This is a genomic window from Saccharopolyspora gloriosae, from assembly GCF_014203325.1.
Classification (GTDB): Bacteria; Actinomycetota; Actinomycetes; order Mycobacteriales; family Pseudonocardiaceae; genus Saccharopolyspora_C; species Saccharopolyspora_C gloriosae.
In genome coordinates, this window is the sequence record NZ_JACHIV010000001.1 from 1,209,252 (window position 1) to 1,439,937 (window position 230,686).

Here is a 230,686-nt window from a genome sequence, read left to right on the forward strand (position 1 = left end):
CGAAACCCGGCTCGACGACTGCGTCGAGCACCACCGGACGGCGTCGAAGCGTCCGTGCGAACTGGACGACTTCATGGAGCGCACGGTGCGGCCGTGGGCCGATCAGGCCACGATCGTGGTGGCGCTGGCGGAGGACCACGGCCGGATGCTGGGCGACCTGGGCATCACCGGCAAGGGCGCGGACAACGAGTTCGCCGCCCTCCGGGAGGAGCTGCCGCAGCAGCAGGCTCGCCGGCGGGCTGCCGGTGCGGCGATCACCGCGCGGTGGCGCGACCATGCGGACCCGGACCGTCTCGTCGCGACGGCCGGTGAGCACCTGCCGGAGCTCCTGCACCGGGACGGACCGCACTTCGGCGGCGAGGCCCCGGAGGTTCACCGCGAGCGGGTGCGGCGCACCTTGGGGCGGTACCTGGAGCTGGCGCGGCAGGAGCCGGACACCGGCCGGGTGATCCCGGTGGACGCGGTGGTCAAGGCGATCCTGTTCCGCGGCCTCGGAGCCGACAGCGCGCAGCGGCAGCAGGCGGCCCGGTACGAGCAGTACTCGGACGAGTTCCCGCCCCAGGAGAACTTCGCCGACGGCGTGCCGCAGGACCAGGACGACGAGCACGACCTCGTCCAGGACGACGCCGCGGCGCAGCAGCGGCGGCCCGACGCGGTCCCGCGCAACGCGGTGGCGGCCGACCTCGCCGGGCGCTACGGCGAGGTCTTCGCGGACGGTGACCTGGAGGCGGCTCGGGTGCTGGTGGCGTCCGACTCGTTCGGGCAGTTCCAGGAGAACAAGGTTGGTGCGGACGCGGTGTTCGAGTTCGTCGCGCGGACGGCGTTGCGGCTGACCGGCCGCGACGCTGCCGGATTCCGCGGCAGGCTGCCGGATTCCGCGGTGCGCGACGTGCAGCGGCTGTTCGTGGAACTGCACCAGTTGCACCAGGCGGAGCGCGCCGAAGCGGACTTCACTACCGGCGCGCCGGTCACCACGTCCGGCGACCGGCTCTTCGCGTACGTCCCGAGGCTGCGGCGCGGAGTTGCCGAGCTGGAGTCGTTGTTCGCCACGCCGCGGGCCGTGCGCGAGACCTACGCCCGGCTCTTCCCAGCCGAACCGCTGAACGGGAGCGACATACCCCACGGCCGTTCGAGGCCCGGTCCGGCCGCCGCGCGCGAGTCCGAGACCGGGCCGGTACCGGCCCGCCGGGACCGGCCGCCGTTGCGGGATTCGAGCTTCGATTCGGACGATTCCGAATCCGAGTCCGAAACCGGTTCTCGGGACGGGGAGATCGAGGTCGGCGACCAGGAGTTCCGGGCTCGTTACCCCGAGTTCGTAGGGGTGAACGCGGCGCGGTACGAGAGTGGTGATCCGAGGCATCGGACGAACTGCCACCGGGCGGTGCTGGCGGCGTGGGCGACGCGTGCTCGCGGTGAACTGGTCACCGCGTCTCCGGATGACGTGGTGACGGTGCGGGACTTCGCGGAGGAGGTGGGCGCACGACCGGTCGCGGCGACCTACCGGAAGGTGGCCGAGCACGTCGCGGGTCAGCGCCCGGGAGCGCTGGGCGTGGTGCTGCTCCACGGTCAGGGCGGGAAGTTGCACGCGGTGCTGGGAGAACGTGCCGGTGGCAGGGCGCGCTTCGCGGACGTCCAGCGCGGCGTGATGGTCGAACCCCGCCCGGGTGATGTCGCGGGATACGTGCCGTTGCCGGGGACGGGTGCGGTGCCGATCGCAGGTGAGCCGCTGAACCCGGCGCTGCTGATCGGGATGCAGAAGTACCCCGTGGACGATGGCGGCGGTTCGCGGTCGACCCGTCGCGAGCGGTTCGCGCGCCTGCTGGGGCGGTCGGGCGGTCCGTCGTCGGCCGGTCCGTCGGGCTCGGCGCGGGGAACCGATTCGTCGTTGCGGCGGCAGTTCCCCTCGCTGTTGCGGAACTCCATGCGGGGAACGCCGGGAAACGAGGTTCCCGCCCCGGACCCGGCCTCGTCGAGGCCCGCCCCGACACCTACTCGTGCGGAGATGGGGCTGACCCCGCTGTACACCGAGCCGCCGCACTACGGCGAGTCGTCCGCGCCGCCTCCCGCGCAGGCCGGTGGGAATTTCCGTCGCGCGAGGCTGGTGGACTCCATAGCGATCACGGAGGCCAGCTTCCCCGGCCCGGATGACGCTGCCGCGTTCTTCCGGGAGATGTTCCCGAACCTGCTCGCGATCAACCCCGGTGGTCGGCGCAAGAACGACTGCGGTTCGTCGGTGATCGCGACGATGCTGACGCTCGTCGGCGGTGTGACCGTGGAAGTGGACGGTGGCGGCCCGATGACCGTCGGGCTGATGCAGGAGCGATTCCAGGACGTGCTCATGAAGCAGACGCTCGTGAAGTACGAGACGCAGATCTTCGCCTCCGAGCCCGAACGACAGGCACGTGCCTCGGAGATGTCCAACAGAGATCGCCTCGACGCGTTGTGGGATCGGCACCACCGCCGGGGGCAGCGGAACTTCGGCCTGTCAGCTGAGCAGGTGCTCGACATCGAGGCACTGCCGTCTGCCCAGCGGCGGCAGGCCATCGCGTCGCTGCGCGAGGAGTACGAGGAGCTCGAGGACATCCTGCTCCTGATTCGGCAGCTCGTTAACGAGCCACCCCGAGCGGTGGGGGCTTCGTACGCTGAGGTGACCGCGTACGCACGCGACCTGCCGAACGAGAAGGCGGTGGTGTTCCTGCGCGGTTCCGAGGGGATGCTCCACGCAGTCGTCGTCGCGACCTCCCCCGAGGGTGTGGTCATGTTCTTGGACGGGGACCGCGCGACGATTCCCGATGCCCGTCCCGAGACCGTGGTGGGAATCCTGCCGTTCGCCCCTCCGACGGAGGGCGAGTTCACCGGCCGGGTGCTCGACCCCGACCAGCTGGTCGGTGCTCCGGCCGGTCGCGCTCCGATCGCGGTGGAGGACTTCGCCCCGGACGCCGCCGCGGTCGGGGTGCAGGACTAGATCCGCGCCGCCGCGCACGACGGGGAACCGCTCACCGCCGGACACCTGGCCGAGCGCTTCGGGATGAGCAGGCAGCGGGCGTTCGAGCAGATCGACTCCGTCGCGCGCGCCGACGTGCTGGCCGCCGCGGCGGCGCGTCGGCCGCTCGGGCCGACCGCCCTGGCGGAGAAGTACGGCAAGAACGGCGAGTGGGCGCGGGACGTGGTGCTCCGCGCCGCCGACGAGTTCGGAGCCGAGTTGCGGGCGGCGAGCGCGGAATCGCCGTTGCGCGGCACCGGGTCGCTGCACGAGCGGTTCGGGGCCACGGAGAAGCAGAACACCGCACTGCTCGAAGCCGCCGTGGTCGCCGAGCTGCGCGCCGCCGCGGACCTCGGCCGTCCGTACGACGCCGACGACCTGGCCGCCAGGTTCGGCGATCACCCGCTGCCCGCGAACACGCTCATCGCCGTCGCGGGGGCGTCCGACGCGCGCGAGGCCGCCCGCGACGGCCGCCCGCACACGCCGGCCGCGCTCGCCTCGAAGTACGGCTTCTCCTCGACGCGCGCGAGGGAGCTGATCGGGTTCGCCGCGCTCGCGGACGCGCGGGAGGCCATCGATGGCGGCGGCTCCCACACCGCCGCCGAGCTGGCCGCCGCTACGACATGAGCCGTCGTTGGGCGTCCGAGCGGATCGAGGACGCCCGCGACACCACCGGGCTCGTGCAGCCCTGGCCGTTCACCCGGGTCTCCCGTCCGCTGGGCGACGACCTCGGCACCGCCTCGGGCGCCGCGCAGCGGGCTCGCGCGCAGGTGCACGCCGCCGTGGAAGCGGGCCGCAGCGCACCGCGGAGGAGCTGGCCGAGACCTTCGGCAAGCCACGAGCGCGGGCCTTCGACCAGATCGACCAGGTCGCCCACGCCGACGTGCTGGCGGCATCCGGACGCGGTGACCAGTACGACTCCGAGGCGCTGGCCGCGAAGTACGGCATGGACCTCGGCTGGGCCGGTCGTCGGATCAGTGACGCGTTCGCGTTCGAGCACACCAGGAAGAACGCCGCCGCGCTGATCCAGCGGTACGTCCGCGACGGTCGGCCGATCGGACCGGAGTCGGTGCAACGATCGGCCGCCGAGCTCGGCGTCCGGCCGGACACCGTGAACGACCTGATCGCCGACGTCGCGCAGCACGACGTGATCGTCGCGACTCGGACCACCGTGCCGTACTCGGCGGCGCAGCCGGCCGAGCGATACGCGCGGACCGAGGACTGGGCCGCGCTGCAGATCACCGCCGCCTTGATCCGCGAGACGCTGGCGCATCCCCGCGTGGTGCACCACAAGTTCGGGTTGAGCCGCACGGCCCAGCGGCAAGCGGTGCGGGAAGCGGTGCGCACCTTCGCACTGCGCACTCCTTTCGACGACCTGCACCGCCGAAGGCTCATCAACGCCGGGGACTCCGGCGGCACCGCGGACTACGAGCGCGAGCTCGATACCGATGATTCCGACAGCGATGACTCCGACGACCTCGTGCGCGGAATCCGCGTGACGGATCTGAGCCGTCGCTTCGGGGTGGCCGTTGACAGCGTCGAGCAGCAGCTCAGCTCGGCGGCGCGCCACCTCGCCCGCGCGGCGGCGGACGGGCAGGTGCCCTATTCGGCGACCGAACTGGGTGAGAGGTTCGGCAAGGATTCCAGGTGGGGTTTCGACCGGATCGGTGCCGCGATGCGCGCCGATGCGGGCGATGACCGGGTCGACACCGCCGCTTCGGCCCAGCGGTACGGAATCAGCGTCGCGGCGGTCGAGCACCAACTCGTCGCGGACGGTCTCGCCGACGTTCGCGCGGCGGGCGACCGGATCGTGTACGGGTACGACGGCCCCGGGGCCGCCGGGTGGGAGCAACAGCTGCGCGAACTCGGTCTTCCTCGCACCCTCGAAGAATTGACCGGACCCCTCGGCCTCGGCCGGGAAGAAGGACTGTTCTGGATCGGTGCCGCACTGCTCGCCGGTCAACAGCCGCTGCGCTCGACCGAGACCGTCGCCCAGCAGTACGGGATCGGCGAGGCGGAGGCCGAGCACCTGGTGCAGACGCTGACGACCGTCGAAGCGCTGGCGATGATGGTGAGGTCCGCGGGAAGAGCGGAAGTCGTGCAGCGCCTGTCCGCCAGAACCGGCAGGACGGAGAAATGGGTCGACGACCGGAGGGAGGAGGCCGCCCTCTACTACCTGCGAGGCGCTGGTGAGCGGTCGAGCAGTGGGGACACGTTCACCGCCGCTTCGCTGCTCAGGCTGGCCACGACCTTCGAGGTGGACAGCGGCCGGCTGCGCGACCGGGTCAACAGCGCCGCGGAGGCCGAGCTCGCGCCGGACCCGGCCGGTCCGGCGCCGTACAGCGCTGAGGAACTCGCCGAGCGCTACCACATGGTCGTCCGGTGGGGCGAAGACCGGATCTCGCGTGCCGCGCGCGATGATGCTCGCGCAGCGGTGCGGGACGGCGCGGCCCCGCACGCCGTCGAGGCGCTCGCTCGGCGGCGCGGCATCGGCCGCGACGTGGCGGAGCGGGCCATCGCCGCCGCGGTGCTCGACGACGCGCAGGCGGCCGGCCGGTCGCACGCCATCGCCGAGTTCGCTCAGGGCTACGGCCTCGACACGGGAGCTCTGGACCGGCACCGCGATGCCCTCGCCCGGCTCGACGTGCGCGAGGCGGCGGATCGCGTGCAGCCGATCGGCGATGGGGTGCTGGCCGAGAAGTACGGCAGGAGCCGGTCTTGGGCGCTGGAGCAGATCGACGCCGCCGCGGGTGAGTTCCTGGCTGACGCCGCGTTGGCCGTTCAAACGACCCACAACGACCTGGCGGCGATGTTCGGATAGGACGGGGAGTGGGTCCGGCGCACCCGCCGCACCGCCGCACGATCCCATGTGCGGGCGTCGGTGGATCGTGGCCAGTGGTGCGCTGCTGACGAGTTGCGAGCTCGGTACCGGATCAGCAGGGCCGACGCCGACGAGGACCTCATGGCCGTCGTCCTCGACCACGCGCTGACGAGGGCGCGCAGCGGTTCCCCGGACACCGTCGACCAGGTGTCCCGGCGGTACGGCTTTTCCTCCGATGCGGCGAGTTTCGTCGTCGAACGGCTCGCGCACGAGTACGTGGACCGCGTCGACGGTCGTCCCGGGTACGCCAAGGTGGCCGGGGAACTCGGGCTGAGCGAGGCGCACGTTCGCAACGAGGCGCTGCAGTACGCGCGCGAGGCACGGGAGAACTTCGAGCCTTGCACTCCCGGCGAGCTCGCCGACCGGTACGGCCTCAGCCGGAACGAGGCCGAGAGCGTGCTCGACTACGCCGAGAACGTCGCGGACGATTCCGATTTCGACATGGAGTGGGAGTAGGCGGCGGTGGTGGACCGCGGGCCTTCGAGACCGGTGAGCGGGGCCGCCCGTGGGGGGTTCCCCGCTGCGCCCGCCGCCGTCCGAGACCGCTCGCGCCCCCCAGGTCCACGATGACGAGGACTTCCCGGGCCGCGAAGGTGCGCACGAATGACCGAGGTGATGATGAGCGACGATCTTGCCCGTCGGGGCGCCGAGTGGCTGGAGCGCACGTACGGCGGGCTGGTCACCCTCACCGGTGACGAGCCGCTGCGGGACGGGGCGCGGACCGCGCTGTTCGCCTGCGATTACGCGGCCGGTTCCAGCGAGCCGTTGCTGGCCGCCACCATCGCCGTGCCCAAGGACGGCGGGGAGCCCTTCCCGGTGGCCAACGCCGATCCGCTGGACGAGGAGATCAACGGCTCCGCCGCCGCAGGGGCGTGGCGCTGGCGGAGCAACGCGCGGGGCTGCCTGATCGCCACCGACGCGGCGGTGGACCGCTTTCCCGCCTCGGCGCTGCCGTGGGAACCGATGGACGAAGCACCGGGCTGGTGGGGCCGGATGCTGGCCGCGCACTTCCCGGGCGCCGAGCTGAGCACCTGCTCGACCTGGCAGGACGCCACCTCAGTGATCCTGGAGGGCGGACCGGGCACCCGGGGCGTGATGTGGCTGCGCAGGCAGCTCGGCGGGGTCGAGATCACCGGGCACCTGCTGTACGCGTTCCACGACGAGGACCAGGTGATCGTCCTCGACGGCCAGCGCGGAACGCTGGCCGGCCTGGACGACGACGAGGTCGTGCAGATCGAGGTGGCCCGCTTCCACCGCCCCCTGCCCGGGGCCGTCGAAGTCCTCGCGCTGCCGTGGGAGGGCGTCGCCCCCGACCTGGAATCCGCGATCGGCAAGGCGGAGAGCTGGCTGGACCACGCCTACGGCGACGACGCGGTGCTGGTCGAGCCGGACGCCGCGGACGAGACCGAGCGGGGCTGGCTGTTCGCCTGCACCACGCCGCGGTTCCTGGAGTCGGGTGACTGGCGGGACCAGATGCTCGACGCCGCGCTGGTGGTGCCGAAGGAGCAGGGCGCCGTTCCGTTCGGATTGCCCAACAACGACCCGTGGGCCTACCTGTCCCAGTGGGACGAGGGCGACGAGGACCTGCCCGAACCGCCGCTGCCCGCCAACGCGGCGTGGTACGAGCCCACGGTGCGCGAGCTCGGTGAGCCGCTGAGCACTTCCGAGCACCAGCGCTGGGGCGACGTGCTCTCCGAGCTGTCGGAGGCGCCGGAGGGCGCCAGGGCGCTGGTGTGGGTGCGCCGCAAGGACGCCCGCGAGCGCGAAACGGTGGGCAACCTGCTGGTCGCGACGCAGCGGGACGGCGGGGTGCGACTGGTGGACTCGATGGCCGAGGAGGGCCTGCCCGCCTTCGACCAGGCGCCGCTGGGACTGCACGTCGTGCGCTTCCAGTAGCGGGTGCGCACCGGATACGAGGAGGCCGAAGTGGACGAGCAGGCCGGGACCGACGACGAGGCCAGGACCGACGACCAGGTCTGGGAGGATGCGCTGGCCGACGCCGCCGAGCGCGCCGAGTTCGGGGAGGGCGACCGCTGGCACTTCCTGCTCGACCCCGCTTGGGAGGACAAGGACGAGCCGCCGCCCGCCGCGGCCGTCGTCGGTGGCTGGTTCGTCGAGGGCGGCGGCGACACGGCCCTGTTCCGGGCCAATCCGCACTACGAACCGTCCCGGCCGGGCCTGCCGACCGACCCGGTCGATGCCGCCCTGCAACTGGCGGTCGAGGACCGCGCCGACGGCGCCGAGGTGCTGGAACGGCTGTCGCAGGTGGTGCTGGGCCTGGCGGTCGACGCGGAGGGCAGGACGGTGGTGACCGAGTCCCCGGACGACGCGCTCTCCGTCTTGGTGGCCACGTCCCCGGTGCACCGGCGCCGCGTACCGGACGCGCGGTGGGTGGAGGTGACGGTCGACGAACTGGCCGGCGGACTGCCGGCGGCGGGACTCGACGTGCTGCTGAATCCGGGAGCTCCGGCGTCGATGCGGATCGAGGCAGCGGCGCTCGGGGACGCGTTCGCGTCCGCGGCCGGACCCCCTGGTGCGCAGGAGCAGCCCGTGCGCGCCGACTGATGCCGGTGCGGCGTCACGGATCTCGGGGTGCACGGGCGCACCGCTACGGCGTGGGCGGGGCAGCGAAATCTCCACTCGTTCCACGGCGAAAGCGCTGCCGGAACGGCCGGTCCGACCTCGACGACCTGCCGGGGAACGTCGATGGCGCGGCGCGTGCGGACGCTCAGCTGGTGGTGGTGACGTCGAGCTCGCCGCCGAGGTCCGTGGACCACTCGTGCCACGGCCCGCTCGAGGGGCTGTCCTGACGGGTGCGCGTCAGGCTCCCGTCCCTGCCGATCCCGTACACGACCATCTTCCCGGCGGAGTCCTTCACCGCGGCGGTCAGCTCGGCGAGATCACCTTCGTGGGGCTGCCAGGGGTACCACCTGAAGCGTTGCGACTCGGACTGCCAGCTTTCGTGGACGGCTCCGTTCGCGTCGCGGGCGAACAGCACCAGAATCCCCGTGGCGCCCGTGGCGACCATCGGCCGACCGGCGAACGCGCCGGGTTCGCTGCGCCACTGCCGCCAGGTCCGCCAACCGCTCCAGACGTTGGTCGCGGTGTCGCGTTCGCTGCTCTGCACGATCTCGCCGTCGGGGCCTTGGGCGAACAAGTGCAACTTGCCGAACTCATCGAGGATCACCGACGGCGAGGTGGCCGCTATGCCGGGCACCTGCTGCGCCGGGTTCCACTCGTCCGCACCGAGGGCGGCCTGCGCGTGCGTCCGCACCACTCCGTCGCCGCCCAGCGCGAAGAGCTTCAACGTGTGCTGGGAGTCGACGTGCACGACCGGATCGTCTTGGATCGGGGGCCCGGGGATTTCCCGCAGTCCGGTCCAACCGCCCTCGTCGGCCCGGCTCTGGTGGGTCTCCCAGAGCCCTCCCGCGGTGGAACGGGCGAACACGTGCAGCCTGCCCGTGGCGTCCTGCGCCGCCGCGGGCGTGCCGATCAGCTGCGCGCCGCCGAGGTCCTGCCACGTGCCCGGCGCCGAGGCGTCCGCTTCCACCTGCGGGTTGTACGACAACGAGCCGTCGGCGCCGATCACGAACGCCGCCATCCGCTTGTCCGAGTCGGGCACGGTCACCGGGTTCCCGGCGGCGCTCCCGCCGAGGTCGGTCCACCCGGCCATCTCGTCCTGCGCGGGCGCGATCTGGTGGGTGCGCACCACGGTGCCCTGCTTGCTCCTGGCGAGGTGGGTCAGTCGCCACTTGCCGTCCAAGACCGCCCGCGCCGCGGGGTCCCTCGCGTAGTCGGGCCGGAACCCGTCGGACGGCCCGTCCTCGAGCGGTGCGACCGGCGAGCCGGGGAAGCTCTCGTCATCCAGGGTCACCGCGTTCGGCACGAACCAGCCGACGAGCAGGATCGGCGTCGCGAGCAGCGCGGCTCCGAGGAGGCAGACCGCCGCCAAGCGCTTCCGATCACCGCTGCGGGCGCGAATCCTGGGCAGGGGAACGGTCGGAGCGTCGTCGGCCCCGGTCCACCGGGTCGTTTCTGAGGAATCGCGTCCGTCCGGTGAGCGTCCGGACTGATCGTTGACCGAGAACAGCGGCACTGGAGACCTCCACGACACGCCATTGGGCCATTCAGGTTCGAATTTACCACTGTTCGAAACCGGACATTACGCACGGTTGATGCTTTCCGGAACGGGCCGCCACGTGAGCAGGCAATACGTTGCCCCTTTGGAGGTACTCACCGGTGCGTCCAGGTTTCGCAGGGTAGGTGCCGCCTCGTGATCCACCTCGGACGCGGTCCGTGCTGGTGGTGTCCCGCGATCGGGCGTGCGGCCGGGAGCGGGCCCGACCCGTGGCGGCGTTGGAAGAATGCCGCAACGGCATGGTTGCTCGCGCCTCCGACGAGGAATGCGAACGTCCATTGTGGACGTCGTTCGGCCGCGGACGTGGGCGAACCGGATCGCGGACGTGGCCGGGTCGCGATCGCCCGGCACCGTGGCGCGCTCGGCCGGCCGAATTCGCCGGTGCCGTTGTTCGCGATTCGCGAAGAATGCGCGACGAGTGGTCGAGGAGCCCATTCGACGCTGTTCACCGCGCGGCAATTCAGGAAGATTTCAACCGTCGTGCAAGGTATCCGTGGAATGTGCGGTGACCGGGAGATCCGGCGGAACGCTTCCTCTCGCGTGCTTCTCGGTACCGCCTAGCCGAACGGCTCAGCCCGCGTGCAGCGGCAACCGGACCTCGAAGCGGCATCCGCCCGGAACGTTGCGCACCGACACGTTGCCCCCGTGGGCCCGCACGACCCCCTGCGCGATGGACAGCCCGAGCCCGCCGCCCCGCTCGGCGCCGGGTGCGCGTTGCCCGCCCCGCCAGCCCACGTCGAACACCGAGCTCAGGTTCTCCGGCGGGATTCCGCCGCACTCGTCGGAGATCCAGACCATCGCCCAGCCGTGCTCGACCAGCACGTCGATCGACACCGTCGTGTTCGCAGGCCCGTACTGCATCGCGTTCATCAGCAGGTTGTTGAACACCCGGGTCATCGTCCGGTCGTCCACCGCGGCGGTGACCGGCTCGACGCGGTTCGGCCGCAGCCGGATCGAGCGCTGGTCGGCCAGCACGTCGAGACCGGCCACCACGTCGCTCAGCAAGTCGTCGAGCGCCACCTCCCGCAGCGTCAGGCGCAAGGTTCCGGCCTGGAGCTGGGAGAGCTCGAAGAGGTCGTCGACCATGCCGGTCAGCCGATCGGCATCCCCGCGGATCTTGCGGTAGTAGCCCGGCACGTCGTCGGCGACGCCGTCCTCCAAGGACTCGGTCATCGCCCGCAAGCGGGCCAGCGGGCTGCGCAGGTCGTGCGAGATCCACGCGACCAGCTGCCGCCGGGACGCCTCCACGGCCTGCTCGCGGTTGCGGGACTCCGCGAGCTTGGCGCTGGTCACGCGCAATTCCCGGGCCAGCTCGGCCAGTTCCGCGGTCGGCGGGTCGTCGGCCAGCTGGAACCGCTGGTTCTGGCCGAACGCGCGCGCGGCGTCGGTCAGCTGCCGGCTGCCCCGCACGACCGAGCGGCCGAGCAGCAGTCCGATCCCGATGGAGACCAACCCGGACACGAGGTTCGCCGCCAGGTTCGTCGATGCGGGCAGCTGATCCGTCTGCCCCACCAGCACGATGGTGAACGTGCTCGCGTTCAGCGCGCACACGGTGATCACGACGACGGCGACCAGGGACACCTCGACGGAGTGCCGCCGGAGCACGCGCAGCACCGCTGCGCCGATCAGGCCGATCCCGACGGATTCGCAGATCGCGATCAGCGCGATCACCAGCGGATTCACCGGGGTGCTCCGGGTCCGCCGGGTGGGTCGAACCGGTACCCGACGCCCCACACGGTCACCAGCGCGGTGGGACGCGCGGGATCGTCCTCGATCTTGGACCGCAACCGCCGCACGTGCACGGTGACCGTGGAGGCGTCGCCGAAGTCGTAGGACCACACCTCGCGCAGCAGTTCGTCCCGGCGGAACACCCGTCCGGGGTTGTCCAGCAGGAAGACCAGGAGCTCGAACTCCTTGTTCGTCATCGTCAGCTTCTGCCCGCCCTTGCTGACCACGCGCGCGGCCCGATCCACCTCCAGGTCGCCCACCCGCACCACCTCGTTGGCCGGGGCGAGCGGCGTCGTGGTGGTCCGGCGCAGCACGGCCTGCACCCGCATCACCAGCTCGCGCGGGCTGAACGGCTTGGTCAGGTAGTCGTCGGCGCCGGCTCCCAGCCCGCGCAGCCGGTCGTTCTCGGCGCCCAGCGAGGTGAGCATGATCACCGGAACCTGGCTGCGGGTGCGCAGCTGCTGCAAGACCTCGATGCCGTTCAAGCCGGGCAACATCACGTCGAGGATCACGAGGTCGGGTGCCATCTGGTGGGCCAGTTGCAGGCCGACCGCACCGTCCGAGACGACCACCGGGCTGTATCCCGCCCGTTGCAGGTAGTCGGAGATCACCTGGGCCACCGCGTGATCGTCCTCCACGACCAGCACGCGCAGCTGCCCAGCGCGTGAGCCGCCGTCCGTCGTCTGGCCCGGCTGCGTCATCTACCAACCTGTTCTCGATCTTGAACTCGCCGCGCGGTTCGTCGTCGCATCAAGGCGTGCACGACACGGCGATCGAGCCACTGCATTGCGCAGATCTTCCCCCCATGGTGTTCCCCCGCGCTGACCGGGTGGCGGCTGCGGAGGTCGCCGCCGGGACGATCGGGCCTGGTGGTGCCGGTGTGGTGCGACGTCGGGCGGGACTCGGCAATCCTCGCCCTGACGAGCCCTTCACCAGGAACGAGGGCGGCGCGAGACCTTCCTGCGAGCCCCTCGGGCGCGGGCTTGGCGCTGGTCGGTGACCGAGGCTTTCTCGGTCAGGTAACAGCAACGGGTAGCTGGTTCTGCCCCGGCCTCGCCCACCGTCCGGTGACGGCCGGACCGGTGCACCGAGTCCGCCCCGAGCGGCGTGCGAGGGCGCCGAAACGTGGTCTGCTCGCCTGACCGGGGTGGGTGACGTGGTGTCATGTCCGCCGGTGACCTCGCGCCACTGCACGCGCGGTGACCGGCGGGATGCAATGGGCGCATGACATTCGAGCCGACTCGCGTCGATCAATCCGCGCACGTCTCGTTCTGGCGGCGGCCGTTCCGGCTCGTCCGCGAGAACGTGCGCGCCTATCTCCTCATCAACGCGGCCGCTTACGGCCTGTTCGCCGTCGGGTTCGTGCTCGGGCTCGCCTTCCCGGAGCTCCAGGTCGCGCGGTCGGCGTCGCTGGAGGAGGACGGCACCGGTGAGCTGGTGCGCTGGCTGGTGAACACTCCGCCGCTGTTCGCGCTCACGATCCTCGGGGTCAACCTGTTCCGGCTGAGCCTGCTGACCATCGTGGTGCCGTCCCTCGTCGTGCCCTTCGCCGGGCTCGCGTTCTTCGGCTACTGGGCGGTCGAAACCGGCATCACGATCGTTCCGGTCTCCGCGCAGGGGTGGGTGGCGCTCATCCCGCACTCGCTGACCGTCGTCATCGAGCTCCAGGCCTACATCCTGTTCCTGCTCGGCGCGTACCTGCTGGGCAGGCACTGGCTGTTCCCCCGCGCCGTGGGCGCGACGAACCGGCGCCAGGGCTATGTCCGGGGCCTGCGGCGGATCGGCTTGCTGGCGTTGCCCGCGCTGGTGCTGCTCGTCGTCGGCGCGGTGTGGGAGGCGTACTCGCTGCGGTACCTCGTGCACCCGCTCGGCCAGTTGCTGCTGTGATCCGTTCCCGGACGCTCACCGGTTAACCTCGACCGCATGGGTGATCAGTGCTTGTTCTGCGGGATCGTGACCGGTGACGTGCCGAGCGTGCAGGTGGCGGAGGACGCGACGACGTTCGCGTTCATGGACATCAACCCGGCCTCCGACGGCCACCTGCTGGTCGTTCCGAAGCGGCACAGCAAGGACCTGTTCGAGATCTCGGCCGAGGACCTGGCCGCCGTCACGCTGGCCGCGCAGCGCGTCGCGAAGGCGGCGGTCCGGGAGCTCGGTGCCGACGGGGTGAACCTGCTCAACTGCTGCGGGGCCGACGCCTGGCAGTCGGTGTTCCACTTCCACCTGCACGTGATCCCCCGGTACACCGACAAGTCCAAGGACCGGCTGACGCTGCCCTGGTCGCCCGTGCCGGGCGATGTGAACACGATCGCCGAGCTGGGCGGCCGACTCGGCAAAGCCCTGGGGTGACCTGGAAATCGCTCGGAGCGACCGCTCCCGGGCCGGTGGGAGCGGACAGGGGCGACCGTTCAGGTCTGTCCGATGTGGATGGACTCGGGCGCGGCACCCTCCAAGGGGCTTTCCGGCTCGGCTCCCGTCCGGACTGACCGGGGGTTTCTGTCCTGGTCGGTCAAGAACGCGTACCATCGCGGTGTGCCACGGCCGCGGGAGTTCGACGAGGATCGCGTCGTCGAGGCGATTCGCCAGGAGTTCTGGGACAAGGGCTACGCGGCGACGTCGGTCGACGACCTCATGCGCGTCAGCGGGCTGGGCAAGGGCAGCTTGTACGGAGCCTTCGGCGACAAGCGCGCCTTGTTCCTGCGGGTGCTGCGCGAGTACAACGACGCCAACGTGCGGACGCTCCAGGAGCGGTCGGCGTCCGCGTCGCGGGGCGTCGACTTCGTGCGCGAGTTCGTGCGCGGTCCGAGCTGCGACTCCACCGGGACGTCCGCCCAGCGCGGATGCCTGCTGGCCAACAGCACGGCCGAACTGGCGATGAGCATGCCGGACGTCGCGGCCGAAGCCCGGCGCAGCTACGACGCGACCGCCGCAGTGCTGGCGGAGGCGATCGAGCGGGCCCAGCGCGAAGGCGATGTGGATCCCGGCGCGGACGCCGGGCCGGTCGCCTACGCGGTCCTCGCCGCCCAGCTCGGCGTGGTCGCGCTCGGGCGGACCGGTATGGGCGTCGACGTGCTCGCCTCCGTGGCCGAGTCCGCCCTGGGGCGGTTGCTGCCCGCGTAGCGGGCGGGTTGCTCCGGCGAATTCCGGCTCTGCGCCTGGAGAATCTCCGCCGTGAGTCGCCGCTCGCGCGCCTCGCTGGGCCGAGCGTCGGTGACCGGCGTGGACGGCCGGTGCTTCGAGCCCGGTGCTCCGGCCCGATCTTCGGGGATCGAAGGCGTGGGCCGTCGCGCGAGGGTGAACCTCGCGCGACGGCCCGGCCCGGGCGTCAGACCTGCGCGACACCGCCGTCGGCGGCGAGCTCGGAGCCGTTGACGTAGCTCGACGCATCGGAGGCCAGGAAGACGGCTGCCGCGGCGATCTCCGCCGGTTCGCCGTGCCGGCCCAGCGGGATGATCCCCTTCGCCTGGTCGCGGGTGTCCGCGTCGACGAGGTCGAGCAGGCCCGGCGTGGGGACCATGCCCGGCGCGAGCACGTTGACCCGGAAGCCGTACCGGCGCGAGCTGTGGGCCCAGCCGCGGGCCAGGTTGCGCACCGCGGCCTTCGTCGCGCCGTAGACCTCGAGGCCGCTCTGCGGGCGGGTCGCGGCGGACGAGCCGGTCAGGATGATCGACGCGCCAGGCCGCAGCAGCGGCAACGCCTTCTGGACGGTGAAGATCGTTCCCTTGACGTTGGTGGCGAACAGGGCGTCGACCTGTTCCTCGGTGACCTCGCCGAACGCGGCCTCGATGCCGATGCCGGCGTTGGCGACCACGACGTCCACGTGTCCGGCCTGCTCGCGAACGGTCTCGTAGAGCGCGTCGAGGTCGGCGGGCACGGCCGAGTCGCAGACCACGGCGGTCACCTTCTCGCCGAGCTCGGCGATCGCCGCGTCGAGCGCTTCCTTGCGGCGGCCGGTGATGAACACCCGCGCGCCTTCGTCGCGGTACGCCCGCGCGATCGCGAGCCCGATGCCGCTGCTGCCGCCGGTGACCACGGCGACCTTGTCCGTCAGGACGGCCACGCCGCCCACCTCCCTCAGTTATGGACCGTTACGTCCACAACTCTGCCCGAACTGGACCGATCGGTCAACAAAGGTGACGGGAGTCGTGCTGACATGCGATTCGTCGAGGTGGCACTTCGGGGCGGGGCTGGTGAAAAATTTTGGCGGAAGGATTGTTAACAATTGTGTTCGTCGTTTAGGTTACCGAGCAGGCCGGCGAGGGACGCCGCGCCGGGAGGACTTGGAGGGGTGCCATGCCCGTCGACGTCGACGGTGTCGCCGCGCGGTCGCGCCGCCGGGGTGCGCAGACCGCGGTCCCGTGCCTGTTCATGCGGGGCGGCACCTCGCGGGGGCCGTTCTTCGACGAGCGAGCGCTGCCCGCCGACGTCGCGACCCGCGATGCGGTGCTGCTCGCCGCGCTCGGATCTCCCGACGAGCGGCAGATCGACGGGGTCGGGGGAGCGCACCCGCTGACGAGCAAGATCGGGATCGTGCGGCCGGGCACCGGCTCCGGGGTCGACGTGGAATGGACGTTCGGGCAGGTCCAGCCGGACGGGGACACCGTGGACGTGACGGCGAACTGCGGGAACATGCTCGCCGCCGTGCTGCCGTTCGCCGTCGAGACCGGCATGGTGGCCCCGGCCGGTGATCGCACCACCGCCCGCGTGCTGACCCGCAACACCGGCATGGTCGCCGAGATCACGATCCGCACGCCCGCCGGTCCGGACGGGACGAGGCACGTCGAGTACGCGGGTGACGCGCGCATCGACGGCGTCCCCGGCAGCGCCGCGCCGATCGAGATCGGGTTCCTCGACACCGCCGGTTCGGTGGCGGGTTCCCTGCTGCCGACGGGGAACGCCCGCGACACCGTCGAGGTCCCCGGCGTCGGCCCGGTGGACGTGACGCTGATCGACAACGGGCAGCCGCTGGTGATCGTCGCGGCCGAGCGGCTCAGCGCCACCGGCTACGAGGAACCCGCCGAGATCGACGGCGACGACGCGCTCAAGGCGAAGGTGGAGGCCCTGCGCCTGGTCTGCGGGCACGCCATGGGGCTCGGTGACGTCGCGGCGAAGAACTACCCGAAGATGACGCTGGTGGCGCCGCCGCGGCACGGCGGCAGCGTGTCCACCCGGAGCCTCATCCCGCGGGTCGCGCACCGGTCCATCGGAGTGCTGGCGGCGGTCACGGCCGCGACGGCCTGCGTGCTGGAGGGCAGCGTCGCCCACGACGTCGCGAGCGGCGCGACAGGGACCGAACCGGTCGTGTCGGTGGAGCACCCGTCCGGCGAGTTCAGCGTCACCCTCGTGCTCGATCCCGCCGATCCGCAGCGGGTCGTGCGCTCGGCGCTGCTGCGCACCGCGCGCCTGCTGATGTCCGGCGACGTGCTCGTCCCGTCGTCCGTCTGGAACCCCGCCGCGAAGGAGCGCTCCGCGTGATCATCGACGTCCACGGCCACTACACCACCGCCCCGGAGCCGCTCGGCCGCTGGCGGGACGCGCAGGTCGCCGGGCTGACCGATCCGTCGCGGCGGCCCGATCCGGCCGGGCCGGTCATCAGCGACGACGAGATCCGCGAGTCGGTGCAGGCCCACCAGCTGCGGCAGATGGACGAGCGCGGCATCGACGTCACCGTGTTCTCGCCGCGAGCGTCGTTCATGGCCCACCACATCGGGGACTTCGCGATCTCGTCGGCTTGGGCGCGGATCTGCAACGACCTCTGCCACCGGGTCGCGGAGCTCTACCCGGAGCGGTTCGCGTTCGGGGCGATGCTCCCGCAGTCGCCGGGAGCGGATCCGGCCACCACCGTTGCCGAGCTGGAACGGGTGGTGCGGGAGCTGGGCGCGGTCGCGGTGAACATCAACCCCGACCCCTCCGGCGGGCACTGGACCTCGCCGCCGTTGACCGACCGGCACTGGTACCCGGTGTGGGAGAAGCTCGTCGAGCTCGACGTCCCCGCCATGGTGCACGTCTCCACCAGCTGCAATCCGGCCTTCCACACCACGGGTGCGCACTACCTCAACGCCGACACGACGGCGTTCATGCAGCTGCTGCAGGGCGACCTGTTCGCCGACTTCCCCGGGCTGCGGCTGGTGATTCCGCACGGGGGCGGCGGGGTTCCCTACCACTGGGGCCGTTTCCGCGGCCTGGCGCAGGCGCTGGGCAAGCCGGAGCCGGAGGAATCGTTGCTGGGCAACGTCTTCTTCGACACCTGCGTCTACCACCAGCCGGGCATCGACCTGCTGCTCGACGTGATCCCGCACGAGTCCGTGCTGTTCGCCTCGGAGATGGTCGGCGCGGTGCGCGGCATCGATCCGCGCACCGGGCACCACTTCGACGACACCCGCCGGTACGTCGAGAACGCCGGGCTCACCGCCGAATCCCTCGCGGCCGTCGAGGAGCGCAACGCGCGACGCGTCTACCCGCGCCTGGACGCGCGGCTGACCGCTCAGGGCCGCTGAACCACCACCCCGTTCGGAGAGGAGTCCGCACCGTGCGCGAACTCGGAGTCGTCCACCAGCAGATCGAGCGTGCCGATCGGGCCGCCGTCGAAGCCCTGTCGCGGTTCGGCGTGGCCACCGTGCACGAGGCCCTGGGCAGGGTCGGCTTGATGCGGCCCTACATCCGGCCCGTCTACGAAGGCGCGAAGGTCTGCGGCACGGCCGTCACCGTGCTGCTGCAGCCGGGGGACAACTGGATGCTGCACGTCGCCGCCGAGCAGGTCCAGGACGGCGACGTCGTCGTGGCCGGGTGCACGACGGAATCCGAGGACGGCTTCTTCGGCGAACTGCTCGCCACCTCGTTGCGCGCTCGTGGCGCGCGAGGGCTCGTCATCGACGGCGGCTGCCGCGACGTCGACGAGCTGCGCGCGATGGACTTCCCGGTGTTCTCCCGCGCCATCAACGCGAAGGGCACCGTCAAGGCCACGCTGGGTTCGGTCAACGTGCCCGTCGCGGTCGCCAACGCGCTGGTCGAGCCGGGCGATGTCATCGTCGCCGACACCGACGGCGTCGTCGTGGTGCCCGCGGCCAGAGCAGACGACGTGGCGGAGGCCGCCGAGCGGCGCGAGGCGGGGGAGGCGGGCAAGCGCGCGCGGTTCCAGGACGGCGAGCTCGGCCTGGACCTCTACGGCATGCGCCCGAAGCTCGACGCCCTGGGGCTGACCTACCTCGACTGACGGCTGCTCGCCGCACGCATGCCGACCGGCAGGAGGAAGACCCGATGAGCCCCACGCCCCCCGTGACCCCCGGATGGTTGCCCTGGCACCCGGATCCGAGCCGTCCCGCGTTCGTCCCGCCCGCGGGATCCGTGGACGCCCACTGCCACGTCTTCGGTCCCGCCGCCCGCTTCCCGTTCGCCCCGGAACGCAAGTACACGCCCGTGGACGGCGGCAAGGAGCAGTTGTTCGCGCTCCGCGACCACTTGGGCCTGTCCCGCAACGTCATCGTGCAGGCGACCTGCCACGGCAAGGACAACAGCGCCCTGGTGGACGCGTTGCGGGCGGCGGGCGGCCGGGCCCGCGGCGTGGCCACCGTGGACGCCGACGTGACGCCCGGAGAACTGGAGCGCCTGCACGCCGCGGGGGTGCGCGGCGTGCGGTTCAACTTCGTCAAGCGGCTGGTCGACGCGGCGCCGACGCGGGCGTTGCGGACCATCGCCGAGAAGATCGCGCCGCTGGGCTGGCACGTCGTCCTCTACTTCGAGGCCGAGGACCTGCCCGCGCACGAGGAGTTCTTCCTGTCGCTGCCCGTGCCGATCGTGGTGGACCACCTGGGACGCCCCGACGTCTCGAAGGACCCCGAGGGCCCGGAGTTCACCGGATTCCTCGACTTCGCCGCCCGCAGCGGCGCGTGGGTCAAGGTCTCCTGCCCCGAACGCCTGTCGCGGACGGGCCCGCCCGCCCTCGACGGCGAGCGCCACGCCTACGCCGACGTCGTCCCGTTCGCGCGCCGGGTCGTGGCGGCGTTCCCCGACCGGGTCCTGTGGGGCACCGACTGGCCGCACCCGAACCTGACCGGCCACATGCCCGACGACGGGCTGCTCCTGGACCACGTCCCCCGGATCGCGGTCACCGCCGAGCAGCGGCAGGCGCTGCTCGTGGACAACCCGATGCGCCTGTACTGGCCGGACGAAACGGCCTGAGCCGCACCACAGCGACAGCCGGGCAACGACGCCCCGCGAGGAGACCGCAATGCAGCACTCCGCCCATCCGGCCGACCGGGCCACCAACGCGGCCAACCGGCTCGACCGGTTGCCGATCTCCAGGTTCCACAAGACCACGATGGTCGCGCTGGCGTTCGCGTACTTCTTCGAGTTCGCCGACATCAACACCTTCGCCATCACCGCGCCCAAGGTGCGCGAGCTGTGGGGCTCCGACGTCAGCCACATCGCCTACGTGACGTCGCTGTCGTTCGTTGGCATGTTCATCGGCTCCGTCGTGGCCGGTGGGATGGCCGACCGGCTCGGCCGGAAGCGGACCTTGACGCTGACCACGACGTGGTTCTCCGTGTGGTCGTTGGCGACGGTCTTCGCCTGGGACATGCCGTCGATGGGGGTGTTCCGCATCCTCACCAGCGCCGGGCTGTCGGCGATGACCGTGGTCGCGGTCGTCTACATCAACGAGTTCTACCCGCGCGCCAAGCGCGGCAAGTTCCAGGCGTACGTGATCATGATCGGCATCTGCGGCACGCCCGTCACGAACCTCATCGCCTCGTTCGTGGTGCCGATGGGGGAGCAGACCTGGCGCCTGGTCTACCTGTGGGGCGCCATGGGCGTGTTCTTCCTGCTGTTCCTGCGCAAGCTCGTCGAATCCCCGCAGTGGCTGGAAACCCGGGGCCGCCACGACGAGGCGGACGTGATCCTGCGGGACCTCGAAGGCAGGGCCGCGGCCGAGCACGGTGAACTGCCCGTCGCCGAGGCGCCGATCGCCACGACCGCGACGAAGCCCGGTCTCGGCATGCTCAAGGACCGGAAGTTCCTGCTGCCGACGCTCCTGCTGTCGGTGCTGTGGATCACCCAGACCATCGGCTTCTTCGGCTTCTCCTCCTGGGCGCCCACGCTGCTGGCCGCCGAGGGCGTCAGCGTGGAGGACTCCATCTTCTTCGTCGCGCTGACCACCGTCGGAGCGCCGCTGGGCTCGTTCTTGGCGGCGCAGGTCACCGACCGCTTCGAGCGCAAGTGGTGCCTGGTGGTGTTCGGCCTGGTCATCGCGGTGTCCGGGCTGCTCTACGGGCTGACCTTCGTGCCCGCGCTGGTCGTGGTCTTCGGCTTCACGGTCAACCTGTTCGAACGCGGCTACACCTCGCTGGCCTACGCCTACTCGCCGGAGCTCTACGACACCCGGGGCCGCTCGCTGGGCACCTCGATCTCCTACGGCGTCGGCCGCCTGTCCAACGCCATCGGGCCGCTGATCATCGCCGGCCTCTACAGCGGCCACGGGTACCGGACCGTCTTCTACTTCATCGCCGGGACCTGGGTCGTGGGTGCGCTCGCGCTGGCGCTGTTCGGCCCGGCGACCCGCAAGATCCGGATGCGGGCCGAGGCGGAACGCGAACCCGCCGCCCCCGAATCCGCCTGACTTTGATCTCGGCTTGAGCAGCTGGTCGCTCAGCGGAACCTCAGCGGCCTTCTCGCTGCGGGATCGATTTCTCATGTAGCGGCCCTACTCGGCGAAATCGCTGTCCTCGCGAGAAGGCCGCTGAGAACCCGCCGGTGGTCGGCCTGCTCTGGCTGGTCGCTGCTCAGCGGCTTCGCCGCTGACAGGACAACGACCACGAACGCCGCTCAGCTGGAAGGGCAAGATCAAAGACAGCCGGATCGGAGCACGTCATGACCGCCTCAGCCCGGGCCGTTAGGATTGGTGCACAAAATTGTTGCCAATAATCGGTACGGGGTAGGGCGAGTGACGACAGCGAAGCGCGACGCCGAGCAGCCGGCCCCGCGACAGCCGGTGGCCGACGTGATCCGCGAGGCCATCACCAGGGGCGAGTTCGCCCCGAACCAGCGCTTGGTGGAGGCGGAGCTCGCCGAGCAGTGCGACGCCAGCCGAGCGGCGGTGCGCAACGCGCTGGTGCAGCTGGCCACCGAAGGCCTCGTCGAGCGCGTCCAGAACCGCGGCGCGCGGGTGCGCGCGGTCTCGCTCGAAGAGGCCATCGAGATCACCGAGGTCCGCATGGTCGTCGAGGGACTCTGCGCGGCACGGGCCGCCGAGCGGGTCGTCGACGAGGACAAGGCCGAGCTGCGCGAGATCGGCGAGCAGATGCGGACCGCGGTCTCCGGCGGCGACGTGTGGGGCTACTCCGAGCTGAACAAGCGGCTGCACTCCCTGGTCCTGCGCGTCAGCGGGCAGCAGGCCGCGCACGAGGTGCTCAGCAGGCTGCGCGGCCAGAACGTGCGCCACCAGTTCCGGCTGGCCATGCACCCGGGCCGCCCCACCGCGTCGCTGCCGCAGCACCTGGCCATCATCGAGGCGATCTGCGCCGCCGACCCGACGGCCGCCGAGCAGGCGATGCGCGAACACCTCCGCAGCGTCATCGACGCCCTGCCCGAGGTCGGCGGCACCCGCTTCAACGCGGTCTGACCCCGCCCTCCCGCACTGAGCCGGGAGGACGGGCGCGCGGCTCGTCCGCCGCGCAGGGTGATCGACGGAGTGGCGCCTCATCGCAGCCGAGCCGCCAGGCGCCGCCGCCCTCCTGCTCGCGGAAGTCGATGTCGCAGCTGCACCGGGCGGAGCGGAAGTCCTGACTCCGCCGCGCGCCGGTCAGGTGACCTTGCCCGCGTCGGGCGGGGTGGGGTCGTAGGCGCCGGTGGTCGTCGTGCGGTGCAGGAGCGTCGCGGCGGTCAGCAGGTCCCGGTGCGAGGTGTAGAGGGCGTTGACGCCGAACCGGAGGATGTCGGGGGCGCGCATGTCGGCGATCACCTGCTGCTCCGTGAGGGCTCGGACCAGGCCGTAGGCGTGCGGGTGGCGCAGCGAGACCTGGCTGGCGCGGCGGGCGGGATCGGCGGGGGTCACCGGCTCGAAACCCAGGTCCGCGAGCAGTTCCGCGGTGCAGCGCAGGAAGAAGTCCGTCAACGACAGGCTCTTCGTGCGGACCTGCGCCATGTCCACGCCGTCGAAGGCGGTCAGGGCGGCTTCCAAGCTGAGCAGGCCCAGGATCGGCGGGGTGCCGATACGGGCGCGGGCGATGCCGGGCGCGGGCGCGTAGTCCCGCTGGAGGCCGAAGGGGTCGGCGTGGCCGGTCCAGCCGTGCAGCGGGGTCTGCCAGGAGTCGTGGTGGCGCCGGGCCGCGTAGAGGAAGGCCGGTGCGCCGGGGCCGCCGGAGAGGAACTTGTAGCCGCAGCCGACCGCGAAGTCCGCTTCGAGCTCGTCGAGCGGGACCGGCATCGCACCGGCCGCGTGGCACAGGTCCCACAGCACCAGCGCGCCCGCCCGGTGCGCGGCGCGGGTCAGCGTCGCCACGTCGTGCAGTTCGCCGGTGCGGTAGTCGACCGGGGAGTAGCTGACGACGGCGACCTGCTCGCCCTCGGCGGCGAGGAACGCGTCCAGGTCCCTCGGGCGGACGTGGCGCACCCGGAGGCCGTGCAGCCGCGCGGCGGATTCCGCGAGGTACCGGTCGGTGGGGAAGTGGCCGGGGTCGGTGACCAGCAGCTCGCGCCCGGGGCGCAGCCGGGCCGCGGCGCTGAGCGCGGTGAACAGCTGGATGCTCGTGGAGTCGCCGACCAGCGTCTGCCCCGGGGCCGCGCCGATGAGGCGGCCGAGCGCGTCGCCGACCCGCAGCGGGGCGTCCCACCAGTCGTTGTCGTTCCACGACCGGATCAGGTCGGTGCCCCACTGCCGGTGCAGGACGTCGGTGATCGTCGGCGGCACCGCGGCCGGGAGGGGGCCGAGGGAGTTGCCGTCGAGGTAGACGACGCCGTCGGGCAGCAGGAAGCGGTCCCGGATCGGTGCCAGCGGATCGGCGGTGTCGAGTTCGGCGGCGAGCTCGGCGAGCGCCGGGGATGCGGTGGTCATGCGGGTGTCACCTCGTCTGGAGCGGTGCCTTCACCGGGATGTCCCGTCGCGGCGGGGGAATCCGCGCCCGCACCGGTGCGGGCGGTGATCGTGGTCCTCCAGGCAGTGTCCTCGCCGGTGGTGCGCCCCGCGGGCGTCCACGCCGAGGTGAGGTCCCGGAGCGTTCGGGCGACGTCGTGGGTGGCGGGGTTCTCCGGTTCGATCAGCGCGTAGTGGCCGGTGCCGGGCAGCACCACGGTCTCCAGGTCGTCGTGGACGGCCGCGTAGTCCGCGAACTGCTCCAGCGGCACCTCTTCGTCGGGCGGCGCCGTGCAGCAGCACGGTGCGCACCCCGGTCGAACCGGCGCCGTCGAGCAGGGTGACCGGGTCGACCAGCGGCAGCCGAGGAGATGTTCACGATCCGGCCGCCGTCGCGCAGCCGCTCCAGACCGCGCTGCACGACGAAGAACGGCGCGCGGGTGTTGATCGCGAACAGCCGGTCGTAGTCCTGCTCGGTGACGTTCGCGATCGTGCGGGGCAGCGTGATCCCCGCGTTGTTGACGAGGACGTCCGAGCCGGGGGCGGCGTGGGGCGCGGCCGGGTGCGGGCGTACGTGACGCTCCGTGACGGCGACGGCGTCCGGCGCGGCCGGTTGCTGCGGGGGACGGTCGAGCACCTCGCCGGATGAGGCCCCTCGTCCAGGTGCCGTCGCGGCCGGACGGCACCTGGACGGCCACCGACACGGCCAAAAGTGTGATTCCGGACACTATTTCCGGGGCAGTGATCGGCAAAGTCCCAGCAAAGCAGACCGGTCGAGGCGTGCGACGGGCCGCGTGAAGCCGCCGGTGGGCCACCCGTGGCGCGGCGAGGTGTAGTGTTGCACCTGGTCGTTGTTTCTGGGTTCGTGTTTTCGCACGCTCGCAGGATTGCTGATGCGGGCGCGCTGCTGTCTTTGGAGTAGCTGGAGTAGTCGCCGTCTGAGATCCGCGACCCTGGTGTCGAAACCGGCACCGGAACCAACCAGCTACCAGGATGGAGAACAACATGGCACAGGGCACCGTGAAGTGGTTCAACTCGGAGAAGGGCTTCGGCTTCATCGAGCCGTCCGAGGGTGGACCCGACGTTTTCGTGCACTACTCGGCGATCGACGCCGCCGGTTTCCGCAGCCTGGAGGAGAACCAGACGGTCTCCTTCGAGGTCACCCAGGGACCGAAGGGCCCGCAGGCCGAGTCCGTGCGCGTGGTCTGATCGCCCTTCCGGCGAACTGAGCTCATGATCGCGGAGCCTCGCTCCTAGATCATCGCAGCACACCAATGAGGCCGACCGTCCGAATGGACGGTCGGCCTCATTGTGCTTTCCCGCTGCTCGCGGCGGCGTGCAACTACATGAACAGCTGCGACGCCTTGATCACGAGCTGGTAGACGCCGATGGCGAACGGGACGCCCACCCACAGCCAGGACACGGTGAGAAGGGCTCGGACTTTGACTCCGCCCTCAGGCGCGGTCTTCTGCTCGGTCATGTCTCGCCTGTTCCCTCAGCTGCTCTGCTTGCCGGAAGAGCTGGTGGCCTTCTCGGTGCTCGGGGCCTCGTCGTCGGCCTTCGCATCGGACTCGCCGGCCTCGGCCTGCTCGTCCTCCGCGTCGCCCGCCTTCTCGCCCGCGGTCTCACCGGTGTCCGCGTCGGACTTGTCGGCGTCGTCGGCCTTCTCGCCCTCGGAACCGGTGGTACCGGCCTCGTCGTCGGCCGATTCGGCCTTGTCGGAGACCTCGTCCTCGGAGTCGGCCTTCGAAGCGACCTCGTCCTTCGACCCCTCGTCCTTCGAGGCGACCTCGTCATCGGAGGACTTCTCGTCCTTCGAGTCGGCCTGCTCCGCGGAGTCGGCCTTCGCGTCGGCCGCGTCGTCGGACGTGGTCGCCGCTTCGGGGGCCGGTTCGTGGAACTTGGCCTTCACCGGGCGGATCAGCTCGTTGGCCACGAACCCGATCACCAGGAATCCGGTCATCAAGTAGAACGACACCACGTACAGATCGGCACCGGACTTGCCCGCGGCCTCACCGGAGTCCGCCAGCGCGTCCACGATGGCCGGTCCGAGCACGCCCGCGACCGACCACGCCGTCAGCAGCCGCCCGTGGATCGCGCCGACCTCGAAGGTCCCGAACAGGTCCTTCAGGTAAGCGGGGATCGTCGCGAAGCCCGCCCCGTAGAAGGACATGATCAGCATCGCGGCGACGACGAACAGGGCGACGCTGGTGTCGCCCGCGAACAGCAGCAGCAGGTACGCCAGCGCACCCACCCCGAGGTAGACCCGGTAGATGTTCTTGCGGCCGGTGCGGTCGGACAGCGCCGACCACGCGAAGCGCCCGCCCATGTTGGCCAGCGACAGCAGGGACACGAAGCCGGTCGCCGCGGCGACGGCAACCGGAGTGCTGGTGCCCGCGAAGAAGTCCTGGATCATCGGCGACGCCTTCTGCAGGATCCCGATGCCCGCAGTGACGTTCAAGCAGAGCACGATCCAGAGCAGCCAGAACTGCGGCGTCTTGATCGCGCTGTTGGCCGAAACGCGGATGGTGCTGACGCTCTTCGCCGCCGTGGCGGGGTCCCAGCCGGGCGGGGTCCAGCCGGGCGGGGGAACCCGGACCAGCAGGATGCCGAGCGTCATGAACACGGCGTAGACGATGCCGTGCACGAAGAACGTGGTGCCGATGCCCTCCGCGGTCTTGCCGAAGGCGCTGAGCATCGCCGTCGACCACGGCGAGGCGATGATCGCGCCGCCGCCGAAGCCCATGATGGCGATGCCGGTGGCCAGACCGGGACGGTCCGGGAACCACTTCATCAGCGTGGACACGGGCGCGATGTACCCGATGCCGAGACCGATGCCACCGACCACGCCGTACCCGACGACGACGAGCCAGTACTGGCCCACGTACATGCCCAACGCGGAGATCAGGAACCCCGCGGCGAAGCTGATGGTGGAGACCAGCATCGCCCAGCGCGGGCCGCGGGCCTCCACGAACTTGCCGCCGAACGCCGCTGACAGGCCGAGGAAGAAGATCGCCACCTGGAACGGCAGCGCGCTGCCGGTTCCGGAGATCTGGAGGCTCGATTCCAGCGGGCTCTTGAAAACGCTCCACGCGTAGGCCTGCCCGATGGAAAGATGGATGGCCAGCGCGGCGGGTGGAACTAGCCAACGGTTCCAGGTCGGTGGCGCAACGACCGAGAATCCGTCACGCACTGTCACAAGTAAACCTCCTTGGTGCAAGGGGTTCCGGTGTCTGGTACCGGAAACGCGCCCCGGCACGTCGGGGCGCACGAATTCGAGATGCTACCGGCCTGGTCAAACGGGAAATCAGCGAAGAAACATCAAGTACTGCCTGGTGGTCTCGGCGAGGCGTCACCAAAAGTGATCATCCCAGGTGGGGCGGAAGGGCCTTACTGCGCACGGGAAAGTGGCTCGGCGAGCCGGACGAAACGCGCTGAACAATATGAAAGCGACCCTTCGGGGGTTACGCGGAGTGATCCGGGGCGCTGTTCGCGCTCACATTGTTGTGATCATATTGAGACCAATTGTTTGCGGCGATGTAGCTGATCCTTCGGATAGTCCCCGCGTGTGCTTCGCGCACATCCGTGTGACTAGACTCCTGATTCCTTGACGCGTGAGCAAGCCCGAAGGATCCACAGCATGACCCGAACGTCGGAAAACCGAAGCCGAGGTCGGCTTGAAGGTCAGCCTCCCGAGCCGAGATTCGGCAACATCTCGAAGCACAGCCTTCGGCGCCCCACCAACCCGAATGGAACCGATTTCGTCGCAATTCAGGAGAGTGACGATTTCGTCGCTCTTCGGCGTCGTTTTCGATGGTTCGTGTTCCCCGTGACGCTGCTCGTCCTGGCGTGGTACTTCACCTACGTGGCGTTGGGCGCCTACGCCGAGGACTTCATGAGCCGGCCGGTGTTCGGCGTGGTGAACATGGGGATCGTGCTGGGCTTGCTGCAGTTCGTGACCACGGCGATCGTCACCGTGGTGTACGGGCGGTACGTGCGCAAGCGCATCGACCCGCTCGTCGACCGCCTCCGGGAGCAGGAAGGGACCGGCCGCTGATGGCGATCAACTTCGCGGCGGGGGCCGTCGGCGACCCGACGACCACCGTCAGCGTGTTCGTGGCATTCGTGCTGCTGACGCTCTTCGTGGTGTACCGGGTTTCGACCCGGAACGCGACCGCGTCCGATTATTACGTGGCGGGCGGCAACATCACCGGCGCGCAGAACGGTGTCGCGCTGGCCGGTGACTGGCTTTCGGCGGCGTCATTCCTCGGAGTCGCCGGCGCCATTGCGGTGCACGGGTACGACGGATTCCTCTATTCGGTCGGATTCCTCGTCGCGTGGCTCATCGAATTGATGCTCATCGCGGAGCTCGTCCGGAACACCGGCCGTTTCACGATGGGCGACGTGATCGGCTATCGGATGCGGCAGCGCCCGGTGCGGGCCGCCGCAGCGAACACCACGCTGGTCATTTCCTTCTTCTACATGGTTGCGCAGATGGCGAGTGCCGGTGGTCTCGTCGCATTGTTGCTCGACGTGCAGAGCAAATTCGGCCAATCGCTGGTCGTCGTGGCCGTGGGCTTGATCATGATCTTCTACGTGCTGGTCGGCGGCATGAAGGGGACCACCTGGGTCCAGATCATCAAGGCGACGCTGCTGCTGATCTGCGTGTCCTTGATGGCCGTGTTCCTCATCGGCCGGTTCTCCTACGACTTCTCGGCGCTGCTGGAGCAGGCCACGAACAACAGCCCGATCGGGCAGGCGCTGCTGGAGCCCGGCGCGCAGTACGGGCAGACCTCGCTGTCCCGGATCGACTTCATCTCGTTGGCCATGGCGATCGTGCTCGGCATCTCCTGCCTGCCGCACATCATGATGAGGTTCTACACGGTGCCGAGCGCTCGGGAAGCGCGTCGCTCCGTCGTCTGGATCACCTGGACGATGATCGTGTTCTACCTGGCCACGATGCTGCTCGGGTTCGGCGCGACGGCGCTGGTCGGTTCCGAGGCCATCACCAATGCGCCCGGCGGCGAGAACTCCGCGGCGCTGCTGCTGGCGTACCGCATCGGTGGTTCGCCGCTGCTCGGCGTGGTCGCCGCGATCGCCTTCGCGACGATCCTCGCGGTGGTCGCCGGCCTCACCCTGACCGCGTCGGCGTCCTTCGCGCACGACGTGTACGCGAACATCATCAAGCGCGGTGAGGCCGACACGGGCTCGGAGATCAGGGTCGCCCGGATCACCGCGCTGATCGTCGGCGTGCTGTCCACGGTCGGCGGGATCGCCGCCATCGGGCAGAACGCGGCGTTCATGGTCTCGCTGGCGCTCGCGCTGGCGGCGTCGGCGAACCTGCCGACGATGCTGTACTCGCTGTTCTGGCGGCGGTTCAACACCACGGGGACGCTGTGGTCGATGTACGCGGGCCTGGTCTCGTGCATCGTGCTGATCGCGTTCTCCCCCGCGGTGTCCGGCCGCCCGTCGGCGATGTTCCCGAGCGCGGACTTCGACGTCTTCCCGCTCACGAACCCGGGGATCGTGTCGATCCCGCTGGGCTTCCTGGCCGGGTTCATCGGCACCCTGGTCGGCAAGAAGGACCAGGACCCGGTGAAGCAGGCCGAGATGGAGGTCCGCTCGCTGACCGGCATCGGTTCAGGCCTGGCGATGGAGGCACCGCGCCGCTGACGTCACGCGCGACGAGGGCCGCACCGGAATCCCGGTGCGGCCCTCGTGCGTTTCCGGGTGCGTGCGGGACGCGTTCGAATGCTCGTCGTCGCACGCTTCGGGCGCTGATGCCGATCTCGCTTTTCGCCGCCGACCGCCCGCCGGGCGCGCACCATCGGAGCAATTCGGCGGCCCCGCGCCGACCGCGCTGATCGAATTCGGCCTCAGTCGGCGGTCATCGACTCCGGCGAGGCGAGCAGTTCGCGGAATTGCGCGTCCGGGACGGGCCGGGAGTACAGGAATCCCTGCTGCGCGTCGACGCCGAGTTCGTTGAGCAGGTCGCGCTGCACCCGGGTTTCCACGCCCTCCGCGATGCACGTGCGCCCCATGCCCCTGGCGAGTTCGATCACGGCGCGCACGATGCCGAGATCGGTGGGGTCCGATTCCATGCCGACCACGAACCTCCGGTCCAGCTTCACCAATTGCGTGGGCAGGTCCTTGAGTCGTGCCAACGAGGAATAGCCGGTGCCGAAGTCGTCCATCGCGAACCGCACGCCCCGGTCGTTGAGCCGGCGCATCATCTTCCGGGGCTGCGCGGGCAGATCCACCAGCACCGTCTCGACGACCTCCAGCACCACCCGCCCCGGATCGATGCCGCTGTCGTCGATGGCCGAGCTGACCTCCGAGTGGAAGTGCGCCGAATCCGGGCGCAGCCCGGCGAGGTTCACCGTGACGCCCGGGGCCGGGCCGTGCGGGCGGTACCACCGGCTCGCCTCGCGCAGGGCGGTGCGCAGCACCCACCGGTCCAGTTCGGCGAGCAGCTTCGCCTGGGAGGCGACCGGCAGGATCACGCCAGGGGCGAGCAGGCCCTGCGTGGGGTGCGGCCAGCGCACCAGCGCCTCGGCCAGCAGGATCGTCCCGTCGCGGTCCAGGATCGGCTGGTAGTGCATCCGGAGGCCGTCGTGCAGCAGCGCGTCGCGGAGGTCCTCCTCCAGCGCGAGCCCGCCGGCGGGAGCGGGCGGCGCGGTGCGGCCGTGGCCCTGCTCCTTGGCGGCGAACATGGCCGCGTCGGCGGTGCGGATCAGTTCGTCGGCGGTGGTGCCCGCTGCCGGCGGGGTCGCCGCGCCGATCGACGCGGTGATGCCGATCAGCCTGTTCCGCAACGGGATTTCGGCGCACAGCAGGTCCGACACGAGGGTGATGAGCGTGTCGAGCCCGCCGCAGGCGGTCAGGTCCGAGCAGATGATCAGGAACTCGTCGCCGTAGAGGCGGGCCGGCGTGCAGGAGCTCGGCAGGTCGGTGAGGAGGCGCTCGGCGAGCAGGTTGATCAGCTCATCGCCCGCGTCGTGACCCAGCGAATCGTTGAACCGCTTGAAGTTGTCCAAGTCGCAGAACAGCACTCCGACGTCGTCGGAAGCCGTGGACAGCAGCGGCACCAGCAGCTCGTGCACGCCGCGCCGGTTCAGCAGGCCCGTCGGGTGGTCGTGGGTGGCCTGGAAGTGCAAGGTCTCGGTGCGGCGCTGCTGCTCGGTGAGGTCTTGGAACACGGCCAGCCAGAAGCGGCGGCCGTCGTAGTCCACGGAGGCGGCGCACCGCACTTCGCAGAACACCGGTTCACCGGTGGAGCGGCTGAGCCTGCGGTGCGACACGGGTTCGCTGCCGGGATCGTCCGGTGCGGCGTGCGGGACCAGCCCGGTCCGCGGGTCGTCGGCGTGCATCAGCTCCGGTGCGCGCAACCCGTGCGGCCGGTAGCCGAGCAGGTCGCACAGCGCGGCGTTGGCGTCGAGGATCCGGTCGTGGCGGTCCAGCAGCGCGATGCCCGCCGGGGCGAGCTGGAACAGGTCGGTGAACCGCCGGTCCGAGCGTTCCCGCTGCGCGTAGGCCTCGGATTCGTCGCGGGTGACCTTGATGAAACCGTCCAACCGGCCGTCGTCGGCGCGCTGCGCCGTGATCACGACGTGCGCCCAGAAGGCGCTGCCGTCCTTGCGCAGCCGCCAGCCGCGGTCGATGAAGAAACCGTTCGCGGTGGCCTGCCGCAATTCCCACTCCGGGTAACCGGATTCGACGAGCTCGGCGGGGTAGAAGATCGAGAAGTGCCGTCCGATGATCTCCCGGCTGGTGTACTGCTTGATCAGCTGGGCGCCCGAGTTCCAACTGGCGACCCGGCCTTCGGTGTCCAAGGCGAATATCGCGTACTCGCGCATGTCGGCGGCGAGTGCGCCGAGCAGCCGTTCGGTCTCCACTTGCGCCCCGGTTCGCGGAAAGGGCTCATCCGGGATGTTCGACGTCCCACGCATGATCACCACATCTCCGTTTCTGCGGTGGGAGAACGGGGTGCGCACAGGAATGGGGCGCGACGCGCGCTTCGGGGTCCGCAGGTGACCCGGAACCTGCTCCCGTCCCGTCCGGCGACGTCCGGTCGGCGTTGGCCACGGTACCGGCGCGCCGCGCGGCGTGCCAACGAAACCGCAGCGTATCGAGGTTCTGGTGAGGTGCGCCGGAGTGGCGTCGACCGAATGTTCACCCGGCCGACGGCGATCGGGCCCGGTGGATGGATTCAGCGGGAATTCGGTGGAGTCCGTCCTGTTCATCGGGTGTCCACTGTGGGAGAAGAGGCGAAAGTCCTCCGGTTCTCCCGCGTGATTCGAATGAACTGCTGGACAATGATCGTTGTGGTGGTTAAAGTGGCGACGTCGGTTGGCGTGGCCTTGTCCCGTCGGCCGGATCTGCTGACTGCTCGGCTCGGATCCGAGCACCTCAGATTTATTTCTGCTCCGTGATGAGTGGTTGCACCGTCGCGTGAGCTCTTCCTCGACCCGTACCGGCAGCGGGGGCTCGCCCGTACGGGTAACACCTTTGTCGAACAGGAGTGATGTTGATCCACCGCAGTGCTGCGCCCCGGGCCGCCGCGTGCCGAAAGAGCTCGTCCCGGCGAGGCGCGAGATGCGGTGCCTACCGCGGAATCAGATCGTACTAGCAGGTGAAAGCGGTATCCGCGGAGTCGTCGCGGTGCCGTGAACGTGAGCCCGGTGAACTCCGGGCATTCCGACGACCGCTGATCGCGTCGTCCGAACCGCCGTTCCTCGACCGGACGGCCGGTCGATCGTTGCTGCGCGAAAAATCGATGGCGCGTTTCCCCGCTCTGACGGCGAGGATTTCTTCGCGGCCGTCGTCGGCGGTTCGACGATCCCGCTCGAAAGAAGTGACCATGAACGATGCCGTGCGCTGGTGGCCCGGTCTTGCGCGGAAAGTGCTGCACCGCGTGGATTCCGATGCCCCGCGAGTCCGCATCGGCGGTGTCGAAGGACGTGCCGCGGTGTGCGGCTGCGTGACCGTGCCCGCATTCGGCAACCGGCTCGCCGGCTGGCCGCGATGCGTCACCTGCCTGCAAGAACTCGCCGAACGCGAGGACACCTGAACACCGATGTGGAAAGAACGAGGAGAGTGGAGGGCCGAAACGTGCGGCTCATCGACGCGATGATTCCGGGGCGAGTGGAAGTGCCCGACTGGCACCGATCGGCGCTGTGCGCCCAAACGGACCCCGAAGCCTTCTTCCCGGAGAAGGGGCAGTCCGCCCGGCTGGCGAAACGCATCTGCGCGTCCTGCGAGGTGCGCGAGGACTGCCTGCGCTATGCCCTGGAACGAGCCGAAACCGCAGGGATCTGGGGCGGCCTCAACGAAACAGAACGCCGCGAACTCCGAGCAGAATCCCGAACCCGCGCGGCGTGAGGCGAGGTCTTTCGTGGACTGCGATCCGTTGTCGGTTCGTCATGGCGACGACGCGGGCCGTCGGTTCCGTCGCGCCGGGGTCCTCGATCTGACCTCGCGTTCGATCGCGAGGGCGCTGGACGTCGGATCCTCGTGTTCCCAGATTCGAATGACCGACCAGCCCGAATCCCGTAACAAGCGGTCGGTCTCGCGATCGCGTTCCCGGTTCCGGTGCACTTTCTCGGCCCAGTACTCGGAGTTCGTCGCCGACTTGGTGTGGTGCTCGGGGCAACCGTGCCAGAAGCATCCATCGAGGAACACGGCGACCTTCGCCCGCGAGAACGTCATATCCGCTGTTCGGCGCACCGCCGAGAGCGGTCGAGTGGAGACCCGGTAGCGCAATCCCAACGCGTGCACCGCCCTGCGCAGGGCGAGTTCCGGTTTCGTGTCGCGTCCCTTGTTGGCCCGCATGCTCTTGCGCACGCCTTCGCTGGACGCCCCCGATGGCCGTTGGGAAGCCATGGCCGACACCGTACGCCGGCGATTCGAACTCGAACACGACCCTCGGAAGTCCACGGGTGATCGTCCTGTCCCGGAGTGGAATCTCCTGCGGATTCCGCGGGATTCGGAGATGCGACCGGTTTCGATGACGGTCCGGTCGCCGCCCTGACGGGCGACCTCGAACGTGCGGCCAGGACTGTCGAACACGCCGCCACCGTCACCGCTGCGGCGAGCGGGCCACTCGGTTGGCGCTCACCCTGTCGAGTACTGGTCCAAGAGGGGAGCACCAGGCATGGAGATCACGTGGACGGTGGACGGGGAGCTGTTCGTGCTGGCGGTGGAGCCTCGGGTGACGGTGCTGGACGCGTTGCGGGAGTACCTGGGGGTCGTCTCGGTCAAGAAGGGGTGCGACCACGGCCAGTGCGGGGCGTGCACCGCGCTGGTGGACGGGCGGCGGGTCCTGACGTGCCTGTCGCTCGCCGTGCAGTGCGACGGGGCCGAGATCACGACGGCCGAGGGGTTGGGGGAGCACCCGATCGCGCGGGCGTTCGTGGAGCACGACGGGTTCCAGTGCGGGTATTGCACGCCGGGGCAGGTCTGCTCCGCGGTGGGGATGCTCGACGAAGCCGCTCAGGGATGGCCGAGCCACGTGACCGAGGACGTCGCGGCGGACGTCGACGGGCTCGGCGACGACGAGATCCGGGAGCGGATGGGCGGGAACCTGTGCCGGTGCGGGGCCTACGTGAACATCGTGGCCGCGATCCGGGAGGTCGCCGAGCAGCGGCCCGCGCACGCGGCGCGTCGAACCGGGGAGGGAGCGCGATGAACCCCTTCGACTACGAGCGGGCCACCGACGCGGCGGGAGCCGTGGCGGCGGTGGCGGGCAATCCGCGCGCGATGTTCCTCGCCGGGGGGACGAACCTGGTGGATCACCTGAAGCTGGGGGTGAGCGCGCCGGAGCTGCTGGTGGACGTGTCCCGGTTGCCGCTGGACGAGGTGCGGGAGCTGCCGGACGGCGGGATTCGGGTGGGTGCGGCGGTGCGCAACAGCGACCTCGCGGCGCATCCGCTGGTCCGCGAGCGGTTCCCGGTGCTGGCGCAGGCGTTGCTGGCGGGTGCGTCGGGACAGTTGCGCAACGTCGCGACGACCGGCGGGAACCTGCTGCAGCGCACCCGGTGCCCGTACTTCCAGGACGTGACGACGCCGTGCAACAAGCGGCTGCCGGGGGCGGGGTGCTCGGCGATCGGCGGGCACCATCGGGACGCCGCGATCCTGGGGGCTTCGCAGCAGTGCGTGGCCACGCATCCCTCCGATATGGCGGTGGCGATGGTCGCGCTGGACGCGGTGGTGCGGGTGCAGGGCGAGGACGGTGAGCGCACCATCCCCGTCGCGGAGTTCCACCGGTTGCCGGGCGAAGAACCGGAGCGGGACACGGTGCTGCGGCACGGCGAGTTGATCACGGCGGTGGACCTGCCGGGAGCGGCGCCGCGGTCGGCTTACCGGAAGGTGCGGGAGCGGGCGACGTACGCGTTCGCGCTGGTGTCGGTGGCCGCCGTCGTCGGCCTCGACGGCGGTGCGGTTCGGGAGGCGCGGATCGCGCTGGGCGGGGTCGCGCACAAGCCGTGGCGGGCCGTTCGGGCCGAGGAGGCGCTGCGCGGAGCGGTCGCCGGCGACGACGCGTTCCGGGAGGCGGCGGAGGCCGAGCTGGCGACCGCGTCCCCGTTGACCGGCAACGCGTTCAAAGTGCCGATGGCGCGCAATGCGCTGGTCGCGGTGCTGCGGCAGCTGACGGGAGGCACGCGATGACCGGCTTGCTGCGACCTCGGGCCATGGGGACGCCGCTGGAACGGCGGGACGGGTGGGCGAAGGTCACCGGGACCGCGCCGTACGCGTTCGAGCATCCGGCGAGCGCGCCGCTGTACGTGCACCCGTTGCAGTCGGAGATCGCACGTGGCCGGGTGAAGTACATCGACGCTCACGCGGCGGAGGACCTCGACGGGGTCGCGGCGGTGCTCACGCATGAGAACGCGCCTCGGCTGGCGACCGATTCGGACCCGGAGCTGTGGGTGCTGCAGTCGCCGGAGATCGCGTTCCGCGGTCAGCTGATCGGCGCGGTGCTCGCGGAGACACCGGAGATCGCGCGGCACGCCGCGGGACTGGTCCGCGTCGAGTACCAGCAGGAACGGCACGACGTGGTGTTGCGGGAGAACCACGAGGCGCTCTACGCGCCGGACGTGGTGAACCCGTCCTTCCCGGCGGAGACCGTCGATGGCGACGTCGACGCCGCCCGGCCGGAGGTCGTGGTCGAGCAGACCTACACGACCCCGATGGAGCACAACAACCCGATGGAACCGCACGCGACCATGGCGACGTGGAGCAACGGCGTCCTCACGTTGCACGACTCGACGCAAGGGGTGCACGTGATGCGGTCGCGGATCGCGCCGGTGCTCGGGTTGAAGCCGAAGCGGATCCGCGTGGTCGCCCCGCACGTCGGCGGCGGCTTCGGGTCGAAGGGCACCGCGCACGCGCACAACATCCTCGCCGCGCTCGCGGCCCAGGTCGCGGGAGGGCGGCCGGTGAAGCTGGCGTTGACGCGGCAGCAGATGTTCGCGCTCGTCGGCTACCGCACGCCCACCATCCAGCGGGTGCGGCTCGGCGCGGACCGCGGCGGCACGTTGTCGGTGGTGACCCACGACGTGATCGAGCAGACCTCGACGGTGCAGGAATTCGCCGAGCAGACCGCGGTCGGCACCCGAACGATGTACGCGGCGCCGAACCGGCGCACCACCCACCGGCTCGCCGCGTTGGACGTGCCGGTCCCGTTCTGGATGCGCGCACCCGGGGAGGCGCCCGGCATGTTCGCCACCGAGGTCGCCATTGACGAACTCGCCGAAGCGTGCGGACTCGACCCCATCGACCTGCGCTCCCGCAACGAACCGGCCGTCGATCAGGCGACCGGTCTGCCGTTCTCGGGCCGCCACCTCGCGGAATGCCTGCGGGAAGGCGCCGAGCGGTTCGGGTGGGCCGAGCGCGACCCCGCCCCGAGGTCCCGGCGCGACGGGGACTGGCTGGTCGGGACGGGAGTCGCCAGCGCCACCTACCCGCGCCACGCGATGCCCGGCTCGACCGCCGCGATCCGCCGCCACGACGGGCGGTACGAGGTGCGCATCGGGGCCGCCGACATCGGCACCGGCACCTGGACGGCGCTGAGCCAGATCGCGGCCGACGCCCTGGACTGCCCCGTGGACGACGTGCGGTTGGAGATCGGCGACACCGACCTGCCCTACGCCACCGTCGCGGGCGGCTCGTCGGGGCTGGGGTCGTGGGGCGCGACGGTGGTCGAGGCGGCGCGGCGGTTCCGGGAGAAGTTCGGAACCGACCCGGACGACGGCGACGAAGCCGACGCAGCGATGCCCGACAACCCCGACGCGCAGCGGTACTCGATGCACTCGTTCGGCGCGCACTTCGCCGAGGTGCGGGTCAACGCCGACACCGGCGAGGTGCGGGTGCCGCGGATGCTCGGGGTGTTCTCGGCGGGGCGGATCGTCAACCCGCGGCTGGCGCGCTCGCAGCTGATCGGCGGCATGACCATGGGCCTGTCCATGGCGCTGCACGAGCACAGCGTGCTCGACCCGCAGTTCGGGCACGTGATCAACCACGACTTCGCGCAGTACCACATCGCGGCGCACGCGGACGTCGCCGACATCGAGGCGATCTGGCTCGACGAGCAGGATCCGCACTCGAACCCGATGGGCAGCCGCGGCGTCGGGGAGATCGGGATCGTGGGTTCGCCCGCGGCGATCGCGAACGCGGTGCACCACGCCACGGGCATCCGGGTGCGGGACCTGCCGATCACACCGGACAAGCTCCTCCCCGGCTGACCGCAGCGCCCCCGCCGCGGGCTGAGGGGATCGAGTGAACGGACCGTTCGTCCAATCTGCTTGGACGAACGGTCCGTTCACTCATTCCCGGGCCGACGGTGCGGCTGCCTGTGTCGTGGTGAACGGACCGTTGGCCCGATCTCGTTGGTCGAACGGTCCGTTCACTTGTTCCTGGGCTCGTGCGGCGGTGGTGTGGTTCGGAGTGAACGGACCGTTGGCCCGATGCTGTTGGTCGAACGGTCCGTTCACTGCTGTCCGGGGTGGGGGAGTGCTGGTCTCGCTACTGGTCTGGTCGTGGGGGTTGGTCGTGACCCTCGGAGAGGCTCGCCCAAGAACAACACCTGGTCAGGGGCTTGCGGGCCTTGCCTGTCACCCGAAAGAGGGGGCACTCTGGGGCTCCGAGTGAGGGGTGGGCCATGGTGCGATTCCGAGGAGTTCTGGTGCGGGCGGCGGTGCTGCTCGCGGTGTTGGCGACCGTGCTGGCAGGGGGTCTCGCCTGCCAACCGGCCCGGACCCAGCGAGCCCCGGACGAACCCCAGGGCGCCGCGCCACCCCCGGAACCGACCGCGGAGGCACCCGCCGCCGGAGCGCCGAGCAGCGCCCCGCCGGTGCTCGCGGTGAAGATCGACAACGTGCCGGAGGCGCGACCGCCGACCGGCATCGGCTCGGCGGACGTGGTCGTCGTGGAACCCGTGGAAGGCGGGCTGAGCAGGCTCGTCGCGGTGTTCGGCGCGAAGCGCCCGCCGGTGGTGGGGCCGGTGCGCAGCGCGCGGGAGACGGACCTGGAACTGCTGTCCCAGTTCGGCAGGCCCACGCTGGTGTTCTCCGGTGCGGCCCCGGAACTGCTGCCGAAGCTCGACTCGGCTGCCGTGGATCCGGTGCGCCCCGAGCAGCTGCCCGGCGCGTTCTTCCGCGGTGGTGACCGCCCGGTCCCGCACAACCTGTTCGTCCGTCCCGGCGAGGTCCCGGCGGGAGCGGCCTGGTCGCCGAAGGCGCCGCTGGTGTTCGGCCCGGCCCCGGCGGGCGGCGTGCCGCGGGAGTCCGCGCAGGTCGACTACCTGGCGGCCTCCACCGGTTTCACCTGGTCGCCGGAGCAGCAGCGGTGGCTGGTGTCGATGGACGGCGAGCCGGCGGCGGCCACCGACAGCGGACGGCTCGGCGCGGGGACCGTGGTGCTGCAGGAGGTGCGCGTCCGCGACTCCGCGCTGAGCGACAGCGCGGGCAGCGTCTCGCCGCACGCGGAGACGGTGGGGTCCGGCCGGGCCGTGGTGCTGCGCGACGGGAAGGCGTTCGAGGCCCGCTGGTCCCGGCCCGGCCCGGACGTCGGCACCAGCTACACGACGCCCTCCGGTGCACCGCTGCCGTTCGCGCCGGGACCGGTGTGGGTCGCGCTGAACGACCGGTTGTGAGGTGACCGCCAGGGCCGAGTGGCGGCTCGACGTCCTGCGCACGGCGCAACTGCTCGCGCCGATCCGGGAAGCCCGCCGCGTTGTCGGGGGCGTTGGCTAGGCTCGAAAGCATGAGCGACCGCCGCTTGCTACTCGTGCATGCCCACCCCGACGACGAAGCCACCGCCACCGGCGCCACCATGGCCCGGTACACCGCCGAAGGCGCCACCGTGAGCCTGGTGACGTGCACCAGCGGAGAGCTCGGTGAGGTCGTCTCCGAGGAGCTCGCGCACCTGCGCGGCTCCCCGGACGCGCTCGGGGAGCACCGCCGGGGGGAGATCAAAGCCGCGCTCGGCGAGTTCGGCGACGTCCGCCACCACTGGCTGGGCGGCCCCGGCCGGTGGCGCGACAGCGGCATGGCGGGGTTGGAGAGCAACTCCTCGGCAGGCGTGTTCGCCGCGGCCGACCCGGCCGAGGTCACCCGCGAGATGGTGGAGCTGCTGCGCGCCGAACGGCCGCACGTCGTGATCACCTACGACGACTTCGGCGGCTACGGCCACCCCGACCACATCGCCGCGCACCGGGCGCTGATGGACGCGCTCGAACCGGCGGCCGACCCGGAGTTCGCCCCGGAGCTCGGCGCGGCCTGGGACGTGCCGAAGACCTACTGGACCGTGCTGCCCGAATCCTTCATCACGCGGATGCAGGAGGCCGGGTTCGACGACTTCAAGCCGAACACCGTCCCGGACGCCGACATCACGGCGGTGCTCGACGGCGCCGCCCACCACGAGGCGAAGATCGCGGCGCTGCGCCACTACCGCAGCCAGGTCGACGTGGACGACGACGGCTTCTTCGCCCAGCTGGTGCGGCGCCCCGAGTTCGCGACCGAGCACTACCTGCTCGTGCGCGGCGTGCGCGGCCCCGGCGGCGGGCCGAACGGAGCGGAGGAGGACCTCTTCGCCGGACTCGGCTGAGGGCCGGGGCGGGCCCGTACCGGGGAACGGGCCGTTGTCTCGTCCGGCCTGATCAGGCCGGTCAGCAAGTACGGTTGGCGGAGTCCTGTCGACCACCTGGGGGTAGGTGCATGACGACACGGGAGCGGGTCGAGACCGTGACGGCGTCCGCGCTGTCGCTGCGCGGTGTGGTGAAGCGCTACGGCGAGATCACCGCCGTCGACGGGCTCGACCTCACCGTGACCGCCGGGACGTGCCTGGGGCTGCTGGGACCGAACGGCGCGGGCAAGTCCACCACGATGCGCCTGATCACCGCGCAGACGCGGGCCGATGCCGGTGAGATCGAAGTGCTCGGCTTCCGCGTGCCGCGCGAATCGAAGCGGGCGCGCACCGCGATGGGCGTGGTGCCGCAGCTGGACAACCTCGACGAGGAGCTCACCGCCCGGCAGAACCTGGAGGTCTTCGCCCACCTGTACCGGGTGCCGCGGGCCGGTCGGGCCGAAGCGGTGGAGCGGGCGCTGGACCTCGCGCAGCTGCGCAAGCGGGCCGATACGAAGACCGATGAGCTCTCCGGCGGCATGCGGCGCCGGCTGCTGATCGCCCGCGGCCTGGTGCACTCGCCGCGGATCGTGCTGCTCGACGAACCCACCGTCGGCCTCGACCCGCAGGTCCGCCAGGAGCTGTGGGCGCTGATCGACGCGTTGCGCGCCGACGGCGTCACCGTGCTGATGTCCACGCACTACATCGAGGAGGCGGAGCGGCTCGCCGACGCCGTCGCGGTGATGTCCGGCGGCCGGGTCATCGCCAGCGGCACCCCCGACGACCTGCGCGCCGAGCACGCCGGGCAGGACGTCGTCGAGTACTACGGCCCGCCGGGCAGGCTCGCCGAAGTCGAAGCGATCGCCCTCGAAGCGGGCCTGACGACGCGCCGCACCGGTCCGGCCGTGTCGGTGCTGCGAGCCGAAGGCATGCCCGAGGTGACGGCCCGGCGGCTCGGCACCGGGCACCACCGGGTCAGCAACCTGGAAGACGTGTTCGTCTCGCTCACCGGGGAGGCCGTGGAATGACGGACGCGCGGATCGCGGGCCACGCGCCCGAACGGCTGCGGCGGTTTGAACTGGCCGCGTTCGCCGGGGTGTGGCGGCGGGAACTGACCCTGTTCCGGCGGTACTGGCTGTCGAGCACGTTCTCCTCGGTGGTGGAACCGACGATCTACCTGCTGGCGTTCGGCTTCGGGCTCGGATCGCTGATCGCCACCATCCGCGGGCTGCCGTACATCGAGTTCCTCGGCACCGGCGTGGTGGCGACCTCGGTGCTGTTCACCAGCGCGTTCGCCGGGATGTTCACCACGTTCGTGCGGCGCAAGTTCCAGCACTCCTACGACGCGATGCTCGCCGCGCCCGTGGACGTGCACGAACTCGTCGCCGCCGAAGCGCTGTGGATCGCCACCAAGTCGGGCGTGTACGGCTGCGCTCCGCTGTTCGTGGCGATGGTGTTCGGGCTGGACCCGGCGCCGGGCATGCTGCTGGTGCCGCTGATCGGATTGATCACGGGGCTCGGGTTCGCGCTGTTCGGCATCTGGTGTTCGGCGGTGGTGCCCTCGATCGACTCGTTCAACTACATCGTGAGCGCCGTGATCACGCCGCTGTTCCTGGTGGCCGGCACGTTCTTCCCCATCGACCAGCTGCCCGGCTGGGCGAGCGCGGTGGCGGCGTTCAACCCGCTCTACCACTGCGTGGAGCTCGTCCGGCACGCCGCGTTCGGCCTGCGCCCCGGCATCGACCTGCTGCACGTGGGCGCGCTGGCGCTGTTCGCCGGACTGATGTGGGTGCTCGCCTACACAACAATGCGCCGCCGCCTGATCGACTGACTGCCGGTGGTGGTCGTTTTGCTCCGGGGTCGGGTGGCGGAACCTCAGCGTTCTTCTCGCTGCGGGATCTTTTTCCCTAGTGGCTCCGCCACGAGGGAAAAGCCGTCCTCGCGAGAAGAACGCTGAGAACCCGCCGGTGGTCGGCCTGCTTTGGTGGTCACTGCTCAGCGGCTTCGCCGCTGACAAGACAGGGATGAAGTCGTCCTTGCCGCTGAGTGCGAAGTCGTAGCGCCTCGCCACGGTCGGCACGGTGACGATGATCTTGCCCGGCGGAAGGGGGCCTTCCGGTCGGGCGATCAGCCCCGGGCGGTGTAGGCCTCGATGAGGTGGGACTCCGCGTCGGCGAGGTAGCCCTCCAGGTCGGCGGCGGCCGATTCCAGCTCGCCCTCGGCGACCTTGTCGGCGATGGCGCGGTTGCGCTCCACGTAGGACTCGTAGAAGCCGCGGGTGCGGCGCGGGTCGAGTTCGCCCTGGTCGTCGGTGGACATCACGTGGAACGCCAGGCGCAGTTCGGCCAGCAGACCGGCCATCGCGTCGTTGATGCGCGGGCTGTCGGCGAGGCCGACCAGCGCTTCGTGGAAGCGCATGTTGGCGGTGCCGACCTCGCCCCAGTCGCCGTCCTCGCTCGCCTGCTCGCCCGCGCGGACCGCGCGGGCCACGGCCTGCACCAGGTCGGTCTTCGTGGTGGCGGCGTTGCGCACGGCGCCCACCTCGATGATCCGCCGCAGCCGGTAGAGGTCGGTCACGTCGGCGCTGGTGGGTTTGCGCACCGAGACGCCCTTGTGCATCTCGTGCACCAGCAGGCGCTCGTGCCCGAGCAGCCGGAACGCCTCGCGCAGGGTGTTGCGGGAGACGCCGAGCGCGTCCTTCGCGCTGACCTCGGAGAGCTGGGTGCCGGGTGGCAGTTCGCCCTGGATGATGCGCTGCCGCAGCAGGTCGGTGACCCGCTCGACGGTGCTGGTCCGTTCGAGCAGGGACCGGTCCGCTGCCAACCGGTCGACCCACTGCGCGCTGGTCATGCCTCTCCCAAGGACTGGAGTGATCGGAAACCAAAGTGTAACCAGCCCTCCGGGATTGTAGGCGTGTCCGACAATCCGCCGGTTTTCGCAGTTGGGAGACCATGCGGAGTGCATCGAGGGATTGTTGAACGATCGAACGTCCTACATGGGGATCGTTGATATGTCGGAACAGACTATTGAACCCTCGCTGAACGACCCCTATCGTGACGACACCGCCGAGCACGGCGGGGGCGACCACGGGGAAACCCCAGCGCACGCCCGCGGGTGCGAGTCGCGCCCGAGGCTCGCACCGGAGGCCGGAAGGACACGCATGAGCGGCACCAGCACGAAGACCGGCGCCCACCGCGGCGCGCTGATCGGAGCCGTCTTCCTGATGGCCACCAGCGCCATCGGGCCCGGCTTCATCACCCAGACCACCGACTTCACCATGCGGCTCGGCGCGGCGTTCGCCTTCGTCATCGTGCTGTCCGTGCTGATCGACATCGCCGTGCAGCTCAACGTGTGGCGCGTCATCGGCGTCTCCGGCATGCGCGCCCAGGACCTCGGGAACAAGGTGCTGCCCGGCCTGGGCTACGCGATGGCCGTGCTCGTCGTGTTCGGCGGGCTCGTGTTCAACATCGCCAACGTGTCCGGCACCTCGCTCGGGCTCGACGCCCTGTTCGGGCTGGACGCCAAGATCGGCGGGACGCTGTCCGCGCTGCTGGCCATCGGGATCTTCCTGAGCAAGCGCGCCGGTGTGGCGATGGACCGCATCGTGGTGGTGCTGGGCGTGCTCATGATCGGGCTCACCACCTACGTCGCCATCGTGTCCGACCCGCCCGTCGGGGAGGCGATGCGCCAGGCCGTGCTGCCCGACCAGGTCGACTTCCTCGCCGTCACCACGCTCATCGGCGGCACCGTCGGTGGCTACATCACCTACGCGGGCGCGCACCGGCTGGTCGACGCCGGCGTGACCGGACCGGAGCGGATCGTCGACGTCAGCCGCAGCTCGGTGCTGTCGCTGCTGGTCACCGGCGTGATGCGGGCCGTGCTGTTCCTCGCGGTGCTCGGTGTGGTGGCCGGTGGCGCGACGCTCACCTCCGCCAACCCGACCGCCGAGGCGTTCGGGCACGCGGCCGGGGAGATCGGCGTCCGTGCCTTCGGGCTGATCATGTGGGCGGCGGCGATCACCTCGGTCGTCGGTGCCGCCTACACCTCGGTGTCGTTCCTGGTGACCTTCTCCGCAGGCCTGGAGCGGGCCCGGACCTGGCTGGTCGTCGGCTTCATCGCGGTGTCCACCGCCGTGTTCCTCGTGCTGGACCAGGCGCCGACGACGCTGCTGGTGATGGCGGGAGCGCTCAACGGGCTGATCCTGCCCGTCGGGTTCGGCGTGCTGCTGTGGGTGGCGGCGCGGCGCAGTGATCTGCTGGGCGGGTACCGCTACCCGCGCTGGCTGCTGGTGATCGGCGTGCTCGCCTGGCTGCTGTCGCTGTACTTCGGGGTGAACTCGCTGAGCGCCATCGCGCAGCTGTGGCAGTGATCGGCAGGAATGGAGGGGACGTGCGGATCGACCTGAACTCGGATCTCGCCGAGGGCTTCGGCCGGTGGGAACTCGGCGACGACAGCGCGCTGCTGGGCGTGGTGACCAGTGCGAACGTGGCGTGCGGTTTCCACGCCGGAGACCCCGGCGTGATCCGCCGGGCCTGCGCGGAGGCGGCGGCGCGGACGGTCGCGGTGGGTGCCCAGGTCGGCTACCGGGACCTCGCCGGGTTCGGCCGCAGGTTCATCGACGTGCCGCCGCGCGAACTCACCGACGAGGTGCTGTACCAGCTGGCCGCGCTCGACGGCATCGCCCGCGTGGAGGGCACCGCGGTGACCTACGTGAAACCGCACGGCGCGCTCTACAACGCGATCGTGCGCGACGAGGCGCAGGCCGCGGCGGTGGTCGAAGCGGTGCGCGCCTACGACCCGGCGCTCGCGGTGCTCGGCCTGCCCGGTTCGACGTGGCTCGCGCAGGCCGCCGACGCGGGCCTGCGGGTGTTCCGGGAGGCGTTCGCAGACCGCGCCTACACCCCGGAGGCGACCCTGGTGTCCCGCCGCGAACCCGGTGCCGTGCTGCACGACCCGGAGCTGATCGCGCGGCGGTGCCTGCGCATCGCGCGCGGCGAGCCGATCGACGCCGTCGACGGCACCGAGATCGCGGTGTCGGCCGAGTCGATCTGCGTGCACGGCGACAGCCCCGGAGCGGTGCGGATCGCCGAGACCGTGCGGGACCGGCTGCGGGCCGACGGCGTCGAGCTCGCCCCGTTCGCACCGGACCGGTCGAGGTGAGCGAGGTGCGGGTGCTGCGCTGCGCCGATTCGGCGCTGCTCGTGGAGCTGGCCGACCTGCCCGCGGTGCAGGCGCTGCACGGCGAGCTGCGGGATTCCACCCCGGACGGCGTGCTCGACCTGGTGCCCGCGGCCCGCACGCTGCTGCTGCGGCTGGACCCGGACCGCGCGGATCCGGCGGCCGTCGAACGGGCGGTGCGCGAAGTCCGCGTCGGCGAGCGGCGCGGTGACGACGGCGGGCTGCTGCGGGTACCCGTGGTCTACGACGGCGCGGACCTCGCCGAGGTCGCGAAGCTGACGGGGCTCACGGAGCGGGAGGTCGTGCACGAGCACACCGAGCACCCGTGGACGGTCGCCTTCGGCGGGTTCGCCCCCGGTTTCGGCTACCTCACCGGTGGCTCGCCGAAGCTGGCCGTGCCGCGGCGCGGCGAGTCGCGGACCCGAGTGCCCGCGGGCGCGGTGGGGCTGGCCGGGGAGTTCAGCGGCGTCTACCCGCGGGAGTCGCCGGGCGGCTGGCAGCTCATCGGCCGCACCCACTTGGAGATCTGGCGCACCGACCGGGAGCCGCCCGCGCTGCTGCGGCCCGGCGTGCGCGTCCGGTTCGAGGAAGTCTCATGATCGAGATCGTGCAGCCCGGTCCGCTGGCGACCGTGCAGGACCTGGGCCGCAGCGGGCACGCGGGCATCGGGGTCGGCGTCTCCGGCGCGGCCGATCGGAGCTCGCTGCGGCTGGCGAACCGCCTCGTCGGCAACGCGGAGGGCGCGGCCGCGATCGAGACCACCTTCGGTGGACTGCTGCTGCGTCCCGACCGGGACGTGACGGTGGCGGTGACCGGTGCCGACTCCCCGCTGACGGTGGACGGCCGAGCGGAACCGGTGAACACCGTGCTGCGGGTCCGCGCCGGAGCGTCGCTGCGGCTCGGTGCCCCGGCGCGCGGCCTGCGCGGGTACGTGGCGGTGCGCGGCGGGATCGACGTGGAGCCGGTGCTCGGTTCCCGCGCCACCGACGTGCTCTCCGGGCTCGGTCCGCCGCAGCTCACCGCGGGCACCCGGCTGCCGGTCGGGCCGCCGCCCGCGGAGTTCCCGGTCGTCGACCAGGCCCCGGTCCGTCCCGTGCGCGACGGAGACCTGGAGCTCTCGGTCGTGCTGGGGCCGCGCGCGGACTGGTTCACCGAGCAGGCCGTCAGCGCGCTGCTGGGGGAGGCGTTCGCGGCCAGCGCCGACCTCAACCGGGTGGGCGTGCGCCTGGACGGGCCCGCACTGCCGAGGGCGCGCACCGAGGAACTGCCCAGCGAAGGCATGGCGCTCGGTTCCCTGCAGGTGCCGCCGTCGGGGCGGCCGACGCTGTTCCTCGCCGACCACCCCGTCACCGGCGGGTACCCGGTGATCGCGGTGGTGCTCGCCGCCGACGTGGACCGGGCCGCGCAGGCCCGGCCGGGGCAGCGCGTGCGATTCCGTCAAGTGACCCCAGCGAAGAGGTGAGCGCGAGATGCAGCCCGCGACGATGACACCCGAGCAGGCCAGGGCCGCGTTCCGCGCGGGTCTCCGGACGCCGACGGCGGGCTACAGCTCGGGGTGGACGCAGGCGAACCTGTTGACGTTGCCGCGCGCGGACGCCTACGACTTCCTGCTGTTCGCGCAGCGCAACCCGCGGTCCTGCCCGGTGCTGGACGTGACCGAACCGGGCGAGACGGCGGCGTCGATCTTCGCCGGGGACCTGCGCACCGACCTGCCCGCCTACCGGATCTACCGGCACGGCGAGCTCGTCGAGGAGCGCGGCGAGGTCACCGACCTGTGGCGCGACGACCTGGTGTCGTTCCTCATCGGGTGCAGCTTCACCTTCGAGGCCGCGCTGCTCGAAGCGGGCGTCCCGGTGCGGCACGTCGAGCAGGGCCGCAACGTGCCCATGTACCGGACGAACCGCGAGTGCCGCCCGGCGGGCGCGCTGGCCGGGCCGCTGGTGGTGTCGATGCGCCCGATGCCCGCCGACCAGGTGGCCACCGCGGTGCGGGTGACCTCCCGCTACCCCGCGGTGCACGGCGCGCCGGTGCACATCGGGTCGCCGGCCGAACTCGGGATCCGGGACCTGGATGCACCGGACTTCGGGGAACCGGTGTCGATCCGGCCGGGGGAGGTCCCGGTGTTCTGGGCGTGCGGGGTGACTCCGCAGGCGGCGGTGATGCGGTCCCGGCCGGCGCTCGCGATCGGGCACGCCCCCGGCCACATGGCCGTCACCGACGCGCGCGACAGCGACCACCTGGTGCCGTGACCCCCGCCCGAGGAGAGGAGCGGGGGAGCACCGGACCGTGCAACGGGCCCGACCGCGCCTCCTGTTCCCGCTGCGCGGAGTGACCTCCCGCACCTGGGCCGATCACCTGTCGAGGCGAGCCCCGACGATCTAGGCTGGGGGAATTCGCGAACCTGGGGGTGTGCGATGGGAACTTCGTCCGACACGGACGGGCGACGACGGCTGGCGGGCCTGGGGCAGCCGGAGCAGCCCTCGATGGCGCGCGTCTTCGACTACCTGCTGGGCGGGACGAGCCATTTCGAGCTCGACCGCAGGCTCGCCGAGGACATGAAGCCGGTGCTGCCGAACATCGCCGAGCACATCCAGGTCATCCACGCCTTCCTGAGCCGCGCGGTGCGCTACCTCGCCGAACGCGGCATCGACCAGTTCCTCGACCTGGGAACGGGACTGCCCACGGTCGGCGACGTGCACGGCACCGCCCAGCGGGTGGATCCGACGGCGAAGATCGCCTACGTCGACGCCGACCCGTTCACGGTGCGGCTGGCCGAGGCGCAGCTGCACGGGGTGCGCGGGGTGACGGTCACCGAGGCCGACCTGTGCGAACCGGCCAGCGTGCTGACCGCGCCGGGCGTGACGGGGCTGCTGGACTTCACCCGCCCGGTTGCGGTGCTGGCGATGGCGGCGCTGCCGTTCATCACCGAGGACGACGAGCTCTCCGGGGTGGTCGCGGCGTACCGGGACGCGTGCTCGGTGGGCAGCGCCCTGGTCTGCTCGCACCTGTCGGTGGTCACCGCCACGGCCGAGCAGGTCCGCGGGTTCGGTGACGTGGCGGAGCGGATCGGGCGGCGGCCGATCTGGCGTTCGCCCGACGACTTCCACACCGTGTTCAACGGTTACGAACTGGCCGAACCGGGGCTGCTGCGCACGGCGCTGTGGCGCCCGGAACTGGGTGAGCCGACCGTCGGCGCGCACGATCCGCTCGAGGTGGACACCTGCTCGGCGGTGGGAATGCTGGTGTCCCGGCCTGTTCCGACCGCATTGCACCTCGTCCGCCGTTGACGCGGTTCCGGACGCCGGAGACGGCCCTTCCCGCGCGGTGAAACACCTGGTGGGGGTGCTGATCGTCCCGCTGGGAAATGTCGAACCAGGAATTCGGAACAATAATTTGCGGCGCGCCGAAAAAATTGTTTGGCCGAGTGGTTCGGTCGAATTCGTGTTCTCGATTTCGAGTTGACGGGTTGATTGTTCCGGTGCGGCGGGTAATCTATTCGGCAGAAGGGGAGTAGCCCTCAATTCGCGATCGACATACTGGCGGCAATGACGCACGCCCGGTCGCGGAGCCTCTCGATGCGCAGGCGGGCGAGACCTTCGATCCGAGACACGTCGGATCGGAGGCGTGACGCGCCCTGGTCCAAGCAGGGAAGAGGTGTTCGTACCGTGTTGACCGGTTTCGCCGTCAGTTCCGCGGCGATCTTCGTGGCCGAACTCGGCGACAAGTCCCAGTTGATGGCGATGACCTTCGCCACCCGCTACCGCGCCTGGCAGGTGCTGCTGGGCATCACGCTCGCCACCACCGTCGTGCACGCCGCCTCGGTCGCCCTCGGATTCGGCATGGGCGCGCTGCTGCCCACCGAGTGGATCGGCCTGGTCGCCGGTATCGCCTTCCTCGGCTTCGCCGCGTGGACGCTGCGCGGTGACCACCTCACCGACGCCGAGAAGAGCAAGGCCGGTCGCACCGCCCGCTCCGCCGTGATCGCGGTGACGCTCGCGTTCTTCCTCGCCGAGCTCGGCGACAAGACGATGCTCGCCACGGTCACCCTCGCCTCGCAGCACGACTGGCTGGGCACCTGGATCGGGTCGACCGTCGGCATGGTGCTCGCGGACGCGCTCGCCATCGGCGTCGGCCTGCTGCTGGGCAAGCACCTGCCGGAGCGCTTCATCCGCTACGGCGCCGCCGCGCTGTTCGCCGTCTTCGGCGGCTGGCTGATCGTCGAATCGACCCTCGGCCTCCTCTGACCGCACCTGACGTGACGGCCCGCTCCACCGGCTCCCCGCCGGACCGAGCGGGCCGTCCGCATTTCGCACGGCGGGACGAAGTGAACGGACCGCTTGTCCAATCCCGTTGGACGAACGGTCCGTTCACTCCGAACTCGCCCTGCGCGGCGGCTGCGCGTGGCGGTAGTGAGCGGACCGTTCGTCCAACGCCGTTGGGCGAACGGTCCGTTCACCCGCTTCGGTGGGTGTGGGTTGCGGACGGATCGGGGCCGCAAGGCAACCCGTGACGGGGGTGGCGGGTTCTCGTTGTACGGGCAATGACGGTTCGGAGGTTCTCGTGACCTGGATGATCTACGGCGCCACCGGGTACACGGGGCGGCTCATCGCGGAACGCGCCCTCGACCGGGGGCAGCGGCCGGTGCTCGCCGGGCGCGACCCCGCGAAGCTCGCGCGCGTCGCGACTCCGCTGGGCCTGCCGTACCGGGTGTTCGACGTGCGCGCGGAGGCCGCCGCCGCGGCGGCGCTGGCGGACGTCGACCTGGTGGCGCACTGCGCCGGACCGTTTTCGGCGACTTCGACGCCGATGGTGGCGGCCTGCCTGGCGTCGGGAACGCACTACGTGGACATCACCGGCGAGATCGACGTGTTCGAGTCCGTGTTCGCCCGGCACGGGGACGCCGTCGACGCGGGGGTGGTGCTGCTGCCCGGCGCGGGATTCGACGTGGTGCCGACCGACTGCCTGGCCGCGATGGTCGCCACCGCCTTGCCGGGCGCCACGAACCTCGATCTGGCGTTCCAGGCCAGCGGCGGGATCAGCGGCGGCACGGTGAAGAGCGCGCTGGAGGGCGCCGCGCTCGGCGGGCGGGCTCGCGTCGACGGAGTGCTGCGCACGGTTCCGATGGGCTGGCGGCACCGGGACGTGCCGTTCCCGTCCGGGCACCACCGGGTGTCCTCGTTGCCGTGGGGCGATGTCAGCACGGCCTACCGCAGCACCGGCATCCCGAACATCACCACCTTCACCCGGCTGCCGGGACTGCACCGCTTGGGGCCGACGGCGACCGCGCTCGGCAGGGCGGTGCTGGGGCGGCCCGTCGCGCAGCGCGTCGGCAAGGCCGTGATCGGTTCGCTGGTCGGCGGGCCCGGATCGGCGCAGCGGGCGCGGAGTTGGGTGGAGGTCTTCGCGGAGGCGACCGACGACGCCGGCCGCTCGGTGACGGCGGCGCTGATCGGGCCCGACACCTACGAGTTCACGGTGGACGCGGTGCTGCGCTCCGTCGGCGGCCTGCTGACGGGCGGCACCCGCCCGGGCGCGCACACCCCGTCCACCGCCTTCGGCGCCGACTTCGTCCGCCGCCTGCACGGAGTCCGCCTCATCGAACCGGGCCGGATCAGCGGTTGAGCGAACGGCCCGTTCGTCCAATTCCGTTGGGCAAGCGGTCCGTTCACTCCTGATGAGGTGCCTCGGGCCGGAGTGAACGGCCTGTTCGTCCAATCCCGTTGGGCAAGCGGTCCGTTCACTCGTGAATCGCGGGCGGGGCCGGGTTGTGGGTGAACGGCTCGTTCGTCCAATGCGGTTGGGTGAACGGTCCGTTCACTCCGATCGCTTCCCGCTTGCAGTCGTCATGGGTGGGGGAGGACGCGGAGGGTGGTGCCGGGGCCGGTGGCGCTGAGGAATTCCAGGTAGGGGCCGCTGCGGTCGGGCGAGTGCAGCGCGACCAGGTGCGGTTCGCGGTGCACGACGATCAGCGACGTGGTCCCGGTCCACCGCCGCGCGTCGCGCTCGGGGTCGGCGGAGTCGATCACCACCGAATGCACCGCTCCGGTGTCCACATCGGACTTCCGGGGTTCCAGCAGACAGAGCTCGTTGCCGTCGGGGTCGGTCATCACGACCCACGGCACGTCCTCGCCCTGCCCGATGTCGGCGAAGCGCGCGCCCGCGTTGAACAGCCGCAGCAGCATGGTCCGCTCGTGGTCGTGCGATTCGCTGCGCAGGTCGAGGTGGACGCCGTTCTTCCCGGACTTCTCCCGCGCGGCACCGGCGAACAGCAGCGGAATTCCGGGTCCTGCGGGCCGCACCACCGGATCGGCGGCGCTGGTGTCGACGGTCCAGTCGAGCACCTGCGCCCACCACCGCGCCAGCAGCAGGGGGCGTGCGGTGGCGAATTCGACGGTGAACCCCGTTCCGGTCATGAGCTCGGAGGTTAGGCCGCCGCCGAACGGGCCGCATCCGCGTTCGCGCACTCCATGCCGCGAGCACCGGAGCTGCCCCGCGATGCCCCGGGCGGCTCAGGGACGGGCGGTCAGCATCCGTGCGCCGGGCGCCTCGGTGTGCTCGTGCTCCCCGGCGACGTGGCGGGGCCCGGTGACGGTCTCGCCGAGCGAGGCGCGCAGCGCGCGGGAGATCAGCTGGCGGCGGACGGACCTGGGCGAGAGCTCCGCGAGCAGCCAGCCGATCGCGGGCGGCAGCACGCGCGGCAGCCGTTCCCGCGCGCAGTGCCCGGTGCCCGGCACCAGCCACACCTCGGCGGCGGGGCGGTCGGCCAGCGCGATGGTGTCCCGCAGCGGCACGTACGGATCGCCGGTGCCGTTGATCGCCAGCAGCGGTGCCGCCGAGGTCGAGCTCAGCAGTCCTTGCCTGCGCAGCGAGAACTCCAGCGAGAACCGGTCGGCGTCGGCCCGGTCCGGCAGCGCGGGCAGGTCGAGCGCGTTGCCGATGACCCCGGCCATCCCGTGCGGCAGGCCCAGCACGTCGACCGCCGTGCCGTTCGCCCCGATGGGGCCGCCGAAGTCGATGGCGGCGTCGACCCGGCCGGTGAGCGCTAGCTTCGCGGCCCAGTGCCCGCCGAAGCTCAGGCCGAGCAGCGCGGTCTTCGAACACCGCGTCCGGTCGGCGAGCTGCCGGGCGGTCGCGGCCAGCAGCAGGTCCGAGTCCGCGGCCAGCGGGACTCGTGATTCGCCGGTGCCGGGCATGTCGACGGCGGCGACGGTGAGCCCGCTGATCAGGGAGATCAGCAGCGCCATCCGGTGCAGCTCCACCTTCCAGGTGTCCACTCCGCCGCACAGCAGCAGCAACTGGTCGCTGACGGCTCGGGGGCGGCGGTAGACGTGCGCGGTGACGCGGGTGCTGTGCCGGCGGTACGGGACGTCGAGGGCGTAGCGGCGGAACGTGACGGGCAGGCCAGCCGAGGCGTGGCCGAAGCATTCCAGCTGGCGGGCGTAGGCCTCCCGGCGATCCGCGGTGGCCAGGCACGGGAACCGGGCGGCGCCCCAGCACGCGGCGGCGTGCGCCCAGTCGTGCTCGGATTCCGCGCGCCGGGCCTCTTCCGCCCACACCGGGACCCAGCCGGTGCGGCCGTGGCCCCACATGTCGTCGATCCGATCGCGGACGCGGGCGATCACGCTCGGTGACACTCCCCAGCTCTGGAACTGCCGGGCGCGCTCGGTGAACAGTTCCGCGGGATGCACGGGAAAGGTGAACATGGCCGCCTCCGTCGACTCAGGGTCTCTTTCCGGTATGGCAGGGGAAATCCGGTTTCCTGAGCCTGTGCGCCGATGGTCTCGCACCAGGTGAGATGGACCAAGCGACAGACCCGCACACTACCCGAATATACGTGCGGAAACGTGCGTTGATCTTGATAAAGCCCCATTTCGAGCGACAAAAAACCACGGAGAGTAGCCATCGGATTGCTCGCGCCCTCATGCCCCACACGCCAACTCCTGCGGCCGAAGGCCGTGCCTCGCGGCGAAGCCGTGCCGTGGGCTGCGAAGCAAGCCCGCCTTGCGGCGTAGCCGTGCCTGTATGTGCGAAGCACATAGCCCACGTCGAAAAGTGGCCCACCCGCGGGTTCTCAGCCGGTCTGTCGCGAGGACAGCTTTTTCCCTCGTGGCGGAGCCACTTGGGAAAAAGATCCCGCAGCGACAGGCCGGCTGAGGTTCCGCCACCCGCCCCCCAAGCAAAACGACCGGCTCAGGACTCCGAAGGATAATGCCAACCAGAGCCGGTGCCTCTGTACTGTTCCACTGGGATCGGGGTGACGTCCGGCGCCAGGTGGTCGCGGCACAGCACGCCGTAGAGGTGGTCGACTTCGTGCGCCACGAGCCGCGCGACGCCGCGTTCGAAGATGGTGATGCGCCGTTCCCCGGTGATGTCCTGGTGTTCCACGTGCACCACCACGGGGCGCGGCACGAGGCAGCGCACGTCGAAGAAGCTCAGGCAGCCTTCGTACTGCTCGTCGCCCTGTTCGCCCGCTTCGATGATCCGCGGGTTCAGCAGCGTGATCAGGTCGTCGCTGCCGGGTGGGCGCACGATGGCGGCGGCCCGTTCGATGCCGATCTGCGGCGCTGCGATGCCCATGCCCTTGCCGAAGGTGTGCGCTTTCGAGATGCGCTGCGTCGCCGAGTGCAGCTCGTTGATCACGCGCCGGGCGTCTTCGGCTTCGTCGGGCAGCGTGAACGGGCGGGCCGAGCGCCGCAGCATCGGGTCGCCGTCCTGCACGATGCCCAGCGCCGTCATGGTCTCGCTCGGCTTCGGCGGCCCGGACGGAGCGGTCGGCGAGTCGTTGCGGAAGTGCCATTCCAGCCGGTACCGGGCGTGCAGCGGTGGGTCTTCGGTCGACCACGCGTAGATCGTGCGGTCCTGTTCGTGCCGGGTTTCGATGGCGGTGTGGAACGGCATCGATTCGGCGGTCATCGAGGTGTGCAGTCCCCACACCGCCGGGTCCAGTTCCGTCGGGAAGTTCAACGTGACCGATAACCGCTGCGTGGGCAGCCGCACCGCGCGGCGGAACCAGTGGCCCCACTTGTCGTCGCTGACGGTGTAGGTGTATTCGATCCAGGCGCTTTCGCCCGGGTACAGCGGGAATCGGCCGGAGTCGTTGGCGAACAGCAGCCACACTTCCTTGAAGGCGTCCCGGTCGTGCTGCACGCTCCAGCGCATCGGTTCTTCGCGCTTCTCCCCGTGCCACGCTTGGAGGTCGATCTCCTCCCAGGTCAACGGGTTGTCCCGGTAGAGCCGGTTGGAACGTTCGGGGTCGCCGGGGAAGCGGTCCACCGAGATGCGGATCAGGTAGCGGGTGATCGGCTCGGTGCCGTTGTTGACCAGATGTCGCCGCATGGTGGCGCGGTAGGAACCGTTGACGTAGAACAGTTCCGCGTGATCGTGCTCGACGACGAGCCCGCCCGCGGGTTCGGTGGCCGGCGCGGCGTGCTGCGGTGGGCTGGGTTTGCGCGGCGCGGGAACGGTGTTCTGCTCCCGCCAGGCCCGGCGCAGCGATCCACCGGCGTTGAGGGCGCTGTCGGCGGCTTGGGCGAATTCGCGTGACGCGTGCTCACCGCCGCTTTCGACCTTCGACACGTACGACCGGCTGTAGCCCATGCCGCGGGCCAGCGCTGATCTGGACAGGCCGCGAACGTCGCGCCATCGCCGGAATTCGGCGACGAACACGTCCTGTTCCGGTGTCGCGTCCAGGTCGGCCTTCGCCTGGCCGGTCATGGCCACCATCCCCATCGCGTCCGGCGTGCGTGTGCGTGAGCTCACCGTGAGCAGGCGCTCAGCCTACGCACACACCCCCTCGCCGCGGTCCCCTTGAACGGAGGTTCCCGGACGCCGACAACACGTTTCACACAGATGGCGGGTAGCTGAGCGAAAAATGTCCTCCGAAGTCTTCGCGCGCACAACAATCTCACGTCCTCCGGCCGCGTTCGCGCGGTGCGGAACCGAAGGATCTGATCACGTGAGCAGCCCCTTGGCGATTCACGGCGGCCCACCTGTGGTGCGCTCCGCCGCCCCGCAGGTCCCCTGGCCGCCGGTCGACATCAACACCGCGGTCGCGGTCACCGCGCAGCTCTACAGCGCGGTGTCCGTGCCGGGGCGCACCGGCATCGTCGCGGAGCTGGAGAGCCGGCTCGCGGAGTTCTTCGGCGTGCGCCGCGCGGTGGTCACGTCTTCGGGCACGGCGGCGCTGCATTCGGCGTACTCCGCGCTCGGGCTCACCGACGGGGACGAGGTGATCGTGCCCGCCTACACCGCGCATCCGACCGCGACGCCGCTGTTCCACCTGCGGGCGAAGCCGGTGCTGGTGGACTGCGACGAGCTCGGCAACATCGATCCGCTGCAGGTGGAGGCGGCGATCACGCCGTTCACCAAGGCCATCGTGGTCACGCACCTGTGGGGTGTGCCCGCGCGGGTGGAGGCGCTCGCGGACATCGCCGAGCGGCACGGGATCCGCTTGGTGGAGGACGGTTCGCACGCGCACGGCGCGGCGGTGGGCGGGCGCCGGGTCGGCACGTTCGGGCACATCGCCGCGTTCAGCATGGGCGGGGCGAAGCCGTTGTCGGCGGGCGAGGGCGGATTCGTGCTCACCGATGACGACGACTTGTACTACCGGGTGCTGCTGCACAGCCAGGACGGCGGCCGGTGCCGCAGCGAGATCCCGATCGACCACCCGCTGCGGCGCTACGTCGTCACCGGCACCGGGTTGGCGCACCGGATGCATCCGCTGGCGGCGGCGCTGGCGCTGGGGCAGCTCAACGAGCTGGACCGGCGGCTGGGCGGGCGACGGCAGCTGGCCGCGCACATGATCTCGGAGCTGCGCGGGTTGCCCGGCATCAGCGTGCCGGAGGTGCCCGCGCGTTCGGCGCCGGCCTGGTACGCACTGGCGCTGCTGCACCGGCCGGAGGACTTGGGCGGGTTGCCGGTGGACGCGCTGATCGCGGCGTTGCGAGCGGAGGGGTGCTTGGAGGTCGACCACCCGCGGGCGCCCCGGCCGCTCAACGAGCACCCGCTGTTCGACGCGCCGAACCGGTTGTTCCCGAACCTGCCGGAGGGGTGGCCGCGCTATCGCGCCGGGCAGTACCCGAGGTCGGAGCGCAGGCACCGCAACACGCTCACCATCACCGTCCCGCACGACGATCCGGAGTTGGTGGAGGGCTATGTCCGCGCCTTCCGCAAGGTCATCACGCACCACCGCACCCTCATCGGCCCCGACCCGTGACGACCATCCGCTGCGGACGATCTCCGTCGTTTCGCGGGGGACTGAGGCACCCTGATCGGGCGCCCGAAAGGCCGCTGTGGCCTGGAAAAGCTCTGAGGTCGCAGAGGTGGGGCTCGTCGATTCCTCGGTTGGTTGCGCGGGGTTGAAACGGGGTGGGCGCGGTTCGGGACGTGTTCGGGGGCGCCTGTTGGGGGTGGTGGGCGGTCAGGGGAAGGCGCGGAGGGTGGCGTCGACGAGGGCGTCGGCGAAGGCGTCGTCGAGCGGGCCGCTGCGCAGCAGCCAGCGTTGGGTCAGCGGGGCGTACAGGAATTCCAGGAACAGGTCGAGGTCGGTGTCCGCGGCGAGTTGACCGGCTTCCCGGGCGGCGCGGAGTCGGCGTTTTTTGGCTTCGGTGACGGGTTTTTCGAGTTTCTCGCGGTAGAGCTCGGCCAGTTCGGGGTCGGCGATGAGCTCCATGTTCAGCGCCCGGATCGGCGCCTCGAAGGCGGGGTCCGCGAACTCGGCCGCGGTGGCGCGCAGCACGGTCTTCAGGTCGGCCGCGAGGTCGCCGGTGTCGGGCAGTGCGACCTCGCCGTCGGTCTGTTCGCTCAACGCGAGGATCGAGTCGAAGACGACGGCGCCTTTCGACGACCACCAGCGGTAGATCGTCTGCTTGCCGACTCCGGCGCGGGCGGCGATCGCCTCGATGGTCAGCTTCGCGTAGCCGACTTCGGCGATGAGCTCGCGGGTGGCGGTGAGGATCGCGGTGCGCGAGCGCTCGCTGCGGCGGGTGCGGTCCGGGCTGTTGACGGCCATGCGAACCAGATTAGCGCGAGACGAGACGGATCGTCTTGACTCGGTGCGGATCGGCGCTACAGTTGAACGAGACGCAACGTCTCGTCTCATCTGAGGGGGAAGCATGACCCGAACCGGACCACGCACCTGGCTGATCACCGGAGCCTCTCGGGGCCTCGGCCGCGCCTTCACCGAGGCGGCGCTGGCCGCAGGTGACCGGGTCGTCGCGGTCAGTCGCGACATCACGCCGCTCGACGACTCGGTGGAACGTTCCGGCGGCCGGCTCGTCACCTTCCCGCTGGACGTGCGCGACCGCGCCGCCGTCTTCGCCGGGGCGGACCGCGCCGCCGAGGCGTTCGGCGGTCTCGACGTGGTGGTCAACAACGCCGGGATCGCCTTGCTCGGCATGGTCGAGGAATGCGCCGAGCAGCAGGCCCGCGAGCACTTCGACACGAACTTCTTCGGCGCCCTGTGGGTGAGCCAAGCCGTCGTGCCGCACCTGCGGGCGAGCGGCGGAAGGCTGCTGCAGATCTCCTCGATGGGCTCCGGCGGCGGCTACGCCATGACCGGCATGTACGGCGCCGCCAAAGCGGCCTTGGACGCGATGAGCGGGTCGCTGGCCATGGAGGTCGAGCCGTTCGGTGTCAAGGTCACGGTCGTGCAGCCCGGCGGGTACGAAACCGGCCTGTTCACCCAGGGGCTCACCGCCACCGAGGAAGATCCCGCCTACGCGCCGCTGCGCGCGGAACTGTTCGAGATGTTCACCGACTCACAGGACTTCGACCCGTCCCTGGCGGCGAAAGTGCTGCTGCAGCTGGCCGATCTGGAGGAGCCGCCCAAGCGAATCGTCCTCGGCGGCCTCGCCTACGACCTGGTCCGGGACCTGGAACGCGCCCGCTCCGCGGAACTCCCGAAGTGGGAACACCTCAGCAGGCAGGCCGGGTGAACCCGCAGCCTGCGGGACGCCGACCGTGGCGTTCTGGTGGGCGAGAGCGGGAGATTGCCGGACGGTTGTGGCCGAGTTGGAGAAGCCGCTGTCCGACAGTTGCGCGTGCTCGGTCCCGACCACATCCGGGCCACCCGGCTCGACATCGAGAGCTTGAGCGGTGACGCCTGAGCGGGCCGAGCGTTCCCGCGAACCAGGTCGTGCTCAGCTCAGCGCGGCGTCGCGGAGGTCGGCCAGCAGCGTCGGGAGCACCGTTTCCTCTTCGACCGCGCGGGAAGCCGTGGACATCAGCTCCGACAGCTGCGGGTCCCACGGGGTGTCCACGGGAGCGCCGACGAGGTTCGGGAGGTCCAGGCGCCGGTGGGCCGCGTGGTCGACGGCTTCCCGGTAGTCCGCCGCGGACATGCGCCACAGCTGCGCCTCGTGCTCCGACCACAGCGAGCGGGCGATCGCGACGCCCGTCCAGTCGAAGTCGCCGTGGTAGCGCAGCAGCGCCCCGTCCGCGCGCAACCGGGCCAGCAGCGACGACGCCACCGGTGACGGGTGCCCGCCGAGGCACACCAGCGGATGCCGGATGTCGGCGCGGGCGGCGGCTTCGAGGACCCGAGCGTTCTCGCACACCGCGATGACCGTTCCCGAGTCGACGAGCCGGTGCGGGGCCGCGGACAGGTCCCGGAGGGTGAGGTGCGTCGGCAGGCCCAGGCCGGTGCGGTCCGCGACCGAACGCGACCAGGAGTCGTCGCCGGTCAGCGGCAGCGCCCAGCTCAGCACCGTGCCCGCCACGTCGTCCGGGGCGACCCCGCAGCGCTCCCACAGCGCGCGGCGGTCCCGTTCGCCGTTCGGCGGTTCGATGTCGTGCGCCAGCGCCGCCGCGCGCAGCACGATCCGGCTCAGCGTGCTCCCGCTGTCGAGCTCGTGCGGGTCGTCGGCGGCGGTGAGCTCGGCGCGCGACACCCACACCGCCGGGGGCGTCGCCGGGTCCAGCGCCAGCGCGGCGAGCACCGTCGCGGCACGTCCGGTGACGTGCTCCAGCTCGGTTTCGGCGACGCGGCCGTACTGGTGCAGCCAGCGCACCCACGGCTCGGCCCACGCCGCCGCGCCCAAGCCGTGCGCGGTCAGCGCGTCCAGCGCCGGATCGGACCGCTCCGCTCGTGCCGGGGCGGCCTCGGGGGAGGCGATGGGCCTGCCGTGCAGGATCTCCAGCACCAGCGGCAGGGGCAGTCCGAAGCGGGCGTCCGCGCGCAGCACCTTGTCCAGCTTCACCAGCATGATCCGGGAATGCCCCAGGTACAGCTCGCGGCCGTACACCGCGCTGACGGCGGCGCGCGTCGGCTCGTCGGGCAGCGCGACGCTGAACCGGTCCGGCCGCTTCGGCGATTCCAGCGCCTCGCGGGCCTGCTCCCACAACCCGCGCAGCGCGGCACCGCCCCACGTCTCGCGGACGTCCGCGCGGGTCTGGTCGGACACTTCGGTGAGGTCGCCGTCAGCCATCGGAGCGCTCCATGCCCCGACCGTCCCACGTGGTGTGCGTGCAGGCGATGCCGTGGCCGCTGCGCGGGCGCAGCACGTCGTAGATGTGCATCTTCGGGATCTTCGGCGACACGCCCCAGCCGCTGGGCCAGGTGATCAGCCAGTCCATGTCCAGGTCCACCAGCAGTCCCAGCATCCGCGCGATCGTCGGATCGTCGAGCCGCTCGAACGCCTCGTCCAGCAGCACCAGCCGCAGCGGCCCGCGCCCGCCGGAGGACACGCTCACCGCGTCGTAGAACGCCGCCGCCGCCGCGAACAGCGTCACGTAGGAGATCAGCCGCGTCTCACCGGACGAGAGCTGCCGCAGCCGCCGCACGCGGGGCTTGCCCTCCGGGCCGGTGTCGCGCACCCGCACGGTGAACGCGAACCACGAGCGGTAGTCCAGCGCCCGCGACAGGATCTCCGCGTAGCCACCGGAGGCGCTGTCGCGTTCGGCCTCGATGAGGTCGGTGAACACCTTGCGCAGCAACGAGTCCTGGTCGTCGCTGCGGTCGGCGAACGGGGTGCGCACCAGGTCGATGGCCTGCTTGATGTCGTCGCCGAGCGACGGCGAGGGCTCCCACTCCAGCTGCACGTGCACGCCCTGGCTGGAACGGGCGCCGTCGAGCACCTCGTTCATCCGCTTGCACAGGTTCTCCGCCACCGTCACCTGCCCGCGCAGCCGTTCCGCGAGGTCGCGGATCAGGTAGTCGGCGAAGATCGACCGGTACCGCTCGTTGAGGAAGCCGCGTTGTTCGGCGAGGCGTTCGGCGACCCGGCGGGCCGCGTCGGCCACCGGCTGCGGGCCTTCCTCGCCGGTGACGGTGACGGTGAGCAGGCCCTGCTGGTCGCCCGCGGCGATGTCGTAGCCGCCGCTGAGCGACTGCTGCAGCGCCTGGAACCGGTTGAGCACCGCGGTCTCACCCGCCGTCTTGCGGTCCGCGGCGCCCGCGAGCAGTTCCGCGGCCTCCGCCGGTTCGGGCGGTTCCGCGGCGCGCGGATCGGGTTCGGCGCCGTCCTCGGCGGGGAGCACGTCGGCCGCGGCCCACACGCCCGGCACCCGCAGCGCGGCGGTGAACGCGGACGCCGCGGTCTCGGCGTCGGATTCCCGCCCGGCGAGCTGGGAGTGCTTGGTCTCCCACTGGGTTTCCAGCCGCACCACCTGTTCGCGCGCGGCGCTGATCCGCTCCCGCGCGGCGGGCAGGTCCTTGCGCAGCTGCGCCCGTTCGCGTTCCAGTTCGCCGACCTTGCCGGAGATCTCCTGCGCGGCGCCGCCCACGGAGTCGCTGAGCTCGGCGAGGCCGGTGGCCTGCTCGGTGTGCTCGGCGCAGCGCTGCTCGGCCTGCGACTCCGCCTCCATCCGGTCGGCCACCGCGGCGTCGTGGTGCAGCGCGATGTCGCGCAGGTCGGCCAGCGTGGCCAGGCAGCGCGATTCGACCACTTCGTGCAGCGCGTCGATCGCCGCGCGGGCCTCGGTCGCGGCCCGGTTGGCGTGTTCCAGCGCCTGCGTCTCCGGCGGCAGGTCCGCTTCCCCGGCGGCGCGCACCAATTCGGAGCGCGTCGCCTGCCAGCGCTGATCGGTCTGGTCGAGCTCGCCGCGGGCCTGCTTGGCGTGGCGGTCGGCGTCCTCGGCGGCGTCGGTGGCCGTGGCGACCTGGGCGTGCGCGGTGACGAGGTCGGAGTCGTCGGGGAACGATTCCAGGTGCCGTTCCAGGGATTCACCGTGCTCGGTGGCGTCGCGGTGGCGCCGTTCGACTTCGCCGATCCGCTCGCGCAGCGCGGCGAGCTCCTCCTCCAGCTCCGCGATGCGCCGGGCTCGGGACGCTTCGCGGGCGCCCGCGCCGACGTACTCGGCGGATTCCTTCTGCCACGAACCCGACAGCACCCCGGCCTGCCAGCGGCCGTCGGTGCCCACCACCAGCCCCGGACCGTCCACAACGGACACGGAGGCGAGCAGGGAACCGATGTGCTCGGCTGGAACGGGCCCGTCCGGCTCCGGCGCGGGCACCAGCAGTTCCGCGAGCGTGCCCGCCGCGCCCTCCGCGCCCGGAACGGCCAGCACGTCCGCCAGCTCGGCGACGGTGCCCTTCTCCGAGACCCACGCGTTGAGCAGCCCGCTCGCCTGCAGCGCCGCCTCCAGCCCGGCCCGCTGCGCGTCGTCGAGCGACGGCTGGAAATCCACCAGCCGGTAGAACGCGCGGCCCGTCTCCTCGGGCCGCTCCGCCGCCGCCCACTCCGGGCGCCGCGGGGTGCGCTCGACCCCGGCGCGCAGCTGCGCGAGCTCCTGCTCGCCGGTGCGCACCCGGTCGCGGAACTCGCCGAGTTCCCGCTCCACCGCCGAAATCCGCTGCCGCGCCTCCTGCAGCCGCGGCCGAGCCCAGCGCCGCGCCTGCTCCAGCGCTTCCCGCGCCGCGGACCGCTCGGCCAGCAGCCGGTCCGCCGACGGCACCTCCGGCACCGGGTCGTCCACAGTGGACTCCGGGTGGTCCGAGCCCCAGTGCTGCGCCCGCCGCCGCCACTCGGCGGCGGCCTCCGAGAGGCGCTGCTGAGCCACGTTGCGCCTGCCCACGGCCTCCGTCGAGATCAACTGCGCCTGGCGGGCCTGCTGCTGGAGCTTCGTGACCTGCTCCCGCTGCCGGTCCAGCTCCACGGCCTGCTGGTGCAGCGTCAACGTCAACGCGCCCCGGCGCTGCGCCACCGTGCTCGCCTGCCCCGCCCGGTCCGCCGCGGCGCGGAAGCGCTGCGCCAGCTCGTCGGTGTCGACCTCGGGTGCGCTGAGCCGGTCCACGTCCACCGGTTCGGCGTCCGGTTCGGGCGCGGTCCGCACCCGGTCCGGGGTGCTGATCGCCTCCGCCTTCGGCACCTCCGGCGGGCGCGGCACCAGATCGCCGTCCAAGCCCGCCGCCGCCAGCTGCCGGTTCGCCCGCTGCGCCGCCTGCTCCGCGGACTCCGCGTCGCCCACCAGCCTGCGCAGCGTGCCCAGCACCGACTCCGCCGAGCGCTCCTCCTGCGCGCGATGCCGCGCCGCGGTCTCCAGCGCCGCCACCGCCGCCGAACGCGAGCCCTCCACGACCCGCTCCCGGTCGCGCAGGTTCTGCAGCTCCGCGTACGCCGGGTGCGAGCGCAGCGCCTCGATGCTCGACTCCAGCGTGCCCTCGCGCTGCTCCAGCTCGGAGACGGTGCGCTGCGCGGATTCGCGCTCCTCGCGGTGCCCGGTGACCTGCTTGTCCAGCTTCGCCAGTTCCTTGCGCAGCGCCGCGAGCCGGTCCTGCGCCGTGCGCATCGACTCCGCGCGCTCCCGCAACGCCCCCAGCGCGTAACCGGAGTACGTCGACAGGAACGCGCTCAGCGCCTTGTCCGCGCCGGTGAGCCGGACGATGTTCTCCCGGATCGACTCCAGGTCGTCGAAGGAACTGGCGAGCCGCTCGATCAGCGCCGGCTCCAGCGGCGGCAGCGCGTCCGAGAGGATCTGCTCCAGCTGCCCCTCCAGCACCTTCAACCCGACGTCCGGGTTGCGCAGCGTCCGCTGCAGGTGCAGCAGGTCCCCGTAGCGGGCCGCAGGCACGCCGTAGACCTGCGCGGCGATCTTCGCGCGGAAGCCCTGGTCGTCGAGCACGCAGTCCGCGCCCAGCAGCTCCCGCAGCTGAGCCGGACCCAGCGGCACCCGCTCCGGACCCACCAGGTGCAGGTTGTGGCCCACCCGGCGGCCCGTGATGAACCGCCACGAGTCGCTGATCGCCTGCGAGGTCTTCGACGCCTTCACACCGACACCGCAGGTGAGGAATTCCTCGCCGCCGTCGGGGGATTCGCGGCGCAGCTCCACCCAGGCGTAGCCGATGCGGTTCGGGCCGCCGGGGTACTCGTCGAGCATCAGGCGCCGGATGCTGACCGTGTCGAAGCCCTTCGAACCCAGCTGGCGCAGATCGCCGTCCAAGCACAGCGGCAGCAGCAGCTCCAACGTCCGGGACTTCCCGGAACCGTTCGTGCCCTGGAAGATCGCGCGCCCGCCGGAGAGGTCGAAGGTGTTCTCCGCGTACTGCCAGATGTTCACGATCCCGCCGCGGTGCAGCCGCCAGCGGTGCACCGGCCCCGCGGACAGCGTCGCGTCGCCCGGCTGCTCCGGGGTCGCCGAGGTCTCCGAAGGCACCGGCTGCACCGCTGCGGTCGCGTCGTCGGGGCTCACCGTGAACCGTCCTCTTCCAGATCGTCGAACAGGGACAGGCCCGGCGGCTCCGGTGCCGGCGCGGGCTCGGGCTCCCGCCCGGGAACGGGCGTGGCGTCCGGTTCCGGCAGCCACCGGTGCGCGGCCGGGCTCAACCACCAGGTGAGCTCGCCATGATCCTCCCCGGTGGTGGCGGTGCCGTCGGCGGCCTCGCCGCGCAGCACGCCGAGCCGCCGCAGCAGGTCCGCGACGGACCGCACCAGTTCCGCCGGCTCCTCGGTGGCCTGCCGCGACCACGCCGCCGGGTACGACTCGATCAGCTCACCGCACACCTCGGTGAGATCGTCCCAGGTCACCGGGTGCCTGCCGTCGGACTCGCGGGGTTCGCCGCATTCCAGCAGCCGCGGCAGCGCCAGCAGCGCGACGCGCGCGACCGTGCCGGTGCCGGGGAACAACGTGTCCGTCAGGTAGTCCTCCGGATCGCTGACCACGACCCCCTCGGAGCGGACCTCGGTCACCAGGCCGAAGAACCGCTCCAGCAAGCGGGACTCCACCCCGAAGTTCTTCAGCAGCCACTCCCGCTGCTCGGCGGGCAGGTCCGCGTAGAGCACCACCGGGTCCTCCACCAGCCGCCGCCGCACCACGTGCTCCACGCTGCGCGGCCCGGCCTGCGCCGCTGACTCCACCAGTTCGGCGGGCCCGGCCGAAGTGCCGATCGGCCCGGCGGGCAACTGGCCCAGCAGGTCGGTGTCGATGGTGATCAGCGCTTCCGCGGTGGAATCCGTCGCCGTCACGGTGCCCTCGGTCTCGCTGATCACCCCGAGCGCGACCAGATGCCGCAGCGCGGCGGTCAGCGCGCGCCGATCCGCCGGATCGTCCACCACCGGCACGCCCGCCTCCACGGCCGCGGCCCGGACGTCGATCACCAGCCGCGACAGCAGCACCTGCCTGCCGATGCCGGTCAACGTCGCCAGCGTCAACGCCAAGTACGCGTAGCCGCGCGGCGTCAGGCCGGGCTCGCCGCGCGTGGCGTCCGCACCCGGACCGGCCTTGTAGAGCCGGGCGAACCGGCGTTCCACCACCAGCCGGTAGCCCAGCAGCGAGGAGAACACCTCGTGCAGCGCCGCCCGCTGCCGGTAGATCATCGGCAGCAGGTCCCCGTCCGGCGCACCCTCCCGCAGCAGCGGGCGGCGCAGCAGCGCCCGCGCGCACCGCACCACGTTCGAAGCGTCGATCGAGGACAGCTCGTCGAAGGCCTTCGTCGCGCTCATCGGGTCGCCTCCGCGGGGATCGCGCCGTCGCCGTGCACGTCGAGCACCGCGTCGGTCAGCGTGAGAGTGCCCGCGCTGCTGCTGATCCGGGTGTGCGTGCCCGCCTCCGGGCGGATCGTCACCCGCAGCCGGTGCACCGGGTCCAACGCCGAACCCGGATCGTCGGAGCTGTCGCGCTGCGCCATCGCCAGCGTCAGCAGCTCGCACAGCACGCTCAGCGCCTCCCCGGACAGCCGGGTGTCGGCCAGCCGGTCACCCGCCGAGGCGAGCTCCGCCACCGCCGCGCCGCGCCGGGCGTCCTCCTCGCGCGCCTCGGCCAGCAGCGACTCCTCCGTCATCGGGTCGTCGAGCACCCGCGACGTGCGCCCGCGCGCCCCGCGATCACCGCGGCTGCGCACGCTCACCGTCACGTCCTGCACCGGGCCGTCGCGCCACGGCACGTCGTGGTTGTCGCTGTCGTAATCCGGCGCGGGCAGCAGGTGCCGCGCCGAGTACAGCCCGAAAGCGGCGGCGTAGATCCGGTGCGCCTCCGGCGGCTCCGCCTCGTCGAACCAGCGCGCCAGCTTCAACAGCTCGCCCCGGCGGCCCGGCAGCAGACCGCTGCCGGACGTCGCGCGCTTCACGCTCGCCAGCAGCGAACCGATGGCCCGCGCGGTCGCCTCCCGCAGCGCCGCCACCTGGCTCGGGCGCCCCGGCGCGTCCACGAACCAATCGGTGAGCTCCTGCCAGTCCGCGGCGGTCCGCCCGCGCGCCCGCTCCACCTCGGTGCCCAGCTGATCCGCGGGCCCCAGCAGCCGGATCAGCTCGCCGCGCACCCCGGCCAGGCCTGCCAGCGAACCCGCGATCGTCTCGGTGTGCCGCAGCACGTCCTCCACGACCATCTGGATGTACTCGACCAGCAGGTTCCGGAACCCGGAGATCTCGTCCGGCGCCAAGTGGTGCCGCGTGACGACCTCGCCCAGGTAGGCGTAGAAGTCCCGCACCGTCGCGGCGAGCTCGGCGTGCTGCAGGAACACCGTCGTGACGTGCTCGGCCAACCGCTCCCGGGTGCGCCGGGCCCGCTTCGAACCCGGTTCCGCGCTCTCCGCGGCCACCGCCGCCGACAACGCCGAGCCGATCTCGCCGAGCCCGCGCTCGATCGCGGGCAGCAGCTCGCGGGACACCTCGCGGGCGCCCTCCGGGACCCGCAGCAGCGCGTCCACGTCGCGCTGCACCCGGACGGCGAGCTTGCTGACCTGGTAGCGCACGCTGCCGTGCTGGAACTCGGCGATGCTGGCGGCGATCGTCTCGCGGCGGCCCAGCACCAGGTTCCCCCAGAGCCGCAGCTGCTTGAGCCGCTCCACCACGGTGTCCAGCTCCGACTCGCCGGGATCGATGCGGCCTTCCCGCTCGGCGGCGGCCAGCGCCGCGGTCACCTCGCCGATCGACAGGTCCGCGAGCAGCGTCGACGTGAACAACCGCATGATCGCCAAATAGGTGCGGTGCTCGCGCGCGCTCAAGTAGGCGAACAGCCGCAACCGCTGCTGGTCCGCCCGAACGTCATCAAGTGCCTGCGCGGAGGAGGCGGACTCGGCTTCGGTGCCCGCCACCCCCGCGCGCAGCACATCAGCTTCGTGATCCGGGGCCGTCACGGTCGGCCACGATAACCCCACCCACCACCACTCCCCGTCAAGAGCCCAGCTAAGAACCGCCGTTTCACAATGACCTGCGTAGCTGGTCGCTCAGCGGAACCTCAGCGGCTTCCTCGCTGCGGGATCGATTTCTCATGTAGCTCCCTACACCACGAAATCGCTGTCCTCGCGAGGAAGCCGCTGAGAACCCGCGGGTGGTCGTTTTGTTCTGGCTGGTCGCTGCTCAGCGGCTTCGCCGCTGACAGGACGACGAGCAGGGGCACCTTTCACCTGGACGGGCGAAGTCAAGACCGGCGGTCGGTGGCTTTCTCGCTGCGGGATTGATCTCTGGTGCACGTCCCTACACCACGAAATCGCTGTCCTCGCGAGGAAGCGGCTGAGAACCCGCCGGTGGTCGTTTTGTTCTGGCTGGTCGCTGCTCAGCGGCTTCGCCGCTGACAGGACGACGACCAGGGGCACGAGATCAAGAACAGGTGGTCGGGGGTTCATCGTTTGCGCGATTGCGCGGCGGCATCGCTGTCCTCGTGCGGGTGTCGGTGGGAACTCGCGGGGTGGTCGGCGTGGTCGAGTTGGTTGGTGCTCGGTGGTCGTTGTCGGTGGGGCTGCGGGGAAAAATCTTTGCGGGATCTTGGTGGGTGCTCGTGGGGTGGGGTTGTGGCGGCGGTAGCGTTCTGTGCTGCCTGGTCGGGTGGATGAAGGGGGAGAATCGCCGGTGAGAGCGGGACGAGCGGTCGGATTGGTACTCGGAGTGGCGGCCGATGCCGCACTGGGTGACCCACGTCGGGGGCATCCCGTCGCCGCCTTCGGGCGCGTCGCGCAGACCGCCGAGCGGGTGCTGCACCGCGACAGCCGGAGCGCCGGAGTGCTCTACACCGGGCTGCTCGTCGGCGGCACCGCGGCGCTGGGCGTGGTCGCCGAACGCGTCGCCCGCCGCAGTCCCGTCCTCGACGCCGTCACCACCGCGCTGACCACCTGGGTCGTGCTCGGCGGCGCGTCGCTGGCCGACGAGGGCACCGCGATGGGCCGGCTGCTCGACGCGGGGGACCTCGACGGGGCCCGCGGCAGGCTCGCCCACCTGTGCGGCCGGGAAGCCGCGCACCTCGACGAGCAGGGCCTCGCGCGGGCCACCGTCGAATCCATCGCGGAGAACACCTCCGACGCCGTGGTCGCCCCGCTGGTGTGGGGCGCGATCGCGGGCGTACCGGGCCTGCTCGGCTACCGGGCGGCGAACACCCTGGACGCGATGGTCGGGCACCGCAGCCCGCACTACCTGCGGTTCGGCTGGGCGGCGGCCCGGCTCGACGACGCGCTGAACCTGGCCCCGGCCCGGTTGTCGGCGATGCTCACCGCCGCGTGCGCGCCGGTCGTCGGCGGCTCCGCGAGCGGCGCCTGGCGGACCTGGCGGCGCGACGCCGCAGCCCACCCGAGCCCGAACGCGGGGCAGATCGAGGCCGCGTTCGCCGGGGCGCTGCAGATCCGCCTCGGCGGTCGCACCGTCTACGGCCACACCACCGAGCAGCGGCCGATCATGGGGGAGGGCCGCACCGCCGACGCCGGCGACGTGACGCGCGGCGTGGAGCTGTCGCGGGTCATCGGTTCGGTCACCGGCGTGCTCGCCGCCGCAGCGGTCGTGGCCCGGGGCGCTCGCGGCCGGTGACTCGCCCGTTCGTGCGCATGGCTTCGCCGGCTCGCCGCGCCGGGCCGGTGCCGTGCTGACGGGGCGTGGCCGGTGGGTCCACCGATCGTGGGGTTCGAGGCTCCTGAGCAGGTGATCTGGGATTCGCTCCGGTAGTGGTGGAGAGGACTGAAGGAGGTCGCATGAGCGATCTGGCCACCGTGCTGCCGGGACTGCTGCTGCCGCTCGCCATCATCGCCGTCGTCGGCGTGATCACGTTCGCGTACCGCCAGCCACCCGGCGGCAAGCACCGCTGAGGCGGGTGCGTCCGACTCCGCTCCCGTGGCGGATCCGCGGCGAGCGTGGCGGTACTGACTCCGCCACCGGGTCGCCCGCCGCGCGGGCACGGCTCACTCGCGGCCGGAGGACGCTGCTTCCTCGCGTTCCCGGCGCTCGTCCTCGGCGACGGCCTCCGCGACGGACATCTTGCGCGGCTTGCGCACCGCGCCCGCTGTCTGCTCCGGGGGCCGCAGCTCCGCGTAGATCAGGTATCCGATCGCCGCGATCGCCATCACGCCGAACGCGATCCACTGCAGCGCGTACGAGAAGTACGGCCCCGAGGACAGCTGCGGCAGCGGCAGCGCCGCGAGGCCGCCGGGCTGTCCGTCGACCAGCGCGAAGTAGCCGGGCCGCAGCGGAACGCCGGTGCCGTCGGTGATCACCTGCGAATCCACCGAGTACGTCCAGCGGTGCCCCTGGCGCTCGAACACGGGGCGGTGCTCCTGGTCCTTCTCGTCCATCCGCACCCGCGCGGTGATCGTGACCTGCCCGCCGGGGGCGGCGGCGAACTCGGGTGCGTCGGTGCCCACCGGCCGCACGAAGCCCCGGTCGACCAGCAGCGTCTCGCCGGTGGTGGCGCGGAACGGGGTGAGCACCTCGATCGCCGGTTCGCCCTGCACGGAGCGCAGCCAGGCCAGCGTCTCGTGCTCCGGCAGGTACTCGCCGGTGACCGCGATCTTGGTCCACTCGGTGGTGGAGTCGGGCGCCCGGTTCGCGGGCAGCACCTCGCCGAGGGGTTTCGGTTCCGCCGTGAAGGACTGCGAGATGGCGTCGTTGCGCGCCTGCGTCTCGTCGTCGCGGCCGAACTGCCACGGCGCGAGCAGCGTGAAGCACATCGTGGCGAACAGCACGACCAGCAGGATCAGACCGATCCACCCAGGTCGGAGCAGGAACTTCAGGCGCACGCCTCCACGGTAGGCGGCCGCGCGGCGGCGGTCCCGCCCGCCCCCGGCGCACTGCGGCCCAGCACACGCCCGGACCGTCCGAAGGCGCGCGGCCGGGGTCAGGCGGGTGCGGTGCGGGCGGCGGCGACGGCTTGGCGGGCGTAGCCGCCGCCGAACAGCACGGTGTGCACGAGCAGCGGGAACAGCTGGTGCACGCCGACGCGGTCCCGCCAGCCGTCGGCGAGCGGGTGCACCTCGTCGTAGGCGGCCAGCACCCGGTCCAGGTGGGGGCAGCCGAACAGCGCGAGCATCGCCAGGTCCGTCTCCCGGTGCCCGCCGTGCCCGGCCGGGTCGATCAGCCACGCGGCCCCGCCGCTCCAGTGCACGTTGCCGGTCCACAGGTCGCCGTGCAGCCGGGCGGCGGGCTCGTCGGAGCCGGTCAGCGAGGGCAGCCGGTCGCAGACCCGCTCGACGAGCGCGGAGTCCTCGGCGCCGAGCAACCCGGTGTCCACGGCACGGCGCAGGTAGGGCCGCACCCGGTGCTCCGGGTAGAAGGCCGGCCAGTCCGGTGCGGGTTCGTTGCGCATCGGCGCCAGCCCGATCCACGCGTCGGCGGGCCCGCCCGGCGGCGGGCTCCCGTGCGCGGGCGCGCCCGCGGCGTGCAACCGGGCCAGGCCGCGCCCGAACTCCTCGGCTGCCACCGGGCTCGGCGAACCGGAGTCGAGGTGTTCGGTCACGAGGTGCCGGTCGTCGTCGCCGAGCACCTCGGGCACCGGCAGCGCGCCGGGTTCCGCGAGCCACTTCAGCGAGGCCGCCTCGGCGGCGACGGCACCGGGCATGCCGGGCGGATTCGCCTTCACGAACACCTGCCTGCCATCGGCCAGCAGCACCGATCGGGACGTTCCCGCGTCACCGCCGCCGAGCTCCCGGACCCGCACTGCTTCCGAGCCGGTGCACCGCAGCACCACGTCCTCGATCTCGCCCATCGCGCGCCCTCCGATCGCCGAGCGTTCGCGGCCGAGTGTCTCCGATGCGCCGCCGCTCGGCCGCCGCGCGACGCCGCCGTGGCAGGTCAGAGCCGTTCGCGGGTCCACTCCAGCAGGCCGGGCACCGCGGCCTCGATCATCGCCAGCACGTCCTCGAAGCCGCGGTCCCCGCCGAAGTACGGGTCGGGCACCTCGGCCCCGTCGGCGGCGACCGGGTCGAACGAGCGCAGCAACCGGACCCGCTCCGGCTCGCCGAGCGCGTCGCGCACCACGCGCAGGTGCCCGGCGTCCATCGCCAGCAGCAGGTCGGCGTCCAAGTGCTCGTCGCCGAGCTGCGCGGCCACGTGCTCGGTGGGGTAGCCGTGATCGGCGAGCACCTTCAGCGTCCGGGGGTCGGCGCCTTCGCCGATGTGCCACGGGCCGGTGCCCGCGCTGCTGACCTCCACCTGGTCCTCGAGCCCCGCGCGGCGGACGTGCTCCCGGAACACCACCGCCGCCATCGGGGAGCGGCAGATGTTCCCGGTGCAGATGAACGAAACGTGCATGGTGGCTGTGTTCCTTCGCTTGCTCGGGGCCGGTGGTGGACTCCCCGGCGCCAGGTCTCTCGGGCGGCGGTCGGGTGTCGACGGTACGGGCCGCTGAGGTGCGATCCGGCGGGGGCGCTCCGGGCCCGCCGAAGATCGTCTTCCGGTGGTTACACTGCCCGGGATGACGAGCGGAAACGAGCACGAGCTGCTGCGCCACCACGGCGACGTGGACGCCGCGCCGGGTCTGCTCGACTTCGCCGTGAACGTCCGGTTGGAGCGCCCGCCGCGGTGGTTGCGCGATCACCTCGCCGCCGCGCTGGACGATCTGGGCCGCTACCCGTCCGCCGCGGACGACCTCGCCGCCCGCATCGCCGTCGCCGAGCGGCACGGCCGGGATTCCGACGACGTGCTGCTGCTGGCGGGCGCCGCGGAGTGCTTCTCGCTGCTGCCGGCGCTGCGCCCGCGGCTGGCCGCGGTGGTGCACCCCTCGTTCACCGAACCGGAGTTCGCGCTGCGCGCCGCGGACGTGCCCGTGACCCGCGTGCTGCTCGACGACCACCGGCTGGATCCGGCGCTCGTCCCGGACGACGCGGACCTCGTGGTGCTGGGCAATCCGACGAACCCGAGTTCGGTGCTGCACCCGGCCGAGGCGATCCGCGCCCTGGTCCGGCCCGGCCGGGTCGTCGTGGTGGACGAGGCGTTCGCCGACACCGTGCCCGGGGAACCGGAATCGCTTGCGGCGCAACGGATTCCGGGCGTGCTGGTCGTGCGCAGCCTCACCAAGACCTGGGCGTTGCCGGGGCTGCGCGCCGGGTACGCGCTCGGCGAACCCGGCCTGCTGCGCCGGTTGAGCGCGCCCCGCCCGCACTGGCCGCTGGGCACCCTCGCGCTGGCGGCGATCACCGCCTGCTGCGCCCCGCAGGCCGTCGCGGAGGCCGAACGGGCCGCCGTCGAGATCTCCGCGGAGCGGGACCGGTTCGCCGCGGAACTGGCCGCCATACCAGGGATCTCCGTGGCCGGGCCCGCCCGCGCCTCCTTCCTGCTGCTCGAAGTCCACAATGGCGAGAAGGTGCGCCACGCCTTGCGGGAACGCGGCATCGCGGTCCGCCGCGGCGACACCTTCCCCGGTCTCGGGCCGGACCACCTGCGGGTGGCGGTGCGGGACGCGGCGCGCAACGCGGCCCTGCTCCGGGCGTTGCGCGAGCTTCTCGGATAGTGCGAAGACCGAACCAAGGGGTGCGATTCGGATGACCGTGCGGATTCAGGACGTCGTGGAGTCCCTGGAGGCGGCCTACCCGCCGGAGCTGGCCGAGAGCTGGGACGCGGTCGGCCTCGTCTGCGGGGACCCGCAGGCCGCCGTGCAGCGGGTGCTGTTCTGCGTGGATCCCGTCGAGGCCACTGTGGACGAAGCGGTGGGCTTCGGCGCCCAGCTGCTGGTCTCGCACCACCCGCTGCTGCTGCGCGGCGTGCACGGGGTGCCCGCCGACGACCCGAAGGGGCGGCTGATCCACCGGCTGATCCGTTCCGGCATCGGTCTGTACTGCGCGCACACCAACGCCGACACCGCCGCGGTCGGCGTGTCCGACGCGTTGGCCGAGGCGATCGGGCTCACCGTCACCCGGCCGCTCGCCCCGCACTCCGCGGGCTCCGCCACCGGGCTGGGGCGCATCGGTTCGCTGCCGGCGCCCGAACCGTTCGGCCGGTTCGTGCAGCGGGTCGCGGAGAACCTGCCCACCACCGCCTGGGGCGTGCGCGGCGCGGGCGATCTCGACCGGGAGATCAGCACCGTGGCGGTGTGCGGCGGCGCGGGCGACTCCCAGCTGAGCGCCGCGCAGGCCGCCGGCGTCGACGCCTACGTGACCGCCGACCTGCGGCATCACCCGGCGGGGGAGCACCTCGCTCGCGGTGCGCAGGTGCCCGCACTGGTGGACGTGGCGCACTGGGCGAGCGAGTGGCCGTGGTGCCAGCAGGCTGCCGACGTCGTCGGCGCGGCGCTACCGGATACTGTCGAAGTTCTCGTCTCCACACGCCGCACCGACCCGTGGACCGCTCACGCCGCCGGTGCGGCCCCCGACTCTGGGAGGACTCCCGCGTGAAAGCCGACCCCGCCGTGCAGCGCCGGTTGCTCGATCTGGCGGAGGTGGACGCCGAACTCAACCGCGTCAACCACCGCCGCCGGACGCTGCCCGAACTGGAGGAGATCGGCCACCGCGAGCGTGAGCTGCAGGCACAGCGGGACTCGCTGGTGGCCGCGCAGACCTCGTTCGGCGACATCGACCGGGACGCGAAGCGGCTCGAAGCGGAGGTCGACCAGGTCCGCAAGCGCGAGGACCGCGACCGCAAGCTGATGGAGTCCGGCGGTTCCGCCAAGCAGCTGGAGGACCTGCAGCACGAGCTGCAGACCCTCGCCCGCCGCCAGGGCAACCTGGAGGACGAGCTGCTGGAGGTCATGGAGCAGCGGGAGGCGCTGGAGTCCGACGTCGAACGCGCCCGCGCCGGGGTCACCGAGGCGGAGCAGCGGCTCGCCGACGTGCAGCACAGCCGGGACGAGGCGATGGCCGACCTGGACAGCGCCGAGGCCAAGCGCACGGTGGAGCGCGAGTCGGTGGCGGGCACGCTGCCGGAGCCGCTGCTGGCGCTCTACGACCGGATCCGCGCCTCCAAGGGCGTCGGCGTGGGGCCGCTGCAGGGCAACCGCTGCGGCGCCTGCCGCATCGAGCTGGACCGCTCGAAGCTCGCCGAGCTGCGCGACACCGCCGCCGACGACGTGGTCCGCTGCGAGGAGTGCGGCGCGATCCTGGTTCGCACCAAGGATTCCTGATGCGCGTCGTCGTCGAAGCCGATGGCGGTTCCCGCGGCAACCCGGGACCGGCCGGGTGCGGCGCGGTGGTGCGGGGCGCGGACGGCGCGGTGCTCGCGGAGCGCTCGCGCTGGCTCGGCGTCGCGACGAACAACGTCGCCGAGTACGAGGGCCTGCTGTGCGGGCTGCGCGCGGCGGCGGAGCTCGGTGCCACCGAGGTCGACGCGCGGATGGACTCCAAACTCGTCGTCGAGCAGCTCTCCGGCCGGTGGAAGATCAAGCACGAGGCGCTGCGATCCCTCGCGGCGCAGGCGAAGGAGCTCGTCGCCGGGTTTTCGGCGGTGACCTTCGAGTGGATCCCGCGGGCGAGCAACGCGCACGCGGACCGGTTGGCGAACGAGGCGATGGACACCCGCGAGGACGCCGAGCGCACCGGGCAGGCCGGTTCGACGGCCGCCCCCGCGACGACGGCGGACCGGGTGCGCCCCACCGGCTGGAACGGTGCCCTCGGCGCCCCGACGAAGTTGCTGCTGGTGCGGCACGGGCAGACCGCGATGTCGGTGGACCGCCGCTACTCCGGTCGCGGCGACGTCCCGCTGACCGACCTGGGCGAGCGCCAGGCGCGGGCGGCGGCGGCGCGGCTCGCGGAGATGGACGGCGTCGTCACCGCCGACGGCGCGGCCCCGGTGCTCGCCTCCCCGCTGGGGCGCACCCGGCAGACCGCCGAGGCCGTCGCCGCCGCCACCGGCGGTGAGCTCACGTTCCACGACGGCCTGCTGGAGACGGACTTCGGCTCCTGGGAGGGCCTCACCTTCCTGGAGGCGGCGGAGCAGTACCCCGAGCTGCACGGGTCGTGGCTCGGCGACTCCACCGTCGAACCGCCCGGCGGCGAGAGCCTGGAGGCCGTGTTCGACCGGGTCACGTCCGTCCGCGACGAGATCCTGGCGCGGTACGAGGGACGCACCGTGATCGTCGTCAGCCACGTCACGCCGATCAAGGCGCTGCTGCGGCTCGGCCTCGACGTGGGACCGTCGCTGTACTACCGGCTGCACCTGGACCTGGCGTCGCTGTCGATCGTCGAGTTCTACCCGGACGGCAACGCCTCCGTCCGCCTGGTCAACGACATCTCCCACCTGGGCTGACAGCCCTGTCTTGGCCTTGGCTTGCGTAGTGGGGCGGGTGGCGGAACCTCAGCGTTCTTCTCGCTGCGGGATCTTTTTCCCGAGTGGCTCCGCCACGAGGGAAAAAGCTGTCCTCGCGAGAAGAACGCTGAGAACCCGCGGGTGGTCTTCTTGCTTTGGCTGGTCGCTGCTCAGCGGCTTCGCCGCTGACAGGACCACGGCCCGTGGTTCCTGGTGTTGGTTGGCCGGTTTGCGACGGGGCGTTGACCTGGGGTGGTGGGGGGTATCTGCTCACCCCGAGGTGATCGCGGATGAGTGCACGGATGCGCCGGTCGTGGCGCAGCAGTGGGATTCTCGGGCTCGTGCTGGCGGGAGCGGTGGCGTTGCCCGCCGTGGCCGCGGCGGCGCCGGCACCGTGGACCGGTGACTTCGGGGACTTCCCCGGCGGGTCCTGGGAGCAGCGGTGGGGCGTGCTCGACGACGGTCGGTTCGGCTTCGACCGGATGTCCGGCCGGGACGGCGCGCTGGAGGTGTTCTACGGCCAGGGGTCGTCGGCGCCGTCGTGCGACGACTGCCCGACCGAGGGCGGCGGCCAGTTCTACACCGACTTCGACGACCTAGGGCGCGAGGACCTCTCCCAGGCCCGCGCGCTGCACCTGAGCTACCAGGTGCGGTTCCCCGCCGACTACGACTTCGGCAAGGGCGGCAAGCTGCCCGGCCTCTACGGCGGCCCACCGGGCGAGGCCGGGGGCGGTAACCACGGGCAGGCCTGGTCGACGCGGTTCATGTGGCGCAACGACGACGGACACGACGCCCGAGCGGGCGACGGCGAGGTGTACGTCTACGACCCGTCGCTGGGTGACGGCTACGGCGAGGACGTGGGCCGCGGCGCGTGGCAGTGGCAGGCCGACGACCAGTGGCACACCGTGGAGCAATCCGTGGACCGGGACAGCGGGCGGATCGTGGTGCGCTACGACGATCAGGAGGTGCTCGACGTCGTGGGCATCGAGCAGATCGGTGACGTGCCGTTCGCCGGGATCTTCTTCTCCACCTTCTTCGGCGGCCACGCCACCGAATGGGGCCCGGACCACGACGTGCGCGCGCAGTTCCGCGACTTCCAGGTGAGCGCGCCGGAGTAGCCCCGGCTCAGGCGGCGACGGGCAGGGCCGGGTTCAGCTCTCGGCTGAACGCGGCCAGCCCGTCGGCCAGCCGCGTCGTGGCGCGCGGATCCCAGTCCCAGCCTTCGGCGGTGGACGTGAGCCACTTGTCGAACAGGAAGCTGGTGGGCGTCACCCGGTGTGCGCCGTGATCGGTGAGCAGGCGGCGCACGGCGTAGTCCGCGGTGCTCGACTGGGCCTGCGTCGACCCGAGGCACACCGCGTGCACCGGGCGCCGCGCGGGCGAGGGCATCAGGTCCAGCCAGGCCCGCAGCAGCCGGCTCCCGGAGACCTCGTAGGACGGCGTGATCAGCACGATCCCGTCGGCGTCGTTCAGCAGCCTGCGCGCCCAGCGCAGCGATGGGGCGTCGGAGCGGCCGGTCAGCAGCGCGGATTCGGGCATCAGGTCCAGCGGCAACCCGCGCACCCGGAATCCCTCGGCGCGCAGCGCGTCGCCGGTGGCGCGGTTCAGTTCTTCCAAGCGGGACAGGGAATGCGGGCTGCTGGAGACCGTAATGACGGTGGACATGAGCGAGTTCTTCCTGCGAGCGGCCGGATTCGGCCGTGAACGAGCGTGACGGGAGCGTTCAGCAGGAAGAACAGCAGGCACCGTTGACGCGCGCGTAGTCCACGTAGCGGCAGCGGGTCAGCGGTGCGGCGGTCACCGACGAAGTACACCAACCCCCGAAAACCCGGTCAATCCACTCCCACCCGCCGAGATCCCCCCAAGAACCCCCACCGCACGAACCCGAGCAGTCGCAGCGAACCCGTGCACTGGACGAGCGAAGCGAAGTCCGCCCCGCGGCCGAAGGCCGTGCCTTTGCGGCGAAGTCGTGCAGTGGGCAGCGAAGCCAGCCTGCCTGGCGGCCGAAGGCCGTGCCTTTGCGGCGAAGTCGTGCAGTGGGCGGCGAAGCCAGCCTGCCTGGCGGCCGAAGGCCGTGCCTTTGCGGCGAAGTCGTGCAGTGGGCGGCGAAGCCAGCCTGCCTGGCGGCCGAAGGCCGTGCCTTTGCGGCGAAGCCGTGCAGTGGGCGGCGAAGCAAGTCTGCCTTGCGGCGAAGCCGTGCCTGTATTCGCGCAGCGAATAGCCCACGTCGAAAAGCCGACGACCGGCGGGTTCTCAGCGGTTTCCTCGCGAGGACAGCTTTTTTCCTCGTGGCGGAGCCACTTGGAAAAAAGATCCCGCAGCGAGGAAGCCGCTGAGGTTCCGCTACCCGGACACCAAAGCAACACGAGCCGTGGAAGCAATCCCTAAAGCCGACCTTCCACGCACCACCGCAACCACACGCCCAAACCGGGGAAGGTTTTAGAACCCGACGCCACACGCCAAGCCGAGCGGGACTCCGCAAACCCAGCCACACGCCCAAGCCGGGAGACTGCGAAGCCCCTGAACGAAAGAGGGGAAAGGTGGAGGAGTCGGCCTGTAAGCCGGATCCTGTTCGCGGGCGTCTCGCGACGTCCCGTTCGGCGACCATCCATCTCGGCCTGCCGTCACCGGCAGGCTCCAGCGGCCTACCCGCAGGCTCGGGCGGGCAGCCCTCGAACACCTGCGCAGACGCTGATCGGCGTCCTCTTGGCCTTGCTCCGGGTGGGGTTTACCTAGCCGCCCCGGTCACCCGGGGCGCTGGTGGTCTCTTACACCACCGTTTCACCCTTACCCGGTCGGCGAACCGTCCGGGCGGTCTGTTCTCTGTGGCACTGTCCCGCGGGTTTCCCCGGGTTGCCGTTAGCAACCACCCTGCCCTGTGGAGTCCGGACTTTCCTCGACGCGGGCGGTGCCCGTGCCGCGGCCGCCCGGCCGACTCATCCACCAGGTTCCAGTCTAGCGAGCCAGGGCTCCGCGTTCGGTGCCGCCCGCCTCGTCGCCGCCGGAGGATTCGGGCATTTCAGACGGTGACGAAGCGGGTCGCTGGTCACTGCCCGTGGAGCGACCTGGACGCGGCGGTGACCGGTGGAGCCGCTACGCTGGATGCAGTCAAGATCACGTCCGGGTGGCGGGTGATGACGCGGTGACACGATCGCCGGTCGGCGTCCGTTGAACGGGTTTCGGTGCGTCGTCGAAAGGTGTGCCGAATTCCACTGACCGGCCGATTCATGCACTGTGCGTGAGGAAGGGGCTCGCATCAGAGTGAACGATCAGGGGTTCCCGATCCAGCGCAAGTCCGCCCCTCGCTCCTCCGCGTTCATTGCTCCATCCGAGTCAAGCCCGAACGGCCTATTCGGCGAGTGAGCCGGCCTGCCGACGTCTTCGGTGGTGCTGGATCAACCACTACTGCTGGTGACCATGTCATGTTCTACTCGTATCGTCGCGTCGGGAAGATCCTGTCGGCCGACGTACCTGCCCGACGACCCTTCACGCACTCAGGGGTAACAAGATGACCGCCATGCCGCTGGAAACGTTGGCGCACGTGCACGTGCTGGCCACGCTCGACCCGTTGGCGCAGCAGACAGGTCTCGGCACCGAAGGCATCCGCGGCTGGATCCTCAACAACCTGCTGCCGCTGCTCCTGCTGGCGGTCGCGCTGCTGCTGCTGTGGCTCGGCGGCGGCAAGGGCGACAACGCCGGCGTGATGCGCCGCGTGATGGGCGTCTTCGTGGCGCTGGCCCTGATCGGCTTCGCGGTCACCGGCGCGGGCGTGGACATCGGCACGTTCATCGCCGGCCTGTTCAGCACCAGCGGGTGATCGCCAGTGCGGATCCGCACCGATGACGAGGTCTACCGGGTCGATGCCGTGTGGCTCGGCCCGCCGAAGGCGACGTTCCCGTGGCGGGCGCGCTACGTCGCCTGGGGAGTGGGGACCATCGTGTTCCTGCTGGTGCTGGCCATCGAACGCCGGATGAACATCGGCTTCGGCCTGTTCTCCACCGGCTGGGCGGTCGTCATCACGATCCTCGTTACGCGGATCGTGTGTTCCCGGATCACCCACGAACGGCCGCTGGGAGCCGTGATGGTGATGTGGTTGCGTGAACTGACCGCACCTCGTGAACGTTCCGCCGGACGCGGCGGGGCGGCGGGCGCGGCCCGGATCAAGGTGCGCACCCAGCGGCCCCGGCCGAAGCAGAAGCAGCCCAGACAAGCAAAGCAGCCCACTCGGCGAAGCCGGGGAGGGCAGGCCCCGCAGGCCCGGCGCACCGGCCGGTCCCCCCACGGAGGCCAGCCCGCCGGCGGTTCGACCAGGCAGGTCCGCCGCACCAGGAAGTCCGCGGGACGCACCAAGTCCGCGGGCGGGCGTGCGCGTAGCAAGGAGGTTCGCGGTGTTCGGTCGCCGTCGAGGCGGTGAGCGCCAGCCCCAGGGCCCCGGCGCGCCCCAGCGTGCCCCGCAGGGCGGGAGCAAGGCGCGGGGCAAGGCGAAACGGCAGGACCGCAGGCTTCCTGACGAACAGTCGTTGCCGAGCTACACGCCTTCCATCGCCGCCAGGTCGATCGACGGTCACCTGCTGCGCACCGGCCAGGACGTGTTCGCCTGGTACCGGCTGTCGCCGCAGCGCTGGTCCTTCCGCTCCGATTCGCAGCGCCAGGACCTGATCGCCGCCATCGCCGGGCAGTACGCGGAGCTCCAGGGCCGCTGGATGCACCTGCGGGTCACCAGCCGCCCGTACCCGATCCGGATGTGGGCGGAGGCGCACGTGCACAACGCGCGCGGCGCGCTGCCCGACGCGCCCGGCGCGCTGAGCTTCGACGACTACATGGTCGGCGAGCAGCAGCAGCTGATGGGCCGCTCCATGGCGGAGAAGGAGGTCTACCTCGGCGTCCAGGTGCAGACCCGCAACGTGGTGGACCGCGCCGTGGAACGCGCCGCGCCGCTGCTGCGCCGGGTGTTCCCGGAGGCCGTGGACGCCGAGCTCGTCGCGCTCGACAGCGAGATCGAGCACTTGGACCAGGTGATCGGCTCCGCAGGGCTGGACGGGCGTCCGGTGACGGCCGAGGAGATCTCCTGGCTGATGCACCGGTCCTGCTCGCTGGGCCTGCCCGCGCCGCGCAACCTGCCCGCCGTGCCGGGCGCGGAGTGGGAACCCGAGGACTTGGCGTCGTTCACCGACGCCGCCGACATGTACCAGGAGCCGTACTCGCCGACCGCCACGGTCCGCGGGCGCACCGGCTCCAACGCGGGCATCACCCGGCACGTCGCGGTGCTGACCGTCGGCCAGACCCACGGCCTGCAGATCCCGGAGATCGACGATCCGTGGATCCAGCACTCCGACCGGCTGCCCGCTCCCGTCGAGTGGTCCGCGCGCATCTACGTGCGCCGGCCCGAGGACGTGGGCGGCGAGCTGCAGCGCCAGATGAACAAGGTGCGCTCGCAGGTCCGGCACTACACCGAGGAGCACGGCCTGGAGCCGCCGACCTCGCTGGCCCGCCAGGCGGGCCGGGTGCTGGAGATCGACGACGAGATGACCACCGGGTTCACCGCGCTGGCCACCCGGGTCCGCTCGTGGTGGCGGCTGGCCGTGTCCGGGCCGACCGAGCGCGACGCGCTGCGCCTCGCGCAGCAGATCCTGGACCTGTACAAGCCGAAGGTCGCCATCGAGCACCCCGAGGCGCAGTACGCGATGGCCCGCGAGTTCATCCCCGGTGAGCAGCTGGCTTCCGGCGCGTACATGCGGCGGGGTTCGGTCCTGTGGGCCGCGGCCTCGGTTCCGCAGGCCACCGCGGAGGTGGGCGACCGGCGCGGCATCCTGCTCGGCGAGACGTGCACCGCGACCCGGCGTCCGGTGGCCTGGGACCCGTGGATGGCGCAGGAGGTCCGCGACGCCTCGGGGCTGACGGCGATGGTCGCCGGTCTCGGCGGTGGCAAGTCCTTCCTCGGCGGCGGCACCGTCTACAAGACCTTGCGGGCGGGCGCGCACTGGACGTTGCTGGACCCGTCGGGCCCGTTGGCGGAGCTGTGCAAGCTCCCCGAGCTGCGGCCCTACGCGCGGCCGATCAACCTGCTCAACGCCCAGCCCGGCATCCTCAACCCGTACCGGGTGGTGGCGGAACCGCAGCTGGAGCACTTCGTCGACGAGGACGACCCGGAGCGCAGCTGGCGCCGCGAACGCGCGCTGTCGGCCGCGACCCGGCGGCGGCTGGTGCTGGACGTGCTCACCGGCCTGCTGCCCTACGAGGTCGCCCGGCTGCCGCAGACCCGGATCGTGCTGCTGCGCGCGGTGCGCGCCGTCGGCGGCCGGCCGGACGCGCACCCGGGCATGGTCTTCGAAGCGCTGCGCCGGGACGCCTCCGAGCACCACGAGCACGCGGTGGTGGTCGCCGACTTCCTCGACGAGATCCGCGAGCGCATGTCGCTGCTCATCCCGGAGGCCGACGCCGACCCGTACTCGGAGACCCGCGAGGACCGGCTCACGGTGCTCACCATGGCGGGCTTGGCGCTGCCGAAGGACGGCGTCGGGCGCGAGCACTGGACCGACGCGGAAGCCCTCGGCGTGGAGATGCTGAACCTGGCGGCGTGGCTGACCCAGCGCTCCGTCTACGAGCGGCCGAAGGACGAGCGCAAGGGCGTCTGGATCGACGAGGCGTTCTTCCTGTCCGAGGTTCCGACGGGCCGGGTGCTGATGAACCGGTTCGCGCGCGACTCGCGGAAGTGGAACGTGCGGGTGCTGCTGTCGAGCCAGATCCCGGCGGACTTCCTGCGCATCCAGGGCTTCGTGTCGCTGCTGGACTCGGTGTTCGTCGGCAGGCTCGACGACGAGCAGGCCCAGTCGGACGCGTTGCGGTTGCTGAAGGTTCCGGTCGGCGCGGGCTACGAGCAGGTCGTCTCCGCGCTGGGCCGCAGGCCCGGACCGGCGCGCAACAGCACCGAGCGGGACCGGGCGCCGCGGCAGTTCATCTTCGGCGACGGCGCGGGCGGTGTGGAGCGCATCCGCATCGACTTCGGCGGCCCGCACCTGGAGCACCTGCGCGACGCGCTGGACACCACTCCGGGCAGCCGCGAACCGGACCCGGATCAGCGCGCGCTGCCCGGCTCCGGCGGCGAGGCGAACTCCGACACCCCGCCGCGGCCGTCGCCGCCGCCGGTGCCGGAGGACGACTACGCGGACGACATCGACGGCTTCGACGAGTTCGAACTCGAAACCGTCGGCATCGGGCCGGGCGAGGAACGCACCAACGGAACCGACCGCTCGCAGCAGCGGCCCGGTCAAGGCGGAGACGAAGTGCGGTGAGCGCGCTGTTCGCGCCCACGATCATGGCGGCGATGATCGTGGCGGTGATCTGGGCCGCGAAGCGGGCGGCGTCCCGGCGGCGCAGCGCCGCGCGCCGCAGGGGTCGTCGTCCGGCGGTGCTGCTGGTCGGCGCCCTGGTCGCGATCCAGGCGCTGATCGGGGCACCGGTGTCGGCGCAGGGCTTGGACTGCAAGGAACCGCCGAGCCCGGAGCGCCCGCAGTCCGGCATGGTCGGCGCGATCGACCGCGCCCCCTTGGGCACGGGCGTGCCGGGCAGCCCCTACGACGAGTTCGGCTACGCCGGCCACGTCTGGCACAACTACGACCTGGGCTGCGGGCCGCAGGGCATGATGAACCCGAACGCCCTGGTCGACACGTGGCTGGGCAACGAGCTGTTCAACGTGTCCAAGAACCTCGTCGGCGCCACCAACGGGCTGCACTACGCGCTGGTCAACGGCAACCTCATGGGTCCGCTGGACGACCTGATCGCGACGGGCACCGTGGCGCTCTACGACAGCGTGTTCACCCCGTGGTTCGGGGTCGCGGCGCTGGTCCTGGCGGTGCTGCTGTTCCGCTACATCTGGCAGGGCGACCTGGCCACGATCGGCAAGCGCACCATGTGGGCGCTGGCCGGGTTGTGGTTCGCCTCCGCCACCTACCTCACTCCGATGATCTACACGCACGCCCTGGACGAGGTCGTGATCACCGGGACTTCCGTGGTGCAGTCGGGTTTCCTGCAACAGGTCGGCGTCGGTGACGCCACCAACTCGTTGCCGACGGAGCTGCACGAGCAGGTGGTCTACAACAACTGGCTGCGCGGTGAGTTCGGGGCTCCGGACGCACCGGAGGCCGAGCGGTTCGGTCCGCAGCTGCTGCGCGCCCAGGCGTGGACGAAGCAGGAGGTCGAGGCGAACGCCGACAAGGGCCCGGCGACGCCGAAGACCGACGCGTTCACCGACGTCGCGAGCCAGTTGCAGAGCACCAGCGCTTACGGCTACTTCCAGGGCAAGGACGGCAGCAGGGTCGGGGCGGCGATGCTGTCGCTGGTGCAGGGCCTCGCGTTCGCCTCGTTCCAGCTGATGGCGAAGGCCGCGATCCTGCTGGCTCAGGTGCTGCTGCGGGTGCTGATCCTGGCCGGGCCGCTGATCGGCCTGGTCGCGCTGTTGAATCACCAGGTCCTGCGCGCGGTCGGGCGGATCGCCGGTGCGGCGATGCTGAACGTGCTGGTGATCGCCGCGATGGCCGGGCTGCACACCTGGGTGCTGATGTGGATCTTCAACGGGCCGACGCCGTTCGACGTGCTCCTGCAGATCCTGCTGGCGGGGCTGGTGACGATCGTGTTCATCATGATCGGCAAGCCGGTCCACCGGATGGGGCAGATGGTGCAGCTCTCGGTCGGCGGCAACGGTGGCGTGGCGCAGGCTTCGCGCGGCGTGTTCGGCCGGTTCCGCGGGCGCAGGCCCGCCGACGACCCGAGCGGTGACTTCTGGGAGCAGGTCCGCGAATCCGACCCGGACGCGCCGCCGCCGGACCCCGCGGGCCAGCGCGGCCGGTGGCAGACCCGGCCGGAGGCCGATCACCAGGCGATGTCGGCCACGGCGCAGCGGCTCGACCGGCAAGGGGGGCCGTGGGCGGCGTTGCCCGGCAGCGGCGCACCCACCGGCGGCGGCATGGGGTCGCCCGCGCTGCCCGCGTCCGGCCCGGCGGGCGAGCGGCGACCGGGTGGTCCGGCCGCGGCGTTGCCGGAGGGCAGGGCCAGCCGGGTGGTGGACACCGCTCCGGTCTCCGACGTCGCGTGGGATCGGCGGGAGGAGGAACCGGTGCTGGTGCCGTCCCTGTCGGAACAGGCGCCGATGCCCGCCCCGGCCGAAGCGACCGCGCCGCGCCGGGCCGACATGGAAGTCGTCGCGGGCAAGCCGGTGTACGTCGTGTACCGGCCGTCGCGCGGGCTGGAGGTGGCCGATGAGGACTGACCGGCCACAGTGGACTGACTCTTGGAATGACCTGCGCAGGTGTCCGGGGAGCGGAACCTCAGCGGCCTTCTCGCTGCCCGTTCTCCTGATGTGGCCGCGATTTCTGATGCGTGCCGTACACGGCGAAGTCGCTGGCCACGCGAGAAGGCCGCTGAGAACCCGGCGGTGGTCTTTTTGCTCAAGCTGGTCACTGCTCAGCGGCTCCGCCGCTGACAGGACAACGAATGAAGAACGGGCCGGACGGGTGCGAACCCGGCCGGCGGGGTGAAGGAGAACGGGCCATGCCGATCCGGACGCATCGGGGGCGCGCCGCGGTCTACCGGCGGCTGTGGGGCTGGCCGCTGCGGTCGCCGAAGCACTTGGTGACCGCGGTGATCGTGCTCGCCGCGGTCGCCACCGTCGTCGGGTTCCTGCTGCCCGAGCCACCGCCGACGCGGAACTACCGCGACCAGTCGCAGAGCGCCGAGCAGCACCAGGCCGCCCCGGCGCCGCCGACCCGCACGCCCGCGCCGCCGACGTTCTCGGTGCCCGACACCCCGCCGCCGCCCGCGCCCGCCGACCCCGCCGGGCTGAAGGTCGTCGAGGCCTGGGGCAAGAAGTGGGCGACGCACCCGCCGGGCACGGCCTCGGCGCAGTGGGTCGAAGGCCTGCGCCCGTACACCACCGACGAGTTCATCACCGAGATGGCCTCGGTGGACCCCGCGAACGTGCCGTCGACGGCGATCACCGGGCCGCCGCAGCCGTTGAGCTCCACCGCGAACGCGATGAGCGCCCGGTTATCGACCGACGCCGGCGACATCGAAGTAGATCTGATGAGAACCCCGCAGGGATGGCGCGTCTCCGGCTACAACAAGGTGAGCTGACATGCGAAAACTCTTGGTGCTGGTCGTGGTGTTGTCCGGCTTCGCCGGGCTGGTCGGGCTGGGTGCGTTCGTGATCGTGCTCTCCGGCATGCAGGGCGCGCAGAGCTGGTCCGGGTGCAGCGCGGGCCTCGGCCCGTCGGGCGACGGGCGGGGCCGCGGCGAGAGCGACGCGGGCAGCCTCGACCAGGAGTCCGTGGCCATCGCCAAGGAGATCATCAAGATCGGCAAGGAGCGGAACCTGCCGCCGCGCGCGTGGCAGGTCGCGATCCAGGCGGGCAAGACCGAGTCGAACCTGGCGAACCTGACCCACGGCGACCGCGACTCGCTGGGCATCTTCCAGATGCGGCCCTCCATGGGCTGGGGCAGCGTCGCGCAGGTCACCGACGTGCAGTACCAGATCAACAAGTTCTACGACGTGCTGCTGGAAGTCCCCGACTGGGAAGGGCTGCAGCCGGGCACCGCCGCGCAGCGCGTGGAGCGCTCCGCCTACCCGCTGCGGTACCACGAGTGGGAGCCGATGGCGGCGCACCTGGTCAGCGTCGAAGGCCAGGTCTCCGGGTTCAGCGGGTGCGAGGACCTGCCCTCGGCGAGCGTGCTGGCCACCAAGGCGATCTCCTTCGCCGACCAGCAGATCGGAAAGCCCTACGTGTGGGGCGCGGCCGGGCCGAGTTCGTTCGACTGCTCCGGGCTCACCCAGATGGCCTGGAAGGAGTCCGGGGTGCACATCCCGAAGTACTCGCGGTCCCAGTACACCGACGGCGGGGCGCACATCCCGCTCGCGCAGGCCCAGCCCGGCGACCTCGTGTTCTGGGGTGCGGGCCGGGAACCGGGAGCGATCCACCACGTCGCGCTGTACCTGGGCGACAACCAGATCCTGCACGCGCCGCAGCCCGGCGAATCCGTGGAGCGCACCGAGATGTGGGACGGCGGTGAGCTGCTGCCGACCGTCGTCCGGCCCGGTGGTGACGCGCCGCCGCAGGCCGCTCCGCAGCAGCCCTCGATCCGACCGGCTCCGCCGAGCACCGGGGAGCCCGCGGGCGTGCTGCCCGCGCCCGGACCGGCGGGGTCGCAGCCGGCCGGTCACCCGGTGCGGCAGCCGGTGTAGCCGGTACCGGGCAACCGGATCAGCACCGTCCGGCGTCGTGCGAACGCGGTGCGACACGGGTGGCGCGGAAGGTTCGGACCGCTGATCGAGGCGGTTCGCTGTGGCAATCTTGGGCGGGGCCGTCCGATGGCCCGACCTGGCGGCTCAACGGGTCCGCGGCCCGCTGCGCCGCGTGCGCAGGACGAGCACCGCCGTGGCGGTGCGGATCCCGCGGCGTCCTACACCGGGAGGAAGCATGTTCACCCCAGATCCCATTCCGAGGCGTTCCGCACCTCCGGCGTCGAGCACGCCCCTGGGTGACTATCTGTCCCGCGCCGGGCACGGGGTCGACTCCGGTTACGCGGTGCTGCCCCGTTCGCTGGCGGAGTCGATGCCGCTGCCGTGGCAGCAGCACATGCGCCACCTGCTCGCCGAGTTCCACCAGGCCTTCGGGCACCTGCAGTGGCCGGTGTACCGGGTGGTGCCGTCCCGGTACGAGCGGTTGGTCGACCTCGACGACGACCAGCTCGCCGAGGTGGGCTGCACCGTGGAGGTCGGCGACAGCGGTGAGCTGGAGTACCGGATGCGCGACGGCCGCCGCATCGACAACCCGGAGACCCAGCAGGTCCTGGTGTCCTGCCTGGACCCCATTCCCCGCAGGCAGCCGGACGGGCGCCCGCCCGCGCCGGGAGCTCCGCCGCCGCCCGCGTGGTGAGCGGCGGTCGCCGCGGGTGATCAGCGGTGTGAACCGTCCGGCGGCGTGACATGAGGCGGTCTCCCGTGCGAGGCTCGGAACATGGCCCGCGATGGTTGGTACTTCTGCTTGAAGCACCAGCAGGTCGAGCCCGCCGCGGGATGCCGCGCCGCCGACCGGCTGGGGCCCTACCCTGATCGCGCCACGGCCGAGCACGCTCTGGAACTCGCCAAGGAGCGCACCGAGGCGGCCGACGAGGCCGATCGGCGCTGGGCCGAGGAGGACTGAGCTCCGATGGCGACGGCACAGGTACCACGAGGTGGCACCGATGCCGTCGCAGCACCCCGGCTGGGCGCCGGCCCGCCGCCGCATCCGCGGCGCCCCGCGGACGGCATGTGCGATTTCGCCGCCGTGCGCAAGGACTTCAGCCTTCCCGCCGAGTTCCCCACCGCCGCGCTGACGGAGGTGGAGCAGACCGTCGCGCAACCCGTGTTCGACGGGGCCAGGGTGGACGCGACGGAGTTGCCGCTGGTCACGGTCGACCCGGTGGGCGCGAAGGACCTCGATCAAGCGGTGCTGCTGACTCGTCGCGGCAACGGGTTCCGCGTCGAGTACGCGATCGCGGACGTGGCCGCGTACGTGCGTCCGGGCGGCGTGCTGGACGCGGAGGTGCGCCGCCGCGGTCAGACCTTGTACCTGCCGGACGGGAACGTGCCGCTGCACCCGACGCTGTTATCGGAGGGCGCGGCCAGCCTGCTGCCCGATCAGGTGCGGCCCGCGGTGCTGTGGACGATCGACCTGGACTCGGACGGGCTGGCGGTGCGCACGCGGGTGCGGCGGGCGCTGGTGCGCTCGGTCGCGCAGCTCGACTACGAGGGCGTGCAGCGCGCGCTGCGGGCGGGCCTCGCGCACCCGTCGATCGCGCTGCTGCCGGTGATCGGGAGGTTGCGCCGGGCGCAGGCGTTGCGGCGCGGCGCGATCGAACTGGGCCTGCCGGAGCAGCAGGTGGAGGCCGACGAGTCCGGCGGCTGGCGGGTCGCGCTGCGGCCGCGGCTGGTCGTGGAGGAGTGGAACGCGGAGATCTCCCTGCTCACCGGCATGTGCGCGGCCGAGATGATGCTGGAGGCGGGCGTCGGGATCCTGCGCACCGTGCCCGACCCGGAGCCGCCGACGGTGGCCGCGCTGCGGCGCTCCGCGGCCCGGCTGGGCGTGGAGTGGCCGGAGGACCTGCCGCCGGCGGAGGCGCTGGCGGGGATCGACCCGGTGCGGCCGGAGGCGCTGGCGGTGCACGTCGCGGCGACGCGGCTGCTGCGCGGAGCGGGCTACACCTCGTTCGAGTCGGCCGCCCCGTCCAAACCGCGCCACGCCGGGATCGGCGCCCCGTACGCGCACGTGACGGCTCCGCTGCGGCGGTTGGTGGACCGCTACGGCGCCGAGGTGTGCCTGGCGGTAGGAGAGGGTCGCGCGGTGCCGGCCTGGGTCCGGGAGGCGCTGCCCGCGCTGCCCTCCGCGATGGGCTCCTCGGACCGGGTGGCGACGCAGGTGGAGCGGGCGTGCCTGGCGCAGGCCCAGGCGTGGTCGCTGGCGGGCCGGGTGGGGTCGGTGTTCCCCGCGACGGTGCTGCGGACGGGCTCCGGCGACGGCGAGATCTTCATCCCGGAGCCGCCCGTGATCGCGCGCTGCTCGGGCGACGACCTCACCGAGGGCCAGCGGATCCAGGTCCGCCTCACTCGCGCGGACCCGCACCGCCGCGAGGTCGAGTTCACCAAGGCCTGACCACCGGCGGCGACCACCCGATCGTTCGGCGCCGGAGCGGCTGCGAAGATCATTCCGAGCGCCCGTCCGCGATCCCGCGTTCGGGTCGGCGGGTGGCGCGGCGGTGACCACCTGGGACGTCGGCACCGCTGCCCGCCCCGCCACGCGGAACGAGTTCGCAGGCACGTGCTGGGAGGCTCGTTCAGTGGGGCGAAGCACAGGGGGTTCGTCTAGCGCGGGCTCCGGTGGGTGCGGATCGTGGAAGGGCAGCGTCGCAACGTGACAACGAGGAGGCCCGTCGTGGCTGAGGTGCACGAGATGACCGTCGGTGTGCTCGGAGGCACCGGCGCGCAGGGCAAGGGCCTGGCGATCAGGTGGGCCGCGGCCGGGCTGCGCGTGGTGATCGGCTCGCGCAAGGCCGAACGCGCTCAGGACGCGGCGCGGGAGATCGCCGAGATCGCCGACGGGCAGGTCACCGGGGAGGACAACGCGGGGTGCGCCGCCGCGGCCGACGTCGTGCTGGCCGCGTTGCCGTGGGACGCGCACGCGGACACCTTGGGAGCGCTGCGCGAGCAGCTCGCCGGCAAGATCGTCATCGATTGCGTGAACCCGCTCGGGTTCGACAAGCAGGGCCCGTTCGCGCTGGACGTGCCCGAGGGCAGCGCCGCGCAGCAGGCCGCCGCGCTGCTGCCGGACTCGCGGGTCACCGCGGCGTTCCACCACGTCTCGGCGGTGACCTTGGCGGACCTGTCCGTCGAGCACGTCGACCTGGACGTGCTGGTGCTCGGCGACGACCGCGAGGCCACCGACGTGGTGCGCGAACTCGCCGACGTGATCCCCGGGGTGCGCGGCATCTTCGGCGGCCGGTTGCGCAACGCGCACCAGGTGGAGGCGCTCACGGCGAACCTCATCGCGATCAACCGCCGCTACAAGGCGCACGCGGGCGTGCGGATCACCGACGTGTGAGCTCGCGCCCCGGCGGGGCACCCTCGCGGCAGGAGGAGGGATTGGCATGGTGCGGCAGCCGACCCAGTTGCCGTCGGAGGCGGCGAGCTGGACCGACGACGAGCGGGAACGCGCCAGCCAGCTGCTCGACGGTCACGCCACCGTGGTCAACGTGCGCAAGCAGGGCCCGCACCGGCACCTGGTGCCGTGGTTGCAACGGCAGGGGCTGCTGACCTACGTCGGCCACTCCGGTCCGCGGCACTCGTGGGCGGCCTCCGAGTTCGCGAGCCCGTTCGTGGGGGAGGCGAAGTCGGACCGGGAGGCGATGGTCCGCCACTACGAGCAGTGGCTGGACCAGCAGCCCGACCTCGTGCGCCGGTTGCGCGAGGGCGAGCTCAGCGGCCGAGCCCTCGGCTGCTGGTGCGCCCCGAAGACCTGCCACGCCGACGTCCTCGCCCACCGAGCCGACTGACGACAGGAGTGAGCGGACCGTTCGTCCAACGGGATTGGGCGAACGGTCCGTTCACCGTGACTGGAGCACGTCAGGGGTGCAGTGGGGTTTGAGTGAGCGGACCGCTTGTCCAACGAGATTGGGCGAACGGTCCGTTCACTTCGAACCGGGCGCGTCGCTGACGGCGTGCGGACGAGTGAGCGGACCGTTCGTCCAACGAGATTGGTCGAAGGGTCCGTTCACTTCGAACCGGGCGCGTCGCTGACGGCGTGGGGATCAGGTGAGCGGACCGTTCGTCCAATGGGATTGGGCGAACGGTCCGTTCACTTGCGACCTGAGCCGTGACGGCGTGCCACCGGGATCGGGTGTGCCGTCAGTTGAAGGAGTGTTCTGCGGCGGGGAAGGAGCCGCCGCGGACTTCGTCGGCGAAGCGGCCAGCGGCGTCGGCGAGGACGCCGCCCAGGTCGGCGTAGCGCTTCACGAAGCGGGCGGTGCGCCCGGTGTTCATGCCCGCCATGTCCGTCCACACCAGCACTTGCCCGTCGGTGTCCGGTCCGGCCCCGATGCCGACGGTGGGGATTCGCAGTTCGGCGGTGACGTGCTTGGCGGCCTCTGCCGGAACCATCTCCAGCACGACCGCGAACGCACCGGCCTCCTGCAGCGCCTGCGCGTCGGCGAGCAGTTCCGCGGCCTGATCGCCCCGGCCCTGCACCCGATAGCCGCCGAGCCCGTGCTCGCTCTGCGGCGTGAACCCGATGTGCCCCATCACGGGAATCCCGGCGGACACGAGCGCTTCGACCTGAGCGGCGTAGCGTCGTCCGCCTTCGAGCTTGACCGCGTGCGCCCGGCCTTCCTTCATGAAGCGGGTCGCGGTGGCCAGCGCCTGCTCGGGGGAGCCCTGGTAGGAGCCGAACGGCAGGTCGGCGACGACCAGGGCGTGCTCGGCGGCGCCGGTGACGGCGCGGACCAGCGGCAGCAGTTCGTCCACGGTCACCGGTAGCGAGGACTCGTAGCCGTAGACGTTGTTGGCCGCCGAGTCGCCGACCAGCAGCACCGGGATTCCGGCCTGGTCGAAGATCCGCGCGGTGTACATGTCGTAGGAGGTGAGCATCGGCCAGTTCTCGCCGCGCTCCTTGAGCTGTTGCAGGTGGGGGATGCGAACGCGGCGCCGGGCGGGAGTGCTCCCGTACGGGGCGGCGGTTTCGCTCTGGGCGGGCTGCGAAGAGTGTGCAGCAGTCATCGTTGACCGTCCTTTTCCTCAAGGCCCGCGCTGCGGGTCCCTGGGCGTTATGCGACGTCCTTGCGCTCGCCAGGGTCGCACGCCCCGGCGCCGCCCAGGAGCCTTCGACGACGCACATCACAGCTCGGCTGGGTCCGCCGGGCGGATGCGCGCCCGGCGTTGCACCGATGCATCCCCGTTGCGCTCAGCGGAGCCAGGTGGTGGCAACCGAACGCAGCAGGCAGCGGCGTCCGTACGCACCTTCAGCCCAGTGCGTTGGGCCCTCCGGGTCAAGTCAAGATCATCTACTGGACCTGGTTCGGGCATTTTGCCTAGCCTGATCGCGTTGCAACGCACCAAAGAGGGAGCAGCATGACCGCGGCCAAAGAAGCTCCAGACATCTTGTCTCCGGAATTCGCCATCGATCCGAACCCGTCCTACCAAGTGCTGCGAGATGAATTCCCGCTGCTTTGGCACGAAGCGACCCAGAGCTACATCGTGTCCCGCTACGCGGACGTGAAGCGGGCGTTCCGCGAGCCGGTGTTCACCACTCAGAATTACGACTGGCAGCTCGAACCCGTGCACGGCCGCACCATCCTGCAGCTCGACGGCAGGGAGCACGCCGTCCGCCGCGCACTGGTCGCTCCGGCGTTCCGCGGCAGCGAGCTGCACGAGAAGTTCCTGCCGGTGATCAAGCGGAACTCCCGGGCGCTGATCGACCGGTTCCGCGGCACCGGCAGCGTGGACCTCGTCGCCGACTACGCGACCAAGTTCCCGATCAACGTGATCGCCGACATGCTGGGGCTGCGGGAGGAGGACCGCGGCCGGTTCCAGGGCTGGTACACGGCGATCATCGCCTTCCTCGGCAACCTGAGCCAGGACCCGGACGTCATCGAGGCGGGCATGCGGACCCGCACCGAGTTCGCCGAGTACATGATCCCGGTGATCCAGGACCGCCGCGAGAACCTCGGCGACGACCTGCTCTCCACCCTGTGCACGGCCGAGATCGACGGCACCAAGATGAGCGACGAGGACATCAAGGCGTTCTGCAGCCTGCTGCTCGCCGCGGGCGGGGAGACCACGGACAAGGCCATCGCCGCCCTGTTCCTGAACCTGCTGCAGCACCCGGACCAGTTCGCCGCGGTGCGCGCCGACCGCGATCTGATCCCGCAGGCCTTCGCCGAGACGCTGCGCTTCTCCCCGCCGGTGCACATGATCATGCGCCAGCCCGCGGAGGACGTCGAGCTCAGCGGTGGCGTGGTGCCCAGGGGCAGCACGGTGACCTGCCTGATCGGGGCGGCGAACCGGGACGACGGGCACTACTCGCACCCGGACCGGTTCGACGTGTTCCGGGAGGACCTGCCGGCGCGCACGGCGTTCACGGCCGCCGCCGACCACCTCTCGTTCGCGCTGGGCAGGCACTTCTGCGTCGGAGCCCTGCTGGCGAAGTCCGAGATCGAGGTCGGCATCAACGACCTGCTCGACGCGATGCCGGACGCCGAACTGGCCTCCGGTTTCGACCCCGTCGAACAGGGCGTGTTCACCCGAGGCCCGCAATCGGTCCCGGTCCGCTTCACCCCCAACTGACGGCGACCCGAACCGAACGGCGAGCGAAGCGAATCCGTGCAGTAGGGCGGGCGAAGCGCCGCTTGCTTTGCGGCCGAAGGCCGTGCCTCGCGGCGAAGCCGTGCAGTGGACGAGCGAAGCGAAGTCTGCCTTGCGGCGAAGCCGTGCCTGTATGTGCGAAGCACATAGCCCACGTCCACAAGCCGACCACCCGCGGGTTCTCAGTCGTCTTCTCGCGAGGACAGCTTTTTCCCTCGTGGCGGAGCCACTAGGGAAAAAGATCCCGCAGCGAGAAGACGACTGAGGTTCCGCTACCCGCCCCCTACGCAGAACGACCGGCTCAAGACCCCACGATGTAACTAGGACTGAACTGCACCGGTAGTGCGGCGAGCCCGCGCATCCACACCGAGGGAAGCCACACCAGCGCGTCCGGGTCGGCGGCCAGCGCCACGTCCGGCAGCCGGTCCAGCAGCACCTCGATGGCGATGCGGGAGATCACCGCACCGATCTCGGGGCCGGGGTGCGGGCAGCCGTGCTCGCCGTGCCCGAAGGACATGTGCGCGTTGTTGCCGACGGAGTCGGAGTACGCGTCCGGCCGCACCTGCGGGTCGGTGTTGGCGGCGGCGAACCCGAGCACCAGCATGTCGCCGGTGTGGATGCGCTGACCGCCGAGTTCCGTCTCCCGGGAGGCGAACCGGCCGATGAAGTTCTGCGTCGGCGTGTCCTCCCAGAGCACCTCGTTGAGCGCTTGGCCGATGGAGCGGCGACCGCCGGCGAGGGTGACGGCGAAGCGCTCGTCGGTGAGCATCAGCCGGATCGCGTTGCCGATCCAGTACGCCACCGGCTGCTGCGCCGCGGTGAGCACCACCAGGAGGTCCTGCAGGATCTCCTCCTCGGTCATGCCCGCCGGGTGCACCAGCAGCCGCGACGGCAGGTCCGCGCCGGGGTTCTCCTTCTTGCGCTCCACCAGCCGCTTCATCCGCTCCTGGATGCGCTGGTAGGCGCCGACCCCGTCGTCGCTGGCGACGGTGTCGGTGAGGTCCTGGCCCAGCTGGGCCGCCTCGTCGTCACCGAGCCCGAACAGCCGCGCCATCACGCGCAGCGGCATCGGGTGCGCGAACTGCGCCATCAGGTCGGCTTCGCCGCTGCCCGCGAACGAGTCGATCAGCTCGTCGGCGATCTGCTCGCAGATGCCGCGCAGCTCGAACTGGTCGACTTCGTCGAGGGAGTCGCCGAGGGCTCCGGTGCGGCGCTGGTGCTCGGCGCCCTCGGTGAACATCAGCGAGGGCTGGTACCCGACGAACGCCATCAGGCCCCAGTTCTCCGGGACGCGGTCCCACGCGTTCCAGCGCCGGGTGTCGCGCGCGAACAGCTCCGGGTTGCTCTCCACCTGGTGGATCTCCCGGTAGCCGAGCACGAGCCATGCGGGCACGTCGCCTTCGAGCCGCACCGGTGCGACCGGGCCGTACTCGTTGCGCATCTGCCGGTACAGCTGAGCCGGGTTCTGCTGGAACCGCGGGCCGTGCATGGCGATGGGTTCCTTGCCCATCGGGCAGCCCTGGGTGGTGGGATCGGTGGTCGGCCAGATGTCTGGATTGGTCATAGGGAATGAAGCTCCCGAGTTTCCGTTCGGACAGGGAGTAACGACCTGGCGACCGATGCACATCCGGACGCGGTGTCGGCCGGGTCCGGCTGCGGTCGGATCACCGGATGTCGCCAGGTGACGTCGGCACGCCCGGCCGCTGGCGGCGCGGAATCGTTGCCGACGACGGATGACGGCATCCCGGTGGTCATACCAGGAAGCAGGCGGGCGACCGGGGCGGCCGCCCGCCTGGTGACGGCGGGGCGGGCCCGTCGTCGCATGTCTCTCTAGTCGCCGATGATGTAGCTGGGGCTGAATTCGACGGGCAGGGCCAGCAGCCCGCGCATCCACACCGAGGGCACCCACTCCAACTCGTTCGGCGGTACCGACAGCCCGACGTCGGGCAGCCGGTCCAGCAGCACCTCGATGGCGGCGCGGGCCATCGTCTCCGCGAGCTGCGGTGCCGGGTACGGGCAGCCGCGGTCGCCGGTGCCGAAGGACAGGAACGCGTTGTTGCCGACGGAGTCCGCGTAGGACTCCGGCCGGATCCGCGGATCGGTGTTGCCCGCCGCGAGCCCCAGCACGAGCATGTCCCCGGCCCGGATCTGCCGGTCGCCGAGTTCGGTGTCCCGGGTGGCGAACCGGCCGACGTAGTTCTGGGTGGGGGTGTCCTCCCAGAGCACTTCGTTGAGCGCGTGCCCGACCGAACGCCGCCCCCCGGTGAGGGTGACGGCGAACCGCTCGTCGGTGAGCATCAGCCGCAGCGCGTTGCCGATCCAGTGCGCCACCGTCTGCTGCCCGGCGGTCAGGGTCGTGACGAGGTCCTGCGCGAGCGCTTCCTCGGTCAGCTCCGGATCGCCCTCCAGCCACCGGCTGGTGAGGTCCGGGCCCGGCAGTTCCCGCTTGCGCCGGATCAGCCGCCGGATCCGGTTCACGATGCGCTGGTGCGCCGCCGCGCTGTCGCCGTCTCCCACCGAAGCGACCATGTCCTCGAGCAGGATCGGTGCGTCGTCCCGCGGCACCCCGCACACCCACGCCAGCGCGAACAGCGGGAGCTGGTAGGCGAACTGCGAGATGAGGTCCGCCGCACCGGTCGTCGCGAACCCGTCGATCAACCGATCGGCGGTGGTCTCGCAGTACCGCTGCAGCTCGAACTGGTCGATGACGCCGAGCGCGTCCCCGAAGATCCCGATCCGCCGCCGGTACTGGTCGCCTTCCGCGAACGCCATCGACGGCTGGTACCGCACGAAGGGGTTCAGCGACCAGTCCTGCGGGACCTGGTCCCACGCGTTCCAGCGCCGGGAGTCGCGGGCGAACAGGTCCGGATTGCCGCAGACCTGGTTGATCTCGCGGTAATCACCGACGAACCAGGCGGGCACGCCGCCTTCGAGCACGATCGGGGCGACCGGGCCGTACTGCGCCCGGATCGCCCGGTACAGCTCGGCCGGGTCCTGGTGGAACCGGGTCCCGAACAGTTCGATCGCGTCGGTGCGGATCCGGCGTGCCTCCTGGTCGCTCTGCGGCCAGGCTTCGGTGATGGGATCGGGCGAACTCACGATCTGGCCCCCTGCGGGGCCGTGGCCAGCGCGTAGAGGTGGTTCACCAGGGTGATCAGCACGTGCTTGCTGGACGCGCGGTCCCGCGCGTCGCAGTCGATCAGCGGGATGTCCTCGGGCAGCGACAACGCGTTGCGCACGTCTTCGAGCGGGTGGTCCTGGGCGTCGAAGTTGTTGCGCGCGACGATGAACGGCATCCCGTGGTGTTCGAGCCGGTCGATGGCGTACCAGGAGTCCTCCAGCCGCCGGGTGTCGACGAGCACGACGGCGCCCAGCGTCCCGGAGAACAACCGGTCCCACAGGAACCAGAACCGCTGCTGACCGGGCGCGCCGAACAGGTACAGCACCCGCTCGGCGTCGAGGCTGATGCGGCCGAAGTCGAACGCGACCGTGGTCGTGGTCTTCTCCCGGACCGCGCTGGCGTCGTCGACGCCGAGGCTCGCCTGGGTCATGGTCTCTTCGGTGCTCAGCGGACGGATCTCGCTGACCGACCGGACCATGGTGGTCTTGCCCACCCCGAAGCCGCCCACGATGACGATCTTGAGACCGTCGCTGGCGGTGCTGCGCAGCGGTGCGCTCGTGGGGTCAGAGGTTGTGGAGTCCAACGAGAACCTGCTTCAAGATGTCGGGATCGGGCAGTTGCGCCTTCTTGCTCGCCGGCGCGGAAGTGGGGTGGCGTGCGGTGATCCGGTTCGTGTCGAGCAGGTCGCAGAGCAGGATCTTCACCACTCCGACGGGCATGCCCAGGTGCGAGGAGATCTCCACGACCGCCATCGGTTGCCTGCACAGCTGCAGGATCCGGATGTGCTCGGACTGCATGCCCGGCGCCGGGTCGCACTCGCTGACGATGAGCGTGACCAGGTCCAGGGACTCTTCGTCCGCGCTGCTGCGTCCCCCGGTGACGGTGTAGAGCCGGTCCGGATCTTCGTTGTCGAGGGGCCGCCAGATCATGACAACCCGCTCGGCTGGGCTTGGCGGGGCGGAGCGCTGAGGTACTCGCCGATCTGCTCGACGAGCTCGTTCATGTTGTGCCCGATGACGCCGACGTCGGAGTCCTCGTCGGCGAGCACGGCCAGGTGCGCGCCTTCACCGGCTTCGACGATGAACAGCAGGCCGCCGTGGAACTCGGTCATGGACTGCCGGACGCCGCCGCTGCCGTCGCCGAATTCGACGGACGCCCCGTAGGAGAGGCTCTGGATGCCGGAGGCGATCGCGGCCAGCTGGTCGGCCTGGTCGATGGTCAGCCCCGGGGAGTGGCAGACCTTCAGCCCGTCCTTGGACAGCACGACTGCGTGCTTGGCGCCAGGAGTGCGTCCCAGCAGGTTCTCCAGCAACCAGTCGAGATTGTGGTCGTTGGTCATCAGGGTGTCGGGGTACCCGCGTGGCCGGGTGGCCCCTGCCTCCATTCTTTCTCGTCGGCAGATTGGTCAGCGCGCGTCGTCGGCCTGCGGGCCGTCGCTGGGCCGGCTCGCCTGCCGGAACGCGCCGAATCGGGCGCCCGCGTTCGGTCGGGGCCGTGCGGGTGCGGGCGGCTGCTGGGTGTTGTCGTCGTCGGAGCCGGACACCAACGACGGGGACGCCGCGGCCAGCGTTTCGCCGCGGCGGCGCTTCGGGAGGTTCTGCAAGGTCGCCTCCGAGTTCTCGGCGGGTGCCGCGGGCTTCTCGTTGAGGTCCTGCCGGGTGAGCGTGCCGGTCGCGGTGGCGGTTCCCGCCGACGTCACCGAGCTGAGCTGCGCGGGCTGGGCCGCTCCCACGGTGCGGGTCGGGAGGGTGAACTCCTCCTGCTTTCGCGGCTGGGTGATCAGCTTGCGCGGGATCATCACGACGACCCCGGTGCCGCCGCGCGAGGACGGCCGGAACGACACGGTCAGCCCGTGCTTCCTGGCGAGGCAGCCGACGACGGCGAGGCCGAGCCGGGTGCCGTTGAGCGTGGTGAGGTCCAGCGGTTCGGTGCCGACGGCGTGCACGGCGCGCTTCATCGCCGCCTCGCTCATCACGAGCCCGCCGTCTTCGATGGTGACGATGACGCCGGAGTGGACTTCTTCCACGTAGACGTGCGCGAGTTCGGACGGCGGCGAGAAGCTGGTGGCGTTGTCCATCAGCTCTGCCAGCGCGTGCATGACGCCTTCGGCGGCGTAGCCGACGATGGCGACGGTGCTGGTGGAGTGCAGCCGGACCCGCTTGTAGGCGGCGATGCGGCCGACGGAGCCGCGCAGGATGCTCTCCATCTTGATCGGCTTGGTCCAGCGGCGGCCGGACCGGGCGCCGGTGAGCACCGCGATGCTGTCCGCGAGGCGACCGGCCTGCGCGGTGGTGTGGTCGAGTTCGAGCAGGTCGCCCAGCACCGATTCGTCGTGGCGCTCCTCCATTTCGCGGAGGCTGGCGAGCATGTTCGTCGACAGCGCCTGCATCCGGCCCGCGGCGTTGGCGCAGGCGAGCATGGCGGCGGCGCGGGCGCGTTCACCTTGGCCGATCTCCTGGCCGAGGGCGCGCAGGATGCGCTGGTGCGTGGGATTGCGGGGGTGGTCGATCTCGCCGAGCGCGGTGTCCACGGAGGACCCGGCGCGCAGTCGGGTGACCAGCGAGGGGAGGGTTTCGTCGGCGAGCTTCGCCGTGGCACCGTCGGCCTTCTCGGCGCGGGTGCGGTAGAAGGTGGCGTTCTGCAGGCCCCAGCTGGCTAACGCGAACGCGATGCTGATCAGGGCTGCGGCGATGCCGGTGCTCCAGGCGACCAGCACGGTGGCCGAGGCGGGGCTCGCGATGGCGGCCCACGTGCTCAGCGCCGCGGTCACGACCCCGGAGATCAGCAATACCAGCAGGGCTCGGGCCAGGTGGCGGCGTTTGGCCGCGGATTGGGTGTGGGTGGGTGCTGACATCAATCAGGTCCTCGTCGCGGTCGGTGGCACTGGCCTGCGCACCGCGGGCCCTCGGCGGTGCGGCGGGGGAGTCGGGCGGGGGAGGTGTTCGGCCGGGCCGACACCCGGCCACCCCTGTTTCGACTTGCTCGGTGAAATCCCGCTGATCTCCCCTGGGCTCGCGATGCTACTCACTCTCCGGGGGCTGAAAACACCGGTAGGTGATCTCGGCTGGTGGAGTGCGTGTCCCGGTTGTGGGCGCGGTGCATTGCGGGGCGCGATCGTCATTCCACCGGGTATCCGGATGCGCAACTTCCGGGTGATTTCGGTTCCGCATGAGGTGCTCAGCCGATCCATGGCCGCGCGATCCGGTCGTATGTGCCGTCGTGCTTGCGCAAGTGCAGCCACTCGTTCACGAACTGCTGGAAGACGACGTCACCGCGCGGCAGCAGATATGCCTTCTCGGAGAAGGTGAACGGTTGGTCCGGGTGCACCGCGCAGAGTTCGGGGTGGCGCCGCGCCTGCCATTTGGTCTCCGCGCCGTCAGTGATCATGAGATCGGCTCGGCCGCTGCGGATCTCGTCGAAAATCGTGTTGTTGTCCGGGTGCGGAACAATCTCCGCGCGGTGCAACCTCTCGCGTGCGAACTTCTCGTTGGTGCCGCCGGGGTTCACCACGGCGCGCACGCCGGGGCGGTCGATCTGCTCCAGCGTCCGGAATCGCGCGGCGTTCTCGCACCGCGTGATCGGCGTCTTGCCGTCGACGACGTACGCATCGCTGAAGAACGCCTCTTTCGCGCGCTTCAGCGTCACCGACACGCCGCCCGCCGCGATGTCGCACCGCTGCGCGAAGTCCGCGCTCAGCGACTCCCACGTGGTGGCGACGATGGTGGCGCGCACGCCGAGCTCGGCGGCCAGATCGCGCGCCATGTCGATGTCGATGCCGCTCCAGGCGCCGTTGGCGTCGCGATAGGTGAACGGCCGGTAGTCCCCGGTGCTGCACACCCGGAGTTCGCCGCGCTCGGCGATGTCATCCATTGTGGACCGCATTGCCGGTCCGGTGCTGCTTTCCCGTGCGGTCCCGCCTGATTCCGGGTTCGCGCCGGGACCGTTCGAATCCGCGCAGCCGGCGCCGAACAGCGCGGTCAGCGCGGCCAGTGCGGCGCTCGACGCCGCGGTTCTCCACCCCATGCGAGCCCTCCACGCGATGCCGCAGCACTGCGGCTCGCGGGGGAGACTATCCGAATCTCTGGCCCATTCGTCCACCAAGATCGGTCCAGTGGGTCGTTCACCGATTGCTCCACTTCGCGCAACCGCTGCGACCACCCGCATCCGTGCGGCGATAGGTGTTCCGAGAACGCGCGCCGCGTCGAGAAGTTGAATCTGAGACGATCACCGTCGGCGTCCGGGAATCGCGGATCTGCCCGCCGCGCCCGGTGATCCCCGCTTCGACGCGACCGTTGTTCGGATCGCTGCGGTCGTTTCTCGACCCGCGCGTCCCGAGTTCCGCGTCAACCGCCGGATGCCGTTCCGGCCGGGTTCGGCCGACCGGGCACCGGCCGCAGATCGCCGAGCTCGGCAGCCGCCTCCGCCCCGAGCGTTCGATCGCCTGGCTCCGAAACCATCGCCGTCCACATCGGCCACGGCTCCGGCCCGAGCCGAAAACCTCGCAAAAGCCCTGAAGCGCCCCGCAATTCAGCGAGAAATCGACGCTCTCCAGGACCCGGAAAAGATCATTCGGTCCACATCGCGGCAGCTCAACGAGCCGATTCGCCATGATCAGCCGAGATGCGGCCCGAACGATTCCTCGCCAAAACGCGCGAGTCGTCCGCAGCGGCGCGGGTTCGGGCCGCTCCGGGCAGGGCGTGAACGACCCGGCTCAGGGGCGGCTTTCGCGCCAGCGGTTGGTGATCGGCAGGCGCCGGTCGCGGCCGAAGGCCTTCAGCGTGATCTTGGTGCCCGGCGGGTACTGGCGGCGCTTGTACTCCGCCCCGTCGACCATCCGGATCACCCGCTCCACGAGCTCCGCGTCGAACCCGTCCGCGACCAGGTCCGAGTAGTCCCGATCGCCCTCGACGTAGCCGTCCAGCACCGCGTCCAGCACGTCGTAGGGCGGCAGCGAGTCCTGGTCGGTCTGATCGGGCCGCAGCTCCGCCGATGGCACCTTCTCGATCGAGTTCTCCGGGATCGGCGGCACTTCGCCGAGCTTCTCCGCCTCCGCGTTGCGCCACCTCGCCAGTTCCCACACCAGCGTCTTCGGCACGTCCTTGATCGGCGCGAACCCGCCGACCGCGTCGCCGTAGATCGTGGAGTAGCCGACCGCCAGCTCCGTCTTGTTCCCCGGCGCCAGCACCAGGTGACCGTGCTGGTTCGACATCGCCATCAACGTGATGCCCCGGCAGCGGGCCTGCACGTTCTCCTCCGCGAGCCCCGTCAAGCCCAGCGGCCCGACGAACGCCGCGACCATGTCCGCCACCGGACGCTCCTCGAAGTGGCAGCCCAACCGGCGGGCCAGCTCGGCCGCGTCCGACCGGGAGTGCTCCGAGGAGTAGTGCGACGGCATCGACACCCCGTGCAGCGCGTCCGGCCCCAGCGCGTCCGCGGCCAGCGCTGCGCACACCGCCGAGTCGATGCCCCCGGAAAACCCGAACGTCACCGACCGGAAACCGTTCTTGTGCACGTAATCCCGCAAGCCCGTCACCAGCGCCGCCCAGGTCTCGGCGAGCTCCGGCAGCGGCTCCACGCCGGGCGGAGCGGGCAGCGGCTCGTAGGCGGGCAGCGGATCGGGCTGCAGCACCGTGCGCGTCACGTCGAACGCGGGCATCCGGATCCGGCCCGGCTGCTCCGGCACCGTCGTGGCCGTGTGCCCGCCGGCGGGCACGTCCACGTCCAGCACCAGCAGGTGCTCGGTGAACTGCGGCGCCCGCGCGAGCACCTCGCCGTCGGCGCCCATCACGATCGAATCGCCGTCGAAGACCAGGTCGTCCTGCGCGCCGACCATGTTCACGTACGCGATCGGCGCACCCGCCTCCGCGGCCCGGCGCGCCACCAGCGGAACCCGCACGTCGTCCTTGGAGCGCTCGTACGGCGAGGAGTTCACGCACACCACGAGGTCCACGCCGACCTGGCCCAGCGCGGCCACCGGGCCGCCGTTCTGCCAGATGTCCTCGCAGATCACCACGCCGATGTCCAGGCCGTGCAGCTTCACGATCGGCAGGTCGAAGCCCGGCGCGAAGTACCGCGCCTCGTCGAACACGCCGTAGTTCGGCAGGTGGTACTTGTCGTAGGTCGCCACGACCTCACCGCCGAACAGCAGCGAAGCCGAGTTGCGCACCCCTTCGTCGTCGCGGTCCAGGTGGCCCACCACGACCAGCGCGTCCCCGCACCCGGCTTCGCGCAGGTTCACCGCCAGCGCGTCGATCGCGGCGCGGTTCGCCGCGGCGAACGACTTGCGCAGCGCCAAGTCCTCCACCGGGTATCCGGCGAGCACCGTTTCCGGGAAGGCGACCACGTGGGCGCCTTCCTGCACGGCCCTGCGGGTCCATTCCAGGACCATCGCCGTGTTCCCGGCGATGTCCCCGACGGTCGCGTTGACCTGGGCTAGAGCGAGGCGCAGCTGCGGCATGAACGTCATCTTCGCGCACGCGCCGGACGAAGTCCCACCGCCCGTGACGAAGCCGACGCCGAACGCGTGACACCATCCCCCGAATGAGTCGCTTGCTGACCGCCGGATGCGCGCTGTTGCTGCTCAGCGGTGCTGCCGCCTGCGCCCCCTCGCCGTCGAGCGGACCGCTGCTGCAGCCGCGCACCGAGCGCAGCGGCCCGGCGGGCGCGGTCCCGGCCGGTCTGGAGGAGTTCTACGGCCAAGAGCTCGACTGGGGCCCGTGCGCGGAGTACGCCACCACCAGCGCCGACCAGGGCGTCTACCAGGACCGGACGCTGGAGTGCGCCCGGTTGCGCGTGCCGCTGGACTACGAGCGGCCGGAAGGCCGCCAGATCAACATCGGCGTGCTGCGCAAACCGGCGACCGACCCGGACACCCGCATCGGCTCGCTGCTGATGAACCCCGGCGGCCCCGGCGCCTCCGGCATGAGCGCCGCCGCGAGCCTCGCCCCCACCTTGGAGCCCACCGACCTCGGTGAGCGCTTCGACCAGATCGGCTTCGACCCGCGCGGCATCGGCGCCAGCGAACCCGAGGTCCGCTGCCTCACCGACGAGGAGTGGGACGCCGACCGGCTCGACTCCGACGCCGACACCTCCCCGGAGGGCACCGCGCAGACCGAGCGGGAAGTGCGCGACTACACCGGCAAGTGCGTGCAGCGGACCGGCGAGGACGTGCTCGCCCACGTCGGCACCCGCGACGTCGTCCAGGACATGGACGTGCTGCGCTCCGCGCTCGGCGATCCGCAGCTGACCTACCTCGGCTACTCCTACGGCACCCGCATCGGCTCCGCGTACGCCGAGCGGTTCCCCGGCAACGTGCGGGCGATGATCCTCGACGGCGCCATCGACCCCGGCCAGGACGCCATCGAGCAGCAGGTCATGCAGGGCGCCGGCTTCCAGCGCGCCTTCGAGTCCTTCGCACGGTGGTGCGCCGGGCAGAACCAGTGCGCCCTCGGCGCCGACCCGTCACGGGCCGTCCCGGCGTTCCAGCGACTCGCCCGGCCGCTGCTGGAACACCCGGTGCCCGCGGGCGACCGGGAGCTCTCCTACACCGACGCCACGACCGCGGCCGTCCAAGCGCTCTACGCGCAGAGCATGTGGCCCGCGCTCAACACCGGCCTCGGTGAGCTCGCCCAGGGCCGCGGCACCGTGCTGCTGACCCTCGCCGACTCCTACTACGGCCGTGAGGCCAACGGCTCCTACAGCAACATCACCGACGCGTTCAACGCCGTGCGCTGCGTCGACGATCCGCGCGTCACCGACCGCGCCGTGCTGCGCGAAGCGGACCGCCGCTACCGCGAGGCGGCGCCCTTCCTCGACGACGGCCTGCCCGCCAACAGCGCCATGGACATGTGCTCGTTCTGGCCCGTGCCGGTCACCGGCGACGCGGCCCAACCCCAGGTGCAGGGCCTGCCGCCCACCCTGGTGATCTCGACCACCGGCGACCCGGCCACGCCCTACGACGCGGGGGTCAACCTCGCGAAGGCGCTGCGCGGCAGGCTGCTCACCTTCGAAGGCACCCAGCACACCGCGTTCCTCCAGGGCAACTCGTGCGTGGACGACGCGGGCATCGACTACCTGACCGAGCTCGAACTGCCCGCGGACGGCACCCGGTGCAAGTGACCCGCCACCGCGACCGGCCGCGGAACCGGACGGTAACGAGGACTCAACGCGCACGGTCGGGCGTCGCGGGAACCGCAGGAATTAGGCTGCGAGCATGAACCGCCAGCAGGAGTTCGTGCTCCGCACCCTGGAGGAACGTGACATCCGCTTCGTGCGGCTGTGGTTCACCGACGTCCTCGGCATCCTCAAGTCCGTGGCGATCTCGCCCGCCGAACTCGAGGGGGCCTTCAGCGAGGGCATCGGGTTCGACGGCTCCGCCATCGAAGGATTCTCACGGATCTACGAGTCGGACATGGTCGCCAAGCCCGACCCGACCACGTTCCAAGTGCTGCCCTGGGAGACGCCCGACGGCGAGCACTACTCGGCCCGCATGTTCTGCGACATCGCGATGCCCGACGGCTCCCCGTGCTGGGCCGACCCGCGCCACGTCCTGCGCCGCACCCTGTCGAAGGCCACCGAAGCCGGGTTCACCTGCTACGTGCACCCCGAGATCGAGTTCTTCCTGCTGAAGAACCTGCCGACCACCGGGGTCGAACCGGAACCCGCCGACTCCGGCGGCTACTTCGACCAGGCCAGCCACGACGCCGCCCCGCACTTCCGGCGCAACGCCATCGAAACGCTCGAAGCGATGGGCATCTCCGTCGAGTTCAGCCACCACGAGGGCGCCCCCGGCCAGCAGGAGATCGACCTGCGCTACGCCGACGCGCTCACCATGGCCGACAACGTGATGACCTTCCGCTACACCGTCAAGGAGGTCGCCCTCATGCAGGGCGTGCACGCCTCCTTCATGCCCAAGCCGTTCACCGCGCAGCCCGGTTCCGGCATGCACACCCACTTCAGCCTGTTCGAAGGCGACCAGAACGCCTTCTACCACCCGGAGAACCCCTACGAGCTCTCCGACACCGGGCGGGCGTTCGTCGCGGGCATCCTCACCCACGCGCGCGAGATCAGCGCCGTCACCAACCAGTGGGTGAACTCGTACAAGCGGCTCATCGTCGGCGGCGAGGCGCCCACCGCGGTCTGCTGGGGCCACGCCAACCGCTCCGCGCTGGTGCGGGTGCCGATGTACTCGCCCGGCAAGTCCTCCTCGCGGCGCGTCGAGGTCCGCAGCCCCGACTCGGCCTGCAACCCGTACCTGGCGTACGCGGTGATCCTCGCCGCCGGGCTGCGCGGCGTGGAGAAGGGCTACGAGCTGCCGCCCGCCACCGAGGACGACGTGTGGTCGCTGACCGAAGGCGAGCGCAAGGCCGCCGGGTACGCCAGCCTGCCGCAGAACCTCAACGACGCGTTGAGCGAGATGGAGAACTCCGAGCTGGTCGCCGAAACCCTCGGCGAGCACGTCTTCGACTTCTTCCTCCGCAACAAGCGCAACGAGTGGGACTCCTACCGCAGCCGCGTCACGCCGTACGAGCTGCAGAGCCTGATGCCGATGTTGTGACCGGGCTCAAACCGATCTCGTGGGGTCAGGTCGTGGGCACCCGGAGGGTGGGGCGATAGGTTCGCCCCGTGACTGATTCGCAGCCGCAGCCCGAGCCCTCCGGTGGCCCCGACGCCGAAGCCACCTCCGACCTGTTGGAGCACCGGGCGGACGAACCGGAATGGCCGGCCGAGCACCCGGACCCCGCCGCGGGCTTCGACGCCGATCAGGCCACCCTGATCGGCTGCACCGTCGCCGGACCGGGCCAGCTGCCCGCCGCGCGGGTGCTGCGCGAATCGTTCCTGCACAGCCACCCCGGAGCCCGGTTCGTGGTGCTGCCCATCGGCGGCGAGCTCAGCGGTGACGTGCTCACCCCGGCGCGGATCGGCGTCGACGCCGACGAGCTCGCCGGACTCGCCGTCGCCTGCACCGCGGACCAGCTGCGCGCCGTGCTGCGCCCCCGGCTGCTGCAGCACCTGGTGGCCACCGGCGCCACCGTGCTCTACCTCGAACCGTCGGTGCAGGTGTTCAGCGAATTCGACGACCTGCTGCGCGAGCTGTCCCCGGACCGCCCGGTCGCGCTGGTGCCGAGGGTGCTGCGGACCCTCTACGCCGACGGGTTCCGCCCGAGCGCCACCGACCTGGTCGAATCCGGCCCGTTCGACCCGAGCGTGCTCGGCGTGCGCCCCGGCGCGGAGGACTTCCTCACCGCGTGGGCCGAGCAGGTCCGCGCCGACCCCAGCGTCGGCATGCTGCTCGACGGCGCACCCGCGCTGATCGACCACCACGTGCTGCGCGACCCGGGCGTGGGGCTGTCGGTGTGGAACGCGGCGCAACGCGAACTCATCCCCACCGGCGACGGCGGGCACGCGGTCGACGGTGCCCAGCTGCGCAGCATCCACTTCGACGGGTTCCAGCCGCAGCGGCCCTGGCTGCTGTCCACGCACTACGCCGACCGCCCGCGAGTGCTGCTCTCGGAACATCCGGTGCTCGCCGGGCTCTGCGCGGCCTACCGCAACGAGCTCGTCGAAGCGGGCTACACGCGGGAACAGCCGCACCCCTACGACGCCCTGCCGGACGGCACCCCGCTGCCCGAACCGCTGCGGCGCGACTACCTCGACGCCTGGCAGCGCGACCAGGCACCGACGAGCCCGTTCGCCACCGGCGCCGGCGTCGAGGACTTCCTCGACTGGGCCTGCGAGCCCGTTGACGAACGGCAGCGGGCCACCGGCGGTTCCCGCTGGACCGCGGCGGTCTGGGCCGACGACCAGGTGCTGCGCAAGAACTACCCCGACCCGTTCGGCGCGGACGCCGACGCGTTCCGCGAATGGTGCGCGGGCGTCGGCGTCGCCAGCGGCCGGGTACCTGCCGCCGCGGTGCGCAACCTCGGCGGCACCGACGGCTCGACGCTCGTCGACCAGCTCGGCGTCGCCATCCTCGGCACCGGCCGCACCGCCGAACTCGTCCGAGCCGCCGTGCGCGCCTCCGGGCTGCCCTCCGCGGACACCCCGTACTACCCGGTGGTGCTGCGCTGCGAGCCCGGCCTGACGGTGCCCGCGGGACGCCACCTGATCGACGTGCAACCCGACACCACCGACGCGGACGGCGCGGTGGAGGCATGGGTGCTCTCCGAAGCGGCCCGCCAGGCCGCCCGGCGCGCGGGCGGGCCTACCACGCGGGTCGTCGCCCTCCCGCTGCTCGACCCGGGGCCGGTGGACCTGCCGACGCGGAAGGCGGCACGCGCCCGGTTCGGGTTGTCCGAGGAGTTCGTCATCGGTGCTTTCGCCGACCACTCCGACGAACGTCGCGACAACATCCTCGGCCTGGTCACGGCCTTCTTCGCCGCGTTCCCCGAACGCGAGGACGTGCACCTGCTCGTCGCCGTCACCGGTGCGGCCGAACACCCGGAGGCGGCCGAGCGCCTGCGGCTGGCCACGGCCGCCGACCCGCGGGTGCACCTCGTCGAGGAGGAGATCGCCACCGTGGGCCTGCTGTCCGCCGCGGACGCCGTGGCCTCGCTGCACCGCCCGGCGGGCGGTGACCGGTACGCGCTGCGGTTGCTGGAGGTCGCCGCGCACGGCGTGCCGGTGCTCGCCGCGGACCACGGCGCCGTCACCGAGCTGCTCGGCTCCGCCGGGGCGAGCCTCGTGCCCTGCCAAGGCCAAGGCGAACCGGACGTCGAGGCCGCCGCCGTCGCCCTGCGCACCGCGGCCGACGACCCCGAGGAGACCGCCGCGGCCGGCCGCCGCGCCCGCGATCACCTGCTCGCGCAGCACAGCGTCAACCACGCCGCCGAGCGGTTGCGCGAGCACGTCGAGCACGCCTACCGGAACTGGCGCACCAAGTGGGCGAAGGATCGCCACGGCGACCTCGACGACCCGCTGCACCCGCTGCTGGTGGCGCGCCACGCGCTGCACCGCGCCCCCGACGTCGGCGCCGGTGGCCGCAACTCGGTGGCCCCCGCGCTGCGCAAGGCGGTGCTGCGGGTGCTCAGCCATTACGACGAGCACATCCGCGACGTGCTGCGCTCCATGGTCGACGGCGTGGAGCAGACCGCGGCTGAGCTGCTGCGCCGCCAGTACGACGCGGACGGGGGAGGGGAGGAGCTCGACCTGCTCCGCACCGAACTCGGCCGCATCGACCAGCGCCACGACCAGCTCGACGAACGCCTCACCAGCACCGACGACGGCATGGTGCGGGCCCGCGCCGACCTCGCCGACCAGCACCGGCGGCTGCGCGCGCTGGAGGCGGGCGGCGGCTCGGGCGGCGGTGAGCCCGACCGCGACGACCTGCTGGCGCAGCGGCTCGACAGCCTCACCGGCGCGGTGGAGCGGACCCTGGACCGGATCGACGCGCTGGAGAACGAGCGCGAACAGGCCCGCAACCAGGAGCTCGAAACCACCCTGCGCTCCGCGACCAGCGACGCCGCCTACGCCCTGCACCGCACGGACGTGCTGCAACGCATCCTGCTGCGCGAGCACGAGCGCAACACCGGCACCGCCGACGGCACCAGCACCCCGGTGCTCTGCGACGCGGGCCTGCTCCGGCTGCCCGCCGACGACGCCATGATGCTGCCGTGGCTGTCCTCGCACGCCACGTGGGACGCGGAGGTCTCCGGGCTGATCGACTCGCTGCTCGAACCGGACGGCGTGTTCCTCGACGTCGGCGCCTACGTCGGCTACCAGACCGTCCGGGTGCTGAGCAGGCTCGGCAACAGCGGCGCCGTGATCGCGGTCGAGCCCAGCGCGGACGGCCGCGCACTGCTCAACCGCAACGTCGAGGTGAACGTCCCCTCGGCGTGGGGCCACCGCCTGGTCACCCTCGCCGCCGCGGCTTGGGACGCCCCCGCCGACCTGGTCGCCGAACCGTCGCTGGCGGGCGGAGTCTCGGTGCGTCCGGCGGAGGAGTCGGACCCCGAGGACCCGGACGCGCGCGTACCGGGGGTGCGGCTCGACAAGGAACTGGAGAACACCTCGACGCTGCACGACATGACGCTGTCGGTGGTGCACGTCGACGTCGGCGCCCGCGTGCACCGGGTCCTCGGCGGCCTGGTCCGCCTGCTCCGGCGGGATCGTCCGTCGATCGTGTGCTCGTTCACCCCTTCCGGCATCACGGAACTCGGAGACGACCCGGCCACGGCATTGCACGAGTTCGGCACCTGGGGTTACGAGCTGGTCCCCGTGGGCCGCACGACCGCGGTCTCGGCCTCCGAACTGCTGGAGGCGATCGACGCCGCCGGCTCCACGAGCACGGTCAAGCTCTGGCTGCGCCCCAAAGGCAAGTCCTGAATCGCGGTGAACGGTGAATGTCAAGAGTCTGACCAGGCGATTTGACATTCACGGAGAGTGTGCGTAACTTTCTCCACGTCGCACGGCAAGCCGGACGGAACAGGACGCAAGAGCCTGGCGGGGACGGCGAAGGTGGCGGCGCCTGGGGATTCCCAGTAGCGCGCACCGGACGGGACGCGCGGGTTTGACACCGCGAAGCGGACCGGGTAACGTACGACAGTCGCTAAGATCCGAGAGGCGCTTCCACGGGAGCGGGTCACGACTTAGCAGTGGACAACTCCAAATCAGGTCGACGATCTGGCCGACCAGGGTGCGGGTGACCGCGAAGTGACCCCCCTGAAAACGGCCGAAATCGAGCCTGCTAGAGTTTGAAACATCGCAAGAACGAAAGACGGAAATGACTCCCCGGAGTTCGCGGCCCTGAGGTTGGGGGTTGTGGGTGATGGTGTGGGTGTGTTCTTTGAGAACTCAACAGCGTGCCGATGATGATGAGTGGTAACTCATTAGATTGATTTTATGCCCTGGTCGGCCTTTGTGGTTTTGATCGGGGTGCCTCGTTTATTTCGGGGCAGGATTTTTCTCTAAACATTGTTGGAGAGTTTGATCCTGGCTCAGGACGAACGCTGGCGGCGTGCTTAACACATGCAAGTCGAACGCTGAAGCCCTTCGGGGTGGATGAGTGGCGAACGGGTGAGTAACACGTGGGTAATCTGCCCTGCACTCTGGGATAAGCCTTGGAAACGAGGTCTAATACCGGATAGGACACATGGCCGCATGGTCTGTGTGTGGAAAGTTCCGGCGGTGCAGGTTGAGCCCGCGGCCTATCAGCTTGTTGGTGGGGTGATGGCCTACCAAGGCGACGACGGGTAGCCGGCCTGAGAGGGTGACCGGCCACACTGGGACTGAGACACGGCCCAGACTCCTACGGGAGGCAGCAGTGGGGAATCTTGCGCAATGGGCGAAAGCCTGACGCAGCAACGCCGCGTGGGGGATGACGGCCTTCGGGTTGTAAACCTCTTTCGACATCGACGAAGCCTTCGGGTGACGGTAGGTGTAGAAGAAGCACCGGCTAACTACGTGCCAGCAGCCGCGGTAATACGTAGGGTGCGAGCGTTGTCCGGAATTATTGGGCGTAAAGAGCTCGTAGGCGGTTTGTCGCGTCGGCCGTGAAAACCTGCCGCTTAACGGTGGGCGTGCGGTCGATACGGGCAGACTTGAGTTCGGTAGGGGAGACTGGAATTCCTGGTGTAGCGGTGAAATGCGCAGATATCAGGAGGAACACCGGTGGCGAAGGCGGGTCTCTGGGCCGATACTGACGCTGAGGAGCGAAAGCGTGGGGAGCGAACAGGATTAGATACCCTGGTAGTCCACGCCGTAAACGGTGGGCGCTAGGTGTGGGGACTGTTTCCACGGTTCCTGTGCCGTAGCTAACGCATTAAGCGCCCCGCCTGGGGAGTACGGCCGCAAGGCTAAAACTCAAAGGAATTGACGGGGGCCCGCACAAGCGGCGGAGCATGTGGATTAATTCGATGCAACGCGAAGAACCTTACCTGGGTTTGACATGCACAGGATCGCCCCTGAGAGGGGGTTTCCCTTGTGGCCTGTGTGCAGGTGGTGCATGGCTGTCGTCAGCTCGTGTCGTGAGATGTTGGGTTAAGTCCCGCAACGAGCGCAACCCTTGTCCTGTGTTGCCAGCACGTGATGGTGGGGACTCGCAGGAGACTGCCGGGGTCAACTCGGAGGAAGGTGGGGATGACGTCAAGTCATCATGCCCCTTATGCCCAGGGCTTCACACATGCTACAATGGCTGGTACAGAGGGTTGCGATACCGTGAGGTGGAGCGAATCCCTAAAGCCGGTCTCAGTTCGGATCGGGGTCTGCAACTCGACCCCGTGAAGTCGGAGTCGCTAGTAATCGCAGATCAGCAGTGCTGCGGTGAATACGTTCCCGGGCCTTGTACACACCGCCCGTCACGTCATGAAAGTCGGTAACACCCGAAGCCCATGGCCCAACCCTTGTGGGGGGAGTGGTCGAAGGTGGGACTGGCGATTGGGACGAAGTCGTAACAAGGTAGCCGTACCGGAAGGTGCGGCTGGATCACCTCCTTTCTAAGGAGCAATATCACATCCATAGTCCGGGTGACCGGGTTGTGGGGTGTTCCGGGTTTAGAGGACATGTGTTTCTCTGCTTGGAAGGCTCATAGGATTAGTGGAAATGCTGCTCTGTTTTTCATCATCGCACGCTGTTGGGTGTCTGAGGGAACACACGTGGTGTGTTTTCTTGGTTGTTGTTTGAGAACTGTATAGTGGATGCGAGCATCTTTGTGGCCAAGTTATGTAGGGCACATGGTGGATGCCTTGGTACCAGGGGCCGATGAAGGACGTGGGAGGCTGCGAAATGCCTCGGGGAGCTGTCAACCGAGCTGTGATCCGAGGGTGTCCGAATGGGGAAACCCAGCCCGAGTGATGTCGGGTTACCGCTTCCTGAATGTATAGGGTTGCGGGGGGAACGCGGGGAAGTGAAACATCTTAGTACCCGTAGGAAGAGAAAACACTGGTGATTCCGTGAGTAGTGGCGAGCGAAAGCGGAGGAGGCTAAACCGGGCGCGTGGGATACCTGGCAGGGGTTGCGTGTTCGGTGTTGTGGGGCATTACTGGAGGAGGCTGCCGGCTCTTCAGCGTGGTTGTGTGTGTTAGTTGAACAGGTTGGGATGCCTGGCCGGAGTGGGTGAGAGTCCCGTAGGCGAAAATGCACATGGCGCGTGTGGTGGTGTTCCCGAGTAGCAGCGTTTCCGTGGAGGGTGCTGTGAATCTGGCGGGACCACTCGCTAAGCCTAAATACTTCCTGGTGACCGATAGTGGATAGTACCGTGAGGGAATGGTGAAAAGTACCCCGGGAGGGGAGTGAAATAGTTCCTGAAACCATGTGCCTGCAATCCGTCAGAGCGTGACCTTTTGGGGTTGTGTGATGGCGTGCCTTTTGAAGAATGAGCCTGCGAGTTGCTGCTGCGTGGCGAGGTTAACCTTGTGTGGGGTAGCCGGAGCGAAAGCGAGTCTGAAGAGGGCGTTGAGTCGCGTGGTGCAGACCCGAAGCGGAGTGATCTACCCATGGCCAGGGTGAAGCGCGGGTAAGACCGTGTGGAGGCCCGAACCCACCAGGGTTGAAAACCTGGGGGATGAGTTGTGGGTAGGGGTGAAAGGCCAATCAAACTCCGTGATAGCTGGTTCTCCCCGAAATGCATTTAGGTGCAGCGTTGCGTGTTGCCTGGGTGGGGTAGAGCACTGGTTGGTTGATGGGCCTTATGGGTTACTGACGTCAGCTAAACTCCGAATACGCCTGGGTTGAGCGTGGCAGTGAGACGGTGGGGGAGAAGCTTCATCGTCGAGAGGGAAACAGCCCAGAACACCGGCTAAGGCCCCTAAGTGTGCGCTCAGTGGGAAAGGATGTGGGATTGCCCAGACAACCAGGAGGTTGGCTTAGAAGCAGCCATCCTTGAAAGAGTGCGTAATAGCTCACTGGTCAAGTGGTCCTGCGCCGACAATGTAGCGGGGCTGAAGTGCACCGCCGAAGCCGTGTCAATCAAGTTTTGCTTGGTTGGGTAGGGGAGCGTCCTGCATGCAGTGAAGCGTCGCCGTAAGGCTGGCGTGGAGTGTGTGGGAGTGAGAATGCAGGCATGAGTAGCGAGAGCAGAGTGAGAATCTCTGCCGCCGATTGACTAAGGGTTCCTGGGGCAGGTTCGTCCGCCCAGGGTGAGTCGGGGCCTAAGGCGAGGCCGACAGGCGTAGTCGATGGAGAACGGGTTGATATTCCCGTACCCGTGTGCACGCGCCCATGGTGAAACGGTTGAGACTAACCATCCGCGAGCATGGTGGCTCTTCGGAGTTGTTGTGTGAGTGCATGGGACCTGATTCCGCGGTAGTCAAGTGATGGGGTGACGTAGTGGGGTAGCTGTGCCAGTGAGTGGTAGTACTGGTGTAAGCCTGTAGCCTGTCGTCTAGGTAAATCCGGGCGGCGTGAAGGGTGAGGGGTGATGCGTAGCCGTTGTGGTGAAGTCAGTGATCCCGTGCTACCGAGAAAAGCCTCTAGCGATGTGTGTGCATGGCCCGTACCCGAAACCGACACAGGTGGTCAGGTAGAGTATACCGAGGCGGTCGGGTGAACTGTGGTCAAGGAATTCGGCAAATTGCCCCCGTAACTTCGGGAGAAGGGGGGCCACGGCTGGTGATCATCCTTGCGGTGGGAGCTGGTGGTGGCCGCAGAGGCCAGGGAGAAGCGACTGTTTACTAAAAACACAGGTCCGTGCGAAGTCGTAAGACGATGTATACGGACTGACGCCTGCCCGGTGCTGGAACGTTAAGAGGACCCGTTAGCATCTTTTGGTGTGAAGCGGAGAATTTAAGCGCCAGTAAACGGCGGTGGTAACTATAACCATCCTAAGGTAGCGAAATTCCTTGTCGGGTAAGTTCCGACCTGCACGAATGGCGTAACGACTTCTCCGCTGTCTCGACCACAGGCCCGGTGAAATTGCAGTACGAGTAAAGATGCTCGTTTCGCGCGGCAGGACGGAAAGACCCCGGGACCTTTACTATAGCTTGGTATTGGTGTTCGGTGCGGCTTGTGTAGGATAGGTGGGAGACTGTGAAGCGTTCACGCTAGTGGGTGTGGAGTCGTTGTTGAAATACCACTCTGGTCGTTCTGAGCATCTGAACCTCGGACCCTGATCGGGTTCAGGGACAGTGCCTGGTGGGTAGTTTAACTGGGGCGGTTGCCTCCCAAAGGGTAACGGAGGCGCCCAAAGGTTCCCTCAGCCTGGTTGGTCATCAGGTGTTGAGTGTAAGTGTATAAGGGAGCTTGACTGTGAGACTGACAGGTCGAGCAGGTGCGAAAGCAGGGACTAGTGATCCGGCACTGGCAGGTGGAAGCGGTGTCGCTCAACGGATAAAAGGTACCCCGGGGATAACAGGCTGATCTTGCCCAAGAGTCCATATCGACGGCATGGTTTGGCACCTCGATGTCGGCTCGTCGCATCCTGGGGCTGGAGTTGGTCCCAAGGGTTGGGCTGTTCGCCCATTAAAGCGGCACGCGAGCTGGGTTTAGAACGTCGTGAGACAGTTCGGTCCCTATCCGCCGCGCGCGTAGGAGATGTGAGGAAGGCTGTCCCTAGTACGAGAGGACCGGGACGGACGGACCTCTGGTGTGCCAGTTGTTCCGCCAGGAGCAGGGCTGGTTGGCTACGTTCGGGAGGGATAACCGCTGAAAGCATCTAAGCGGGAAGCCTGTTCCAAGATGACGTCTCCCACCCCTTGTGGGTTAAGGCCTCCTAGAGATGATGGGGTTGATAGGCTCGGCATGGAAGCACAGTAATGTGTGGAGTGGACGGGTACTAATAGGCCGAGGACTTGTTCACAAAGATTGCTACGCATCCACTATACGGTGTCTGAGACAACAACTTTGGGTTGTTGATTTCTGAATAGGTTTCACCACGCGATTCACTGGGTGATGGTTGTGGTGTATGTGGTTTGTCGGTGGTTTTAGCGGAGCGGGGAACGCCCGGTCCCATTCCGAACCCGGAAGCTAAGCCCTCCAGCGCCGATGGTACTGCACTCGATAGGGTGTGGGAGAGTAGGACACCGCCGACAATACTCAACGGGAAACGCCCCACAGTCATAGACTGTGGGGCGTTTCTGCTATTCCAGGGCACCACACCACCCCTGAACAGATGTTTCGACGGGCTGGACGTGTCTCGTAGTCTTCTGTGATGGAGCGCGTGCGCATGTTGGTCGTGGAACCGTCGGAGATCGCCCCGGTGGGGCGTCTCGGCGAATGGTTGGGTGCGGCCGGCGCGGAACTGGACGTGGTGCGGGCACCTGAGATCCCCGCGCCGTCGGCGTTGGACGAGTACGACGCGCTGGTCGTGATGGGCGGCGGCATGGGCGCGCTCGACGATCTGGACCATCCGTGGCTGGCCGATGTTCGGGCGCTGCTCAGCGCGGCGGTGAGCAGACAGCTGCCGGTGCTCGCGATCTGCTTGGGAGCGCAGCTGTTGGCTGCGGCGGCAGGGGGACGAGTGGCGCCGGTCAAGAAGGGGCCCGAGGTGGGGACCTTGCTCGTCGCGAAGCGCGACACCGCGGCCGACGATCCGCTGTTCGGGGCGCTGCCGCTGACGCCGGACGTGCTGCAGTTCCACAACGACGAGGTGGTCCGGCTGCCGCCGAGCGCACAACTGCTCGCGTCTTCCCCCGCCTGCGAGAACCAGGCGTTCCGGGTGGGGATCTGCGCTTACGCGCTGCAGTTCCACGTGGAGACCACCCCGGACACGGTGTTGGACTGGGCGGAGTCGATGCCGGAGGCGGCGAGCACCGCCCGGCCCGGCCAGCTTGACCCCGAGCACCTCGAACGCTTCCACGCGGAGCTCGCCGAGACCTGGGAACCGGTGGCGGAGCGTTTCGTCCGATTGGCCGCGACTCCGCTGGAGCAGCGCAGGGGGACTCGGGCGCTTCCGATGGCGTGAGCCCGCGCCGGTCGCCTGTGGTCGGGCAGTCGTGTCCGGCTACCGTGCGGAGTATGAGCAATGGCAACTCGTCACGTTCGGGTTCGGCTCCTTCTCCGGCGCGGTACGGCTTCAGCGATGTCGTTCGCGCGGAACAGCAACTGCGGGCGGCCGGGTGGTGGTCCGACGCGGGGCCGACGGACGAGCCGGTGGTCTCGGCGCTGTCGCGTGCTCCCGATCCCGATCTGGCGCTGCTCGCGGTGGATCGACTGCGCGAGGCCGCGGCCGACGAGTGGCCGGAGCTGGCGAAGGAACTGGCGGCGGACACCGCTGTTCGTGGCGGGCTCATCGGAGTGCTGGGAGCGTCGAGCGCGTTCGCCGATCACCTGGTGGCGTATCCGCAGGACTGGCGCCGGTTGCGTCCGAGGCCGGCGGGTGAGCGGCCCGACGTCGCGGCGTTGACCGACGAGCTGGTGAATTCGGTGCGCTCGGCGGACGGTGTCCTCACCGGCACCGAGGCGATCAGCGCGCTGCGCGGCGCGTACCGAGGGCTGCTGCTGGAGGTGGCCGCAGCCGACCTGCGCCCGATCGTGGAACGGGACCTGGCCGGGGCGTCCTTCGAGGACGTCGCGGCGGGACTGTCGGACCTCGCGGTCGCGGCGCTGCGCGCGGCCCTGGTGGTGGGGGCCGCGGAGCTGACCGGCAGGGAAGGCGGGGACAGCGCCGAGGACCTCGCGGTGATCGCGATGGGCAAGACCGGTGGCCGGGAGCTCAACTACGTCAGCGATGTCGACGTCGTGTTCGTCGCGAAGTCCGAGGAAGCGCTGCCGGGTGCGACAAAGCTCGCCAGCATGATGATGCGCGTCGCGGGGCCGGCGTTCTTCGAGGTGGACGCGGCACTGCGTCCGGAGGGCAAGGCGGGTGCGCTGGTGCGCACCCTCGACGGCTACCAGAGCTATTACCGCAGGTGGGCCCGGACGTGGGAGTTCCAGGCGTTGCTGAAGGCGCGGCCGGTCGCGGGCGACGTCGAGTTGGGGCAGCAGTACGTGGACGCGGTGTGGCCGCAGGTGTGGACCGCCGCAGAACGGGAGGACTTCGTCCCCGACGTGCGATCGATGCGCCGCCGGGTCGAAGATCACGTGCCCGCTGAACTGTCCGAACGGGAGCTCAAGCTGGGCCCCGGCGGGCTGCGGGACGTGGAGTTCGCGGTGCAGCTGCTGCAGATGGTGCACGGTCGCAGCGACGCGGACCTGCGGAGCCCGAGCACGGTCGACGCGTTGCGCTCGCTAGGCGAAGGCGGTTACGTCGCCCGTGCCGACGCCGCGGACCTCGTCGAGTCCTACCGGTTCCTGCGCACCCTGGAACACCGGGTGCAGCTGCGGCGGTTGCGCCGCACCCACCTGCTGCCCGAACTGGACGACAAGGACGGGCTGCACGTGCTGGCGCGTTCGGTGGGGCTGCGTTCCAGCGGGCGCCGCAGCGCGGGTGAGGTGCTGGTCGCCGAGTACCGCAGGCACAGCAACCGGGTGCGCAGGCTGCACGAGAAGTTGTTCTACCGCCCGCTGCTGGAGGCGGTGGCGAAGGTTCCGACGGACGCGTTGCGGCTCACCACCGGCGCCGCGGTGCAACGGCTCGCGGCGCTGGGGTACAGCTCGCCGGAGGGCGCGCTGCGGCACATCGAGGCGCTGACCTCGGGGGTGTCGCGCCGGGCGCACATCCAGGGCGCGCTGCTGCCGATGCTGCTGGACCTGCTGGCGAACACGCCGGACCCGGACGGCGGTTTGCTGGCGTACCGGAAGGTGTCCGAGGCGCTGGCGGAAACGCCCTGGTACCTGCGGTTGCTGCGGGACGAAGGGGTGGTCGCCGAACGGCTCGCGCAGCTGCTCGGGACGTCGAAGCTCGTGCCGGAGCTGTTGGTGCGCGCGCCGGAGGTGCTGCGGCTGCTCTCGGACACCCCGGCCCTGGCCGAGCGGGATCCGCGGGAGGTCGCGACCTCGCTGCGCAGCGCGGTCGCGCGGCACGCGGAGCCGAGCCGGGCGGTGGCGGCGGCGCGGTCGTTGCGCCGCCACGAACTGTTGCGCATCGCGTGCGCCGACCTGCTGGGCCTGTTGCCGCCGACGGAGGTGTTCCGGGCGCTGTCGAGCGTGTGGGCCGCGGTGCTGGAGGCCGCGCTGGACACCTCGGTGCGCGACGTGGCGGCCCGGCCGGAGTGGCAGACGGTGCCCGCGCGGATCGCGGTGATCGGCATGGGGCGCCTCGGCGGCGCGGAGCTCGGGTACGGATCGGACGCCGACGTGATGTTCGTGTGCGAACCGCTGCCGGAGGTGCCGGAGTCCACGGCGGTCCGCTTCGCCACGTCGGTGGTGGAGCAGGTGCGCCGCCTGCTGGGTGCGCCGAGTCAGGACCCGCCGCTGGAAGTGGACATCGACCTCCGCCCGGAGGGCCGCAGCGGCCCGTTGGTGCGCACCGTCGACTCGTACCTCAACTACTACCGCCGCTGGGGCGAGGTGTGGGAGGCGCAGGCGCTGCTGCGGGCCCGGCCGGTCGCGGGCGACTCGGAGCTGGGCGAGCGGTTCTGCACGGCCATCGACCCGATCCGGTACCCGGACGGTGGCCTGGACGACGCTCGCATCCGGGAGATCCGCCGGATCAAGGCCCGGGTCGACTCGGAACGCCTGCCGCGCGGCGCCGACCCGGCCACGCACACCAAGCTGGGCCGCGGCGGGCTCGCCGACGTCGAGTGGACCTTGCAGCTGGTGCAGTTGCGCCACGGCCACGAGCACGAATCGTTGCGCGTCACCTCGACGATGCGAGGACTGGACGCAGCGGTGCAGGTCGGGGTGCTGGACGAGCAGGACGCCGCGGAGCTCGGCGAGGCGTGGACGTTGGCGATGCGGTCCCGCAACGCGGTGATGCTGGTGCGCGGCAAGTCCGGTGACCAGCTGCCCAAGCAGGTGCGGGAGCTGACCGCGGTGGCCGCGGCGCTCGGCTACTCCGGCGACGTCGACACCGGCGAGGTGCTCGACGACTACCTGCGGGTGACCCGGCGTGCCCGGGCCGTGGTGGAGCGGGTGTTCTACGAGGACTGAGCCGTCCTGCGCGGAGGGGCTCGTCGACGTGCTCGGCGCGGGTCGCCTCGCCTGATCGAGACCGCCGGGCCCGCGTCGGTGTACGGCGAGCGCTCGTCGGCCGCCTCCACCGGGCGGGGACGTACCGGGCGGTCCCCTGTGCGCTATTCGGGTGCAGCGGAGGCGGGCTTCGGCAGGTGTGCGGACGGCCGAGCGGGGCGTACCGGCCAGTTATTCCGGTTCTGGTTGGTATCGGATTGCCCCGCGACGGCGGTTCCCGTGCTTTTGCGGATTATTCTGCGCTGCTTGTTCCCGTCAACGGTGGTCACGGTGCCGACGTGTTCGGTTGCGGGCTGAAGCGGCCGAATGGGGCTCATTTCCGCGCCGGAGACCCCGCGTGTTCCTGCACGTGCAAATGCACTGCCTTGAGGAATTGTCGGCTGGTTGCCCGGATCGCCTGTGAGAATGTGCACGGCCGGTGATCACGGTCGTGGAAGCGCCTCGCCTGCGCCGGAGCACTGCTCGCTGTGCTGGGGAATCGTATTCGGCGAGCGCATCAAGGCTCTCGCGAAAGTCCAATTCGGACGATTGTGGGATGGCGGTGGAGCCTTGAATTTCTGCGGAACAGCCCATTCGGAGGTCTTCCCGTCGCTATCGTGACGGTAACCTTCTCGCACCGCGAACGGTGCGCGCATGACCGGCGTCCGGGCGGGTCCGAATAGGAGTGCATGGTGGCCGAGGACTTCGAATTACTCGTCGACCGGCAGGCGCTTTGCGGCGCCGGGCCGTTGTGGATGTCGACGCTGAATTGCCTGTACTGGGTGGACGTGCTGCGCAGGGAACTGCACAGCTACCACCGCGATTCCGAGGCGGACGAGGTTCAAGTCCTACCTGGAGTCGTCACGGCGCTCGGCGCGACCCGCAACGGACAGCTCATCGCGGCCGCCGACAGAGGGTTCTCCCGGCTCTTCCCCGGGCGGGCCGCACTCGAACCCATCACCGGCGTGCAGGCCGGCGACCGGATGAGCGGCGGCGCCTGCGACCCGGCGGGCAGATTCGTCGCGGGCACCCTCACCCACAGCCGCGAGGCGAAGCGCAGCGCGCTGTACGTGCTGGACGGGACGCGCGCGCGGGTGCTCGTGGACGGGTTGACGCTCTCCGGCGGGATCGGCTGGAGCCCGGACGGCGGGACCATGTACGTGATCGACACCGTGCCACGGGTGATCTGGGCCTTCGACTACGACGTGGCGCACGGTCGTGCCGGGCGGGGCAGGCGGTGGATCGTGTGCAACGAATCCGAAGGCCACCCCGACGGGCTGGCGATGGACAACGAGGGCGGCGTGTGGGTCGCGATGCGCGGCAGCGGCCGGATCCACCGCTACAGCCCCGGCGGGGACCTGGAGACGGTGCTGTGGGCGCCGACCCGGCGCATCACGGGGCTGGTGTTCGGCGGGCGCAGGCTGGACGAGATGTACGTGACCTCGGCGTGCGCCGGCTACGACGAGCGGGCCCTGGTCGCCGATCCGTACGCGGGCGCGCTGTTCCGCTTCCGGCCCGGATCCACCGGCAGCCCGCTGGCGCCGTGGAACGGCACGTGAACCCCGCGCGACGGGGACGCGCACGAGAAAGCGGGCCGGCCGGGAGCACTCTCCCGACCGGCCCGCTTCGCGCTGTGCGCCGGACGATCACACGTCGAAGTACAGGGCGTACTCGTGCGGGTGCGGGCGCAGCCGGATCGGGTCGATCTCGTCCTCGCGCTTGAGGCGAATCCAGGTCTCGATCAGGTCCGGGGTGAACACGCCGCCTTCGAGCAGGTAGTCGTGGTCCTCCTCGAGCCGGTCGATGACCTTCTCCAGGCTGTCCGGGACCTGCGGGACGTTCTTGGCCTCCTCGGGCGGCAGCTCGTAGAGGTCCTTGTCGATCGGCTCCGGCGGCTCGATCTTGTTCTTGATGCCGTCGAGGCCGGCCATCATCATCGCCGCGAACGCCAGGTACGGGTTGCCCGACGGGTCCGGACAGCGGAACTCGACGCGCTTGGCCTTCGGGTTGCTGCCGGTGATCGGGATGCGCATGCAGGCGGAGCGGTTGCGCTGCGAGTACACCAGGTTCACCGGCGCCTCGTAGCCCGGCACCAGTCGGTGGTACGAGTTGATCGTCGGGTTGGTGAACGCCAGCAGGCTCGGGGCGTGGTGCAGGATGCCGCCGATGTAGTGCCGCGCCATGTCGGAGAGCCCGCCGTAGCCGGACTCGTCGTAGAACAGCGGAGAGCCGTCCTTCCACAGCGACATGTGGCTGTGCATGCCGGAGCCGTTGTCACCGAACAGCGGCTTGGGCATGAAGGTGACCGTGCGGCCGTCCTCCGCAGCGGTGTTCTTCACGATGTACTTGAACAGCTGCAGGTCGTCCGCGGCGTGCAGCATCGTGTTGAACTTGTAGTTGATCTCCGTCTGGCCACCGGTGCCGACCTCGTGGTGGGCGCGCTCGATGGTGAACCCGGCGTCGCTCAGCTCGGTGGAGATCTTGTCGCGCAGGTCCGCGAAGTGGTCGTAGGGCGGGACCGGGAAGTAGCCGCCCTTCATCCGGGTCTTGTAGCCCTTGTTGCCGCCCTCTTCGTCGCGCTCGGTGTTCCACCAGCCCTCGACGGAGTCGACTTCGGCGAAGCTGCGGTTCGGGCCCTCGCCGAAGCGGACCGAGTCGAAGATGTAGAACTCGGCTTCGGCGCCGAAGAAGACGGTGTCGGCGATGCCGGACTCGGCCAGGTACTGCTCGGCCTTGCGCGCGATGTTGCGCGGGTCGCGGCTGTAGGGCTCCAGCGTGAACGGGTCGTGCACGAAGAAGTTCAGGATGAGCGTCTTCTGGGCGCGGTACGGGTCGATGCGCGCGGTGTACGGGTCCGGCAGCAGCAGCATGTCCGACTCGTGGATCGACTGGAACCCTCGGACCGAGGAGCCGTCGAAGGCCAGCCCTTCGGTGAAGGAGTCCTGGTCGAACGCCGAGGCGGGCACCGTGAAGTGCTGCATGACACCCGGCAGGTCGCAGAACCGGACATCGACGTACTTCACGTCCTCATCGGAGATGAAGCGCAGGACCTCGTCTGGATTCTTGAACACCCTCGATGGCTCCTTCACGCACTGATTGACTGCTCACCGGCGCGCGTGCTTCGAGCTCACCGGCTCGTCGCCAACGTTATGTCACGGGTGTTGCTCGGCCGTCACCTTGATGTTTCGCCGACGTTAACGACCGCCTGAACGGGTGAGGCCGGTTACGCAGGGCAGATCAGCACGCGGCGTCGGCGCCGGTCGGTTTCGCTCTGCCGTGCGGTCGTAGGCTGGAGGCGTGGGCGAGAAGACGGGATCCCGATCCGAGATGAGCAGCCAGAACAGCGGGAGCGACGACTCCGGCGAAGCCCCGGCGGAGGGTATCGGTGGCCTGTTCGGCCACGGTCCCCGGCCGCGGTGGCGCGGTGAGTGGCTCGGGTTGCCGGAGAGCGGGCAGGGCGCGGTCGCCACCGGTGGCCGCAGGTTGCTCGGGTTCGTGGTGGACATCCTGCTGGCCGCGCTGGTCGCGGGACTGTTCACGGCACCGGAACTGCCCGCGAACTGGAGCCTGCTGTCCTGGTTCCTGATCACCGCGGTGCCCGTGGCCTTCGTGGGGTTCACGCCCGGGATGCTGGTCACCGGCATCTGGGTCGTCCGGGTGGACGGTCCCGGCGCGGTGGGCGTGTGGCGTGCGCTGGTGCGCGCCGTGCTGACGGGCGTGCTGATCCCCGCGGTGATCCGCAACGTCGACGGGAGGTCCTGGCTGGACCGGCTCACCGGGACCGTGGTGGTCCGGCGCTGACGCGGGCGGCCGTTCGCCGGCGGCGCGGCGCCCGCCAGCAGGGACCCGCCCGTCGAGGCGGCGCGGGGACGAAAAAAGACGCGGACCCGGCGGGACGTGCCCGGCGGATCCGCGTCGAAGTCGTACGGCTCAGCGGCGGCGCATGGCGCGCTGCACGTTGCGCATCTTGGCGCCCTGCGGCATCGGGCCCTTCGGCATCGCGTTGCCGCGGCTGCTCGCCAGCGCCGAGAGCCGGTTCTCCAGCGAGTCGACCTGGCCCGCGTTGATGTTGCGCGGGAGCTTCATCATGTGCGTCTGGAGCTTGCTCAGCGGCACCTGGCCCTCTTCGCCGCCGATCATGATCTCGTAGATCGGCGTCTCGCCGACCAGCCGAGCCACCCGCTTCTTCTCCTGCGCCATCAGCGACTTCACCCGGCTCGGGGCGCCCTCGCCGACCAGCACGATGCCGGGGCGGCCGATCACCCGGTGCACCGCGTCGAGCTGCGCGGTTCCGGCCACGGCCTGGGACAGCTTCCAGTTGCCGCGCATGTTCTCCAGCGCCCAACCCGCCGCGCCGGGCTGGCCGTCGGCCTTGCGGTACACCGTCGCCTGCACCCGGCGGCCGAAGATGATCACGGCGCCGAGCAGGCCCAGCGCGATGCCCACCGGCAGGAACGCCCAGTGCAGGTTCCAGATCATGCCGATGAAGAAGACCGCGACCGCGACCACCAGGAAGATGCCGATCATCAACGGCAGCAGCAGGCGGTCCTCGCGGCGTTGCATCTGGAACGCTTGCCAGATCTGCCCGATGCGACCGCGGAAGGCCGCGCGCCGTTCCTTCTTCGCCGCCTTCTTGGCTGCCTTGTCCTGGTTGGCCATGCCTTTCAGGATACGGCGGGGCCTCAAGTCCTCCCCAGGCACGGTGCACCTGGCCCGCAGAAACGGCACCGCCCGCCGCGCGAGGTGCGCGACGGGCGGTGAATTCCCTGTTCAGCGGGCTACTGGCGGGCGAGCAGGCTGCTGGCCTCCTGCGCGGCGGGCTGCGCCTGCGCGAGGTGGGAGAGGTTCTCCGGCAGCGGCATGCCGCGGTGCTGGGTGGCCTTGGCGTAGAGCCGGCCCGCGCGGTAGCTGGAACGGACCAGCGGACCGGCCATCACACCGGGGAAGCCGATCTCCTCGGCGGCCTTCGTGTGCTCGACGAACTCCTCCGGCTTCACCCAGCGGTCCACCGGGTGGTGGCGCGGGCTGGGCCGCAGGTACTGGGTGATCGTGATGATGTCGCAACCCGCGTCGTGCAGGTCCTGCAGCGCGGGCCGCACCTCTTCGGGGGTCTCGCCCATGCCCAGGATGAGGTTGGACTTGGTGACGAGCCCGGCGTCGCGCGCCTCGGTGAGGACCTTGAGCGAGCGGTCGTAGCGGAACGCGGGGCGCATCCGCTTGAACACGCTGGGCACGGTCTCCAGGTTGTGCGCGAGCACCTCGGGGCGGGAGCTGAAGACCTCGGCGAGCTGGTCCGGCTCCGCGTTGAAGTCCGGGATCAGCAGCTCGACCCCGGTGCCGGGGTTCAGGTCGTGGATCTGGCGCACCGTCTCCGCGTACAGCCAGGCGCCGCCGTCGGCGAGGTCGTCCCGCGCCACGCCGGTCACCGTGGAGTAGCGCAGCCCCATGGCCTGCACCGACTCGGCGACCTTGCGCGGCTCGGTGGTGTCGAGCTCGGCGGGTTTGCCGGTGTCGATCTGGCAGAAGTCGCAGCGGCGGGTGCACTGGTCACCGCCGATGAGGAAGGTCGCCTCCCGGTCCTCCCAGCATTCGAAGATGTTGGGGCAGCCCGCCTCCTCGCAGACGGTGTTCAGCCCCTCCCGGCGGACCAAGCCCTTGAGCTCTTGGTACTCGGGACCCATCCGAGCTCGGGTCTTGATCCACGATGGCTTCTTTTCGATGGGCGTCTGGCTGTTGCGCACTTCCAGACGCAACAACTTCCGCCCCTCTGGCGCCGCAGTCACGCGTTCAGGCTACGCCCCCGACCGGTTCATCCCGAAACCGCGACGGGGGCGCAGCGGTGATCCGTGCGCCACACCCGGCAGGTCAGGCGGGATCGGCGGTGACGCCGGTGAGTTCCTCGGTCAGCGTCCACAGCCGGCGCGCGGTGTCGACGTCGGCCGCCGCCCGGCTGGCCTTGGCGCGGTTCGGGTAGCCGCGGATCTCGGCGAACCCGTTCGGGCCGTAGTAGCTGCCGCTGGTCGCGCCCGGTGCGGTGGCCGCGTAGAGCTGCGGCAGTGCGCCCTGCTCGCCGGACTGGGTGATCAGGCCGTTGATCCCGCGTGCGACCTTGGTGAGCGGCCCCGGCAGCGAGCGGGCGTGCAGCGAGTTCATCGCGAGCTCGGTGCTGCTCATCCCCGGGTGCGCGGCGACGCTGCGCAGGTCCAGGCCGTCCCGCTGCGCGCGGCGGTCGAGTTCGAAGGCGAACAGCAGGTTCGCCAGCTTCGACTGCGAGTAGGCGCGGGTGGGCGAGTAGCGGCGGCGGTGGAAGTTCAGGTCGTCGAGGTCGAGCGAGCCGCCGCGGTGGGCGATGCTGGACAGCGTCACGACCCGCGCGCCGGGGGTGGCGCGCAGCGCGGGCATCAGCAGCCAGGTCAGCGCCGCGTGCCCGAGGTGGTTGGTGCCGATCTGCAGCTCGAAGCCGTCCTGGGTGGCGCCGAGCGGGGGTGCCATCACTCCGGCGTTGTTCATCAGCACGTCGAGGCGGTCGCCGGTGCTGTCCCGCACCTGCTCGGCGGCTTTGCGCACCGACGCCAGGTCGGCGAGGTCGAGCTCGACGAGTTCCGGTTCGACCGCGGCGTGCGCGGCCACCTGGTCGCGCGCTCCGCGGCCCCGCTCGGGGTTGCGGCAGGCCATCAGCACTCGGGCGCCGCGGGCCGCCAGCACCTGCGAGCTGTGCAGGCCGAGGCCCGAGTTCGCGCCGGTGATGAGCACGGTGCGGCCGTGCTGGTCCGGGATGTCGGAGGTTGTCCAGTGCGCCATGCCTTCCACCCTTACCTGCGTCGGCGGGCGGGGAAAAGGCGTGCCGCAGCACGATCGGATCACCGCCGCGCGAATTCCGCGCCGAGCTCGTGCGGGTCCGGCGCCGTGCTTCAGCGGCTGGGGATGACCTTGCGCAGCTGCGACAGCGGTCCGCGGCGGCGGGTGCGGGCCGAGGGCGCGGCGGCGCGCAGCAGGCCGAGGAACGCGGCGCCGACGCGGTCGAGCTCCGCGGCGGGTTCGTGCTGCTCGGCGAGTCCGGCGGAGACCGCGAGCATCCGCCGTTCCCGGCTCAGCAGGCCGGTGATCGCCGGGTCGTCGGCGTGCGAGTCGAGCACCCGGCGCAGCACGGGGTGGTCCGCGGTGGTGCGCCGCCAGGCGGCGCTCACGGCCTCGACCCGGTCGCCGCGGGGGTCGGCGTCGGCGTCCTCGATGCCGATGTCGATGCGGCCGGTGAGGCTGCTGCTCCACTTGTGCTGCAGCGCTCGCAGGAGTTGCCCGCGGTCGGTGAAGACGGCCGCTGCGGCGGGCACCAGGTCGAGATCCAGCGGTACGGCCGGGTGTTCGCGGGCGTGGTCGAGGACTGCCCTGATGGCGTGTTGCCGCTGGTAGAAGTCGTTCCAGGTCATGGTTCCTCCAGACTGGACGGTGGCGTACTCCGGGTGTGCGGCATACCGAGGGTATGTGCGTTCGAAGGTACCACCGGTCCCATACCGGAGGTATGTCTTATGATTGTGAGTATGGCTACAGCCCGGCCCCGGCGAGTGGAGCACACCGAGAGCACCAGGCAGGCGCTGGTGGATTCGGCGGTGGCCCTGTTCACGAAGAAGGGCTACGCCGGAACCTCGCTCGACGAGATCGCCAAGCGCGCCCGCGTCACCAAAGGCGCCCTCTACCACCACTTCAACGGCAAGCAGGCGCTGTTCGAGGCCGCCTTCGAAGAGGTCGAGGCCCAGGTGGTGCGGCGGCTGTCGGCCGAGCTGTTCGGCTCCGGCAACATCTGGGAGACCGTGCGCGCCGGGCTCGGCGAGTTCCTCAAGGTCTGCCTCGAACCCTCCTACCAGCGCATCGTCGTGCACGAAGCGCCCGCGGTGATGGGCTGGGAACGCTGGCGGGAGGCGGAGGAGCGCTTCACCTTCGGGGTGATCCGGGAGGCGCTGCGCGCGCTGGTCGACGCGGGCGAGTTCGCGAAGCTGCCGGTGGAGGCGCTCGCGCACGTCGTCTTCGGCGCCCTGTCCGCGGGCGCCACCACCATCGCTGGATCGGCGCAGCAGAAGAAGACCAGCGCCGAGGTCGGCGAGGTCGTGGACGCCGTGATGCAGGGCCTCCGAGCGAGTGAGCACCGGTAGCCGGGGATTAGCCTCGGACCCGTGACCGAGCCATTCAAACTCCGCATCTTCACCGAACCCCAGCAAGGGGCCACCTACGACGACCTGCTGCGCGTGGCGAAGGCCACCGAGGCGGCGGGCTACGACGCGTTCTTCCGCTCCGACCACTACCTGAAGATGGGGTCGGTGTCCGGTGAACCCGGACCCACCGACGCCTGGGTGACCCTCGGCGGGCTGGCGCGGGAGACCTCGCGGGTGCGGCTGGGCACGCTGATGACCGCGGGGACGTTCCGCTACCCGGGGCCGCTGGCGATCGCCGCCGCGCAGGTCGACCAGATGTCCGGCGGGCGCCTCGAGTTCGGCCTGGGCAGCGGCTGGTACGAGGAGGAGCACGCGGCCTACGGCATCCCGTTCCCGGCGCTGAAGGAGCGGTTCGACCGCTACGCCGAGCAGCTGGAGATCATCACCGGGCTGTGGGACACCCCGGCAGGGGAGACGTTCAGCTTCGACGGGCGGTACTACCGGCTCACCGACGCGCCCGCGCTGCCGAAGCCGGCGCAGCGCCCGCGCCCGCCGGTGCTCATCGGCGGTGGCGGCAAGAAGCGCACGCCGGAACTGGCCGCGCGCTTCGCCGACGAGTTCAACCTGCCGTTCACCGACCTCGACACCGCCACCGCGCAGTACGAGCGGGTCGCGGCGGCCTGCGCGGCGATCGGCAGGGACGCGGGCGAGATCGTCCGCTCCGCCGCGCTGGTGCTGTGCGTCGGCAAGGACGACGCGGAGCTCGCGCGGCGGGCCGCCGCCATCGGCCGGGACGTCGACGAGCTGCGCGCCAACGGCCTCGCCGGGACTCCCGCCGAGGCCGTCGACAAGATCGGCACCTGGCGGGAGCGCACCGGCATCACCCGGCTGTACCTGCAGGTGCTGGACCTGGCCGACCTGGATCACGTCGACCTGGTCGCCGCCGAGGTCGCCCCGCAGCTGAGCTGACGGCGGTCAGGACCGGAGCTGTCCGGCGATGTCGGACGCGGCGGTGAGCAGGACGAGCGCGGGCACGGTGGCCTGCGGGCGCAGCCGGTAGGAACCGCGCTTGTCCTGCTCGACCAGTCCGCAGCCGGTGAGGCTCTTGAGGTGGTGGTAGAGCTGCCCCGTCGAGCCGAGTTCCGCGGCCTCCTGCAGCTCGGCCGTCGTGGCCGGGCCCGCTTCGGCGAGCCTGCGCACCATCGCCGCCCGCAGCGGGTGGCCCAGCGCGGCGAGCACATCGGTGCGCGGCGCGTCCGGCAGGTCCAGCACCTGGGCCGGATCGACGTGGATGTCCCACTCCAGCGCGAGCGGTTCGGCGAGCCTGCCCTGGTAGGCCACGGACCCGCCGCTGGGTTCACGCGCGGGAGCAGCGGGTCGGCCTTCTAGCGCGGCGACCCGCTGTTCGAGCGCGTCGAGCCGGGAATGCACGTCGTCGGAGCTCACCGGTCGAGCTTGCCTCATCCACGCAGTGCCGAGATCAGCCGGTCCCGCCACGCCGGGTCCCGAAGGGCCGTGAGCAGCGGCAGCGACGGGTCGCCCTGCTGCAGCTGCGCGGCGGAGATCCCGCCGTGCGCGAGCAGCGCTCCGGCGGCGACGCGGCCGTCGGTGAAGCGCGCGGACATCCCCGCGGTGAGCACGCCGGGGAGGCTGCCGCCCTTGAACCCGAAGCCGAGCATGTCCGCGGGCAGGTTGCCCGCGGCCTTGCCCTCCAGGACGCCGCGCGCGATGTCCCCGGCCGGGCCGGGCAGGTAGCGGCCTTCGGCGATGGCGCGGTGCAGGGCCGCGAGCTGTTCCGGCGTGCTCGCGGCGGTGTCCGAGGCCCAGGTCAGCTGGGCGTCGTAGGTCGGTAGCGGCTGGGTGAGCAGCCGGTCGCGCACCTGGTCGCGCAGGGCCTCGTCGTCGCGGTGGCGGCGTTCCAGCTCGAAGCCGATGGCGAGCCGTCGCGGCAGCGGGGCGCCGGGCGCGGGGGCTTCGTCCGGGAGCAGCAGGAACAAGTATTCCGCGCACAGGGAGCGGACGTCCGCGTCGGCCCAGCCGCCCGCCCGCGCGGCACGCAGCACGGCCTCGGTGCCGAGCCGGTCGCGCAGGAGATCGGGCACCGCGCTGTCGCTGTGGGCGATCATCATCGTCACCAGCCGTTCGAGCGCGACCCGCAGTTCGGGGTCGGCGGCGTACAGGCCGGTGGCGTCGGTGGGGATGCCGAGTTCGGCGAGCGCGTTGAGGTGTGCGCCGCCGTCGACGGGCACGTAGTAGCGCTCCCAGTCGCCGACGCGGATCTGTTCGTTCGGGTCGAGCCCGCCTTCGGCGACGGCGGTGGCGTACGCGGCGAGCTGCGCGACCTTCACCGCCGAGGCCAGCGGCTGCGTGGTGCGCGCGCGGTGCGCGACCCGCAGGCCCGCGGTGTCGGTCAGGGAGAGGGCGAGGTGGTCGCGGTTGTCGGCGATCCAGGTGAGCCAGCCGTCGGCGGTGCTCAGGTCGGGTTCGGCGGCGCGCGAGCCCGCGAGCGAGTTGCGCGCCTGCGCGGGCGAGCACGCGGTGAGCAGCGGCAGGGCGGCGACGGCGGCGGTGCAGCCGGTCAGCAGGGTGCGGCGGGACAGCGACATGGGTCCACTCCTCCAGTAGTCCGTAATTTCGGAATACTAGAGGAGTGGAGTTCGATCGTCAGCGGAGGGTCGGATCCAACGCCAGCGTCACACCGGCGGCCTCCGGCTCCACCCGCGCGATGTCCGACTCCGTCACCGGCAGCACGCCGTCCACGGCATCCAGCACGTCCTGGCGGACCCACGGCAGCACCTCGTCGATCGGCACCTCCCGGCCCAGCTCCGCCGACAACGACGTGACCCCCGCATCCCGGATGCCGCACGGGACGATCCGGTCGAACTGGCCCATGTCCGGGGTGCAGTTGAGCTCCAAGCCGTGCATCGTCACGCCGCGCTGCACCCGGATCCCGATCGCGGCGATCTTGCGCTCCGGCAGGACGTCGTCCGCCGCCAGCCACACGCCGCTGCGTCCCTCGACCCGGCCGGTCTCCACGCCGAACCGCGCGCACGTGCGGATCAAGCCCTGCTCCAGGCGGCGCACGTAGTCGACGACGTCGATCGGATCGGCCAGCCCGAGGATCGGATAGCCCACGATCTGCCCCGGACCGTGCCACGTGATCTTGCCGCCGCGGTCCACGTCGATCACCGGCGTCCCGTCCTGCGGGCGGTCCTCCGGCTGGGTGCGCTTCCCGGCGGTGTACACCGACGGGTGCTCCAACAGCAGCAACGTGTCCGGCCCGGCGCCGTCAGCGCGGCTCGTGGCCAGTTCCCGCTGGAGGTCCCAAGCGTCCAGGTAGTCGATTCTTCCCAGTTCACGCACGTCGACCGGATCGGTCGAGGCGCGACAAGACATCTCCGCACGACTCACGCCGTCAGGTTACGCCCGGGGTCGGTACCCACTTGTTCTGCGTAGGGGTCGGGTGGCGGAACCTCAGCGTCCTTCTCGCTGCGGGATCTTTTTCCCTAGTGGCTCCGCCACGAGGGAAAAAGCCGTCCTCGCGAGAAGGACGCTGAGAACCCGCGGGTGGTCGGCTTTGGGACGTGGGCTATGTGCTTCGCACATACAGGCACGGCTACGCCGCAAGGCAGGCTTGCTTCGCCGCCCAAGGCACGGCTTCGCCGCAATGCACGGGGTTCGGTTGGGAGGGGCGGTGTTCGGCCGCAAGGCACGGCTTCGCCGTGGGGTTGGGGTCAGCCTGTGATGGGGGTCAGGGCTGCGTCGAGGGTGGGGTGGGCGAAGGGGTAGCCGTGCTCGTCGAGTTGGTGGGGGAGGGCGCGTTGGCCTGCTAGCAGGGCCTCGTCGGCTACCTGGCCCAGGGCGGTGCGCAGGACGAACTCGGGGACCGTCCACGGCGCGGGGCGTCCTAGGGCGGCGCCCAGTTCGCGGGTGAACTCGGCGTTCGTCACCGGTGCCGGGCCGGTCAGGTTCACCGGCCCCGACACGTCCTCGTGCTCCACCAGGAAGCGCAGCGCGCCCACCGCGTCGTCCAGCGAGATCCACGGCATGTACTGCGCGCCGTCGCCGAGCTTGGCTCCAAGCAGCACCGAGAACAGCGGTTTGAGCCTGCCGATGAGACCGCCCGCCGGCGCGATCACCAAGCCGGTGCGCGACAGCACCACCCGAGCTCCCGCACCCACCGCAGGGCTGGTCGCGGCCTCCCACTGGCGGCACAGGTCCGCCAGGAAACCGGAGCCCGGCGGCGACGACTCGGTCACCGGCAGCTCACCGGTGTCGCCGTAGAAGCCGACCGCCGACCCGTTGACCAGCGTCGGCACGCCGTGCCGGGCCACCGCCTCGGCCAGCAGCGCGGTCGGCCCCACCCGCGAGGACACCAGCAGCTCCTTGCGCTCGGTGCTCCAGCGGCGGTCCGCCAATCCGGCGCCGCACAGGTTCACCACCGCATCCGCACCGGCCAGCGCCTCCTCGTCGAGCAGGTCCTCGGCCGGGTCCCAGCCGTGCTCGTCGGGTGCCTCCGGGCGCCGCCGCACCAACCGCCGCACCTCGTGCTCGCCCTGCCGCAACGCGGCCACGAGACTCGTGCCGATCAACCCGGACGAACCGGCGACAACCACGCGCATGCCCCGATCGTCCCGCAATGATCTTCCGCGCGCGACAGGTTTCCCGGCACCGGCGCCGCCCGGACAGCACGAAGGGCCGCCCACCCGCAGGTGAGCGGCCCTTCGCGGGAAATGTCACATCCGGTGCGTCACAGGCCCAGGTCGGCCTCGAACGCGCCGTCCTCCAGCCGCTGCTTGAGCGTGCTCAAGAACCGCGCCGCGTCCGCACCGTCGACCAGCCGGTGGTCGTAGGACAGCGCCAGGTACACCATCGAGCGGATCGCGATGGTGTCGCCGCCGTTGTCGTCCGAGACCACCACGGGGCGCTTCACGACGGTCCCCGTGCCCAGCATGCCCACCTGCGGGGGGTTCAGGATCGGGGTGTCGAACAGCGCGCCGCGGCTGCCGGTGTTGGTGATCGTGAACGTGCCACCGGAGAGCTCGTCGGGCTTGAGCTTGTTGTTCCGGGTGCGCTCGGCCACGTCGGAGATCTTGCGGGCCAGCCCGCCGAGGTTGAGGTCCCCGGCGTCGTGGATCACCGGCGAGACCAGCCCGCGCGGCGTGTCCACGGCGACCGACAGGTGCTCGGCCGCGTGGTAGGTGATCTCCTTGGTCTCCTCGTTGACCGAGGCGTTGACCTTCGGGTGCAGCTTGAGCGCCTCGGTCGCGGCCTTCGCGAAGAAGGGCAGGAAGGACAGCTTCACGCCCTCCGCGGCCTCGAAGGTGCCCTTCGCCTGCTGGCGCAGCTTGGCGATGCGGGTCACGTCGACCTCGATCACCGTGGTCAGCTGCGCCGCGGTCTGCAGCGACTCGACCATGCGGCGGGCCAACAGCTGGCGCAGGCGGGACATCTTCTGCGTCGTGCCGCGCAGCGCGTCCGCCTCGTCCGACTGCTCGACCTGCCGGGCCGGAGCGCTGGACTTCGCCGCGGCCGGAGCCGCCGGGGCGGCGGGCCGCGACTTCGCGGCGTCCACGGCGGCCTGCACGTCCTGCTTGCGGATGCGGCCGCCGACGCCGCTGCCCTGGACCTGGGACAGGTCGATGCCGTGCTGGTTGGCCAGCTTGCGCACCAGCGGCGTCACGTACGGGGTGCTCCCGGACGGGGCCGACGACGCGGGCTGCGCGGGCTCGGCGGGCTTCGCCGGGGCCGGCGCGGCCGGCGCGGCCGGAGCTGCGGGCTGGGCCGCGGCGGCCGGTTCCGGCGTCGGCTCGGGAGCCGGAGCGGCAGGGGCGGGTTCCGGCGCGGGCTGCGCCGGGGCCGCCGGTGCGGCGCCCTGCTCGCCGACGACGGCCAGCTTGCCGCCGACCTCGACGGTGTCGTCCTCGTTCGCGGCGATCTCCAGCAGCGTGCCCGCCACCGGCGAGGGGATCTCGGTGTCGACCTTGTCGGTGGAGACCTCCAGCAGGGGTTCGTCGACCTCGACGGTGTCGCCGACCTGCTTGAGCCACCGGGTGATCGTGCCCTCGCTGACGCTCTCGCCCAGCGCGGGCATCGGCACCTCGGTGCCCTGCGCCGAACCGCCGGAAGCGGGAGCCGCGGGCTGCTCGGCGGCCGGTGCCTCCTGGGCCGGAGCCGCCGGAGCGGACTCCTGCGCGGGTGCGGGCTCCGCGGCGGGCGCTTCCTGCGCGGGTGCGGCGGACCCGCCGTCGGCGCTGTCACCGATGACGGCGAGCTCGCCGCCGATCTCCACCGTGTCGTCCTCCTCGGCGACGATGCGCTGCAGCACACCGGCGGCCGGGGACGGGATCTCGGTGTCGACCTTGTCGGTGGAGACCTCCAGCAGGGGTTCGTCGACCTCGACGGTGTCGCCGACCTGCTTGAGCCACCGGGTGATCGTGCCCTCGCTGACGCTTTCGCCTAGCGCGGGCATCTGGACGGAGAAGGACATCGGTCGCTGACTCCTCGTGCGGTGTGGCGGGGTGCTGTGCTGGTGCGGGTTGCGGACCGGGGCAGGTCAGCCGTGGACGTGCAACGGCTTGCCCGCCAGGGCGAGGTGCGCCTCGCCGAGGGCCTCGGTCTGCGTGGGGTGGGCGTGCACCAGCGGTGCCACGTCCTCCGGCAGCGCTTCCCAGTTGTAGATCAACTGGGCTTCGCCGATGAGCTCGCCGACCCGGTCGCCGACCAGGTGCAGGCCGAGCACCGGCCCGTCGGTGGCGCGGACCAGCTTCACCGCGCCCGCCGTCTTGAGGATCTGGCTCTTGCCGTTGCCCGCGAGGTCGTAGGTGAAGGTCTGCACCGAGCCGTACTGGTCCTTCGCGGCGCTCTCGGTCAGGCCCACCGAGGCGACCTCGGGGTGGCTGTAGGTGACGCGCGGGATGCCGGCCTCATCGATGGCCTGCGGGTTCTGGCCCGCGATCTCCTCGGCGATGAACACGCCCTGCTGGAAACCGCGGTGCGCCAGCTGCAGACCGGGCACGATGTCGCCGACCGCGTAGACGCCGGGGAGGCTGGTGCGCAGGCGGTCGTCGGTGACGACGAAACCGCGCTCCAGCTTGATGCCCGCTTCCTCGTAGCCGTGGCCCGCGGTGTTCGGTCCGCGGCCGACGGCCACCAGCAGCAGGTCCGCGTCGAGCTGGTCGCCGTTCTCCAGGCTCACCGAGACACCGGAGTCGGTCTGGGTGGCGCCGGTGAACTTCACGCCGGTCTTGAACTTGATGCCGCGCTTGCGGAACGCGCGCTCCAGCTGCTTGGAGGCGAACTCGTCCTCGTTGGGCACCAGGTGCGGGAGGGCTTCGACGATGCTGACCTCGGCGCCGAAGGAGCGCCACACGCTGGCGAACTCCACGCCGATCACGCCGCCGCCGAGCACCACGACCTTCTCCGGCACGTAGTCCAGGTTCAGCGCCTGCTCGCTGGCGATGATCCGGCCGCCGAGCTCCAGGCCCGGCAGCGACTTGGAGTACGAACCGGTGGCCAGCACGATGTTCTTGCCGGTGTAGCGGGTGCCGTCGACCTCGACGGTGTTCGCGTCGACCAGGGTGCCCGCGCCTTCGACCAGCGTCACCTTGTGCGCCTTGGCCAGGCCCTGCAGGCCCTTGTAGAGCTTGCCGACGACACCGTCCTTGTAGGAGTTCACCCCCGCGATGTCGATGCCCTCCAGGGAGGTCTTGACACCGAACTGATCGCCGTCGCGCGCGGAGTCGGCGATCTCCGCGGCGTGCAGCAAAGCCTTGGTGGGAATGCACCCGCGGTGCAGGCAAGTCCCCCCGAGCTTGTCCTTTTCAATGAGGACGACGGACAGGCCCAGCTCAGCCGCGCGGAAAGCGCAGGCGTAGCCGCCCGAACCGCCGCCGAGAATGACCAGATCGGCGGACGTGTCGGTCACTTCGCACTCCTCGACAGCCATCGTTGAATCGCTGAGGTGTCGCCGTCCCGGCTGTCGCGCGAGGCACGGAACACCTGGCAGCCATCTTGTCACCACCCGAAGGGACGACGCGACGTGGGCTCGTTCTGATCGCTTGAACGTGCGCGAGACCACTGAATCGTTTTTTACGATTCTCAGCTTCGTCACAGGCGCCCGGTGGCATCATCGCGAACGGGAGCACTGGTTTTCGAAGGCGTTCCGAGTGCCGGCGGTGCCAGGGGTGAATCGAATCCGAAGCCGCCGGGCTTCCAGGTTCGGGGAGGCGAATGCTGTGGGTCTGTTCGATCGTTTCCGCCGCAGGCGGGGCACCGGCCGCCCCGCGGATTCCCGAGATTCCGATCACTTGCGGGCCTGGGCCCAGCAGCGCCACGGCGTGGAAGCGTTCGTCGAACCCCGAACCACGGTCACCGAGACCACGGTCCTGCTGGTCGCTCACGACGGCGAGTGGACCCGGCGCCGGGTGAACGGGCCCGAGGCGGCGTTCCGCTTCGCCCGCAAGCACGGGCTGCCCTGCTACGAGGTCGCGAAGCTCGGCTACCCGCAGCGGATGCGCGACTACCAGGCCCGCCAGCGGGTCTTACGGGACCGGGAGCGGCGCCGCGACCTGGGCTAGTTCGCGACGCGGGTGGACGGGGCCAGGCGCACCGGGAAGTTCACCGACTTCGAGATGTAGCAGAGCTCGTGGGCCCGTTCGTGCAACGCTTCCGCGACGTCCACGCTGGCCAGGTCCTCGACGGTCACCTCGGGGCTGAGCACGACTTCGCGGAACCGGCCGGAGCCGTCGGCGTTCTCCGCGAGCACCCCCTGCGCCCGGTCGTGGTAGCCGATCACCACCACGCCGTGGTCCGCCGCCAAGTGCAGGAACCACAGCATGTGGCACTGCGACAGCGAGGCGATCAGCATCTCCTCCGGGTTGTACCGGTCGGAGTCGCCGAGGAACGCGGGGTCCGCGGACGCCTCGATGGGGTTCTTGCCCTCCGCGCGCACCTCGTGGGTCCGCTCGTAGCTGTGGTAGCTGCTGGTGCCCGCGCCGGTGTTGCCGGTCCACACCACTTCGACCGCGAAACCGTGGCTCGCCGGCGCGGGTGGGGTCGGCTGCCGCTCGATGGAGTCGCTCACCACCCCATCCTGGCATCGCGGGTGCGGCCAGTGGTGATCCCTTTGAGATGCGCCTCACAAAGCGGATCCGGCGGGGTCGCGACGCGCGGGAGGCCCGCCGAGCGCACTCGACGGGCCTCCGGGCAGAGCACGGGCTCGGCGTCAGCCGTTCTCGGCGATGTCGGCGAGCACGGCCGCGATGGTGCGCACCGGGACGCCGGTGCCGCCCTTCGAGGTGTAGCCCCACGGCGAGTTCGTGTTGTACGCCGGACCGGCCACGTCGATGTGCGCCCACGGCAGGCCCTCGGCGACGAACTCCTTCAGGAACAGCCCCGCCGAGAGCATGCCGCCCCAGCGGTGCCCGGCGACGTTGGCCAGGTCGGCGAGCTTCGAGTCCAGGTCGCCGCGCAGCTCCTCGGGCAGCGGCATCGGCCAGGCGCCCTCACCGGTGGCCTGCGAGAGCTTCGCGACCCGGTCGCGGAAGTCCTCGTCGCCCATCACCGCGGGCGTGCGCTTGCCCAGCGCCACGACCTGCGCGCCGGTGAGCGTGGACGTCTCGATCAGGTAGTCCGGCTCGTCCTCGGCGGCCCGCACGATGGCGTCCGCGAGGATCAGGCGGCCTTCGGCGTCGGTGTTGAGGATCTCGACGGTCTTGCCGCCGTACATGCTCAGCACGTCGCCCGGCCGGTAGGCGGTGCCGGAGGGCATGTTCTCCACCATCGGCACCGTGGCGGTCACGTCCAGCGGGTAGTTCAGCTTCGCGACCAGCACCATCGTCGCGATCACGGCGGCGGCGCCGGACATGTCCGAGGTCATCTCGTCCATGGAGGCCGCGGGCTTGAGCGAGATGCCGCCGGTGTCGAAGGTGACGCCCTTGCCGACCAACGCGACCTTCTTCGCGGCCTTCGGGCCCTTGTGCCGCAGCCGGACCAGGCGCGGCGGGCGGCTCGAACCGGCGCCGACGCCGAGGATGCCGCCGAAGCCGCCCTTGCGCAGCGCCGCCTCGTCGAGCACCTCGACCTCCAGCCCGGCGGAGCGGCCGAGCTCGCTCGCGCGTTCGGCGAACGAGGCGGGGAACAGGTCGTTCGGCGGGGTGTTGATCAGGTCGCGGGCGATGGTGACGGACTCGCCGATCGCGGTGCCGCCCTTGAGCGCGTGCTTGGCCGCGTCGTCCTTCGCGTCCGGCACGATCAGGTCGACCTGGCCGACCGGGTCGTCGCCGGGCTCGGACTTGTACTTGCGGAACGAGTAGGCGCCCAGCACGGTGCCCTGCACGGTCGCGGCGAGGTCCAGCGCGCCCAGCGTGGTCGCGGCGTGGCCGATGCCGCTGAGGGCGCGGGCCGCGGAGCCCGCGGCGCGGCGCACCTGCTCGCCGGTGGGGGCGTCGCCGGTGATCTTGCCGAGGCCGACGGCCAGCAGCACGTCCGCGCGCAGCCCGCTCGCGGGCAGCTTGACGACCTCTTCGGCCTTGCCGGTGGCGCCGAGCGTCGCGAGCACCTTCGCCAGATCACCGTCGAAGGCCGCGGCCACCTCCTCGCCGCCGGGCGCGATCTCCGGACCGTCGGCACCGGAGACGGTGCCGATGACCAGGACGTCCGCGGTCAGCTTCGCGGCCTTGGTGTCGGTGAGGGCGAGTTTCGGCGTGCTCACGTGTGTTCCTCCGGGCGAATCGCCGTCGATGGTGGGCGTGGAACGCGGGGACCGGGTCCCCGGCGGGCTTGACCTGGTCGGAGGCCTTCCCGCGCCCGCCACTCTAGAAGCAGCGGGCCGAGGTGGATCTGCGAGGCGGTCCGGGGCTCGCGCACCGGACGCGCCGTTGTGCACCGAGCTTAGCCCCGCGTTGATCAGTGCTCGGGCCGCTCGGCCTCCGACTTCCCCCGATGTGCTCAAGTCGGGGCGGTCCCCGCGGCCGGGCGGGAGCCGTGACCAGCCGTGCTCGGACTCGCCCGGAAGAACGTCACCCGGCCCGGAGGCGTTTTTGTGGCGGAGTCGATGACCAGGCTGAACGCACGCACGACCGCGCACGCGCGGGCACTCTCCGGAACGAGATCACCACATGGCGTGGCACGATCGACGAAGGCCGGAGGGCCGTGCGACCGCTGAGCCGCCGAAGCCCGCCGGACCCGATGCGTAGGCTGTGCCCCCGCAGGCCGGGGTGCGCCGAGGCCGCGCGGCACCGGGATCGGAGCCGCCGAACGGGTGCGCCCGGCCGATGTCGACCGGCGGACGGCCGCCGGCGGAAACGGCGTTCTGCGAGGGTGGTCGGGTGGCGCAACAGGTCGCGGAACAAGCGGCGAGCTCACCGGCGGAGTCCGTCGGCGGGGGGCGGGCCCGGCGCTCGATCGGCTCGGCGCTGCCGCTCGCGCTGGGCGGCATGCTCGGCGCGGGCCTGTTCGTCGGCATCGCGCCCGCCGCGCTCGCCGCCGGGCCGCTGCTGCTGCTCGCGGTGCCGCTGGTGCTGGTCGCGGTGGCCTGCAGCGCGCTCGCCTCGGCGCACCAGTCCGCGAGCTACCGGGGCCCCGGCGCCGGATACGCGTGCATCCGCGCGCGGCTGGGCGTGCTGCCCGCGCGGTTCGGAGCCGCCACCGCGCTGGCGGGCCAGGTCGCGGCGCTGGCGGCGATCGCCAGGGTGATCGCCGAGCACGCGATGCCCGCCGCGCCACCCGTCATCTCCTCGGCGATCGTGCTGCTCGTCGTGCTGGCCGCGACCGCGGGACTGCGGATCCGCGGCGCCGCCGCCTGGGTCTGGCTGCTGCTCACGCTGGCCGTGGTGGGTCTGGTGATCGCGGTGTGCTTCGCGATCGAGCCGCCCGAATCCCCGCCGATGGGCGCCGCGCAGGAGGACGGCGCCATCGGGATCACCGGTGCCGCGGGCGTGCTGTTCTTCGGCTTCCTCGGCTTCGAACGGCTCACCGCCCCGGCCGAGGAACGGGACCGGCACCGGGGCGTGATCGTGAAGTGGGGCGTCATCGCCTCCCTGGTCGTCACCGGCGTCGTGGTGTCGCTGCTGGCCTGGGCGCTGCTGCACCAGCTCGGCCCGGCGCGGCTGGCACTTTCCGGGCAGCCGCTGCTCGACGCGCTCGACGCCGCGGCCGGGGGCCGGCTGCGGCCGATGGTCGGCACCGCCGTGGGGCTCGCGCTGTTCCCGGTGCTGCTGGGCGTCCTGGAGTCGTTGCGCTCCACCGCGCTGGCGGTGCAGCGCGATCAGGACCTGCCCGCCGCGCTGGGCCGCGAGAGCCGCGCCGGGACGCCGTACCTGCTGGACCTGTGCGCGGGCGTCGCCGCGGCCGCGGTGGCCCTGCTGGTGCCGCCGGTGCCCGCGATGGCGTTCGCCTCGTGCTGCCTGCTCGTGCACCACGCGCTGGCCAACGCCGCCGCGCGGGTGCTGCTCGCCGACGACCAGGTGTGGCGGATGCGTTCCGCCTGCCTGGGCATGGGATTGGCGGTGATCCTGGCCATGAGCATGCCCGTTCATGCGATGCTCGGAACGCTCGTGGTGGTCATCGCCGGTCCGTTGCTCGCGGGCCTGGTCTCTCGGCGCTGGAGTTGAGGTCGGCATGCTCGAAAGCGGTCCGGAACGTGGTGCACGGCTCGGCGCGGCCCCGGGGGAGTGGGCGCCCGGATCGGACATCCTCTACCGGTTCTGGCGGCTCGACGGATCGTTGGGCACCGTGCACCCGGCGCGCGTGGTCAGCGACGCCCCGGACCGGGTGCTGTGCTGGGTGCTGCCGGGCACGCCGATCCGCATCACCACGTCGCCGGACGGCCGCAAACCCCGCGAGCTCCCGCTGCACGAGCGGTTCTCCGGCGTCCGGGTGCCCGCGCTGTCGGTCTGGCACACCACCGCCACGCTGCGGCTCGTGTTCGCCGAGCACTGGTCGTCGGTGTGGTGGTTCTTCGAGGCCGACGGCACGTTCCGCAACTGGTACGTGAACCTCGAGGTGCCGCTCGGCCGCGACGAGACCGGCGTGAACCGCGTCGACGGCGTGCTGGACCTGGAGGTCTTCCCCGGCGGCGAGTGGGCCTGGAAGGACGAGGACGAGCTGAGCTCGGCGCTCACCGCGGGCCGCATCGACCAGGCGCGGCTGAGCCGGTTGCGCGCGGAGGGCGAGCGGATGGCGCACCTCGCCGAACGCGGCAGGTTCCCGTTCGACGGCACCTACTGCGACGCCCGCCCGGATCCCGCCTGGCCGCTGCCCTCGTTGCCCGAGGACCTGGTGTCCTGACCTGCCGAGGGCCGCTGAGCCACGGGCTCGCGGCGCGCTCGGATCAGAGGGCCAGGAAGAAGAACAGGCCGAACACCGCCGCGAGGGCCGCGATGCCGCCCACCTGGCCGCCGCGCAGGTCCTTCGGGAACAGCGTCTTGTGCTTGCCGTACCACCAGAAACCCCACCAGGCGACACCGGCGGCACCGAGAATCCCGCCGAACACGCCCAGCCAGGCGTAGCCCCACATGACGAGCAGTCCGCCGCCCAACGGCATCAGCAGGCCCAGTGCGGCGGCCAGCGTGTCCTGCTGGACCGTCGTCGGCCCGCTCACGGGCAGGTTCTCCGGGTGAGTCATGTGTCCATCATAGAGCGACGCCGCGATCATCAGGTACGGCTTCGCCCGCTTCGTAGCGGGACCGGTACGAATGCCGTCGCTGAGCCCGGAAAACTAGGAGGACCGACCACTGGTATACCGGTTTCCACTGTTCTGAGCCGCGCGATACGGTACCGGCATGACAGAAGAACTCTCGTTCTCCCGGTTCCCCAGTTCGCATCCCGCCACCGAGGCGCACCGCGCGGACGTACTGGCGAATCCCGGATTCGGGAAGTTCTTCACCGATCACATGGCGACCGTGCGGTTCTCCGCGGAGCGCGGCTGGTACGACGCGAAGATCGAGGCGTACCACTCGCTCGAACTCGACCCCGCCACGACGGTGCTGCACTACGCGCAGGCGATCTTCGAGGGCTTGAAGGCCTACCGGCAGCCCGACGGAGCCATCGCGGCGTTCCGCCCGGAGCAGAACGCGCAGCGCTTCCAGCGCTCGGCGCGGCGCATCGCGATGCCGGAACTGCCCGAGCAGGTGTTCCTCGACTCGCTGCGCGACCTGATCGACGTCGACCGCGCGTGGGTGCCGGAGGCCGGGGAGAGCTCGCTGTACCTGCGGCCGTTCATGATCTCCACCGAGGTCAGCCTCGGCGTGAACCGCCCGGCGAACGAGTACCTGTACTCGGTGATCGCCTCGCCCGCGGGCTCGTACTTCTCCGGCGGCGTCAAGCCGGTCACGGTGTGGCTCGGCCACGAGTACGTGCGGGCCGCACCCGGCGGCACCGGCGCGGCCAAGTTCGCGGGCAACTACGCGGCCTCGTTCGTCGCGCAGGCCCAGGCCGTGGAGAACGGCTGCGACCAGGTGGTGTGGCTGGACGCGGTGGAGCGCCGCGCGGTCGAGGAGATGGGCGGGATGAACCTGTTCTTCGTCTTCGGCTCCGGTTCCGACGCGCGCCTGGTCACGCCGGAGCTGTCCGGCAGCCTGCTGCCCGGCGTCACCCGCTCCTCGGTGCTCCAGCTGGGCGCGGACCTGGGATTGACCGTGGAGGAGCGCCGGATCACCACCGACGAGTGGGAGAAGCGCGCCCGCTCCGGTGAGCTCACCGAGGTGTTCGCCTGCGGCACCGCCGCCGTGATCACCCCCGTCGGACACGTGAAGCACCAGGACGGCGAGTTCGGCATCGCCGACGGCCAGGCCGGCGAGGTGACGATGCGGCTGCGCGACCGGCTCACCGCCATCCAGCAGGGCACCGCCGCCGACGAGCACGGCTGGATGGTCCCGCTGGCCTGACGTCCCGCTTCCGACGACACCCTCTCCGCAGGTCGGGGAGGGTGTCGTTGCTTTCGGCCCGAGTGGCCGTCGGTGCCCCGGAGTAGCTTCCAGGTGACTCGCATCACCACATGGGGGAGACGGACATGTCGAACCACGTTCTGCTCTTGATCGGCACTCGCAAGGGGCTGTGGCTGGCGCACCGCCGCGGCGGCGCGGACTGGGAGGTCACCGGACCGCACCTGCCGATGGCCGAGATCTACGCCGTCGCCGTGGACACGCGGAGCGCGCCGCGGCTGCTCGTCGGCGCCTCCAGCACGCACTTCGGACCCAGCGTCGTGACCAGCGACGACCTCGGAGCCACCTGGCAGGAGCCGGAGGCGGCGCCGATCGCGTTCCCCGACGGCACCGGGGCCGCCCTGGAACGGGTGTGGCAGCTCGCGCCGGGACCGGTGGACCAGCCCGACGTGGTCTACGCGGGGACGGAGCCGTCGGCGCTGTTCCGGTCGGAGGACCGCGGCCGAACGTTCGAGCTGGTGCGCGGCCTGTGGGACCACCCGCACCGCGAGCACTGGACACCGGGTTTCGGGGGGATGGCGGTGCACACCGTGCTGCCGCACCCGCACGACCGCGAGCGCGCGGTGGTGGCGATGTCCGCGGGCGGCGTCTACCGGACGGCCGACGGCGGTCGCAGCTGGCAGGCGAGCAACACCGGCATCAAGGCCTACTTCTACCCGGACCAGTACCCGGAGTTCGGCCAGTGCGTGCACAAGATCGCCCGGCACCCGGCGAAGCCGGAGCGGTTCTTCCTGCAGAACCACCACGGCGTCTACCGCAGCGACGACGACGCGGCGACCTGGCAGTCCATCGCCGACGGCCTGCCCAGCGACTTCGGCTTTCCGATCGTCACGCACCCGCACCGCCCCGACGTCGTGTACGGGTTCCCGCTGACCGCCGACACGACGCGCTACCCGCCGGACGGGCGGTGCCGCGTCTACCGCAGCGAGGACGCGGGGGAGTCGTGGACGGCGCTGTCGCGGGGGTTGCCGGACCGGTTCTGGTCGGCGGTGATGCGCGACGCGCTGTGCGTGGACGACGCGGATCCGGCCGGGGTGTACTTCGGCTCCCGCAGCGGCGAGGTGTACGCGGGCAGCGGTGACGGCGACGACTGGCGGCAGGTCGCGAGCCACCTGCCCGACGTGCTGTCGCTGCGCTCGGCGGTCGTGTGAGGTGGTGGTGGCGATGCGGGTGACGGTGTTGCTGCCGCGGCTGCTGCGCGAGCACGCGGACGGCGCGCAGCGGTTGGAGATCGAGGTGCAGGACGCCACGCTCGGGGGCGTGCTCGACGTGCTGGGCCGGCGGCATCCCGGTTTGGAACGGCGGCTGCGGGACGAGAGCCGCGCCTTGCGGCGCTACGTCAACTTCTACTTGGACGACGCGGAATGCCGGTCGCTCGACGGTGCCGCGTCGCGGGTGCGGGAGGGCACGGAGATCAGGATCATCCCGTCGATCGCCGGAGGGTGAGGAGTCGTTCCTGGACGGGTGGAGCGCGGTCGCCTCGCTGCTGGATTTCTCCGGAAAGAACCGGCGTCTTCGATTCGGCTTTCAGATGAGCTGCGCTCCTCGTCCGAGCCGCTGAGGGTCCGCTACTCGACCCCTGGCCAAGATCAAAGGCGGATTCCGCGGACCCCGCTGCGCAGGTGGTCACCGTTCGACGGTTTTCGCCGCCGACAGGACGACCGCTTCAGCCGAGGACCGACACCGCGAGCACGAGGGTGGTGGTGAGCTCGGTGGCGGCGCCGAGGACGTCGCCGGTGACGCCGCCGAACCGCCGCCGCACGTGCGCGGTGAACACCAGCAGGAACGCGCCCGCCAGCAGCACCGCCACCGGTCCGAGCCACCACGCGCCGGGCAGCGCGAACGCGCACCCCACCAGCAGCACGACCCACCACGCGGCCACCACCCACCACGGCTGGGTGCCCGCGACCAGCGAGCCCATGCCTTCCGGGCGTGCGGCGGGCAGCCCGCGGCGGCAGCAGAACACGAACGCGGCCCGGCCCACCGCGCAGGCCGCGATCGCCGCGAACCACTGCCCGGACGCCGCGAGTTCCGCGAGCGCGCTCGCCTGGACCCCGACGACGACGATCAGCGCGACCACCGCGAACGGGCCCGCGCCGCCGTCGCGCATCACCGACAGCGCCCGCTCCGGCGGTCCGTAGCAACCGAGGCCGTCGACGGTGTCGGCGAGCCCGTCCACGTGCATGCCCCGGGTGACCAGCGCCCACGCCGCCACGGTGAGCAGCCCGGCGAGCAGGCCGGGGGCGCCGAGCGCGGTCAGCGCCCACAGCAGGGCCGCGCCGAACGCGCCGAGCAGCGCGCCCACCAGCGGTGCCAGCGCGATCGCCTGGCGGCAGGCGCGGGCGTCGACTTCGCGGGCGGGAAGGGGCAGCACCGTCAGCCAGGACAGCGCCAGCAGCAGACCGTTCACCGCGAGCCCGCCGAGCCGCCGAGCGCGTGCACCGTCACAGCTCTTGCTCGCCCGCGTCCGGGCCGGTGGCTTCGGCGGAGGTCGGGCCGCCGACCCCGGCTTCGCCGAACGTGGCCATCTCGGCGAGCACGTGCACCGCGGCCGACAGCACCGGCAGCGCGGTCAAGGCGCCGGACCCCTCGCCGAGCCGCAGCTCCAGGTCGAGGATCGGGCTCAGGTCGAGGTGTTCGAGCACCAGCGCGCCACCCGGCTCCGCCGAGCGGTGCCCGGCCAGCCACCACTGCCGCGCGCCGGGTGTGAGCTCCTCGGCGACCATCGCCGCCGCACCGACGACGACGCCGTCCAGCAGCACCGGGGTGCGCCGCACCGCGGCCTGCGCGAGGAACCCGGCCAGCGCGGCGATGTCCGCGCCACCGGACGTGCGCAGCAGCGCCACCGGGTCGTTGAGGACCGGCCGGGCGCGGCGCAGCGCGTCGCGGATCGCGGCGGTCTTGCGCATCCACGCGTTGTCGTCGATGCCCGTGCCGCGCCCCACGACGGCGACCGGTTCGATGCCGGTGAGCGCGGCGATGAGCACGGCCGCGGGCGTCGTGTTGCCGATGCCCATGTCTCCAGCGATGAGCAGGTCCGCGCCGGAGTCGATCTCCTCGTCGGCGGTGTCGCGGCCCGCTTCGATCGCGGCCCGCACCTGGTCCTCGGTGAGCGCGTCCTCGCGGTCGATCGCGCCGGAGCCGCGGCGGACCTTGCGGGCGGCGACGACCTGCGGCGTCTCCGCGTTCACCGCCATGTCCAGCACCCGCACCGTGGCCCCGTTCGCGCGGGCCAGCGCGTTCACCGCGGCGCCGCCGTCGAGGAAGTTGCGCACCATCTGGCCGGTGACCTCGCTGGGGTAGGCCGACACGCCGTGCTCGGCGACCCCGTGGTCCCCGGCGAAGATCACCACGCGGGGACGGGTGAACGCGCGCGGCGGGCAGGTGCCCTGGCGGCTCGCGACCCACACGCCGAGCTCCTCCAGCCTCCCCAGGGAACCGGCCGGTTTGGTGAGCTGCTCCTGCCGGGCCACCGCCTGCCGCCGCGCCTGGTCGTCCGGGGACTGCACGGCGCCGAACCGGATCGGGGTGTTCTCGGGTGCGGTGGACAAGGGTTACCTCCGTGGTCGGTGCGGGCGCGGGCAGGGGGTCAGCGCAACCGCAGCGGGACACCGGCGACGAGCAGCAGCACTTCGTCGCAGCGTTCGGCGAGCCGCGCGTTGAGCTCGCCGAGCCGGTCGCGGAAAAGTCTTCCAGACCTGGTCGCGGGCACGATGCCGAGTCCGACCTCGGCCGAGACCAGCACCAGCCGGGCAGCGCAGGCGGCGGTGGCGTCGGCGAGCGCGGCGCAGTGCGCGTCGACCTGCCGCAGCGCCGCCGGGTCGCGCTCCCAGGCGCCCGCGTCGTCGAGCGCGCCGGTGAGCCAGGTCGCCAGGTCGTCCACCAGCAGCGTCGGCCCGTCCGGGGACGCCCCGCGCAGCGCGGTGATCAACGAGTCGGGGGCCGCCGCCTCGACGGTGGTCCAGTGCGCGGGCCTGCGGGCGACGTGCGCGGCGATGCGCTCGGTCCACTCGGCGTCGGCCGGGTCGCGGCGGGAGGTCGCGACGTAGCTGACGGACTCGTCCGCGTCGACGAGACCTTCGGCGTGCGCGGACTTCCCGGACCGGGCACCACCGAGCACCAGCGTGCGCGCGGGGGTGGACGCGGACACCGGGGACCTCCTGCGTTCGGGTGAGCGGCTGGTCGAACCGTACCCGTCCCCGATCACCCGCGGAGGTCCTCGGCGGGTGATCCGGGGGACAGCTCACGACGCCGGTGCGGTCAGTGCGACCGGGTCCGGCGCGGATCGCCGGTGACGAGCTCGCCGAGCACGTCGTCGATGCGGTCCAGCACGTCCTCGCCGAGCTCCACGCCGGAGGCGGCGGCGTTGTCGGCGACCTGCTCCGGCCGGGACGCGCCGATGATCGCCGCCGAGACGTTCGGGTTCTGCAGCACCCACGCCACGGCGAGCTGGGCGGTGGACAACCCCAGGTCGCTCGCGATCGGCTTGAGCCGCTGCACCGCGCCCAGCACGTCGTCGCGCATCCACCGGGAGATCATCGAGGAACCGCCGCCCTCGTCGGTCGCCCGCGAACCGGCGGGCGGCTGCTCGCCCGGCAGGTACTTGCCGGTCAGCACGCCCTGGGCGATCGGGGAGAAGACGATCTGGCCGATGCCCTCCCGTTCGCTGGCGGGCACCACCTGGGACTCGATGACGCGCCACAGCATCGAGTACTCCGGCTGGTTCGAGATCAGCGGCACCGACAGCTCGCGTGCCAGTTCGGCGCCGCGGGTGAGCTGCTCGGCGGTCCACTCGGAGACGCCGATGTAGAGCGCTTTGCCCTGCCGGACCAGGTCCGCGAACGCGCTCATCGTCTCCTCCAGCGGCACCGTGGGGTCGAACCGGTGCGCCTGGTAGAGGTCGACGTAGTCGGTCTGCAGCCGGGTCAGCGAGGCGTTGCAGGACTCGATGACGTGCTTGCGCCCCAGGCCGCGATCGTTCGGCCCGTCGCCGGTGGGGAAGTAGACCTTGGTGAAGATCTCCAGGCCTTCCCGCCGCTGCCCGGACAGCGCCCGCCCGAGCACCGACTCGGCCCTGGTCTGCGCGTACACGTCGGCGGTGTCGAAGGTGGTGATGCCCGCGTCGAGCGCGGCACGCACGCAGGCGCGCGCGGCGTCCTCCTCGACCTGGGAACCGTGCGTCAGCCAGTTGCCGTAGGCGATCTCACTGATGGACAGGCCACTGCTGCCGAGCCGTCGAAACTCCATGCCGGAATCCTAGGGGGATTCGGCCGTGCGGAGCGGGTGGCGGAACCGCACCCGCCCGTCTTCGCCCTCCGCCTTCCAGCTGAGCGGCGCCCTTGATCGTTTGTCCTGTCAGCGGCGGAGCCGCTGAGCAGTGACCAGCTTGAGCAAGACGACCATCGGCGGGTTCTCAGCGGTTTCCTCGTGAGGACAGCGATTTCGCTGTGCAGGGGTGCTACATGAGAAATCGATCCCGCAGCGAGGAAGCCGCTGAGGTTCCGCTAAGCGACGGCTACTCAAGCCAAGCTCAAAAACAGCCTTGGTCAGCCGATCTTGTGGAAGTCCTTCGGGGTGAGGCGGGGGCGCGGGACGCGCAGGCGGCGGAGCTGCATCGCGCGGGTGAAGGCGTACCAGCCCAGCGACAGCGGGCGGTCGGTCGCGTCCGGGAACTTCGCGCGCACCCGCTTGTTCACCGCGCGCCCCAGCAAGGTGCCCTCGAACAGCATCGTCAGCAGCAGCACCAGGCACGCCAAGGTGGCGTACTGCTGGACGAGGACGTTCTGCACCAGCGTGGTGACGAACACGATCAGCACCAGCGGCATGAACATGCCCATCATGTGCCTGCGGGTGTCCACGATGTCGCGCACGTGGGCGCGCACCGGGCCGCGGTCGCGGGGCATGAGGTAGCGGTCGTCGCCGGCCATCATCCGCTCGCGGCGTTCGCGGGAGGCCTTGCGGCGTTCCTCCTTGTTGCCGCGAGCGCGCTTCATCGCCTCGCGCTGCGTCTTCGGCGGCGGCGCCACCGGGCCGCGGCGGCGGTTCTCGGCCTCGCGGCGCTTCGGAGTGGCCCGCCCCTTGCCGGGAGTGCGATCGCGGGCGGATTCCGAACCGACGTCGGTGCTCTCGGCGGGAGAGTCGTCGGTCGCGGTCTGCTCAGCGCTGCTACGGCGAAGGAACCTCACACCTCCAGGGTATTCGACGCCACTCGAGCGGGCGCACGTGACCGTGCGTTCGACCGGAGGTCGTCGGTTCCGCGAGTGGGGTCGTCCACATGCGGGGACGTTCGCGCGGGAATCGGCGCGGTCTGTGCCACCATGGAGGCAGGTAGACCAACACGACTCGCCTCCCGAGTCATCGTTCCGCCGACCCGCGTCGGCAGGAATAACTCGGGTCGGCGCCGACGTTGGACGTCACGCCGGAAGCGGACGAGCGAGACCTCTAGGGAGAGTCATGACCGCCCAGACCACGATCGAGAGCGAGGCGCCCGAGCACGGTGTCACCTTGACCGACTCCGCGGCGCAGAAGGCCAAGGCGCTGTTGGAGCAGGAGGGCCGCGATGACATGCACCTGCGCATCGCCGTCCAGCCCGGTGGCTGCGCGGGCCTGCGCTACCAGCTGTTCTTCGATGAGCGTTCGCTCGACGGCGACGCGCGGCGTGGCTTCGAAGGCCTCGACGTGGTCGTCGACCGGATGAGCGCCCCGTACGTGGAAGGCGCGGTCATCGACTTCGTCGACTCCATCGAGAAGCAGGGCTTCACGATCGACAACCCGAACGCGGGCGGCTCCTGCGCCTGCGGCGACTCCTTCCACTGACCCGCTCCAGCGCTCACGACGGCCCGGCTCCCGGACAGGGACCGGGCCGTTCGCGTGCGCGGGTGATCAGCGGGCCACGACCCGCACGACCTCGTCGCCGAGGGCGATCCGGTCGCCGGGCGCGAGCTGACGTCCCCGCCGGGTCTCGACCTCGTCGTTGACCAGCACTTCGCCTTCTTCGAGCAGGGCTTTCGCGTCCGCTCCGTGCTCGGCGAGCCCCGCCAGCTTCAGCAGCTGGCCCAGCCGGATCGTGCCTTCCCGGATCTCCACATCATGCATGCCCCGCATTCTCCGCCGAGCGTGCACGCGCACCGGTGGACGGGCGGCGATAACCGGCGGCGCGGGGGTGCGAGTAGCGCGGCTCACGTCGGGGGCGAGGGCGCCTGCGCGGCCTCCGGTCGTGCGCGCCGAAGCCGCCACCAGCGGCCGAGCACGGCGGTTGCAAGAATTTGCGAACATAAGAGCAGCTCAGCGCTGGTTCCAATGGCGCATTGACTGAACAAGGCGAAAGAACATGTGATCACCGGACGGTTCCTCAATCGAGAAAGTTGTCCGGATGCGATTACCCGTACTAGCTCTGACGGCCGCGTTCGCGGGTGTGGCCGCCGTGCCCGCCGCCGCTGCCGTGACTCCGGCAGCCCCCGCCCCCGCCCCTGCTCCGGCCGCGGCTCCCGCTCCGGCCACGGCGCCGGTGTCCGGCCCGATCGTGCAGATGTTCCAGTGGCCCTGGGACTCGATCGCGCAGGAATGTCGCAGCACGCTCGGCCCGAAGGGGTTCGGCGCCGTCCAGGTCTCGCCGCCCCAGGAGCACGTGCAGCTCGACGGCATGAACCACCCGTGGTACCAGGACTACCAGCCGGTGAGCTACCAGCTGGAGACCCGGCGCGGCGACCGCGAGCAGTTCGCCTCGATGGTCTCCGCCTGCAACGACGCCGGGGTGGAGATCTACGCGGACGCCGTGGTGAACCACATGGCGGCCAGCGACGCCGTCGGCAGCGCGGGCACGACGCACTCGAAGTACGACTACCCCGGTCTGTACAGCGATGCCGACTTCAGCGACTGCCGCCGCGACATCGCGAACTACGACGACCAGTGGGAGGTCCGCAACTGCGAGCTCGTGGGGCTCTCGGACCTCAAGACCGGCACCGACTACGTGCGGTCCGCCGAGATCGGGTACCTCAACGACCTGATCAGCCTCGGCGTCTCCGGATTCCGGGTGGACGGCGTGAAGCACATGCCGCCCGAGGACGTCGGCGCGATCTTCGGCAACCTCAACGAGGTCCCGGACACCGGCGCGAAGCCGTACATGTTCCAGGAGGTCATCGCCGACCAGACGACGTCGGCCGGTGAGTACTCCGGCAACGGCGACGTCACCGAGTTCGCCTACCACCACAAGGTCAGCAACGCGTTCAAGGACGGCTCGCTGGCCCAGCTGGCGAACGTGCCGGACGAGATGACGTTGCCGAGCGACCAGGCCGTGGTGTTCATCGACAACCACGACACGCAGCGCAGCGAGCCGACGCTGACCTACAAGGACGGCGTCTCCTACGACCTGGCGAACGCGTTCATGCTCGCCTACCCGTACGGCACGCCGCAGCTGATCTCCAGCTTCGCCTTCGACGACCCGGACGCCGGGCCGCCCGCGAGCGAGGACGGCCGGACCAGCCCCGCGGACTGCGCCGACCAGGCGTGGGTGTGCGAGCACCAGCGGCCGATCATCGCCGGCATGGCCGGGTTCCACCAGGCCGTGCAGGGCAAGGAGCTGACGAACTGGTGGGACGACGGTTCCGGCCGGATCGCGTTCGGCCGCGGTGACGCCGGCTTCGTCGTGATCAACCGGGAGGACGGCGAGATGTCGGAGCAGCAGTTCCAGACCTCGCTGCCCGCCGGGACGTACTGCGACGTGATGTCCGGTGCGCTGGAGAACGGTTCCTGCACCGGCGCCACCGCGCAGGTCCAGGACGACGGCACCGTCACCACGACGGTGCAGGGCAACTCGGGTGTCGCGCTGCACGCGGGTGCGAAGCTGAGCTGATCTGCGCGCGCGGGGTGCCACGGCGACGTCGGCACCCCGCGCGGCCGACCCTCGGAGGTACCGCATGACCGGGCTGGCCGACATCGCCGCGGCGGCCGGGGTCAGCGTGTCCACGGTGAGCCGGGTGCTGAACCGGCGGGCCGGTATCAAGGACGAGACCCGGCAGCGGGTGCTCGACGTGCTCGCCCGGATGCCGCACACCGCGCGCGGCGCGGCGGCGATCCGCCGCACCGGGGTGATCGGGCTGCTGGTGCCGGAGCTGGTGAACCCGGTGTTCCCGGCGTTCGCCGAGGCGCTGGAGGCGCGGGCCGCCCGAGCCGGCTACGGCGTGCTGCTGTGCAACACGCGAGCGGCGCTGACCGAGGAAGAGCACGTGCGGATGCTGCTGGCCCGGGGCGTCGAAGGAATGCTGTTCGTGTCGCCGGAGAGCTCGCACGCCGCCGCCACCGATCACCGCCCTCGGGCGCACCGGCGCTACCGCTCGCTGCTCGACGACGGGGTGCGGATGGTCTTCGTCAACGGCGGCGGGCCGACCGTGGACGTGCCGGACATCGCGGTGGACGAGCGGCTCGCGGGTTACCTCGCCACCCGGCACCTGCTCGATCTCGGGCACCGCCGGATCGGGTTCGTCAGCGGGCCCGCGCACGCGGTTCCGTCCCGGCTGAAGCGGGCCGGGTGGGCCGCGGCGCTGGAGGAAGCGGCGGTGGACCCGGATCCCGAGCTGGTCGCGCACGCCGACTTCGGCGCCGCGGGTGGCGCGCGGGCGTGCGCCGCGCTGCTGGACGGTCCGGCGCCGACCGGGGTGCTGTGCTCCTCGGACGTGATGGCGTTCGGCGCGCTGCGCGAGGCCCGCCGGCGCGGGCTGCGCCTCCCGGACGACCTGTCGGTGGTGGGGTTCGACGACGTGCCGCTGGCGGACTGCTGCGCACCGAGCCTGACCACGATCGCCCAGCCGATCGAGGAGATGGCCGACGCCGCCGTCGCGGAGCTGCTGGACCGCCTCACCCCGGAGCTGCCCGACCGGCTCGGCGGGCGCACCCGGATGTTCCGGCCCCGGCTGGTGACCCGCGAATCCACCGCGCCGCCCACGAGCTGAGCGGCGCTGTTGGCGAGTTTTCGTCAACGATTTACCTGAAATATGGCCTAATCAGTCTGTTCTTGTCGAACGCGTTGTGGTCGGATCGATCTCCCTGTCAGGTGCCTCCGGCGCGTGCCGGAGCCCAGAGCGAGGAGGCGTTCCCATGACCGGAGCACGACGTCGCACGACCTTCGGCGCAAGACTCGGAGCCGCGGCGGCGACCGCGGCGCTCACCGGGATCGGCGTGTTCGCGGGCACCGCGCCCGCGGTGGCCGCGCCGAACTTCCAGGTCCCGTTCCGCTGCGGGGTCACCGTCACCGCGGCCACGTTCAGCGGGCACAGCCCGGCCAACTCGGTCGACTTCCAGCGCAGCGGCATCACCGGCATGCCCGTGGTGGCCTCCGCCGGTGGCACCGTCAGCGTCGTCGGCAACGAGGGCGACACCAGCTACGGCCGCTGGATCGAGATCGATCACGGCTCGGGTTGGACCACCCGCTACGCGCACCTGTCGGTGCAGAGCGCCTCGAAGGGCGACAAGGTCAAGGCGGGGCAGAAGATCGGCGAGGCCGGGGCGACTGGAGGCGTCACCGGCCCGCACCTGCACTTCGAGCAGCGTTCCGGCGGCGACGACGTCAAGGTCACGCTCAACGGCAAAGACGTCCCCTACTACGGCCACACCGATTTCACCAGCAAGAACAACTGCTGAAGAACCTCGCTGAGGAAAGCAGAACGGCCGCTTCGTCCTGGGGGCGAAGCGGCCGTTCGTTCAAGCGAAACCCCGTCCCCCGACCAGAACCACCCCTCGCGGCCGAAGGCCGTGCCCGGCGGCGTAGCCGTGCCTTGGGCGGCGAAGCAAGCCTGCTTGGCGGCCGAAGGCCGTGCCTGTATTCGCGAAGCGAATAGCCCACGCAAGCAAGCCGACCACCGGCGGGTTCTCAGCGTCCTTCTCGCGAGGACAGCTTTTTCCCTCGTGGCGGAGCCACTCGGGAAAAAGATCCCGCAGCGAGAAGAACGCTGAGGTTCCGCTACCCGGACACCAACACAAGCCGACCGGGGAATTTCACAGCTTGACCGGGTAGTACGGCTCAGGGACCTCGGGGGAGAGTCGGCCTTCGACGAAGATGCCGTGCCAGATCATGAACACCAGCAGCGCCCACAGCCGGCGGCTGTGGTCGAGCACGCCGGAGCGGTGCTCTTCCAGCAGCTGCAGGATCGCGGTCTTGTTCAGCAGCCGCTCCGTCTGGGACTGCTGGATGATGTTGCGCGCCCAGTCGTGCATCTCGTCGCGCAGCCAGTGCCGGATCGGCACCGGGAAGCCCAGCTTGCGGCGGTTGAGCACGTGCGCGGGCACGACCTGCTTCATGGCCTGGCGCAGCGCGTACTTCGTGGTCTCCGGGGTGATCTTCTGGTCCAGCGGGATGCCGCTGGCGACGCGGAACACCTCGTTGTCCAGGAACGGCACCCGCAGCTCCAGCGAGTTCGCCATCGTCACCTTGTCGGCCTTGACCAGGATGTCCCCGCGCAGCCACGTGAACAGGTCCACGTGCTGCATCCGGGTCACCGGGTCCCAGCTCTCGGAGGAGCGGTACGGCGCGGCGGTGACGTCGCGGTGCGACACGCCCGGGTCGAAGGCCGCCATCACGGCCTTGAGCTGGTCGTCGCGGAAGATCCGCGCGTTGCCGTAGTAGCGGTCCTCCAGCGACAGCGCGCCGCGGCGCAGCAGGTCCTTGCCGCGCACCCCGTCCGGGATGGCGGTGGAGACCTTGCCCATCGCCTTGCGCAACGAGCCGGGCACCCGCTCGAACGGCGCCAGCGACAGCGGCTCGCGGTAGATCGTGTAGCCGCCGAACAGCTCGTCGGCGCCTTCGCCGGAGAGCACCACCTTGACGTGCTGGCGCGCTTCGCGGGCGATGAACCACAGCGGCACCAGCGCCGGGTCCGCCACCGGGTCGTCGAGGTACCAGACGATCAGCGGCAGCGTCTCCATCATCTCCTCGGGGGAGACGGTGCGGATCACGTGCTTCACGCCGATCGCCGCGGCCGACTCGGCGGCCACGTCCACCTCGGAGTAGCCCTGCCGCTCGAACCCGGTGGTGAAGGTGATCAGGTTCGGGTTGTGCTCCTTGGCCAGGCAGGCGATCGCCGTCGAGTCGATGCCGCCGGACAGGAAGGAGCCCACGGTCACGTCGGCGCGCATGTGCTTGGCGACCGAGTCCCGCATGACGTCCACGACCTGGTCGTGCAGCCGCCGGGCGTCGGAGTCGTTGCGCACCGGCTTCGAGGTGAAGTTCGGGACGAAGTACCGCTCGGTCACCAGGCGCCCGCCGGGGGACACGGTGAACGAGGTGCCGGACTCGATGCGCCGGATCTGGCGGTGCAGCGTCTCCGGCTCCGGGACGTACTGCAGCGTCAGGTAGTGCTGGAGCGCCTTGTGGTCGAGGTCCTCGCCGATGCGCAGCGTGGTGGCCAGGCTCAGCAGGCTCTTCTTCTCGCTGGCGAACGCCACGCCGCCCGGCCCGTCGGCGTAGAACAGCGGCTTGATCCCGAACGGGTCGCGCGCGCCGAACACGACGCGGCGCTCGCTGTCCCAGATCAGGAACGCGAACATGCCGCGGAGCCGGCCGACCATCGCGGTGCCGAGGTAGTGGTAGGCGGCGACGATCACCTCGGTGTCGCCGTCGGTGTGGAACCTCGCGCCGTAGTGCTCGGAGAGCTCCGCGCGCAGCTCCAGGTAGTTGTAGATCTCGCCGTTGAAGTTGATGGTGTAGCGGCCGGGGTTCTCCGGCGGCCCCCACGTCAACGGCTGGTGCGAGTGCTCCAGGTCGATGATCGACAGCCGGTTGAAGCCGAAGACGACCTCACCGCCGTGCCAGGTGTCGCTCTCGTCCGGCCCCCGGTGCCGTTGGCAGGGCAGCGCTTTGGCCACGGCGTCGACGGCGAAACCGGCGTTCTCTTCAGTGGGACAGACAAGTCCAAGCAGGCCGCACACGGCGTCTCGGCACCTCTCGCATCGGCGATGGGTCGGGCTCCGCCCCGCGGCCCCGGCGGGGATCTCGGCGGGCGGGAGTCCCAGTATGCCGGGTCCGCCGCCGTACCGTGCAGGCGCGGTGAGTCGGAGCCCGCGTCGCCGGGCACCGCTGTCGATCGTTCCCCGCGCGGCGCGTGCGAGCGGGCTCCCGCGCACGCGCGCGGGCGGCGGATCTCCGCTCCGGGCGGGGACGATCTCGGTGATGTGCAGCGCACCTCGCCACCCCGGAGGCGTATCGCGGCTACTGCTGGGCTAGGCTCCCCGCAGCATTCCGGCCGCGGGGCATGGTGGGTGCGCAGTGTGTCCAAAACCCGCGGCGACGGTGGAAACACGCAGCGAGGAGGCGTCGCGCAGTGGGCTTTCGGATGGGGAGCTTGCGGCAGGAACGTCTGAAGGAGGGGACCCGAGTGCCACGGCTGGTCAAAGTCGCCGGGCTGGTAGGCCTGGTCGCGGTCGCGGCCACGGGCTGTTCGGCCGACGAGGTCCTGCGGTTCGGCTGGCCGCAAGGTGTCACCCCGCAGGCCGAGTCGATGCGTCAGCTGTGGACGTGGTCGGTGATCGCTGCACTGGCGGTCGGCGTCCTCGTGTGGGGCCTGATGTTCTGGACGGTCGCCTTCCACCGCAAGAAGGGCGAGGAGCTGCCCCGGCAGTTCCAGTACAACGTGCCGCTGGAAGTCATCTACACGGCAGTGCCGTTCGTGATGGTCGTGGTGCTGTTCTACTTCACCGCCACGACGCAGAACTACGTGATGGCGAAGTCCGAGAATCCGGACGAGAAGGTCAACGTCGTCTCGTTCCAGTGGAACTGGGAGTTCAACTACCCGGACCACCGCACGCCGGACGGGCAGCCGGTGCGGACCGTGGGCAGCAGCAGCGAGATCCCGCTGCTGGTGCTGCCGACCGGTTCGTCGATCCAGTACAACTTGAGCTCCACCGACGTCATCCACTCGTTCTTCGTGCCGGAGTTCCACTTCAAGCGGGACACCTTCCCGCACCCGGACAAGAACAACCAGGACGCCGTCTTCGAGAACACCATCGAACGCGAAGGCTCGTTCGTCGGGCGGTGCGCCGAGCTCTGCGGCACCTACCACTCGATGATGAACTTCGAGGTCCGCGCCTTGTCGCCGGACAAGTTCGACCAGTACATGCAGCTGCGGACGCAGAACAACCCGGCCACCGGGCAGTACTACACCGCGTCCGAGGCGTTGACCCAGATGAACTGCGGTGAGCTGTGCACGCCGCGGGCGGTGACCTCGGTGCCGTTCGACACCGACCGAACCTCCGGTGAGCCGTCCACCATCGGTGGCCGGCAAGCGGGCAACTGATCCCGGCAGGACGCAGGGCGCGAGAGTGAGGACTCCATGAAGGTCGAAGCGAAGATCTTCAACCTGATCACCGGCTTCTTCTTCCTGTCGGCGGTCGTCTACGGCTTGTGGTCGTACGAACCCGTGGGCACGACGGCACTGGTCCTGGTGGGCGGGTTGTCGCTGCTGATCGGCAGCTACTTCCAGTTCGTCGCGCGGCGCATCGAGCCGCGTCCGGAGGACAACCCGGACGCCGAGATCAGCGACGGCGCGGGCGAGCTGGGCTTCTTCAGCCCCGGCAGCTACTGGCCCGTCGGGCTGGCGGCGGCCGCCGCGTTCGCCGGTATCGCGCTGGCGTTCTTCCACGTGGTCATGATCGTGATCGCGGTCGGCGTGCTGCTGATCACGGTCGCGGGCCTGGTGTTCGAGTACCACACCGGACCGAACCACGAGTGATCTTCAGTACCTAGGTGAGCCCCCGGACCACTGGTTCGGGGGCTCACCTATTTTTGGCTCCAATTGATTACTTTCAGTGGTGCCCGAGTGATCCCCTTCGCTAGTTTTCACTCGTCCGTGAGAACTCTGGGGAGAGGACTGGGGAATGTCATCACGTACAGCTGCTTTAGCGCGCGGTACGGCGGTGCTCGCCGCCGTGCTGGTCGCGGGCTCGCTCGCGCCGGCCGCACTCGCGGAACCGGAATCGCCCGCGCAGCCGCTGCGCACGAACGGCGCCGCCGCCCCGGTTCTCGACTGGAGTCCGTGTGCTGATGCGCCTGGTTATGAGTGCGCTACTGCTGAGGTGCCGTTGTCGTATCGGGATCCGTCGGGGCAGCGGATTCGGTTGGCGGTGGGGAAGTTGCCTGCGGTGGATCAGGAGCGGAAGCTCGGGACGATCTTCTACAACCCTGGTGGTCCGGGCGGTAGCGGGCGGATCGCTCCGGCGTTGACTCCTGAGTTGCATGAGCGGTTCGACATCGTCGGTTTCGATCCGCGTGGTGTCGGTGACAGCACCGGGTTGAGCTGCTTCACCGAGCCCGGTGACGGTTTCCACGAGGTGGGCTCCTTCCCGGTGACTCCCGAGCAGGAACGGGTCACGGTCGAGGACACCGCACGTGGAGTCGAGCAGTGCGCCCGGAACGCGGGGCCGCTGCTGCAGCACACCTCGACGGCGAACGTCGCTCGGGATCTCGACCTGCTGCGGCAGGCGGTGGGGGAGGACCGGCTGGACTACTACGGCATCTCCTACGGCAGTCACCTCGGCACCGTGTACGCGAACCTGTTCCCGGAACGGGTCGGCTCGGTCGCGATCGACGCGGTGCTCGACCCGATCGAGTGGACCACCGGATACCGCCCGGAAGAAGCGTTCGACCCGTTCAGCTTCCGGTTGGGCAGCTACGGCGGTGCCCAGCAGGCGCTGCGCACGTTCCTCGACGCGTGCGCCGCCGATGAGCGGTGCGCCTTCCGGGAACCGGGGACCGACCTGCTCGGCAAGTACGACGCGCTGCTCGACCGGCTGCTGGCCCAGCCGGTCACGATCACCCAGCCCGACGGGTCTCCGCTGGAGATCACCTACCAGGCGGCCACGACCAGCACGTTGGGCGCGCTCTACGGCGCCTCGACCTCGCCCCGGCTCGCCGAGTTCCTGCAGCAGCTGCACGAGCTCTCGCTGCCCGGTGCCGCTGCCGCACCGGCGCCGGTCGTCTCGGTACCGCCTGCTCCGCAAGGCTGGGCGGGCGCCCTGCGAACTGAGCAGGGGCTCAGCGTGATGTGCAACGACAGCAGCAATCCGGGCAACCCGTGGGTGTGGTCGGACTACGCGCGGCGCGCCGACGAGGTCGGGCGCGGTTTCGGCTCGTACTGGACGTACCTGTCGCTGGGCTGCGCGAACTGGCCCGGCGGATCCGACGCGGACCGCTACACCGGGCCGTGGGATCGGGAGACCTCGGCTCCGGTGCTGGTCATCGGCAACCGGCAGGGTGATCCGGCCACGCCGTACGACGACGCGCGGAAGGTGTCCGAGCTGCTCTCCGACGCGCGGCTGCTCACGCTCGACTCGTTCGGGCACGGCGCCCGCGGGGAGAGCGCCTGCATCGACGGGGCGTTGAACGCGTACTTCGCCGACGGCGCGCTGCCCGCCGAGGGCACGATCTGCCAGCCGGACCGGGGCCCCTTCGACCCGGTGCCCTGACCAGCCCGGACGTGATGCGGCGGCCCGCTCGACCCGACCGGTCGGGCGGGCCGTGCGGTCGCGGTGCGTTGGCGGGAAGCACCTGTTCCGAGGAGCTTAGGATTCGAGGGCCGGAGCAACGCAGTCCCGCAGCCAGGAGGCTCTTCGTGATCACCGCGATCGTGCTCATCCAGACCGTCGCCGACCGACTCACCGAGGCGGCGCAGGAGGTCGCCGACATCGACGGCGTCGCCGAGGTCTACTCGTGCGCGGGCGACGTCGACCTGATCGCGATCCTGCGGGTCACGAACCACGAGGACATCGCGGATATCGTCCCGGGCCGGATCAACAAGGTCGCCGGGGTGCTCGACACCGACACCCACATCGCGTTCCGCTCGTACTCCAGCCAGGACACCGAGGCCACCTTCTCCCTCGGCCTGGAATGAGGCCGTCCGGCGTTCGGGTGATCCCCTCCGGGTGAACCTGCGCGGAGCCCGCCGGTTTTCCGCCGCGTACCCCTGATTCCAGGGACGGCGCGCTGATCCCCTGCCCTACCTTCCGGCCGACGGATACCACGGGGGATTGGCCGGGACATGTCATCACGCATCGCCGTTGCACCGCGCGGAACGATCGCGCTCGTCGCAGCGCTGCTCGCGGGTTCGCTGCTGCCGTTCGCCGCCGGGCGGTCCGAAGCCGAGCAGAGCAGCGGAACCCTGCGCACCGGTGGCGCGGACGTCCCGGTGCTGAACTGGAGTCCGTGTGCTGATGCGCCTGGTTATGAGTGCGCTACTGCTGAGGTGCCGTTGTCGTATCGGGATCCGTCGGGGCAGCGGATTCGGTTGGCGGTGGGGAAGTTGCCTGCGGTGGATCAGGAGCGGAAGCTCGGGACGATCTTCTACAACCCTGGTGGTCCGGGCGGTAGCGGGCGGATCGCTCCGGCGTTGACTCCTGAGCTGCATGAGCGGTTCGACATCGTCGGTTTCGATCCGCGTGGTGTCGGTGACAGCACCGGGTTGAGCTGCTTCACCGACCCCGCCGACGGCTTCCAGCACGAGCACACCTTCCCGGTCACCCCGGAGCAGGAACGGGTTCAGGTCACCGACACCGCGCGCGCGGTCGAGCAGTGCGGGCGCAACGCGGGGCCGTTGGCGGGGCACACCTCGACGGCGAACGTCGCTCGGGATCTCGACCTGCTGCGGCAGGCGGTGGGGGAGGACCGGCTGGACTACTACGGCATCTCCTACGGCAGCCACTTGGGCACGACGTACGCGAACCTGTTCCCGGAACGGGTCGGCTCGGTCGCGATCGACGCGGTGCTCGACCCGATCGAGTGGACCACCGGATACCGCCCGGAAGAAGCGTTCCAGCCGTTCAGCTACCGGTTGGGCGCCGAGGAGGGCGCTCAACGGGCGCTGCGCACGTTCCTCGGCGCGTGCGCGGCGGATGAGCGCTGCGCCTTCCGGGAACCCGGCACCGATCTGCTCGGCAAGTACGACGCCTTGCTCGACCGGGTGCTCGCGCGGCCGGTCAGCGCCACCGCGCCCGACGGGACTCCGCTGGAGATCACCTACCAGGTCGCGGTGCGCGGCACCCTGAGCGCGCTGCACACCGCCGGGTCCGCCGCGGACCTCGGCGAGTTCCTGCAGGTGCTGCACGCGCGATCGCTGCCCGGCGTCGAGCCCGGACCACCGCCCGTCGTCGAGGTGCCCGAACCGCCCAAACGACCGGGTCGCAAACCGGAGCAGGGGCTCAGCGTGATGTGCAACGACAGCAGCAATCCCGGTGACCCGTGGGTGTGGTCGGACTACGCGAGGCGGGCAGACGAGGCCGGGCGCGGCTTCGGCGCCTACTCGACGTACCTGTCGCTGGGATGCGCCACCTGGCCCGGCGGTTCGGATCCGGACCGCTACACGGGCCCGTGGGACCGGGAGACGGCCGGGCCGGTGCTGGTCATCGGCAACCGGCAGGGTGATCCGTCCACGCCGTACGACGACGCGCAGAAGGTGTCGGAGCTGCTGTCCGACGCGCGGCTGCTCACGCTCGACTCGTTCGGGCACGGCGCCCGAGGGAAGAGCGCCTGCATCGACGCCGCGCTGACCGCCTACTTCGGTTCCGGGGCGTTGCCCGCCGAGGGCGCCGTCTGCCGGCCGGACCGAGCCCCGTTCGACCCGGCGCCGTGACCGGTCACCGCGGAGCTACCGCTGCCAGCGGAACGCGGCCCAGCGGGACAGCAGGTCCGCGGCGGCACCGGAGTCGAGCGCCTGCGCGGCCTTGTCCAGCCCGGTGCGCAACTGCGCGGTCAGGTCCGAGCCGATGCCGTCGTAGGCGGCGAGGGCACCTGCGGTGTTGAGCACCACGGCATCCCGCACCGGGCCCCGCTCACCCGCCAGCAGCGTGCGCACCACCTCGGCGTTCACCTCGGCATCGCCGCCCTGCAGGGCTTCCGCGGTGGTGCGGGGGATGCCGAGGTCCTCCGGAACGATGCACTCCTGGCGGACCTGCCCGTCACCGACGACCCAGGCCGTGGTGGTCGAGGTCGTGGTGATCTCGTCCATGCCGTCGTCGCCGGCCACCAGCAGCACCGAGTTGCCGCGCGCCGCGAACACCTCCGCCATCACCGGGGCCATCCGCTTGTCCGCGCAGCCGATCAGGCCGCTGCTCGGGCGCGCCGGGTTCGTCAGCGGGCCCAGGAGGTTGAACGCGGTGGGGATGCCGATCTCCCGGCGCGGTCCGGCGGCGAACTTCATCGCCGGGTGGAACACCGGTGCGAAGCAGAACCCGATGCCGACCTCGTCGACGCACGCCCGCACGCCTTCCGGCGGCAGGTCGATCGTGACGCCCAGCGTCTCCAGCACGTCCGCGGTCCCGCACTTGGACGAGGCCGCCCGGTTGCCGTGCTTGACGACGGTCGCGCCGCAGGCGGCGAGCACGATCGCGGTCATCGTGGAGATGTTCACGCTGCCCGACCGGTCACCGCCGGTGCCGACGACGTCGACCGCCCGGCGGCCGACGTCCAGCGGCAGCGAGTGGGTGAGCATCGTGTCGGCCATGCCGCGCACCTCGGCCGCGGTCTCGCCCTTCGCGCGCAGCGCCACGACGAACGCGGCGACGCGCGCCGGAGTGGCCGCGCCGGTCATCACCAGGTCCATCGCCCAGGCGGTGTCGCTCGCGGACAGGTCGTTGCCCGCGACGAGGTGCCCTAGGAGTTTCGGCCAGGTGCCCGACATGGTGCCCACGATTGTTCTCCGGGTGGTTCAGGCCCGCACCGCGGATGGCACTGCGGTGCGGAGCAGTTCTGCGACGGTTTCAGCGGACGACAGCGGGTCCAGCGGGTGCACGAGCACCGCGTCGGCCTGCGACCAGGTCGCCAGCCACCGGTCGTCGCGGCGGCGCACGGTGAGCACGATCGGCGGGCAGTTCGAGATCTCGTTCTTCAACTGCCGCGAGACGCCCATGCCGCCGGTGGGCTGGGCCTCGCCGTCGAGCACCACCAGGTCGGCGTGGCCAGCGTCGAGTTCGCTGAGCACGTCCGCGACGTTGCCCGCCTCGACGTAGGTCACCCTGGCCAGGTCCGGTGAAGGCCGCCTGCCGATCGCGTTGATGATCGATTCGCGAACTTCGGGCCGGTGGCTGAACACCAGGATCGTGGTCGTCGATGTGCTCATCAGCTGCTCCTCGCTGGCTAGGCGGTCGGCTCACGGCGTTGTGGTGACTCGGCCCGACGACGAGAGGGTGCCCTCGATGACGGTGATCTCCGGATGCTAGCGGCTGAACAGGCGTGAGCAGTAGCCGCCACGGATCAGCGCCCCGGTGATCAGCCCGGACCGCTCTGCAGCGCGACCCAGCCGACGGCCCTGCCGTGCAGCCGCTGCGCGAGTCCGGCCATCCGGGAGCTCTCCTGTGAGCAATGCAACGCGTCGAGTTTCTGCACACGCTCCGCGAACAGCGCCTGCTCACCGGCGGCGGGCTCCGCGCCGAACGGGACGGAGCCGTCGCCCGGATCGGGGCGCAGCCGCCAGTCGTCCTGTTCGAGCAGCTCAGCGGCCCTGCTGATCGATTCCGCCGGGAGCAGCAGGTGGTGGCGCAGCACCGCGGCGTCCTCCGGAGCCCACTGCGGCGAGCGCGCGAGCACGGCCGAGGCGGCCTCGGTCTCGTCGAACGCGCTGACCACCACGATCAACGCCGGATCGTTCCAGTCGGGTGCCGTGGGCCCCTGCCGGCCACGCCTTAACCCCAGATGGGACAAAAAACGGCGAAAATTAATCACAACGAGTTACCTCCAGGTCGCGATCTGATCACTGAAGCGCCACGCCCGGGACCCGAGGGCGCAGGGGGAAAACGCACGGGACATAATGCGTCGCGTGACAACGGCAGCGCCCTCAATCAGTCAACGCGTGCACTCGCTGAACCGCCCGAACATGGTCAGCGTCGGCACCATCGTTTGGTTGGCCAGCGAGCTGATGTTCTTCGCTGGACTCTTCGCCATGTTCTTCACGGTGAAGGCGCAGAACGAGGGTGCGTGGCCACCGCCGCCCAGCGAGCTGAACATCGCCTACGCACTCCCGTTCACGGTGATCCTGGTGGCGTCCTCGTTCACCTGCCAGTGGGGTGTGTTCGCGGCCGAGCGCGGCGACGTGTTCGGCCTCCGCCGCTGGTACGTGGTGACCCTGATCATGGGCACGATCTTCGTGCTGGGTCAGGCAGGCGAGTACTACACGCTGGTCGCCGCGCACCACACCACGATCGCCTCGTCGGCGTTCGGCACGGTGTTCTTCATGACGACCGGCTTCCACGGCCTGCACGTCATCGGCGGACTCATCGCCTTCGTGTTCCTGCTCATCCGCACCAAGCTGAGCAAGTTCACCCCGGCGCAGGCCATCGCAGCGATCGTCGTGTCCTACTACTGGCACTTCGTCGACATCGTGTGGATCGGTCTGTTCGCCGTGATCTACCTCGTTCCGTGATCCACCGGCCTCACCAGGGCCGCCACGAAACACCCCGAACCTGACAGCAAGGGTTGCCGCACTCATGACCACCATCAAGAAACGGAACCGCGCGGGATCCAAGTTCCGGCGCAGGCTCTCCGGTGTCCTCGCGCTCGGGATCGCCTTGGTCGGCGCGGGCGGGCTGTACACCGTCCTGACCCCCGAGCCGCAGACCGCGCACGCCGCGGCGGACCCGGCGCTGGTCAGGCAGGGCGAGCAGCTCTACAACAACGCGTGCATCAGCTGCCACGGCGCGAACCTGGGCGGTGTGAAGGACCGCGGGCCGAGCCTGGTCGGTGTCGGCGAGGCCGCCGTGCACTTCCAGGTCTCCTCCGGCCGCATGCCGATGGTCCGCCAGGAAGCCCAGGCGATCCGCAAGCCCGCGAAGTTCTCCCCCGAGGAGATCGACGCGATGTCCGCGTACGTGCAGACCTACGGCGGCGGCCCGGTGTCCCCGGACACCACCGGCGCGGCGGCGACGGGCGACTCGGCGCGCGGCGGCGAGCTGTTCCGCCTCAACTGCGCCTCCTGCCACAACTTCACCGGCCGCGGCATCGCGATGTCGTCCGGCAAGTTCGCGCCGAACCTGGACCCGGCCAGCGAGCAGCAGATCTACGAGGCGATGCTCACCGGCCCGCAGAACATGCCGAAGTTCTCCGACCGGCAGCTCACGCCGGAGGAGAAGAAGGACATCATCGCGTACGTCAAGTCCGTGACGGACAACAACAACAACCCCGGCGGTAGCTCCGTCGGCGGCTTCGGCCCCGCTTCGGAGAGCGTCATCGCCTGGGTCGTCGGACTCGGCGCGCTGATCGGCGTCACCCTGTGGATCGGAGCCAGGGCATGAGTGCAGAAGGCGGGCAGGCAAGCCCCAAGCGCGATTACACCGAGGCCGAACTGGCCGAGATGAGCCGCGACGAGAAGATGCGGCTGGGCTTGGCCCTCGACGACGTCGAGCTCGTCCACTACCAGGACCCGTTCCCGGTGGAGAACACCCGCGCGGAGCGCCGCGCCGAGCGGGCGGTCGCCGCCTGGTTCGTGCTCGCCGGCCTCTCCGCGATCGCGTTCATCGCGGTGTTCATCTTCTGGCCGTGGGCCTACGTCTCCCCGCAAGAGGGCGGCCAGGCGTACTTCCTCTACAACCTCTACACCCCGCTGATCGGGCTGTTCCTGGGGCTGTCGGTCGTCGCGCTGGGCGTGGGCGTGGTGCTCTACACCAAGAACCTCATCCCGCACGAGGTCGCGATCCAGCAGCGCCACGACGGGCACGGATCCGACGAGGTCGACAAGCAGACGGTCACCGCGATCCTCGCCGACACCGGTGTGCGCAGCGGTTTCGCCCGGCGCTCCATGATCCGCCGCACGCTCGGCTTCGGCGGGGCGGCGCTGGGCCTGGGCACCGGCGTGATCGCCATCGGCGGCTTCATCCGCGACCCGTGGGCCACCGAGGGACCCGACTCCCTCAAGCACACCGCGTGGATGAAGGAGAACGACGAGAAGGTCTACCTGCGGCGCGACACCGGCGACCCGCACGACGTGTCGCTGCTGCGCCCGGAGGACATCGACGCCGGTGGCTTCGAGACCGTCTTCCCGTTCCGCGAGTCCGACCGCGAGGACGAGCACAAGCTCGCCTCGGTGCTGCGCCGCAGCGACGCCCCGGTGATGTTGATCCGGCTCCGGCCGGGCAGCTCCCCGGTCAAGCGCAAGGGCCAGGAGAACTTCAACTACGGCGACTACTACGCTTACTCGAAGGTGTGCACCCACGTGGGCTGCCCGACCTCGCTGTTCGAGCAGCAGACCGGCCGCCTGCTCTGCCCCTGCCACCAGTCGCAGTTCGACGTGGTCAACACTTACGCCAAGCCGGTGTTCGGTCCGGCCACTCGTTCCCTGCCGCAACTACCGATCACGGTGGACGAAGAGGGATATTTCGTGGCCAAGCACGACTTCATCGAGCCGGTCGGCCCAGCGTACTGGGAGCGCAACTCATGAGTTCGATCACGACGCCCACCAAGCCGGAGAGCAAGCTCTACCGGCAGGCGGCAACTGCGGCCAACGAGGCCGACAGCCGGTACAACATGGCGCCCGGCATCCGGCGCCAGCTCAACAAGGTCTTCCCGACGCACTGGTCGTTCCTGCTCGGTGAGATCGCGCTCTACACCTTCATCATCCTGATCCTGACCGGGATCTACCTGTCGCTGTTCTTCGACCCCTCCATGGAGGAGGTCACCTACGACGGCGTGTTCCGGAACCTGCAGGACGTCGAGATGTCCAAGGCGTTCGCGAGCACCCTGGACATCTCGTTCGAGGTGCGCGGCGGTCTGTTCATCCGGCAGCTGCACCACTGGGCGGCGCTGCTGTTCGTGGCCGGGATGATGGCCCACATGTTCCGGATCTTCTTCACCGGTGCGTTCCGGCGCCCGCGTGAGGGGAACTGGGTCATCGGCTCGCTGCTGCTGATCCTGGGCATGTTCGAGGGCTTCTTCGGCTACTCCCTGCCGGATGACCTGCTCTCCGGTACCGGCGTCCGCGCCACCATGTCCGGCATCGTGCTGTCCATCCCGCTGATCGGGACCTGGATGCACTGGGCGCTGTTCGGCGGCGAGTTCCCGGGAATGGAGATCATCCCGAGGCTCTACATCCTGCACGTGCTGGTGCTGCCGGGGATCATGCTCGGCCTGGTCGCGGCGCACCTGGCGCTGGTCTGGTACCAGAAGCACACCCAGTTCCCGGGCGCCAAGCGCAAGGAGACGAACGTCGTCGGCATCCGCATCATGCCGACCTTCGCGCTCAAGGGCGGTGCGTTCTTCGCGCTGACCACCGGCATCCTGGCGATCATGGGCGGCGTGTTCCAGATCAACGCGATCTGGAACCTCGGGCCGTACCTCGGTTCGCAGGTCTCGGCGGCCTCGCAGCCGGACTGGTACCTGATGTGGGCGGACGGCATCCTGCGGATCTGGCCGGCCTGGGAGCTCTACATCGGGCCGTACACGGTGCCGCCGGTGTTCTTCTGCGGTGCGATCGGCATGGGCATCATGTTCACGCTGCTGATCGCCTACCCGATGATCGAGCGCAAGCTCAGCGGGGACAACGCGCACCACAACCTGCTGCAGCGTCCGCGGGACAACCCGGTACGCACCAGCCTCGGCATGATGGCGCTGTCCTTCTTCGCCGTGCTGATGATCTCCGGCATGAACGACGTGGTCGCGTTCGAGCTGAACATCTCGCTGAACGCGATGACGTGGGGCGGCCGGATCGGGCTGCTGCTCGCACCGCCGATCACGTACTACATCACCTACCGGGTGTGCCTGGGTCTGCAGCGGGCCGACCGCGAGGTGCTGGAGCACGGCGTGGAGACCGGCATCATCAAGCGGCTCCCGCACGGTGAGTTCATCGAGGTGCACCAGCCGCTCGGGCCGGTGGACTCGCACGGTCACCCGGAGGAGCTCGCCTACCAGGGCGCCGCGGTGCCGAAGAAGATGAACAAGCTCGGTGCCGCGGGCTCCCCGGTCGAGGGCAGCTGGCTCAAGCCGGACCCCGCCGAGGAGACCGAGGCCCTGGCCCGGACCCGGGCGGAGAACGAGCGCGCGGAGCACGAGGCGCGCGAGGACAGCGAACTGGTCTCCGGAAGGCCGCAGCAGCCTTCTGAGTGAGCCTGACCGTGCCCGGAGCGGCCCGGTACCCCACAGGGGTGCCGGGCCGCTCCGCGTTCCGGGCTCAGTCCGCGGCGGGGTAGGGGGTCCGGGCCTGGGTGGCGCGCTCCAGCCAGGTGCGCCACGCGGCCGCCGAACCGGCCGGTTCGGCCCAGGGCGTCGCGCAGCGGACCAGGCGGGTGCCGCCGGTGGTGAGCCAGCGGTGCACGACGCGCACCTCGTCGGCGGGGGCGCCGCGCAGCGGTCCGGGCTCCGGCAGCACCGTCTCCGCAGCCGCCTGCAGCGCGTCCACGACCGGCATCGGCGGTGTCCCGCGCCGCGCGTTGCCCGCGGCGGCGAGCCTGCCGTGGCGCACCACGGCCAGCTGCCAGCCGCCCGCCCCGTCCGGGCGGGCCGCGACCAGTTCGGGCACCGCGGCCAGCGCGGCCCAGCGCTGCGCCTGGTCGAGCGCCCGCACCAGCCCGGCGAGCCGGTCGCGGGCCGCGGCGGCGTCCTCGAAGCGCTCCTCGGCGGCGAGCCGGTCGAGTTCCGCGTGCAGCCGCTCCAGGAGTCCGTGCTCCGCGTCCCGGCCGGCGGGGCCGCCGGAGATCACCTCCCGCACGGTGACGACCTGCGGCGCGTACTCTTCGACGCTCTGGTGCCCGGCGCACGGCGCCGCGCAGCGCCCGAGTTCGTACACCGCGCACGGACGCCCCGACGGGTTGCGCGCCGGGATGCGTTCGGTGCACCGGCGCAGCGTGGTGCCCGCCTGCAAGGTCTCCACGGCCTCCGCCGCGGCCGCCCGGGACCGGAAGGGGCCCAGCGCTCCGTCGCGGGCGCTGCGGACGATCGAGAGCCGCGGGAAGGCCTCCTCGGTGAGCACGACCCACCAGGTGCGCTTCGGGAACTTGGAGCGGCGGTTGTAGCGCGGCTGGTGCGCGCCGAGCAACCGCAGCTCCCGCACCTCGGCCTCCAGCGGGTGCGCGCACTCCACGTGGTCCACCCGCTGCGCGAGCCCGGCCATCTCCCGCACCCGGCCGCGGCGTTCCCCGGCGGTGAAGTACTGCCGCACCCGGCGGCGCAGGTCGGAGGCCGTGCCGACGTAGAGCACCTCGTCGTTCGGGCCGCGGAACAGGTAGACGCCGGGGGCGTTCGGCAGGTCGTCGGCCAGGCCGCGGTTGCGGCGCTGCTGCGGGGTCACGTCCGGCAGGTGCGCCAGCAGCTCCGGCACGGTCCGCACGCCCAGCGGTCCGAGGCGCTCCAGCAGCGCGTGCAGCACGTCGACGGTGGCGCGGGCGTCGTCGAGGGCGCGGTGCACCGGGGTGGTGCGGGCGTGCAGCACGCGGGCGAGGGTGCCGAGCTTGTGGTTCGGCGTCTCGTCCCGGCTCAGCACCCGGCGGGCGAGCTTCGCGGTGCACAGCACCTGCGGTTTCGGCCAGGTCAGCTCCAGCCGTTCGCAGTGCGCTCGCAGGAATCCGATGTCGAACGGAGCGTTGTGGGCGACCAGGACGCTGTCCCGGCTGAACTCCAGGAACGCGGGCAGCACCGAGTCGAAGCGCGGCGCCCCGTGCACCATGGCGCCGGTGATCCCGGTGATCGACACGACCATCGGCGGGATCTCGCAGCCGGGGTCGACGAGGGTGGCGAACTCACCGAGCACTTCGCCGCCGCGGACCTTCACCGCGCCGATCTCGGTCACGGCGTCGCGCTGCGCGCTGCCACCGGTCGTCTCCAGGTCGACGACGACGAACGTCGTCCGGTGCAGGGGGAGGTCGTCGTCGATCTCGTCGAAGGTCAGCTGCGCCCCGGTCATCGCGCGCACGCTACGGGCGGCCACCGACAACCTCCGGATCGGGTGAACGAGGAGCGGACGACTAGCCTGGTCCCGTGGTTCCGCCGACGTCGGGTGCCGATGCCCCGCGCTCCGAAGAGTCTGCTGTGGACAGTCCGCGGCAGGCGCCGAACGGCGCTCCGAGCGAGGTCTTCGAGCCCTGTCCGGCCGGTGACCCGGAGGAACTCCCCGCGCCGGTGCGGGCCAGGCTCGCCGAGCTGGGCGCGGAGGCGCTGGAGGGCATGCGTCCCTCGGACGTGCCGGTCCCGCTTCGCCCGGTGGTGCGGTTCGCACCCGCCAAACGGGCGAAGCTCGGGCAAGGGCCGTTGGTCGCGGCGCTGCGGGACGCCCCGGTGTTCCGCACGGCGGTCGTCGACTGGTGCCGCGAGCACCGCCCCGACGGGCTCGACGCGGCGAACTCCGACCCGGTGGTGGTCGCCGCGGCGGGCATCCTGCTCGGGACGCCGAACACGGAGCACTACGTGGAGCTCGTCGCGTTCCGCGTGGAACAGGGGAGGTTGCGCGGTGAGCGGGACTCCGCGCAGGCCCGAGCCCAGCGGCTGGCCGCTGAGACCGAGCGGTTGCAGCACGAACTCGCCGAGCTGCGGCGCGCGCAGGAGCAGGCTGGCGATGCGTCCGGCTCCGAAGCCGACCGGTTGCGCAAGCGCCTGCGCGAGCAGGGCCAGCGCCTCCGCGACGCCAAGGACGACGCGCAGGTGGCCCGCGCGGAGCTCACCGAAGCGCACCGGCTGGTGGAGACCGAGCTGTCGGACCTGCGCGCCCAGCGGGACCGCGAGCAGGTGAAGGCGCAGGAGGAGCGGGAACGCGCCCAGCGCGCCGCGGCCGAGGCGGAAGTGGCCCGGCAATCGGCCAGGGAGGCGCGGCAGGGCGACGAGGTCCGGATCTCGCTGCTGCTGGAGACCATGGAGGGCGCGCTCGGCGGGCTGCGCCGGGAACTGCGCGCCGGCGGGCACGGCCCGCGTCCGGCGGACGTGGTGCAGCGGGTGCGCACCGACTCCGGCGTCACCGGGCAGGTGGCGGACGCGGTGGCGCTGGACCGGCTGCTCGCGCTGCCCGCCGTGCACCTGATCGTCGACGGCTACAACGTGACCAAGACCGGCTATCCGGACCTGCCGCTGGCCGATCAGCGCAACCGCCTGGCGCACCAGCTGGCGGCGCTCGCGGCGCGCACCGGCGCGGAGGTGACGGTGGTGTTCGACGGTGCCGACGTGCTCGCGGTGCCCACCGCCGGGCCGCGCGGCGTGCGGGTGCTGTTCAGCGACCCCGGCGTGATCGCCGACGACGTGATCCGCTCGCTGGTGATCGCCGAGCCGCAGGGCAGGCAGCTGGTGGTGGCGACGTCGGACCGGGCGGTGGTGACCTCGGTGCGTCGCGCCGGTGCTTACGCGGTCGCGTCGGCCGTGCTGCTGGACCGCCTCAACCGAGTGTGAGTCGGTCTCTGCGTTCGGGGTCCTTTTGCATCGGGGGCGGGTGGCGGAACCTCAGTCGGTCTCTCGCTGCGGGATCTTTTTCCCGAGTGGCTCCGCCACGAGGGAAAAAGCCGTCCTCGCGAGAGACCGGCTGAGAACCCGCGGCGGTGCCGGTTGCTCTGGTGATCGCTGCTCAGCGGCTTCGCCGCTGACAGGACGATGGGCGTGAATGCTGGTCGCTCGGGGCCGAGCGCTCACGGCGGACTCGGCTTCGGTTCGTCGTCGGGGCGCTGCGCAGGGGCTTGGCGGGTCGGGTAGTGGTGGATCTCATACGGAGATCATCCGGGGTGCTGGGCGGGGGTGGGGCGTGGTGGTGGTTTCGGGGAGGCGCTGGTCAGGAGACCGCGAGCTCGATCACGCTCCGCTCATGAAGATAATCCCATTGTGCTATTGCGGGGTGTTCAGAAGAATTACCCCCCCACTTCTGGACGTCACGCTTCACCTTTCGTAGCCTTACCGCGTCTTCGCGGCGATCAGCGACCCACTCCGGGTCCTCCGCGAAGCGCCGCCGAATCGGCTAGTCGGGGAGCCGAACCGGGAACCTGCCCCCGTGGGGTGTGCGGGCGCGAAGCCGCGCCCGGAGTCCGGGTCGCCCTGGACCACCACCTCCGCGTACTCGGTAGGCGGTCGACAACGAAGGAGCTATGCGCGACGTGGCGTCGCATCGATTGAAGCGCACGATGCGCGGAGCGCTGGCGGCCTCGGCGGTCCTCGCCGCCGTTGGCATGACCTCCGCGCCGGCGATCGCAGACCCCAACCTCCCCGACAACGCCTCGGACGCGGCCAAGCAGGTGCGGGAACTCTCGCACCAGGCAGAAGCCGTCACCGAGGAGTACAAGAAGGCCGAGGACGACCACGCGGCCAAGAAGGCGGAACTCGACCGGTCCACCGCCGAAGCGGACCAGGCCGAGCAGGTCGCCAACCAGGCCAGGGCCGAGGAAGAACGCTTCCGCGGCCAGGTCGACCAGCTCACCACCGCCTCCTACCAGGGCGCACGGCTGAACAAGCTGTCCGCGCTGCTGGTCAGCGAATCCCCGAACGACTTCCTGGACCGCGCTTCGGCGCTGGACGTGCTGGCCAAGGACAACAACGACGCGATCAAGCAGTTGTCCGCGGCGGTGCACCAGGCCGAGGACGCGACCAAGCGCGCGCAGGACGCCCGCAACCGCGCCGCTCAGGCCGAAGCCGACGCCGCCCGCATCCAGGGCGAGATCGGCAAGAAGAAGGCCGACATGGACGCCCAGGTCGCCAAGGTCAAGGAGCGCTACGCCGAGCTCAGCTCGGAGGACCAGGACTCCCTGACCGGTGGCGGCGAGACCGACTACCAGTCGCCCGGCGGCTCCGGTTCCGCCGCCGAGGCGGTCACCGCGGCGCTGAGCAAGCAGGGCTCGTCCTACGTCTACGGCGCCAAGGGCCCGAGCACCTTCGACTGCTCCGGCCTGATGCAGTGGGCCTACAAGCAGGCCGGCGTGAGCATCGGCGGCTCGACGAAGTCGCAGGTCACCGAGGGCAAGAAGATCTCGGCGAGCCAGCTCCAGCCGGGCGACCTGATCTTCTACTACAGCCCGGTCAGCCACGTGTCCATGTACGTGGGCAACGGCAAGGCCGTGCACGCCCCGACCGAGGGCGACGTGGTGAAGGTCGCCGACTACGACAGCATCGCGGACGTCTCCTCGATGCGGCGCATCGTCGGCTGACGTTCTGCCGAGCCCGCCTCGGCGGGTCTTGATTCGCACGGCGAGGGCCGTCGTCCCACCGGGACGGCGGCCCTCGCCGCGTGTGGGTGACCGGCGGGTGCTCGCGACGGGCCGCGGCCCGCCGCCCGACCTACGATCCGGCTCGTGCCTGGGGTCTCGAGGGGGTGGCCTGCGGCGGTCGCCGCCGCGGCCGCCTTGGCCGTGGGCGCGTTCGTCCCGTTCCCGGCCCAGACGCCGACCGCACCCGTTTCCGGGCTCCAGAACGCCTCCGTGGCGACGCTGGAGCACGAATGGGAGTCCGTGCTGCGGGAGCGCGCCCGCGCGATTCTCACGAGGGATGAGGCGGCGTTCGCGGCGTCGCTCGATCCGGCGGCTCCGCCCGACTTCCAGCGCCGCCAGCGCGAGCTGTTCCACAACCTGGCCGAGGTGCCGCTGGCCGAGTGGGACTACGACGTCCGCCCCGCGTCCGGTGCCTCCGCGAGCTCGGCGAACCCCGACGTGGTGCTGCGCTACGCGCTGGCCGGGGTGGACGCGGTGCCCACGGAACGCCCGGCGGGGTTCACCTTCACCCGGCGCGACGGGCGCTGGCTGCTCAGCGACGACGAGCGCGCCCGCGGCCAGGCGTGGCGGGGGCCGTGGGACTTCGGGCCGTGCCGGGTGCGGGCCACCCCGCACGGAATGATCATCGGGCACGACGGCTCCGAGGAGCTCGCGGACCGCCTGGCGGGCGAGCTCGACTCGGCGGTGGCCGCCGTGACCGACGTGTGGGGACCGGACTGGCGGCGCCAGGTGGGTGTGCTGCTGCCCCGCTCCCAGGAGGAGCTGCGGGAGTTGGTGGGCGCCGAGTTCGCGGTGGACGGCATCGCGGCCGTCGCCGTCGCCGACGAGGTGAACATCGCCGATCGGCGCGTCGAGGGGCCGCGGGTCGTGTTCAACACCGCCACCGCGGACCGGCTCTCGGACACCTCGCTGCGGGTGGTGCTGCGCCACGAGATGACGCACGTGGCGGCGCGGGCGGACACCGCCGACGGCGCGCCGATGTGGTTGCTGGAGGGGTTCGCGGACTACGTGGGCTACCGCGACAGCGGACTGCCGCCGGAGCGCATCGCGCCGGACCTGGCGCGCCAGGTCCGCTCCGGTGCCGCGCCCGACGGCCCGCCAGGAGACCGGGACTTCCACACCTCCGGCGCGGGCTTGGACGCGGCCTACCAGCAGTCGTGGTCGCTGGTGGAGCACCTGGTGCGGCGGGTGGGGGAGCCGAAGACCGTGGAGCTGTACCGCCGCATCGCCTCGGTGGGCGCACCGTCCGAAGTGGACCCGGCGCTGCGCGAGCTCGCGGGCCTGTCCGCCGCCGAACTGGTCGAGTCCTGGCGCGCCGAACTCCACGACCGCTTCGGCTGAGCGGACCTCGGACGCGCGGAAGCCCGCGGCGATCGACTCACCGCGGGCTTCCGCAACGGCACCGGCCGAGAACTCGGCAGAGCCTGATCGTTGATCCGGTCGGTGGCGGAACCGCTGAGGTTCCGCCACCCGGACACCTGTGCAGGTCCGGAACCGGCTCAGGTGTAGATGGCCTCGATGTCCTGGGCGTGGTTCTCCGCGACCTTGTTGCGCTTGAGCTTCATGCTCGGGGTCATCTCGCCGGTGGCCTCGGTGAAGTCCTTCGCCAGGATGCGGAACTTCTTGATCGCCTCGGCGCGGGACACCGCCTTGTTGGCCTCGTCGATGGCCGACTGCACGTCGGCGTGCACCTCGGGGTCGTCGACGAGCTCGGTCAGCGGCGTGTCGGCGGAGCGGTTGTGGTTGTTCAACCAGGCAGGCAGGAACTCCGGGTCGAGGGTGACCAGCGCGCCGATGAACGGCTTCTTGTCGCCGACGACCATGCACTGGCTGATCAGCGGGTGCGCCCGCAGGTGGTCCTCCAGCACGGCCGGGGCGACGTTCTTGCCGCCCGCCGTCACGATGATCTCCTTCTTGCGGCCGGTGATCCGCAGGTAGCCCTCGTCGTCGAGGGAACCGAGGTCGCCGGTGTGGAACCAGCCGTCCTGCAGCGATTCCTTCGTGGCGGTCTCGTTGTTCCAGTACCGGCGGAACACCACGTCGCCCTTGATGAGCACTTCGCCGTCCTCGGCGACCCGGATGCTGGTGCCGGGGATCGGCCGGCCCACGGTCCCGATCTTGAAGCCCTCTTCGACGTTGACGGCCGCGGCGGCGGTGGTCTCGGTGAGCCCGTAGCCCTCCAGCACCGGCACGCCGACCCCGCGGTAGAAGTGCGCGAGCCGGTCGCCCAGCGGCGCCCCGCCGGAGACCGCGCCCAGGCAGCGCCCGCCCAGGGCGCCGCGCAGCTTGCCGTAGACGAGCTTGTCGAACACGAAGTGCTTGGCGCGCAGGCCCAGCCCGGGGCCGCCCGCGTCGAGCGCCTGGCTGTAGGCCACGGCGGTCTCCTCGGCGGCGTCGAAGATCCGGCCCTTGCCGTCGCCGTGGGCCTTCTGCTTCGCGGTGTTGTAGACCTTCTCGAACACCCGCGGCACGGCGAGGATCAGCGTCGGGCGGAACGAGCCGAGGTCGCTGACGAGGTCCTTCACGTCGCCGGTGTGCCCGAGCGTGGTGCGCGAGTAGACGCAGGCGGTGGCGATGGCGCGGGCCAGCACGTGCGCCATCGGCAGGAACATCAGCATCGAGTTGCCCTGCCGCAGCAGCTGCGGGAACACGCTCACGTCGCCGCGGACCTCGGCCAGCAGGTTGCGGTGGCTGAGCTCGCAACCCTTGGGGCGGCCGGTGGTGCCCGAGGTGTAGATGAGCGTGGCGAGCTCGTCGGCGCGGACTTCGCGGCGGCGCTCGTGGGCGGTCTGGTCGCTCACGTCGGCGCCGAGCGCGGTCAGCTCGTCGACGGCCGCGGTGGCTCCGCCGTCGGCGTCGATCTGCCAGACGTGCGCGACTTCGGGGAGCCGCTCGGCGACGGTGCCGACTTCGGCGCGGTGGGCCGAGGTCTCCACGAACGCGGCGCGCGCCCCGGAGTCGCCGAGGATCCACTCGACCTGGTCGGCCGCGGACGTCTCGTAGATCGGCACCGTGACGCAACCGGCGGCCCAGATGGCGAAGTCGAGCAGCGTCCACTCGTAGCGGGTCCGCGACATCAAGCCGATCCGGTCGCCGTGCTGCAGCCCGGCGGCGATGATCCCCTTGGACACGGCCAGGACCTGCGCGGCGAAGTCGGCGGCCGTGACATCGACCCAGGTGCCGTCGATCCGGCGCCGGAAGCTCACGGTGCCACCGAAACGTTCCGCGTTGGCCCACACCATGTCGGTGAGGTTCTCGTCTTCGGCCACGGCCTCAGTGGCAGGGACGCTGAACTCTCGCACCTTGAAACCTCCGATGGAACATGAAATGTGCGCACAACCTAACGCTGATAGTTACTGAGCGGTAGTCCCGAGTTCTTAATACGAAACTGGTTCGACTCGTTTCGGGCCGCCCGCCCGCAGCCTGCCACGCCGGGTCCAGCGGCGCACCGGTGCCCGGCGGACTCGTTTCCGCCGGTGGCGAGGATCATGGCAGGCTGTCGCACAGGTCGGCGGAACTGCGGTGAGGAGTAGATCGTGCGCGTGCACGTGGTGTCCGATGTTCATGGCAACGCCGAAGCCCTGAAACGAGCCGGTGACGGCGCCGACGCGCTGCTCGTGCTCGGCGACCTGATCGACTTCGTCGACTACCACGAGCACGGCCGCGGCATCCTGGGCGCGGTTTTCGGGGCCGAGAAGGTCGCGCACTTCGCCGAACTCCGGCGCAACCACCGCGGCGCCGAGATCGGCGCCTACGCCCGCTCGCTGTGGGCGTCGCTGGACGACCCGAAGCAGGTCGTGCGAGACGCCGTCCGCGAGCAGTACGCCGCGCTGTTCGCCGCGATGAGCGCGCCGACCTACGCGATCGCGGGCAACGTTGACGAGCCCGCGCTGTGGCCCGAGTTCGCCCGCGACGGCGTGCGCTTCGTCGACGGCGAGAGCGTGGAGATCGGCGGGCTGCGGTTCGGCTTCGTCGGCGGCACCGTGCTGTCGCCGGGCGGAGTGCTGCGCAAGGACGCCGCATGGGTGCCGTACCTGCGGCCGGAGGACGAGTACGACGGAGCCGTCGCCGCCCTCGACCCGGTGGACGTGCTCTGCTCGCACCTGCCGCCCGCGGTCCCGGAACTCGTCTACGACGTCATCGCCCGCCGCCCCGAGCACGGGTCGCGCGCGCTGCTGGAGCGCATCCACCGGGATCGGCCCCGGTGGTCGCTGTTCGGGCACGTGCACCAGCCGCTGGCGCAGCGGGTCCGCGTCGGCCGCACCGAATGCGTCAACGTCGGGCACTTCAAGCGCACCGAACGCCCTTACGTGCTGCAGTGGTGACCCGCCGCGGCGCGAGCGGTGGCACTCGCCCGCCGGTCGCGTCGGGGGTCGCCGCCGCCCTGTAATCTGCGCGGCATGGTCGATCAGTCCACGCACTCCATCGTGATCCAGGCAACCCCGGCCGAGATCATGGCGGTGATCTCGGACTTCGCCAGCTATCCGGAATGGGCGGAGGCGGTCAAGGAGACCGAGGTCCTCTCGACGACCGGCTCCGGCCAGGCCGAGAAGGTGCGGTTCGTGCTCGACGCGGGAGTCGTCAAGGACACCTACGTCAACGTCTACGAGTGGGCCGAGGACGGGCTCTCGGTGAGCTGGACGCTGTCCGAAGGACAGGTGCAGAAGGCGCAGCAGGGCAGCTACCGGCTCAGCCCGCAGGGCGGCGAGACCGAGGTGACCTACAGCCTGGCGGTGGACCTGGCGATCCCGATGATCGGCATGTTCAAGCGCAAGGCCGAAAAAATGATCATGAACACCGCGCTCAAGGAGCTCAAGCGCCGGGTCGAACCCGGTACCTGAGCGCCCGCCCGGCCGCTCGTCCCGCTGCCGGTCGACGCGGCCGTGCGCTGCGGCGGGAGCGGAGATCCAGTAGTACAGAGGCAGACCGGATACCCGATCCGGGCGCGGGGTCGTTCGACCCCGCCTCCGCCCGGCCGTGATCAGCCCCCGATCAACGCAGCCCCGATCCCCCAGAGACCGCCCTTGCGCATCCTCTTGTTCACCGGAAAAGGCGGCGTCGGCAAGACGACCCTCGCCGCCGCGACCGCCGCGCGCTCGGCGGAACGCGGGCAGAAGGTGCTGGTCGTCTCCACCGACCCGGCGCACTCCCTCGGCGACGCCTTCGGCGCCGCGCTGACCGGCGAGCCCCGCGAAGTCGAACTCCGCGACGACGCGGCGGGCTCCGGTCGCCTCGCCCGGTTGCACGCCGCGGAGGTGCAGACCCGCGGGTTGCTCGACGAGGCGTGGACCGAGCTGCGCGAGCACCTGCGCACGATGCTGCTCGGCGCGGGCATCAGCGAGCTCGACGCCGAGGAGCTCACCGTGCTGCCCGGCGTCGAGGACCTCCTGGCGCTGGCCGAAGTGCACCGGCTCGCCGACAGCGGCCTGTGGGACACCGTGATCGTCGACTGCGGCCCCACCGCCGAGACCCTGCGGCTGCTGGCGCTGCCCGAATCGCTGTCCGGCTACCTGGAGCGGCTGTTCCCCACGCACCGGCGCATGGTCCGCGGACTGCTCGCGGGGGTCGCGGGCAGCGAGAACGTGGACCGCTGGGACTCGGTGGCCGACGCGCTGGGGCGGCTCGCGGACCGGTTGCAGGCGTTGCGGGACATGCTGCTGTCCGCCGACACCTCCGTCCGGCTGGTGCTCACCCCGGAGGCGGTGGTGGCGGCCGAGACCAGGCGCACCCTGACCGCGCTGGCCCTGCAGCAGATCCGGGTGGACGGGCTGGTGGTCAACCGGCTGGTGCCGCATCCGGGTTCGGCGCGCGGCGAGGCGGCGACCTGGTTGCGCACGCGGCGCAAGGAGCAGGACGACGTGATCGCCGGGGTGCGGGCCGCCACGGAACTGCCGTTGCGCACCGTGCTGCACCGCGCGGCGGAACCGGTCGGTGCTGCCGCGCTGCTGGAACTCGGCGATGAGCTGCACGCCGACGACGAGCCGCCGCGGGCCGCCGCGAGCGCGCCCGCCATGGAGCTCGGTGGCGGTGGGCGGGCGCTGGATTCCGAGTACACGTTGCGGTTGGCGTTGCCGCTGCACGACGACGCCGACGTGGACCTGGCCCGGATCGGCGACGAACTCGCGATCACCGTCGACGGCAGGCGCCGGCTGATCGCCCTGCCCGCGGTCCTGCGCCGCTGCACCGTGGTGGGGGCGGTGGCGGGTGATGACGGTCTGGTCGTGTCGTTCCGGCCGGACCCCGAGCAGTGGATGCGATGAAGTCCCCGACCAGTGGATGTGGTGGACCAGATGCGTGGTGAACATCCCGATCCCGCAGGGACGGGTGCGGCTACCGCCGAGGGCGCGCCGGGCGCGGGCGCCGGGCGGGACCGGGTGACCGAGGAGTTCCGCCTGCTGCTCGACGCGGCGGCGTGGCGTGCCGAGGAGTACCTGCGCGGCGCCGGCGGGGCCGAGCACGCCGAGCACGCCGCCGACGACGCGGACGGAACCGGCCAGGGCTCGGACCGGCGACGATCGGAATCGGCGAGCTCGTGCGGCTGGTGCCCGATCTGCGCGGTCGTGGCGCTGCTGCGCGGTGAGCGCCCCGAGCCGACCTCCCGGTTGACCGAGCAGCTCGCCGGACTGGTCGAGCTGCTGCGGGAATCCCTCGCCGAACACGGCCGCGCGCCCGCCGAACCGGCGCCGCCGACCGCTCCCGGCGACTCCGGCGACGCCGAGCCGCCCGCTCCGAAGGTGCAGCGGATCGATGTGCGCCGGGTCCGCGGCCGGGCCGCCGCGCACGTCCCCGCAGCGGGACGGACCGCCGCGACCGGGGAGTCCGAGTGCTGACGGTCGGCGTCGACGTCGGCGGCACCAGCCTGCGCGCCAGCGTCGTCGACCCGCAGGGCACCGTGCTGGAAACGCTGCGGGTCCCCTCCGCGGGCACCGGACCCGAGCTCGACTCGGCGATCGCCGACACCGTGCTGTGCCTGGCCGACCGGTACCCGGTGGCGGGCGTCGGGCTCGCCGTGGCCGGGTTCGTCAGCGAGGACCGGCGGGTCGTGCGGTTCGCCCCGCACCTGCCGTGGCGGCACGTGGCGGTCGCCGACAACATCGCCGCCCGCGTCGAGCTGCCGGTCGTCCTGGAGCACGACGCGAACGCCGCGGCCATCGCCGAGCAGCGCTTCGGCGCCGCCGCGGGCGCGAAGGTCGCCGCCCTCATCGCGCTCGGCACCGGCATCGGCGGCGCGCTGGTGCTCGACGGCGACGTGTTCCGCGGTGCCCACGGCGTCGCCCCCGAACTCGGGCACCTGCGCCTCGTCCCCGGCGGCCGGGCCTGCCCCTGCGGGAAGCGGGGGTGCTGGGAGCGCTACTGCAGCGGGACGGCGCTGGCCACCACCGCGCTGGAGATGCTCGCGGAGGACTCGTCGTCCCCGCTGGCGGCGGAGGCCGCCAAGGACCCGGGCGAGATCACCGGGGAACGCGTGGCGCAGGCCGCCGAGCAGGGCGATCCGGTGGCGGCCCGCGCGGTCGGCGAACTCGCCCGCTGGTTCGGCGAAGGATTGGCGCTGGTCGCGGACGTCTACGACCCGGAGGTCGTGGTCCTCGCCGGCGGTGTCTCCGGTTCGGCGCACCTGTTCCTGCCGGAGGCCCGCAGGCACTACGCCGCGGCGGTCACCGGTGCCGGGCACCGCCCGCTCGCCCAGGTCCGAGTGGCCAAGCGTGGCGACGAAGCGGGGATCGTCGGAGCGGCCACCCTCGCCCGCGAGCACATCGCGAGCACGGCGCGCACCTCCACCCGCTGACCGCTCGGCTCAGAGCTGGGCGCCGTCGTCGTCCGGGGGTGTCTTGCGCATGCGGAACAGGAGCCAGCCGATCCCGCCGCTCACCGCGACCAGGCCGATCGGCAGCGCCGCCGTGGGGCCCAGCCCCAGCAGGCCCGGCACCAGCAGCAAGGTCATCCCGATCACGACCAGGGTGATCCCGCCGATGGTCGTCACCGTCGGCCGTGGCATCGGCGGCGGCTCCGGCGGCTCGTAGTGGCCCTCGTCGGGGACGTCCGCGGGCGGCGTCCAATCCCGCGGCGCCGACTCGGCGACCTCCGGTTCGGCGGCCCGTTGCGGCTCCTCTGAGCTGGTGCGCGTCGACTCCTCGGGCCAGCGCGCCATCGGCTCGTCCCGTTCCAGGCCGGCGACGATCTCTGCGAAGGCGGCGTCGATGTCCTCAGGGCCATCGGCGTTCTCATGACGCGTGCTCATGCTGGTTCCTCGACGCGCTCGCGGTGGATCCGGTGGACGAACTCGACGCTACCGGCGAACACCGACGGCGCGTCGTGGTCGAGGGTCGCCACGTGGAAGCTGTCCCGCAGCACGACTTCGGTGACGTCGCCGCTTCGGATGCCGTCCAGCACGATCCGGGAGTTCGCGGGTTCGACGACGTGATCGGTCGCCGAGCGCATCAGCAGCACCGGCTGCCGCACCCGGCCGAGGTCCGCGCGCACCAGCCGCCACAACCGCTGCAGGCTCGCCGCCGCGCGCAGCGGAGTCCGGTCGTAGCCGACTTCGACGGCGCCGGGCTTGGCGATGTCGCCGGCCACCCCGGCGAGGGAGGGCACCACGCGGGACAGCGCGGGCAGCAGGAACGCGTCCCGGCGCAGCGTCGTCACCGACGGGTTCACCAGCACGATCCCGGACAGCTCCGGGTGGTTCTGGGCGAGCCGCAGCGTCAGCGTGCCGCCCATCGAGAGCCCGAACGCGAACACCGAGCGGCACCGCCCGTTCAGCTCCGCGAGTTCCCGATCGACGGCGGCGTACCAGTCGTTCCAGCCGGTGCGGTTGAGGTCCCGCCAGTCCGTGCCGTGGCCGGGAAGCCGCGGGCAGCGCACCGTGATCCCGTCGGCGGCGAGGTGCTCGCCCCAGCCCCGCATGCTCTGCGGCGTTCCGGTGAACCCGTGGCACAGCAGCACACCGATGTCCTCGGACCCGTCGTGCACGAACGGTTCGGCGCCGGGAAGAACGGGCACCGCAGCCTCCCTACCGCAATCAGTCCGCCGCTACTGGTTCATCGTCGCACGCGAGGGGCCTCCGCGGGGCGATCTCCAGGTGCCTGATCCATCTCAACCGGGGTCGCATTGTGCGCGGTGACCGGGCTCCGTAACCTTGAACGAGGCATTCCGGGTGTTCAGAAAGGCAGCGGCGCGTGCTGTACTGGGTGATGAAGCGCATTGTGCTCGGTCCGCTCATGAGGCTGTTCTGCCGTCCACGGGTGGAGGGCGTCGAGCACGTGCCGGAGTCCGGCGCGGCGATCCTGGTCAGCAACCACGTCGCGGTCGCCGACTCGTTCTTCATGCCGCTGATGATGCCGAGGCGGGTGACGTTCCTGGCCAAGCGCGAGTACTTCACCGGCACCGGGATCAAGGGCAAGCTGCAGAAGTACTTCTTCTCCGGCGTCGGCCAGGTCCCGATCGACCGCTCCAGCGGTGCCGCCGCGCAGGCAGCCCTGGACACCGGGGTGCGGCTGCTGCAGGAGGGCAAACTGCTCGGCGTCTACCCCGAGGGCACCCGTTCGCCCGACGGCCGGCTCTACAAGGGCAAGACCGGGGTGGCGCGGATGGCGCTGGAAGCCGACGTGCAGGTGATCCCGATCGCGATGTTCGGCACCGACAAGGTCAACCCCATCGGCTCGAAGATGTGGTACCCGCACAAGGTCACCGTGAAGGTGGGCGAGCCGCTGGACTTCTCCCGCTACGAGGGCCTGGCGGGCGACCGGTTCGTGGAGCGCTCGATCACCGACGAGATCATGTACGCGCTGATGGAGCTGTCCGGGCAGGAGTACGTGGACATCTACGCCTCGAAGGCCAAGGACGACCTCGCGGCCGAGGGCAAGCACGTCGCGGGCTGGACCGTGCAGGGCCGCTCCGAGAAGCCCGGCGGCGCCGACCGGGTTCCCCGCTCCCAAGCGGGCTGAGCGGGCGCGGCGCGCGGCAGCGCGAACCGGCCCGCACTAGCGACGGCCGTCGGCGGCCCGCGCCAGAGGGTCGGCCCCTGCCGGGTGAACGGCCTCTTTACGCTGGAACCGTGCGGTTCTTCTACGACTGTGAATTCATCGAGGACGGTCAGACCATCGACCTGGTGTCGATCGGGGTGGTGGACGAGACGGGGCGGGAGTTCTACGCCGTGTCCACCGAGTTCGACGAGTCCCGGGCCGGGCAGTGGGTGCGCAGGAACGTGCTGCCGCAGCTGCCACCGCCCGCGGACAAGTCCTGGCGTTCCCGCAGCCGGATCCGGGACGACCTCTACGAGTTCCTGACCGCACGCGATCAGGACATCGAGCTGTGGGCCTGGCTGGCTTCCTACGACCACGTGGCGCTGGCGCAGTTGTGGGGCGCGATGCCCGCGCTGCCGCCGCGGATCCCGAAGTTCACCCGGGACCTGCGGCAGCGCTGGGAGGACGTCGGCAAGCCGCGGCTGCCCTCCGCGCCGGCCAACGCCCACGACGCGCTCGCCGACGCTCGCCACAACCTCACCCGGTGGAAGATCATCGAAGAGGTGCAGCGCAAGCGCGGTTTCCCCGTGTGATCGCGCGCTGACCAGGTGTTCCGGTCGACCGGGTGGGCGTGCTGCCCGGTTCGTCCCCCGGACGGAGTACTTGCTGCACCGATACAGGCCGTGACAGGCTCGCCACGAGATCCAGATCACTGTGGAGCGGATCAAGGGAGGCGGCGACGATGCCGGCTGGAACGCGTATCGGTGTGTTGACCGGTGGCGGCGACTGTCCAGGGCTGAACGCGGTGCTGCGCGCGGTGACGCGCAAGGGCATCGCGGTGCACGGGCACGAGATCGTCGGTTTTCGCAGCGGTTGGCAAGGACCGCTGGAGGGCAACACCATGCCGCTCGGGCTGGACGCGGTGGAGGACATCCTCGCCCGCGGCGGCACGATCCTCGGCTCGTCGCGCACCAACCCGTACAAGGAGACCGACGGGGTCGAGCGGATCAAGCGGACCCTCGCCGAGCACGAGGTGGACGCGCTGATCGCGATCGGCGGCGAGGACACCCTCGGCGTCGCCGAGCGGCTCACCCAGGACGGCGTTCCGGTGGTGGGCGTGCCGAAGACGATCGACAACGACCTCGACGCCACGGACTACACCTTCGGCTTCGACACCGCGGTGCACATCGCCACCGAGGCCATCGACCGGCTGCGCACCACCGCCGAGTCGCACCACCGCGCGCTGGTCGTGGAGGTGATGGGCCGCCACGCCGGGTGGATCGCGCTGCACGCCGGGCTGGCCGGGGGAGCGAACGTGATCCTCGGGCCGGAGAAGCGGTTCAGCGTCGACCAGGTCTGCGACTGGGTGCAGCAGCGCTTCGAGCGGCAGTACGCGCCGATCATCGTCGTCGCCGAGGGCGCCATCCCGCAGGACGGCGAAGAGGTGCTGCAGACCGGGGAGACCGACGCGTTCGGGCACGTCCGGCTCGGCGGCGTCGGCACTTGGCTGGCCGACGAGCTGTCCCGGCGCACCGGCAAGGAATCCCGCGCCGTGGTCCTCGGCCACACCCAGCGCGGCGGTACGCCCACCGCCTACGACCGGGTGCTCGCCACTCGGTTCGGACTGCACGCCGTGGACGCGGTGAGCGAGGGCGCGTTCGGCAAGATGGTCGCGTTGCGCGGCACCGACATCGTGCGCGTCCCGCTGGCCGAGGCGACGGCGAAGCTCAAGACCGTCCCGCTGTCGCGCTACGCGGAAGCCGAAGTCCTGTTCGGCTGACCGCTGGACCAGGACCGACGACGCCGCCCCGCCGGGGGTCCACCGGAGGGGCGGCGTTCCCGTTCGCGCGGTCCGGGCGAGCCGCCGGGGCGGCTGAGCGGGTGAATCGATTCGTCCTGCGGGTGGCCGACGTGCGTTCCGTCTCTCCCGCGTGAAAATCACTGGCCAATACGGCCTATCCTGGCAAATGTGAATTGGACCGTCGATGTTCCGGTTGATGAGCTGCCGGAACTTCCTCCGCTGCCCCCTGAGATGCGCGCCCGCCTGGACGAGGCGCTGACGCTGCCCGCCGCACAGCAGCCCGAGTGGCCCGAGGAACAGGTTTCCAAGGTCCGCAAGGTGCTGGAGAGCGTGCCGCCGGTGACCGTCCCCTCCGAGGTCGACCGGCTGCGCGGCCAGCTCGCCGCCGTCGCTCGCGGTGAGGCGTTTCTGCTGCAAGGCGGAGACTGCGCGGAGACCTTCGCGGACAACACCGAGCCGCACATCCGCGGCAACATCCGCACCCTGCTGCAGATGGCGGTCGTGCTCACCTACGGCGCGAGCATGCCGGTGGTGAAGCTCGGCAGGCTCGCCGGGCAGTACGCCAAGCCGCGGTCCAGCTCGACCGACGCGCTCGGCCTGCCCAGCTACCGCGGCGACATGGTCAACTCGCTGATCGCCACCGAAGAGGCCCGCAAGCACGACCCGTCGCGGCTGATCCGGGCCTACGCCAACGCGAGCGCCGCGATGAACCTGTCCCGCGCGATGACCAGCGGTGGCATGGCGGCGCTGACGAAGGTGCACGACTGGAACAAGGACTTCGTGCTCAACTCGCCCGCCGGGGAGCGCTACGAGTCGGTGGCCGCGGAGATCGACCGCGGCCTGCGGTTCATGGCGGCCTGCGGGGTGGACGACTCCAGCCTGCACGCGGTCGACCTGTACGCGAGCCACGAGGCGCTGGTCCTGGACTACGAGCGGGCCATGCTGCGGCTGGACAACTCGCAGGGCTCGCCGCGGCTGTTCGACCTGTCCGGGCACTTCCTCTGGATCGGGGACCGCACCCGCCAGCTCGACCACGCGCACATCGCGTTCGCCGAGCAGATCGCGAACCCGATCGGCCTGAAGATCGGGCCGACGACCACGCCGGAGATGGCCGTGGAGTACGTGGAGCGGCTCGACCCGAACCGCGAACCCGGCAGGCTCACGCTGATCAGCCGGATGGGCAACGGCAAGGTGCGAGACCTGCTGCCGCCGATCGTGGAGAAGGTCACCGCCGCCGGGCACCAGGTGGTGTGGCAGTGCGATCCGATGCACGGCAACACCCACGAGGCCAGCACCGGCTACAAGACCCGGCACTTCGACCGCGTCGTCGACGAGGTGCAGGGCTTCTTCGAGGTGCACCACCGGCTCGGGACCCACCCCGGTGGCATCCACATCGAGCTGACCGGTGAGGACGTCACGGAGTGCCTCGGCGGCGCTCAGGACATCTCCGACACCGACCTCGCGGGCCGTTACGAGACGGCCTGCGACCCGCGGCTGAACACGCAGCAGTCCCTGGAACTCGCCTTCCTCGTCGCGGAGATGCTGCGTACTTGAGGTTGGTTCTCGGTATTCGGCCTGCTTAGCGGGTCGGGTGGCGGAACCTCAGCTGCTTCCTCGCTGCGGGATCTTTTTCCCGAGTGGCTCCGCCACGAGGGAAAAAGCTGTCCTCGCGAGGAAGCAGCTGAGAACCCGCCGGTGGTCGGCTTGCTCTGGCTGGTCACTGCTCAGCGGCTTCGCCGCTGACAAGAAATTGCGACAAAGTCGCCGGATTCGACGGGCCGGGGTGGGTTCACCCCGGCCCGTCGGCGTGCGCGGGGCGCATCGTTGCGGGAATGGGATGTTCGTCCGGTTCGGTCCTGGCCCGGTGAACGGGATGGGCGGGCGTGGTGCCGTTGCCGAGCCGCCTGCGCCGGATGGGCGTACCCGGCGGTACGCGGCGATCGTTTCCGAGTCGGTTTGTTTCCGTGTGTGTTTCTGTGGTCACCCTCCGAATGCGGACCGGAGCTGTCAGCGCTGAACCTGGTCATATTGCTAGTCACGCACCCTTGACGGTGACTGCAACCACAAGATAAACAAACGCGGTCAGATGAAAGCGGACCGATTCGGGCATCGGAATCGGGGTCGAGACCGGAGGCCGCCTGGGTGTACGCGCGTGAACGCCAGCAGCTCATCGTCGAGCGTGCGAGGCAGGAGGGCCGCGTCGACGTGACCGGGCTCGCGGGGGAACTTCAAGTGACCCCGGAGACGATCAGACGGGACCTGACCGTGCTCGAGGAGCACGGACTCCTGCACCGCGTGCACGGGGGTGCGATTCCGGTGGAGCGGTGGAGCTTCGATCCGCAGCTCTCCGCCCGGGAGAACGTGATGGTCGCCGAGAAGACCCGCATCGCGCGGGCCGCGCTCGGTGAACTGCCCGCCGAGGGCGCCATCCTCATCGAGTCCGGCACCACATGTGCCCGGTTCGCCGAACTGCTGCCTGCCGACCGTCCGCTGACCGTGATCACCGACAGCTTGAGCATCGCCGTCTCGTTGGCGGCCAGGCCCAACCTGTCCGTGCTCACCCCCGGTGGACGGGTGCGCGTGACCACCAACGGCGGTGTCGGATCCTGGGCCGCGCAGCGATGGCGCGAGGTCTTCGCCGATGTCGCATTTCTGGGCACCGATGGGGTTTCCCTGCATCGGGGCCTGACCACTCCGGATCAGAACTCAGCGGAGATCAAAACACTGATGTTGCGCGGGGCGCGACGACGGGTCCTGCTCGCGGACCACAGCAAGATCGGTCCGGTGTCGCTGCACCGGTACGGCGAACTCTCCGAGATCGACGTGCTGGTCACCGACACCGGGCTGGACCAGGGCATCGCCGAGGACATCGAGGCGATCGGCCCGCAGGTGGTGCGAGCGTGAGCAACGGCAGAAAGGGATGCCGATGAATTTCGGCAGGAAATGGTGGTCGCTGGTCGCCATGATGGCGGCGGTGCTGCTCACCGCGAGTTGCGCGGGAGCGGGGGCGATCGGTTCCGGCGATGGGCGCCGGGTGTTGCGGGTGGCTGTGGTGTCGAACCCGCAGATGGAGGACATGCAGGAACTCGTCGGAGAGTTCGAGCAGCAGCATCCCGACGTGCGGGTGCGGTTCATCTCGCTGCCGGAGAACCAGGCGCGGGACAAGATCACCCAGTCGGTGGCCACGGGTAGCGGCCAGTTCGACGTGGTGATGGTCAGCAACTACGAGACCCCGATCTGGGCGGCCAACGGCTGGCTGCACGACCTGGACTCGCGGATGACCGCGACTCCGGGCTACGACAAGGACGACTTCATCCCGTCCATCCGGGAATCGCTGTCCTACCAGGGGCGGATGCACGCTGCCCCGTTCTACGGCGAGACGGCGCTGCTGAACTACCGCAAGGACCTGTTCCAGCAGGCCGGGTTGACCATGCCGGAGAACCCCACGTGGCAGCAGGTCGCCGACATGGCGGCCAAGCTCGACGACGACGCGAGCGGGCGAGCGGGCATCTGCCTGCGCGGGCTGCCCGGCTGGGGCGAGGTGATGGCCCCGCTCAACACGATGATCAACTCGTTCGGCGGCCGTTGGTTCGACCCGCAGTGGAACGCGCAGCTCGACTCCCCCGAGGTGCGGGAGGCGGCGAACTTCTACGTGAACCTGGTGCGCGACTACGGCGAGCCGGGCGCGTCCAGCAGCGGCTTCAGCGAATGCCTCACCGAGTTCGGCCAGGGCAATGCCGCGATGATGTTCGACTCGACGTCGTCGGCGGGCACCTTGGAGGACCCGAAGGAGAGCAACGTCTCCGGCAAGGTCGGCTACGCGAACGCGCCGACCGGCCCCGGTGGAAAGCCGGCCAGCTGGCTCTACACCTGGGCGCTCGCGGTCCCGAAGACCACCGAGATGCCCGACGAGGCCTGGGACTTCATCGCCTGGTCCACGTCGAAGGACTACCTGCGGACCGTCGGTGAGAACCTCGGCTGGCAGAACCTGCCGCCCGGCAGCCGCCAGTCCACCTACGAGATGCCGGAGTACAAGAAGGCCGCCGCGGCCTTCGGCCAGCAGACCCTGCACGGCATCGGCCGCGTGGACCAGACCAAGCCGAGTTCCCAGCCCACGCCCTACGAGGGGTTGCAGTTCGTGCGCATCCCCGAGTTCGTCGACCTCGGCACCCGGGTGAGCCAGCAGATGTCCGCTGCCATCTCCGGGGCCAAGACCGTGGACGAAGCGTTGGAGCAGGCGCAGCAGTACGCCGAGACAGTGGGGGAGAACTACCGGCCATGACCACTGCTGAGATGACCGCGGCGAAGGGCGCCAGCCTCAGCCGCAAGGAGAAGTGGTCCCGCCGGGGGCCGTTGCTGCCCGCGTTGATCTTCACGATCATCATCACGCAGGCACCGTTCCTCGCGACGATCTTCTACTCGTTGCACTCGTGGAACCTGCTCAACCCCGGTTCGTGGGGCTTCACCGGGCTGTCCAACTACGCCGACGTCTTCACCGACAGCGAGTTCTACACGGCCGCGCTGAACACGGTGATCGTCACCGTCGGGTGCGTGCTGGTGGCGCTGGTGCTGGGCCTGGGCCTGGCGCTGCTGCTGGACCGGCCGTTCTTCGGGCGCGGCGTGGTGCGCACCATGCTCATCACCCCGTTCCTGATCATGCCGGTCGCCTCCGCGCTGCTGTGGAAGACCAGCATGCTCGACCCGACCTACGGCCTGGTGGACGCCGTGCTCGGCCCGATCGGGCTCGGCGGCATCGACTGGGTCGGCGAGTACCCGATGGCCTCGGTGCTGGCCGCGCTGGTCTGGCGCTGGACGCCGTTCATGATGCTGATCATCTTGGCCGGGTTGCAGAGCCAGCCGCGGGACATCCTCGAAGCCGCCAAGATGGACGGCGCGAGCACCTGGCAGACGTTCCGCTTCATGACGCTGCCGTTCCTGCGCCGCTACATCCAGCTCGCGGGGCTGCTGGGATCGATCTACGTCGTGAACACGTTCGACGAGATCTTCATGATGACCCAGGGCGGTCCGGGGATCGCCACCACCAACCTGCCGTTCTACCTGTACCAGCGGGTCTTCCAGGGCTTCGACGTCGGCCAGGCGGCCGCGCTCGGCGTCGTGGTCGTGATCCTGACCATCATCGTGGCCACCTTCGCGTTGCGCGCGATCTTCACCGCCATTTCCGGCAAGGAGGTTTCGGAATGAAGCGCCGCGCGGGAGGGACCGCACTGACGATCATCGCCTGGGCACTCGGGATCCTCTTCGTGTTCCCGGTGTTCTGGATGGTGCTCACTTCGTTCAAGCAGGAAGCCGACGCCTACACCGACACCCCGACGTTCGTGTTCGCGCCGACGCTGGACCAGTACAAGCTGGTCTTCGACAGCGGGCTCGGGCCGTACCTGGCCAACTCGCTGATCGCGACGGTCGTGTCGTGCCTGCTGGTGGTGGCGTTCGCCGTTCCGGCGGCCTACGCGCTGTCCATCCGGCCGGTGAAGGGCACCAAGGACGCGTTGTTCTTCTTCATCTCCACGAAGATGCTGCCGGTCGTCGCGGCGATCGTGCCGATCTTCGTGGCGGCCCAGCAGATCAACCTGCTGGACAACGTGTGGGCCCTGGTGCTGCTCTACACCGGCATGAACCTGCCCATCGCCGTGTGGATGATGCGCTCGTTCTTCCAGGAAGTGCCCGCGGAGGTGCTGGAGGCGGCGAAGATCGACGGCGCCGGGCTGCGCACCGAGCTCACCAAGGTGCTGCTGCCGATGGTGGCTCCCGGCATCGCCGCGACCGCGCTGATCTGCGCGATCTTCGCCTGGAACGAGTTCTTCTTCGCGGTGAACCTGACGGCGATCAACGGGCCGACGGTGCCGGTGTTCCTGGTCGGGTTCATCACCAGCGAGGGCTTGTACTGGGCGCGGTTGTCGGCGGCGGCGACGCTGGCGGTGCTGCCCGTCGTCATCGTCGGCTGGATCGCGCAGCGCCAGCTGGTGCGCGGCCTGTCCATGGGCGCGCTGAAGTGATCGGCCCGGTTCCGGTTCGGCCGGACCCGAGTTGAACGACGCGGCCGCCGGTTCCGGCGACACCGATCGACGCGGCGGTGCTCGCCGCCGGCGGCCGCGACCGGGGCGGGCCGGGTGGACGCAGTGCCACCGGTCCGCCCCGCCGCACCACCGGTTCCCCGGACGTCCCGGGTGATCCGGTCGAGGTGACCGGCTCCGCCACCGAGCAGGAGCCGGGCACCTCACGACGCCGGCAGCGGGGCAGCGGTGGAGCACCCACCGGGCCGCGGTGGCGGCGTGCAATGAGCGGGTGGGCGCGACGCGTCCGCTTGGGGAGAGGCGAGAGGAAAGGATGGCCGGCATGCGTGCGGTCGTCGTCGAAGGTCCCGGTCAGATCACGGTCACCACGGTGCCCGACCCGACTCCGGGGCCCAACGATGTCGTGGTTGCGGTGGACGCCTGCGGGCTCTGCGGCACCGACCTCCACCTGGTGGACGGGGAGATCCCGGTGGTGAACTACCCGATCACCCCGGGCCACGAGCTCGCCGGGCGAGTGGTCGCGGTGGGCGGCGAGGTCACCCGCCTCGCCGAGGGAGACCTCGTGGCGGTCGACCCGTCGCTGCCCTGCGGTGAGTGCCGGTACTGCCGCAAGGGCAAGGGCAACCTGTGCGAGCCCTGGCAGGCGATCGGCATCAGCTCGCCCGGTGGCGCCGCCGAGTACGTGCAGGTGCAGGCCAAGAAGTGCTACCCGCTGCCCGCCGGTACGCCGGCGACCGCGGCGGCGCTGATCGAACCGCTGTCCTGCGCGGTGCACGGGCTGGACAAGGTGCCGCACGACCTCACCGATGACGTGCTGATCTACGGCGCGGGCACGATGGGCCTGCTGCTGGCCCAGCTGCTCAAGCGGGCCGGGGTCAACACGCTGTCGGTGGTGGACCGCAGGCAGGACCGGCTCGACGTGGCCGGTTCGATGGGCGTGAGCGCGGTGGCCACCGACGCGGCGGAGCTGGACCGCGACGGCTGGGACCTCGTCGTGGACGCGACCGGCGTGGTCGCCGCCATCGAGGACGGCCTGGGCCGCGTCCGCAAGGCGGGCACGTTCCTGCAGTTCGGCGTCGCCGACGCGAAGGCGAGCGCGAACTTCTCCCCGTTCAAGGTCTACAACGAGGAGATCACCATCGTCGGTTCGATGGCGGTGCACAACAGCTTCGACCGGGCGCGGGACCTGCTGGTCTCCGGTGCCGTCGACTCGGACGCGCTGATCACCAACACGGCGGGCCTGAACGACTACGCGTCCGCGCTGGAGGAGTTCCGCACCGGCGCCGGCCTCAAGACCCAGGTCCTGCCCTCGGCGTGATCTTCCGCCACCGCCCGGCCCGCCCCCGTCCGGCCGGGCGGCGGCGGACCCTCCGCCGCGGGTGAGTTCGCGGAGTCAGCTCTTGGTCGAACCCCTGGGCGCCGGGCCGATCCCGTCGAACTCGGCGGGGTCGGCCGCGCCGCGGCGGAGGCGGTTCAGGCCCAGCGGGTCGAACCGCACCAGCGACAACCCGGCGAGCACCGCGGCTCCGATGCCCACGGCCACGAACGGCCAGTTGTACATCGCCTGCTCCCCGTCCGGGTAGTAGGCGAGCACCAGCGCCACCGAGGACCCCACCACGTAGGACAGCGCGCGCGGCGTCCACCGCAGCGCGCAGCCCAGCGCCAAGCCCCACGTCAGGTACCAGGGCAGCACCACGGGGGACAGCAGTGCGGCGGCCAGCAGGGCGATCGCGGCGCGGCGCACGGCGGTCGTCCCGCCGTCCTGGGCCTGCCACCACTGCCAGATCAGCACCCCGGCCAAGGCCAGCGAGCCGAGCGCGCGGCCCACGTCGACGAACGGACCGCGATCCACCTCGACGAACAGCGACACGAGGCTGTGCACGGCCTGTCCCACGCCGGTCGGGGCGGACAGGTAGTTCACGATCATGCCGGGCGCCGACAGCGCGGGCAGCCAGCCGAAGCCGACCTTGGCCAGCGCCATGGTCGCCGCGAACACCGGGACGAAGATCGCCACCGAGGCGGCGCCCGCGCGCAGCAGGCGCTCCCAGCGGCCGCCCGGCAGCCGCGCCGCCCAGATCCACACCAGGAACGGCAACGCCACTCCGGCGGTCGCCTTGATGGTCATCGCGAGCGTCACCAGCGCGATGCCGCCCGCGTGCTTGCCGCGCAGCATCAGCAGGGTGCCGAGCGCCAGCAGCCCGATCATGAGCATGTCGTTGTGCGGACCGCCGACGAGGTGCACGACCGTCATGGGGCTGGCCGCGACGAGCCACAGCGCCACCGGCAACCGGCCCCCGAGTTCCCGCACCAGGCCGGGCAATGCGAAGATCAACATGACCAGACCGCAGAGCAGCACCAGGCGCATCACGATGACACTGGAGATCATGCCGTCGCCGGCGATCAGGATGACGCCCTTGGCGATGCCCATGAACAACGGGCCGTACGGCGCGGGTGTCGTCTGCCACGTCGGGTGCACGTTGTCCGGGATCGGACCGGTCAGCGTCGAGGGGCCGACGGAGTAGGGGTCGATCCCGTGCAGCGCGAGCAGCCCCTGGCCCAGGTAGCTGTAGACGTCCCTGGTGAACAGCGGTGGAGTGATCAGCATCGGCAGGATCCACGCGGCGGTGGCCGCGAGCACGCCGCGCGCGTCCACCAGCTGCGCCAGGACACCGCGGCCCAGCCGCACCCACGCCCAGACCAGCACGCCGAAACCGGTGTAGAGCACGGCCAGCGCGAGGTCGCGACCGTGGCCGTAGCGCATCGCCGAGAGCGGACCGGAGCCGAGGATCGGATCGTGCACCAGGACTCCGGCGCCTCCGAACGAGCCGGCCAGCAGCAGCAGCGAACCGATCGTCCCCAGTGCGATGGTCCGCAGCGGTAATCGGCGGCGGTGCGGAGTGCTCTGATCGCGTCCTGCGGAGTCAGGATTCGGGATGGCGGCATCGGCACCGCGTCGGGCCCGATGGGCCTCGGCCGGGGCGTCCGGTCGGCTGGGTGGACTCGGGGGCATCGTGCGCACCATGTTTCCACACGGCGATCAGCCACCGGTCGAGACCACTCCCGGTTGACCACTTCGTGATCAACCGGGAGCCGGTTAACGTGTGATCAACTTCCGGTCACAGTGCCGTGACGCCCACCGTCGAGCCCGGTTCGACCTTGCTGCCCGGCAGCGGCAGCTGACCGATGATCATGGCGTCCGGCCGCTGGAAGAACGAGTGCACCTCGAGCCCCAAGCCCAGCGCCGCGAGCTCCTGCTGGGCTTGGTCGGTGCCCTTGCCGTTGAGGTCCGGCACCGTCACGGCGTTCGACAGCACCACGCCCACCCGGGGCTTGCCGGACAGCTCCACCACCGTGTTCGCCGCCGGATCGGTGGTGATCACGTGATCGGCCTCGACGTTCGAGTCGAACTGCCGCCCCGACTCGTACGGCTCGAACCCGGCGGCGCTGAGCGCGGCGAACGCCTCGTCCTTGCTCGCCCCCGTCACGTCCGGCACCGGCACCGGCGGCGGCCCCTTGCTCACGATCAGGCGCACCTGCGAGCTGATCGCCAGTTCGGTGCCCGGCCCCGGATCGACGCTGATCACCGCGCCCTCGGGGATGGAGGAGTCGTACTGGTCGGCGGAGGTGTCGCGTTCGGGTTGCAGCGACGCGGCGCGCAGCGCCTGCTGCGCGTCGTCGACGCTGGTGCCCGCCGCGATGTCGGGGACCTTCGGCCTGCCCGAGGACACCACGAGCTCCACCGACTGCCCGCTGAGGATCCGCGAGCCCTGCTTCGGCGAGGAGCTGATCACGGTGCCTGCGGGCACGTCGTCGTCGAGCTGCCGGGTGATCTCCGGGGTGAGGTCCGCGCCGCGCAGCACCTGCGAGGCCACTTCCTCGGTCTCCCCGGTCACCCGCGGCACCTGGATGTAGCGACCGCTGCCCATCCACCAGGCGGTCCCGCCGAGCAGGCCCGCGATCACCAGGATCGCCAGCGTCCACAGGGCGAACCGGCGGCCGCCGCGCTTGCGCTCCTGCTCGTGCAGCTCGGCGGGCGACGGGCGGACCGCCGCGATCTCGTGCGTGGTCTCCTCGTCGGCCGCCGGGCGCGGCATCGCGCGGGTGCCCTGCGGGCCGCCGTGGTCGTAGGGGGCGGTCGCCTCCGGCACGGAGGCCTCGGTGATGGGGGCGATCCGCTCGGTCGGCGGCCCGCCCGCGTCCGTGGAGACCATCTCCGTGCGCTGCTCCGAGACGGGCACCGGAACCGGCACCGGGCGCAGGCCCAGCTCGGTGCTGATGCGCTCCAGCTCGTGCAGGAAGGCCGCGGCGTCGGCCGGGCGGCCCGCCGGGTCGCGCCGCGTCGCGCGCAGCACCAGGTCGTCGATCGCGGGCGGCAGCTCCGGGGTGACCTCGCTCGGCGGCGGAACGTCGGCGTTCACGTGCTGGTAGGCCACCGACAGCGCGGTGTCCCCGCCGAACGGCGGGCGTCCCGTCAGCAGCTCGTAGAGCACGACCCCGGCGGAGTAGACGTCGGTGCGCGCGTCGGCGTCACCGGTGGTCACCTGCTCCGGGGACAGGTAGGCGACGGTGCCGAGGATGACGTTGCCGGTGGTGCTGCCCGCCGTCGCGGTCGCGCGCACCAGCCCGAAGTCGGCGACCTGCACCGAGCCGTCCAGTCCGACCAGCACGTTCTCCGGTTTGATGTCCCGGTGCACCATGCCCGCGTGGTGCGCGGCGGCCAGCGCGGACAGCATCGGGCGCAGCACGCTCACCGCCATGGGCAGCGACAGCACGCCCTGTTCCAGCAGCACTTCCCGCAGCGTGCAGCCCTCCACGAGCTGCATCACCAGGTACACGTGGTCCCCGTCGATCTCCCGGTCCACGCCCTGGTCGTACACGGCGACCACCGCGGGGTGGTGCAGCCGGGCGGCGGAGCGGGCCTCCAGCTCGAAGCGCTCCACGAACGACGGGTTCGCCGAGTAGTGCGAATCCATCACCTTCAGCGCGACCGGCCGGTCCAGCCGGGTGTCCAGTCCGCGGTAGACGACGGACATGCCGCCGCGCGCGATCACCGAATCCACCCGGTACCGGCGCTCCAGCATGGCCCCGACGAGCTCCGTACCGCGTCCGGGTCGTGTTTCAGGGGTCATGGTGTGTGTCCGCCAACCGCAGGGATGTCCGCTTGCCTGCGACGATTGTTCCAGGAGTCACCGACCGTACCTCCGCCCGGTGCGCACCGGGACGTCGTCCGGTGGCGGAGCGCGTTCGGCGGGTGCCGCGCGGTATCGATGATGACCCTTCCGGGGCACGCTCCCGGCGCGGGGTTGTGGCATCGTGTCCCAGGTGAGTGCTATCCCCGCTGCCCCGGATGTGCTTGCTCCTGATGTGGAGATGACACCGCTGCCCGACGTCGCCGAGCGTCTGGGACTGGTGGTCACCCGGGTGCACCAAATGATCCGTGACGGACACCTGCTCGCCATGCGCCGGGACGGCATCCTCGTCGTGCCCGCCGCGTTCCTCGGCGAGACCGCGGTCGTGAAGGGGCTGGGTGGCACGATCACCCTGCTCCGGGACAACGGCTACAACGAGGACGAGATCCTGACCTGGTTGTTCACCGCCGACGACACGCTGCCGGGCACGCCGATCGACGCGTTGCGCGGCGACCGCGGACGTGAGGTGAAGCGGAGGGCGCAGGCGATGGGCTTCTAGACCGCGGTCGCGCGGAGGTCGTTTCCCCGCGCCGCCTCCGGGCCTCGGCTGACCCGGAGAGATGAACAACAGCCGACATCCGTTCCACCCCGGTGCCGGGCCGCTTCGCAGCGGCCCGGCACCGTTGTTCTCGCAGGGCAGTGCGCGGCCGGCGGGTCGAGGGCGGGAACGGGATCGCGGCGCGGCACCCGGCGATGTGGGCGTGCGTTCACCGAATGGGTACCGTGATTGAAACGTGATGACACGTTCAGATGTTCTCATGGTGGGCGAACTCGGATCCGCATCGTCGCGCCCGCTCCTGCGTTACGCGTGGCGATGGGGCGCGGCCGGAAAAGGAAGGACTGGGAATCGGTGCGCCCATTCGCCACGGTCTGGAGTGCTTTGGTCCCGGCGGCGACCTCGTACCTGTTGTTGACCGTTGCCGCCGCAGTGTTCGCCGTGATAGTGCGCAGTCGCAGGTTCACCGTCGTTCCCGCGTTGTTCGTGTCCGTCGTCGACGCCGTTCTGCTCTATTCGTTGTTCCTGGTGGGATACCTGGTCGCCGCGCCGCAACCGGCGATGTCCGGTGTCGCGGTGCGGCTGGTGCCGGGCGCCGACCTGGGCGTGGCGTTGCAGGCCGCGCCCGGTGATCTGCTGCCGTGGCTGCAGCTGGCCGGCAACCTGCTGCTGCTCGCGCCGTTCGGGGCGCTGGTGCCGGTGCGCGTGTCCTGGTTCGGCGGCTGGGCCCGCATTTCGCTGGGTGCGCTGGCGGTGACCTGCGGCATCGAGTTCTTGCAGTACACCGTGCTCACCGGCCGGGTAGTCTCGGCCGACGACGTGCTGCTCAACGCCACCGGTGCGGTGCTCGGCGCGTTGGTGACCAGGCCGTGGTGGGGCCGGTTGCCGCAGGCGCTCACCGCGGCCCGGCCGAGCGCTCCGCCGCGGCACGCGTTGCGTCCGCAGTACGCGCGCTCGGGGATCTGACCGGCCGACGGCGGGCTGTTCCGCCGCGACGAATTCAAGGCGAGGGCCGGACGGTCCTCGCCTTGAATGTCGGGTGCCGCCTGCTTCGCCGGATTTCCCGAATTTTTCCGCTGGTGAACCCTTTGTGATCGCGCGGTGGCTGGCGGTGCGCCGACATTCGAGTCGTGCCGAAAAGACGACCGTTTCCGGCGATTTCGGGGAGTTCCAGGTTCCGGACGTGTTATGCGAGCGGAATAATCATCCCGTGATGCGCCGGGCCGCGAGTTTCCCGGAGATCAGCACCGGGGGAACTCCCACTCCCGGAGTGGTGCCCGAACCTGCCAGCACCACGTTCTCCGGGCTGCGCAGCAGGTTGCGCGGCCGGAACGGGCCGGTCTGGGCGAAGGTGTGCGCGGCGGAGAACGGCGTGCCCGCGGCGTGCCCCTGCGCGGCCCACTCGACGGGCGTGACCGTGCGCTGCACATCCACCGACGCGGCGAAGCCGTCGAAGCCGCGCGCCTCCAGCGTCGCGAACAGCTCGTCCCGGTAGGCCGGGCCGACCCGGTCCCAGTCGAAGTCCGCGGTGCGCAGGTTCGGGCACGGCGCCAGCACGTAGTGCAGCTCCCTGCCGTCCGGAGCCAGCGCCGGATCGCTCGCCGTCGGGCGGGTGACCAGCAGCGACGGGTCGCTCATCAACCGGCCGCGCCGGATGATCTCGGTGAAGGTGCTCTCCCAGGCCGCGCCGAACGAGATCGTGTGGTGCGCGGTGCCCGGCCAGCTGCGAGTGGTGCCCGCGTGCACCACCACCGCCGACGGCGACCAGCGCAGCCGCCGGGCCCGCCCGCCGAGCAGCCGGTGCACCACCGGCAGGTCCGGCGTGAGCACCACCGCGTCCGCCTCGATCCGATCACCGCCCGCGTGCACGGCCGTGACCCGCCCGCCGCGCTGCTCCAGGCGGTCGACCTCGGCGCCGTAGCGGAACCGCACCCCGGCTGCCGCCGCGGCGTCGGCCATCGCGGTCGGCAGCGCGTGCATGCCCCCGCGCGGGAACCACACGCCGCCGACGGTGTCCATGTACGAGATCACCGCGTACAGCGCCAGCGCCCGCCGCGGATCCAGCCCCGCGTAGAGGGCCTGGAAGGAGAACACCCGGCGCAGCCGCTCGTCCCGCAGGAACCGCCCGATCGCGGGGCCGAGCCGCCCGAAGCCGCCCAGCGCGGCCAGCCTGCCCAGCTCGGGCGTGACCAGGTTCAGCGGCGAGTCGAAGTTGGCGTCGATGAACCGGCCCATCTCGGCCCGGTGCACCTCGGTGAGCCAGCGCCGCAGCCGCCGGTACCCGGCCGCCTCCTCGGCGCCGGCGAACCGGCGGACCTCCTGCTCCATCGCGTCGGCGTCGGTGTGCACGTCCAACGCCGAGCCGTCCGCGAAGTGCGCCCGGTAGGCCGGGTGCAGCGGGATCAGGTCGAGCCGTTCCGCGAGCGAGTCGCCGACCGCGGACAGCGCCTCGTCGACCAGGTCGGGCATGGTCAGCACGGTGGGACCGGTGTCCACGCGGTAGCCGTCGAGCTCCAGCAGCCCGGCCCGGCCACCCGGCAGCGCGTCGCGTTCGACGACGGTGACCTCGCGCCCGGCACCGGCGAGGTGCAGCGCGCAGGAGAGACCGGCCAGGCCCGCGCCGACCACCACGACGTGGCCGGTGCGGCCCGGCACCCGGCGCATCAGCGGGTCCGGTCGGTGACGGCCACCGCGAGCTCCCCGAGCCTGGTCGCCGCCGGTTCGGCGAAGCCTGCCGCTTCCAGCGTCCGGTGCGCGCCGCGGGTGAGCTCGGCGATCCGCTCCTCCACGGCCTGCTGCGCGCCGAGCCGCACCAGCTGCGCACGGGCCGATTCGATCCGCTCGGCGGAGACGTCGGGGTCGCCGAGCACCGCGCGCAGCTCCGCCACGGCGTGGTCGTCGCCCTGCGCGCGGGCCGCCCGGACCGCTTCCGCGATGAGCAGCGTGCGCTTGCCCTCCCGCAGGTCGTCCCCGGCGGGCTTGCCGGTGACCGCCGGGTCGCCGAACACGCCCAGCAGGTCGTCGCGCAGCTGGAACGCCACCCCGATGTCGTGGCCGAAGCTCTCCAGCGCGGCCAGCGTCCGCTGGTCGGCTCCCGCGATCTCCGCGCCGAGCTGCAGCGGGCGCGCGATCGTGTAGGAGGCGGACTTGAGCTCCGCGACCCGCAGCGCCGCCTCCGGCGTCTCGTCACCGCGGACCTGGCTGAACACGTCGAGGTACTGCCCGGCGAGCATCTCGGTGCGCATCGCCCGCCACGGCCGCAGCCCGCGGCCCAGCGCGGCCGGTTCAAGGCCGGCGGTGTGCAGCATGTCGTCGGCCCAGGCCAGCGCCAGGTCGCCGAGCAGCACGGCCGCGCTCATGCCGAACTGCGCGGCACCCCCGGCCCAGCGCTCCTCGTAGTGGGTCCGGGCGAACTTGCGGTGCACCGTCGGGTGGCCGCGGCGGGTGTCGGACTCGTCGATCAGGTCGTCGTGCACCAGCGCGCAGGCCTGGATGAGTTCCAGCGAACTCGCCGCCCGCAGCATCGCCTCGGCGGCGGGGCCCGTCGCGTCACCGCCCGCCGCGCGCCACCCCCACCACGCGAACGTGGGCCGGATGCGCTTGCCGCCGCCGAGCACGAACCTGCTCAGCTCCTGCACGGCCGTGGCGAAACCGCCGTCGAGTTCGGCGCACTCGGCCAGCCGGGATTCCAGGTGTTCGGTGAGGGTGCGCTGCACCTGACCGGGGAGGTCGGATTCCACGGGGTCCTCGATGGTCGTGTCCTCGTCCCGCGCTCCGCCGGCGCGGACCGGATCCTCGGGGCGGTTCAGCTGCGGTGCGGATTCCTTGATGGGCACGGCCCTATCCTGCGGGACGCGTCCGGCCCGGTGGTGAACGGGGCGGGCGGCCACTGCGATCAGCCGGTGGGCGATCAGAGCACGCGCTCGTCGGATTCCGCGCGTTCCCGCTCGTGCGAGCGCTGCGCGAGGAAGGCGACGGCGACCACGACGCACAACGTCAGCCCGGCCAGCAGCATCGTCCACACGAAGCCGACGCCCATCCCGGAGCCGGAGTACTGGAACGTGGCGGTCAGCTCGCTGACCTCGCCCGGTTCCGGCGCCCACGTGACGACCCCGGAGCTCTCCTTGCCGTTGGTGGTGGTCACTTCGCCCGGCGCGGTCAGCTCGATCTGGACGGACGAGTCGGTGTCGGCCAGCGGGGTCAGGTCCAGCATCGTGGTGAACTCCACCAGCGAGCCCTGCCGCTCCAGGTGCACGTTGTACCGGGAATCGGACGGGCTGAGCGCGTTGCTGAGCCGTTCCAGCTCCTCGAAGTCCAGCTGCTTGAACGTCAGCCGCGACCCGACCCGGCCTTGCTCGGAGTACGGCGCGACCTGCACCCGGTTCGCGAGGTCCTCCGGCGGGCGCAGGCGGAACGGCACCTGGCCGTCCGGGGTCTCGGTGGTCAGCAGCAGCTCGCCGGACGCCGTGTCGTCGTCGGCGAGCGTCACCGACGCGTCGGTGTGCAGGCACCCGCTGAGCAGCACGCCGACCAGGGCCATCAGCAACATCAGGGTGGCCCGCGGGCCGCCGCGCATCGTTTCGCCTCGCACGCCGGTGATGCTCGCACCGGCCTCGGCTGATCGCCGTGCGCGCGACGAGCGCGCGATCACCGGCGAACACTGAAGGTGGCGAAGCCCGTTCCGCAGCGCGATAACCTTCGCCACATGGCATCCGAGAGCAGTGGCGTGCACCAGATCAGCGACCGTTTCGTGGACGAACTCGCCGTGCTGGACCCGATCGAGGCGACGGCCCTCGGCCTTCCGGGTGGTGATGAGCTGTTGACCGATTACTCGCCCGACGCGCACCGCGCTCGTGGCGAGCTGGCCCGCCGGTCGCTGGCGGAGATGACCGCGGCCGAACCCGCCGACGCCGCGGAGCGCGCCGCCAAGGCGGTGTTCTTGGAGCGCATCGGGCTGGACGTGGAGCTGCACGAGGCCGGCGCGGACATGGCCGCGCTGAACGTGATCGCCAGCCCGGTGCAGAACCTGCGGCAGATCTTCGACCTGATGCCCACCGACACGCCCGAGCAGTGGCGCACCATCGCGCGGCGGCTGGAGCGGATGCCGGCGGCCGTGGCGAACCTGCGCGCCGGGCTCACGGAGGCCGCCGCGCGCGGTGACGTGGCCGCGATCCGCCAGGTCACCAAGGTCGCCGAGCAGTGCGAGACCTGGGCGGGGGCCGGTGGCCGGAGCTCGTACTTCGCGAGCCTCGTCGGCCGCGCGGAGGTCGCGGATTCGCTGCGCGCGGAGCTGGACGCGGCTGCCGGCAGCGCGGCGCGTTCCTACGCGGAGCTCGCGGAGTTCCTGCGCACCGAGCTCGCGCCGAAGGCGCCGCAGGCCGACGCGGTGGGCGAGTCGCGGTACCGGTTGTGGTCGCGGTACTTCACCGGCGCCGCGCTGGACCTGCGGGAGGCCTACGAGTGGGGCTGGGAGGAATTCGCCTCCATCGAGGCCGAGATGAAGCAGGTCGCCGACCGCATCCGCCCCGGCGCGACGCTCGCCGAGGCGGCCGCTCAGCTCGACGTCGACCCCCGGTACCGGGTGCACGGCCAGGACGGGTTGCAGCAGTGGATGCAGCGGCTGTCCGACCAGGCGTTGCAGGACCTGCGCGGAACGCACTTCGACATTCCCGACGAGCTGATGGCGTTGGAGTGCCGCATCGCCCCTCCCGGCGGCGGCGTCGGCGCCTACTACACGGGCCCGACGGACGGGTTCACCCGGCCGGGCCGGATGTGGTGGTCGGTGCCCGCGGACCGGGAGGAGTTTCCGACGTGGCGGGAGACCACGGTCGTCTACCACGAGGGCGTGCCGGGACATCACCTGCAGATCGCCACGGCCGTGCACCAGGCGGACCGGTTGAACAAGTTCCAGCGGCTGGCCTGCGTGGTCTCCGGGCACGCCGAGGGCTGGGCGCTCTACGCCGAGCGGTTGATGCGCGAGCTCGGCTACCTCGGCGACGACGGCGACCTGCTGGGCATGCTCAACGACCAGCTGTTCCGCGCCGCGCGGGTGATCGTCGACATCGGGATGCACCTGGAGCTGGAGATCCCCGCGGGTACCGGCTTCCACGAGGGGCAGCGGTGGACTCCGCAGCTGGGCGCCGAGTTCATGCTCACCCGCACCGTGGCCGAACCGGCGCAGGTGCACGACGAGATCGACCGCTACCTGGGCTGGCCGGGGCAGGCACCGTCCTACAAGATCGGCGAGCGCCTCTGGCGGGCCGCCAGGGACGACGCGCGGGCCCGCTACGGCTCGGCCTTCGACTCGAAGGACTTCCACCGCCGAGCGCTCGAACTCGGCTCGATGGGCCTCGACACCCTCCGGGAGCAGCTCGCCGAGCTGTGAGCGCGCTGATCCCCGGTCGGACGTCCGGCCGGGGGATTCCCGTCTCAGGACAGGGGCAGGCCGCGGCCCAGCACGGCGAACGGCCTGGGATCTCCGGTGAACTGGTAGTGGCGGAGCACGTCCCCGAAACCGACCCTGCGGTAGAGCTTCCAGGCCCGGGTCGGGCCTTCGGGCGTGGACAGCAGGACCGTGTTGCCGGGGGCTCCGTCCAGGAGCCTGCGCAGGATGGTCTCGCCGAGGCCGCCGCCCTGGCTGTCGGGCCGCACGTGCAGCTCGGTGAGCTCGAAGTAGTCGTGCATCCACTGCTCGGCTTCGGCGCGCGGGGTGACGGTGAGCAGCCCCCGGAACACCTGCTCGTGCCACCACTGGCCGGGCACGCCGAGGTAGCCGTAGCCGATGCCGACGAGCTCGTCGGCATCGTTGAACGCGGCGACGCAGCGCCAGCCGGCCCGCATCATGTGCGCCGACCACATGGGAGCGCGTTGCTGCGCGGTGGACGGCGGGTAGCCCATCGCGTCCACGTAGACCTGGAGCGCTTCGGCCAAGCGTGCCCTGAGCTGGTCGGTGGTCAGCTCGACGATGCGGTCGATGTGCGGTGAGGGCGCGGCTGTCACGAGCCGAACACTAGAGGGTGTGGCAAGCGTCGGCGGCGTCCGGTCTTGATCAACCGGCGGTGGGCGGTGTGCCAGGGGAGGGAGTGTCGGCGCTGGTGGGGCACCTGGATGTGACGTGACTCGAACAGGTGATCTAGTGCTCAGGCCTTGAGCTCCTCGCCGTGCGGGTCTACTCTGAACTCAGTCGAACTGAAGTTCGAGTCGTGAAGTTCGGGTCGCCGTTCCGGTGGTCCGATCGGCTTCGGTTCGCCTGTCACGTCCGGCGGCGGGGTGGGGGAAGCGCTCCGCTGCCGGACGGCCGGCTTCCCCCCGGCTCACCACGCCCATCGCGGTCCGGGACGTCTCCGCGGCGTCCGGGCCGGCATCGTCGTGACCGAGCGGAGAACACCGATGTCCCAGTCCGCACATTCGCCCAGCCCGGCCGCGCTGCCCATCCCGGCGCAGCGCCGCCCCGGTGACGCCGCGCCGAGCAGGCGGTGCGACACCCCGCCCACCCGTCGCGACCACCGGCGCAGGCAGGGCGACGAATGGCTGCCGGTGACCGCGCCCGCGCCGCCCGCGGGTGCTCGCTCCCTGGTGGAGCAGGCGCGCGCGTGCCTGCGCGACGCGCGGATCGCGACGCGGGCGACCGAGTGCTACGTGTTCGCGCACCTGGCCGCGCTGCGCGCCGCGACCGCCGTGGTCGTCGCGCGGTCCTGGCGCTGCCGGGCGCGGAGCTCGGGGAGCGTCTGGCTCCAGCTCACCGGGGTCGCGCCCGAACTGCGCGAGTGGGCCGCGCACTTCACCGCGGGCTCGCTGCGGCGTGCCGCCGCCGAAGCGGGCAGCCCCGGCATCACCCCCGGCGAGGCCGACACCTGCCTGCGGCACGCCGTGGAGTTCGTCGACATCGTGGACCGCAGCCTGTCCGGGGCAGCCCGATGATCGTGAACCCGCCCGCGGACGTGTCCATCGACCCCGGCCGGATGCTGGATCTGATCGGAGTGGAAGGCCAGTTGCTCACCGCGGCGACGCACGACGTGCATCCGGACGCGCCGGTCCAGGGTGCTTCGGGCCGGACGGTCGCCGAAACGATCTGGTTCCTCGGCGGGCAGTGCGAGGACGTGCTCAGCTGGATGGGTGCGTCCGAGCAGGCCGCCGGTGCGTGGGAGGTGCCGGACCCGGTGAGCCTGCGCGGGGTGACGGCCCGGTTCACCGCCCGCCTCGCCGAACTGCTCGCCGAGTTCGGCACCCGCCCGCCCGAGGACGCGTGCCCCACCTGGTGGCCGGAGGAGCACTCGGTGCGGTTCTGGATCCGCCGGGTGCTGCACGCGACGACCGTGCACCGGGTCGACGTGCAGGGTGCCGCCGGCGTGCGCCGCACCGGCATCGACGTGGACGTGGCGCTCGACGGCATCGACGAGGCCCTGCGGTTGTGGCTCGGCTACCGGTTGCACGCGGTCGGCATCACCTCGACGCGCCCGTGCTCGGTCGGCGTGTCCACCGAGGACGCGGAATGGGTGGTCTACGCGGACCGGACCCGAACCGTCGTGCGCCGCGCCGGCGTGCACGAGTCGGTCTCCGCCGACGCCCTGATCAGCGGCGATCCCGTGCTGATCTACCTCTGGCTGTGGGGGCGCCTGCCGGATCGGGAGATCACCACCGCCGGCGACCAGGACGCCATCGCCCAACTCTGGGGCTTGCTCCGCTTGGCTACTCGCTAGATCTTCGGTGGGCGGTGGTCGTTTTGCTCTGGTGGTCGGGTGGCGGAACCTCAGCGGTTTCCTCGCTGCGGGATCTTTTTTCCAAGTGGCTCCGCCACGAGGGAAAAAGCTGTCCTCGCGAGGAAACCGCTGAGAACCCGCTGGTGGTCTTCTTGCTCTGGTGGTCACTGCTCAGCGGCTTCGCCGCTGACAAGACACTGAACACGAACGCCGCTCAGCGTGAAGGGAAAGAGCAAAGACATGCTGAGAACTCGGTGTGGTGCCGGTTGTTTTGGTGGTTGCTGCTCAGTGGCTTCGCCGGTGACGAGGCGGTGAGGGGAAGATCGAACCAGATGGGGAGTGTTGTCCACAGTGGATTGACCTTGGTTAATTCGTTTGCCGGGGGGTGGGGCGGGTTGGGAAGGTGGCGGCATGTTGTTGAGGCGTGAGCTCGCATCTGATGCGGAAGCCGTGCGAGCCGTCCACCGCGATGCGTTCGCCACCGCGGAAGGCACCGCTCCGGTCGAAGTCGGGCTCGTCGACGCCTTGCGCGCCGACGCCGGGTGGATTCCGGCGCTGTCGATCGTGGCCGTCGAACCCGGTGGCGAGGTCGTCGGTCACGTCGTGGCGACCCGCGGCCACGTGGGAGACCGGCCCGCGCTGGGCCTGGGGCCGCTCGGGGTCCTGCGCCGGGCGCAGCGCCGCGGCGTCGGCAGCGCACTGATGCACGCCGTGCTGGCCGCAGCCGACGCGCGGGACGAACCGCTGGTCGCGCTGCTCGGCCACACCGAGTACTACCCGCGCTTCGGATTCGTGCCGTCCACGGACCTCGGCATCACCCCGCCGGACCCCGAGTGGGCCGCGCACTTCCAAGTCCGCGCGCTCACCGAGCACACCCCGGAGATCACCGGCACCTTCGACTACGCGCTCCCGTTCCGGGAGCTGTGATCACGCGCGCAACCGGAGCCCTTTCGGAGTGGCGCGGAACCCGGCGTCGGTGAGGATGTCGGCCATCCGCGACCCCCAAGCGCCCGCGCCGTCGGTGCGCTGCACCGCCAACTGCTCCAGCCAGCCTTCCCGCACCGCCCGCGCGAGCCCGCCCGCCGCGTCCCGCAACGGCTGTTCGTCCTCGGTGAACGACAGCAACGACTTCCCGCCGCGCTCCACGTACAGCACGGCCGCGCCGTTGACCAGCACCACGAGCGAACCGGCCTTGCGGCCCGGCCGGTGCCGGGTGTCGCCCACCGGGTCCGGCCACGGCAACGCGGCACCGTAGGGCTGCGCCGGGTCCGCCGCCGCCAGCACCACGACCGAACGGTCCTCCCGCTCCTCCTGCCCGGACAGCGCGCGCACCCGGTCGATCGCGCCCGGGACCGCGAACTGCGCCGCGCCCAACCCCTCGACGACGTAGCCGCGGCGGCACCGCCCGGACTCCTCCATCGCCCGCAACACCTTGTACACGGCGGAGAACCCGCCGGTGACGCGTTCCGCCTCCAGCGCGCCGCGGGTCAGCACGCCGTGCCGCTCCAAGAAGGCCTCGGCTCGAGCGTGTGCCCGCCGGGTCGGTTCTGCCGCCGGTACCGGTGCCAACGACCACCTGCCCGACACCGTCGGCGGACCGCTGCGGCTCGGCATCGACGGGCGCCCGGCGCGCAACCGCGCGTACCTGCCGCGCGGAGCACTGCGCCGCGGCTTGTGCGCGGCCCCCTTGCCGGAGACCAGCGACCGCAGCGGAGCCAGCGTGTCGTTGGTGACCGTGCCGGACCACACCAGGTCCCACAGCGCCGCGATCACCGCGTCATCCGCGGGCGCCTGCTCGCCGCCTTCCACGACGATCGCCCCGGCCCGGTCGGCCAAGGTCCGGAAGAACTGCGCCCCGCCGTCCAAAGTGGACAAGATCGCTCCGTGCAGCGGGCTGTCCGCGGTCGCCTCCGGCAGGTCCGGCAGCAACAGGTCCGCCACGTCGGTGGGCGCCAGCGCGATCCACCCGTCGCCACCGGCCAGCGCACCCGACCCCACCCAGGTCACCTCGCCGGTGGAGGTCAGCTCGTCCAGCAGCGCGGGCGAATAGCCCGGCAACCTGGCGGGCAGCACCAGCGACTCCCACGCGCTCGCCGGAACCGGCGCGCCCGCCAGCTGCTCCACCACCGAATACACGTCGTCCACCGTCGGCGCCGTGCGCAACCGGGCCCCGACGCCGTGCCACACCGGGAGGAACCGGCCCAGCGCCGCGGGCTCCACCGGTTCCACTTCGGCCCGCAACCGCGCCAGCGACCCCCGCCGCAACCGGCGAAGCACCTCAGCGTCGCAGTACTCCAGCGCCCGGCCACCGCCGGATTCCAGCGGGCGCAGCTCGCCGCGCACCAACCGGCCCGAACCCGCGAGCCGATCCAGCACGTCGTGCACCACCGCGACGCCCAGCCCGAAGCGCCGCGCCGCGGACTCCGCCGCGAACGGGCCGCGGCAGCGCGCGTACCGGATCAGCAGTTCCCCCAACGGATCCGCGACCGGTTCGGTGAACGCCTCCGGCACGCCCACCGGCAACGCGACTCCCAGCGCGTCCCGGACCTTGCCCGCGTCCTCGATCGCGATCCACCGGGGCTCCCCGGCCACCCGCACCTCCAGCACGCGGCGCTGCGCGCGCAGGTCCGCCAGCCACTCCGGACGGATCCCGCGCTCCGCGGCCTCCGCGCTGGACAGATCGCCCAGGAACCGCAGCAGGTCCACCGCGGACTCCGCGTCCTTCGCGTGCCGTTCGGGGACGAGCCGCTGCAACTGCTGCTCGACCTCCGCGATCACCTCCGGATCCAGCAGTTCCCGTAGCGCTTCCGACCCGAGCAGTTCCGCCAGCAGCGTCGAGTCCAGGCTCAGCGCCGCCGACCGGCGCTCCGCCAACGGCGCGTCCGTCTCGTACAGGAACATCCCGATGTAGCCGAACAGCAGGCTGCGCGCGAACGGCGACGGCGACGGCGTCTCCACCTCCACCACCCGCACCTTGCGGGCGGTGACCTGCGACATCAGCTCCGTCAGGCCCGGCACGTCGTAGACGTCCTGCACGCATTCCCGCATCGCCTCCAGCACGATCGGGAACTGCTCGTACTGCGCCGCCACCGCCAGCAGCTGCGCCGACCGCTGCCGCTGCTGCCACAGCGGTGAGCGCTTGCGCGGATCCCGCCGCGGCAGCAGCAACGCCCGCGCCGCGCACTCCCGGAACCGCGCCGCGAACAACGCCGAGCCGCCGACCTCATCGGTGATCACCCGCTGCACCTCGTCCGGGGACAGCAGCACGTCCTCCGCGGTCGGCAGCACGTCCGCACCGGACTCGTCCAACGCGTCCGCCAGCCGTACCACGATCCCGTCGTCGGAGGACGCGACCTGCGGATCGATGCCGCGCCGCTCCCGCAACCGGGCCCCGATCGCCAAACCCCACGGACCGTTCACCTGCGCGCCGAACGGCGAATGCACCACCATCCGCCAGTCGCCGAGCTCGTCGCGGAACCGCTCCACCACGATCGTCCGATCGTCGGGCACGTGCCGCGTCGCGTCCCGCTGCTCGGCCAAGTACGCCAGCAGGTTGTCCCGCGCCCACTCGTCCAGCCCGGCGCGCGCCATCCGTTCCGTCGCCGCCTCCCGGTCCGCGGCCACCAGCTCCCGGACGAAGGCGCCCAGCGCGCGGCCCAGCTCCAACGGCCGGCCCGGGGAGTCGCCCTTCCAGAACGGCATCCGCGCGGGCTGCCCCGGCGCGGGCACCACCACGACCCGGTCGTGGGTGATGTCCTGCACCTTCCACGACGAGGTGCCCAGCAGGAACGTGTCGCCCACCCGCGACTCGTAGACCATCTCCTCGTCCAGCTCACCGACCCGCACGCCGCCGCGACCGGCCTCCTCGTCGCCCGGCGTCGTCACCGTGAACAGGCCCCGGTCCGGGATGGTGCCGCCCGAGGTCACGGCGAGCCGCTGCGCACCCGGCCGCGCCCGCAGCTCGTCCTGCACCCGGTCCCACACGATGCGCGCCCGCAGCTCGCCGAACTCCTCGCTCGGATACCGCCCCGCCAGCATGTCCAGCACCGCGTACAGCGCCGAATCCGGCAGGCCCGCGAACGGCGCCGCCCGCCGCACCACCCTGGCCAGCGACTCCAGGTCCCACGGCTCCATCGCCACCATCGACACGACGTGCTGGGCCAGCACGTCCAGCGGGTTCCGCGGGAAGGACAGCGACTCGATCAACCCGGCGGCCATCCGCTCCGCCACCACCGCGCAACCCACCAGGTCACCCCGGAACTTCGGGAACACCACCCCGTGCGAGACCGCCCCCACCTGGTGCCCGCCCCGGCCGATGCGCTGCATCCCGGAGGCGACGCTCGGCGGCGTCTCCACCTGCACCACCAGGTCCACCGCGCCCATGTCGATGCCCAGCTCCAGCGAGGAGGTCGCCACCACGCACGGCAACCGGCCCGACTTCAGCTCCTCCTCGACCGCGGAGCGCTGCTCCTTCGACATGGACCCGTGGTGCGCCCGCGCCACCGTCACCGCCGCGCCGGAGGTGACACCGGAACCGCCCACCGCTTCGGCGGGGAACTTCCCGGCCCGCTCGGCGGTCTCGCCCGCCTGCTCGGTGGCGAGCTCGTTGATGCCCGCCGTCAGCCGTTCCGCGAGCCGCCGCGAGTTCGCGAACACGATCGTCGACCGGTGCCGCCCGATCAGGTCCAGGATGCGCTCCTGCACCGACGGCCAGATCGAGGTGCGCTGCTCGGCTCCCGCGGCCGACCCCGTCACCTCGCCGGTCGGCTGTCCCAGCTCCGCCAGGTCCGGCACCGGGACCTCGACGGCGACCTCGACCTGCTTGGCGTGCTCCGGCTGCACCACGCGCACCGGACGGCCGCCGCCCAGGAACGTGCTCACCTCGGAGACCGGGCGCACCGTGGCCGACAACCCGATCCGCTGCGCCGGTCGAGCCAGCAGCTCGTCCAGCCGTTCCAGCGACAACGCCAGGTGCGCCCCGCGCTTGGTGCCCGCCACCGCGTGCACCTCGTCCACGATCACCGCCTCGACGCCGCGCAGCGACTCCCTGGCGGCCGAGGTCAGCAGCAGGAACAGCGATTCCGGGGTGGTCACCAGCACGTCCGGCGGTTTCCTGTTGAACGCGCGCCGCTCCTCGGCGGGCGTGTCGCCGGTCCGCATCCCGACCCGGATCTCCGGCGGCGTCCCGCCGTGGCGCTGGGTGGCCTGCCGGATGCCGGTGAGCGGGGCGCGCAGGTTGCGCTCGACGTCGACCGCGAGCGCCTTCAGCGGCGACACGTACAGCACCCGGCAGCGCCGCTTCGGGTCCTCCGGCGGGGGCGCGGAGGCCAGCCCGTCCAGCGCGGACAGGAACGCGGCGAGCGTCTTGCCGGACCCCGTCGGTGCCACGACCAGCGCGTTCTCGCCCGCGCCGATCGCCTGCCACGCCCCGGTCTGGGCCCGGGTCGGCGCGTCGAACGCGCCCCGGAACCACTCGCGGGTCGCGGGGGAGAAGTCGTCCAGCGGATCGCTCACCCCTCCATGCTGGACCACGGCACCGACAGTGCCGCCGATGACGATTCGCCCGAACCACCCACTTGTGATCGTCCGCCGTGACAACATTCCGCAGAACGGGTGAGTCCACCCCGGATCTGGCTACGGAAGGACAAAACCGGTGCGCGTGTTGTCGGTCGATCTTGGCACCTCCAACACGGTGGCGGTGCTTTCGGCGCACGGCAGGCCACCCAGGGTCATCGAGGTCGACGGCTCGTCGACGATGCCCTCGGCGGTGTTCGCCACCGAGGACGGCGCGATCATCGTGGGCCGCGACGCGGAACGCCGAGCGCGCCTCGACCCCTCCCGGTTCGAGCCGAACCCGAAGCGCCGCATCGACGAAGGCACCCTGCTGCTCGGTGAAACGATCATCACCGTCACCGACGCGATGGCCGCCGTCCTGCACCGCGTGGCGGAGGAGACCACCCGCCAGCTCGGCGGCGTCCAGCCCGACGAAGTGCGGCTCACCCACCCCGCGCAGTGGGGTACCACCCGCTGCAACGTGCTGCTGTCGGCGGCCCGGCTCGCCGGTTTCGGCAGCAACCTGGTGCTGGTGCCGGAACCCGTCGCCGCCGCGGCGCACTTCGCGTCCTTCCCCGACCGCTCGCTGCCGCAGGGCAGGGCACTAGCGGTCTACGACCTCGGCGCCGGCACCTTCGACTGCGCCATCGTCGGCGCCACCCAGAGCGGCTTCGCGGTCCTCGCCGAGGACGGACTGGCCGACCTCGGCGGACTCGACGTCGACGAGGCGCTGCTCGAACACGTCGGCCGCCAGGTCTCCAACAAGGACCCGCAGCGCTGGCAGGCGCTGCTGCGCCCCACCACCACCGCCGACCGCCGCACCCAGCGCACGCTGCGCGAAGACGTCCGGGAAGCCAAAGAAGTGCTGTCCCGGCACGTGCAGACCGAAGTGCCCATGCCGGAACCGTTCGCCGACGTGCTGGTCACCCGCCAAGAACTGGAGGCGCTGACCCGGCCGAGCCTGCGCCGCAGCGTCGAGATGCTCGCCGCGCTGCTGCAGGCGAACGGGATGACGCCGCAGCACCTCGCCGGGCTCTACCTGGTCGGCGGTTCGAGCCGGTTGCCGCTGGTGGCGAGCCTGATCGGGGAGCAGCTCAACGTCGTCGCCACCAGCCTCGACCAACCGGAGACCGCGGTGGCGCTCGGCGCCCACCACGTCCCGCGCGACGGCGCCGCGCTGCGCACCGGCGACCTCGGCGGCATCCCGCCGCAGGCCGCGTTCGGCCCGCCGCAGCCGATGGCGCAGCCGCCCGCGCCGCCCGGCCCGCAGCAGCCGTCCCGCCGACCCGGTCGCCGCCCGTGGCTCATCGGCGGGTCGATCGCGGCGGCGGTGCTGCTCGTGGCGGTCGTGGTGTTGGCCGCCGTCCTCGGCGGGGGCGGCGGGGTGCCCACCGCCGAGCAGTGCCGGGACACCACCACCCAGGACGCCGCCGGCTTCACGCCGTGCCTGAACAGGCTCGCCGGGGACCTGCCGGAACGGTCCAACTGCGTACCCGGCTGGCAGCGCTTCGTCGCCGGGCTGCGCGACCTCGACGGCACCGTCGTGTCCTGCGCGGAGGGGAACCCGAACGAGGACACCCTGGTGATCTACACCCACCTGGGCTCACCGGAGGAGGCGCGGCAGCGCGCGGACCTGCTGCTGATGTTCCACGGCGCCACCGGTGACCAGGTGCAGGCGAACTGGTCCGGCAACGGCTACTCCGGCCACTACCGGGCGGTCACCGGGAAGACCACCGGGACGCTGGTGTTCACCGTCACCGACCGGCCCGTGGTGGGCATGGTGCTGGCGCCCAACCAGGACGGGCGGCTGACGCCGGACGCGCTGGCCGACGACTTCGAGCGGACCGTGCAGCCGGGCGCGGCGTGATCAGCGCCCGCGCTGGTTCCACAGCCAGCGCAGCGCGACGACGATCGCGACCAGCAGCATCGCCGCGATCACGAGTTGCCCCAGCGGGCTGGACATACCGGTCGGGTCGGCTTGCATCAGCAGCACACCACGACGGTACCCGCGGGCGCCCTCGGTAGGCTGGACGCGATGCGACACACCGATTTCCGCGAACGCATGGCCGAGGAGTTCGGCCGGTTGCGAGCCGAGATGCTCGCCGAGGACCACGTGATGTCGGAGCTCGGCGGCCGCACCGTGGACGAGGCGCTCGAAGCCGGCTTCTCGCCGAAGCAGGTGTGGCTAGCCCTATGCAACACCTTCGAAGTCCCTGCTTCGCGTCGTTGAATCTCTGCTTCCTGCTTCGGCTCGTTTTGCTTTGGTGGTCGGGTAGCGGAACCTCAGGTGGCTTCTCGCTGCGGGATCTTTTTCCCGAGTGGCTCCGCCACGAGGGAAAAAGCCGTCCTCGCGAGAAGACACCTGAGAACCCGCCGGTGAGGGCTTTTCGACGTGGGCTATGTGCTTCGCACATACAGGCACGGCTTCGCCGCCAAGCAGGCTTGCTTCGCAGCCCAAATGCACGGCTTCGGCGTTTAGGTGGAGGGCTGTCGGGGGTTGGTGGGGATCTTGTTTCATGCGGAAGGGTGATGGTGTTGGCGTGTCGGCTCGATGATCGAACATCCGTTCGCCTATGATCGGGTTTGCGGATCGGACCTCGGTGTTCGCCGGGCCCCGTCGCCGGGCAACGGGCGGCCGGGTGGCCAGGGCAGTCCACCGGAGTGTCGGTCCCTACCCGTAGCGTCGTGCGCACACGACGAAGCTTCGACTTGACCGAGGTGGACCCCCGATGGCAGCGACACCGGACAAGGGCAAGGCGCTCGAACTGGCCCTCGCCCAGATCGACAAGCAGTACGGAAAGGGATCGGTGATGCGTCTCGGCGACGAGACGCGGGCACCGGTCGAGGTCATCCCGACCGGGTCCATCGCGCTGGACGTGGCCTTGGGCATCGGTGGCCTGCCGCGGGGGCGCATCGTGGAGATCTACGGCCCGGAGAGCAGTGGTAAGACCTCGGTCGCGCTGCACGCGGTGGCCAACGCGCAACGGCTCGGCGGCACCGCCGCGTTCATCGACGCCGAGCACGCGCTGGACCCGGAGTACGCGAAGGCGATCGGGGTCGACACCGACGCGCTGCTGGTCTCCCAGCCCGACACGGGCGAGCAGGCGCTGGAGATCGCGGACATGCTGATCCGCTCCGGCGCGCTGGACTGCATCGTGGTCGACTCGGTGGCCGCGCTGGTGCCGCGCGCCGAGATCGAGGGCGAGATGGGCGACAGCCACGTCGGCCTGCAGGCCCGGCTGATGAGCCAGGCGCTGCGCAAGCTGACCGCGGCCCTCTACAACGCCAAGACCACCGCGATCTTCATCAACCAGCTCCGGGAGAAGGTCGGCGTGATGTTCGGCAGCCCGGAGACCACCACCGGTGGCAAGGCGCTGAAGTTCTACTCCTCGGTGCGGCTGGACGTGCGGCGGATCGAGACGCTCAAGGACGGCTCGGACGCGGTCGGCAACCGCACCAGGGTGAAGGTGGTCAAGAACAAGACCGCGCCGCCGTTCAAGCAGGCCGAGTTCGACATCATCTACGGCATCGGGATCAGCCGCGAAGGTTCGCTGATCGACATGGGCGTGGAGCAGGGCATCATCCGCAAGTCCGGTGCCTGGTACACCTACGAGGGCGACCAGCTGGGCCAGGGCAAGGAGAACGCCCGCAAGTTCATGCGGGAGAACCCGGACGTGGCCAACGAGATCGAGAAGCGGATCAAGGAGAAGGTCGGCATCGGGGCGAAGGTGGACGCCGAAGAGGCCGCGGACCCGGCTCCCGTCGAGTTCTGAGCCCGGCGGTGTCGGCAGACGACGACTCCGCGGAGTTCTCCCGGTCACGGTCGGACTCGGCGGGTGCGCAGCGCGGCGGCGGCCGTTCCGGGCGGGGCGTGTGGCGCAGTACCGACCACGCGCCCGGTTCGCCGGTCGCCGGTGCGGGGCTGAGCTCATCCGAAGCGGAGACCACCGGACCGGACGGTTCCCCGCCGCGGGGCACCGGCAAGCGCCGCCGCCGCAGCGCCATGGCGGAGTCCTCGGAGTCTCCGGAACCGTCGGGGACGCCGGACTCCTCGGCGGCTCGGTCTCCGGGGCGCACCGGCAGGCGGCGGCAGCAGGAGGAACGCCCGCCGGGGGTGCCGCAATCCCCGGAGGCGTCGGCCCGCGACGTGGTGTACCGGCTGCTGGCGGTGCGTGCCCGCAGCCGAGCCGAGCTGCGCCAGGCCTTGCTGCGCAAGGAGATCGACGAAGACGTCGCGGACGCGGTGTTGCAGAAGTTCGTCGACGCGGGCCTGGTCGACGACGCCGAGTTCGCCGAGGCGTGGGTTAGCGAGCGGCAGCGCAACCAAGGTCTGAGCCGCAAGGCGTTGGGCTACGAGTTGCGCCGCAAGGGCGTCGAGGAGCACCTGGTCGCCGAAGCTCTCTCCACTGTGGACACGGATGCCGAGCAGGAGCGGGCGCGGGAACTGGTGCGCCGCAAGCTCCGCTCGCTCACCGTGGACGACCCGGAGAAGCGGCTGCGCCGGCTCGTCGGAATGCTGGCCCGCAAGGGCTACCCGGAAGGCATGGCCTTCCGGGTGGTCAAGGACGAGCTCGACCGGTCGGACCTGGAAGCCGGTGCGGACGACGCGGAAGCACCGTGACGAGCACGCTTTCCCGGCGCACCGCCCTTCCCACCGTCGGTAATCCTGAGCGACGGCGGGTGGGCACGGCTCATGGGGCCGCGTCACCGACGGAGCGTCCGACGAACACGAGGTCGTGGACCACGCCCTCCAGGTCGGCGACGCCCGGCAGCAGTCCCCACTGCTGAAATCCGTGCGACCGGAAGAGCCGGATGCTCGCCTCGTTGGCGGCGAAGATGCTGGCCGCGAGGGTGCGCACGCCCAGCCGCGGCGCGTGCGCGATGGCCTCGTCCAGCAGGTGGTGGCCCTGCCCCCGTCCGCGGTGGTCCGGGTGCAGGTAGATCGCGAGATCAGCGGTCACGTCGTACCCGGGCCGCCCGTTGAGGAACGGGTCGAACGACAGGTACCCGGTCACCGTCCGCGGCGAGCCCGGTTCGTGCCCGACCCAGACGGGACGACGGTCGGGGTGCGACTCGGCGAACCACGCTTCGCGCGCCGAGACGTCGACCGGTTCGAGGTCGCACGTGCTCGCCTTGGCGGGGATGGCGGCGTTGTAGATGTCGACGATGGCAGGCAGGTCGTCCCGGGTGGCGAGGCGGTGCGCATAGGGCAAGGTCGTTCTCCGCGGTTCGGGGGATGACGGGAGATCGTCGGGTTTGGCTAGGCTGCCGGATCTGGCGGCGGTAGTCGATCGGGACAGGGGTGTTATGCGAGTCGGCGGTGGGATGACCTCAGCGGCACGGCACATCGTGTGGGACTGGAACGGCACGTTGCTGGACGACAACGACGCGGTCGTCTCGGCGGTGAACGCCGTGTGCGCCGAGTTCGGGCGCGAGCACATCGACCTCGAGCAGTGGCGGTCGATCTTCAGCCGCCCGCTGCAGCAGTGCTACGAGCGGCTGCTGGACCGCCCGCTGTCCGAAGCCGACTGGAGCAGGCTCGACGTGCTCTACCACGAGCACTACCGGGAGCTGCTGCACACGGCGAAGCTGGCCACCGGCGTCCCGGACGTGCTGCGCGAATGGGGTGAAGCGGGCCGCACGCAGTCCTTGCTGTCGATGTGGTTCCACGACGAGCTGGTCCCGCTGATCACCCGGCTGGAGCTGCTGCCGTTGTTCGAACGGGTCGACGGGTTGCGCACCGACATCGGCGGCGGAGCCAAGGCCGAGCACCTGCGCCACCACCTCGCGGAACAGGGACTCGACCCGGCCGACGTGGTGCTCATCGGCGACGTGCTCGACGACGCGCTCGCGGCGGAGCGGGTCGGTACCGGCTGCGTGCTGGTGACGACGGGCGTCATGAGCCGTCGCGCGCTGGAGACCGCCGGCGTTCCCGTGGTCGATTCCATTCCCGAAGCGGTGGACCGGATCTCCACGAACCTCGCGGCCTAGCCGGATCAGTACAGCGTCGGCGGCGAGGTCGTGACGACGCGCCGCCACGGCCCGTCGGGCACGTCGGACTCCTCGACGAAGCGCCAGTCGACCCGGTCGTGCGCGCCGTTGAGGTGGGTGAAGCCGAGGCAGCCGTTCAACGCGGGGGACACGTCCAGCCCCGCCCCGTTGAACCGGGTGTTCACCGGCCGGGGGTCGTCGTGCCCGAAGACGTACCGCGCGTCGTGGTACTCGGCGGGCCCGGCGTCCTGGACCTGGCCGAAGCACACGGCGTCACCCCTGGTGAGCTGCACCCAGCGGTTCTTCAGGTAGCTGAACGACTCGTCCCGCTCGCGGCCGGCGTAGCCCGGATCCCGGCTCCAGGGCACCACGGCGCCGCGCTGCTCGAAGGCGATGGGGTCGTTGAGGTCGTCGAAGGGGAGATCGAGGTAGAACGGGTTCTCCCGCGGCGTCATCCTGGTCGGGAAGTAGCCGTTGGCGGCGGTCCGCGGCTCCGTGTCGCACCGGCCGTCGAGCAGGACTCCGTCGCAGCCGCCGTAGTGCTGCTGCCAGGCGGAGTCGTAAGTCGAGATGACCTGGCTGCCGTCGGAGGTGTCCGGGTCGAGGACCTCCCCGACCCAGAAGGTCGTCGCCACGATGCCGGTGTGCCACGGGTACTGGCGGCCGTGCACCTGCTCACCGCCCGCGCAGGAAGCGGTGATCAGTGCCGCGGCCAGCGCCGCCGTCGCGCGACCCCGGGGCACCGGCATGCGCGGTCACCCCGATTCCGGGCAGGTCACAGGCACAGCCACCTCCGGGGGACCCACCAGTCCAGGTCGCGGCAGGCGCTGTCGTTGCTGGCTTCGGCGTTCACCCTGACCCCGTAGTCGTCGGTGGTGAGCGAACCGCGGGAGAACAGGGCGAGCCCGAAGCTGATCCCGGTGGCCTCCTCGGGCACGGCCGGGGTGGTCCAGGACGCCTCCGTCCACTGCTGCGCGGGCGCGAACGTCGGGCCCGCCGCCCAGTACCGCCACTGGCCGACGCGGTCCCGGTAGTACACCGCGAGCTGGGTGGGCGCGGTGGACTTGTACCAGGTGCTCAGCGAGTAGTTCTGCCCCTTCCGCGCGGGCAGCGCGTATTCGCCGAGGTCCAAGGTGGACATGAGCTTGGCGTCCCCGTCGGTGAACCGCGGCATGTCCAGCCGCTGCGCCCACTCCCCGTCGTGCGCGTCGCGCGTCCTGGTCCACACCGGCGTGTTCGTGCCCCAGCCACCGGTTTCCCACCCGAGCGGGACGCCGTCGGGACCGGCCTGTTCGAGCGAGGCGTTCACCGGCCGGTCCCGCTGCTGCGGTGGCGGTGCCCGGTGGACCGGCGCGACGGCGCCGCCGATGACCTCGTGCACGGTGCGCACGGCGGTCCCGCGGTCGTGCAGCCACGCCGCGAACTCGTCGAGCACCCCGGGGCTCACCGCCAGCGGACCGCACATGTCGCAGGTCTGGTGCAGCACCAGCGGCACCCAGCCGCCTCCCGAGTCGTCCGCGCGGGTCACCGCCTCCTTCAACTCGTCGACGGTGGTGTCCCGCGTGAGCATGCCGGGCGACCGGATCTCGTAGGGATCGGCGGGCGGCATGGATTCGGCGGCGACGCAGTCCGGGCAGTCGCGAGCGCGGAGCCCGCCCATGGTCCGCGCGCTGCTGTAGCCGCACTGCTCGACCGCGGCGCGCACGTCGTCGTCGACTTCGTCGAACGGGGCGGTGAACGAGGTGACCTGGTAGCCCCACCGGTTCAAGTTGGCGCGATCGTCGCAGATCTGCCTGCGCATCTCGTCGGGGCTCACCTGGGTCAGGTCCGGGTGAGTGACGGTGTGCCCGCCGATCTCGTGGCCTTCCTCGGCGACGCGCCGCAGTTCCTCGTGGCCGAGGTAGCCGGGGCTCGCGATGGCGCCGGAGATGATGTAGAAGGTGCCGTGCATCCCGTGCCGCTGCAGGACTTCGGCGCCCGTGGTCTGCGAGACGCTGCCGTCGTCGAAGGTGAACGTGACCACGGTGCCCGGCTGCGGGGAGTGCTGCGCGGGCGCGGCGGTGACCGGACTCGCCGCGGCGACGCCGAGCAGGGCCGCCAGCAGCAGGGAGACGAGCGCTCGCCGGTGCGTGGCGAGGCGACCCGGCCAGCGGTGTCGGATGTCGCGCAGGTGCATTCGGTGACCGCCCAAGCTTCGAGGTCCTCCGACGCTACGAGCTGGCGACGACCGCTCGGATCGCCTGCGGAGGGGACACCGCCTACCGCGTTCGCACGAGTGCCGGTGCCACCCGCGACGAGCCGCGGGTGGCACCGGTCGTGCTCAGCCGAGGGCCGCGGCCTGCCGGGCGAGCGCCTCGATCTGGCCCCACTGCCCGGTGGCGAGCAGCTGCTTCGGAGCGAGCCACGACCCGCCGACGCAGCCCACGTTGGGCAGCGCGAGGTAGCGCCCGGCGTTGTCGGTGCCGATGCCACCGGTGGGGCAGAACCGCAGCTGCGGCAACGGCCCGGCGATGGACTTCAGGTAGGGCACGCCGCCGCTGGCTTCGGCGGGGAAGAACTTCATCGCGGTCATGCCGCGCTCGGCCAGCCGCATCGCCTCGGACACGGTGCTGATCCCGGCGAGGTAGGGGAGGCCGGTGGCGTCGATGTCGTCGAGCAGCCGATCCGTGCTGCCCGGCGTGACGATGTAGCGCGCCCCGGCTTCGCGGGCCTTGTCGGCCTGCCCGACCTCGGTGACGGTGCCCGCGCCGACGACGATCTCCGGCACTTCGGCGGCGAGCTGTTCGATCGCGGGAAGCCCGGCGGGCGTGCGCAGGGTGACCTCGATGGTGCGGATGCCGCCGCGCAGCAGCGCCTGCCCCAGCGGGACCGCGTGGGCGGCGTCGTCGAGGGCGACGACGGGAACGACGGGACTGATGTCGAGCACTTCGGAGGCAGTGTTCATGGCGGGGTTCACCTGTTTCCGTAAACGCCAGTTCAGGCGGTCGATCGCATTGATCCTGTCATGTCGCGCGGGGGCCGCGGGAGGTTCGCGGCCCCCGGCGGAGGATCAGACGGGCAGGTCGCTCGGCGCGCCGGTGCGCTGCTGCGGCGCGAACACGCTAGCGCCCTGGTCGGCGCGGCCGACGGAGCGGCGGAACGCGGCGAACAGCTCGCGCCCGGTGCCGTGCTGGGTGGCGGGGGCGCCGCGAGCCGGTTCGCGGGCCGCGAAGTCCTCGTCGCCGACGAGCACTTCCAGGGTGCCCTGCTCGGCGTCCAGCCGGATCATGTCGCCGTCGCGCACCCGCGCCAGCGGGCCGCCCGCGGTCGCCTCGGGGGTGAGCTGGATGGCGGCGGGGATCTTGCCGGAGGCCCCGGACATCCGTCCGTCGGTGACGAGCGCGACCTGGTGCCCGCGGTCCATGAGCACGCCCAGCGACGGGGTGAGCCCGTGCAGCTCGGGCATGCCGTTGGCCTGCGGACCCTGGTTGCGGATCACGACGACGACGTCCTGGTCGAGCTCGCCGGACCGGAACAGCGCGGTGAAGTCGTGCTGGTCGTCGAAGACGCGCGCGGGCGCGGTGACGACGCGGTTCTCCGGCTTGACCGCGGAGACCTTGATGACGGAGCTGCCGAGGTTGCCGCGCAGCACCCGCAACCCGCCGTCGGGCGCGAACGGGTCCTGCACCCCGCGCAGCACGTCCGGGTCGAGGCTCTCGGCGGGAGCGTCGCGCCAGACGAGCTCGCCGTCTTCGAGGAACGGCTGCTTGCGGTAGTGGTCCAGGCCGAACCCGGCGACGGTGTGCACGTCGGGGTGCAGCAGTCCGGCGTCGAGCAGCTGGCCGACCAGGGTCTGCACGCCTCCGGCGGCGGCGAAGTGGTTGATGTCGGCCGAGCCGTTCGGGTAGACCCGCGACAGCGACGGCACGATCGCGGAGAGCTCCGCGAAGTCGTCCCAGGTGAGTTCGATGCCCGCTGCGGCGGCGATCGCGGGCAGGTGCAGCGTGTGGTTCGTCGAGCCGCCCGTGGCCAGCAGCGCGACGACCCCGTTGACCAGCGCGCGCTCGTCCAGCAGCCGCCCGATCGGGGCGGGGTCCTCGCCGCGGGCGAGCTGCACGACGCGCCGCGAGGCCTCCTCGGTGAGCGCTCGGCGCAGCGGGGTGCCGGGTGCGACGAAGCTGGAGCCGGGCAGGTGCAGACCCATCACTTCGACGACGAGCTGGTTGGAGTTCGCGGTGCCGTAGAACGTGCAGGTGCCGGGGGAGTGGTAGGAGGCCGATTCGGCTTCGAGCAGGTCTTCGCGGGTGGCTTTGCCTTCGGCGAACAGCTGCCGGATGCGGCTCTTCTCCGTGTTGGGCAGGCCGGAGGCCATCGGGCCCGCGGGCACCAGGATCGTCGGCAGGTGCCCGAAGGCGAGTGCGCCGATGAGCAGGCCGGGCACGATCTTGTCGCAGACCCCGAGCAGCAGGGCGCCGTCGAACATCTCGTGCGACAGCGCGACACCGGTGGCCATCGCGATCACGTCGCGCGAGAACAGGGACAGCTCCATGCCCGCCCGGCCCTGGGTGATGCCGTCGCACATGGCGGGAACCCCACCGGCGAACTGGGCGACCCCGCCTGCTTCGCGCACCGCGTCCTTGATCTGCGGCGGGTATTCGGCGTAGGGCTGGTGCGCCGAGAGCATGTCGTTGTAGGCCGACACGATCGCCACGCCCGGCTTGGTCTCGCCGCGCACCGCGATCCGGTCGGCGCCGCTACACGCCGCGAAACCGTGGGCGAGGTTGCTGCACGGCATTCCGGACCGGACCGGTCCGTCGGCCGCCGCCGCGCTGATGCGGTCGAGGTACTCGCGCCGGGTCTGCTCGCTGCGGCTGCGGATACGTTCCGTGACTCGCTGCACGACGGGGTGGATGGTCGCTCGCGTCGCCATTCGTCGCCTCCTGACGGATTCGGTGCTGCTTGCGCACACGGGCGACGACGCTGGCGCCTCTGATCTTCGTGACGCCAGCCACACTAACGGGTGTGATGCAGAAGTCAAAACCGATACAGAGCAGGCCGTGATCGTGAACTCGGCATGTCGGATGGATGACGAGCCGCGATACGCGTCCGTTCAGCGGCACTGACCTGGAGCGATGCTCGCGCGCCCGGGACGCCGCTGCCTGCGGGCGGGCCGTACGAGGTCAGCGAGGTTCTGGTGATTTCCCGAGCGCGCCGGAGGGCCCGGAGCCCGCGGTCGACGGCGCGGCGGTGCCGTGAACGGCCGGTTGCGGCGGACCTCCCGCGGCCGAAGAAGATCACCACTTCGAGTCGGGGGTGCGGAATCGCCACGCGCGGCGCGACGGGATCCGCCTTCGATCGGGCGGAATCCCGTGGCCGCCGCGGCCGATCGGAGCTCCGCTGATCACCGCTCGTGTTCGGGACGGCCGGCGCGGTGGAGGGGCTTCCGAAGATCCGCTCGGCTGGCAGGATGGGGCGCATGCGCAGCGGTGTGGTGGCAGTGGTGCTGGCGAGCGCGGTGGCGCTGGCCGGATGTTCCGGCGGCAGCGGCGAACCGGAGCGGTCGCCCGACGCCGCGCCGCCGCCGGTGGCACCGCCGACGAGCGTGGCGCCGCCGCCCCCGGTGGAGCTCGACGACTCACCGACCCTGGAGAAGATCCGCCGGCGCGGTTCGCTGCTGGTCGGACTCCGCGCGGAGGAACCGGACTTCGCCGCGCGCGACGGCGCGGGCGGCTACCGCGGCTTCGACGTCGAGGTCGCGAAGCTGGTGGCCCAGGAGCTCGGCCTGAACCCGGACACCCAGATCTCCTACCGGCTGCTGCCGAAGACGCTGCGCGCCGACGCGCTCGCGGGCGGCAGCGTGGACCTGCAGTTCGGCGGCCTGGACCCGGCCGGCCCCGGCGTTGCCGGGGTCGGTCCGTACGCGGTCACCGAGGACGGCGCCGAGCACTTCCTGGTGATCAAGTCCGGGGACGACGCGATGCGCGATCAGCTCTCCGATGCGCTCACCGCGGTGGTGAGCGACGGCGGCTGGCAGCGGGCCTACGACGGCACGCTGGCCACGGCCGGGGTGCAGGCCCGCCCCGCTCCGCGCTGAGCGGCGGCGGACCCGCCGGTCACACCGCGCGGCCGGTCTCGACCGCGCTGGGCGCGGTGAGCCCGCCCTTGCGCCCCTGGCTGAGCCTGCGCTCGGTGAACACCGCGGCGCGGCTCAACGCGTAGTTGATCAGCACGAACACCACGCCGATGACGAAGTACGTCTGGATCGGGTTGTTCAGGTTCTGGATGACGATCTGCCCCTGCCGCACCAGATCCACGTACGAGATGATGAAGCCCAGCGAGGTGTCCTTCACGATCACCACGAGCTGGCTGATCAGCGCGGGCAGCATCGCCCGGAACGCCTGCGGCAGCACCACGGTGCGCAGCACCTGCGAGCGGCGCAGCCCGATCGCGTAAGCCGCCTCGCTCTGCCCGCGCGGCAGCGACATGATCCCGGCGCGCACGATCTCGGCGATGATCACCGAGTTGTACGCGGTCAGCCCGATCACCAGGTACCACATCACCGGCATGTCCAGGCCGAACGACGGCAGCACCCGGCTGGCGAAGAAGACCGCGATGACGACCGGCACGCCGCGCAGCAGCTCGACGAGGCCGACCACAGCCCACCGGTACCAGGGCGCCGCCACGACGCGCGAGACCGCGAGCAGCGTGCCGATGGCCAGCGAGAGCGCCATCGCCAGCACGGCCGCGAGCAGCGTGTTGCCGAGCCCGGCGCCGAGCAGGCTCCACAGTGCGGTGAACGTCCCGTTGGTGGGGTCGATCAGCGGCCCCCACTTGTCCACGGTGAGCTGGCCGTTGGTGCCGAGCGTCACCAGCACCCACGCCAGCAGCGCCAGCAGCAGCGCGCCCACGACGACGCTGACCACCAGTCCGCGCCGCTTGGCGACCGGCCCGGGAGCTTCGTAGAGCACCGAGTTCGTCATCGGGCGATCGCCACCTTCCGCTCCAGGACGCCGAGCAGCAGCCCGGCCGGGATCGTGATCACCAGGTAGCCGAGGACCACCCCGATGAGCACCGGCAGCACGGCCTCACCGCGCGCCGAGGTCAGCGTGTCGCCGACGGCGAACAGGTCCCCGCCGACGCCGAACGCGCCCACGATCGCCGAGTTCTTGATCATTGCGATGATCACGTTGCCCAGCGGCGGAACCACGGTGCGCACCGCCTGCGGCAGCACGACCAGTCCCAGCGTCTGGCCGAATCCGAGGCCGATCGCGCGCGCCGCCTCGGCCTGGCCGGGCGGCACGGCGTTGATGCCGCTGCGGATCGCCTCGCACACGAACGCCGAGGTGTAGAGGGCGAGCCCGATGGTCCCGAACCAGAAGTACGAGCCGTTGAGCCCGAGCTCGGGCAGCCCGAAGGCCATGAAGAACAGCACCACGGTCAGCGGGCAGTTGCGGAACACGGTGACCCACGAGGTGCCGGTGGCGCGCAGCGGTGGCAGCGGCGCCACCCGGAACGCCGCGATCACGGTCCCCAGGACCATCGCGAGCACTCCCGCGTACAGGCAGATCTGCAGCGTGCGCAGCAGTCCGTTCAGGTACAGGGGCAGGTTGTCGGTGATGACGTGCACGGTTCTCTCCGGCTCTGCGGACAGGGGAGGCATGGATGAGGGGCGCCGTCGCGGCGCCCCTCACCGGAATTCGATCAGCTGCAAGGGTCGAGCTGCGGCAGCGGCGGCGTCTCCGGCGACACCTTGCCCGCGCTCGCCTGCCAGGCCTTCTCGTAGGTCCCGTCACCCGCGGCCTTGGTGAGCGTGTCGTCGATGAACTGGCAGAACGGCACGTCGCCCTTCTTGATGCCGATGCCGTAGGGCTCCGAGGTGAACTGCTTGTCGACGAGCTTGAACTGCCCGCCGCTGTTCTCCACCAGACCCATGAGGATCACGTTGTCGGTGGTCACGGCCTGCACCTGGCCGGTGCGCAGCGCGTCGGAGCACTTCGAGTAGACGTCGAACAACGTCAGGTTCTGCGGGTCGACGAACTTCTTGATCTCTTCGGCGGGGGTGGAGCCGGTGACCGAGCAGACCTTCGCGCCGCTGGCCCGCAGCGACTCGGGGCCGGTGATCTCCGCGTTGTCGCTCTTGACCATCAGGTCCTGCCCGGCTTCGTAGTACGGCCCGGCGAAGCTGATGCGCTCCTTGCGCTTGTCGTTGATCGTGTAGGTGGCCACGACCATGTCGACGAGGTCCTGCTCGATCTTCTCCTCGCGGGTCTTGCTCGGGGCTTCGACCCATTCGATCTGTTCCGGGGAGAGGCCGAGCTTGGCGGCGACGATCTTGCCGATCTCGACGTCGAAGCCCTGCGGCGTGCCGTCGAGGCCCTTGAGGCCGAACAGCGGCTGGTCGAACTTGGTGCCGATGCGGATCTTGCCCGCCTGCTTCAGGTTCGCCATCGTGCTGCCGGGCGCGAACTCGGCGTTCGTGTCGACCGGGACGTCGGTGCCGCCCGCGAGCTGGTTGCCCCCGCCGCCTCCGCAGGCCGTCAGCACCAGCGCCGCCGACGCCACCAGCACGCCCCAGCGCATGCTCCGAGCTCTCATCTCGAATGCCCCTCTCTGAAATGAACCGAACGGCGCGTCCCGCGACGTGCGCGGGACCGCGAGGTCAGTGGGTGAGGATCTTGCTCAGGAAGTCCTGGGCCCGCGCGCTCTCCGGTGCTTCGAAGAACCGGCTCGGCGTGGAGTCCTCGACGATGCGGCCGTCGGCCATGAACAGCACGCGGTGCGCGGCGCGGCGGGCGAAGCCCATCTCGTGGGTGACGACGAGCATCGTCATGCCCTCGGCGGCCAGCCCGGCCATCACGTCGAGCACCTCGTTGACCATCTCCGGGTCGAGCGCGGAGGTCGGCTCGTCGAACAGCATGACCTTCGGCTTCATCGCCAGGGCGCGGGCGATCGCCGCCCGCTGCTGCTGGCCGCCGGAGAGCTGGGCGGGGTACTTCTGCGCCTGGTCGGCGATCCCGACCCGTTCCAGCAGTGCCGTCGCCTCCCGCTCGGCGGTGGCCTTGTCGAGCTTGCGGACCTTGATCGGGCCGAGCAGCACGTTCTCGAGGATCGTCTTGTGCGCGAACAGGTTGAACTGCTGGAACACCATGCCCACGTCGGCGCGCAGCTCGGCGAGCGCGCGTCCTTCGGCGGGCAGCGGCTTGCCGTCGATCTCGACGGTGCCGGAGTCGATCGGTTCGAGCCGGTTGATCGCGCGGCACAGCGTGGACTTGCCCGATCCGGACGGACCGAGCACGACCACGACCTGGCCGGGCGGCACGGTCAGGTCGATGTCCTGCAGCACGTGCAGGGACCCGAAGTGCTTGTCGACCGAGGACATGCGGATCATCGGCGAATCCGGGGTACCTGCGGTCATGCACTCTCCTAGCCCGAGAAGTCCGGATCTGATGGCGAAAATTTAAGCCGCCGGACACGATTAGTCCATATGGTGCGGGTCAACGCAGGTTGCAACTCGGTTACGCGTCCGGGGAAGACGAGGGTTTTCCCGGATTCTCACAAGATCTGCCCGCAGGCCCGCCAACTGCGTGTACGCGTCTCTTCGCGGAGGGTTCCAGTGCGCGATCGATGATCGTTCCGAGCGTTCCCGCTGCTTCTGCTCGGTGACGTTCCGTGCTCGCAGGATTTCGGGTTCGCCCGTACGGCCGCGTTCGTGCGTGACTCGTAGTAGCGCCTGCGGGTGAAGTTCGATTGCGCCATTCGCCACTCATCTCGTACTCGCGGCCACGGCTTCGCCGACCGGATCGAACAATGCCCACTATGAATGAGCCGACCCGCGCGGCGAGGCGTTTTCATTCGATTTCCCCGCCGGTCCGGAAATCGCGCGAGCACGCGGATTCCACCGCGCGGACCCGGTCCGGCGCCGGTCGGCACCGACGAGCGCGGGACCGCGCCACCCGCTCGGAAACGGCGGTCGTCGCAGCTCCGGGAGCTCCTGCGCAGGACCGGCAACGACCGTCGGCACTGGTCTCCGGGCGGCCATCGAACGCTCCTGAGCAGCCGATATGGTGGCGGGGTGAGCACGACGAGCGTTTCCAGGACATATGACATCCGCACGTACGGATGCCAGATGAACGTGCACGATTCCGAGCGGCTGTCCGGAATGCTGGAAGACGCCGGTTACGTGCGCGCCGCGAAGGACCACGACCCCGACGTCGTCGTGTTCAACACCTGCGCGGTCCGGGAGAACGCCGACAACCGGCTCTACGGCAACCTCGGCAGGCTCCGGCCCGCGAAGCAGGAACACCCCGGCATGCAGATCGCCGTCGGCGGTTGCCTCGCGCAGAAGGACCGCAGCGAGATCGTGCGCCGCGCGCCCTGGGTCGACGTCGTGTTCGGCACCCACAACCTCGGTTCGCTGCCCACGCTGCTCGAACGCGCCCGGCACAACGACGAGGCCGAGGTCGAGATCCTCGAATCGCTGGAGACGTTCCCGTCCACGCTGCCGGCCCGGCGCGAATCGGCCTACTCCGGCTGGGTGTCGGTCTCGGTGGGGTGCAACAACACCTGCACGTTCTGCATCGTGCCCGCGCTGCGCGGCAAGGAGAAGGACCGGAGGCCCGGCGACGTGCTCGCCGAAGTGCAGGCCCTGGCCGACGAGGGTGTGCTCGAGGTGACGCTGCTCGGCCAGAACGTCAACGCCTACGGCGTCGAGTTCGGCGACCGGCTCGCCTTCGGCAAGCTGTTGCGCTCCTGCGGCGAGATCGACGGCCTCGAACGCGTGCGCTTCACCTCGCCGCACCCGCGCGACTTCACCGACGACGTGATCGAGGCGATGGCCGAGACGCCCAACGTCTGCCACCAGCTGCACATGCCGCTGCAATCCGGCTCGGACCGGGTGCTCAAGGCGATGCGCCGGTCCTACCGCTCGGACCGCTACCTGAACATCCTGAGCAAGGTGCGCGAGGCGATGCCGGACGCGTCGATCACCACCGACCTCATCGTCGGTTTCCCCGGCGAGACCGAAGAGGACTTCGAAGCGACCCTCGACGTCGTCCGCCGAGCGCGGTTCAGCACGGCGTTCACCTTCCAGTACTCCAAGCGCCCCGGCACGCCCGCCGCCGAGCTGCCCGACCAGCTGCCGAAGGAAGTCGTGCAGGAGCGCTACGAACGGCTCGTCGCGGTGCAGAACGAGATGTCCTGGGAGCTCAACAAGGGCCTCGTCGGCCAGGACGTCGAACTGCTCGTCGCCGAAGGCGAAGGCCGCAAGGACGTCGAGACCCGCAGGCTCTCCGGCCGGGCCCGCGACGGGCGGCTCGTGCACTTCCACCCCGGCGGTGCCATCGACCGCGAGATCCGGCCCGGCGACATCGTGCGCACCACCATCACCAGGGGTGCCCCGCACCACCTCGTCGCGGACGGCGAGCTCAGCGCGCACCGGCGCACCAAGGCCGGCGACCGGTGGGAGGAGGGCCGCAGGCCCAAGACCTCCGGGACCAGCCTGGGGCTGCCCACCTTCGGCGCCCCGGCGGCGCCGCCCGCGACCGAACAAGGATGTGGCTGTTGAGCGACGACGAGCGGCGATCCCGCCCCGAGCCGGACGAACCGGTGGACCCCGGCGACTCGACCAGCCCGGACCTCGACGCTCAGGAAGGGACCGACGTGCAGCGCACGGAACCAACGGACACGAGCGGCACCGACCAGGACCGCGCCGACCGGCAGAGCCTCTCCCAGGCCGAACGCGACCTGCTGCGGCGCATCGACCCCGGCAGCAAAGCCGTCACCATCGCGGCCGTCATCCTGGTCCTGATCGTCAGCTCGCTGCTGCCGTGGATCGGGGACTCGACCGGCCTGGAGATCCTGCTCGGACGCGCCGACCCGGCGTTGGACGTCGGCCTGCTGCCCAGGCTGTTCGCGCTCAACGCCACCATCGTCGGCGTGCTGATCGGTGCGCTGGCGCTCACCACCCGCCGCTGGGCGATCGCGTGGGTGGCGGGGATGGCGGCCATCATCGTGTCCTTCGAAGGCATGATCGCGATCTGGTCCCGACAGACCACGCCTTCGGGCGGCCCCTCGTGGGGTTTGGTGCTCGCCGCGCTGTGCATGGTCGTGCTGGCCGTGCAGTGGATCCGCGTGGTGCTGACCCGGCCCTGACGTCCGCTTCCGGCGAGGACCTCGTTCTCGCGGCGAGGCGAAACCCGCGCGGATCGCGGCTCGGCGGCTCAGCTGCGACGAACCCGTTGGCGCGCCCGGCGACCGCCCGTGCGCAAGAACGGGTCGTGACGGTGCCGGGCGGTGGGCGCCGATCGGGCGCCCACCCCGGAATCGATCAGCGGTCGGCCAGGGCCTGCTCCGCGGCGGAGAGCCACACGCGCCACTGACCGGCCTGCTCGTCGGCCTTCTTGGCGCGCTTCTCGTCGCCCGCCGCGCGCGCCTTCTCGGCCTGCGCCTCGAACTGCTCCACCCGCTCGCGGAACTGGTCGACCCGCGCCTGCGCCTCCGGGTCGGTGCGCCGCCACTGCGCGTCCGACGCCGACCGGACCCGGTCGGCGACCGTGCGCAACCGGCCTTCGAGCTCGCGCATCCGCTCCCGCGGCACCTTGCCGACCTCGTCCCAGCGCTGCTGGATCCGCTGCAGGTGCGCCTGCGCGGCGGACAGGTCCGCGCCGGGATCGATCGCCTCTGCCTCGGTGAGCAGCGCTTCCTTCAACTTGGCGTTCTCCGCGAACTCCGCGTCGCGTTCCGAGAACGCCGCCGAGCGGCGGGCGAAGAACGCGTCCTGCGCGGCGCGGAACCGCTGCCACAGCGCGTCGTCGCTGTCCTTCGGAGCACGGCCGCTGGCCTTCCACTCCGCCATCAGGTCCTTGTAGCGCGTGGCCGTCGCGCCCCAGTCGGTCGACTCGGTCAGCGACTCGGCCTCGTCGACGAGCTCCTGCTTGCGGACCTTCGAGGCCGCGCGCTGCCGGTCGAGGTCGGCGAAGTGCGACCCGCGCCTGCGGTTGAACGCGTCGCGGGCCTTGGAGAACCGCCGCCACAGCTGCTCGTCGGTCTTGCGGTCCACACCGCGCACCGACTTCCACTCGTCGAGGATCCCGCGCAAGCGGTCCCCGGCGGACTTCCAGTGCGTCGCCTCCGCCGCGATCTCCTCGGCCTCGGCGGCCAGCGCCTCCTTGCGGGCCACCGCGTCCGTGCGGGCCTGCTCCTTGTGCGCCTTCGCTTCCTCGACCGCCTTCTCAGCGTGCTGCACGAGGTGTTCGACCAAGGCGCCCAGCGCCTCCAGGTCGCCGACGACGGCGGCTTCGGGCAGTCCGTCGCGCAGGTGCTTCGCGCTGGTCAACGACTGCTTCGCGTCCCCGGAGCGACTGCTGAGCCGCTTCTCGAGCAGCTCGGCCTCGGTGCGCAGGTCGTCGAACTTCCGGGCGAAGTGCGCCAACCCCTCCGACGGCTCACCCGCCTGCCAGGAACCCACGGCGCGCTCACCGTCGACCGTGCGCACCCACACGGTGCCTGCTTCGTCCACCCGGCCCCACTGGCCCGGATTCGCCGAAGCCGCCGGGACCGTGGGCGTTGTCGAGGTGGACCCGGTCCCGGTGACGGCCGCAGCCGCGTCGGGCGTGGCGCCCGCAGTGCTCTCAGGGGTCGTGTCCTGGTGCGTCATGACCGGAATCCTCCTCGGGTACCCGCTTCGGTGCCCGTGCCGGGCACGGGCGCCCCGCGCGTGCGGGGCCGGTGCGCGGCGATCCGGACTCGCGTGGTGAGTCCGATCTCCGCTGGCGCATTCAAACAGGTCGCCCCCGGCTCCGGAATTCCGGCGGTACCACTGCGCGGTCCGCGCGGTCGCGAACGCAGGTCCTGCCAGGTCCTCCGACCGCCCGTCGCGCGCCCCGTTCGGGTCCCTGCTCCGCTCACCGCTGACCGTGACCTTTACCGTGCACGGGTGTGATCACCCGCATCGCCGTGGTGCCTTACCCGCCGTTGCTCGTCCCCGAACTGACCGTGCGGTCGACTTCGCTGATCGAGCCCGTGCGGAGCGCGTGCCTGCGCGCCACCACCAGTTTGACGGAAGCCGCAACCGAATGGGTGGCCGTCGGTGTAGATCGTTCCGGACCGGCGGTCCTGAGCCCGGCCACCACCGGCACGTTCGCCGGTTACGGCGTCGACGTCCCGGTGGCGCTGCGGGAGAGGGCGGAGCGGTCCGCACCGCCCGACCCGGACCTGCCGCTGCCCGCGCTGGTCGCCGGTCTCCTGCGCGCGCAGGCCGGTGCGCGGTCGGTGACCGTGCGGCTGCTGGCGCCGGACACCCCTGCCGACCAGGCCGCCGAGCTCGGTGCGCGGCTCGACGCCGACGGCCCTGAGACAGGGCTGCTGGTGCTCGCCGAAGGCGGCAGCCACCGGGACGAACGATCACCGCACCTCCCCGACCCGCGGGCGGCCGGGCTCGACGACGCCCTGCGCGACGCGCTGCGCGACGTCGACGGACCCGCGCTGCTCGGGCTGGAACCGCAGGAGTGCGACGAGCTCGGCGTGCACAGCCGGGCCGCGTGGCAGGTCGCCGCGGGCGTCGCCGCGACCGGCACGTGGCAGGCGGAGCCGCTGTACTCGGACACCCCGCTGGGCATCACGTACCACGTGGGCGTGTGGTCCAGGGCGGTGCAGGAGCCCGGCGCGAGCGCTCTGCGCGGGGAATCGCCGCTGCGCCGCTGACCTGGCGTCGGCCCTGGGTGAATCGATCGGGGGACAGGCCTTACAGTCGCCACCGTGTCCGCCGCATCCACAGCTCGACCGGTGGCGATCGTCGGGCCCACCGCCACCGGCAAGTCGGATCTCGCCGTCGAGGTCGCGATCGAGCTCGGCGGCGAGGTGATCAACGCCGACGCGATGCAGCTCTACCGCGGCATGGACCTCGGCACCGCCAAGCTCACCGAGGCGGAGCGCCGCGACGTCCCGCACCACCTG

194 protein-coding genes, 3 rRNA genes, 1 other RNA gene and 2 pseudogenes (2 of these 200 only partly in view) are annotated in these 230,686 nt (G+C 71.0%); 119 read left to right on the forward strand and 81 right to left on the reverse strand.

The window, feature by feature from the left end; translation table 11 throughout:
- Both BJ969_RS05540 and BJ969_RS05545 read left to right on the forward strand, forming a co-directional pair.
- On the forward strand, positions 1-2,965 hold the 3' portion of the coding sequence (locus BJ969_RS05540) for a scabin-related ADP-ribosyltransferase (protein ID WP_184477782.1). 21,482 nt of this gene lie to the left of the window's left edge; 2,965 of the gene's 24,447 nt are visible here — the last part of the coding sequence; the start codon falls outside the window, past its left edge; its stop codon occupies positions 2,963-2,965.
- Between the two features lie 63 nt (positions 2,966-3,028).
- Positions 3,029-3,610, forward strand: a complete 582-nt coding sequence (locus BJ969_RS05545) for a hypothetical protein (RefSeq protein WP_184477783.1) — start codon at positions 3,029-3,031, stop codon at positions 3,608-3,610.
- On the opposite strand, the gene BJ969_RS05550 is transcribed toward BJ969_RS05545, so the two are convergent.
- Positions 3,600-3,860: a hypothetical protein gene (locus BJ969_RS05550; protein ID WP_184477784.1), complete on the reverse strand. Its 261-nt coding sequence runs from the start codon at positions 3,858-3,860 to the stop codon at positions 3,600-3,602. The genes BJ969_RS05545 and BJ969_RS05550 overlap by 11 nt on opposite strands.
- Positions 3,861-3,866: 6 nt before the next feature.
- Between BJ969_RS05550 and BJ969_RS05555 the strand changes: the two genes are divergently transcribed.
- From BJ969_RS05555 to BJ969_RS05570, 4 genes are all read left to right on the forward strand, one after another.
- Positions 3,867-5,804 (forward strand): hypothetical protein, encoded by a 1,938-nt coding sequence (locus BJ969_RS05555; protein ID WP_184477785.1) that lies wholly within the window; start codon positions 3,867-3,869, stop codon positions 5,802-5,804.
- 93 nt (positions 5,805-5,897) lie between these two features.
- Entirely contained in the window at positions 5,898-6,320 is a 423-nt protein-coding gene (locus tag BJ969_RS05560; RefSeq protein ID WP_184477786.1) for a hypothetical protein, read from the forward strand.
- 147 nt (positions 6,321-6,467) lie between these two features.
- Positions 6,468-7,760: a YrhB domain-containing protein gene (locus BJ969_RS05565; protein WP_246456687.1), complete on the forward strand. Its 1,293-nt coding sequence runs from the start codon at positions 6,468-6,470 to the stop codon at positions 7,758-7,760.
- A 3-nt stretch (positions 7,761-7,763) separates the two neighbouring features.
- A complete protein-coding gene (locus tag BJ969_RS05570; protein ID WP_184477787.1) occupies positions 7,764-8,429 on the forward strand; it encodes a type VII secretion system-associated protein in 666 nt (221 codons plus the stop codon).
- Between the two features lie 163 nt (positions 8,430-8,592).
- Here BJ969_RS05570 and BJ969_RS05575 read toward each other — a convergent pair whose 3' ends face one another.
- From BJ969_RS05575 to BJ969_RS05585, 3 genes are all read right to left on the reverse strand, one after another.
- Positions 8,593-9,816 carry a PLL family lectin gene (locus tag BJ969_RS05575; protein WP_184477788.1) on the reverse strand — a complete coding sequence of 408 codons (1,224 nt, stop codon included), beginning with the start codon at positions 9,814-9,816 and terminating at the stop codon, positions 8,593-8,595.
- A gap of 756 nt (positions 9,817-10,572) precedes the next feature.
- Positions 10,573-11,685, reverse strand: coding sequence for an ATP-binding protein (locus tag BJ969_RS05580; protein ID WP_184477789.1), 1,113 nt, complete (start codon positions 11,683-11,685; stop codon positions 10,573-10,575).
- Positions 11,682-12,431 (reverse strand): response regulator transcription factor, encoded by a 750-nt coding sequence (locus tag BJ969_RS05585; RefSeq protein WP_184477790.1) that lies wholly within the window; start codon positions 12,429-12,431, stop codon positions 11,682-11,684. The genes BJ969_RS05580 and BJ969_RS05585 overlap by 4 nt, the downstream gene beginning before the upstream one ends.
- Positions 12,432-12,954: 523 nt before the next feature.
- On the opposite strand from BJ969_RS05585, the gene BJ969_RS05590 reads away from it, so the two are divergent.
- The 3 genes from BJ969_RS05590 to BJ969_RS05600 all read left to right on the forward strand — a co-directional run bounded on the left by BJ969_RS05590 (position 12,955) and on the right by BJ969_RS05600 (position 14,850).
- The gene (locus BJ969_RS05590) at positions 12,955-13,617 is read left to right on the forward strand and encodes a stage II sporulation protein M (protein ID WP_184477791.1); all 663 of its coding nucleotides are present in this window, start codon (positions 12,955-12,957) and stop codon (positions 13,615-13,617) included.
- 36 nt (positions 13,618-13,653) lie between these two features.
- Positions 13,654-14,079, forward strand: coding sequence for an HIT family protein (locus tag BJ969_RS05595; protein WP_184477792.1), 426 nt, complete (start codon positions 13,654-13,656; stop codon positions 14,077-14,079).
- Between the two features lie 183 nt (positions 14,080-14,262).
- The gene (locus BJ969_RS05600) at positions 14,263-14,850 is read left to right on the forward strand and encodes a TetR/AcrR family transcriptional regulator (RefSeq protein ID WP_343071241.1); all 588 of its coding nucleotides are present in this window, start codon (positions 14,263-14,265) and stop codon (positions 14,848-14,850) included.
- A gap of 205 nt (positions 14,851-15,055) precedes the next feature.
- Here the strand turns inward: BJ969_RS05600 and BJ969_RS05605 are convergent, their stop codons facing one another.
- Complete coding sequence (locus BJ969_RS05605) at positions 15,056-15,790, reverse strand: SDR family oxidoreductase (RefSeq protein WP_184477793.1); 735 nt, start codon at positions 15,788-15,790, stop codon at positions 15,056-15,058.
- 233 nt (positions 15,791-16,023) lie between these two features.
- Here BJ969_RS05605 and BJ969_RS05610 point away from each other — a divergent pair, with 233 nt between their 5' ends.
- From BJ969_RS05610 to BJ969_RS05635, 6 genes are all read left to right on the forward strand, one after another.
- Positions 16,024-17,205, forward strand: coding sequence for a 4-oxalomesaconate tautomerase (locus BJ969_RS05610; RefSeq protein WP_184477794.1), 1,182 nt, complete (start codon positions 16,024-16,026; stop codon positions 17,203-17,205).
- Complete coding sequence (locus BJ969_RS05615; protein WP_184477795.1) at positions 17,202-18,227, forward strand: amidohydrolase family protein; 1,026 nt, start codon at positions 17,202-17,204, stop codon at positions 18,225-18,227. The genes BJ969_RS05610 and BJ969_RS05615 overlap by 4 nt, the downstream gene beginning before the upstream one ends.
- 32 nt (positions 18,228-18,259) lie before the next feature.
- The gene (gene ligK / locus BJ969_RS05620; protein ID WP_184477796.1) at positions 18,260-18,943 is read left to right on the forward strand and encodes a 4-carboxy-4-hydroxy-2-oxoadipate aldolase/oxaloacetate decarboxylase; all 684 of its coding nucleotides are present in this window, start codon (positions 18,260-18,262) and stop codon (positions 18,941-18,943) included.
- Between the two features lie 44 nt (positions 18,944-18,987).
- Entirely contained in the window at positions 18,988-19,908 is a 921-nt protein-coding gene (locus tag BJ969_RS05625; protein WP_184477797.1) for an amidohydrolase family protein, read from the forward strand.
- Positions 19,909-19,957: 49 nt separating this feature from the next.
- A complete protein-coding gene (locus BJ969_RS05630) occupies positions 19,958-21,343 on the forward strand; it encodes an MFS transporter (protein WP_184477798.1) in 1,386 nt (461 codons plus the stop codon).
- A 324-nt stretch (positions 21,344-21,667) separates the two neighbouring features.
- Positions 21,668-22,345 carry a GntR family transcriptional regulator gene (locus tag BJ969_RS05635; RefSeq protein ID WP_343071242.1) on the forward strand — a complete coding sequence of 226 codons (678 nt, stop codon included), beginning with the start codon at positions 21,668-21,670 and terminating at the stop codon, positions 22,343-22,345.
- Positions 22,346-22,525: 180 nt separating this feature from the next.
- Here BJ969_RS05635 and kynU read toward each other — a convergent pair whose 3' ends face one another.
- The 3 genes from kynU to BJ969_RS30480 are packed head-to-tail and all read right to left on the reverse strand — an operon-like array spanning position 22,526 to position 24,431.
- Positions 22,526-23,776 (reverse strand): kynureninase, encoded by a 1,251-nt coding sequence (kynU, locus tag BJ969_RS05640; protein WP_184477799.1) that lies wholly within the window; start codon positions 23,774-23,776, stop codon positions 22,526-22,528.
- On the reverse strand, positions 23,773-24,066 hold the full coding sequence (locus BJ969_RS05645; protein WP_184486141.1) for a hypothetical protein: 294 nt from the start codon (positions 24,064-24,066) through the stop codon (positions 23,773-23,775). Before BJ969_RS05645 ends, kynU begins: the two co-directional genes overlap by 4 nt.
- Positions 23,979-24,431, reverse strand: coding sequence for an SDR family NAD(P)-dependent oxidoreductase (locus tag BJ969_RS30480; protein ID WP_343071243.1), 453 nt, complete (start codon positions 24,429-24,431; stop codon positions 23,979-23,981). Before BJ969_RS30480 ends, BJ969_RS05645 begins: the two co-directional genes overlap by 88 nt.
- Before the next feature lie 368 nt (positions 24,432-24,799).
- Here BJ969_RS30480 and BJ969_RS05655 point away from each other — a divergent pair, with 368 nt between their 5' ends.
- Complete coding sequence (locus BJ969_RS05655; RefSeq protein WP_184477800.1) at positions 24,800-25,003, forward strand: cold-shock protein; 204 nt, start codon at positions 24,800-24,802, stop codon at positions 25,001-25,003.
- Between the two features lie 133 nt (positions 25,004-25,136).
- Here BJ969_RS05655 and BJ969_RS05660 read toward each other — a convergent pair whose 3' ends face one another.
- Both BJ969_RS05660 and BJ969_RS05665 read right to left on the reverse strand, forming a co-directional pair.
- Positions 25,137-25,274 (reverse strand): MFS transporter small subunit, encoded by a 138-nt coding sequence (locus BJ969_RS05660; RefSeq protein ID WP_184477801.1) that lies wholly within the window; start codon positions 25,272-25,274, stop codon positions 25,137-25,139.
- A 387-nt stretch (positions 25,275-25,661) separates the two neighbouring features.
- Positions 25,662-26,993, reverse strand: a pseudogene (locus BJ969_RS05665) (L-lactate MFS transporter); the annotation flags it as partial.
- A gap of 441 nt (positions 26,994-27,434) precedes the next feature.
- Between BJ969_RS05665 and BJ969_RS30965 the strand changes: the two are divergent.
- Positions 27,435-27,851, forward strand: a complete 417-nt coding sequence (locus BJ969_RS30965) for a DUF485 domain-containing protein (protein ID WP_184477803.1) — start codon at positions 27,435-27,437, stop codon at positions 27,849-27,851.
- Complete coding sequence (locus tag BJ969_RS05675) at positions 27,851-29,467, forward strand: solute symporter family protein (RefSeq protein ID WP_184477804.1); 1,617 nt, start codon at positions 27,851-27,853, stop codon at positions 29,465-29,467. Before BJ969_RS30965 ends, BJ969_RS05675 begins: the two co-directional genes overlap by 1 nt.
- Positions 29,468-29,670: 203 nt before the next feature.
- Here BJ969_RS05675 and BJ969_RS05680 read toward each other — a convergent pair whose 3' ends face one another.
- Positions 29,671-31,743: a putative bifunctional diguanylate cyclase/phosphodiesterase gene (locus tag BJ969_RS05680; protein ID WP_184477805.1), complete on the reverse strand. Its 2,073-nt coding sequence runs from the start codon at positions 31,741-31,743 to the stop codon at positions 29,671-29,673.
- A gap of 683 nt (positions 31,744-32,426) precedes the next feature.
- Here BJ969_RS05680 and BJ969_RS05685 point away from each other — a divergent pair.
- Both BJ969_RS05685 and BJ969_RS05690 read left to right on the forward strand, forming a co-directional pair.
- Positions 32,427-32,864, forward strand: a complete 438-nt coding sequence (locus BJ969_RS05685) for a hypothetical protein (RefSeq protein WP_184477806.1) — start codon at positions 32,427-32,429, stop codon at positions 32,862-32,864.
- Between the two features lie 59 nt (positions 32,865-32,923).
- Complete coding sequence (locus BJ969_RS05690) at positions 32,924-33,175, forward strand: WhiB family transcriptional regulator (RefSeq protein ID WP_184484850.1); 252 nt, start codon at positions 32,924-32,926, stop codon at positions 33,173-33,175.
- A gap of 39 nt (positions 33,176-33,214) precedes the next feature.
- On the opposite strand, the gene BJ969_RS30765 is transcribed toward BJ969_RS05690, so the two are convergent.
- Entirely contained in the window at positions 33,215-33,862 is a 648-nt protein-coding gene (locus BJ969_RS30765; protein WP_343071245.1) for a very short patch repair endonuclease, read from the reverse strand.
- A gap of 85 nt (positions 33,863-33,947) precedes the next feature.
- Here BJ969_RS30765 and BJ969_RS05700 point away from each other — a divergent pair, with 85 nt between their 5' ends.
- The 7 genes from BJ969_RS05700 to BJ969_RS05730 all read left to right on the forward strand — a co-directional run bounded on the left by BJ969_RS05700 (position 33,948) and on the right by BJ969_RS05730 (position 41,747).
- Positions 33,948-34,481: a 2Fe-2S iron-sulfur cluster-binding protein gene (locus tag BJ969_RS05700; protein WP_184477807.1), complete on the forward strand. Its 534-nt coding sequence runs from the start codon at positions 33,948-33,950 to the stop codon at positions 34,479-34,481.
- A complete protein-coding gene (locus BJ969_RS05705; protein ID WP_184477808.1) occupies positions 34,478-35,461 on the forward strand; it encodes an FAD binding domain-containing protein in 984 nt (327 codons plus the stop codon). Before BJ969_RS05700 ends, BJ969_RS05705 begins: the two co-directional genes overlap by 4 nt.
- Positions 35,458-37,536, forward strand: coding sequence for a xanthine dehydrogenase family protein molybdopterin-binding subunit (locus tag BJ969_RS05710; RefSeq protein WP_184477809.1), 2,079 nt, complete (start codon positions 35,458-35,460; stop codon positions 37,534-37,536). Before BJ969_RS05705 ends, BJ969_RS05710 begins: the two co-directional genes overlap by 4 nt.
- A gap of 416 nt (positions 37,537-37,952) precedes the next feature.
- A complete protein-coding gene (locus BJ969_RS05715; protein ID WP_184477810.1) occupies positions 37,953-38,945 on the forward strand; it encodes a DUF3048 domain-containing protein in 993 nt (330 codons plus the stop codon).
- 110 nt (positions 38,946-39,055) lie between these two features.
- A complete protein-coding gene (mshB, locus tag BJ969_RS05720; protein WP_184477811.1) occupies positions 39,056-39,898 on the forward strand; it encodes an N-acetyl-1-D-myo-inositol-2-amino-2-deoxy-alpha-D-glucopyranoside deacetylase in 843 nt (280 codons plus the stop codon).
- 110 nt (positions 39,899-40,008) lie between these two features.
- On the forward strand, positions 40,009-40,944 hold the full coding sequence (locus BJ969_RS05725; protein ID WP_184477812.1) for an ABC transporter ATP-binding protein: 936 nt from the start codon (positions 40,009-40,011) through the stop codon (positions 40,942-40,944).
- Positions 40,941-41,747 (forward strand): ABC transporter permease, encoded by an 807-nt coding sequence (locus BJ969_RS05730; protein ID WP_184477813.1) that lies wholly within the window; start codon positions 40,941-40,943, stop codon positions 41,745-41,747. Before BJ969_RS05725 ends, BJ969_RS05730 begins: the two co-directional genes overlap by 4 nt.
- Before the next feature lie 296 nt (positions 41,748-42,043).
- Here the strand turns inward: BJ969_RS05730 and BJ969_RS05735 are convergent, their stop codons facing one another.
- Entirely contained in the window at positions 42,044-42,766 is a 723-nt protein-coding gene (locus BJ969_RS05735; RefSeq protein ID WP_184477814.1) for a GntR family transcriptional regulator, read from the reverse strand.
- Positions 42,767-43,076: 310 nt separating this feature from the next.
- Between BJ969_RS05735 and BJ969_RS05740 the strand changes: the two genes are divergently transcribed.
- The 8 genes from BJ969_RS05740 (at position 43,077) to BJ969_RS05775 (ending at position 50,716) form a co-directional block, all read left to right on the forward strand.
- Positions 43,077-44,285 (forward strand): NRAMP family divalent metal transporter, encoded by a 1,209-nt coding sequence (locus BJ969_RS05740; RefSeq protein WP_184477815.1) that lies wholly within the window; start codon positions 43,077-43,079, stop codon positions 44,283-44,285.
- A gap of 26 nt (positions 44,286-44,311) precedes the next feature.
- The gene (locus BJ969_RS05745; protein WP_343071689.1) at positions 44,312-45,076 is read left to right on the forward strand and encodes a LamB/YcsF family protein; all 765 of its coding nucleotides are present in this window, start codon (positions 44,312-44,314) and stop codon (positions 45,074-45,076) included.
- Positions 45,077-45,081: 5 nt separating this feature from the next.
- The gene (locus BJ969_RS05750) at positions 45,082-45,693 is read left to right on the forward strand and encodes a carboxyltransferase domain-containing protein (RefSeq protein WP_184484854.1); all 612 of its coding nucleotides are present in this window, start codon (positions 45,082-45,084) and stop codon (positions 45,691-45,693) included.
- Positions 45,690-46,556, forward strand: a complete 867-nt coding sequence (locus BJ969_RS05755) for a 5-oxoprolinase subunit C family protein (RefSeq protein ID WP_184477817.1) — start codon at positions 45,690-45,692, stop codon at positions 46,554-46,556. The genes BJ969_RS05750 and BJ969_RS05755 overlap by 4 nt, the downstream gene beginning before the upstream one ends.
- A gap of 7 nt (positions 46,557-46,563) precedes the next feature.
- Positions 46,564-47,343 carry a putative hydro-lyase gene (locus tag BJ969_RS05760; protein WP_281398294.1) on the forward strand — a complete coding sequence of 260 codons (780 nt, stop codon included), beginning with the start codon at positions 46,564-46,566 and terminating at the stop codon, positions 47,341-47,343.
- Between the two features lie 165 nt (positions 47,344-47,508).
- Positions 47,509-48,381 (forward strand): SAM-dependent methyltransferase, encoded by an 873-nt coding sequence (locus BJ969_RS05765; RefSeq protein ID WP_184477818.1) that lies wholly within the window; start codon positions 47,509-47,511, stop codon positions 48,379-48,381.
- 378 nt (positions 48,382-48,759) lie between these two features.
- The gene (locus BJ969_RS05770; RefSeq protein ID WP_343071246.1) at positions 48,760-49,338 is read left to right on the forward strand and encodes a TMEM165/GDT1 family protein; all 579 of its coding nucleotides are present in this window, start codon (positions 48,760-48,762) and stop codon (positions 49,336-49,338) included.
- 325 nt (positions 49,339-49,663) lie between these two features.
- Entirely contained in the window at positions 49,664-50,716 is a 1,053-nt protein-coding gene (locus BJ969_RS05775; protein WP_221316195.1) for a saccharopine dehydrogenase family protein, read from the forward strand.
- A gap of 221 nt (positions 50,717-50,937) precedes the next feature.
- Here the strand turns inward: BJ969_RS05775 and BJ969_RS05780 are convergent, their stop codons facing one another.
- The 3 genes from BJ969_RS05780 to BJ969_RS05790 form a co-directional block, all read right to left on the reverse strand.
- Positions 50,938-51,507, reverse strand: a complete 570-nt coding sequence (locus tag BJ969_RS05780) for a VOC family protein (protein WP_184477820.1) — start codon at positions 51,505-51,507, stop codon at positions 50,938-50,940.
- 96 nt (positions 51,508-51,603) lie between these two features.
- Positions 51,604-52,797, reverse strand: a complete 1,194-nt coding sequence (locus BJ969_RS05785) for an alpha/beta hydrolase (protein WP_184477821.1) — start codon at positions 52,795-52,797, stop codon at positions 51,604-51,606.
- Between the two features lie 487 nt (positions 52,798-53,284).
- Positions 53,285-54,853, reverse strand: coding sequence for a peptide deformylase (locus BJ969_RS05790; protein ID WP_343071247.1), 1,569 nt, complete (start codon positions 54,851-54,853; stop codon positions 53,285-53,287).
- Positions 54,854-55,049: 196 nt separating this feature from the next.
- Between BJ969_RS05790 and BJ969_RS05795 the strand changes: the two genes are divergently transcribed.
- Positions 55,050-56,309 (forward strand): aminotransferase class I/II-fold pyridoxal phosphate-dependent enzyme, encoded by a 1,260-nt coding sequence (locus tag BJ969_RS05795; protein ID WP_184477822.1) that lies wholly within the window; start codon positions 55,050-55,052, stop codon positions 56,307-56,309.
- A 204-nt stretch (positions 56,310-56,513) separates the two neighbouring features.
- Here the strand turns inward: BJ969_RS05795 and BJ969_RS05800 are convergent, their stop codons facing one another.
- A complete protein-coding gene (locus BJ969_RS05800) occupies positions 56,514-57,104 on the reverse strand; it encodes a TetR/AcrR family transcriptional regulator (protein ID WP_184477823.1) in 591 nt (196 codons plus the stop codon).
- A gap of 103 nt (positions 57,105-57,207) precedes the next feature.
- On the opposite strand from BJ969_RS05800, the gene BJ969_RS05805 reads away from it, so the two are divergent.
- Positions 57,208-58,029, forward strand: a complete 822-nt coding sequence (locus BJ969_RS05805) for an SDR family NAD(P)-dependent oxidoreductase (protein WP_184477824.1) — start codon at positions 57,208-57,210, stop codon at positions 58,027-58,029.
- A gap of 204 nt (positions 58,030-58,233) precedes the next feature.
- Here the strand turns inward: BJ969_RS05805 and BJ969_RS05810 are convergent, their stop codons facing one another.
- From BJ969_RS05810 to BJ969_RS05825, 4 genes are all read right to left on the reverse strand, one after another.
- On the reverse strand, positions 58,234-59,520 hold the full coding sequence (locus BJ969_RS05810; protein ID WP_184477825.1) for a TIGR02679 family protein: 1,287 nt from the start codon (positions 59,518-59,520) through the stop codon (positions 58,234-58,236).
- On the reverse strand, positions 59,513-63,622 hold the full coding sequence (locus tag BJ969_RS05815; RefSeq protein ID WP_184484862.1) for a TIGR02680 family protein: 4,110 nt from the start codon (positions 63,620-63,622) through the stop codon (positions 59,513-59,515). The genes BJ969_RS05810 and BJ969_RS05815 overlap by 8 nt, the downstream gene beginning before the upstream one ends.
- A 95-nt stretch (positions 63,623-63,717) precedes the next feature.
- Positions 63,718-64,971 carry a TIGR02678 family protein gene (locus BJ969_RS05820; protein WP_184477826.1) on the reverse strand — a complete coding sequence of 418 codons (1,254 nt, stop codon included), beginning with the start codon at positions 64,969-64,971 and terminating at the stop codon, positions 63,718-63,720.
- Entirely contained in the window at positions 64,968-66,602 is a 1,635-nt protein-coding gene (locus BJ969_RS05825) for a TIGR02677 family protein (protein WP_184477827.1), read from the reverse strand. The genes BJ969_RS05820 and BJ969_RS05825 overlap by 4 nt, the downstream gene beginning before the upstream one ends.
- Positions 66,603-67,314: 712 nt before the next feature.
- Between BJ969_RS05825 and BJ969_RS05830 the strand changes: the two genes are divergently transcribed.
- On the forward strand, positions 67,315-68,259 hold the full coding sequence (locus tag BJ969_RS05830) for a cobalamin biosynthesis protein (RefSeq protein WP_184477828.1): 945 nt from the start codon (positions 67,315-67,317) through the stop codon (positions 68,257-68,259).
- 368 nt (positions 68,260-68,627) lie between these two features.
- Here BJ969_RS05830 and BJ969_RS05835 read toward each other — a convergent pair whose 3' ends face one another.
- From BJ969_RS05835 to BJ969_RS05845, 3 genes are all read right to left on the reverse strand, one after another.
- Positions 68,628-69,461, reverse strand: a complete 834-nt coding sequence (locus BJ969_RS05835) for an SURF1 family cytochrome oxidase biogenesis protein (RefSeq protein ID WP_184477829.1) — start codon at positions 69,459-69,461, stop codon at positions 68,628-68,630.
- 98 nt (positions 69,462-69,559) lie between these two features.
- Positions 69,560-70,426 carry a fructosamine kinase family protein gene (locus BJ969_RS05840; RefSeq protein ID WP_184477830.1) on the reverse strand — a complete coding sequence of 289 codons (867 nt, stop codon included), beginning with the start codon at positions 70,424-70,426 and terminating at the stop codon, positions 69,560-69,562.
- A gap of 86 nt (positions 70,427-70,512) precedes the next feature.
- The gene (locus tag BJ969_RS05845; protein WP_184477831.1) at positions 70,513-70,971 is read right to left on the reverse strand and encodes a low molecular weight protein-tyrosine-phosphatase; all 459 of its coding nucleotides are present in this window, start codon (positions 70,969-70,971) and stop codon (positions 70,513-70,515) included.
- Positions 70,972-71,134: 163 nt separating this feature from the next.
- On the opposite strand from BJ969_RS05845, the gene cobC reads away from it, so the two are divergent.
- From cobC to BJ969_RS05870, 5 genes are all read left to right on the forward strand, one after another.
- Positions 71,135-72,169: an Rv2231c family histidinol phosphate aminotransferase CobC gene (gene cobC, locus BJ969_RS05850; RefSeq protein ID WP_184477832.1), complete on the forward strand. Its 1,035-nt coding sequence runs from the start codon at positions 71,135-71,137 to the stop codon at positions 72,167-72,169.
- Between the two features lie 31 nt (positions 72,170-72,200).
- Entirely contained in the window at positions 72,201-73,049 is an 849-nt protein-coding gene (locus BJ969_RS05855) for a Nif3-like dinuclear metal center hexameric protein (RefSeq protein ID WP_184477833.1), read from the forward strand.
- Positions 73,046-73,774, forward strand: coding sequence for a CT398-like coiled coil hairpin domain-containing protein (locus BJ969_RS05860; RefSeq protein WP_184477834.1), 729 nt, complete (start codon positions 73,046-73,048; stop codon positions 73,772-73,774). Before BJ969_RS05855 ends, BJ969_RS05860 begins: the two co-directional genes overlap by 4 nt.
- Complete coding sequence (locus tag BJ969_RS05865; protein WP_184477835.1) at positions 73,774-74,895, forward strand: bifunctional RNase H/acid phosphatase; 1,122 nt, start codon at positions 73,774-73,776, stop codon at positions 74,893-74,895. Before BJ969_RS05860 ends, BJ969_RS05865 begins: the two co-directional genes overlap by 1 nt.
- 290 nt (positions 74,896-75,185) lie before the next feature.
- Positions 75,186-76,013 carry a polysaccharide lyase gene (locus BJ969_RS05870; RefSeq protein WP_246456688.1) on the forward strand — a complete coding sequence of 276 codons (828 nt, stop codon included), beginning with the start codon at positions 75,186-75,188 and terminating at the stop codon, positions 76,011-76,013.
- Between the two features lie 7 nt (positions 76,014-76,020).
- Here the strand turns inward: BJ969_RS05870 and BJ969_RS05875 are convergent, their stop codons facing one another.
- Both BJ969_RS05875 and rnpB read right to left on the reverse strand, forming a co-directional pair.
- On the reverse strand, positions 76,021-76,560 hold the full coding sequence (locus BJ969_RS05875) for an NAD(P)H-dependent oxidoreductase (RefSeq protein WP_184477836.1): 540 nt from the start codon (positions 76,558-76,560) through the stop codon (positions 76,021-76,023).
- An 876-nt stretch (positions 76,561-77,436) separates the two neighbouring features.
- An RNA gene (gene rnpB / locus BJ969_RS05880) (RNase P RNA component class A) lies at positions 77,437-77,834 on the reverse strand.
- Between the two features lie 569 nt (positions 77,835-78,403).
- Between rnpB and BJ969_RS05885 the strand changes: the two genes are divergently transcribed.
- The 11 genes from BJ969_RS05885 (at position 78,404) to BJ969_RS05935 (ending at position 89,973) form a co-directional block, all read left to right on the forward strand.
- Positions 78,404-78,712, forward strand: a complete 309-nt coding sequence (locus BJ969_RS05885; protein WP_246456689.1) for a hypothetical protein — start codon at positions 78,404-78,406, stop codon at positions 78,710-78,712.
- Positions 78,713-78,718: 6 nt separating this feature from the next.
- On the forward strand, positions 78,719-79,309 hold the full coding sequence (locus tag BJ969_RS05890; protein WP_184477837.1) for a hypothetical protein: 591 nt from the start codon (positions 78,719-78,721) through the stop codon (positions 79,307-79,309).
- Positions 79,284-82,187, forward strand: a complete 2,904-nt coding sequence (locus tag BJ969_RS05895; RefSeq protein WP_184477838.1) for an ATP-binding protein — start codon at positions 79,284-79,286, stop codon at positions 82,185-82,187. The genes BJ969_RS05890 and BJ969_RS05895 overlap by 26 nt, the downstream gene beginning before the upstream one ends.
- Entirely contained in the window at positions 82,184-84,160 is a 1,977-nt protein-coding gene (locus BJ969_RS05900; protein WP_343071249.1) for a hypothetical protein, read from the forward strand. The genes BJ969_RS05895 and BJ969_RS05900 overlap by 4 nt, the downstream gene beginning before the upstream one ends.
- Before the next feature lie 281 nt (positions 84,161-84,441).
- Positions 84,442-85,023 (forward strand): hypothetical protein, encoded by a 582-nt coding sequence (locus tag BJ969_RS05905; RefSeq protein WP_184477839.1) that lies wholly within the window; start codon positions 84,442-84,444, stop codon positions 85,021-85,023.
- Between the two features lies 1 nt (position 85,024).
- Positions 85,025-86,128: a C40 family peptidase gene (locus BJ969_RS05910; RefSeq protein ID WP_184477840.1), complete on the forward strand. Its 1,104-nt coding sequence runs from the start codon at positions 85,025-85,027 to the stop codon at positions 86,126-86,128.
- Positions 86,129-86,363: 235 nt separating this feature from the next.
- On the forward strand, positions 86,364-86,822 hold the full coding sequence (locus tag BJ969_RS05915) for a hypothetical protein (protein ID WP_184477841.1): 459 nt from the start codon (positions 86,364-86,366) through the stop codon (positions 86,820-86,822).
- Positions 86,823-86,903: 81 nt separating this feature from the next.
- A complete protein-coding gene (locus tag BJ969_RS05920; protein ID WP_184477842.1) occupies positions 86,904-87,089 on the forward strand; it encodes a hypothetical protein in 186 nt (61 codons plus the stop codon).
- A gap of 6 nt (positions 87,090-87,095) precedes the next feature.
- Positions 87,096-88,577 carry an RNB domain-containing ribonuclease gene (locus BJ969_RS05925; RefSeq protein WP_184477843.1) on the forward strand — a complete coding sequence of 494 codons (1,482 nt, stop codon included), beginning with the start codon at positions 87,096-87,098 and terminating at the stop codon, positions 88,575-88,577.
- Between the two features lie 279 nt (positions 88,578-88,856).
- Positions 88,857-89,522 carry an NADPH-dependent F420 reductase gene (gene npdG, locus BJ969_RS05930; protein ID WP_184477844.1) on the forward strand — a complete coding sequence of 222 codons (666 nt, stop codon included), beginning with the start codon at positions 88,857-88,859 and terminating at the stop codon, positions 89,520-89,522.
- Positions 89,523-89,568: 46 nt separating this feature from the next.
- Positions 89,569-89,973, forward strand: coding sequence for a DUF4326 domain-containing protein (locus tag BJ969_RS05935; protein ID WP_184477845.1), 405 nt, complete (start codon positions 89,569-89,571; stop codon positions 89,971-89,973).
- A gap of 352 nt (positions 89,974-90,325) precedes the next feature.
- Here the strand turns inward: BJ969_RS05935 and panB are convergent, their stop codons facing one another.
- Positions 90,326-91,192: a 3-methyl-2-oxobutanoate hydroxymethyltransferase gene (panB, locus tag BJ969_RS05940; protein WP_184477846.1), complete on the reverse strand. Its 867-nt coding sequence runs from the start codon at positions 91,190-91,192 to the stop codon at positions 90,326-90,328.
- A 351-nt stretch (positions 91,193-91,543) separates the two neighbouring features.
- Here panB and BJ969_RS05945 point away from each other — a divergent pair, with 351 nt between their 5' ends.
- On the forward strand, positions 91,544-92,758 hold the full coding sequence (locus tag BJ969_RS05945) for a cytochrome P450 (RefSeq protein WP_184477847.1): 1,215 nt from the start codon (positions 91,544-91,546) through the stop codon (positions 92,756-92,758).
- Positions 92,759-93,077: 319 nt separating this feature from the next.
- Here the strand turns inward: BJ969_RS05945 and BJ969_RS05950 are convergent, their stop codons facing one another.
- From BJ969_RS05950 to BJ969_RS05985, 8 genes are all read right to left on the reverse strand, one after another.
- The gene (locus BJ969_RS05950) at positions 93,078-94,265 is read right to left on the reverse strand and encodes a cytochrome P450 (protein ID WP_221316204.1); all 1,188 of its coding nucleotides are present in this window, start codon (positions 94,263-94,265) and stop codon (positions 93,078-93,080) included.
- A gap of 341 nt (positions 94,266-94,606) precedes the next feature.
- Positions 94,607-95,875 carry a cytochrome P450 gene (locus BJ969_RS05955; RefSeq protein WP_343071250.1) on the reverse strand — a complete coding sequence of 423 codons (1,269 nt, stop codon included), beginning with the start codon at positions 95,873-95,875 and terminating at the stop codon, positions 94,607-94,609.
- The gene (locus BJ969_RS05960) at positions 95,872-96,480 is read right to left on the reverse strand and encodes a GTP-binding protein (RefSeq protein WP_184477848.1); all 609 of its coding nucleotides are present in this window, start codon (positions 96,478-96,480) and stop codon (positions 95,872-95,874) included. The genes BJ969_RS05955 and BJ969_RS05960 overlap by 4 nt, the downstream gene beginning before the upstream one ends.
- Positions 96,461-96,826 (reverse strand): DUF742 domain-containing protein, encoded by a 366-nt coding sequence (locus BJ969_RS05965; protein WP_184477849.1) that lies wholly within the window; start codon positions 96,824-96,826, stop codon positions 96,461-96,463. Before BJ969_RS05965 ends, BJ969_RS05960 begins: the two co-directional genes overlap by 20 nt.
- A complete protein-coding gene (locus BJ969_RS05970; protein ID WP_416309445.1) occupies positions 96,823-97,236 on the reverse strand; it encodes a roadblock/LC7 domain-containing protein in 414 nt (137 codons plus the stop codon). The genes BJ969_RS05965 and BJ969_RS05970 overlap by 4 nt, the downstream gene beginning before the upstream one ends.
- Positions 97,237-97,302: 66 nt before the next feature.
- Positions 97,303-98,751, reverse strand: coding sequence for a sensor histidine kinase (locus tag BJ969_RS05975; protein WP_184477850.1), 1,449 nt, complete (start codon positions 98,749-98,751; stop codon positions 97,303-97,305).
- A gap of 323 nt (positions 98,752-99,074) precedes the next feature.
- Entirely contained in the window at positions 99,075-100,061 is a 987-nt protein-coding gene (locus BJ969_RS05980; RefSeq protein ID WP_425503529.1) for a transporter substrate-binding domain-containing protein, read from the reverse strand.
- Positions 100,062-100,608: 547 nt separating this feature from the next.
- Positions 100,609-102,354 carry an NAD+ synthase gene (locus tag BJ969_RS05985; RefSeq protein WP_184477851.1) on the reverse strand — a complete coding sequence of 582 codons (1,746 nt, stop codon included), beginning with the start codon at positions 102,352-102,354 and terminating at the stop codon, positions 100,609-100,611.
- Positions 102,355-102,437: 83 nt separating this feature from the next.
- Here BJ969_RS05985 and BJ969_RS05990 point away from each other — a divergent pair, with 83 nt between their 5' ends.
- From BJ969_RS05990 to BJ969_RS06030, 9 genes are all read left to right on the forward strand, one after another.
- Entirely contained in the window at positions 102,438-104,015 is a 1,578-nt protein-coding gene (locus BJ969_RS05990) for an alpha/beta hydrolase (protein WP_184477852.1), read from the forward strand.
- A gap of 94 nt (positions 104,016-104,109) precedes the next feature.
- Positions 104,110-105,453, forward strand: a complete 1,344-nt coding sequence (glnA, locus tag BJ969_RS05995; protein ID WP_184477853.1) for a type I glutamate--ammonia ligase — start codon at positions 104,110-104,112, stop codon at positions 105,451-105,453.
- Between the two features lie 68 nt (positions 105,454-105,521).
- Positions 105,522-109,220, forward strand: coding sequence for an FkbM family methyltransferase (locus BJ969_RS06000; RefSeq protein ID WP_184477854.1), 3,699 nt, complete (start codon positions 105,522-105,524; stop codon positions 109,218-109,220).
- A 588-nt stretch (positions 109,221-109,808) separates the two neighbouring features.
- A 16S ribosomal RNA gene (locus BJ969_RS06005) occupies positions 109,809-111,328 on the forward strand.
- Positions 111,329-111,545: 217 nt separating this feature from the next.
- Positions 111,546-114,627: ribosomal RNA gene (locus BJ969_RS06010) — 23S ribosomal RNA — on the forward strand.
- 114 nt (positions 114,628-114,741) lie between these two features.
- A 5S ribosomal RNA gene (rrf, locus tag BJ969_RS06015) occupies positions 114,742-114,859 on the forward strand.
- Together the 16S, 23S and 5S rRNA genes form the textbook arrangement of a ribosomal RNA operon.
- A gap of 119 nt (positions 114,860-114,978) precedes the next feature.
- On the forward strand, positions 114,979-115,731 hold the full coding sequence (locus BJ969_RS06020; protein ID WP_184477855.1) for a type 1 glutamine amidotransferase: 753 nt from the start codon (positions 114,979-114,981) through the stop codon (positions 115,729-115,731).
- A 53-nt stretch (positions 115,732-115,784) separates the two neighbouring features.
- Positions 115,785-118,799: a bifunctional [glutamine synthetase] adenylyltransferase/[glutamine synthetase]-adenylyl-L-tyrosine phosphorylase gene (locus tag BJ969_RS06025; RefSeq protein ID WP_184477856.1), complete on the forward strand. Its 3,015-nt coding sequence runs from the start codon at positions 115,785-115,787 to the stop codon at positions 118,797-118,799.
- Positions 118,800-119,509: 710 nt separating this feature from the next.
- On the forward strand, positions 119,510-120,376 hold the full coding sequence (locus BJ969_RS06030) for an SMP-30/gluconolactonase/LRE family protein (protein ID WP_184477857.1): 867 nt from the start codon (positions 119,510-119,512) through the stop codon (positions 120,374-120,376).
- Positions 120,377-120,463: 87 nt separating this feature from the next.
- Here BJ969_RS06030 and glnA (BJ969_RS06035) read toward each other — a convergent pair whose 3' ends face one another.
- A complete protein-coding gene (gene glnA, locus BJ969_RS06035) occupies positions 120,464-121,888 on the reverse strand; it encodes a type I glutamate--ammonia ligase (protein ID WP_184477858.1) in 1,425 nt (474 codons plus the stop codon).
- A 226-nt stretch (positions 121,889-122,114) separates the two neighbouring features.
- On the opposite strand from glnA (BJ969_RS06035), the gene BJ969_RS06040 reads away from it, so the two are divergent.
- Entirely contained in the window at positions 122,115-122,618 is a 504-nt protein-coding gene (locus BJ969_RS06040; RefSeq protein WP_343071251.1) for an RDD family protein, read from the forward strand.
- Positions 122,619-122,747: 129 nt separating this feature from the next.
- Here the strand turns inward: BJ969_RS06040 and BJ969_RS06045 are convergent, their stop codons facing one another.
- The 4 genes from BJ969_RS06045 to BJ969_RS06060 form a co-directional block, all read right to left on the reverse strand.
- Positions 122,748-123,476: a DUF4191 domain-containing protein gene (locus BJ969_RS06045; protein ID WP_184477859.1), complete on the reverse strand. Its 729-nt coding sequence runs from the start codon at positions 123,474-123,476 to the stop codon at positions 122,748-122,750.
- A gap of 119 nt (positions 123,477-123,595) precedes the next feature.
- Positions 123,596-124,600, reverse strand: a complete 1,005-nt coding sequence (gene lipA / locus BJ969_RS06050) for a lipoyl synthase (protein WP_184477860.1) — start codon at positions 124,598-124,600, stop codon at positions 123,596-123,598.
- Between the two features lie 82 nt (positions 124,601-124,682).
- Positions 124,683-125,618 carry an oxidoreductase gene (locus tag BJ969_RS06055; protein ID WP_184477861.1) on the reverse strand — a complete coding sequence of 312 codons (936 nt, stop codon included), beginning with the start codon at positions 125,616-125,618 and terminating at the stop codon, positions 124,683-124,685.
- 110 nt (positions 125,619-125,728) lie between these two features.
- The gene (locus BJ969_RS06060; RefSeq protein WP_184477862.1) at positions 125,729-126,244 is read right to left on the reverse strand and encodes a hypothetical protein; all 516 of its coding nucleotides are present in this window, start codon (positions 126,242-126,244) and stop codon (positions 125,729-125,731) included.
- Between the two features lie 111 nt (positions 126,245-126,355).
- On the opposite strand from BJ969_RS06060, the gene BJ969_RS06065 reads away from it, so the two are divergent.
- Together BJ969_RS06065 and BJ969_RS06070 are read left to right on the forward strand one after the other, a co-directional pair.
- On the forward strand, positions 126,356-126,964 hold the full coding sequence (locus tag BJ969_RS06065) for a TetR/AcrR family transcriptional regulator (protein ID WP_184477863.1): 609 nt from the start codon (positions 126,356-126,358) through the stop codon (positions 126,962-126,964).
- A gap of 21 nt (positions 126,965-126,985) precedes the next feature.
- Complete coding sequence (locus BJ969_RS06070) at positions 126,986-127,933, forward strand: TIGR03560 family F420-dependent LLM class oxidoreductase (RefSeq protein WP_184477864.1); 948 nt, start codon at positions 126,986-126,988, stop codon at positions 127,931-127,933.
- A gap of 6 nt (positions 127,934-127,939) precedes the next feature.
- Here the strand turns inward: BJ969_RS06070 and BJ969_RS06075 are convergent, their stop codons facing one another.
- From BJ969_RS06075 to lpdA, 6 genes are all read right to left on the reverse strand, one after another.
- On the reverse strand, positions 127,940-128,410 hold the full coding sequence (locus BJ969_RS06075) for an ArsR/SmtB family transcription factor (RefSeq protein WP_425503530.1): 471 nt from the start codon (positions 128,408-128,410) through the stop codon (positions 127,940-127,942).
- Positions 128,411-128,424: 14 nt separating this feature from the next.
- Positions 128,425-129,570, reverse strand: coding sequence for a serine hydrolase (locus BJ969_RS06080; protein ID WP_184477866.1), 1,146 nt, complete (start codon positions 129,568-129,570; stop codon positions 128,425-128,427).
- Between the two features lie 58 nt (positions 129,571-129,628).
- Positions 129,629-130,360 (reverse strand): lipoyl(octanoyl) transferase LipB, encoded by a 732-nt coding sequence (gene lipB / locus BJ969_RS06085; RefSeq protein WP_221316210.1) that lies wholly within the window; start codon positions 130,358-130,360, stop codon positions 129,629-129,631.
- 338 nt (positions 130,361-130,698) lie between these two features.
- Entirely contained in the window at positions 130,699-131,586 is an 888-nt protein-coding gene (locus tag BJ969_RS06090; RefSeq protein ID WP_184477868.1) for a TIGR01777 family oxidoreductase, read from the reverse strand.
- Positions 131,587-131,714: 128 nt separating this feature from the next.
- Positions 131,715-133,454, reverse strand: a complete 1,740-nt coding sequence (gene sucB, locus BJ969_RS06095; protein ID WP_184477869.1) for a 2-oxoglutarate dehydrogenase, E2 component, dihydrolipoamide succinyltransferase — start codon at positions 133,452-133,454, stop codon at positions 131,715-131,717.
- A 66-nt stretch (positions 133,455-133,520) separates the two neighbouring features.
- Positions 133,521-134,891, reverse strand: coding sequence for a dihydrolipoyl dehydrogenase (gene lpdA / locus BJ969_RS06100; RefSeq protein ID WP_184477870.1), 1,371 nt, complete (start codon positions 134,889-134,891; stop codon positions 133,521-133,523).
- 310 nt (positions 134,892-135,201) lie between these two features.
- Between lpdA and BJ969_RS06105 the strand changes: the two genes are divergently transcribed.
- Complete coding sequence (locus BJ969_RS06105) at positions 135,202-135,543, forward strand: oxidoreductase (RefSeq protein ID WP_184477871.1); 342 nt, start codon at positions 135,202-135,204, stop codon at positions 135,541-135,543.
- On the opposite strand, the gene BJ969_RS06110 is transcribed toward BJ969_RS06105, so the two are convergent.
- A complete protein-coding gene (locus BJ969_RS06110) occupies positions 135,540-136,049 on the reverse strand; it encodes an OsmC family protein (RefSeq protein WP_343071252.1) in 510 nt (169 codons plus the stop codon). The two genes, BJ969_RS06105 and BJ969_RS06110, sit on opposite strands and share 4 nt — an antisense overlap.
- A gap of 141 nt (positions 136,050-136,190) precedes the next feature.
- The gene (locus BJ969_RS06115; RefSeq protein ID WP_184477872.1) at positions 136,191-137,678 is read right to left on the reverse strand and encodes a leucyl aminopeptidase; all 1,488 of its coding nucleotides are present in this window, start codon (positions 137,676-137,678) and stop codon (positions 136,191-136,193) included.
- Positions 137,679-138,294: 616 nt separating this feature from the next.
- On the opposite strand from BJ969_RS06115, the gene BJ969_RS06120 reads away from it, so the two are divergent.
- Both BJ969_RS06120 and BJ969_RS06125 read left to right on the forward strand, forming a co-directional pair.
- On the forward strand, positions 138,295-139,578 hold the full coding sequence (locus BJ969_RS06120; RefSeq protein WP_343071253.1) for an APC family permease: 1,284 nt from the start codon (positions 138,295-138,297) through the stop codon (positions 139,576-139,578).
- 7 nt (positions 139,579-139,585) lie between these two features.
- Entirely contained in the window at positions 139,586-140,254 is a 669-nt protein-coding gene (locus BJ969_RS06125; protein WP_184477873.1) for a DUF402 domain-containing protein, read from the forward strand.
- A gap of 43 nt (positions 140,255-140,297) precedes the next feature.
- Here the strand turns inward: BJ969_RS06125 and BJ969_RS06130 are convergent, their stop codons facing one another.
- Positions 140,298-140,591, reverse strand: a complete 294-nt coding sequence (locus tag BJ969_RS06130; protein WP_184477874.1) for a hypothetical protein — start codon at positions 140,589-140,591, stop codon at positions 140,298-140,300.
- Positions 140,592-140,748: 157 nt separating this feature from the next.
- Between BJ969_RS06130 and BJ969_RS06135 the strand changes: the two genes are divergently transcribed.
- The 3 genes from BJ969_RS06135 to BJ969_RS06145 all read left to right on the forward strand — a co-directional run bounded on the left by BJ969_RS06135 (position 140,749) and on the right by BJ969_RS06145 (position 143,355).
- Positions 140,749-141,852 (forward strand): branched-chain amino acid aminotransferase, encoded by a 1,104-nt coding sequence (locus BJ969_RS06135; protein ID WP_184477875.1) that lies wholly within the window; start codon positions 140,749-140,751, stop codon positions 141,850-141,852.
- A gap of 125 nt (positions 141,853-141,977) precedes the next feature.
- Positions 141,978-143,060, forward strand: a complete 1,083-nt coding sequence (locus BJ969_RS06140) for a WD40/YVTN/BNR-like repeat-containing protein (protein ID WP_184477876.1) — start codon at positions 141,978-141,980, stop codon at positions 143,058-143,060.
- 13 nt (positions 143,061-143,073) lie between these two features.
- Positions 143,074-143,355 carry a MoaD/ThiS family protein gene (locus tag BJ969_RS06145; protein WP_184477877.1) on the forward strand — a complete coding sequence of 94 codons (282 nt, stop codon included), beginning with the start codon at positions 143,074-143,076 and terminating at the stop codon, positions 143,353-143,355.
- A 220-nt stretch (positions 143,356-143,575) separates the two neighbouring features.
- Here BJ969_RS06145 and cobS read toward each other — a convergent pair whose 3' ends face one another.
- The 5 genes from cobS to BJ969_RS06170 all read right to left on the reverse strand — a co-directional run bounded on the left by cobS (position 143,576) and on the right by BJ969_RS06170 (position 148,094).
- Complete coding sequence (gene cobS, locus BJ969_RS06150) at positions 143,576-144,319, reverse strand: adenosylcobinamide-GDP ribazoletransferase (RefSeq protein WP_184477878.1); 744 nt, start codon at positions 144,317-144,319, stop codon at positions 143,576-143,578.
- 34 nt (positions 144,320-144,353) lie between these two features.
- Positions 144,354-145,460 (reverse strand): nicotinate-nucleotide--dimethylbenzimidazole phosphoribosyltransferase, encoded by a 1,107-nt coding sequence (gene cobT, locus BJ969_RS06155; RefSeq protein WP_184477879.1) that lies wholly within the window; start codon positions 145,458-145,460, stop codon positions 144,354-144,356.
- 38 nt (positions 145,461-145,498) lie between these two features.
- On the reverse strand, positions 145,499-146,059 hold the full coding sequence (cobU, locus tag BJ969_RS06160) for a bifunctional adenosylcobinamide kinase/adenosylcobinamide-phosphate guanylyltransferase (RefSeq protein ID WP_184477880.1): 561 nt from the start codon (positions 146,057-146,059) through the stop codon (positions 145,499-145,501).
- A gap of 110 nt (positions 146,060-146,169) precedes the next feature.
- Positions 146,170-147,156, reverse strand: a complete 987-nt coding sequence (locus tag BJ969_RS06165) for an aldo/keto reductase family protein (protein WP_184477881.1) — start codon at positions 147,154-147,156, stop codon at positions 146,170-146,172.
- 299 nt (positions 147,157-147,455) lie between these two features.
- Positions 147,456-148,094: a DUF3043 domain-containing protein gene (locus BJ969_RS06170; protein WP_184477882.1), complete on the reverse strand. Its 639-nt coding sequence runs from the start codon at positions 148,092-148,094 to the stop codon at positions 147,456-147,458.
- A 268-nt stretch (positions 148,095-148,362) separates the two neighbouring features.
- Between BJ969_RS06170 and BJ969_RS06175 the strand changes: the two genes are divergently transcribed.
- On the forward strand, positions 148,363-148,725 hold the full coding sequence (locus BJ969_RS06175) for a HesB/IscA family protein (RefSeq protein WP_184477883.1): 363 nt from the start codon (positions 148,363-148,365) through the stop codon (positions 148,723-148,725).
- Positions 148,726-148,791: 66 nt separating this feature from the next.
- On the opposite strand, the gene BJ969_RS06180 is transcribed toward BJ969_RS06175, so the two are convergent.
- Positions 148,792-149,004 carry an RNA-binding S4 domain-containing protein gene (locus BJ969_RS06180; protein WP_184477884.1) on the reverse strand — a complete coding sequence of 71 codons (213 nt, stop codon included), beginning with the start codon at positions 149,002-149,004 and terminating at the stop codon, positions 148,792-148,794.
- Positions 149,005-149,281: 277 nt separating this feature from the next.
- On the opposite strand from BJ969_RS06180, the gene BJ969_RS06185 reads away from it, so the two are divergent.
- The 3 genes and pseudogenes from BJ969_RS06185 to BJ969_RS06195 form a co-directional block, all read left to right on the forward strand.
- Complete coding sequence (locus BJ969_RS06185; protein ID WP_184477885.1) at positions 149,282-150,760, forward strand: alpha-amylase; 1,479 nt, start codon at positions 149,282-149,284, stop codon at positions 150,758-150,760.
- Positions 150,761-150,824: 64 nt separating this feature from the next.
- The gene (locus BJ969_RS06190) at positions 150,825-151,856 is read left to right on the forward strand and encodes a LacI family DNA-binding transcriptional regulator (protein ID WP_184477886.1); all 1,032 of its coding nucleotides are present in this window, start codon (positions 150,825-150,827) and stop codon (positions 151,854-151,856) included.
- 145 nt (positions 151,857-152,001) lie between these two features.
- A pseudogene (locus tag BJ969_RS06195) lies at positions 152,002-152,541 on the forward strand (M23 family metallopeptidase); the annotation flags it as partial.
- 357 nt (positions 152,542-152,898) lie between these two features.
- Here the strand turns inward: BJ969_RS06195 and asnB are convergent.
- Entirely contained in the window at positions 152,899-154,827 is a 1,929-nt protein-coding gene (asnB, locus tag BJ969_RS06200) for an asparagine synthase (glutamine-hydrolyzing) (RefSeq protein ID WP_184477888.1), read from the reverse strand.
- A 404-nt stretch (positions 154,828-155,231) separates the two neighbouring features.
- Between asnB and ctaC the strand changes: the two genes are divergently transcribed.
- From ctaC to BJ969_RS06225, 5 genes are all read left to right on the forward strand, one after another.
- The gene (ctaC, locus tag BJ969_RS06205) at positions 155,232-156,191 is read left to right on the forward strand and encodes an aa3-type cytochrome oxidase subunit II (protein WP_184484883.1); all 960 of its coding nucleotides are present in this window, start codon (positions 155,232-155,234) and stop codon (positions 156,189-156,191) included.
- Between the two features lie 36 nt (positions 156,192-156,227).
- Positions 156,228-156,626 carry a cytochrome c oxidase subunit 4 gene (locus tag BJ969_RS06210; protein ID WP_184477889.1) on the forward strand — a complete coding sequence of 133 codons (399 nt, stop codon included), beginning with the start codon at positions 156,228-156,230 and terminating at the stop codon, positions 156,624-156,626.
- A 409-nt stretch (positions 156,627-157,035) separates the two neighbouring features.
- The gene (locus tag BJ969_RS06215) at positions 157,036-158,358 is read left to right on the forward strand and encodes an alpha/beta hydrolase (protein WP_343071254.1); all 1,323 of its coding nucleotides are present in this window, start codon (positions 157,036-157,038) and stop codon (positions 158,356-158,358) included.
- A gap of 146 nt (positions 158,359-158,504) precedes the next feature.
- A complete protein-coding gene (locus tag BJ969_RS06220; protein WP_184477891.1) occupies positions 158,505-158,783 on the forward strand; it encodes an Lrp/AsnC ligand binding domain-containing protein in 279 nt (92 codons plus the stop codon).
- Positions 158,784-158,930: 147 nt separating this feature from the next.
- On the forward strand, positions 158,931-160,517 hold the full coding sequence (locus BJ969_RS06225; RefSeq protein ID WP_184477892.1) for an alpha/beta hydrolase: 1,587 nt from the start codon (positions 158,931-158,933) through the stop codon (positions 160,515-160,517).
- A gap of 15 nt (positions 160,518-160,532) precedes the next feature.
- On the opposite strand, the gene trpD is transcribed toward BJ969_RS06225, so the two are convergent.
- The 3 genes from trpD to BJ969_RS06240 form a co-directional block, all read right to left on the reverse strand.
- Positions 160,533-161,564 (reverse strand): anthranilate phosphoribosyltransferase, encoded by a 1,032-nt coding sequence (gene trpD / locus BJ969_RS06230; RefSeq protein WP_184484885.1) that lies wholly within the window; start codon positions 161,562-161,564, stop codon positions 160,533-160,535.
- 27 nt (positions 161,565-161,591) lie between these two features.
- Positions 161,592-162,002 (reverse strand): response regulator, encoded by a 411-nt coding sequence (locus BJ969_RS06235; protein WP_184477893.1) that lies wholly within the window; start codon positions 162,000-162,002, stop codon positions 161,592-161,594.
- A 149-nt stretch (positions 162,003-162,151) separates the two neighbouring features.
- The gene (locus BJ969_RS06240; RefSeq protein ID WP_343071690.1) at positions 162,152-162,511 is read right to left on the reverse strand and encodes a hypothetical protein; all 360 of its coding nucleotides are present in this window, start codon (positions 162,509-162,511) and stop codon (positions 162,152-162,154) included.
- A gap of 178 nt (positions 162,512-162,689) precedes the next feature.
- Between BJ969_RS06240 and ctaE the strand changes: the two genes are divergently transcribed.
- The 4 genes from ctaE (at position 162,690) to qcrB (ending at position 166,972) form a co-directional block, all read left to right on the forward strand.
- Positions 162,690-163,301, forward strand: coding sequence for an aa3-type cytochrome oxidase subunit III (gene ctaE / locus BJ969_RS06245; protein ID WP_184477894.1), 612 nt, complete (start codon positions 162,690-162,692; stop codon positions 163,299-163,301).
- Between the two features lie 64 nt (positions 163,302-163,365).
- Entirely contained in the window at positions 163,366-164,169 is an 804-nt protein-coding gene (gene qcrC, locus BJ969_RS06250; protein ID WP_184477895.1) for a cytochrome bc1 complex diheme cytochrome c subunit, read from the forward strand.
- Positions 164,166-165,311 carry a cytochrome bc1 complex Rieske iron-sulfur subunit gene (qcrA, locus tag BJ969_RS06255; RefSeq protein WP_184477896.1) on the forward strand — a complete coding sequence of 382 codons (1,146 nt, stop codon included), beginning with the start codon at positions 164,166-164,168 and terminating at the stop codon, positions 165,309-165,311. Before qcrC ends, qcrA begins: the two co-directional genes overlap by 4 nt.
- Positions 165,308-166,972, forward strand: a complete 1,665-nt coding sequence (qcrB, locus tag BJ969_RS06260) for a cytochrome bc1 complex cytochrome b subunit (protein WP_184477897.1) — start codon at positions 165,308-165,310, stop codon at positions 166,970-166,972. Before qcrA ends, qcrB begins: the two co-directional genes overlap by 4 nt.
- Positions 166,973-167,036: 64 nt before the next feature.
- On the opposite strand, the gene BJ969_RS06265 is transcribed toward qcrB, so the two are convergent.
- A complete protein-coding gene (locus BJ969_RS06265) occupies positions 167,037-168,764 on the reverse strand; it encodes a DEDD exonuclease domain-containing protein (protein ID WP_184477898.1) in 1,728 nt (575 codons plus the stop codon).
- 125 nt (positions 168,765-168,889) lie between these two features.
- On the opposite strand from BJ969_RS06265, the gene BJ969_RS06270 reads away from it, so the two are divergent.
- The 3 genes from BJ969_RS06270 (at position 168,890) to BJ969_RS06280 (ending at position 173,370) form a co-directional block, all read left to right on the forward strand.
- Complete coding sequence (locus tag BJ969_RS06270; protein WP_425503532.1) at positions 168,890-170,233, forward strand: NYN domain-containing protein; 1,344 nt, start codon at positions 168,890-168,892, stop codon at positions 170,231-170,233.
- Between the two features lie 683 nt (positions 170,234-170,916).
- A complete protein-coding gene (locus BJ969_RS06275) occupies positions 170,917-171,969 on the forward strand; it encodes a C40 family peptidase (protein ID WP_184477899.1) in 1,053 nt (350 codons plus the stop codon).
- 144 nt (positions 171,970-172,113) lie between these two features.
- Positions 172,114-173,370, forward strand: a complete 1,257-nt coding sequence (locus tag BJ969_RS06280) for a basic secretory protein-like protein (protein WP_343071256.1) — start codon at positions 172,114-172,116, stop codon at positions 173,368-173,370.
- A gap of 158 nt (positions 173,371-173,528) precedes the next feature.
- On the opposite strand, the gene BJ969_RS06285 is transcribed toward BJ969_RS06280, so the two are convergent.
- Positions 173,529-175,331, reverse strand: coding sequence for an AMP-binding protein (locus tag BJ969_RS06285; protein ID WP_184477900.1), 1,803 nt, complete (start codon positions 175,329-175,331; stop codon positions 173,529-173,531).
- 234 nt (positions 175,332-175,565) lie between these two features.
- Between BJ969_RS06285 and BJ969_RS06290 the strand changes: the two genes are divergently transcribed.
- The 5 genes from BJ969_RS06290 (at position 175,566) to BJ969_RS06310 (ending at position 179,815) form a co-directional block, all read left to right on the forward strand.
- Complete coding sequence (locus BJ969_RS06290; protein ID WP_184477901.1) at positions 175,566-176,354, forward strand: metallophosphoesterase; 789 nt, start codon at positions 175,566-175,568, stop codon at positions 176,352-176,354.
- 75 nt (positions 176,355-176,429) lie between these two features.
- On the forward strand, positions 176,430-176,870 hold the full coding sequence (locus BJ969_RS06295; RefSeq protein ID WP_184477902.1) for an SRPBCC family protein: 441 nt from the start codon (positions 176,430-176,432) through the stop codon (positions 176,868-176,870).
- Between the two features lie 183 nt (positions 176,871-177,053).
- Positions 177,054-178,289, forward strand: coding sequence for an ArsA family ATPase (locus tag BJ969_RS06300; RefSeq protein WP_184477903.1), 1,236 nt, complete (start codon positions 177,054-177,056; stop codon positions 178,287-178,289).
- Between the two features lie 30 nt (positions 178,290-178,319).
- Positions 178,320-178,859, forward strand: a complete 540-nt coding sequence (locus tag BJ969_RS06305; protein WP_246456692.1) for a hypothetical protein — start codon at positions 178,320-178,322, stop codon at positions 178,857-178,859.
- Positions 178,853-179,815 (forward strand): ROK family protein, encoded by a 963-nt coding sequence (locus tag BJ969_RS06310; protein ID WP_184477904.1) that lies wholly within the window; start codon positions 178,853-178,855, stop codon positions 179,813-179,815. Before BJ969_RS06305 ends, BJ969_RS06310 begins: the two co-directional genes overlap by 7 nt.
- A 9-nt stretch (positions 179,816-179,824) precedes the next feature.
- Here BJ969_RS06310 and BJ969_RS06315 read toward each other — a convergent pair whose 3' ends face one another.
- Positions 179,825-180,268 (reverse strand): DUF308 domain-containing protein, encoded by a 444-nt coding sequence (locus BJ969_RS06315; protein WP_184477905.1) that lies wholly within the window; start codon positions 180,266-180,268, stop codon positions 179,825-179,827.
- Entirely contained in the window at positions 180,265-181,032 is a 768-nt protein-coding gene (locus tag BJ969_RS06320; protein ID WP_184477906.1) for an alpha/beta fold hydrolase, read from the reverse strand. Before BJ969_RS06320 ends, BJ969_RS06315 begins: the two co-directional genes overlap by 4 nt.
- A gap of 176 nt (positions 181,033-181,208) precedes the next feature.
- Between BJ969_RS06320 and BJ969_RS06325 the strand changes: the two genes are divergently transcribed.
- From BJ969_RS06325 to BJ969_RS06365, 9 genes are all read left to right on the forward strand, one after another.
- Positions 181,209-181,976, forward strand: coding sequence for a 1-acyl-sn-glycerol-3-phosphate acyltransferase (locus BJ969_RS06325; protein ID WP_184477907.1), 768 nt, complete (start codon positions 181,209-181,211; stop codon positions 181,974-181,976).
- 110 nt (positions 181,977-182,086) lie between these two features.
- A complete protein-coding gene (locus BJ969_RS06330; RefSeq protein ID WP_184477908.1) occupies positions 182,087-182,587 on the forward strand; it encodes a polyadenylate-specific 3'-exoribonuclease AS in 501 nt (166 codons plus the stop codon).
- A gap of 149 nt (positions 182,588-182,736) precedes the next feature.
- Positions 182,737-183,774 carry a 6-phosphofructokinase gene (locus BJ969_RS06335; RefSeq protein ID WP_184477909.1) on the forward strand — a complete coding sequence of 346 codons (1,038 nt, stop codon included), beginning with the start codon at positions 182,737-182,739 and terminating at the stop codon, positions 183,772-183,774.
- Between the two features lie 189 nt (positions 183,775-183,963).
- Positions 183,964-185,349 carry a class II 3-deoxy-7-phosphoheptulonate synthase gene (locus BJ969_RS06340; protein WP_184477910.1) on the forward strand — a complete coding sequence of 462 codons (1,386 nt, stop codon included), beginning with the start codon at positions 183,964-183,966 and terminating at the stop codon, positions 185,347-185,349.
- Positions 185,350-185,937: 588 nt separating this feature from the next.
- Entirely contained in the window at positions 185,938-186,699 is a 762-nt protein-coding gene (locus BJ969_RS06345; protein WP_184477911.1) for a DeoR family transcriptional regulator, read from the forward strand.
- Positions 186,700-186,721: 22 nt separating this feature from the next.
- Positions 186,722-188,077 carry an ABC transporter substrate-binding protein gene (locus tag BJ969_RS06350; protein ID WP_184477912.1) on the forward strand — a complete coding sequence of 452 codons (1,356 nt, stop codon included), beginning with the start codon at positions 186,722-186,724 and terminating at the stop codon, positions 188,075-188,077.
- Positions 188,074-188,997 (forward strand): carbohydrate ABC transporter permease, encoded by a 924-nt coding sequence (locus tag BJ969_RS06355; protein ID WP_184477913.1) that lies wholly within the window; start codon positions 188,074-188,076, stop codon positions 188,995-188,997. Before BJ969_RS06350 ends, BJ969_RS06355 begins: the two co-directional genes overlap by 4 nt.
- Positions 188,994-189,809, forward strand: a complete 816-nt coding sequence (locus BJ969_RS06360) for a carbohydrate ABC transporter permease (protein ID WP_184477914.1) — start codon at positions 188,994-188,996, stop codon at positions 189,807-189,809. Before BJ969_RS06355 ends, BJ969_RS06360 begins: the two co-directional genes overlap by 4 nt.
- A gap of 340 nt (positions 189,810-190,149) precedes the next feature.
- Positions 190,150-191,145 carry a zinc-dependent alcohol dehydrogenase family protein gene (locus tag BJ969_RS06365; protein WP_184477915.1) on the forward strand — a complete coding sequence of 332 codons (996 nt, stop codon included), beginning with the start codon at positions 190,150-190,152 and terminating at the stop codon, positions 191,143-191,145.
- Positions 191,146-191,220: 75 nt separating this feature from the next.
- Here BJ969_RS06365 and mptB read toward each other — a convergent pair whose 3' ends face one another.
- Together mptB and pknB are read right to left on the reverse strand one after the other, a co-directional pair.
- Positions 191,221-192,837 carry a polyprenol phosphomannose-dependent alpha 1,6 mannosyltransferase MptB gene (gene mptB, locus BJ969_RS06370; protein ID WP_184477916.1) on the reverse strand — a complete coding sequence of 539 codons (1,617 nt, stop codon included), beginning with the start codon at positions 192,835-192,837 and terminating at the stop codon, positions 191,221-191,223.
- Positions 192,838-192,943: 106 nt separating this feature from the next.
- A complete protein-coding gene (gene pknB, locus BJ969_RS06375) occupies positions 192,944-194,956 on the reverse strand; it encodes a Stk1 family PASTA domain-containing Ser/Thr kinase (protein ID WP_246456694.1) in 2,013 nt (670 codons plus the stop codon).
- Positions 194,957-195,149: 193 nt separating this feature from the next.
- Between pknB and BJ969_RS06380 the strand changes: the two genes are divergently transcribed.
- Entirely contained in the window at positions 195,150-195,515 is a 366-nt protein-coding gene (locus BJ969_RS06380; protein WP_266090171.1) for an Rv2175c family DNA-binding protein, read from the forward strand.
- Positions 195,516-195,953: 438 nt separating this feature from the next.
- On the forward strand, positions 195,954-196,478 hold the full coding sequence (locus tag BJ969_RS06385; RefSeq protein ID WP_343071257.1) for a VanZ family protein: 525 nt from the start codon (positions 195,954-195,956) through the stop codon (positions 196,476-196,478).
- Between the two features lie 237 nt (positions 196,479-196,715).
- Here the strand turns inward: BJ969_RS06385 and crtI are convergent, their stop codons facing one another.
- The 3 genes from crtI to BJ969_RS06400 all read right to left on the reverse strand — a co-directional run bounded on the left by crtI (position 196,716) and on the right by BJ969_RS06400 (position 200,103).
- Positions 196,716-198,176, reverse strand: coding sequence for a phytoene desaturase family protein (crtI, locus tag BJ969_RS06390; RefSeq protein WP_184477917.1), 1,461 nt, complete (start codon positions 198,174-198,176; stop codon positions 196,716-196,718).
- Positions 198,176-199,252 carry a polyprenyl synthetase family protein gene (locus BJ969_RS06395; RefSeq protein ID WP_184484901.1) on the reverse strand — a complete coding sequence of 359 codons (1,077 nt, stop codon included), beginning with the start codon at positions 199,250-199,252 and terminating at the stop codon, positions 198,176-198,178. Before BJ969_RS06395 ends, crtI begins: the two co-directional genes overlap by 1 nt.
- A gap of 170 nt (positions 199,253-199,422) precedes the next feature.
- A complete protein-coding gene (locus tag BJ969_RS06400) occupies positions 199,423-200,103 on the reverse strand; it encodes a DUF3153 domain-containing protein (protein ID WP_343071258.1) in 681 nt (226 codons plus the stop codon).
- Between the two features lie 114 nt (positions 200,104-200,217).
- Here BJ969_RS06400 and BJ969_RS06405 point away from each other — a divergent pair, with 114 nt between their 5' ends.
- Positions 200,218-201,897, forward strand: coding sequence for a DUF885 domain-containing protein (locus tag BJ969_RS06405; RefSeq protein WP_184477918.1), 1,680 nt, complete (start codon positions 200,218-200,220; stop codon positions 201,895-201,897).
- A 44-nt stretch (positions 201,898-201,941) separates the two neighbouring features.
- Here the strand turns inward: BJ969_RS06405 and BJ969_RS06410 are convergent, their stop codons facing one another.
- Positions 201,942-202,511, reverse strand: a complete 570-nt coding sequence (locus BJ969_RS06410) for a GNAT family N-acetyltransferase (protein WP_184477919.1) — start codon at positions 202,509-202,511, stop codon at positions 201,942-201,944.
- A gap of 390 nt (positions 202,512-202,901) precedes the next feature.
- Here BJ969_RS06410 and BJ969_RS06415 point away from each other — a divergent pair, with 390 nt between their 5' ends.
- The 3 genes from BJ969_RS06415 to BJ969_RS06425 all read left to right on the forward strand — a co-directional run bounded on the left by BJ969_RS06415 (position 202,902) and on the right by BJ969_RS06425 (position 205,138).
- Positions 202,902-203,432 (forward strand): SAV_6107 family HEPN domain-containing protein, encoded by a 531-nt coding sequence (locus tag BJ969_RS06415; RefSeq protein WP_184477920.1) that lies wholly within the window; start codon positions 202,902-202,904, stop codon positions 203,430-203,432.
- Positions 203,429-204,211, forward strand: a complete 783-nt coding sequence (locus tag BJ969_RS06420; RefSeq protein ID WP_184477921.1) for a maleylpyruvate isomerase N-terminal domain-containing protein — start codon at positions 203,429-203,431, stop codon at positions 204,209-204,211. Before BJ969_RS06415 ends, BJ969_RS06420 begins: the two co-directional genes overlap by 4 nt.
- A gap of 411 nt (positions 204,212-204,622) precedes the next feature.
- A complete protein-coding gene (locus BJ969_RS06425; RefSeq protein WP_184477922.1) occupies positions 204,623-205,138 on the forward strand; it encodes a GNAT family N-acetyltransferase in 516 nt (171 codons plus the stop codon).
- Here the strand turns inward: BJ969_RS06425 and BJ969_RS06430 are convergent, their stop codons facing one another.
- On the reverse strand, positions 205,139-209,725 hold the full coding sequence (locus BJ969_RS06430; RefSeq protein ID WP_343071259.1) for an ATP-dependent helicase: 4,587 nt from the start codon (positions 209,723-209,725) through the stop codon (positions 205,139-205,141).
- 139 nt (positions 209,726-209,864) lie between these two features.
- Here BJ969_RS06430 and BJ969_RS06435 point away from each other — a divergent pair, with 139 nt between their 5' ends.
- Positions 209,865-211,631, forward strand: a complete 1,767-nt coding sequence (locus BJ969_RS06435) for an Hsp70 family protein (RefSeq protein WP_184477924.1) — start codon at positions 209,865-209,867, stop codon at positions 211,629-211,631.
- Here BJ969_RS06435 and BJ969_RS30485 read toward each other — a convergent pair whose 3' ends face one another.
- Positions 211,632-211,757, reverse strand: coding sequence for a hypothetical protein (locus BJ969_RS30485; RefSeq protein ID WP_281398785.1), 126 nt, complete (start codon positions 211,755-211,757; stop codon positions 211,632-211,634). It abuts the gene before it with no gap.
- Between the two features lie 42 nt (positions 211,758-211,799).
- Here BJ969_RS30485 and BJ969_RS06440 point away from each other — a divergent pair, with 42 nt between their 5' ends.
- The 3 genes from BJ969_RS06440 (at position 211,800) to BJ969_RS06450 (ending at position 214,385) form a co-directional block, all read left to right on the forward strand.
- A complete protein-coding gene (locus tag BJ969_RS06440; RefSeq protein WP_184477925.1) occupies positions 211,800-211,994 on the forward strand; it encodes a DUF3046 domain-containing protein in 195 nt (64 codons plus the stop codon).
- A gap of 499 nt (positions 211,995-212,493) precedes the next feature.
- Positions 212,494-213,537: a recombinase RecA gene (gene recA, locus BJ969_RS06445; RefSeq protein WP_184477926.1), complete on the forward strand. Its 1,044-nt coding sequence runs from the start codon at positions 212,494-212,496 to the stop codon at positions 213,535-213,537.
- A gap of 8 nt (positions 213,538-213,545) precedes the next feature.
- Positions 213,546-214,385: a regulatory protein RecX gene (locus BJ969_RS06450; protein ID WP_425503533.1), complete on the forward strand. Its 840-nt coding sequence runs from the start codon at positions 213,546-213,548 to the stop codon at positions 214,383-214,385.
- A gap of 70 nt (positions 214,386-214,455) precedes the next feature.
- On the opposite strand, the gene BJ969_RS06455 is transcribed toward BJ969_RS06450, so the two are convergent.
- Positions 214,456-214,977: a GNAT family N-acetyltransferase gene (locus BJ969_RS06455; RefSeq protein WP_184477927.1), complete on the reverse strand. Its 522-nt coding sequence runs from the start codon at positions 214,975-214,977 to the stop codon at positions 214,456-214,458.
- Between the two features lie 112 nt (positions 214,978-215,089).
- Between BJ969_RS06455 and BJ969_RS06460 the strand changes: the two genes are divergently transcribed.
- Positions 215,090-215,755: an HAD family hydrolase gene (locus BJ969_RS06460; RefSeq protein ID WP_184477928.1), complete on the forward strand. Its 666-nt coding sequence runs from the start codon at positions 215,090-215,092 to the stop codon at positions 215,753-215,755.
- Between the two features lie 5 nt (positions 215,756-215,760).
- On the opposite strand, the gene BJ969_RS06465 is transcribed toward BJ969_RS06460, so the two are convergent.
- The 4 genes from BJ969_RS06465 to edd all read right to left on the reverse strand — a co-directional run bounded on the left by BJ969_RS06465 (position 215,761) and on the right by edd (position 220,664).
- The gene (locus tag BJ969_RS06465; RefSeq protein ID WP_184477929.1) at positions 215,761-216,504 is read right to left on the reverse strand and encodes a hypothetical protein; all 744 of its coding nucleotides are present in this window, start codon (positions 216,502-216,504) and stop codon (positions 215,761-215,763) included.
- Positions 216,505-216,530: 26 nt separating this feature from the next.
- Positions 216,531-217,946, reverse strand: coding sequence for a polysaccharide deacetylase family protein (locus BJ969_RS06470; protein ID WP_184477930.1), 1,416 nt, complete (start codon positions 217,944-217,946; stop codon positions 216,531-216,533).
- A 129-nt stretch (positions 217,947-218,075) separates the two neighbouring features.
- Entirely contained in the window at positions 218,076-218,699 is a 624-nt protein-coding gene (gene eda / locus BJ969_RS06475) for a bifunctional 4-hydroxy-2-oxoglutarate aldolase/2-dehydro-3-deoxy-phosphogluconate aldolase (protein ID WP_184477931.1), read from the reverse strand.
- A gap of 105 nt (positions 218,700-218,804) precedes the next feature.
- Positions 218,805-220,664, reverse strand: a complete 1,860-nt coding sequence (gene edd, locus BJ969_RS06480) for a phosphogluconate dehydratase (RefSeq protein WP_184477932.1) — start codon at positions 220,662-220,664, stop codon at positions 218,805-218,807.
- A gap of 546 nt (positions 220,665-221,210) precedes the next feature.
- On the opposite strand from edd, the gene BJ969_RS06485 reads away from it, so the two are divergent.
- The gene (locus tag BJ969_RS06485; protein ID WP_184477933.1) at positions 221,211-221,828 is read left to right on the forward strand and encodes a transporter substrate-binding domain-containing protein; all 618 of its coding nucleotides are present in this window, start codon (positions 221,211-221,213) and stop codon (positions 221,826-221,828) included.
- Positions 221,829-221,847: 19 nt separating this feature from the next.
- On the opposite strand, the gene BJ969_RS06490 is transcribed toward BJ969_RS06485, so the two are convergent.
- The 4 genes from BJ969_RS06490 to BJ969_RS06505 all read right to left on the reverse strand — a co-directional run bounded on the left by BJ969_RS06490 (position 221,848) and on the right by BJ969_RS06505 (position 225,122).
- Positions 221,848-222,714 (reverse strand): amino acid ABC transporter permease, encoded by an 867-nt coding sequence (locus BJ969_RS06490; RefSeq protein ID WP_184477934.1) that lies wholly within the window; start codon positions 222,712-222,714, stop codon positions 221,848-221,850.
- Positions 222,711-223,361: an amino acid ABC transporter permease gene (locus BJ969_RS06495; protein ID WP_343071260.1), complete on the reverse strand. Its 651-nt coding sequence runs from the start codon at positions 223,359-223,361 to the stop codon at positions 222,711-222,713. The genes BJ969_RS06490 and BJ969_RS06495 overlap by 4 nt, the downstream gene beginning before the upstream one ends.
- 74 nt (positions 223,362-223,435) lie before the next feature.
- Positions 223,436-224,329, reverse strand: a complete 894-nt coding sequence (locus BJ969_RS06500) for a glutamate ABC transporter substrate-binding protein (protein WP_184477936.1) — start codon at positions 224,327-224,329, stop codon at positions 223,436-223,438.
- Between the two features lie 64 nt (positions 224,330-224,393).
- Positions 224,394-225,122, reverse strand: a complete 729-nt coding sequence (locus BJ969_RS06505) for an amino acid ABC transporter ATP-binding protein (RefSeq protein ID WP_184484907.1) — start codon at positions 225,120-225,122, stop codon at positions 224,394-224,396.
- Positions 225,123-225,806: 684 nt separating this feature from the next.
- Between BJ969_RS06505 and miaB the strand changes: the two genes are divergently transcribed.
- Positions 225,807-227,297, forward strand: a complete 1,491-nt coding sequence (gene miaB, locus BJ969_RS06510; RefSeq protein WP_184477937.1) for a tRNA (N6-isopentenyl adenosine(37)-C2)-methylthiotransferase MiaB — start codon at positions 225,807-225,809, stop codon at positions 227,295-227,297.
- Positions 227,294-227,884 carry an Rv2732c family membrane protein gene (locus tag BJ969_RS06515; RefSeq protein WP_246456695.1) on the forward strand — a complete coding sequence of 197 codons (591 nt, stop codon included), beginning with the start codon at positions 227,294-227,296 and terminating at the stop codon, positions 227,882-227,884. Before miaB ends, BJ969_RS06515 begins: the two co-directional genes overlap by 4 nt.
- Positions 227,885-228,059: 175 nt before the next feature.
- Here BJ969_RS06515 and BJ969_RS06520 read toward each other — a convergent pair whose 3' ends face one another.
- On the reverse strand, positions 228,060-229,388 hold the full coding sequence (locus BJ969_RS06520) for a DUF349 domain-containing protein (RefSeq protein ID WP_184477938.1): 1,329 nt from the start codon (positions 229,386-229,388) through the stop codon (positions 228,060-228,062).
- A gap of 281 nt (positions 229,389-229,669) precedes the next feature.
- Between BJ969_RS06520 and BJ969_RS06525 the strand changes: the two genes are divergently transcribed.
- Both BJ969_RS06525 and miaA read left to right on the forward strand, forming a co-directional pair.
- Positions 229,670-230,434 (forward strand): class III extradiol ring-cleavage dioxygenase family protein, encoded by a 765-nt coding sequence (locus tag BJ969_RS06525; protein ID WP_184477939.1) that lies wholly within the window; start codon positions 229,670-229,672, stop codon positions 230,432-230,434.
- 54 nt (positions 230,435-230,488) lie between these two features.
- Positions 230,489-230,686, forward strand: the 5' end (the start) of a protein-coding gene (gene miaA, locus BJ969_RS06530; RefSeq protein WP_343071261.1) for a tRNA (adenosine(37)-N6)-dimethylallyltransferase MiaA. Its footprint extends 714 nt past the window's final position; only the first 198 of its 912 coding nucleotides appear in the window; it begins with the start codon at positions 230,489-230,491; its stop codon lies off the right edge, out of view.

Excerpts from the sequence above, each read along its gene's own strand:
- BJ969_RS05545 (WP_184477783.1), top strand. The coding sequence starts at position 3,029 with ATGAGCAGGCAGCGGGCGTTCGAGCAGATCGACTCCGTCGCGCGCGCC.
- BJ969_RS05565 (WP_246456687.1), top strand. The coding sequence starts at position 6,468 with ATGACCGAGGTGATGATGAGCGACGATCTTGCCCGTCGGGGCGCCGAG.
- BJ969_RS05585 (WP_184477790.1), bottom strand. The coding sequence starts at position 12,431 with ATGACGCAGCCGGGCCAGACGACGGACGGCGGCTCACGCGCTGGGCAG.
- BJ969_RS05590 (WP_184477791.1), top strand. The coding sequence starts at position 12,955 with ATGACATTCGAGCCGACTCGCGTCGATCAATCCGCGCACGTCTCGTTC.
- BJ969_RS05595 (WP_184477792.1), top strand. The coding sequence starts at position 13,654 with ATGGGTGATCAGTGCTTGTTCTGCGGGATCGTGACCGGTGACGTGCCG.
- BJ969_RS05610 (WP_184477794.1), top strand. The coding sequence starts at position 16,024 with ATGCCCGTCGACGTCGACGGTGTCGCCGCGCGGTCGCGCCGCCGGGGT.
- BJ969_RS05625 (WP_184477797.1), top strand. The coding sequence starts at position 18,988 with ATGAGCCCCACGCCCCCCGTGACCCCCGGATGGTTGCCCTGGCACCCG.
- BJ969_RS05630 (WP_184477798.1), top strand. The coding sequence starts at position 19,958 with ATGCAGCACTCCGCCCATCCGGCCGACCGGGCCACCAACGCGGCCAAC.
- kynU (WP_184477799.1), bottom strand. The coding sequence starts at position 23,776 with ATGACCACCGCATCCCCGGCGCTCGCCGAGCTCGCCGCCGAACTCGAC.
- BJ969_RS05655 (WP_184477800.1), top strand. The coding sequence starts at position 24,800 with ATGGCACAGGGCACCGTGAAGTGGTTCAACTCGGAGAAGGGCTTCGGC.
- BJ969_RS05660 (WP_184477801.1), bottom strand. The coding sequence starts at position 25,274 with ATGACCGAGCAGAAGACCGCGCCTGAGGGCGGAGTCAAAGTCCGAGCC.
- BJ969_RS30965 (WP_184477803.1), top strand. The coding sequence starts at position 27,435 with ATGACCCGAACGTCGGAAAACCGAAGCCGAGGTCGGCTTGAAGGTCAG.
- BJ969_RS05675 (WP_184477804.1), top strand. The coding sequence starts at position 27,851 with ATGGCGATCAACTTCGCGGCGGGGGCCGTCGGCGACCCGACGACCACC.
- BJ969_RS05680 (WP_184477805.1), bottom strand. The coding sequence starts at position 31,743 with ATGCGTGGGACGTCGAACATCCCGGATGAGCCCTTTCCGCGAACCGGG.
- BJ969_RS05690 (WP_184484850.1), top strand. The coding sequence starts at position 32,924 with ATGATTCCGGGGCGAGTGGAAGTGCCCGACTGGCACCGATCGGCGCTG.
- BJ969_RS05700 (WP_184477807.1), top strand. The coding sequence starts at position 33,948 with ATGGAGATCACGTGGACGGTGGACGGGGAGCTGTTCGTGCTGGCGGTG.
- BJ969_RS05705 (WP_184477808.1), top strand. The coding sequence starts at position 34,478 with ATGAACCCCTTCGACTACGAGCGGGCCACCGACGCGGCGGGAGCCGTG.
- BJ969_RS05710 (WP_184477809.1), top strand. The coding sequence starts at position 35,458 with ATGACCGGCTTGCTGCGACCTCGGGCCATGGGGACGCCGCTGGAACGG.
- BJ969_RS05715 (WP_184477810.1), top strand. The coding sequence starts at position 37,953 with ATGGTGCGATTCCGAGGAGTTCTGGTGCGGGCGGCGGTGCTGCTCGCG.
- mshB (WP_184477811.1), top strand. The coding sequence starts at position 39,056 with ATGAGCGACCGCCGCTTGCTACTCGTGCATGCCCACCCCGACGACGAA.
- BJ969_RS05725 (WP_184477812.1), top strand. The coding sequence starts at position 40,009 with ATGACGACACGGGAGCGGGTCGAGACCGTGACGGCGTCCGCGCTGTCG.
- BJ969_RS05730 (WP_184477813.1), top strand. The coding sequence starts at position 40,941 with ATGACGGACGCGCGGATCGCGGGCCACGCGCCCGAACGGCTGCGGCGG.
- BJ969_RS05735 (WP_184477814.1), bottom strand. The coding sequence starts at position 42,766 with ATGACCAGCGCGCAGTGGGTCGACCGGTTGGCAGCGGACCGGTCCCTG.
- BJ969_RS05740 (WP_184477815.1), top strand. The coding sequence starts at position 43,077 with ATGAGCGGCACCAGCACGAAGACCGGCGCCCACCGCGGCGCGCTGATC.
- BJ969_RS05755 (WP_184477817.1), top strand. The coding sequence starts at position 45,690 with ATGATCGAGATCGTGCAGCCCGGTCCGCTGGCGACCGTGCAGGACCTG.
- BJ969_RS05760 (WP_281398294.1), top strand. The coding sequence starts at position 46,564 with ATGCAGCCCGCGACGATGACACCCGAGCAGGCCAGGGCCGCGTTCCGC.
- BJ969_RS05765 (WP_184477818.1), top strand. The coding sequence starts at position 47,509 with ATGGGAACTTCGTCCGACACGGACGGGCGACGACGGCTGGCGGGCCTG.
- BJ969_RS05775 (WP_221316195.1), top strand. The coding sequence starts at position 49,664 with ATGATCTACGGCGCCACCGGGTACACGGGGCGGCTCATCGCGGAACGC.
- BJ969_RS05780 (WP_184477820.1), bottom strand. The coding sequence starts at position 51,507 with ATGACCGGAACGGGGTTCACCGTCGAATTCGCCACCGCACGCCCCCTG.
- BJ969_RS05785 (WP_184477821.1), bottom strand. The coding sequence starts at position 52,797 with ATGTTCACCTTTCCCGTGCATCCCGCGGAACTGTTCACCGAGCGCGCC.
- BJ969_RS05800 (WP_184477823.1), bottom strand. The coding sequence starts at position 57,104 with ATGGCCGTCAACAGCCCGGACCGCACCCGCCGCAGCGAGCGCTCGCGC.
- BJ969_RS05805 (WP_184477824.1), top strand. The coding sequence starts at position 57,208 with ATGACCCGAACCGGACCACGCACCTGGCTGATCACCGGAGCCTCTCGG.
- BJ969_RS05810 (WP_184477825.1), bottom strand. The coding sequence starts at position 59,520 with ATGGCTGACGGCGACCTCACCGAAGTGTCCGACCAGACCCGCGCGGAC.
- BJ969_RS05820 (WP_184477826.1), bottom strand. The coding sequence starts at position 64,971 with ATGAGCGCGACGAAGGCCTTCGACGAGCTGTCCTCGATCGACGCTTCG.
- BJ969_RS05840 (WP_184477830.1), bottom strand. The coding sequence starts at position 70,426 with ATGGGCGAGATCGAGGACGTGGTGCTGCGGTGCACCGGCTCGGAAGCA.
- BJ969_RS05845 (WP_184477831.1), bottom strand. The coding sequence starts at position 70,971 with ATGCACGTTTCGTTCATCTGCACCGGGAACATCTGCCGCTCCCCGATG.
- cobC (WP_184477832.1), top strand. The coding sequence starts at position 71,135 with ATGACGAGCGGAAACGAGCACGAGCTGCTGCGCCACCACGGCGACGTG.
- BJ969_RS05855 (WP_184477833.1), top strand. The coding sequence starts at position 72,201 with ATGACCGTGCGGATTCAGGACGTCGTGGAGTCCCTGGAGGCGGCCTAC.
- BJ969_RS05865 (WP_184477835.1), top strand. The coding sequence starts at position 73,774 with ATGCGCGTCGTCGTCGAAGCCGATGGCGGTTCCCGCGGCAACCCGGGA.
- BJ969_RS05870 (WP_246456688.1), top strand. The coding sequence starts at position 75,186 with ATGAGTGCACGGATGCGCCGGTCGTGGCGCAGCAGTGGGATTCTCGGG.
- BJ969_RS05875 (WP_184477836.1), bottom strand. The coding sequence starts at position 76,560 with ATGTCCACCGTCATTACGGTCTCCAGCAGCCCGCATTCCCTGTCCCGC.
- BJ969_RS05885 (WP_246456689.1), top strand. The coding sequence starts at position 78,404 with ATGACCGCCATGCCGCTGGAAACGTTGGCGCACGTGCACGTGCTGGCC.
- BJ969_RS05905 (WP_184477839.1), top strand. The coding sequence starts at position 84,442 with ATGCCGATCCGGACGCATCGGGGGCGCGCCGCGGTCTACCGGCGGCTG.
- BJ969_RS05910 (WP_184477840.1), top strand. The coding sequence starts at position 85,025 with ATGCGAAAACTCTTGGTGCTGGTCGTGGTGTTGTCCGGCTTCGCCGGG.
- BJ969_RS05915 (WP_184477841.1), top strand. The coding sequence starts at position 86,364 with ATGTTCACCCCAGATCCCATTCCGAGGCGTTCCGCACCTCCGGCGTCG.
- BJ969_RS05920 (WP_184477842.1), top strand. The coding sequence starts at position 86,904 with ATGGCCCGCGATGGTTGGTACTTCTGCTTGAAGCACCAGCAGGTCGAG.
- BJ969_RS05925 (WP_184477843.1), top strand. The coding sequence starts at position 87,096 with ATGGCGACGGCACAGGTACCACGAGGTGGCACCGATGCCGTCGCAGCA.
- BJ969_RS05935 (WP_184477845.1), top strand. The coding sequence starts at position 89,569 with ATGGTGCGGCAGCCGACCCAGTTGCCGTCGGAGGCGGCGAGCTGGACC.
- panB (WP_184477846.1), bottom strand. The coding sequence starts at position 91,192 with ATGACTGCTGCACACTCTTCGCAGCCCGCCCAGAGCGAAACCGCCGCC.
- BJ969_RS05945 (WP_184477847.1), top strand. The coding sequence starts at position 91,544 with ATGACCGCGGCCAAAGAAGCTCCAGACATCTTGTCTCCGGAATTCGCC.
- BJ969_RS05950 (WP_221316204.1), bottom strand. The coding sequence starts at position 94,265 with ATGCACGGCCCGCGGTTCCAGCAGAACCCGGCTCAGCTGTACCGGCAG.
- BJ969_RS05965 (WP_184477849.1), bottom strand. The coding sequence starts at position 96,826 with ATGATCTGGCGGCCCCTCGACAACGAAGATCCGGACCGGCTCTACACC.
- BJ969_RS05970 (WP_416309445.1), bottom strand. The coding sequence starts at position 97,236 with ATGACCAACGACCACAATCTCGACTGGTTGCTGGAGAACCTGCTGGGA.
- BJ969_RS05975 (WP_184477850.1), bottom strand. The coding sequence starts at position 98,751 with ATGTCAGCACCCACCCACACCCAATCCGCGGCCAAACGCCGCCACCTG.
- BJ969_RS05980 (WP_425503529.1), bottom strand. The coding sequence starts at position 100,061 with ATGCGGGTGGTCGCAGCGGTTGCGCGAAGTGGAGCAATCGGTGAACGA.
- BJ969_RS05985 (WP_184477851.1), bottom strand. The coding sequence starts at position 102,354 with ATGCCGCAGCTGCGCCTCGCTCTAGCCCAGGTCAACGCGACCGTCGGG.
- BJ969_RS05990 (WP_184477852.1), top strand. The coding sequence starts at position 102,438 with ATGAGTCGCTTGCTGACCGCCGGATGCGCGCTGTTGCTGCTCAGCGGT.
- glnA (WP_184477853.1), top strand. The coding sequence starts at position 104,110 with ATGAACCGCCAGCAGGAGTTCGTGCTCCGCACCCTGGAGGAACGTGAC.
- BJ969_RS06020 (WP_184477855.1), top strand. The coding sequence starts at position 114,979 with ATGGAGCGCGTGCGCATGTTGGTCGTGGAACCGTCGGAGATCGCCCCG.
- BJ969_RS06025 (WP_184477856.1), top strand. The coding sequence starts at position 115,785 with ATGAGCAATGGCAACTCGTCACGTTCGGGTTCGGCTCCTTCTCCGGCG.
- BJ969_RS06045 (WP_184477859.1), bottom strand. The coding sequence starts at position 123,476 with ATGGCCAACCAGGACAAGGCAGCCAAGAAGGCGGCGAAGAAGGAACGG.
- BJ969_RS06055 (WP_184477861.1), bottom strand. The coding sequence starts at position 125,618 with ATGGCGCACTGGACAACCTCCGACATCCCGGACCAGCACGGCCGCACC.
- BJ969_RS06060 (WP_184477862.1), bottom strand. The coding sequence starts at position 126,244 with ATGACCTGGAACGACTTCTACCAGCGGCAACACGCCATCAGGGCAGTC.
- BJ969_RS06065 (WP_184477863.1), top strand. The coding sequence starts at position 126,356 with ATGGCTACAGCCCGGCCCCGGCGAGTGGAGCACACCGAGAGCACCAGG.
- BJ969_RS06080 (WP_184477866.1), bottom strand. The coding sequence starts at position 129,570 with ATGTCGCTGTCCCGCCGCACCCTGCTGACCGGCTGCACCGCCGCCGTC.
- lipB (WP_221316210.1), bottom strand. The coding sequence starts at position 130,360 with ATGTCTTGTCGCGCCTCGACCGATCCGGTCGACGTGCGTGAACTGGGA.
- BJ969_RS06090 (WP_184477868.1), bottom strand. The coding sequence starts at position 131,586 with ATGCGCGTGGTTGTCGCCGGTTCGTCCGGGTTGATCGGCACGAGTCTC.
- sucB (WP_184477869.1), bottom strand. The coding sequence starts at position 133,454 with ATGTCCTTCTCCGTCCAGATGCCCGCGCTAGGCGAAAGCGTCAGCGAG.
- BJ969_RS06125 (WP_184477873.1), top strand. The coding sequence starts at position 139,586 with ATGCTCGAAAGCGGTCCGGAACGTGGTGCACGGCTCGGCGCGGCCCCG.
- BJ969_RS06130 (WP_184477874.1), bottom strand. The coding sequence starts at position 140,591 with ATGACTCACCCGGAGAACCTGCCCGTGAGCGGGCCGACGACGGTCCAG.
- BJ969_RS06135 (WP_184477875.1), top strand. The coding sequence starts at position 140,749 with ATGACAGAAGAACTCTCGTTCTCCCGGTTCCCCAGTTCGCATCCCGCC.
- BJ969_RS06140 (WP_184477876.1), top strand. The coding sequence starts at position 141,978 with ATGTCGAACCACGTTCTGCTCTTGATCGGCACTCGCAAGGGGCTGTGG.
- BJ969_RS06145 (WP_184477877.1), top strand. The coding sequence starts at position 143,074 with ATGCGGGTGACGGTGTTGCTGCCGCGGCTGCTGCGCGAGCACGCGGAC.
- BJ969_RS06165 (WP_184477881.1), bottom strand. The coding sequence starts at position 147,156 with ATGGAGTTTCGACGGCTCGGCAGCAGTGGCCTGTCCATCAGTGAGATC.
- BJ969_RS06175 (WP_184477883.1), top strand. The coding sequence starts at position 148,363 with ATGACCGCCCAGACCACGATCGAGAGCGAGGCGCCCGAGCACGGTGTC.
- BJ969_RS06180 (WP_184477884.1), bottom strand. The coding sequence starts at position 149,004 with ATGCATGATGTGGAGATCCGGGAAGGCACGATCCGGCTGGGCCAGCTG.
- BJ969_RS06185 (WP_184477885.1), top strand. The coding sequence starts at position 149,282 with ATGCGATTACCCGTACTAGCTCTGACGGCCGCGTTCGCGGGTGTGGCC.
- BJ969_RS06190 (WP_184477886.1), top strand. The coding sequence starts at position 150,825 with ATGACCGGGCTGGCCGACATCGCCGCGGCGGCCGGGGTCAGCGTGTCC.
- ctaC (WP_184484883.1), top strand. The coding sequence starts at position 155,232 with ATGGGGAGCTTGCGGCAGGAACGTCTGAAGGAGGGGACCCGAGTGCCA.
- BJ969_RS06210 (WP_184477889.1), top strand. The coding sequence starts at position 156,228 with ATGAAGGTCGAAGCGAAGATCTTCAACCTGATCACCGGCTTCTTCTTC.
- BJ969_RS06225 (WP_184477892.1), top strand. The coding sequence starts at position 158,931 with ATGTCATCACGCATCGCCGTTGCACCGCGCGGAACGATCGCGCTCGTC.
- trpD (WP_184484885.1), bottom strand. The coding sequence starts at position 161,564 with ATGTCGGGCACCTGGCCGAAACTCCTAGGGCACCTCGTCGCGGGCAAC.
- BJ969_RS06235 (WP_184477893.1), bottom strand. The coding sequence starts at position 162,002 with ATGAGCACATCGACGACCACGATCCTGGTGTTCAGCCACCGGCCCGAA.
- ctaE (WP_184477894.1), top strand. The coding sequence starts at position 162,690 with ATGCGTCGCGTGACAACGGCAGCGCCCTCAATCAGTCAACGCGTGCAC.
- qcrC (WP_184477895.1), top strand. The coding sequence starts at position 163,366 with ATGACCACCATCAAGAAACGGAACCGCGCGGGATCCAAGTTCCGGCGC.
- qcrA (WP_184477896.1), top strand. The coding sequence starts at position 164,166 with ATGAGTGCAGAAGGCGGGCAGGCAAGCCCCAAGCGCGATTACACCGAG.
- qcrB (WP_184477897.1), top strand. The coding sequence starts at position 165,308 with ATGAGTTCGATCACGACGCCCACCAAGCCGGAGAGCAAGCTCTACCGG.
- BJ969_RS06265 (WP_184477898.1), bottom strand. The coding sequence starts at position 168,764 with ATGACCGGGGCGCAGCTGACCTTCGACGAGATCGACGACGACCTCCCC.
- BJ969_RS06275 (WP_184477899.1), top strand. The coding sequence starts at position 170,917 with ATGCGCGACGTGGCGTCGCATCGATTGAAGCGCACGATGCGCGGAGCG.
- BJ969_RS06295 (WP_184477902.1), top strand. The coding sequence starts at position 176,430 with ATGGTCGATCAGTCCACGCACTCCATCGTGATCCAGGCAACCCCGGCC.
- BJ969_RS06305 (WP_246456692.1), top strand. The coding sequence starts at position 178,320 with ATGCGTGGTGAACATCCCGATCCCGCAGGGACGGGTGCGGCTACCGCC.
- BJ969_RS06315 (WP_184477905.1), bottom strand. The coding sequence starts at position 180,268 with ATGAGCACGCGTCATGAGAACGCCGATGGCCCTGAGGACATCGACGCC.
- BJ969_RS06335 (WP_184477909.1), top strand. The coding sequence starts at position 182,737 with ATGCCGGCTGGAACGCGTATCGGTGTGTTGACCGGTGGCGGCGACTGT.
- BJ969_RS06350 (WP_184477912.1), top strand. The coding sequence starts at position 186,722 with ATGAATTTCGGCAGGAAATGGTGGTCGCTGGTCGCCATGATGGCGGCG.
- BJ969_RS06355 (WP_184477913.1), top strand. The coding sequence starts at position 188,074 with ATGACCACTGCTGAGATGACCGCGGCGAAGGGCGCCAGCCTCAGCCGC.
- BJ969_RS06360 (WP_184477914.1), top strand. The coding sequence starts at position 188,994 with ATGAAGCGCCGCGCGGGAGGGACCGCACTGACGATCATCGCCTGGGCA.
- BJ969_RS06365 (WP_184477915.1), top strand. The coding sequence starts at position 190,150 with ATGCGTGCGGTCGTCGTCGAAGGTCCCGGTCAGATCACGGTCACCACG.
- mptB (WP_184477916.1), bottom strand. The coding sequence starts at position 192,837 with ATGCCCCCGAGTCCACCCAGCCGACCGGACGCCCCGGCCGAGGCCCAT.
- pknB (WP_246456694.1), bottom strand. The coding sequence starts at position 194,956 with ATGACCCCTGAAACACGACCCGGACGCGGTACGGAGCTCGTCGGGGCC.
- crtI (WP_184477917.1), bottom strand. The coding sequence starts at position 198,176 with ATGCGCCGGGTGCCGGGCCGCACCGGCCACGTCGTGGTGGTCGGCGCG.
- BJ969_RS06405 (WP_184477918.1), top strand. The coding sequence starts at position 200,218 with ATGGCATCCGAGAGCAGTGGCGTGCACCAGATCAGCGACCGTTTCGTG.
- BJ969_RS06415 (WP_184477920.1), top strand. The coding sequence starts at position 202,902 with ATGTCCCAGTCCGCACATTCGCCCAGCCCGGCCGCGCTGCCCATCCCG.
- BJ969_RS06420 (WP_184477921.1), top strand. The coding sequence starts at position 203,429 with ATGATCGTGAACCCGCCCGCGGACGTGTCCATCGACCCCGGCCGGATG.
- BJ969_RS06425 (WP_184477922.1), top strand. The coding sequence starts at position 204,623 with ATGTTGTTGAGGCGTGAGCTCGCATCTGATGCGGAAGCCGTGCGAGCC.
- BJ969_RS06440 (WP_184477925.1), top strand. The coding sequence starts at position 211,800 with ATGCGACACACCGATTTCCGCGAACGCATGGCCGAGGAGTTCGGCCGG.
- recA (WP_184477926.1), top strand. The coding sequence starts at position 212,494 with ATGGCAGCGACACCGGACAAGGGCAAGGCGCTCGAACTGGCCCTCGCC.
- BJ969_RS06460 (WP_184477928.1), top strand. The coding sequence starts at position 215,090 with ATGACCTCAGCGGCACGGCACATCGTGTGGGACTGGAACGGCACGTTG.
- BJ969_RS06465 (WP_184477929.1), bottom strand. The coding sequence starts at position 216,504 with ATGCCGGTGCCCCGGGGTCGCGCGACGGCGGCGCTGGCCGCGGCACTG.
- eda (WP_184477931.1), bottom strand. The coding sequence starts at position 218,699 with ATGAACACTGCCTCCGAAGTGCTCGACATCAGTCCCGTCGTTCCCGTC.
- edd (WP_184477932.1), bottom strand. The coding sequence starts at position 220,664 with ATGGCGACGCGAGCGACCATCCACCCCGTCGTGCAGCGAGTCACGGAA.
- BJ969_RS06485 (WP_184477933.1), top strand. The coding sequence starts at position 221,211 with ATGCGCAGCGGTGTGGTGGCAGTGGTGCTGGCGAGCGCGGTGGCGCTG.
- BJ969_RS06490 (WP_184477934.1), bottom strand. The coding sequence starts at position 222,714 with ATGACGAACTCGGTGCTCTACGAAGCTCCCGGGCCGGTCGCCAAGCGG.
- BJ969_RS06500 (WP_184477936.1), bottom strand. The coding sequence starts at position 224,329 with ATGAGAGCTCGGAGCATGCGCTGGGGCGTGCTGGTGGCGTCGGCGGCG.
- BJ969_RS06505 (WP_184484907.1), bottom strand. The coding sequence starts at position 225,122 with ATGATCCGCATGTCCTCGGTCGACAAGCACTTCGGGTCCCTGCACGTG.
- BJ969_RS06520 (WP_184477938.1), bottom strand. The coding sequence starts at position 229,388 with ATGACGCACCAGGACACGACCCCTGAGAGCACTGCGGGCGCCACGCCC.